The organism is Streptomyces sp. 130 (assembly GCF_007096885.1).
Lineage (GTDB): Bacteria > Actinomycetota > Actinomycetes > Streptomycetales > Streptomycetaceae > Streptomyces.
Genome location: NZ_VJNO01000005.1, coordinates 1 through 230,686 on the forward strand (window position 1 = coordinate 1; position 230,686 = coordinate 230,686).

The 230,686-nt window shown below is 71.5% G+C and carries 185 protein-coding genes, 16 tRNA genes, 1 other RNA gene, 7 pseudogenes and 2 riboswitches (1 of these 211 cut by a window edge); of the genes and pseudogenes, 102 read left to right on the forward strand and 107 right to left on the reverse strand.

Annotated elements, in window-relative coordinates:
- Nucleotides 1–418 precede the first annotated feature (418 nt).
- The gene (locus FKN01_RS06145) at nt 419–973 is read right to left on the reverse strand and encodes a MarR family winged helix-turn-helix transcriptional regulator (RefSeq protein WP_018101704.1); all 555 of its coding nucleotides are present in this window, start codon (nt 971–973) and stop codon (nt 419–421) included.
- Between the two features lie 154 nt (nt 974–1,127).
- Here FKN01_RS06145 and FKN01_RS06150 point away from each other — a divergent pair, with 154 nt between their 5' ends.
- Nucleotides 1,128–2,423 carry an MFS transporter gene (locus FKN01_RS06150; protein ID WP_143617582.1) on the forward strand — a complete coding sequence of 432 codons (1,296 nt, stop codon included), beginning with the start codon at nt 1,128–1,130 and terminating at the stop codon, nt 2,421–2,423.
- 9 nt (nt 2,424–2,432) lie between these two features.
- Here the strand turns inward: FKN01_RS06150 and FKN01_RS06155 are convergent, their stop codons facing one another.
- Nucleotides 2,433–4,094 (reverse strand): SpoIIE family protein phosphatase, encoded by a 1,662-nt coding sequence (locus FKN01_RS06155; RefSeq protein WP_143617245.1) that lies wholly within the window; start codon nt 4,092–4,094, stop codon nt 2,433–2,435.
- A gap of 178 nt (nt 4,095–4,272) precedes the next feature.
- A complete protein-coding gene (locus FKN01_RS06160; RefSeq protein ID WP_260696799.1) occupies nt 4,273–5,589 on the reverse strand; it encodes an NAD(P)/FAD-dependent oxidoreductase in 1,317 nt (438 codons plus the stop codon).
- Between the two features lie 418 nt (nt 5,590–6,007).
- Here FKN01_RS06160 and FKN01_RS06165 point away from each other — a divergent pair, with 418 nt between their 5' ends.
- Entirely contained in the window at nt 6,008–6,886 is an 879-nt protein-coding gene (locus FKN01_RS06165; protein ID WP_398931234.1) for a TetR/AcrR family transcriptional regulator, read from the forward strand.
- A 221-nt stretch (nt 6,887–7,107) separates the two neighbouring features.
- Entirely contained in the window at nt 7,108–9,156 is a 2,049-nt protein-coding gene (locus FKN01_RS06170; protein ID WP_143617249.1) for a sigma-70 family RNA polymerase sigma factor, read from the forward strand.
- Between the two features lie 129 nt (nt 9,157–9,285).
- Here the strand turns inward: FKN01_RS06170 and FKN01_RS06175 are convergent, their stop codons facing one another.
- Together FKN01_RS06175 and FKN01_RS06180 are read right to left on the reverse strand one after the other, a co-directional pair.
- Complete coding sequence (locus tag FKN01_RS06175) at nt 9,286–12,729, reverse strand: BTAD domain-containing putative transcriptional regulator (RefSeq protein ID WP_143617251.1); 3,444 nt, start codon at nt 12,727–12,729, stop codon at nt 9,286–9,288.
- A gap of 270 nt (nt 12,730–12,999) precedes the next feature.
- Nucleotides 13,000–15,111, reverse strand: coding sequence for an asparagine synthase-related protein (locus tag FKN01_RS06180; RefSeq protein WP_143617253.1), 2,112 nt, complete (start codon nt 15,109–15,111; stop codon nt 13,000–13,002).
- 1,245 nt (nt 15,112–16,356) lie between these two features.
- Here FKN01_RS06180 and FKN01_RS06185 point away from each other — a divergent pair.
- From FKN01_RS06185 to FKN01_RS06200, 4 genes are all read left to right on the forward strand, one after another.
- Entirely contained in the window at nt 16,357–17,934 is a 1,578-nt protein-coding gene (locus FKN01_RS06185) for a sporulation protein (protein ID WP_143617256.1), read from the forward strand.
- A 112-nt stretch (nt 17,935–18,046) separates the two neighbouring features.
- Complete coding sequence (lhgO, locus tag FKN01_RS06190) at nt 18,047–19,297, forward strand: L-2-hydroxyglutarate oxidase (RefSeq protein ID WP_143617259.1); 1,251 nt, start codon at nt 18,047–18,049, stop codon at nt 19,295–19,297.
- Between the two features lie 75 nt (nt 19,298–19,372).
- Entirely contained in the window at nt 19,373–20,209 is an 837-nt protein-coding gene (gene trmB / locus FKN01_RS06195) for a tRNA (guanosine(46)-N7)-methyltransferase TrmB (RefSeq protein ID WP_143617261.1), read from the forward strand.
- Nucleotides 20,210–20,259: 50 nt separating this feature from the next.
- A complete protein-coding gene (locus tag FKN01_RS06200) occupies nt 20,260–21,822 on the forward strand; it encodes a PrsW family glutamic-type intramembrane protease (protein ID WP_185992769.1) in 1,563 nt (520 codons plus the stop codon).
- Nucleotides 21,823–21,850: 28 nt separating this feature from the next.
- Here the strand turns inward: FKN01_RS06200 and FKN01_RS06205 are convergent, their stop codons facing one another.
- The 4 genes from FKN01_RS06205 to FKN01_RS06220 all read right to left on the reverse strand — a co-directional run bounded on the left by FKN01_RS06205 (nt 21,851) and on the right by FKN01_RS06220 (nt 25,904).
- Entirely contained in the window at nt 21,851–22,795 is a 945-nt protein-coding gene (locus FKN01_RS06205; protein WP_143617263.1) for an aldo/keto reductase, read from the reverse strand.
- 162 nt (nt 22,796–22,957) lie between these two features.
- A complete protein-coding gene (locus FKN01_RS06210) occupies nt 22,958–24,127 on the reverse strand; it encodes a M23 family metallopeptidase (RefSeq protein ID WP_143617270.1) in 1,170 nt (389 codons plus the stop codon).
- Between the two features lie 11 nt (nt 24,128–24,138).
- A riboswitch (cyclic di-AMP (ydaO/yuaA leader) is annotated at nt 24,139–24,291 on the reverse strand.
- A 191-nt stretch (nt 24,292–24,482) separates the two neighbouring features.
- Nucleotides 24,483–25,625, reverse strand: coding sequence for a PP2C family protein-serine/threonine phosphatase (locus FKN01_RS06215; protein ID WP_143617272.1), 1,143 nt, complete (start codon nt 25,623–25,625; stop codon nt 24,483–24,485).
- Between the two features lie 205 nt (nt 25,626–25,830).
- A tRNA-Met gene (locus tag FKN01_RS06220) sits at nt 25,831–25,904 on the reverse strand.
- A gap of 272 nt (nt 25,905–26,176) precedes the next feature.
- Here FKN01_RS06220 and FKN01_RS06225 point away from each other — a divergent pair.
- Nucleotides 26,177–26,467, forward strand: coding sequence for a hypothetical protein (locus FKN01_RS06225; RefSeq protein WP_143617274.1), 291 nt, complete (start codon nt 26,177–26,179; stop codon nt 26,465–26,467).
- Nucleotides 26,468–26,578: 111 nt separating this feature from the next.
- Complete coding sequence (locus FKN01_RS06230; protein ID WP_143617276.1) at nt 26,579–26,983, forward strand: SHOCT domain-containing protein; 405 nt, start codon at nt 26,579–26,581, stop codon at nt 26,981–26,983.
- A 96-nt stretch (nt 26,984–27,079) separates the two neighbouring features.
- Here FKN01_RS06230 and FKN01_RS06235 read toward each other — a convergent pair.
- The 6 genes from FKN01_RS06235 to FKN01_RS06260 all read right to left on the reverse strand — a co-directional run bounded on the left by FKN01_RS06235 (nt 27,080) and on the right by FKN01_RS06260 (nt 36,272).
- Nucleotides 27,080–27,153 (reverse strand) — tRNA-Lys (locus FKN01_RS06235).
- Nucleotides 27,154–27,251: 98 nt separating this feature from the next.
- On the reverse strand, nt 27,252–29,378 hold the full coding sequence (locus FKN01_RS06240) for an FG-GAP-like repeat-containing protein (protein ID WP_260696807.1): 2,127 nt from the start codon (nt 29,376–29,378) through the stop codon (nt 27,252–27,254).
- 47 nt (nt 29,379–29,425) lie between these two features.
- A complete protein-coding gene (locus tag FKN01_RS06245) occupies nt 29,426–32,647 on the reverse strand; it encodes an FG-GAP-like repeat-containing protein (protein ID WP_260696800.1) in 3,222 nt (1,073 codons plus the stop codon).
- 267 nt (nt 32,648–32,914) lie between these two features.
- On the reverse strand, nt 32,915–34,942 hold the full coding sequence (locus tag FKN01_RS06250) for a DEAD/DEAH box helicase (protein ID WP_143617279.1): 2,028 nt from the start codon (nt 34,940–34,942) through the stop codon (nt 32,915–32,917).
- A 252-nt stretch (nt 34,943–35,194) separates the two neighbouring features.
- Nucleotides 35,195–35,785 carry a hypothetical protein gene (locus FKN01_RS06255; protein WP_143617281.1) on the reverse strand — a complete coding sequence of 197 codons (591 nt, stop codon included), beginning with the start codon at nt 35,783–35,785 and terminating at the stop codon, nt 35,195–35,197.
- Nucleotides 35,786–35,921: 136 nt separating this feature from the next.
- Nucleotides 35,922–36,272, reverse strand: a complete 351-nt coding sequence (locus tag FKN01_RS06260; protein ID WP_018101725.1) for a metallopeptidase family protein — start codon at nt 36,270–36,272, stop codon at nt 35,922–35,924.
- A 117-nt stretch (nt 36,273–36,389) separates the two neighbouring features.
- Between FKN01_RS06260 and FKN01_RS06265 the strand changes: the two genes are divergently transcribed.
- The 6 genes from FKN01_RS06265 to FKN01_RS06290 all read left to right on the forward strand — a co-directional run bounded on the left by FKN01_RS06265 (nt 36,390) and on the right by FKN01_RS06290 (nt 42,500).
- Complete coding sequence (locus FKN01_RS06265; protein ID WP_143617283.1) at nt 36,390–37,907, forward strand: metallophosphoesterase; 1,518 nt, start codon at nt 36,390–36,392, stop codon at nt 37,905–37,907.
- An 80-nt stretch (nt 37,908–37,987) separates the two neighbouring features.
- Nucleotides 37,988–38,060: transfer RNA gene (locus FKN01_RS06270), tRNA-Glu, on the forward strand.
- A gap of 38 nt (nt 38,061–38,098) precedes the next feature.
- Nucleotides 38,099–38,173: transfer RNA gene (locus FKN01_RS06275), tRNA-Asp, on the forward strand.
- A gap of 24 nt (nt 38,174–38,197) precedes the next feature.
- Nucleotides 38,198–38,274 (forward strand) — tRNA-Phe (locus tag FKN01_RS06280).
- Nucleotides 38,275–38,399: 125 nt separating this feature from the next.
- Nucleotides 38,400–42,320, forward strand: a complete 3,921-nt coding sequence (hrpA, locus tag FKN01_RS06285; RefSeq protein WP_143617285.1) for an ATP-dependent RNA helicase HrpA — start codon at nt 38,400–38,402, stop codon at nt 42,318–42,320.
- Between the two features lie 105 nt (nt 42,321–42,425).
- Nucleotides 42,426–42,500: transfer RNA gene (locus FKN01_RS06290), tRNA-Asp, on the forward strand.
- Between the two features lie 709 nt (nt 42,501–43,209).
- Here the strand turns inward: FKN01_RS06290 and bldC are convergent.
- Together bldC and FKN01_RS06300 are read right to left on the reverse strand one after the other, a co-directional pair.
- Entirely contained in the window at nt 43,210–43,416 is a 207-nt protein-coding gene (gene bldC, locus FKN01_RS06295) for a developmental transcriptional regulator BldC (protein ID WP_003949541.1), read from the reverse strand.
- A 534-nt stretch (nt 43,417–43,950) separates the two neighbouring features.
- The gene (locus tag FKN01_RS06300; RefSeq protein WP_143617287.1) at nt 43,951–44,796 is read right to left on the reverse strand and encodes a hypothetical protein; all 846 of its coding nucleotides are present in this window, start codon (nt 44,794–44,796) and stop codon (nt 43,951–43,953) included.
- 176 nt (nt 44,797–44,972) lie between these two features.
- Here FKN01_RS06300 and FKN01_RS06305 point away from each other — a divergent pair, with 176 nt between their 5' ends.
- Nucleotides 44,973–46,064, forward strand: a complete 1,092-nt coding sequence (locus FKN01_RS06305) for a Glu/Leu/Phe/Val dehydrogenase dimerization domain-containing protein (protein WP_143617289.1) — start codon at nt 44,973–44,975, stop codon at nt 46,062–46,064.
- Nucleotides 46,065–46,353: 289 nt separating this feature from the next.
- A complete protein-coding gene (locus FKN01_RS06310; RefSeq protein WP_073966783.1) occupies nt 46,354–46,611 on the forward strand; it encodes a DUF3073 domain-containing protein in 258 nt (85 codons plus the stop codon).
- Between the two features lie 122 nt (nt 46,612–46,733).
- On the opposite strand, the gene purM is transcribed toward FKN01_RS06310, so the two are convergent.
- The 4 genes from purM to FKN01_RS06330 form a co-directional block, all read right to left on the reverse strand.
- On the reverse strand, nt 46,734–47,807 hold the full coding sequence (gene purM, locus FKN01_RS06315) for a phosphoribosylformylglycinamidine cyclo-ligase (protein ID WP_143617291.1): 1,074 nt from the start codon (nt 47,805–47,807) through the stop codon (nt 46,734–46,736).
- A 60-nt stretch (nt 47,808–47,867) separates the two neighbouring features.
- Nucleotides 47,868–49,394 (reverse strand): amidophosphoribosyltransferase, encoded by a 1,527-nt coding sequence (purF, locus tag FKN01_RS06320; protein WP_143617293.1) that lies wholly within the window; start codon nt 49,392–49,394, stop codon nt 47,868–47,870.
- A gap of 364 nt (nt 49,395–49,758) precedes the next feature.
- Nucleotides 49,759–50,559 (reverse strand): maleylpyruvate isomerase family mycothiol-dependent enzyme, encoded by an 801-nt coding sequence (locus FKN01_RS06325; RefSeq protein WP_143617295.1) that lies wholly within the window; start codon nt 50,557–50,559, stop codon nt 49,759–49,761.
- 62 nt (nt 50,560–50,621) lie between these two features.
- On the reverse strand, nt 50,622–51,260 hold the full coding sequence (locus tag FKN01_RS06330; protein ID WP_143617297.1) for a TetR/AcrR family transcriptional regulator: 639 nt from the start codon (nt 51,258–51,260) through the stop codon (nt 50,622–50,624).
- A gap of 125 nt (nt 51,261–51,385) precedes the next feature.
- Here FKN01_RS06330 and FKN01_RS06335 point away from each other — a divergent pair, with 125 nt between their 5' ends.
- Nucleotides 51,386–52,912, forward strand: coding sequence for an MFS transporter (locus FKN01_RS06335; RefSeq protein ID WP_398931251.1), 1,527 nt, complete (start codon nt 51,386–51,388; stop codon nt 52,910–52,912).
- A gap of 109 nt (nt 52,913–53,021) precedes the next feature.
- Here the strand turns inward: FKN01_RS06335 and purL are convergent, their stop codons facing one another.
- Genes purL through purS form a run of 3 tightly spaced genes read right to left on the reverse strand, consistent with a single transcriptional unit; the run spans nt 53,022 to nt 56,205 of the window.
- Nucleotides 53,022–55,271 carry a phosphoribosylformylglycinamidine synthase subunit PurL gene (gene purL / locus FKN01_RS06340; RefSeq protein ID WP_143617299.1) on the reverse strand — a complete coding sequence of 750 codons (2,250 nt, stop codon included), beginning with the start codon at nt 55,269–55,271 and terminating at the stop codon, nt 53,022–53,024.
- Complete coding sequence (gene purQ, locus FKN01_RS06345; protein ID WP_018101737.1) at nt 55,268–55,948, reverse strand: phosphoribosylformylglycinamidine synthase subunit PurQ; 681 nt, start codon at nt 55,946–55,948, stop codon at nt 55,268–55,270. The genes purL and purQ overlap by 4 nt, the downstream gene beginning before the upstream one ends.
- A complete protein-coding gene (purS, locus tag FKN01_RS06350) occupies nt 55,945–56,205 on the reverse strand; it encodes a phosphoribosylformylglycinamidine synthase subunit PurS (RefSeq protein WP_018554113.1) in 261 nt (86 codons plus the stop codon). Before purS ends, purQ begins: the two co-directional genes overlap by 4 nt.
- Nucleotides 56,206–56,591: 386 nt before the next feature.
- Here purS and FKN01_RS06355 point away from each other — a divergent pair, with 386 nt between their 5' ends.
- From FKN01_RS06355 to FKN01_RS06390, 8 genes are all read left to right on the forward strand, one after another.
- Nucleotides 56,592–56,927: an Lsr2 family protein gene (locus tag FKN01_RS06355; protein WP_185992770.1), complete on the forward strand. Its 336-nt coding sequence runs from the start codon at nt 56,592–56,594 to the stop codon at nt 56,925–56,927.
- 133 nt (nt 56,928–57,060) lie between these two features.
- Nucleotides 57,061–57,132: transfer RNA gene (locus tag FKN01_RS06360), tRNA-Gly, on the forward strand.
- Between the two features lie 79 nt (nt 57,133–57,211).
- Nucleotides 57,212–57,284, forward strand: a tRNA-Gly gene (locus FKN01_RS06365).
- A 160-nt stretch (nt 57,285–57,444) separates the two neighbouring features.
- Nucleotides 57,445–58,389 (forward strand): ABC transporter ATP-binding protein, encoded by a 945-nt coding sequence (locus FKN01_RS06370; RefSeq protein ID WP_143617301.1) that lies wholly within the window; start codon nt 57,445–57,447, stop codon nt 58,387–58,389.
- A complete protein-coding gene (locus tag FKN01_RS06375) occupies nt 58,386–59,186 on the forward strand; it encodes an ABC transporter permease (RefSeq protein ID WP_143617303.1) in 801 nt (266 codons plus the stop codon). Before FKN01_RS06370 ends, FKN01_RS06375 begins: the two co-directional genes overlap by 4 nt.
- Before the next feature lie 18 nt (nt 59,187–59,204).
- Complete coding sequence (locus FKN01_RS06380) at nt 59,205–60,734, forward strand: sensor histidine kinase (RefSeq protein ID WP_143617305.1); 1,530 nt, start codon at nt 59,205–59,207, stop codon at nt 60,732–60,734.
- Nucleotides 60,735–60,736: 2 nt separating this feature from the next.
- On the forward strand, nt 60,737–61,348 hold the full coding sequence (locus FKN01_RS06385) for a response regulator transcription factor (RefSeq protein ID WP_143617596.1): 612 nt from the start codon (nt 60,737–60,739) through the stop codon (nt 61,346–61,348).
- A gap of 22 nt (nt 61,349–61,370) precedes the next feature.
- Nucleotides 61,371–61,443, forward strand: a tRNA-Gly gene (locus FKN01_RS06390).
- Between the two features lie 49 nt (nt 61,444–61,492).
- On the opposite strand, the gene FKN01_RS06395 is transcribed toward FKN01_RS06390, so the two are convergent.
- The 6 genes from FKN01_RS06395 to ffs form a co-directional block, all read right to left on the reverse strand.
- The gene (locus FKN01_RS06395) at nt 61,493–62,407 is read right to left on the reverse strand and encodes a phosphoribosylaminoimidazolesuccinocarboxamide synthase (protein ID WP_143617307.1); all 915 of its coding nucleotides are present in this window, start codon (nt 62,405–62,407) and stop codon (nt 61,493–61,495) included.
- A gap of 117 nt (nt 62,408–62,524) precedes the next feature.
- Nucleotides 62,525–63,988 (reverse strand): N,N-dimethylformamidase beta subunit family domain-containing protein, encoded by a 1,464-nt coding sequence (locus FKN01_RS06400; RefSeq protein ID WP_143617309.1) that lies wholly within the window; start codon nt 63,986–63,988, stop codon nt 62,525–62,527.
- A gap of 193 nt (nt 63,989–64,181) precedes the next feature.
- Complete coding sequence (locus tag FKN01_RS06405; protein ID WP_143617311.1) at nt 64,182–65,888, reverse strand: hypothetical protein; 1,707 nt, start codon at nt 65,886–65,888, stop codon at nt 64,182–64,184.
- 330 nt (nt 65,889–66,218) lie between these two features.
- Nucleotides 66,219–67,487 carry a phosphoribosylamine--glycine ligase gene (gene purD / locus FKN01_RS06410; protein WP_143617313.1) on the reverse strand — a complete coding sequence of 423 codons (1,269 nt, stop codon included), beginning with the start codon at nt 67,485–67,487 and terminating at the stop codon, nt 66,219–66,221.
- Between the two features lie 83 nt (nt 67,488–67,570).
- Nucleotides 67,571–69,754 (reverse strand): DNA polymerase III subunit gamma and tau, encoded by a 2,184-nt coding sequence (locus FKN01_RS06415; protein WP_143617315.1) that lies wholly within the window; start codon nt 69,752–69,754, stop codon nt 67,571–67,573.
- A 63-nt stretch (nt 69,755–69,817) separates the two neighbouring features.
- Nucleotides 69,818–69,914: signal recognition particle sRNA small type (gene ffs / locus FKN01_RS06420), an RNA gene on the reverse strand.
- A 109-nt stretch (nt 69,915–70,023) separates the two neighbouring features.
- Between ffs and FKN01_RS06425 the strand changes: the two genes are divergently transcribed.
- The 3 genes from FKN01_RS06425 to FKN01_RS06435 all read left to right on the forward strand — a co-directional run bounded on the left by FKN01_RS06425 (nt 70,024) and on the right by FKN01_RS06435 (nt 73,835).
- Nucleotides 70,024–70,111: transfer RNA gene (locus tag FKN01_RS06425), tRNA-Ser, on the forward strand.
- 374 nt (nt 70,112–70,485) lie between these two features.
- On the forward strand, nt 70,486–72,486 hold the full coding sequence (locus FKN01_RS06430) for an N-6 DNA methylase (RefSeq protein ID WP_221939357.1): 2,001 nt from the start codon (nt 70,486–70,488) through the stop codon (nt 72,484–72,486).
- Nucleotides 72,483–73,835, forward strand: a complete 1,353-nt coding sequence (locus tag FKN01_RS06435; RefSeq protein WP_143617317.1) for a hypothetical protein — start codon at nt 72,483–72,485, stop codon at nt 73,833–73,835. Before FKN01_RS06430 ends, FKN01_RS06435 begins: the two co-directional genes overlap by 4 nt.
- A gap of 810 nt (nt 73,836–74,645) precedes the next feature.
- On the opposite strand, the pseudogene FKN01_RS06440 reads toward FKN01_RS06435, so the two are convergent.
- The 3 genes and pseudogenes from FKN01_RS06440 to FKN01_RS06450 form a co-directional block, all read right to left on the reverse strand.
- Nucleotides 74,646–75,880, reverse strand: a pseudogene (locus tag FKN01_RS06440) (tyrosine-type recombinase/integrase); the annotation flags it as partial.
- A complete protein-coding gene (locus tag FKN01_RS06445; protein ID WP_136206613.1) occupies nt 75,877–76,173 on the reverse strand; it encodes a helix-turn-helix domain-containing protein in 297 nt (98 codons plus the stop codon). The gene FKN01_RS06445 and the pseudogene FKN01_RS06440, both read right to left, overlap by 4 nt.
- A gap of 162 nt (nt 76,174–76,335) precedes the next feature.
- The gene (locus FKN01_RS06450) at nt 76,336–76,830 is read right to left on the reverse strand and encodes a helix-turn-helix transcriptional regulator (protein WP_136206614.1); all 495 of its coding nucleotides are present in this window, start codon (nt 76,828–76,830) and stop codon (nt 76,336–76,338) included.
- 321 nt (nt 76,831–77,151) lie between these two features.
- Here FKN01_RS06450 and FKN01_RS06455 point away from each other — a divergent pair.
- From FKN01_RS06455 to FKN01_RS06470, 4 genes and pseudogenes are all read left to right on the forward strand, one after another.
- Nucleotides 77,152–78,636: pseudogene (locus FKN01_RS06455) on the forward strand (DnaB-like helicase N-terminal domain-containing protein).
- A 253-nt stretch (nt 78,637–78,889) separates the two neighbouring features.
- Nucleotides 78,890–80,245 (forward strand): annotated as a pseudogene (locus FKN01_RS06460) (hypothetical protein).
- A gap of 322 nt (nt 80,246–80,567) precedes the next feature.
- Nucleotides 80,568–80,909, forward strand: a complete 342-nt coding sequence (locus tag FKN01_RS06465) for a plasmid mobilization relaxosome protein MobC (protein WP_143617319.1) — start codon at nt 80,568–80,570, stop codon at nt 80,907–80,909.
- Nucleotides 80,906–82,624 carry a relaxase/mobilization nuclease domain-containing protein gene (locus tag FKN01_RS06470; protein WP_143617321.1) on the forward strand — a complete coding sequence of 573 codons (1,719 nt, stop codon included), beginning with the start codon at nt 80,906–80,908 and terminating at the stop codon, nt 82,622–82,624. Before FKN01_RS06465 ends, FKN01_RS06470 begins: the two co-directional genes overlap by 4 nt.
- A gap of 46 nt (nt 82,625–82,670) precedes the next feature.
- Here the strand turns inward: FKN01_RS06470 and FKN01_RS06475 are convergent, their stop codons facing one another.
- The 4 genes from FKN01_RS06475 to FKN01_RS06490 are packed head-to-tail and all read right to left on the reverse strand — an operon-like array spanning nt 82,671 to nt 85,445.
- Nucleotides 82,671–83,084 carry an NUDIX hydrolase gene (locus tag FKN01_RS06475; protein WP_143617323.1) on the reverse strand — a complete coding sequence of 138 codons (414 nt, stop codon included), beginning with the start codon at nt 83,082–83,084 and terminating at the stop codon, nt 82,671–82,673.
- A 49-nt stretch (nt 83,085–83,133) separates the two neighbouring features.
- Entirely contained in the window at nt 83,134–84,048 is a 915-nt protein-coding gene (locus FKN01_RS06480; RefSeq protein ID WP_143617325.1) for an FAD-dependent oxidoreductase, read from the reverse strand.
- Nucleotides 84,049–84,052: 4 nt separating this feature from the next.
- Nucleotides 84,053–84,622 (reverse strand): isochorismatase family cysteine hydrolase, encoded by a 570-nt coding sequence (locus tag FKN01_RS06485; RefSeq protein WP_143617327.1) that lies wholly within the window; start codon nt 84,620–84,622, stop codon nt 84,053–84,055.
- Nucleotides 84,623–84,647: 25 nt separating this feature from the next.
- Nucleotides 84,648–85,445 carry a hypothetical protein gene (locus tag FKN01_RS06490; RefSeq protein ID WP_260696801.1) on the reverse strand — a complete coding sequence of 266 codons (798 nt, stop codon included), beginning with the start codon at nt 85,443–85,445 and terminating at the stop codon, nt 84,648–84,650.
- Between the two features lie 550 nt (nt 85,446–85,995).
- On the opposite strand from FKN01_RS06490, the gene FKN01_RS06495 reads away from it, so the two are divergent.
- From FKN01_RS06495 to FKN01_RS06530, 8 genes are read left to right on the forward strand one after another with little or no spacing between them, the layout of a single operon-like run.
- Nucleotides 85,996–86,463, forward strand: a complete 468-nt coding sequence (locus tag FKN01_RS06495) for an NUDIX domain-containing protein (protein WP_143617331.1) — start codon at nt 85,996–85,998, stop codon at nt 86,461–86,463.
- A 3-nt stretch (nt 86,464–86,466) separates the two neighbouring features.
- Complete coding sequence (locus FKN01_RS06500; protein ID WP_143617334.1) at nt 86,467–87,114, forward strand: hypothetical protein; 648 nt, start codon at nt 86,467–86,469, stop codon at nt 87,112–87,114.
- Nucleotides 87,111–88,910 carry a DUF4254 domain-containing protein gene (locus FKN01_RS06505; RefSeq protein WP_143617336.1) on the forward strand — a complete coding sequence of 600 codons (1,800 nt, stop codon included), beginning with the start codon at nt 87,111–87,113 and terminating at the stop codon, nt 88,908–88,910. The genes FKN01_RS06500 and FKN01_RS06505 overlap by 4 nt, the downstream gene beginning before the upstream one ends.
- Before the next feature lie 46 nt (nt 88,911–88,956).
- Nucleotides 88,957–89,532, forward strand: a complete 576-nt coding sequence (locus tag FKN01_RS06510) for a phosphoribosyltransferase (protein WP_143617339.1) — start codon at nt 88,957–88,959, stop codon at nt 89,530–89,532.
- Nucleotides 89,529–90,677: a glycosyltransferase family 9 protein gene (locus tag FKN01_RS06515; protein WP_143617341.1), complete on the forward strand. Its 1,149-nt coding sequence runs from the start codon at nt 89,529–89,531 to the stop codon at nt 90,675–90,677. Before FKN01_RS06510 ends, FKN01_RS06515 begins: the two co-directional genes overlap by 4 nt.
- On the forward strand, nt 90,674–91,810 hold the full coding sequence (locus tag FKN01_RS06520) for a hypothetical protein (RefSeq protein WP_143617343.1): 1,137 nt from the start codon (nt 90,674–90,676) through the stop codon (nt 91,808–91,810). The genes FKN01_RS06515 and FKN01_RS06520 overlap by 4 nt, the downstream gene beginning before the upstream one ends.
- On the forward strand, nt 91,795–92,544 hold the full coding sequence (locus FKN01_RS06525) for an SDR family NAD(P)-dependent oxidoreductase (RefSeq protein WP_143617345.1): 750 nt from the start codon (nt 91,795–91,797) through the stop codon (nt 92,542–92,544). The genes FKN01_RS06520 and FKN01_RS06525 overlap by 16 nt, the downstream gene beginning before the upstream one ends.
- A complete protein-coding gene (locus FKN01_RS06530) occupies nt 92,537–93,130 on the forward strand; it encodes a histidine phosphatase family protein (RefSeq protein WP_143617347.1) in 594 nt (197 codons plus the stop codon). Before FKN01_RS06525 ends, FKN01_RS06530 begins: the two co-directional genes overlap by 8 nt.
- Before the next feature lie 548 nt (nt 93,131–93,678).
- On the opposite strand, the gene FKN01_RS06540 is transcribed toward FKN01_RS06530, so the two are convergent.
- The 3 genes from FKN01_RS06540 to FKN01_RS06550 form a co-directional block, all read right to left on the reverse strand.
- The gene (locus FKN01_RS06540; protein WP_143617351.1) at nt 93,679–93,945 is read right to left on the reverse strand and encodes a hypothetical protein; all 267 of its coding nucleotides are present in this window, start codon (nt 93,943–93,945) and stop codon (nt 93,679–93,681) included.
- Nucleotides 93,946–94,620: 675 nt separating this feature from the next.
- Nucleotides 94,621–95,034 (reverse strand): hypothetical protein, encoded by a 414-nt coding sequence (locus FKN01_RS06545; RefSeq protein WP_143617353.1) that lies wholly within the window; start codon nt 95,032–95,034, stop codon nt 94,621–94,623.
- Between the two features lie 515 nt (nt 95,035–95,549).
- Nucleotides 95,550–96,464, reverse strand: coding sequence for an FAD-dependent oxidoreductase (locus FKN01_RS06550; RefSeq protein ID WP_143617355.1), 915 nt, complete (start codon nt 96,462–96,464; stop codon nt 95,550–95,552).
- A 446-nt stretch (nt 96,465–96,910) separates the two neighbouring features.
- Here FKN01_RS06550 and FKN01_RS33005 point away from each other — a divergent pair, with 446 nt between their 5' ends.
- Together FKN01_RS33005 and FKN01_RS33010 are read left to right on the forward strand one after the other, a co-directional pair.
- Nucleotides 96,911–97,669 carry a helicase-associated domain-containing protein gene (locus FKN01_RS33005; protein ID WP_260696808.1) on the forward strand — a complete coding sequence of 253 codons (759 nt, stop codon included), beginning with the start codon at nt 96,911–96,913 and terminating at the stop codon, nt 97,667–97,669.
- Entirely contained in the window at nt 97,552–97,875 is a 324-nt protein-coding gene (locus tag FKN01_RS33010; RefSeq protein ID WP_260696811.1) for a hypothetical protein, read from the forward strand. The genes FKN01_RS33005 and FKN01_RS33010 overlap by 118 nt, the downstream gene beginning before the upstream one ends.
- A 141-nt stretch (nt 97,876–98,016) precedes the next feature.
- On the opposite strand, the gene FKN01_RS06565 is transcribed toward FKN01_RS33010, so the two are convergent.
- A complete protein-coding gene (locus tag FKN01_RS06565) occupies nt 98,017–99,819 on the reverse strand; it encodes a BTAD domain-containing putative transcriptional regulator (RefSeq protein ID WP_143617357.1) in 1,803 nt (600 codons plus the stop codon).
- 230 nt (nt 99,820–100,049) lie between these two features.
- Here FKN01_RS06565 and FKN01_RS06570 point away from each other — a divergent pair, with 230 nt between their 5' ends.
- From FKN01_RS06570 to FKN01_RS06580, 3 genes are all read left to right on the forward strand, one after another.
- Nucleotides 100,050–101,024: a UbiA family prenyltransferase gene (locus FKN01_RS06570; protein WP_143617359.1), complete on the forward strand. Its 975-nt coding sequence runs from the start codon at nt 100,050–100,052 to the stop codon at nt 101,022–101,024.
- Nucleotides 101,025–101,156: 132 nt separating this feature from the next.
- Nucleotides 101,157–102,239: a sensor histidine kinase gene (locus FKN01_RS06575; protein ID WP_143617361.1), complete on the forward strand. Its 1,083-nt coding sequence runs from the start codon at nt 101,157–101,159 to the stop codon at nt 102,237–102,239.
- Nucleotides 102,239–102,886, forward strand: coding sequence for a response regulator transcription factor (locus tag FKN01_RS06580; RefSeq protein WP_143617363.1), 648 nt, complete (start codon nt 102,239–102,241; stop codon nt 102,884–102,886). Before FKN01_RS06575 ends, FKN01_RS06580 begins: the two co-directional genes overlap by 1 nt.
- Here the strand turns inward: FKN01_RS06580 and FKN01_RS06585 are convergent.
- The 19 genes from FKN01_RS06585 to serS (FKN01_RS06675) all read right to left on the reverse strand — a co-directional run bounded on the left by FKN01_RS06585 (nt 102,880) and on the right by serS (FKN01_RS06675) (nt 125,102).
- Complete coding sequence (locus FKN01_RS06585; protein ID WP_143617365.1) at nt 102,880–104,460, reverse strand: DHA2 family efflux MFS transporter permease subunit; 1,581 nt, start codon at nt 104,458–104,460, stop codon at nt 102,880–102,882. The genes FKN01_RS06580 and FKN01_RS06585 overlap by 7 nt on opposite strands.
- 95 nt (nt 104,461–104,555) lie before the next feature.
- Nucleotides 104,556–105,707: a hypothetical protein gene (locus tag FKN01_RS06590; protein WP_143617367.1), complete on the reverse strand. Its 1,152-nt coding sequence runs from the start codon at nt 105,705–105,707 to the stop codon at nt 104,556–104,558.
- Entirely contained in the window at nt 105,704–106,417 is a 714-nt protein-coding gene (locus tag FKN01_RS06595; RefSeq protein WP_143617369.1) for a hypothetical protein, read from the reverse strand. The genes FKN01_RS06590 and FKN01_RS06595 overlap by 4 nt, the downstream gene beginning before the upstream one ends.
- Entirely contained in the window at nt 106,417–108,732 is a 2,316-nt protein-coding gene (locus tag FKN01_RS06600) for a beta-ketoacyl synthase N-terminal-like domain-containing protein (RefSeq protein ID WP_143617371.1), read from the reverse strand. The genes FKN01_RS06595 and FKN01_RS06600 overlap by 1 nt, the downstream gene beginning before the upstream one ends.
- Nucleotides 108,733–108,743: 11 nt before the next feature.
- Nucleotides 108,744–109,787: an aminomethyltransferase family protein gene (locus FKN01_RS06605; RefSeq protein WP_143617373.1), complete on the reverse strand. Its 1,044-nt coding sequence runs from the start codon at nt 109,785–109,787 to the stop codon at nt 108,744–108,746.
- 29 nt (nt 109,788–109,816) lie between these two features.
- On the reverse strand, nt 109,817–111,784 hold the full coding sequence (locus tag FKN01_RS06610) for a GNAT family N-acetyltransferase (RefSeq protein WP_143617375.1): 1,968 nt from the start codon (nt 111,782–111,784) through the stop codon (nt 109,817–109,819).
- A gap of 59 nt (nt 111,785–111,843) precedes the next feature.
- Nucleotides 111,844–112,368: a 3-hydroxyacyl-ACP dehydratase FabZ gene (fabZ, locus tag FKN01_RS06615; RefSeq protein ID WP_143617377.1), complete on the reverse strand. Its 525-nt coding sequence runs from the start codon at nt 112,366–112,368 to the stop codon at nt 111,844–111,846.
- Nucleotides 112,365–112,661, reverse strand: coding sequence for an acyl carrier protein (locus FKN01_RS06620; protein ID WP_143617379.1), 297 nt, complete (start codon nt 112,659–112,661; stop codon nt 112,365–112,367). The genes fabZ and FKN01_RS06620 overlap by 4 nt, the downstream gene beginning before the upstream one ends.
- Nucleotides 112,662–112,740: 79 nt before the next feature.
- Complete coding sequence (gene fabG, locus FKN01_RS06625) at nt 112,741–113,493, reverse strand: 3-oxoacyl-ACP reductase FabG (RefSeq protein WP_143617381.1); 753 nt, start codon at nt 113,491–113,493, stop codon at nt 112,741–112,743.
- Nucleotides 113,490–114,518: a 2,3-diaminopropionate biosynthesis protein SbnB gene (gene sbnB, locus FKN01_RS06630; protein ID WP_143617383.1), complete on the reverse strand. Its 1,029-nt coding sequence runs from the start codon at nt 114,516–114,518 to the stop codon at nt 113,490–113,492. The genes fabG and sbnB overlap by 4 nt, the downstream gene beginning before the upstream one ends.
- 79 nt (nt 114,519–114,597) lie before the next feature.
- A complete protein-coding gene (gene sbnA, locus FKN01_RS06635; RefSeq protein ID WP_143617385.1) occupies nt 114,598–115,611 on the reverse strand; it encodes a 2,3-diaminopropionate biosynthesis protein SbnA in 1,014 nt (337 codons plus the stop codon).
- Nucleotides 115,608–117,908, reverse strand: a complete 2,301-nt coding sequence (locus FKN01_RS06640) for a lantibiotic dehydratase (protein WP_143617387.1) — start codon at nt 117,906–117,908, stop codon at nt 115,608–115,610. Before FKN01_RS06640 ends, sbnA begins: the two co-directional genes overlap by 4 nt.
- Entirely contained in the window at nt 117,905–119,095 is a 1,191-nt protein-coding gene (locus FKN01_RS06645; protein ID WP_143617389.1) for a PLP-dependent aminotransferase family protein, read from the reverse strand. The genes FKN01_RS06640 and FKN01_RS06645 overlap by 4 nt, the downstream gene beginning before the upstream one ends.
- 35 nt (nt 119,096–119,130) lie before the next feature.
- Nucleotides 119,131–119,385, reverse strand: coding sequence for a phosphopantetheine-binding protein (locus FKN01_RS06650; RefSeq protein ID WP_143617391.1), 255 nt, complete (start codon nt 119,383–119,385; stop codon nt 119,131–119,133).
- Entirely contained in the window at nt 119,366–120,892 is a 1,527-nt protein-coding gene (locus tag FKN01_RS06655) for a class I adenylate-forming enzyme family protein (protein WP_143617393.1), read from the reverse strand. The genes FKN01_RS06650 and FKN01_RS06655 overlap by 20 nt, the downstream gene beginning before the upstream one ends.
- Nucleotides 120,879–121,829, reverse strand: coding sequence for an ACP S-malonyltransferase (locus FKN01_RS06660; RefSeq protein WP_143617395.1), 951 nt, complete (start codon nt 121,827–121,829; stop codon nt 120,879–120,881). Before FKN01_RS06660 ends, FKN01_RS06655 begins: the two co-directional genes overlap by 14 nt.
- A gap of 83 nt (nt 121,830–121,912) precedes the next feature.
- Complete coding sequence (locus tag FKN01_RS06665; protein WP_143617396.1) at nt 121,913–122,704, reverse strand: ABC transporter permease; 792 nt, start codon at nt 122,702–122,704, stop codon at nt 121,913–121,915.
- The gene (locus FKN01_RS06670) at nt 122,701–123,657 is read right to left on the reverse strand and encodes an ABC transporter ATP-binding protein (RefSeq protein ID WP_185992771.1); all 957 of its coding nucleotides are present in this window, start codon (nt 123,655–123,657) and stop codon (nt 122,701–122,703) included. The genes FKN01_RS06665 and FKN01_RS06670 overlap by 4 nt, the downstream gene beginning before the upstream one ends.
- A gap of 152 nt (nt 123,658–123,809) precedes the next feature.
- Nucleotides 123,810–125,102, reverse strand: coding sequence for a serine--tRNA ligase (serS, locus tag FKN01_RS06675; RefSeq protein WP_143617398.1), 1,293 nt, complete (start codon nt 125,100–125,102; stop codon nt 123,810–123,812).
- Nucleotides 125,103–125,323: 221 nt separating this feature from the next.
- Here serS (FKN01_RS06675) and FKN01_RS06680 point away from each other — a divergent pair, with 221 nt between their 5' ends.
- The 3 genes from FKN01_RS06680 (at nt 125,324) to FKN01_RS06690 (ending at nt 127,040) form a co-directional block, all read left to right on the forward strand.
- Complete coding sequence (locus FKN01_RS06680; RefSeq protein WP_143617400.1) at nt 125,324–125,944, forward strand: HhH-GPD-type base excision DNA repair protein; 621 nt, start codon at nt 125,324–125,326, stop codon at nt 125,942–125,944.
- A 69-nt stretch (nt 125,945–126,013) separates the two neighbouring features.
- The gene (locus tag FKN01_RS06685) at nt 126,014–126,310 is read left to right on the forward strand and encodes a type II toxin-antitoxin system VapB family antitoxin (RefSeq protein ID WP_003955420.1); all 297 of its coding nucleotides are present in this window, start codon (nt 126,014–126,016) and stop codon (nt 126,308–126,310) included.
- Nucleotides 126,311–126,440: 130 nt separating this feature from the next.
- Complete coding sequence (locus tag FKN01_RS06690; RefSeq protein ID WP_143617602.1) at nt 126,441–127,040, forward strand: LytR C-terminal domain-containing protein; 600 nt, start codon at nt 126,441–126,443, stop codon at nt 127,038–127,040.
- A 62-nt stretch (nt 127,041–127,102) separates the two neighbouring features.
- On the opposite strand, the gene upp is transcribed toward FKN01_RS06690, so the two are convergent.
- Nucleotides 127,103–127,738 (reverse strand): uracil phosphoribosyltransferase, encoded by a 636-nt coding sequence (gene upp / locus FKN01_RS06695; protein WP_143617402.1) that lies wholly within the window; start codon nt 127,736–127,738, stop codon nt 127,103–127,105.
- A 116-nt stretch (nt 127,739–127,854) separates the two neighbouring features.
- Between upp and FKN01_RS06700 the strand changes: the two genes are divergently transcribed.
- The 5 genes from FKN01_RS06700 to FKN01_RS06720 all read left to right on the forward strand — a co-directional run bounded on the left by FKN01_RS06700 (nt 127,855) and on the right by FKN01_RS06720 (nt 130,351).
- A complete protein-coding gene (locus FKN01_RS06700) occupies nt 127,855–128,100 on the forward strand; it encodes a hypothetical protein (RefSeq protein ID WP_143617404.1) in 246 nt (81 codons plus the stop codon).
- 192 nt (nt 128,101–128,292) lie between these two features.
- On the forward strand, nt 128,293–128,841 hold the full coding sequence (locus FKN01_RS06705; protein ID WP_143617406.1) for a hypothetical protein: 549 nt from the start codon (nt 128,293–128,295) through the stop codon (nt 128,839–128,841).
- Between the two features lie 78 nt (nt 128,842–128,919).
- Complete coding sequence (gene tadA / locus FKN01_RS06710) at nt 128,920–129,348, forward strand: tRNA adenosine(34) deaminase TadA (protein WP_260696809.1); 429 nt, start codon at nt 128,920–128,922, stop codon at nt 129,346–129,348.
- Between the two features lie 77 nt (nt 129,349–129,425).
- Nucleotides 129,426–129,513 (forward strand) — tRNA-Ser (locus FKN01_RS06715).
- A gap of 175 nt (nt 129,514–129,688) precedes the next feature.
- On the forward strand, nt 129,689–130,351 hold the full coding sequence (locus tag FKN01_RS06720) for a class I SAM-dependent methyltransferase (RefSeq protein ID WP_143617410.1): 663 nt from the start codon (nt 129,689–129,691) through the stop codon (nt 130,349–130,351).
- Between the two features lie 10 nt (nt 130,352–130,361).
- On the opposite strand, the gene FKN01_RS06725 is transcribed toward FKN01_RS06720, so the two are convergent.
- Nucleotides 130,362–130,856, reverse strand: a complete 495-nt coding sequence (locus tag FKN01_RS06725) for an RNA methyltransferase (protein ID WP_143617412.1) — start codon at nt 130,854–130,856, stop codon at nt 130,362–130,364.
- Between the two features lie 99 nt (nt 130,857–130,955).
- On the opposite strand from FKN01_RS06725, the gene FKN01_RS06730 reads away from it, so the two are divergent.
- From FKN01_RS06730 to FKN01_RS06745, 5 genes are all read left to right on the forward strand, one after another.
- Nucleotides 130,956–132,131: a DUF371 domain-containing protein gene (locus FKN01_RS06730; protein WP_143617414.1), complete on the forward strand. Its 1,176-nt coding sequence runs from the start codon at nt 130,956–130,958 to the stop codon at nt 132,129–132,131.
- A 494-nt stretch (nt 132,132–132,625) separates the two neighbouring features.
- The gene (locus FKN01_RS32465; RefSeq protein WP_185992772.1) at nt 132,626–132,790 is read left to right on the forward strand and encodes a hypothetical protein; all 165 of its coding nucleotides are present in this window, start codon (nt 132,626–132,628) and stop codon (nt 132,788–132,790) included.
- A 9-nt stretch (nt 132,791–132,799) separates the two neighbouring features.
- Nucleotides 132,800–133,093, forward strand: coding sequence for a Dabb family protein (locus FKN01_RS06735; protein WP_143617416.1), 294 nt, complete (start codon nt 132,800–132,802; stop codon nt 133,091–133,093).
- Between the two features lie 258 nt (nt 133,094–133,351).
- The gene (locus FKN01_RS06740; protein WP_143617418.1) at nt 133,352–134,239 is read left to right on the forward strand and encodes an RNA polymerase sigma factor SigF; all 888 of its coding nucleotides are present in this window, start codon (nt 133,352–133,354) and stop codon (nt 134,237–134,239) included.
- 234 nt (nt 134,240–134,473) lie between these two features.
- Nucleotides 134,474–135,340, forward strand: a complete 867-nt coding sequence (locus tag FKN01_RS06745) for an RNA polymerase sigma factor SigF (RefSeq protein ID WP_143617420.1) — start codon at nt 134,474–134,476, stop codon at nt 135,338–135,340.
- Between the two features lie 181 nt (nt 135,341–135,521).
- Here FKN01_RS06745 and FKN01_RS06750 read toward each other — a convergent pair whose 3' ends face one another.
- The gene (locus tag FKN01_RS06750; RefSeq protein ID WP_143617422.1) at nt 135,522–135,737 is read right to left on the reverse strand and encodes a hypothetical protein; all 216 of its coding nucleotides are present in this window, start codon (nt 135,735–135,737) and stop codon (nt 135,522–135,524) included.
- Between the two features lie 249 nt (nt 135,738–135,986).
- On the opposite strand from FKN01_RS06750, the gene FKN01_RS06755 reads away from it, so the two are divergent.
- The 5 genes from FKN01_RS06755 (at nt 135,987) to FKN01_RS06775 (ending at nt 141,464) form a co-directional block, all read left to right on the forward strand.
- Complete coding sequence (locus FKN01_RS06755) at nt 135,987–136,508, forward strand: MarR family winged helix-turn-helix transcriptional regulator (protein WP_143617424.1); 522 nt, start codon at nt 135,987–135,989, stop codon at nt 136,506–136,508.
- 23 nt (nt 136,509–136,531) lie between these two features.
- On the forward strand, nt 136,532–139,030 hold the full coding sequence (locus FKN01_RS06760) for an MFS transporter (protein WP_143617426.1): 2,499 nt from the start codon (nt 136,532–136,534) through the stop codon (nt 139,028–139,030).
- Nucleotides 139,031–139,243: 213 nt separating this feature from the next.
- A complete protein-coding gene (locus FKN01_RS06765) occupies nt 139,244–140,062 on the forward strand; it encodes a YceI family protein (protein ID WP_143617428.1) in 819 nt (272 codons plus the stop codon).
- Nucleotides 140,063–140,088: 26 nt separating this feature from the next.
- Nucleotides 140,089–140,553 (forward strand): PPOX class F420-dependent oxidoreductase, encoded by a 465-nt coding sequence (locus FKN01_RS06770; RefSeq protein ID WP_143617430.1) that lies wholly within the window; start codon nt 140,089–140,091, stop codon nt 140,551–140,553.
- Complete coding sequence (locus FKN01_RS06775) at nt 140,550–141,464, forward strand: NAD(P)-dependent oxidoreductase (RefSeq protein WP_143617432.1); 915 nt, start codon at nt 140,550–140,552, stop codon at nt 141,462–141,464. Before FKN01_RS06770 ends, FKN01_RS06775 begins: the two co-directional genes overlap by 4 nt.
- Nucleotides 141,465–141,469: 5 nt before the next feature.
- On the opposite strand, the gene FKN01_RS06780 is transcribed toward FKN01_RS06775, so the two are convergent.
- Nucleotides 141,470–142,234: a TetR/AcrR family transcriptional regulator gene (locus FKN01_RS06780; RefSeq protein ID WP_143617434.1), complete on the reverse strand. Its 765-nt coding sequence runs from the start codon at nt 142,232–142,234 to the stop codon at nt 141,470–141,472.
- Nucleotides 142,235–142,454: 220 nt separating this feature from the next.
- Here FKN01_RS06780 and FKN01_RS06785 point away from each other — a divergent pair, with 220 nt between their 5' ends.
- On the forward strand, nt 142,455–143,327 hold the full coding sequence (locus tag FKN01_RS06785; protein ID WP_143617436.1) for an endonuclease/exonuclease/phosphatase family protein: 873 nt from the start codon (nt 142,455–142,457) through the stop codon (nt 143,325–143,327).
- 12 nt (nt 143,328–143,339) lie between these two features.
- On the opposite strand, the gene FKN01_RS06790 is transcribed toward FKN01_RS06785, so the two are convergent.
- From FKN01_RS06790 to FKN01_RS06815, 6 genes are all read right to left on the reverse strand, one after another.
- Entirely contained in the window at nt 143,340–145,493 is a 2,154-nt protein-coding gene (locus FKN01_RS06790) for a glycosyltransferase family 39 protein (protein ID WP_143617438.1), read from the reverse strand.
- On the reverse strand, nt 145,490–146,818 hold the full coding sequence (locus tag FKN01_RS06795) for a bifunctional glycosyltransferase family 2/GtrA family protein (protein ID WP_260696802.1): 1,329 nt from the start codon (nt 146,816–146,818) through the stop codon (nt 145,490–145,492). Before FKN01_RS06795 ends, FKN01_RS06790 begins: the two co-directional genes overlap by 4 nt.
- 278 nt (nt 146,819–147,096) lie before the next feature.
- Nucleotides 147,097–148,605, reverse strand: a complete 1,509-nt coding sequence (locus FKN01_RS06800) for a cell wall metabolism sensor histidine kinase WalK (protein ID WP_143617606.1) — start codon at nt 148,603–148,605, stop codon at nt 147,097–147,099.
- Between the two features lie 4 nt (nt 148,606–148,609).
- Entirely contained in the window at nt 148,610–149,350 is a 741-nt protein-coding gene (locus FKN01_RS06805; protein ID WP_143617440.1) for a response regulator transcription factor, read from the reverse strand.
- A 78-nt stretch (nt 149,351–149,428) separates the two neighbouring features.
- Nucleotides 149,429–150,304 carry an amidohydrolase family protein gene (locus tag FKN01_RS06810; protein ID WP_143617442.1) on the reverse strand — a complete coding sequence of 292 codons (876 nt, stop codon included), beginning with the start codon at nt 150,302–150,304 and terminating at the stop codon, nt 149,429–149,431.
- A 13-nt stretch (nt 150,305–150,317) separates the two neighbouring features.
- Entirely contained in the window at nt 150,318–151,199 is an 882-nt protein-coding gene (locus tag FKN01_RS06815) for a DUF2797 domain-containing protein (RefSeq protein ID WP_143617444.1), read from the reverse strand.
- A gap of 49 nt (nt 151,200–151,248) precedes the next feature.
- On the opposite strand from FKN01_RS06815, the gene sigJ reads away from it, so the two are divergent.
- Together sigJ and FKN01_RS06825 are read left to right on the forward strand one after the other, a co-directional pair.
- A complete protein-coding gene (gene sigJ / locus FKN01_RS06820) occupies nt 151,249–152,193 on the forward strand; it encodes an RNA polymerase sigma factor SigJ (protein ID WP_143617446.1) in 945 nt (314 codons plus the stop codon).
- A 114-nt stretch (nt 152,194–152,307) separates the two neighbouring features.
- Nucleotides 152,308–153,504 (forward strand): NAD(P)/FAD-dependent oxidoreductase, encoded by a 1,197-nt coding sequence (locus tag FKN01_RS06825; protein WP_143617448.1) that lies wholly within the window; start codon nt 152,308–152,310, stop codon nt 153,502–153,504.
- A gap of 39 nt (nt 153,505–153,543) precedes the next feature.
- Here FKN01_RS06825 and FKN01_RS32470 read toward each other — a convergent pair whose 3' ends face one another.
- The 3 genes and pseudogenes from FKN01_RS32470 to FKN01_RS06840 form a co-directional block, all read right to left on the reverse strand.
- Nucleotides 153,544–153,693 carry a hypothetical protein gene (locus FKN01_RS32470; RefSeq protein WP_185992779.1) on the reverse strand — a complete coding sequence of 50 codons (150 nt, stop codon included), beginning with the start codon at nt 153,691–153,693 and terminating at the stop codon, nt 153,544–153,546.
- Between the two features lie 70 nt (nt 153,694–153,763).
- Nucleotides 153,764–153,949, reverse strand: a pseudogene (locus FKN01_RS06835) (helix-turn-helix domain-containing protein); the annotation flags it as partial.
- A gap of 33 nt (nt 153,950–153,982) precedes the next feature.
- A complete protein-coding gene (locus FKN01_RS06840) occupies nt 153,983–154,360 on the reverse strand; it encodes a hypothetical protein (RefSeq protein WP_143617450.1) in 378 nt (125 codons plus the stop codon).
- Nucleotides 154,361–154,705: 345 nt separating this feature from the next.
- Here FKN01_RS06840 and FKN01_RS06845 point away from each other — a divergent pair.
- Nucleotides 154,706–155,487 (forward strand): annotated as a pseudogene (locus tag FKN01_RS06845) (GNAT family N-acetyltransferase).
- Nucleotides 155,488–155,550: 63 nt separating this feature from the next.
- Here FKN01_RS06845 and FKN01_RS06850 read toward each other — a convergent pair.
- A tRNA-Arg gene (locus tag FKN01_RS06850) sits at nt 155,551–155,623 on the reverse strand.
- 172 nt (nt 155,624–155,795) lie between these two features.
- Nucleotides 155,796–155,886, reverse strand: a tRNA-Ser gene (locus FKN01_RS06855).
- Nucleotides 155,887–156,082: 196 nt separating this feature from the next.
- Between FKN01_RS06855 and FKN01_RS06860 the strand changes: the two genes are divergently transcribed.
- Both FKN01_RS06860 and FKN01_RS06865 read left to right on the forward strand, forming a co-directional pair.
- Nucleotides 156,083–156,541, forward strand: a complete 459-nt coding sequence (locus FKN01_RS06860) for an SSI family serine proteinase inhibitor (protein ID WP_143617452.1) — start codon at nt 156,083–156,085, stop codon at nt 156,539–156,541.
- Between the two features lie 211 nt (nt 156,542–156,752).
- Nucleotides 156,753–161,342 (forward strand): PAS domain-containing protein, encoded by a 4,590-nt coding sequence (locus FKN01_RS06865; protein ID WP_143617454.1) that lies wholly within the window; start codon nt 156,753–156,755, stop codon nt 161,340–161,342.
- 75 nt (nt 161,343–161,417) lie between these two features.
- Here FKN01_RS06865 and FKN01_RS06870 read toward each other — a convergent pair whose 3' ends face one another.
- From FKN01_RS06870 to FKN01_RS06890, 6 genes are all read right to left on the reverse strand, one after another.
- Nucleotides 161,418–163,067: a long-chain fatty acid--CoA ligase gene (locus FKN01_RS06870; RefSeq protein ID WP_143617457.1), complete on the reverse strand. Its 1,650-nt coding sequence runs from the start codon at nt 163,065–163,067 to the stop codon at nt 161,418–161,420.
- Between the two features lie 167 nt (nt 163,068–163,234).
- Complete coding sequence (locus tag FKN01_RS06875) at nt 163,235–163,858, reverse strand: SigE family RNA polymerase sigma factor (RefSeq protein WP_143617459.1); 624 nt, start codon at nt 163,856–163,858, stop codon at nt 163,235–163,237.
- 249 nt (nt 163,859–164,107) lie between these two features.
- A complete protein-coding gene (locus FKN01_RS06880; RefSeq protein WP_143617461.1) occupies nt 164,108–164,419 on the reverse strand; it encodes a hypothetical protein in 312 nt (103 codons plus the stop codon).
- 228 nt (nt 164,420–164,647) lie between these two features.
- A tRNA-Trp gene (locus FKN01_RS06885) sits at nt 164,648–164,722 on the reverse strand.
- Between the two features lie 79 nt (nt 164,723–164,801).
- A tRNA-Ser gene (locus FKN01_RS32475) sits at nt 164,802–164,884 on the reverse strand.
- Between the two features lie 134 nt (nt 164,885–165,018).
- The gene (locus tag FKN01_RS06890; protein WP_221939358.1) at nt 165,019–167,163 is read right to left on the reverse strand and encodes an ATP-binding protein; all 2,145 of its coding nucleotides are present in this window, start codon (nt 167,161–167,163) and stop codon (nt 165,019–165,021) included.
- A gap of 134 nt (nt 167,164–167,297) precedes the next feature.
- Here FKN01_RS06890 and FKN01_RS06895 point away from each other — a divergent pair, with 134 nt between their 5' ends.
- Nucleotides 167,298–168,323, forward strand: coding sequence for a DNA cytosine methyltransferase (locus FKN01_RS06895; RefSeq protein ID WP_143617463.1), 1,026 nt, complete (start codon nt 167,298–167,300; stop codon nt 168,321–168,323).
- Between the two features lie 123 nt (nt 168,324–168,446).
- Here FKN01_RS06895 and FKN01_RS06900 read toward each other — a convergent pair whose 3' ends face one another.
- Both FKN01_RS06900 and FKN01_RS06905 read right to left on the reverse strand, forming a co-directional pair.
- On the reverse strand, nt 168,447–168,926 hold the full coding sequence (locus FKN01_RS06900; RefSeq protein WP_260696803.1) for an ATP-binding protein: 480 nt from the start codon (nt 168,924–168,926) through the stop codon (nt 168,447–168,449).
- Between the two features lie 168 nt (nt 168,927–169,094).
- Nucleotides 169,095–169,610: pseudogene (locus FKN01_RS06905) on the reverse strand (UTRA domain-containing protein); the annotation flags it as partial.
- 271 nt (nt 169,611–169,881) lie between these two features.
- On the opposite strand from FKN01_RS06905, the gene FKN01_RS06910 reads away from it, so the two are divergent.
- Nucleotides 169,882–170,775 (forward strand): site-specific integrase, encoded by an 894-nt coding sequence (locus tag FKN01_RS06910; protein ID WP_185992773.1) that lies wholly within the window; start codon nt 169,882–169,884, stop codon nt 170,773–170,775.
- A 139-nt stretch (nt 170,776–170,914) separates the two neighbouring features.
- Here FKN01_RS06910 and FKN01_RS06915 read toward each other — a convergent pair.
- Nucleotides 170,915–171,002, reverse strand: a tRNA-Ser gene (locus FKN01_RS06915).
- Nucleotides 171,003–171,055: 53 nt separating this feature from the next.
- A complete protein-coding gene (locus tag FKN01_RS06920) occupies nt 171,056–172,570 on the reverse strand; it encodes a S1C family serine protease (protein WP_143617465.1) in 1,515 nt (504 codons plus the stop codon).
- A 190-nt stretch (nt 172,571–172,760) separates the two neighbouring features.
- Between FKN01_RS06920 and FKN01_RS06925 the strand changes: the two genes are divergently transcribed.
- From FKN01_RS06925 to FKN01_RS06940, 3 genes are all read left to right on the forward strand, one after another.
- A complete protein-coding gene (locus tag FKN01_RS06925; RefSeq protein WP_143617467.1) occupies nt 172,761–173,609 on the forward strand; it encodes a glycerophosphodiester phosphodiesterase family protein in 849 nt (282 codons plus the stop codon).
- A 209-nt stretch (nt 173,610–173,818) separates the two neighbouring features.
- Nucleotides 173,819–174,421 (forward strand): ATP-binding protein, encoded by a 603-nt coding sequence (locus tag FKN01_RS06935; RefSeq protein WP_185992777.1) that lies wholly within the window; start codon nt 173,819–173,821, stop codon nt 174,419–174,421.
- Between the two features lie 132 nt (nt 174,422–174,553).
- A complete protein-coding gene (locus FKN01_RS06940) occupies nt 174,554–175,519 on the forward strand; it encodes a DUF5926 family protein (RefSeq protein ID WP_143617470.1) in 966 nt (321 codons plus the stop codon).
- Nucleotides 175,520–176,129: 610 nt separating this feature from the next.
- Here FKN01_RS06940 and FKN01_RS06945 read toward each other — a convergent pair.
- Nucleotides 176,130–176,831, reverse strand: coding sequence for a bifunctional DNA primase/polymerase (locus FKN01_RS06945; protein ID WP_143617472.1), 702 nt, complete (start codon nt 176,829–176,831; stop codon nt 176,130–176,132).
- Between the two features lie 596 nt (nt 176,832–177,427).
- On the opposite strand from FKN01_RS06945, the gene FKN01_RS06950 reads away from it, so the two are divergent.
- The gene (locus FKN01_RS06950; RefSeq protein ID WP_260696805.1) at nt 177,428–178,798 is read left to right on the forward strand and encodes a PP2C family protein-serine/threonine phosphatase; all 1,371 of its coding nucleotides are present in this window, start codon (nt 177,428–177,430) and stop codon (nt 178,796–178,798) included.
- Between the two features lie 98 nt (nt 178,799–178,896).
- A complete protein-coding gene (locus FKN01_RS06955; protein ID WP_143617474.1) occupies nt 178,897–180,357 on the forward strand; it encodes an aminopeptidase P family protein in 1,461 nt (486 codons plus the stop codon).
- Nucleotides 180,358–180,393: 36 nt separating this feature from the next.
- Here FKN01_RS06955 and FKN01_RS06960 read toward each other — a convergent pair whose 3' ends face one another.
- Complete coding sequence (locus FKN01_RS06960; RefSeq protein ID WP_143617476.1) at nt 180,394–180,939, reverse strand: ATP-binding protein; 546 nt, start codon at nt 180,937–180,939, stop codon at nt 180,394–180,396.
- 267 nt (nt 180,940–181,206) lie between these two features.
- On the opposite strand from FKN01_RS06960, the gene FKN01_RS06965 reads away from it, so the two are divergent.
- From FKN01_RS06965 to FKN01_RS07005, 9 genes are all read left to right on the forward strand, one after another.
- Nucleotides 181,207–182,022 (forward strand): hypothetical protein, encoded by an 816-nt coding sequence (locus tag FKN01_RS06965; RefSeq protein WP_185992774.1) that lies wholly within the window; start codon nt 181,207–181,209, stop codon nt 182,020–182,022.
- Between the two features lie 141 nt (nt 182,023–182,163).
- Entirely contained in the window at nt 182,164–182,904 is a 741-nt protein-coding gene (locus FKN01_RS06970) for a YcnI family protein (protein WP_143617480.1), read from the forward strand.
- Between the two features lie 69 nt (nt 182,905–182,973).
- Nucleotides 182,974–183,627, forward strand: coding sequence for an SCO family protein (locus FKN01_RS06975; RefSeq protein WP_143617483.1), 654 nt, complete (start codon nt 182,974–182,976; stop codon nt 183,625–183,627).
- Nucleotides 183,624–184,073, forward strand: a complete 450-nt coding sequence (locus FKN01_RS06980) for a copper chaperone PCu(A)C (RefSeq protein WP_143617485.1) — start codon at nt 183,624–183,626, stop codon at nt 184,071–184,073. Before FKN01_RS06975 ends, FKN01_RS06980 begins: the two co-directional genes overlap by 4 nt.
- 14 nt (nt 184,074–184,087) lie before the next feature.
- On the forward strand, nt 184,088–186,055 hold the full coding sequence (locus FKN01_RS06985; protein WP_143617487.1) for a copper resistance protein CopC: 1,968 nt from the start codon (nt 184,088–184,090) through the stop codon (nt 186,053–186,055).
- An 8-nt stretch (nt 186,056–186,063) separates the two neighbouring features.
- The gene (gene efeB, locus FKN01_RS06990; protein ID WP_143617489.1) at nt 186,064–187,350 is read left to right on the forward strand and encodes an iron uptake transporter deferrochelatase/peroxidase subunit; all 1,287 of its coding nucleotides are present in this window, start codon (nt 186,064–186,066) and stop codon (nt 187,348–187,350) included.
- Between the two features lie 60 nt (nt 187,351–187,410).
- Nucleotides 187,411–188,346: a prephenate dehydratase gene (pheA, locus tag FKN01_RS06995; RefSeq protein WP_143617492.1), complete on the forward strand. Its 936-nt coding sequence runs from the start codon at nt 187,411–187,413 to the stop codon at nt 188,344–188,346.
- Nucleotides 188,347–188,862: 516 nt separating this feature from the next.
- Nucleotides 188,863–190,152 (forward strand): serine--tRNA ligase, encoded by a 1,290-nt coding sequence (gene serS, locus FKN01_RS07000; protein WP_143617494.1) that lies wholly within the window; start codon nt 188,863–188,865, stop codon nt 190,150–190,152.
- Nucleotides 190,149–190,955 carry an HAD family hydrolase gene (locus FKN01_RS07005; RefSeq protein ID WP_143617496.1) on the forward strand — a complete coding sequence of 269 codons (807 nt, stop codon included), beginning with the start codon at nt 190,149–190,151 and terminating at the stop codon, nt 190,953–190,955. The genes serS (FKN01_RS07000) and FKN01_RS07005 overlap by 4 nt, the downstream gene beginning before the upstream one ends.
- Before the next feature lie 80 nt (nt 190,956–191,035).
- On the opposite strand, the gene FKN01_RS07010 is transcribed toward FKN01_RS07005, so the two are convergent.
- The 5 genes from FKN01_RS07010 to FKN01_RS07030 all read right to left on the reverse strand — a co-directional run bounded on the left by FKN01_RS07010 (nt 191,036) and on the right by FKN01_RS07030 (nt 195,540).
- The gene (locus FKN01_RS07010) at nt 191,036–191,728 is read right to left on the reverse strand and encodes a hypothetical protein (RefSeq protein ID WP_143617498.1); all 693 of its coding nucleotides are present in this window, start codon (nt 191,726–191,728) and stop codon (nt 191,036–191,038) included.
- A gap of 294 nt (nt 191,729–192,022) precedes the next feature.
- Nucleotides 192,023–192,742 carry an ABC transporter permease gene (locus FKN01_RS07015; protein WP_143617500.1) on the reverse strand — a complete coding sequence of 240 codons (720 nt, stop codon included), beginning with the start codon at nt 192,740–192,742 and terminating at the stop codon, nt 192,023–192,025.
- Nucleotides 192,743–192,765: 23 nt separating this feature from the next.
- Nucleotides 192,766–193,677 carry an ABC transporter ATP-binding protein gene (locus FKN01_RS07020; protein ID WP_143617502.1) on the reverse strand — a complete coding sequence of 304 codons (912 nt, stop codon included), beginning with the start codon at nt 193,675–193,677 and terminating at the stop codon, nt 192,766–192,768.
- Entirely contained in the window at nt 193,674–194,582 is a 909-nt protein-coding gene (locus FKN01_RS07025) for an ABC transporter permease (RefSeq protein WP_143617504.1), read from the reverse strand. The genes FKN01_RS07020 and FKN01_RS07025 overlap by 4 nt, the downstream gene beginning before the upstream one ends.
- Entirely contained in the window at nt 194,572–195,540 is a 969-nt protein-coding gene (locus FKN01_RS07030) for an ABC transporter ATP-binding protein (RefSeq protein WP_143617506.1), read from the reverse strand. Before FKN01_RS07030 ends, FKN01_RS07025 begins: the two co-directional genes overlap by 11 nt.
- Nucleotides 195,541–195,911: 371 nt before the next feature.
- Between FKN01_RS07030 and FKN01_RS07035 the strand changes: the two genes are divergently transcribed.
- The 3 genes and pseudogenes from FKN01_RS07035 (at nt 195,912) to FKN01_RS07045 (ending at nt 199,366) form a co-directional block, all read left to right on the forward strand.
- Entirely contained in the window at nt 195,912–197,684 is a 1,773-nt protein-coding gene (locus tag FKN01_RS07035) for an SDR family oxidoreductase (protein ID WP_143617611.1), read from the forward strand.
- A 71-nt stretch (nt 197,685–197,755) separates the two neighbouring features.
- Nucleotides 197,756–198,721: pseudogene (locus FKN01_RS07040) on the forward strand (MerR family transcriptional regulator).
- Between the two features lie 102 nt (nt 198,722–198,823).
- Nucleotides 198,824–199,366, forward strand: coding sequence for an RNA 2'-phosphotransferase (locus tag FKN01_RS07045; protein ID WP_143617508.1), 543 nt, complete (start codon nt 198,824–198,826; stop codon nt 199,364–199,366).
- A gap of 41 nt (nt 199,367–199,407) precedes the next feature.
- On the opposite strand, the gene FKN01_RS07050 is transcribed toward FKN01_RS07045, so the two are convergent.
- Nucleotides 199,408–200,355: an LLM class flavin-dependent oxidoreductase gene (locus FKN01_RS07050; protein WP_143617510.1), complete on the reverse strand. Its 948-nt coding sequence runs from the start codon at nt 200,353–200,355 to the stop codon at nt 199,408–199,410.
- Nucleotides 200,356–200,464: 109 nt separating this feature from the next.
- Nucleotides 200,465–201,331 carry a DUF72 domain-containing protein gene (locus FKN01_RS07055; RefSeq protein WP_143617512.1) on the reverse strand — a complete coding sequence of 289 codons (867 nt, stop codon included), beginning with the start codon at nt 201,329–201,331 and terminating at the stop codon, nt 200,465–200,467.
- 125 nt (nt 201,332–201,456) lie between these two features.
- Between FKN01_RS07055 and FKN01_RS07060 the strand changes: the two genes are divergently transcribed.
- The gene (locus FKN01_RS07060; RefSeq protein WP_143617514.1) at nt 201,457–202,341 is read left to right on the forward strand and encodes a Cof-type HAD-IIB family hydrolase; all 885 of its coding nucleotides are present in this window, start codon (nt 201,457–201,459) and stop codon (nt 202,339–202,341) included.
- 63 nt (nt 202,342–202,404) lie between these two features.
- Here the strand turns inward: FKN01_RS07060 and FKN01_RS07065 are convergent, their stop codons facing one another.
- The 5 genes from FKN01_RS07065 to hisC all read right to left on the reverse strand — a co-directional run bounded on the left by FKN01_RS07065 (nt 202,405) and on the right by hisC (nt 211,591).
- Nucleotides 202,405–204,081 (reverse strand): GAF domain-containing sensor histidine kinase, encoded by a 1,677-nt coding sequence (locus tag FKN01_RS07065; RefSeq protein WP_143617516.1) that lies wholly within the window; start codon nt 204,079–204,081, stop codon nt 202,405–202,407.
- Between the two features lie 88 nt (nt 204,082–204,169).
- Complete coding sequence (gene cydD / locus FKN01_RS07070) at nt 204,170–207,703, reverse strand: thiol reductant ABC exporter subunit CydD (RefSeq protein ID WP_143617518.1); 3,534 nt, start codon at nt 207,701–207,703, stop codon at nt 204,170–204,172.
- Nucleotides 207,704–207,748: 45 nt separating this feature from the next.
- On the reverse strand, nt 207,749–208,750 hold the full coding sequence (cydB, locus tag FKN01_RS07075; RefSeq protein WP_143617520.1) for a cytochrome d ubiquinol oxidase subunit II: 1,002 nt from the start codon (nt 208,748–208,750) through the stop codon (nt 207,749–207,751).
- Between the two features lie 16 nt (nt 208,751–208,766).
- A complete protein-coding gene (locus FKN01_RS07080) occupies nt 208,767–210,275 on the reverse strand; it encodes a cytochrome ubiquinol oxidase subunit I (RefSeq protein WP_143617522.1) in 1,509 nt (502 codons plus the stop codon).
- A gap of 236 nt (nt 210,276–210,511) precedes the next feature.
- Nucleotides 210,512–211,591 (reverse strand): histidinol-phosphate transaminase, encoded by a 1,080-nt coding sequence (hisC, locus tag FKN01_RS07085; RefSeq protein WP_143617525.1) that lies wholly within the window; start codon nt 211,589–211,591, stop codon nt 210,512–210,514.
- 371 nt (nt 211,592–211,962) lie between these two features.
- On the opposite strand from hisC, the gene FKN01_RS07090 reads away from it, so the two are divergent.
- From FKN01_RS07090 to FKN01_RS07100, 3 genes are all read left to right on the forward strand, one after another.
- The gene (locus FKN01_RS07090) at nt 211,963–213,075 is read left to right on the forward strand and encodes a LacI family DNA-binding transcriptional regulator (protein WP_026171354.1); all 1,113 of its coding nucleotides are present in this window, start codon (nt 211,963–211,965) and stop codon (nt 213,073–213,075) included.
- Nucleotides 213,076–213,250: 175 nt separating this feature from the next.
- The gene (locus FKN01_RS07095; protein ID WP_143617527.1) at nt 213,251–214,309 is read left to right on the forward strand and encodes a metallophosphoesterase; all 1,059 of its coding nucleotides are present in this window, start codon (nt 213,251–213,253) and stop codon (nt 214,307–214,309) included.
- Nucleotides 214,310–214,491: 182 nt separating this feature from the next.
- Nucleotides 214,492–215,301: a hypothetical protein gene (locus tag FKN01_RS07100; protein ID WP_143617529.1), complete on the forward strand. Its 810-nt coding sequence runs from the start codon at nt 214,492–214,494 to the stop codon at nt 215,299–215,301.
- 54 nt (nt 215,302–215,355) lie between these two features.
- On the opposite strand, the gene thiC is transcribed toward FKN01_RS07100, so the two are convergent.
- On the reverse strand, nt 215,356–217,149 hold the full coding sequence (gene thiC / locus FKN01_RS07105; protein ID WP_143617532.1) for a phosphomethylpyrimidine synthase ThiC: 1,794 nt from the start codon (nt 217,147–217,149) through the stop codon (nt 215,356–215,358).
- Nucleotides 217,142–217,275: riboswitch (TPP riboswitch) on the reverse strand. (Overlaps the previous gene by 8 nt.)
- 70 nt (nt 217,276–217,345) lie before the next feature.
- Here thiC and FKN01_RS07110 point away from each other — a divergent pair.
- The gene (locus FKN01_RS07110; RefSeq protein WP_185992776.1) at nt 217,346–218,674 is read left to right on the forward strand and encodes a YibE/F family protein; all 1,329 of its coding nucleotides are present in this window, start codon (nt 217,346–217,348) and stop codon (nt 218,672–218,674) included.
- Between the two features lie 79 nt (nt 218,675–218,753).
- Here FKN01_RS07110 and FKN01_RS07115 read toward each other — a convergent pair whose 3' ends face one another.
- The 4 genes from FKN01_RS07115 to FKN01_RS07130 all read right to left on the reverse strand — a co-directional run bounded on the left by FKN01_RS07115 (nt 218,754) and on the right by FKN01_RS07130 (nt 220,969).
- Nucleotides 218,754–219,191, reverse strand: coding sequence for an SsgA family sporulation/cell division regulator (locus FKN01_RS07115; protein ID WP_018101854.1), 438 nt, complete (start codon nt 219,189–219,191; stop codon nt 218,754–218,756).
- Nucleotides 219,192–219,292: 101 nt separating this feature from the next.
- Nucleotides 219,293–220,063 (reverse strand): helix-turn-helix domain-containing protein, encoded by a 771-nt coding sequence (locus FKN01_RS07120; protein WP_313906140.1) that lies wholly within the window; start codon nt 220,061–220,063, stop codon nt 219,293–219,295.
- 240 nt (nt 220,064–220,303) lie between these two features.
- Entirely contained in the window at nt 220,304–220,519 is a 216-nt protein-coding gene (locus FKN01_RS07125; RefSeq protein WP_026171356.1) for a DUF5326 family protein, read from the reverse strand.
- Nucleotides 220,520–220,651: 132 nt separating this feature from the next.
- On the reverse strand, nt 220,652–220,969 hold the full coding sequence (locus tag FKN01_RS07130; RefSeq protein WP_143617534.1) for a cupin domain-containing protein: 318 nt from the start codon (nt 220,967–220,969) through the stop codon (nt 220,652–220,654).
- A gap of 69 nt (nt 220,970–221,038) precedes the next feature.
- Here FKN01_RS07130 and FKN01_RS07135 point away from each other — a divergent pair, with 69 nt between their 5' ends.
- The 5 genes from FKN01_RS07135 (at nt 221,039) to FKN01_RS07155 (ending at nt 225,326) form a co-directional block, all read left to right on the forward strand.
- Nucleotides 221,039–221,416 (forward strand): phage holin family protein, encoded by a 378-nt coding sequence (locus tag FKN01_RS07135; RefSeq protein ID WP_143617536.1) that lies wholly within the window; start codon nt 221,039–221,041, stop codon nt 221,414–221,416.
- 87 nt (nt 221,417–221,503) lie between these two features.
- Nucleotides 221,504–222,634 (forward strand): cystathionine gamma-lyase, encoded by a 1,131-nt coding sequence (locus FKN01_RS07140; protein WP_143617538.1) that lies wholly within the window; start codon nt 221,504–221,506, stop codon nt 222,632–222,634.
- A 212-nt stretch (nt 222,635–222,846) separates the two neighbouring features.
- Nucleotides 222,847–223,743, forward strand: coding sequence for a LysR family transcriptional regulator (locus FKN01_RS07145; protein WP_143617540.1), 897 nt, complete (start codon nt 222,847–222,849; stop codon nt 223,741–223,743).
- 63 nt (nt 223,744–223,806) lie between these two features.
- Nucleotides 223,807–224,286: an NUDIX domain-containing protein gene (locus FKN01_RS07150; RefSeq protein ID WP_143617542.1), complete on the forward strand. Its 480-nt coding sequence runs from the start codon at nt 223,807–223,809 to the stop codon at nt 224,284–224,286.
- Between the two features lie 158 nt (nt 224,287–224,444).
- Complete coding sequence (locus tag FKN01_RS07155; RefSeq protein ID WP_260696806.1) at nt 224,445–225,326, forward strand: GNAT family N-acetyltransferase; 882 nt, start codon at nt 224,445–224,447, stop codon at nt 225,324–225,326.
- A gap of 10 nt (nt 225,327–225,336) precedes the next feature.
- On the opposite strand, the gene FKN01_RS07160 is transcribed toward FKN01_RS07155, so the two are convergent.
- On the reverse strand, nt 225,337–226,548 hold the full coding sequence (locus FKN01_RS07160; RefSeq protein WP_143617545.1) for an MFS transporter: 1,212 nt from the start codon (nt 226,546–226,548) through the stop codon (nt 225,337–225,339).
- A 136-nt stretch (nt 226,549–226,684) separates the two neighbouring features.
- Between FKN01_RS07160 and FKN01_RS07165 the strand changes: the two genes are divergently transcribed.
- Genes FKN01_RS07165 through FKN01_RS07175 form a run of 3 tightly spaced genes read left to right on the forward strand, consistent with a single transcriptional unit; the run spans nt 226,685 to nt 228,846 of the window.
- Entirely contained in the window at nt 226,685–227,146 is a 462-nt protein-coding gene (locus FKN01_RS07165) for a MarR family winged helix-turn-helix transcriptional regulator (protein ID WP_143617548.1), read from the forward strand.
- 53 nt (nt 227,147–227,199) lie between these two features.
- Entirely contained in the window at nt 227,200–227,652 is a 453-nt protein-coding gene (locus FKN01_RS07170) for a GNAT family N-acetyltransferase (RefSeq protein ID WP_143617550.1), read from the forward strand.
- A gap of 30 nt (nt 227,653–227,682) precedes the next feature.
- Nucleotides 227,683–228,846, forward strand: a complete 1,164-nt coding sequence (locus FKN01_RS07175) for a winged helix DNA-binding domain-containing protein (RefSeq protein WP_143617552.1) — start codon at nt 227,683–227,685, stop codon at nt 228,844–228,846.
- 63 nt (nt 228,847–228,909) lie between these two features.
- Here the strand turns inward: FKN01_RS07175 and FKN01_RS07180 are convergent, their stop codons facing one another.
- Nucleotides 228,910–230,292: a serine hydrolase gene (locus FKN01_RS07180; RefSeq protein WP_143617554.1), complete on the reverse strand. Its 1,383-nt coding sequence runs from the start codon at nt 230,290–230,292 to the stop codon at nt 228,910–228,912.
- A gap of 60 nt (nt 230,293–230,352) precedes the next feature.
- On the reverse strand, nt 230,353–230,686 hold the 3' end of the coding sequence (dnaB, locus tag FKN01_RS07185) for a replicative DNA helicase (protein WP_143617556.1). Its footprint extends 1,145 nt past the window's final position; 334 of the gene's 1,479 nt are visible here — the last part of the coding sequence; its start codon lies off the right edge, out of view; the stop codon is at nt 230,353–230,355.

The window sequence follows — 230,686 nt, forward strand, 5'->3', positions numbered from 1 at the left end:
CCTTCGGTCTTGCGTTTCCGACTCTATCAGACTCTTTCGTGTCCGATTCCCGGTCGAAGCGGGTCAAGCAGTTTTCGCTTTCCAGTTCTTCGCTTTCGCGTTTCCCTTTCCGGCGAGTCCGACTCTATCAGATCCTTTCGGGCCTGATTCCCAGTCAGCGAGGCTTGTCTTCCCGGCTGTTGGGCCGTTCCGACGTCCAAAACTCTAGCGGACTTTCCCGGCGGCTCATAATCGGGCCTTCGAAATGAATTTCGGCATGCCGAAATTTCCCCGAACGGGAGGTCGTGCTGAGTTTGGTGTGCCGCGTCTGCGGCGGGATCGGCTGCCGCAAAACCGTTCAGGCTCCGTGGCAACCCGAAGAACCTTACGGATCGCCGAGGGGCCTGTCAACCCCCTCCTCGCCCAGTCGACAGGTGACTCAGTCCAGGTCGGTGAGCCTGCCGCCGGCGTCCGGTTGGGCGTGCTCCACCCTCCGCAGCAGCCGGGTCAGCATCGCGCCGAGCACCCCGCGCTCCTCGCCGTCGAGGTCCTGGAGCAGATCCGCCTCGAAGTCGGTGGCCATCCGCATCGCCTCCAGCCACTTCGTGCGTCCCTCGTCCGTCAGCTCCACGATGACGCGGACGCGGTTGTTCTCGTCGCGATCGCGGGTCACGAGGCCCTCGCCGGCCATGCGGTCGATGCGGTGCGTCATCGCGGCCGGGGTGAGACCGAGCCGTTTGGCCAGCTCGCCGGGGCCGAGGCGGTAGGGCTCCCCTCCCAGGACGAGGGTCTTCAGGACCTCCCACTCCGCGTTGCTGATGCCGAGCGCGGCGAGCTGTCTCCCGTACGCGACGTTCATCCGGCGGTTCAGCCGGCCGAGCGCGGAGACGACCTGTTCGACCTGGGGGTCCAGGTCGCGGTACTCGCGCTGGTAGGCGGCGATCTGCTCGTCGAGGCTCGGCTCATCGAGTCCGGGCTCGGTGGTGTCGGACATGGCGCGCAGTATGGCACGCCACCCATAGCCGTCGAAGTCCTTCGAGTCGTAGTGTTCAACGTCTAACTTTAGTGATAAAGTCTTCGGGTTCGAGTCGTTCGGTTGGTACGACTCAGAGTTCGAGAGCTTGAGGTAGGTGAGTGTGACCAGGGAAATGGGCGCAGCACTGCGGCGGATCCAGTTGGGGAGCGCGCTGAGTGCGTTCGGGCTCGGGTTCACCGTTCCGTACCTGTACGTCTATGTGGCGCAGGTACGGGATCTGGGCGCCGGTACGGCGGGGATCGTGCTGGCGGTCTTCGCCATGGCGGCGCTCGCGGTCCTGCCGTTCACGGGCCGCGCGATCGACCGTCGCGGGCCGCTGCCCGTGCTGATCGCCGCCTCCGGTGTCGCCTCCCTGGGCGCCATCGCGCTCGGCGTGTCCTCGCAGGTCACCACCGCCGTCCTGGCGGCGGCCGTGCTCGGCGCGGGAACCGCCGTCATGCAGCCCGCGCTCGCCACCATGCTCGTCCGGTGCACCGGCGCCGCCACTCGTACGCGGGCCTTCGCCATGCAGTTCTTCCTGCAGAACCTGGGCCTTGGGATCGGCGGTCTGGTCGGCGGGCAGATCGTCGACACGAGCAGCCCCGCGTCGTTCACGCTGCTGTTCCTGATCGAAGCCGTGATGTTCCTGGTGCTCGGCGTCATCGCGGCCACCGTGCGGATGCCGAGCGCCCCCGTGAACGCGCCGGAGACGGTGGCCGGGGCGCCGGCCCCGCGCGGCGGGCTCCGGGCTCTGGTCTCGCACCGCGCGATGGTGCAGCTGTGCGTCCTGGGCTTCGTGCTGTTCTTCGCCTGCTACGGGCAGTTCGAGTCCGGGCTCGCGGCGTACGGCACCGAGGCCGCCGGCATCGAGCCGTCCACGCTCGGCGTGGCGCTGGCCGCCAACACCGCCGTCATCGTCGTCGCGCAGTTCGTGGTGCTGCGTCTCGTGGAGCGCCGGCGGCGCACCCGGGTCATCGCGGCAGTCGGCCTGATCTGGGCCTTCGCCTGGATCGTGGCCGGTTACGCGGGCCTCGGGCACGGCAGCCAGACCATGGCGACGGCCGCGATGATCTCCACGTACGCCTTGTTCGGCCTCGGCGAGTCCATGCTGTCGCCGACCGTCGCGCCGCTGGTCGCGGACCTGGCGCCGGAGTCGATGGTGGGGCAGTACAACTCGGCGTTCGCGCTCTGCAAGCAGCTCGCGCTGGCCGTCGGCCCCGCCGTGGGCGGTCCGATGGGAGCGTCGCTGCACGGCCCGTACATCGTGACGTTCGTCCTGTTCTCGCTGGGCATCACCGCGCTCGCGCTGCGACTCGGCCGACGGCTCACCCCCGTACAGGACCAGCCCTCGCTCGCGCACGCGCCGTCGCGGGTGGTGGCCGTCTCCGTGCCGGAGAGCGCGCCGGCGCCCGTGGCCGCCGCGCGCTGAGCGCGGACGCTACTGCGGCAGGACGAATTCGCACCACACCGCCTTGCCGCCGCCCGGTGTCCGGCGGCTCCCCCACGACGTGGCGATGGAGGCCACGATCGAGATGCCCCGGCCCGCCTCGTCCGCCGGTTCGGCGCGGCGGCGGCGCGGCAGGTGCTCGTCGCCGTCGGTCACCTCGATGATCAGGCGGCGGTCGGTGCGGCGCAGGCCGAGGCGCATCGGCGGGGTGCCGTGCTGGAGGGAGTTGGCGACCAGCTCCCCGGCGGCGAGGACCCCGAGATCGCACAGCTCCACGGGGAATCGCCACGAGGCGAGCACGCCCGTCGCGAAGGCGCGGGCGCGGGGAGCCGCCTCGGTGCCGCCGAGCAGATCGAGTGAGGCGTTGTGGAACAGCTCGGCGGCGGCGCCCGTGCGCGCCGGATGCTGCACGACCAGGACCGCCACGTCGTCGTCGTGCTCGGCGGTGACGTTGAGGGAGCGGATCAGCCGGTCGCAGACGACCTGCGGCGCGCCCGTCGCGCCGGACAGCGCCCGCTCCAGCGCACCCACGCCCTCGTCGATGTCCTCGCTGCGGCGCTCGACCAGCCCGTCCGTGTAGAGGACGGCGGTCGAACCGGGCTGCAGCGGAATCGTGCCCGAGGTGTGGATCCAGCCACCGGTGCCCAGCGGCGGGCCGATCGGGTCCTCCGCGCGGCGGACCGTGCCGTCCTCGTCGCGCACCAGGATCGGCAGGTGGCCCGCGGAGGAGAAGACGAGGAGCCCTTCGTTGGGGTCGTGCACGGCGTAGGCGCAGGTGGCGATCTGGCTGGCGTCGATCTCCGCGGCGAGCCCGTCGAGCAGCTGAAGGACCTCGTGCGGCGGAAGATCCAGCCGGGCATAGGCCCGTACGGCGGTGCGGAGCTGGCCCATGACGGCGGCGGCGCGCACCCCGCGTCCCATCACGTCGCCGATGACCAGCGCGGTGCGGCCCGCGCCCAGGGTGATGACGTCGTACCAGTCGCCGCCGACCGCGGCGTCCGTGCCACCCGGCTGGTAGGTGGCGGCGATCCGCAGGTCGTCGGGCTGTTCCAGCTCCTGCGGGAGCAGCGAGCGCTGGAGCGTGACGGCGGTTTCGCGGTGGCGGCCCTCGCTGGCGCGCAGCCGCTCGGCGGCCTCGGCGTGGTCGGTGACGTCGGCCGCGTACACGAGGACTCCGCTGTCGCGGCCCTTCTCCTTGTCGGGGCGCACGGGCGTGCAGGTCACGGTGTACGAGCGGCCGTCGGCGGCCTTCCGGGATTTGACCGTGCGCGGGGTGCCGCTGCGCAGGACCTGGTCCATGAGGGGAAGCAGGCCGATCTCGGTCAGTTCGGGCATCACCTCGGCGGCCGGGGCGCCGCAGGGGCGGGGGCCGAAGGCCGCGGTGTACGCGTCGTTGACGTAGGCGACGTGGTGGTCGGCGCCGTGCACCAGGGCGACCAGGGCGGGCAGCCGGCCCAGGATGTCGCGGGCGGAGATGTCCCCCAGATCGGGCGCCGAGGGCAGGGGGACGCCGACCGGTCCGCCCTGCGGCGGCGCGGCGCCCGATTCGGCCCGGGCGTACTCGGCGCGGGCCGCCGGTACGGAGCTGTGGTCCTCCCGGGCGGCGCGACGCTGCGTACCGGGGAGGCGGGCGCTCCAACGCGTGAAGTTCACGGAATTTCTGGCCTCGTGTGTCGGTCTGGTCCGCTCGGGCGGGTGCTTCGTCTGCCAGGGCGTCGGGCGCGTTCGTCGCTCCTGGGCGGTCTTCGCTGGTCACTGTCGGTTGCTGCCGGCCGGGTCACTCTGTGCAGATGTGGGCCCACCCATGGTCACACGTCCAGTGTGTCGGACCCTACTGACAGTCGTCCCCGTCGGGCCGCGGCCGGCGTCCGGCGGCGAGTTCGAACTCGGCCCGGGGATGCTCAAGGGAGCCCAGGGAGACGATTTCGCGTTTGAAGAGGCCCGCGAGCGTCCATTCGGCCAGGACGCGTGCCTTCCGGTTGAAGGTGGGGACCCGGCCCAGGTGGTACATGCGGTGTATCAGCCAGGCCGGATACCCCTTCAGCCGGCGCCCGTAGATGTGTGCCACGCCCTTGTGGAGTCCGAGCGAGGCGACGGAGCCCGCGTAGCTGTGGCGGTATTCGGTGAGCGGCCCCCCGTCGAGCGCGGCGGCGACGTTGTCGGCGAGGACCTTCGCCTGGCGGACGGCGTGCTGGGCGTTGGGGGCGGTCGTGCGGCCGGTTTCGGCGGCGGTGAGGTCGGGAACGGCGGCGGCATCGCCCGCAGACCAGGCGTGCTCGGTGCCCTCGACGGTCAGCTTCGCGGTGCATACGAGCCTGCCGCGGTCGTCCAGGGGGAGGCCGGTGGCGGCCAGGAGAGGAGCCGGTTTGACGCCGGCCGTCCACACGAGGGTGCGGGTGGGGAAGCGGGATCCGTCGCTGAGGACGGCGATCCGGTCCTCGCAGGAGTCCAGCCTGGTGTCGAGACGTACGTCGATGTTGCGGCCCCGCAATTCCCGTACGGCGTACCGACCGAGGTCTTCCCCGACTTCGGGCAGGATCCGGCCGGTGGCCTCCACGAGGACCCACTTCAGGTCCTCGGCCTTGATGTTGTGGTAGTACCGCGAGGCGTAGCGGGCCATGTCCTCCAGCTCCGCGAGCGCCTCCACGCCCGCGTAGCCGCCGCCGACGAAGACGAAGGTCAGGGCTGCGTCACGGACAGCGGGGTCGCGGGTGGCGGACGCGATGTCCATCTGTTCGATCACGTGGTTGCGCAGCCCGATGGCTTCCTCGATCGTCTTGAAACCCACACCGTGGTCGGCGAGGCCGGGGACGGGAAGCGTGCGGGACACGGAGCCGGGGGCGAGGACGAGCTCGTCGTACTCGATCTCCAGCGCACCGGTGCCGTCCTCGCCGCTGGCGAGGGTGGTGACGGTGGCGGTGCGCTTGGTGTGGTCGATGGCCCGGGCCTCGCCGATGACGATCGTGCAGTGCGGCAGGACTCGGCGCAGCGGTACGACGACATGGCGCGGTGAGATCGAGCCGGCGGCGGCCTCGGGGAGGAACGGCTGGTACGTCATATAGGGCTCGGGAGCGACCACCACGATCTCGGTCTCGCCGCTTCTCAGTCTCTGCTTCAGCTTCCGCTGGAGACGCAGCGCTGTGTACATCCCGACGTAGCCTCCACCGACGACGAGGATGCGCGCACCCGGCGGGGGGCCGGGGGGTGTGCCCCCGGAAACTGAAGCCATCACCACCCCATGACGCAACGTGCACCGAAGTTTGTCCACAGCCCCGGCAAATTGTGTGACCGGAGGCCGTGCACGGTCCCTCTGGGCCTGGCGGGCCGTTGGCGCACAAGCTCCGCAGGTCAGGCATTGCGGTACGGGTCAGGGGCGGGGATCAAGTGGTGACCAACCGGTCCTTGCGCCGATCGGGGGGCGCTCCGGGCGGAACTGCCCCCTTCTGAATTGACCCGGGCTCAACTATGTTCGTATGTCGTCGGGGTGTCGGACGGTGACGATCTGTTCACCTCGACGGACACGGCGGGAGTCTCCGGGGGGAGACGTCATAACCGGGGGAACTGTTATGGACATTCAGGAATCGCATTGGTCGGCCACTGCTGTCGCGCCTGAAGAAGGCGGACACGCCGGGGCAGTCGGCACCCTCAACGGAACGGGCGGCACCACGACGACCGCGCCTCCGACGGCACTGAACGCGCTGAGCAACGGACTTGGCGCCCAGCCCGGCGGCGCGTCGGCGCACGCGCGGCCGGCCCCGCTGCGGGTGGACGCGCAGCGCAATCTCGAACACGTACTGCGCGCGGCGCGCGAGGTGTTCGGGGAGCTGGGGTACGGGGCCCCGATGGAGGACGTGGCCCGGCGGGCCAGGGTCGGCGTCGGCACGGTCTACCGGCGTTTTCCCAGCAAGGACGTGCTGGTGCGGCGGATAGCCGAGGAGGAGACCTCCCGGCTGACCGACCAGGCGCGTGCCGCGCTCGGGGAGGAGGACGAACCGTGGTCGGCGCTCTCGCGCTTCCTGCGCACCTCCGTGGCCTCGGGGGCGGGCCGGCTCCTGCCGCCGCAGATACTGCGGGTCGGTGTGGAGACCGAGGACGCGACCGTGGCCGGGGCGGATGGCGAGGCCACGGGGGACGAACCCCGGGTGCCCCAGCAGCGGCAGGAGGCGGGCACGGCCGCGCCCCGGGCGGCGTCCCAGCAGCGGCCCGGTCCGGACGCCGGCGGCGAGGACCTGGGCGCCGGTGCGGCCGAGCTGTTGGAGGTCGTGGGGCGGCTCGTCGACCGGGCAAGGACCTCGGGCGAGCTGCGCCATGATGTGACGGTGTCGGACGTCCTGCTGGTCATCGCGACGGCGGCCCCCTCACTGCCGGACGCGGCCCAGCAGGCGGCGGCCTCTTCCCGGCTGCTGGACATCCTGCTGGAGGGACTGCGCTCCCGGCCCGAGTGACGGGTACCGGGTGCGGGCGGGCTCGCGATGCTCCGCCTCTCGCCCACTGTCACGTCAACCCTGCCCCGGGGCCCCTCCCTCCAAGGAGTGCCCGCCAGGTGTTCTCTCTCGGAAGGACGCCCCGGATGAGTGGTTGGCGGGGCTGAGGGCTCTCCGTAAAGGCGCTCTGTGGCACGCTTGCCCGGTATTCGGGTCCGATGGCGCATACGGGGGCGTCCGCGATGAGTGGTGACGGGCAGAGGGAAGAGCCGTACGACGGTGTGCCCACCGTCGGCGGCCGTACGGCGCCGGCCGATTCGCCCGGTCCGTCGGTTCCGAGCCAGGGCGTCCCCGGCCACCAGGCCATCGACACCGGCGAGCCGGGCGGAACGGTCCTGCCGGGCCCCTGGCCGCCCGCACCGGTCGAGGACGGCGGCGCGCCAGGGGCTTTCGCGAGCCCCGGCACGGCACCCGCCGAGACGGCCCCCGCCGTACCGATGCAGCGGGCGCGGCGGGGCTCCGGCACGGCGGTGGCGGGGCCGTCGGACGCGCAGCTGGTCCAGCGCATGCGGGAGGGAGACGACCTCGCCTACGACGAGCTGTTCCGGCGCCACTCGCAGGCCGTGCGCCGCTATGCCCGCACCTGCTGCCGGGACGCGCACACCGCCGACGACCTGACCGCCGAGGTCTTCGCCCGGACCCTGCAGGCGGTACGGGGCGGCAAGGGCCCCGAGGAGGCGGTGCGCGCCTATCTGATGACGGCGGTCAGGCACGTGGCGGCCGCCTGGACGAAGACCGCGAAGCGCGAGCAGCTGGTGGACGACTTCGCCGCGTTCGCCCTCCAGGCCGCCCGGTCGTCCGAGGTGTCCGACGACGACACCCTCGACCTCGGCGCGGACGTGCTCGCGATGCATGAGGCCGAGCGGTCGATGGCCATGCAGGCGTTCCGCAGCCTTCCGGAGCGCTGGCAGGCGGTCCTGTGGCACACCACCGTCGAGGAGGAGTCGCCCAGCGACATCGCGCCCCTGTTCGGGCTGACCGCCAACGCGACTTCGGTGCTGGCCAGTCGGGCACGTGAAGGGCTCAAGCAGGCGTACCTGCAGGCCCATGTGAGCCAGGCGCTCACCTCCGGCGGCGACTGCGCACGCTACGCCGACCGTCTCGGCGCGTATGCCCGGGGCGGGTTGCGGATGCGGGCGGAGCGCGGGCTGCGCGGGCATCTGGACGAGTGCGCGAAGTGCCGTCTGGCGGCGGGCGAGCTGGCCCAGGTCAACGCCGGTATCCCCGCGCTGCTTCCGGTCGCGGTCATCGGCTGGTTCGCCGCCGGGTACGCCCTCAAGGCCGCCGGCATCGTGGCGGGAGGTGCGGCCGGTGCCGCCGGGGCGAGTGCCGCGGCGGCGGCGACCGGAGGGGGTACGTCCACGGGAGCGGCGGGTGGCGCGGCGGCCTCGGAGGGGCTCGGCGCACCGGCCAAGGCCGGCATCGCCGCGGCGGTGGCCGTCGCGGCGGCGGCCGGCCTCGTCTGGGCCCTGGTGGGCGATGACAGCCCCAGGCCCGAGGCGAAGCCGGTGCCCAAGCCCCCGGCCGTGGCGCCCGCGGTGCCCTCGCCCACACCGCCGAAGCCGACGCCGCCGACGCCTGCCACGCCGAAGCCGACGCCCCCGAAGCCCGCACCGTCGGCCCCCGCACCGTCGAGGCCCGCGCCGCCGGCCCCCACACCCCCGAAGCCCACGCCCCCGCCCGCACCGACGCCGACTCCTCCGCCTGGTCCCGCGCCGACGCCCACGCCTTCACCGAAGCCGACGCCGAGTCACACGCCTCCGGCCCCGACTCCACCGCCTCCCGCGCCGGAGCCGGACGTCTACCAGGTCAGCGAGTTGCGCTACACCCTCTTCGGCGACCACACCGCCCCCGAGGTGGTGCTCGGGGAGAGCGGCTGGGTCTGGCAGCGCTCCGGCTTGTCGGTCGGCGGCACGCGATACGCCCACGGGGTGACCGTCAACAACCGGTCATCGGTGGTCATCCAGCTGAACCGCCAGTGCACCCGGTACGAGGCCATGGCCGGGGTGGACGACCTCACCCTGGGCCTCGGCGCCGCGCGGTTCTCGGTGTTCGGCGGGGACGGGAGGCGGCTGTGGCGGTCCCCCGTGGTCCGGGGCAACGAACCGGCCGTGCCGGTCGGGGTGAACGTGGCGGGCCAGCAGCGAATCCGGCTGGTGGTCGAGCCGGAGCGGCCGTTCGGCGGGGTCGCCCTCGCGGACTGGGCCGAGTCCCGCATCAGCTGTCACTGAGGAGGGGGGCCGGCAAGGCCTCTCGGCACGCCGCGCTGCGCATGTCACGGCAGGCCCGCTGTCACGGCAAGTCCGCAGTCACAGCAGGCCCGCTGTCATGGCAAATCCGCTGTCACAGCAGGCCCGCTGTCACGACAGGTCCGCGACGATCTCCCGCAGCAGGGCGATGACGTCGTCCAGGTTCAGCCCGTGGCCCGCCGCGCGCTCCTCCTCGTAGCGGGCGGGGCCCAGTGCCTCGCGGCACAGGCGCTCGGCCGCATCGGTCTCGGCCTGCTCCCCCTGGGCCCGCGGGCTCGACGTCCGCCGCCAGTCGTCGGCGGCGGCGGACACGCGGACGGCCACCGCGTGGTGGCCGAGCCTCGCCAGGACCGACACCGCGCCGTCCGCCAGATGCCCTGTGACGATCTCGGCGCACTGGGCCTCCTTGGCCGCGACGAGCGCCCCGGTCAGCCCGCGCGCCCCGGCGACGAGACCACCGTCGGGCCCCGGCTCGTGCACCGCGATCCGGGCCGACAGGCCGGCCATCGCCACGGTGAAATGCGACGGCGGGCCACCGCGCCCGGCCTCCTCCAGGGCGACCGTGAGCAGTCGGCGGGCGTCCGCGATGGCGCCCCGGTAGTACGCCATCGTGGCGCGCAGGTAGTGGACGTAGGCGGTGGCGTCGTGGGCCTGGTGGCGTTCGGCCTCGGCCTCCGAGCTGTCCAGCCGCTGGTGGGCGTCCGCCAGGTCGCCGGTGCGGTAGGAGAGTTCGGCGAGCCGGGCCAGGAGGAACGGGGCCTCGGCGTGGGCGCCGACCTCGCGGGCGAGCAGCAGCGCCTCCTCGTACGCGGTGCGCGCCTCGGCGTAGCGTCCGCGCATCATGCCCGCCTCGGCCGCCGCGCTCGCCGCCTGGGCGCGCATCCAGCGGTCGCCGATGCGGCGGCTCAGGGTGCGCAGCTCCTCCAGGTCGTCGTCGATCCCGGGCATGCCGCCCGGCATGTCGACCATCATGTGCGCGCGGAACATCAGGATGACGCCGTACTCCCACAGGCCGCCGAACTCACGGGCGTTGTCGACCGCCGCGTCGATCTTCTCCCTGATGTCCTCCGGCGCGCCGGTGAGATACGCGGTCATCGGCCAGAGCAGCCCCGGGAACCGGACGCTGTGGGTGAGCGAGGTGGCGAACGCGTCGGCCACCCGGACCACGAGCGCGTGGAGTGCGGTGTCGTCGTGGGCCATCGCGGACTGACCGCTCTCCGCCGCGAAGAAGAACCACAGCATGTGCAGGTTCATCCGAGGCCAGTAACGGGGGTCGGACTCGTCGGTGGGCTCGGGGCCGAGCGCACGGGCCTTCCGGGTCCAGGACAGGCCCTCGGAACGGTAGTTGCGCAGCCACCAGAACCAGCCCATGCCCAGTACCAGGCGGGCTGCCTCCGCTTCGGAGGAGGCGGCGGGCGAGGTGGTGCGCTGGAGGGCGGCCCGGATGTTGTCGAGGTCGGTCTCCAGACGCTGGATCCACGGCAGCTGGTCGCCGGAACGCAGGAGCGGATCGGCCTCCTCGACCAGGGCGAGGAAGTAAGCCGTGTGCGCGCTCTCGGCGGCAGCGCGCACCTCCGGAGTCTCGGCACACCTCTCGGTGGCGTACTCGTGGATCGTCTCCAGCAGGCGGTAGCGCATCGCGCCGTCCGCGCCCGGGGCGGCGACCACCAGGGACTTGTCGACCAGCGCGCCGAGCAGGTCGGCGGTGTCGGCGGCCGGCCCGCCGGGACCTGCCGGTGTCCTGATGACCGCTTCGGCGGCGGCCAGGTCCCAGCTGCCCGCGAAGACCGAGACCTGGCGCAGAGCGGTGCGCTCGGCCTCGTCCAGCAGGTCCCAGGACCAGTCGACAACCGCTCGCAACGTCTGCTGGCGAGGCAGTACGGTCCGGCTACCGCCCGTCAGCAGACGGAACCTGTCGTCGAGCCGGTCCGCGATCTGACGCGGCCCCAGGAGACGCAGCCGGGCAGCGGCCAGTTCGATCGCGAGCGGCAGCCCGTCCAGCCGACGGCAGATCTCCGCAACGGCGTCCGCGTCGTGCGGCCCCTGACCGGGGTCGAATCCGGGGCGCACGGCCCTGGCGCGCTCCGTGAACAGGCGGTGCGCGGGGTCGGCGGGCAGGGGGCCGACCGGCCGTACGGCCTCGCCGGGGACCGCGAGCGGTTCGCGGCTCGTGGCGAGGACGCGCAGATGCGGGCAGCGGGTCAGCAAGGTCTCGGCCAGTGCGGCGGCGGCGCCGATGACGTGCTCGCAGTTGTCGAGAACGAGGAGAACGGGCGCGGCGCGGGCGCCATGGCCCAGGCGGTCGACCAGCAGGTCGACCGGGTCCGTGCGTGGGGGCGCGCCATCGAGGGTGGGGTCCCGCAGCAGGGCGGTCTCGCGCAGCCCGAGCGCGGAGAGCACCGCGCCGGGGACGGCCTCGGGGTCGTCGACCGGGGCGAGTTCGGCGATCCAGATATCCGGCGGAGGACCGCCGGGGGCGGGGGCCAGCTGTGCGGCGGACTCCTCGGCGAGGCGGGTCTTCCCCGAGCCGCCGGGGCCGGTGAGGGTGACCAGTCTCGACCGGGACAGGTCGTCGCGGATGGCGCACAGTTCGGGCTCGCGCCCCACGAAGGAGGTCAGTCGGGGGCGCAGGTTGCTCCGACCGGGTTTCACGTGAAACAACCCGGCTTCGGCGGGCGGGGGCGCCGGGGCGAGGAGTTCGCGGTGGAGGGCCGCCAGTTCGGGCCCGGGATCGGTGCCGAGCCCGTCGGCCAGGGCCTGCCGCGCGTCCTCGTACGCGGCGAGCGCGTCGGCCTGCCGGCCGTCGGCGCGCAGGGCCCGTATCAGCTGGGCCCGGAAGCGCTCGTCGTACGGGTGGGCGGCGGTCAGCTCGGTCAGCTCGGCGACCAGGGCGGCGGGCGGGACATCGGCCTCGCCGGGCTCGGCGACGAGGGGCTCGGCAAGGGCGGGCGTCCCGCCTCCGCCCGCAGCACTGACCCCGGCGTGCCCCGTACGCGGCGCCGCGTGCCCGGAGTCGAAACCCGTGCCCCTGCCGCTCCCGGCACCGCCCGTCGCACGGCGCAGGTCCGCCTCGATGCGGCGTTCCAGGGCGGCGAGGCGCTGGGCCTCGGGGCGGAGCGCATGGCTCTGGCCCCCGGCGGGCAGGTCGGCCAGGGCCGGGCCGCGCCAGAGGGCGAGGGCGGTACGCAGGGTCCGGGCTGCCTGGTCCGGCGCGCCCGCCTCCAGTTCGGCGCCGCCCTGCCGGGTCAGCCGCTCGAACACATGAAGGTCGACGTCGTCCGGGCCGGCCGTCAGGCGGTAACCGCCCGGAGTGCTGGCCAGCGCCTCCCGGCCCAGGACCCTGCGCAGGCGCCCGACGAGGGCCTGGAGCGCGGCGGGCGCGTCGGCGGGGGGATCGTCCGCCCAGACGTCGTCCACCAGATCGGCCACGGGCACCGGGCGTCCCGGCCGCAGGGCGAGGGCGGCGAGAAGGGCACGCAGCCTGCTGCCGCCGAGGGGCAGCGCGCCACCGTTCTCGTCTCGCGCCTCGGTGGCGCCCAGGATCAGATACCGCACGGCACCATTGTGTCCCGCCGGCACCGCCGCTGAGCAGCGGTCGGACGGACCGGGACGCCTGAGGACGAACCCACCCCCGCCCAACCGCGCCCCCGCACACCCAGGGCGAACCCACCCCCAGCACCACCACACCCCCGCACATCCGAGGACCAACCGACCCCGGCCCAACCACACCCCCGCACACCCAAGGACCAACCCACCCCCCAGCACACGCCCCTCTCACCCGGCACGACCGCGCCGCCCCTCGCCCCGGCGCGCCCGCACCGCCCCTCACCCCTGGAGCGAGCGCCGGGCCTGGACCACACCTCCCGCCACCGCGCGCTGGCGGGGGGCCGCCGTGCCGGTCCAGCAGGTGCCGCGCCGGGAGATGAGGCGGCGCAGCCACAGTTCCGTGGAGGCGAGCTCGGCGAGGCCGTCCAGGGGCAGCGGTTCCCCCTCGGAGGCCGCGCGCAGGGCCTTGCGGACGACGCGGGCCTCCACCAGGCCGGCGTCGGCGAGCAGCGGGGCGTCGAAGAGCGCGATCAGCTCGGGCAGGGCGGCGCGCAGCCCGGTCCGGGTCACCGCCGTCGAGGTGTGCTGCGAGGGGGCGCCCCAGCCCGGGGGCAGTTCGTGGATGCCCGCGCCGGCCAGGACGCGGCGCAGGATCGCCGCACGGGCGCCCGGCTGGACCCGCAGCGACTCGGGCAGCGCGCGGGCCGCGCGTACGACCTGGTTGTCCAGGAAGGGGGCGTGCAGGCGCTGGCTGCGGATCTCCGCTGCCTGCTCCAGGATGCGGTGGTCGGCGGCGCTGCGGGCGAGGGCGGCCCTCGCCCGGGCCTCGCCGGGGCGCTGGACCGAGGAGGGGCGGATCGCCGCCTCCTGAAGGCGAACCGATACTTCTGCCAGCGCCTCTCCGGTCAGCCACCGGGCGGCCGGCCCCGGTCTCGACCAGGCGAGTGCGGCGAGCGAGGCGTCGGCCGGCGTATCGAGGCCGGGCGCGAAGCGGTTGGCGTCGGGCAGCCGGCCGGCGGCCGTCTCCAGACCGGCGCGGTAGGACGTGCGGGCCAGCTTGCGGGCCGCCCGGTACACGGTCAGCGGCACGAACAGCGAATGCGCGGAGGGACCTTCGGCCTTGGCGAGGGCGGCGACCGGGCGCAGCAGGTGGCGGCGGCGGCGGTCCATCAGCAGGTCGGCGAGGCGGGCCGGGTGTGCGTCGAGCACCTGCCGGGCACCGGCGCCCACGAAGTGATCGGCGCTGCCCGCGGAGAGCCGGCGCCGGTGGCGTTCGGCGAGGACGAGGGAAGGGGCCGGCTCATCGGTGAGCGGGCCGGCCCCCAGCTCGGCATAGGGCAGGGCCTCTTCGCCGGCCGCGACGACGACGTGGTGCAGCCGGGGGTTGGCCGCGATGGCGCGGGCCCGTTCGAGTTCGGGTTCGTGGGCGCGGGTCGTCAGGTCGTTGAAGGTGACGGCGAGCAGCCGCTCCCCCGCCCCGGTGCCGTGGCCCAGGATCGTGCCGGGCAGCCCGGGGAGACCGGCGGCGAGCAGGGCGAGGGTCGCCGAGGCGCTGCCCCCGGAGAGGTCGGCGCCGATGCCGGGCACGGGGGCGCCCCGGGCGGCGCGGCGTTCGGCCGGGCCCATGCCGGGGACCGGTCCGGGGTCGGGCGGCAGGGTCTCCGGCGCGTGGCGCGGAGCCAGGAGCCTGGCGCGTACCGCTTCGACCAGGGCGTCGCGCACCCCGTCGACGGCGCTGACCGGGTCGAGCTCGGGCGCGGCCACGGCGAGGGAGGCCACCGCCTCGTAACCGGTGATCTCCCGCGAGCCCTCGCGGAGGATCAGGGCGTGTCCGGGCGGGATGCGCTTCACGCCCGCGTAGGGGGTGCCGTCCCGCAGCGCCTCCGGGGTCTCGGGGCAGGCCAGCAGGGCGGCCAGGTGGCCGATGTCGAGCTGGGCCTCGATGAGGTCGGCGAGCGGGAGCGCGGCGGTGGCGTACGCCGTGCCCCCGGCCCACGGCGTGTAGAAGACCGGGCGGGCTCCGGCGAGGTCGCCTACGACGGTGATCCTGCGGCCGATCTGGACGACGACCGTGTAGCTGCCGGTCCACGCGGTGAGGTGGCGCAGGGCGCCGCCCCGGGCGGCGAGCAGTCCGACGCGCAGCTGTTCGTCGGTGGCCCCGCAGCAGCCGAGGACGGCGAGCCGGACCATGGGGGCGCCCTCGGCGGTGTCCACCCGGACGGTGCGGATCTCGTCGGGCCGCCAGTCGCCGACCGCCCAGAGCGGATCGGGGTCGCCCCACAGGAGCTGGGAGCCCACGGGGTGCATCGTGCGCCCGTCGTCGCCGCCGCCGACCGCCCCGGCCGTGCCGAAGCTCGCGGCGATACTGCTCCAACCCACCAACCAACGCATCGCCGCCTCCACAGGCTGTGGACAAAAACGGCGCGGCAGGCAAGCACCCGGAGAACTCCGGTGACGATCGGCGCCGTTGCGGACATGCTGCCACGACAACGGCGCGCAGGAGTGGCTACGGACGGCGCACGTCGCGAGCGCATGCGCCCCTGGCAATGGCCACGGGACGGACACCGGAACGCGCGTTCCGCGCAAGGCTCGCGCGCGTCGCCCGGGAAGGCAACAGAACTGTGGATTCCGGGCGTTGCCCTCCCAGTCCGACGCCGCACGAACGGTCCGCTTCCGGCCACGCCCCGCACCCGGCCCGACGGCGGCGGGGCGGGCCGCCCCCTCCCCCGGCCCGCCACCATCCGACCGTCGACATCCGGCCAATCTCGGCGCGGAAGGGAACCGTTGATCTCACCCTTCGCTGACCGATTGGCCCCTGTTCACCCGAATTCGGCCATCACTCCACCGGTCAGCGCATCCGCTCGGCCACACCCGCGCCACACCGCGGACCCGCCCCCGGGAACACGCGGTCCGGGGGGCGGGCCTCGCCCCCCGGACCGGTCCACCGCCTGCGGGGAATGAGGCGGCGATATCCCCCAGCCCCCTGCTGCGAACGCAGCGGGCCGATCCACGCAGCACCCATGCAAGCGCCGCCTCCCGGGCCGGGCCAGAGCGCACGTGCGGGCGCACGGCCACACACCGGGGTGCACGCACCCGGCCCTCGGAGGACCCCGGCCGGACCGGCCGGAGGCGCCCCGTACGGCAGTGGGCACGTACGCCCCGCGCGCCGGTCCGCGCTGGTCGGCGGGCGGACGGGGCGGCGATACGGAGCCGGTCCGACGCCGCGGCGAAACGGAATCGCCCGCACGCGCAGCCCGGCCCGCACCCCACGCCGGCGATCTCCACCCGTCCTCCCCCGCACCCCCGCCATTCCCCCGCTCTTCCTTTTCCCTTCCTCCGCCGCGTGTTCGCCTCCGCCGCCCCGTACGCCCCTCACGTCACCTTCCGCCCCGCGGCACTCCGCGCGTGGCCGGGACGGACAACAATCCCGCCATACGGACGTCCGGCCCTTAACGGTAGGGATGCGACGAACTACGCTGGGTGCACTGATGTTCTCTGCAGGGCGGCATATTCCCCGGGGCACGGCCAAATGCGTGTGCGGGCGGAGTGACAGGGTTCGTCCCTGGGGAGAACACGGTACGAATGCCGCGCGCCGAGACGGTGACGCGGCTGCCGTCTGTGTGTCGAGGGGTGGCCATGTCCAGGGAGCAACGAGGACCGAACGAGAAGCTCGGCACCGTTCTCGCCCTCGCGGGAATCAGCAACGCCGGGCTCGCCCGGCGGGTCAACGACCTGGGGGCGCAGCGCGGACTGACCCTCCGCTACGACAAGACGTCGGTCGCCCGCTGGGTCTCCAAGGGCATGGTGCCCCAGGGCGCCGCGCCCCATCTCATCGCCGCGGCGATCGGCGCCAAGCTGGGCCGGCCCGTCCCGCTGCACGAAATCGGTCTCGCCGACGCCGATCCGGCGCCGGAGGTGGGCCTGGCGTTCCCGCGTGACGTGGACGCGGCCGTCCGGTCGGCGACGGAGCTGTACCGGCTGGATCTGGCCGGGCGGCGCGCGGGCAGCGGCGGGATCTGGCAGTCGCTCGCGGGCTCATTCTCGGTGAGCGCGTACGCCACTCCCGCGTCCCGCTGGCTGATATCCCCCGCCGACCCGTCGGTCGCGCGGACGTCGGCCACGGCCGGGGAACAGCAGCCCGGCGCACACGGCGCACCGGGGGCGCACGGCCCCGCAGGGGCACCCGCGCGGCCGGGCACCCCGGCATCACCCGCCCAGGCGACCGGCACGGCCACCGGCCACAGCCTGCTGATCCCGGCACAGCCCGGCCCCGAATCCGGAGCCGACGCCTCCTCGCTGCGCGTCGGCCACAGCGACGTCTCCAAACTGCGCGAGGCCGCCCAGGACGCGCGCCGCTGGGACTCCAAATACGGCGGCGGCGACTGGCGCTCCTCGATGGTCCCGGAGTGTTTACGGGTGGACGCGGCCCCGCTCCTGCTCGGCTCGTACAGCGACGAGGTCGGCCGGGCGCTGTTCGGCGCGGCGGCCGAGCTGACCCGGCTCGCCGGCTGGATGGCCTTCGACACCGGCCAGCAGGAGGCGGCCCAGCGGTACTACATCCAGGCGCTGCGCCTCACGCGGGCGGCGGCCGACGTGCCGCTCGGCGGCTATGTCCTGGCGTCGATGTCGCTGCAGGCGACCTACCGGGGCTTCGCCGACGAGGGCGTCGACCTCGCCCAGGCCGCCGTCGAGCGCAACCGGGGCCTCGCGACCGCGCGCACGATGAGCTTCTTCCGCCTGGTCGAGGCCCGCGCGCACGCGAAGGCGAACGACGCGCCGGCCGCGGGGGCCGCGCTCAAGGCGTCCGAGAGCTGGCTCGAACGTTCCCGGGAGGGTGACGCCGACCCGGCGTGGCTGGGCTTCTACTCGTACGACAGGTTCGCGGCCGACGCCGCCGAGTGCCATCTCGACCTGAAGGCGCCCCGCCAGGTCCGGCGCTTCACCGAACAGGCGCTGTCCCGGCCCACCGAGGAGTTCGTCCGCTCGCACGGGCTGCGGCTCGTCGTGTCGGCGGTCGCCGAGCTGGAGTCGGGCAATTTGGACGCCGCCTGTGCGGCGGGCACCCGGGCCGTGGAGGTGGCGGGCCGCATCTCGTCGGCGCGGACCACGGAGTACGTACGCGACCTGCTGCACCGCCTGGAGCCGTACGGGGACGAGCCGCGCGTCGTGGAGCTGCGCGAGCGCGCCCGCCCTCTGCTGGTCGCCCCGGCGTAGAAGTACCGACATCGGCGTAGAAGTCCCGCTTCCCGGGAAGCGCCACGCTGGCCGCAGGGGTTTGAGTGCGTTGTCAGTGGGTCAGTGCACTATCGGGGTGGGAGGTGGCGTGATGATGACGCACGCGGCGTACGACTGCGATGTGCTGGTGATCGGCGGCGGGATCGTCGGCCTGTCGGCCGCGTACGCGCTCACGCGCACCGCGCCGGGCGCCCGCGTGACCGTGCTGGAGAAGGAGAGGGGCCCGGCGCGCCACCAGACGGGGCGCAACAGCGGAGTGATCCACAGCGGGATCTACTACCCGCCGGGCTCGCTCAAGGCGCGGTACGCGCTGCGCGGCGGCGCCGAGCTGACCGACTTCTGCCGGGAGCACTCCATCGCCCACGCGGTGACCGGCAAGCTGATCGTCGCCACGGACCGCGCCGAGCTGCCCCGGCTGCACGCCCTGGTCCAGCGCGGGCGCCGGCACGGGCTGCCGGTGCGCGAGCTGGGCCCCGCGCAGATCGCCGAGTACGAGCCGAGGGTGCGGGGCCTGGCCGCGATCCGGGTCGGCACCACGGGCGTGTGCGACTTCCGGGCGGTCGCCGGGCGCCTCGCCGACGAGGTACGCGGAGCCGGCGGCGTGATCCGCTTCGGCGCCGAGGTCACGGCGATCGACCGCCGCCCCTGGGGCGTGGCCGTGCGAGCGGCCGACGGTCTCGTGGTCCGGGCCAGGGTGCTGGTCAACTGCGCGGGGCTGCACTGCGACCGGATCGCCCGGCTGGCCGGAGACGACCCGGGGATGCGGATCGTGCCGTTCCGGGGGGAGTACTACGAGCTGGCGCGGCCCGAGCTGGTGCGCGGGCTCGTCTATCCGGTGCCCGACCCGGCGTTCCCGTTCCTCGGCGTCCACCTGACCCGGGGCTTCGACGGCTCCGTCCACATCGGCCCCAACGCGGTGCCCGCCGCCGCGCGCGAGGGCTACGGCTGGCCCGTCGTCCGGACCCGCGAGCTGATGGACACGCTCAGCTGGCCGGGCTCCTGGCGCATCGCCCGCAGGCACTGGCGGTACGGGGCCGGCGAGGTGCACCGCTCCCTCTCGAAGCGCGCGTTCACGGAGGCGGTCCGCCGCCTCCTGCCCGAGGTCACGGAGGACGACCTGCGTCCCGCGCCGGCCGGGGTCCGCGCCCAGGCCGTGCTCCGCGACGGCACCCTGGTGGACGACTTCCTGATCCGCGAGGCCCCGCACACGGTGCACGTGCTGAACGCCCCGTCGCCCGCCGCCACCGCCTCGCTGCCCATCGGCCGCGAGGTGGCCCGCCGCGCCCTGCTCCGGGCCTCGGCGGCCGGCTGGAAGCCGCCGGAGCGCGCGGCGGCGGGATGACGTGCGCCGGGGCGCCCCGGCCCCGCCCGTCGCCGAGCGACCCGTCGGCGCCCGGCCCCGTAGAATCAGGGCATTGTGTCTGAGCCCAAGAACCCCTCCCGCCCGACGCCCGACAGTGCCGCGCCCACCACCGCCGGAATCCCGGACGACGTGCGGGCCGCGTCCCTGGAGCGTGCGCGCCGGATGCGCCAGCAGCCCCGCTTCCCCGGCGGCCCCGCGGCCGATCCGGCGGGCTCGCACCACGAGCGCCGCATCCGCAGCTTCCAGCCGCGCCGCAGCCGGGTCACGCCCGGCCAGCAGAACGCCCTGGAGCGGCTCTGGCCCAAGTGGGGCCTGGACATCGACGGGCTGAGCGTCCTCGACCTGCCCGCCCTGTTCGACGGGCTTCCGGTGGTGCTGGAGATCGGCTTCGGTATGGGCGAGGCCACCGCGCGGATGGCGGCCGACGACCCGGGCACCGGCATCCTCGCCGTCGACGTGCACACCCCCGGCCAGGGCAACCTGCTCGGCCTCGCCGACCGGAACGGTTCGACCAACGTCCGGGTCGCCAACGGGGACGCGATCATCCTGCTGCGCGAGATGCTGGAGCCGGACTCACTGGACGGGCTGCGGGTCTACTTCCCCGACCCGTGGCCCAAGTCCCGCCACCACAAGCGGCGCCTGATCCAGCCGGAGTTCCTGGACCTGGTGGCGGGCCCGCTGAAGTCGGGGGCGATCGTGCACTGCGCGACCGACTGGGAGCCGTACGCCGAGCAGATGCTCGACGTGCTGACCGCGCACCCCCTCTTCCGGAACACGGTGGCCGACGGCGGTTACGCCCCGCGCCCCGCGTTCCGTCCCCAGACCCGGTTCGAGGGCCAGGGACTGGGGAAGGGCCACGTGGTGCACGACCTGCTCTTCGCGCGCGTCTGAGCCGTACGGCCACCATGGCCGTTGTCGGAACCGCTCGTTAGGGTCGAGGGGTGTCCGACGGGTCTGTTCAGCGACAACGGCAGAATCAGCCGGCCGTCCCGGTGCTCCAGGAGCAGCGGGTCGGCGAGATCCTGGCCGCCGTGCCGGCGCGGGGCCAGTGGCGTTACCGGCCGCGCCGCCTCGGCCCGCTCTGGCAGAACCGGACGTTCCGAGTGGTGGCCGTCTTCACGCTGCTGGCGCTCTGCGGGGTGGTGATCCTCGCCCTGGTCCGCGACCAGACCGGCACCGAGGGCTTCCTCGTGGGTCTGGGGCTGGCCGTCCTGCCGGTCCCGGTGCTGATGACCGCCTTCCGCTGGCTGGACCGGGTCGAGCCGGCCCCGTGGCGGAATCTGCTGTTCGCCTTCGCGTGGGGCGCGTGCGCGGCGGCCCTCGTCGCCATCCTCGCCAACTCGTTCGCGACCCGGTGGATAGCCGACAGCGATCCGGGGAACGCGGACACCCTCGGCGCCACGGTCATCGCACCGGTGGTCGAGGAGAGCGCCAAGGCGGCGGCCGTCCTGCTGCTCTTCCTCTTCCGCAGGCGGGAGTTCACCGGGATCGTGGACGGTGTCGTCGCCGCCGGTTTCACGGCCACGGGGTTCGCCTTCACCGAGAACATCCTCTACCTGGGCAACGCCTTCGGCGAGGACCAGCGTCTGGACTCCGGTTTCGCGTCGGTGACCGTGGTGACGTTCCTGGTCCGTGCCGTGATGACCCCCTTCGCCCACCCGCTCTTCACCGTCCTGACGGGCATCGGTCTCGGGATCGCCGCGAGCAGCGCACCCGGCCGCCGGGTGCGGCTCATCGCCGTCCCGCTGCTCGGCCTGGTCCTCGCGATGGGCATGCACGCCCTGTGGAACGGCTCGGCGACCTTCGGCCGGTACGGTTTCTACATCGTGTACGGGGCGTTCATGGTCCCGGTCTTCTCCCTGGTGACCTGGCAGGTGGTCCGGGCCCGCCGCAAGGAGCTGCGCTCCCTGGCCGTCGAGCTCCCCGCGTACGCCGAAGCCGGCTGGCTCACCCCCGACGAGCCCCGCGCCCTCGCCTCCATGCGGGCCCGCGCCCTCGCCAGGAACGCGGCCCGCAGGCGGTACGCGGCGAGCGTCTCCGGCCATCCGCACCACCCCGCCTACGCGACGGTCCGCGCCAAGGAGGCGAAGGAGCGCGGCAGGGCGGCGGCTCGTGCGGTCGCGGAGTACGAGGCGTTCGCGACGTCCCTCGCCTCCCTGCGCCGGCAGGCCGGCCGGGGCAGGGCGGACCCGGACTTCGCCGCGCGCGAGCTGGAGCTGCTGCACCACCTGTGGCAGCGCCGTGAGATCGCCGCCCCCGCCCTCGCGTACGCGGCCCGCGCCACCCACCGCCGACCCCCCGGCTACACGGCGGCCTGGCCACCCCGCCAGCCGTACGCGGGCGGGCCCACGCCGTACGCGTACGGCAACCCGGCGCCGTACAACGGCAGCCCGACCTCGTACGGCAGCACGGCCCCGTACGGCAGCCCGGCGCCCTACCCTCCACAGCCCTACGGCCAACAGCCCCGCACCCCACCGCCGTACACCGGCGGACCGCCGGTCTGATCCGTGGGGGCGGGGCCGGACGCGCGTCCTACGCCGAGGCGTCCGTCAGCGTCGACAGCTCCCCGTCCGTCAACCGGAGATCGGCCACCGCCAGCAGAGCGGGCAGCTGGTCGACCGTCCGGGCGGAGGCGATCGGCGCGGCGACCGTGGGGCGGGAGGCGAGCCAGGCCAGGGCCACCGTCGCGATCTCGGCGCCCCGGTCCCGCGCCACCGTGTCGAGCGCGGCGAGCACCCGCTGCCCGCGCTCCGACTCCAGGTGACCCGCCGCGCTCCCGGCGCGGGCGCTGTCCACGGTCGTCCCCGGACGGTACTTACCGGTGAGGAAGCCGGCGGCCAGCGCGAAGTAGGGGACGGCCGCGAGCCCGGCGTCGGCGGCGGTGTCCTGCAGCTCGCCCTCGTAGGTGTCCCGCGAGACGAGGTTGTAGTGCGGCTGGAGCGCCACATAGCGGGCCAGGCCCTCGCGTTCGGAGAACTCCAGCGAGGCGCGCAGCCGGGCGGGGCTGATGTTGGAGGCGGCGATCTCGCGGACCTTGCCCTCCTTGACCAGCTCGTCGAGCGCGCTGATGATCTCCTCGACCGGGACGGTCTCGTCGTCGTAGTGCGTGTAGTACAGGTCGATGTGGTCCGTGCCGAGCCGGCGCAGCGACTCCTCGGCGGCCGACTTGATCGTGGACGCCGAGAGGCCCTTGTAGCCGGGGAGGGCACCGACCTTGGTGGCCACCACGACCTCGGACCGATTGCCGCGCGCGGCGAGCCACTTGCCGATGACCGTCTCCGACTCGCCGCCCTCGTTTCCGGGAACCCAGTGCGAGTAGGCGTCGGCGGTGTCCACGAAGTTGCCGCCGGCCGCCGTGTACGCGTCGAGGACGGCGAAGGACTGGTCCTCGTCCGCGGTCCAGCCGAAGACGTTTCCACCGAGGCAGAGCGGGAAGACCTGGAGGCCGGACGGGCCGAGAGCGCGCAATGAAGTCATAGGCGGAACAACAGCTTCCGAACAGCCGGTATTCCGTGGCGCGTCCGTGCGGCCGAAGGCGGTCACGCGGACCGGCAGCCCTGACGTCGGGGGGTGTGCGTCAGGGCTGCCGGGGTTCGGACGGCCGCGTACGGGGAAGGGCCGGGCGTCGAGAAAGGGACCTCAGACGGTCAGACCGCGGGCGCGCAGCCAGGCCATCGGGTCGATGCCGGTGCCGTCCGGGGTGTGGACCTCCAGGTGGAGGTGGGGGCCGGTCACGTTTCCGGTCGCGCCGACGCGGCCGATGGTGTCGCCGGTGGTGACCTTCTGGCCGACCGTGACGCCGATCGAGGACTGGTGGCAGAACCACAGCTCGGTGCCGTCCTCCAGCTCCAGCACCGTGCGGTAGCCGTAGGCGCCGGACCAGCCGGCCGACTTGATGGTGCCGGTGTGGATGGCCTTGATCGGGGTGCCGGTCGGGGCCGCGAAGTCGAGGCCCGTGTGGTAGCCGGAGGACCACATCGAGCCGGCCTCGCCGAACGTCGAGGTGATCGTGTACGAGGAGGTGGGGATGGCGTAACTGGCGGCGAGCTTGGCCAGGCGCAGGGCCTCGGCCTTCTTCTTCGCCTCCTCCTCCGCCTTCTTCTTCTCGGCGGCGGCCTTGGCCTCGGCCTCGTCCTGCTGCTTCTTCGCCTCGGCGGCGGCCTTCTCGGCAGCGGCCTTCTCCTCGGCCGCCTTCGCCTCGGCGTCCGCGGCGCCCTGCTGCTGCTCGGCCTGCTGGAGGATACGGGCGCGAAGCGCCTCGCCGGCGTCCGTGGTGCCCTGCTCGGCCTCGGCGGTGGTGATGCCGGCGGTGGTCAGCGGAGCGGACGCGGTGGCGGTCGCGGGGGTTTCGGCCTCGTCCCCGCCGGAGAACAACGCACCTACGCCGGGAAGGGACTTGGCGTCGGGGAGATTGTCCGCGATGGAATCGGGAAGAGAGATGGAGACCGGAGGCTTGCTCTGTGCGGTGGCCATGCCGCCCGCGCCGACGGCCGCGATGACACCGACGCCGAGGACGGTGGAGCTACGGGCCAGACCATTGCGCTGCTTGGCGACACGGTGCTTGCCGCGGACGGGGCGGACGGACTCCTCGGTGGGGTTCCATTCCTCCCAGGTCCGCTCGGAGTCGGCGTCGTCGGCGCGGAAGCCGCTGCCGAAACCGGCGTCGGTGCCGAAGCCGTTGCCCCGATCGGTCATGTAGTCGCTTCCCTGTTCCGGGATGTACGCGGTGCCGGGGCCGGACGCGAAGTCGCCGGCGTACTCGGGCACGAACCGGGAAGGTGATTCAGGGGCAGGCTTGTTGGACGCCACGCGGGCGCACTCCTTTCCTTCCTTCTCGCCTACCGGGTTAGCTGACGGGTTCGGAGCAGGAAGGTCTCCTACGGGTCCTCCGCCTCTCGTGAAGACGAAGATGCCCGATTCACCCCATGTAGGTGGTTCCCCGGTTCCCTTGCGGAATTCGGCGCACGCGCGCGGCGCCGTCCCTGACGACGGCTGGGACAACCGCGCTGCGTTATCGAACGTTAATAGACAGACGGCTCCGATTCCAAGCTGTTCCCGCTGATCGTTCACGCACTCGGCCTGGACTTACAGGGCACAACCGGGTTGAAACGGGCGACTTGCTCGACGCTCGGCCACTACGCGTTTTCTGACGTTGCGTCAAATGTTATGCGGAGCGAGGCCCCTCGGTCACCGAGCGTGGCGCCCCCTTGACGATCTTCACCGTCCTGCGCCGGTCCGGCTGCCCCCTCCCCGGCCGGGCCACCGCGAGCAGCGCCATGTCGTCCGTCGACACGCCTCCGGTATGCCGACGCACATCGTCGGTCAGCGCGGACAACAGCTCCTCCGGGCCGGGGAAGAGGCGCCCGCGCAACCGCTCCGCCGGGTCGTAGAAGACACCGTCGGCGTCACGCGCCTCCGTGAGGCCGTCCGTGTAGAACAGCAACGTCCCGCCGGCCGGCAGCTCCCACTCGTCCGAACGGTCCGGCCGCGCCTCCAGGTCCATGCCCAGCGGAAGCGCGGGCTCCGAGGGCGTCAGCGCCTCCACCGCCCCGTCCCCGTGCAGCAGCAGCGGGTCCGGATGGCCGCGGTTCACCACCCGTACGCCCTGCGCACCGGGCGGGATCTCCGCGAGCACCGCCGTAACGAAGCCCTCGAACGCGTCCAGATTGCCCCGCCGCACCGACTCTCGCGCCAGCGCGCGCTCCAGGCGCTGTGCCACGCCCTCCAGCGACTTCTCCTGCTCCGCCGCCTCCCGGAACGCCCCGATCACCACCGCCACCGCTCCGACCGCGTCCAGCCCCTTCCCGCGGACGTCCCCCAGCACCAGCCGTACGCCGTACGGGGTCTCGGCCGCCGCGTAGAGGTCGCCCCCGACGAACTCGTCCGCCTGCGCCGCCTCGTACCGCGCGGCCACCTGGAGTCCGCCGATCCGCTCGGGCGGCGCGGGCAGCACGGCCCGCATGGCCGTCTCGGCGATGATCCGGGCGGACGCCAGCTGGTCGTTGCCGCGCCGCACGACCTGGTTGATCACCGCGGCCTGGCAGGAGACCGTGAACACCGTCAGCATCTCGATGAACGGGACCGCGCCCGGCAGGTCCCCGGTGGAGAGCCGCATCGCGGCGATCGCGACGACCCCGGCGAGCCCGATCCGGAGTGTGGCACCGAGCCCGAAGAACGGGGCGGCGATCAGCGGGGCAGCCGCGAACATCGGAACGGCCGTGAACGCCGGCGGGGTGAAGTAGTCGAAGAGCGCCCCTCCGACGATCATGGCGGCGGGCAGCACCCGGACGAACCGGCGGCTCCCCATGCCGCCGCGCCCTCGCCACCGTCGCGCCCACTTCCCCACCTGCGGTCTCCTGCCCGGTGCGGCCGCGGCCACTACCGCGCACCTCCCCCAGCCTCGCGCCCGCCCGGCCCCCGGGCGAATCCTCGGCCTCCGATGGGGCGACACACGGGCGCCGACAACGCGTCAGGCCCGGCACGCTGCTTGCGTGCCGGGCCTGATCCTTCAGTAGCGGGGACAGGATTTGAACCTGCGACCTCTGGGTTATGAGCCCAGCGAGCTACCGAGCTGCTCCACCCCGCGTCGGTGAAGCCAACTCTACGGCATGTCCGGCGCCCTCACGACCACCCACCCCACGCACCGGCCGTCCGGACCGCGTTCTCCCCTTCGCCAGAACGTCAACGTGCCGAAATCGAGAAGGTATTGCGGGGAACATGTGTTCTGTCGCAAGGTATCTGCTGCACCCCCCGGCTCGGTGGGCTGCCCGTGTGAGCAGGCCCCCGACCGCGCATGCCGGCGCGCAGGGAGAGCCGCTCCCGGTCTCTGCTCGCAGCCTGTCTGGAGGGCTCTCGACCATGGCCGCACCGCTCGCCTCCGATCACACCCCCGCCCCGTCGTCACCCGTTCGCGCCGCCGCCACGGGCGGACTCATCGGCGGCGTGATGGGCGCGGTGATGAGCGCCGTGGTGAACTACCTGGCGATCGGCCTCCCGGGCAGCGCGTCGGCCAACGCCGCCAACCACGCGATATCGGGCCTGATCAGCGGGTTCCTCGCCGGTTTCATCGGCATCATGGTCCACAGCAGGAAGGCGGCCCCCACCACCGCCGACACGGCTCCGGTCGGCGCGTCCGAACCGGAGAAGTAGCCTCCGCCCCTCAGCGCACCCTCCTGGCCGCCGCTCCAACGGGCGCACGGACCCATATGGCGATATGACTGATTTCAGACTCAGCCATTTCGACGGCTCCGGGAGTGGACGATGGACGACTATCCCCTGCTCAACCTGTTCTGGACGATGCTCTGGTTCTTCCTCTGGATCATGTGGCTCTTCCTCCTCTTCCGGGTCATCATGGACATCTTCCGCAGCCACGACCTGAGCGGCTGGGGCAAGGCCGGCTGGCTGATCCTGGCGCTGGTGCTGCCCTATGTGGGCGTGCTGATCTACGTGATCGCCCGCGGCAAGTCCATGGGCAAGCGCGACATCCAGGAGGCGAAGGAGCGCGACGCCGCCTTCAAGGCGTACATCAGGGACGCGGCGGGTACGGAGGGCGGCGGCCACAGGGGCGGCCATGTCGAGGACCTGTCGAAGCTCGCCGACCTCAAGGACAAGGGCGCGATCACCGAGGAGGAGTACCAGCGGGCGAAGTCCAAGCTCCTGGTCTGACGCACCTGCGCCGCCGGGGCGGGAGACCCGCCGCGTCACCGGCGGTCGAAAACCGGTGGCCCCCGGCCGCGCCCGCGCGGACCCGGGGCCACGAGGTAGGCCGTGTGGGACTCGAACCCACAACCAACGGATTAAAAGTCCGCTGCTCTGACCAATTGAGCTAACGGCCCTCGATACATCACCCCCGAGCATAGCCCGCCCCGGCCGCGCAGCCGATCGGGTATCGGCCGCGCGGCCCCGTCACCGGGTCCGGGGCGGGCTCAGGGCCTCAGAAGATGCCCTTGTACGTCTGCCAGCCGGTGGCGATCTGCGTACGGGCTCCGAACGAGCCCTTGCCGTTGCCGTTGTTGCGGAACAGCTTGCCCGCCGAGTCGCGGACGACGATGTCGTTCCGGCCGTCGCCGTTCAGGTCGCCGACGCCGACCATGGTGTTATACGAGCGGCCCCAGTCGGTGAACACCTTCACGCGCGCGGCGAAGCGGCCGTTGCCCAGGCCGTTGTAGCGCCACAGGCCGCCGTTGCGGTCGTGGCCGAGCAGGTCGGGGATGCCGTCGCCCGTGATGTCGCCGACACCGGTGATCTGGGCGTACGTCCGCCAGTCGGTGTTGATCCGGGTCTTCGGGAGGAACTTGCCGGCGGCCGTTCCCGCGTAGAAGTAGATGTCACCGGTGGACGTCTGACGGGCGACGAGGTCGGCCCGCCCGTCGCCGTTCAGGTCGCCGGCCGACGTCAGCACGTCGTACTGCTGCCAGCCGCCGCCGATCACCGTGTGCTTGCTGGTCGGCCGGTAGCCGGAGGTGCCGCAGCTGCCGTCGTACCGGCGCAGTTCCCCGCCGGGCATCCGGACCAGCAGCTCGGCGCAGCGGTCGCCGGTGGTGTCCGCGAAGGGCACGGCGACCGTGCCGGCCGGCCAGCCGGTCCCGGACTTCTTGCCGCTGAAGACGCCGGAGGTCTGGCCGAACTGGATGGTCAGGTCCCCGTAGGAGTTGAGCGTGACCAGGTCTCCGCTGCTGTCCCGGCCCTGGTCGTGGACGCCCTGCCGGCCACCGGACACGGACAGGCTCCCGCTGGTGGAGTACGTCCCCGAACCGTCCTCGGCCGTCGCCTTCAGCGTCCAGGTGTGCTTGCCGTTGCCCGCGTAGGCGCCCGAGTCGGTCGTGCCGTCCCAGTTGACGTCCGCCTCGGTGCCGTCAGCGCCCTTGAGGGTGCGGACCGTACGGCCCGTCCAGTCCTTGACGGTGTACGTCCAGGAGACGGGCTTGTTGAACTGCATGGTGCTGTTCCAGCTCTCCAGCCCGTCGGTGCCCTTGATGTCCAGGGAGTCCGGACCCAGGTCGGACGCGATCCTGGTGAGGGGCTGCGCGGGCACTCCGCTGGGCACGACGTGGAGCGTCTGCGCGGCGTCGAGGTAGGCGATGTCGCCACCGAACTTGTCCACCGCCCAGGTCAGCCGCCGCTGGTCGGCGGTCTTCCCGGCGGGGAGGTCCGCAATCGCGCGCGGAGCGGCGGCCTTGCCCGTGTGGAAGTCGGTGAGCAGCAGCTCGCCCGCCGTCCGGTCGTGCCGGACGAGGTAGCCGTCGCCGACGAGGGCGGGCCCGGACGGCACGGTGAACGACTTCTTCGCCGTACGGTCGTACACGCCGGCCGCACCGGTCGTCCCGCAGTTCCAGTAGATCCAGCGGCCGACCGTGCGCACCTCCTTGATCACGCAGGGGGCGCCGGTGGCCACCGTCAGTACGACCTTCTTCGTCAGCAGGTCGGTCGCGGTGATCGTCCCGGTGGTGGTCGCCGCCCAGAGCGTGGTGCCCCAGACGGAGGCGGCGCCCGGGGTGCGGACGATGGGGTCGGGGGTCGAGGTGTAGCTCGGGTACATGGCCGCCCGCTGCTTGGCGGGGGAGCCGCCGTTGACGACGTAGGCCCGCGCGGTCATGTCCACGATGTCGGCCGTCGCCACGGGGTACTTGACGTCACCACCGCGGTACGAGTTGCCGGGGGCCCAGAACTTCACCGACTCGGTGCCGGCGTCGTCGCCGTCGACGGACACCGTGCCGACGTCCCCGTGGCCCGAAGCGACCAGCTCCACACAGTCGCCGTTGTCACAGGGCACCGTCCTGAGGTGCGCGCCATTGGCGTACGTCCCGGCGAAGGCACGGCTCTCGCGCGCCCCCACGGTCATGCCGTCGGCGGACACCGGGCGGTCGTACACCATGCGGTCGCCGGAGGGGCTCCGCTCCGCCGTCACCAGGCGCCCGCCCGCGAAGTCGAGGCCGTACACCCCGGTGGTCGCCACGGTGGCCGGGGCCGGGTCCGCGGCGTTCGCGGGTACGGCGGCCGTGGCGAGGACGGTCGCACCGGCCACGGCGCCCACGAGCGCTGCGCGGCCGCGTATGAACACGGTCAAGAGAAGTTCCTTTCCGGGAAGCCCGGAGGTCGAGCGAGTGATCAGAAGAGGTTCTTGTACATCTGCCAGCCGCCGCCGACCTTGGTACGCGCCGCCAGCGCGCCCTTGCCGTCGCCGCGGTAGCTCCACAGCACGCCGGACGTGTCGCGGGCCAGCAGGTCCGCGCGGCCGTCGCCGTTCAGGTCGCCGGAGCCGACCATCGTGTCGTACATGGTCCAGCCGTAACCGATCTTGTTACGGGTCCCGAGTGTGCCCTTGCCGGTGGCCGGGTAGCGCCACACGTTGCCCGAGCGGTCACGGGCCACCAGGTCGCCCTTGCCGTCGCCGTCCATGTCGCCCGTGCCGGCCAGGAGGTACCCCTGCCAGCCGTAGCCGATCTTCACCCGGGGCTCGAAGAGGCCGTCGCCCCTGCTCTTGTAGAAGTACAGGTCGCCCGCGGGCGTCCGGCCGAGCAGATCGGCGCGCCCGTCACCCGACATGTCGCCGGGCGAGGTCAGCGCGTCGAACATGTTCCAGCCGGTGCCGATCCGCTTGTACGGCGTGCCGGGCTTGAGCGCGGCCCCGCAGGCCGGCGTGTACGCGCGCAGCTCGCCCGCCTTCGTACGGACCAGCACGTCATTGCACCGGTCGCCGCTGATGTCCTCGAACGGCACGGCGGCGGTCACGGTGTTGTCCCCGGTCCAGCCGGTGCCCGACACCTTGTCCTCGACCCGCCCGGCCCCGGTCCCCGTACCGGCCCGCCAGTCGGCCTGGCCCGCCGAGGTGAACGCGAGCAGGTCACCGAACCCGTCGTTGCCGACGAAGTCCCGCGCCACGGCGGCCCCGCCGGTCACCTTGACGCTGCCGGAGGTGGTCAGGGGGGCGCCCTGGCCGTCGGCGGGGCTGGCGGTGAGGGACCAGGTGTAGGAGCCGTTGGGTGCGTACGCGCCGGTGGCGGTCTTCCCGTCCCAGGCGGCGGTCAACCGGCCCCGCGCCTCCCCGCCGGTGAGCGTGCGCACCGTGGCGCCCGACGCCGTGTTCTTCAGCGTCAGCTGCCACGACGCGGCGGGCTTGGACAGCCACCAGGAGCCCTGCCAGCCCGTCGGCGCGGATGCCCGCAGGTCGAGCGACCCGGCCGGCGCATCGGTGTCGATCACCGACAGCGCCGAGGCCGGGATGCCCGTGGGAACGATGCGCACCAGCCGGTCGCTCCCGGTGTAAGCGGCATGGCCGCCGAAGCGGTCCACCGTCCAGCCGGCCCGACGCACGCTGTGCGGGCCGAGGTCCGCCTCATCGGCCAGCTTCCGCTGGGGCAGGTCCGTGTACGCGCCACTGGCCGGGAGCCCGCTGTGGAGGTCGTACAGGGTGAGCCCGGCCCCTTCCGCGTGGGTGACGATGTAGCCGTCGGCGAGGAGGGTGTCGGCGTCCGGAGCGGTCGCGAACTTCCTTGTCTGCCGGTCGTAGAGACCCGCGCTGTGGGGCCAGTTGGAGCCCTCGCACGCCCAGTGGATCCAGCGGCCGACGACTTGCAGCTCGGTGGGGGCGCACTTGCTGGGCGTGGTGAAGGATGTGCCAGGCACACCCATCGTCATGTTCTCGGAGGTCACGGTGGAGGAGCCGGGGAGGTTGCTCCACAGCATGTTGCCCCACAGGGCCGCGGCGTCCATCCGCCGGCTCTTCAGCACCTTCCCGGAGTTGGTGCTTTCCTGGAACTCGACGACGTGCTTGTAGTCGCCCGACGCCTCGTTCACCACCCCGTAGCGGCCGGAGAGGTCCACGAGTTCGGGGGACATCAGGCCCGTGGTGAGCCGCGGGCCCCAGTTCTCCTCGCCGTTGCGGAACAGCATGGTCTGTCCCTGCTCGGTGCCTTGCTCGCGGCCGTGGAACCCGTCGCCGCTCGCGAACATGGTCACGCAGTACGGGTCTTCCGAATACCAGCCGCAGTCCGCGTCCCGCCCGCTGGTGAGTCCGTCCACGGTCGTGCGGATCTCTTCGGGCCTGCCCGATGTCCTGAGCCAGGTGCTCCGGTACGCGCCGATGTACGTACCCGGCTGGAACAGCCGGGAGTCGTCCGCCGTGGTGAGGATGCCGCTGCCCAGGGAGATGCCGGCGGGCTGTGCGGGCATGTTCTCGATGTCGGCGACGCGGGTGCGCTTCACGGTGCCGTCCGCGGCCTCCGTGAAGAGGTAGTAGCCCCAGTCGAGGGCGCCCTCGTAGCTGTGGCTCTCGGCGCCCGCGACCAGGAGGGAGCCGTCCGGCGTCGCGGTGAGGTCGGTGTGGGCGACGGCGAGGAGCTCCCCGGTGGTCCGGCCGTCCTCGGAGATGCTGACCAGGCGGTTGCCGCGGTACTCGTTGTCACCGGGGTTCGCCGGCAGGACTCCGACCAGCGTGTTCCCGAGCATCCGGAAGCTGGTGTCGTACGACTGGTCCCGCAGGTCGTACGAGCGGGGCGCGGCGGACAGGTCGTCGCGGTCGAACAGTTCGGCGGCGTACGAGCCGACCTGCAGCAGGGTGTCCGGACCCAGCGTCACGGCACTGGAGTCCGGTGCCAGGGTCTGGAGCTTCCCGCTCGCCAGGTCGACGAACCACCAGCCCTGGGACATGTCCGTGCCTTCCCAGAGGATGCCCCGGACGACCACCGACCGGGCGTCCCCGTCGAAGACCGACAGGCGCCACCCCTCGGGCAGCCCCTCCAGTCGCCGGTCCTCGACCTCGCCGCCCTCGGAACGCAGCAGGTGCAGGCCGGTCGCGGCGGTCTCGGAGCCGGTGCGGGTGACGACGGTCGTACCGTACGTCCCCACGTACGTCTGGCCCTCCGGAATCGCGATGCTCGTGACCGGCCCGCCGCCCGCGCGCTGCTGCAGCGTCACATGCGGACTCGGACTCCCGGCGTACACCGCCACGGTGTCGGAGCCCTGCCCGTATCCGGTGGGCCAGGCTCCGCGGGGGCGGACCGCCTCGGGGTCGTACTCCAGCGGCTTCGGAAGCCGCTCGGACAGGACGGTCTGAGCGCCGGTCGCGTAATCGGTCCAGCGGAGCCGGTCGTCGCCCTCACGCGCCGTAAGAAAGCCGGTCTCGCCGGCGTTCAGGACACGTGTCTCGCGCGGTACGAAGCGGGCGCCGGGCTTCACGACCACGGTGTCCGCGGCCGTGCCGCCCGTCGTACCGGCGGCGGCCGTACCCGTGGCCAGCGCGCTCGTACCGGCGGTCATCGCCAGGGTGACCAGAAGGGCGAGACGCGCCGAGGCACGCCGGCTTCTCCACCCGTTGGAAGAGCGGGTCACGTTGAAGGTCCCTCCCCAGGAACAAGGCACGAGGAGAGGCCGGCGGAGAACACCCACGGCCTACGCGGTGCGGCGGTTGCCGCTCGCACCCACCCCCGAGCAGATGCCGCGACTTTAGCACCAGACGCGCACACGCCAACGCCTATTTCGAACCCGTTCAAAGGAGGGGGTCCACGCAGGTCGGCGGCCACTTTCCCGGCCCATGCGAAAGCGGGCCCGTCCACCAAGGACGGGCCCGCTTTCGTCAGGTCGGAGACCTACGGACGATCAGCCGTTGCGCTTCCAGCGCGGCTTGTCGTCGCGGCGGCCGAAGGAGCCGGTGCTGGTGCCGGTCGAACGGTGGTCGTCGCGGCGGCCGTTCGGACGGTCCGAGCGGAAGCCGCCGGAGGGGCGGTCGTCCCGGCGGTCGCGGTTGTACGGACGGTCGCCGCCGCCCGAGCGGAAGCCGCCCGAGGGGCGGTCGTCGCGACGGTCACGGCTGAACGACGGACGGTCGTCCCGGCGGTCGAAGGAGCGACCGCCGCGGTCGTCCCGGCGGTCGCCGCCCGAGCGGAAGCCGCCGGAGGGGCGGTCGTCGCGACGGTCGCGGTTGTACGGACGGTCGCCGCCGCCCGAGCGGAAGCCGCCCGAGGGACGGTCGTCGCGACGGTCACGGCTGAACGACGGACGGTCGTCCCGGCGGTCGTTGCCCCGGTAGCCGCCCGACGGACGGTCGTCCCGGCGGAACGGACGGTCGCCCCGGTCGTCGCGGCGGTCGTTGCCCCGGTAGCCACCGCGGTTGTCGCGGCGCTCGTAGTTGCCCCGCTCGTCGCGGCGGTCCTCGCGCGCGGCCGGCTGCTCCGGCACGGAGGCGGCGGCAGCCGCGAGGGCGGCCTCGGCCTCGGCGGTGACCTCGGCCACGGCGGCCTCGGGGTCGTCGCCGCGCTCACGGGCGGCACGGGCCACCAGGCGGTCGGCCTCCTCGCGGAGCTCGACGGCGCGGCGCTGGGCGCGCTCCAGCTGCTTGGTCAGCTCGGCGGCCTCGCGCTCGGCCTGCTTCGCGGCGTTGTTCGCGGAGTCGGCCTGGACCTCGGTGAGCGAACGGGCGCCGGTGATCTCGGCGACCTCCGGCTCGAAGACGCCCGCGCCCTGCACGATGTGGCGCGAGGCGTCGACGCCCGCGTCCTCCATCAGGCGGAAGATCTGACGGCGCTGGTGCGGCAGCGCCAGCGAGACGACCACACCGGACTTGCCGGCCCGGGCGGTACGGCCCGAGCGGTGCAGGTAGTCCTTGTGGTCACCGGCCGGGTCCACGTTCAGGACCAGGTCGATGCCGTCGACGTGGATACCGCGCGCGGCGACGTCGGTCGCGACGAGCGCGTTGACGTAGCCCTTCTTGAAGTCCTCCAGGACCCGGGTGCGCGCGCCCTGCGTCATGCCGCCGTGCAGTGCGTCCGCCTTGACGCCCGCGTCGACGAGCTGCTCTGCGATCCGGTCGGCGCCCAGCTGGGTGCGGACGAAGATGATCGTGCGGCCCTTGCGGGCGGCGATCGCGGAGGTGACCGGCGCCTTGTCCTTCGGCTTCACGACGAGGACGTGGTGCGACATGGTCGAGACGTTGCCCTGGGCGGAGTCGACCTCGTGGGTGACCGGGTTGCTCAGGTAGCGCTTGACCAGCGTGCCGATCTCGTTCTCCATGGTGGCGGAGAAGAGCATGCGCTGGCCGCCCTCGGGGATCTGGTCCAGCAGCTCGGTGACCTCGGGCAGGAAGCCCAGGTCGGACATCTGGTCGGCCTCGTCGAGGACGGCGACCTGGACGCTCGAGAGCGAGCACGCGCCGCGGTTGATGATGTCGCGCAGCCGGCCCGGGGTGGCGACGAGGATGTCGACACCGCGCTCCAGCGCGTAGATCTGGTTGCCCATGGACGTGCCGCCGCAGACGACCTTCATCTTCAGGCCGAGCACGTCGCCGTACGGCTGCAGCGCGTCCGCGACCTGCATCGCGAGCTCACGGGTCGGGGTGAGGATGATCGCGCGGGGCTTCTTCTTCTCCGTGTACCCGTCCGCCAGCGCCGACAGGGTCGGCAGGCCGAAGGAGAGGGTCTTGCCGGAGCCGGTACGGCCGCGGCCGAGGATGTCCTTGCCGGCCAGGGCGTCCGGGATGGTCGCGGCCTGGATCGGGAAGGGCGTGGTCACACCGTTCTGCGCGAGCTTGCGGACGATGCCCTCGGGCAGGCCCAGGTCGGCGAAGGTGACGGTCGGCTCGGCGGCCTCGGCGACTGCGGTGAGCTCGTCGTTCTCGACGTTCTCGGGCATGACGGTGTGGTCAGAACTGGAAATTGACATGCGAAATGCGAAACCTTCCGGAGTCTCGGCACGCGCCCATAACTCCGTGATTTCGCAATGTCGACCGCCTCAATGCGGTCCAGCCACGGCAAGGGAGAGTACGCGCCACACGGCGCTCTTCTGTGTCGGCGCCGGGCAATGGGATCAAACGATCTACCACCATACGCACTCTCACCCACATTGCGCAAGCCGCCTTCCCCCACCCCTCCCCTCGCCACCCCCTCAGGCCGGTCCCACCTGCGGTGATGCCTCCGGTGTACGCAGCTCCGCCACCCTCTCCGGCCACCCCAGGGCATCGGTACGGAACTGGGCGGCCGGAGACTCCGAGGGCGCCGGCGGCGCGGGCTCCGAGGGCTCCGGCTCGGGTTCCTGCGGGTCCGGCGGCGCGGGTGTGTCCGCCGGACCCTCCGGGCCGGGTACGGGGCCGGGGCCGGCCGGCACCGAGGGCTCCGGCGGCGCGGACTCGGGCGGACCCGCCGGTACGGAGGGGCGGGCGGCCCGGCCCCGGTCCTCGCCCTTCTCCGGCCCGCCGCCCCCGGGCTCGTCGGCGGCCGGGGCGCTCCCGGAGGGCGAGGCGGAAGCGCTCGGCCCGGCGCCCCGGCGCTCCGGCTGCGCACCGGTGCCGCCGTACCGGGAGCGGCCGGTCCCCGTCACCGTGGCACCGTTCGGCTCGACCGCGGCGCTCTTGGGCTCGGCGGGCCGCGAGGGCGCCGGTTTCGCCCCGTCGGAGCCGACGCTCATGCAGCCGGTGGACGCGGCGAGCGTGACAGCGGTGACCGCTGCCCAGCGGACGGGAGGGGAGAACTGACGCACGGGGGCACCTCCGGGGGCGCGAGGAAGGACGGGGCCTGACATGAACGGGCCGGGTGCGCTCTGCCCAACTCCCGCGACCCCGCGGGGGACACGCCCGCCGGGCCGGCTCCTTCAACACGGGCGCCCCGCGCCCGGCTCACCCGTAACCGAGCGCGTGCAGCCTCTCGTCGTCGATGCCGAAGTGGTGGGCGATCTCGTGCACGACGGTGATCTCCGTCTCGGCCACCACGTCCTCGCGCGTCTCGCACATCCGCAGCGTCGGACCCCGGTAGATCGTGATCCGGTCCGGCAGCACGCCCGCGTACCACTCCCCGCGCTCGGTCAGCGGCGTGCCCTCGTACAGCCCGAGCAGTTCCGGGTCATCGGACTCCGGCTCGTCCTCGACGAAAACCGCGACGTTGTCCATCAGCCGGGTCAGCTCCGGCGGAATCCGGTCCAGTGCCTCGGCGACCAGTTCCTCGAACGCTTCCCGCGTCATCTCCAGCACCCGGCCATTCTCCCGTACGGCCACCCGCCCCGCCCAGGCCCCGTGCCCGCCCAGGCCCCCTGCCCGTCCCGGCCCGCCCCGGGCATACCCGCACCGCGACTGGGGCAGGGGCACCCAATGGCCCGCGCCCGAGTCCCCTTCCGCCGCCCGACACCCCGCCGCGCCGCGCACCGGACCCTCGCCGCGCCGCGCCCGTTCGTCCGGGCCCTCGGACTGGTCGTCGTGGTGCTGTTCGGCGCCTGGCTCGGGCTGCTCGCGGTGGGCAGCGTCCGGACGACCGTGGGGCCGATGGACACGACGATGACCCTGCGGCCCTCGCTCAGCGGCGGCACCAAGATCAATGTCTCCCCGCTCGGCGCCCTGGAGCTGGACTCGCACCACGCCCCGGTCCGGCTCGACGTGGACGTGGACCGGCTCGACCCGGTCCGCTCGCAGGCCCTGGTCCAGCACCCCGAACGGCTGGCCGGACTGGAGGACGAGGTCACCTCGGACGTCGCGTCGGGCACCCGTGAGCTGGCCCTGCGCTCCTGCGTCGCGGTGGTGACCGGGGCGACGGCGCTGGGCCTCGCGGTGTACCGCCGGCCGGGCCGGGCCCTGGCCGCCGGGGGGCTGGCCCTCGCGCTGCTCGCCGCCTCCGGCGTCGGCGCGTACGCCACCTGGAATCCGAAGTCGGTCCTGGAGCCCAAGTTCTCCGGCCTGCTCTCCAGCGCCCCGTCGGTCGTCGGCGACGCCCGCTCGATCGTCAGCGACTTCGACGTCTACCAGCAGGAACTGGCCCGGCTGGTCACCAACGTCACCAAGCTGTACGACGCCACCTCGACGCTCCCCGTCTACCGCCCGGACCCGGCGACCCTGCGCGTCCTGCACGTCTCGGACGTCCATCTGAACCCGGCCGCGTGGCACATCATCGGCTCGCTCGTGAAGCAGTACGACATCGACGTGATCATCGACTCCGGCGACACGATGGACCACGGCACCGCCGTCGAGAACAGCTTTCTGGACCCCATCGCCGACCTCGGCGCCCCCTACATCTGGGTGCGCGGGAACCACGACTCGGCGGTGACACAGAAGTACCTGTCCGACAAGAAGCGCTTCCCCGACGTGCACGTCCTGGACCAGGGCCGGGCCGTGACGGTCGGCGGGCTGCGGGTCGCCGGGGTCGGGGACCCGCAGTTCACCCCGGACCGCACGGGCCCCGAGCAGGCCGAGGACGTCGAGAGCGTGGCCGGCCGCACGCTCGCCGCCGCCCTGCGCGAGGAGCAGCGGTCCGGCACCCCCGTCGACATCGCCGTCGCCCATGAGCCGGAGGCGGCGAAGGAGACGGACGGCGAGGTGCCGTTGGCGCTGGCCGGCCACGTGCACCACCGGCAGAACGAGGTCCTGAAGGGCGGCACCCGGCTGATGGTCGAGGGGTCCACGGGCGGTGGCGGGCTGCGGGCCGTCCAGAACAAGGAGCCGGAACAGGTGCTCGCGTCGGTGCTCTACCTGGACCGCTCCACCCGTCGTCTGCAGGCCTGGGACGAGATCACCCTGGGCGGCCTCGGACTGACGACGGCCGAGGTCAGCCGCCACCTGCCGGCGCAGAAGCCCCCCCCCGCGAGCCCGTCTCCGACCGACCCGACCCCCTCCCCGTAAACCGTTTTGGCGAACGCCGCCGGCATCCCATATGCTTCTCACGTCCCCGACGCGCTGCAAGGCGCGCAGGTGGGCCCTTAGCCCTCATCGTCTAGTGGCCCAGGACGCCGCCCTTTCAAGGCGGTAGCACGGGTTCGAATCCCGTTGGGGGCACGCTTGAACGTGTGCGAGACTCGTCTCGCACATTGCTTGGTCCTGTGGAGCAGTTAGGAGTGCTCGCCACCCTGTCAAGGTGGAGGCCGCGGGTTCAAATCCCGTCAGGACCGCTGAGGTTTCACGTGAAACCTCGTGGCTGGGTAGCTCAGTTGGTACGAGCGATCGCCTGAAAAGCGATAGGTCGCCGGTTCGATCCCGGCCCCAGCCACCACCCGAAGGCCCCGTCCGATGGACGGGGCCTTCGTCGTGCCGGACCACCTCCGCCCTCCCCGAGGGGGACCGTCGCCCGAAATGGGTTCGCCCTTCCTCCGGGCCGGGTGAGATCCTGGAACCCGTATGTCTACTTCCTTCGCCGATCTCCAGTCCCGGCTCGCGCAGCTCTCGCTCCGTGACGCGAACCGGCTCGGCCGCCGCCTCGAAGGCGCGCGCCGCATCCGCAAGCCCGAGGCCCAGCGGGCCGTGCTGGACGAGATCGCCGCCCAGGCGGACAAGGCAGCCGGGCGGCTCGAACAGCGGGCCGGCCGGATGCCCGCCGTCACGTACCCCGAGCAGCTTCCGGTCAGCCAGAAGAAGGACGAGATCCTGGAGGCGATACGCGACCACCAGGTCGTGATCGTCGCCGGTGAGACCGGCTCCGGCAAGACCACTCAGATCCCCAAGATCTGCATGGAGCTGGGCCGGGGCCTGCGGGGCATGATCGGGCACACCCAGCCGCGCCGGATCGCCGCGCGCACGGTGGCCGAGCGGATCGCCGACGAGCTGAAGACGCCGCTCGGCGAGACCGTGGGCTGGAAGGTCCGCTTCACCGACCAGGTGAACCCGGACGCGACCTTCGTGAAGCTGATGACGGACGGCATCCTGCTCGCCGAGATCCAGACGGACCGCGAGCTGCTCGCGTACGACACGATCATCATCGACGAGGCCCACGAGCGGTCGCTGAACATCGACTTCCTGCTCGGCTATCTGGCCCGGCTGCTGCCCAGGCGCCCCGATCTGAAGGTCGTCGTCACCTCCGCGACCATCGACCCGGAACGCTTCTCGCGCCACTTCGGCGACGCCCCGATCATCGAGGTCAGCGGGCGCACCTACCCCGTTGAGGTGCGGTACCGCCCGCTCCTGGAGGAGGACGGCGACGACGCCGACCGCGACCAGATCACCGCGATCTGCGATGCGGTGGACGAGCTCCAGAGCGAGGGCCCGGGCGACGTCCTGGTCTTCCTCTCCGGCGAGCGCGAGATCCGCGACACCGCCGACGCGCTCGGCAAACGCAATCTGCGCGGCACCGAGGTACTCCCCCTGTACGCGCGCCTGTCGCACGCCGAGCAGCACCGGGTGTTCCAGCGGCACACCGGGCGGAGGATCGTTCTCGCGACCAACGTCGCCGAGACCTCGCTGACCGTCCCCGGCATCAAGTACGTGATCGATCCGGGGACCGCCCGCATCTCCCGCTACAGCCACCGCACCAAGGTCCAGCGGCTGCCGATCGAGCGGATCTCGCAGGCCAGCGCCAATCAGCGCAAGGGCCGCTGCGGCCGCACCTCGGACGGCATCTGCATCCGGCTGTACTCCGAGGACGACTTCCTGACCCGTCCGGAGTTCACCGACGCGGAGATCCTGCGGACGAACCTGGCCTCCGTCATCCTCCAGATGACCGCCGCCGGCCTCGGCGACATCGAGAAGTTCCCCTTCATCGACCCGCCGGACCACCGCAACATCCGCGACGGCGTGCAGCTCCTCCAGGAGCTCGGCGCGCTCGACCCCGCGGAGAAGGACCCGAAGAAGCGGCTCACCCCGCTCGGCCGCAAGCTCTCCCAGCTCCCGGTCGACCCGCGCCTCGCCCGTATGGTCGTCGAGGCCGACCGCAACGGCTGCGTCCGCGAGGTCATGGTCATCGCCGCCGCGCTCTCCATCCAGGACCCGCGCGAGCGGCCCTCCGACAAGCAGACGCAGGCCGACCAGCAGCACGCCCGGTTCAAGGACGAGACGTCCGACTTCCTGGCGTTCCTGAACCTGTGGCGGTACCTCCGCGAGCAGCAGAAGGAGCGCGGCTCCTCCAGCTTCCGCCGGATGTGCAAGCAGGAGTATCTGAACTTCCTCCGCATCCGCGAGTGGCAGGACATCTACGCCCAGCTGCGCACGGTCGCCAAGCAGATGGGCATCGCCCTCAACGACGAGGACGCCCCTGAGCAGGCGGTGCACACCTCGCTGCTGGCCGGACTGCTGTCGCACATCGGGCTGAAGGACACCGAGAAGAACGAGTACCTGGGCGCGCGCAGCGCCAAGTTCGCGATCTTCCCCGGTTCGGCGCTTTTCAAGAAGCAGCCGCGGTTCGTGATGTCGGCGGAGCTGGTGGAGACGTCCCGGCTCTGGGCGCGGGTCAACGCCAAGGTCGAGCCGGAGTGGATCGAGCCGCTGGCCCAGCACCTGCTGAAGCGCACCTACAGCGAACCGCACTGGGAGAAGGACCAGGCCGCGGTGATGGCCTACGAGCGGGTCACGCTGTACGGCGTGCCGATCGTCGCCCAGCGCAAGATCAATTTCGGCCGGATCGACCAGGAGACCTCGCGGGACCTTTTCATCCGCAATGCCCTGGTCGAGGGCGACTGGCGCACGCATCACCAGTTCTTCCACGACAACCGCAAACTGCTCGGCGAGGTCGAGGAGCTGGAGCACCGCGCCCGGCGCCGCGACATCCTCGTGGACGACGAGACGCTGTTCGACTTCTACGACCAGCGCATCCCCGAGCACATCGTCTCCGGCGCGCACTTCGACTCGTGGTGGAAGCACAAGCGGCGCGACGAGCCGGACGCGCTCGACTTCGAGCGCTCGATGCTCATCAACGAGAAGGCCGGGGCCGTCACCAAGGACGACTACCCGGACTCCTGGCGGCAGGGGAAGCTGAAGTTCCGGGTGACCTACCAGTTCGAGCCGGGCGCGGACGCCGACGGTGTGACCGTCCACATTCCGCTCCAGGTGCTGAACCAGGTGACGTCCGAGGGCTTCGACTGGCAGATCCCCGGCCTGCGCGAGGAGCTCGTCACCGAACTGATCCGCTCGCTGCCCAAGCCGATCCGCCGGCATTACGTGCCCGCGCCGAACTACGCCGCCAAGTTCCTGGACCGGGCCGTGCCCCTCCAGGAGCCGCTGCCGGCGACGCTGGCCCGTGAGCTCCAGCGGATGGTCGGGGTCCCGGTCACCGCGGACGACTTCGACCTGAGCCGGGTCCCGGACCACCTCAAGATCACCTTCCGGATCGTGGACGAGCGGCGCCGCAGGGTCGCCGAGGACAAGGACCTGGAGGCGCTGAAGCTCCGGATGCGCCCGAAGGCCCGTCAGGCCCTCTCCAAGGCCGCCGCGGCCACCGCGGGGCCCTCCGGCGAGTCCATCGAGCGCTCGGGCCTGAAGGACTGGTCGATCGGCACGCTGAACAAGGTCTTCGAGACGCGCAGGGCCGGCCAGCCGGTCAAGGCGTACCCCGCGCTGGTGGACCAGGGGGAGACCGTCGCCGTACGCCTCTTCGACACGGAGGCCGAGCAGGCGCAGGCGATGTGGCGCGGAACCCGGAAGCTGATCCTGCTGAACATCCCGGTCAATCCGGCGAAGTTCGCGTCGGACAAGCTGACGAACCAGCAGAAGCTGGCCCTGTCCCGCAATCCGCACGGCTCGATCCAGGCGCTCTTCGACGACTGCGCGACGGCCGCCGCCGACCGGCTGATCGCGGCGCACGGCGGTCCCGCCTGGGACGAGGAGTCCTTCCGGACGCTGTTCGACAAGGTGCGCGCCGACTTGGTCGACCTGACCGTGCGCACGATCGGCCAGGTGCAGCAGATCCTGGCGGCCTGGCAGGCGTGCGAGCGCCGGCTGAAGGCCACCAACAGCCTGGTCCTGATCAACAACGTCACGGACGTACGCGATCACCTGGCGCGGCTGATGCCGCCCGGCTTCGTCACCGCGACCGGGCTGCGCAGGCTGCCCGACCTGATGCGCTACCTGGTGGCGGAGGACCGCAGACTCCAGCAGATGCCGACCAACGTCCAGCGCGACACCACGCGTATGGAGAAGGTCCACGAGATGCAGGACGAGTACGCCTGGCTGCTGGAACAGCTGCCCAAGGGCCGGCCCGTCCCGCAGGAGGTGCTGGACATCCGGTGGATGATCGAGGAGCTGCGGGTGAGCTACTTCGCGCACGCCCTGGGCACCGCGTTCCCCGTCTCGGACAAGCGCATCGTGAAGGCGATCGACGCCGCGGCGCCCTAGCGAAGACGCGTAACGGGAGCACCACCCTCGGTGAGTTCGACCGCACCCGCCGGACTCCTGTACAGTCTGTTTTCGCAGCCGGACGCGAGGAAGGCAGCGAAACCTGGTCCTGTGGAGCAGTTAGGAGTGCTCGCCACCCTGTCAAGGTGGAGGCCGCGGGTTCAAATCCCGTCAGGACCGCAGAACGAAAGCCCGGATCGAATCGATCCGGGCTTTCGCGCGTCTTGACCGCGGCATCCGCCGACGAGTACTCAGAACCCGGAGTGTGCGCGGAGCGGACCCCGGCCGCCCCGGCTCGACAAGGGAGCCTGCGACGGCCCCTCAGGCCCCCCTGGGCCCCGAATGGCCCGCCCGGCCGCCCAGGCCGCCCAGGGGGCACCGACGGGGCTCCGTACGGCCTTCGCGAAGCAGGGGACGTAAGTCCCCACAGGACATGACCTTCGGCGCACCCACCGGCTTCCCCGAAGTGGCAGGCTCGTAGTTGGCAACACTCGTGCAGTGTGACGGGTGTCACTGAATCAGTTTTGAGAAGGGGGGCCTTTACACCCTTCCTACAACTAGCGAATTTAATATGTGCAATTGCACCTCCCAGAGGGATGTCCTCCGGATACCCCCGCACCGCCCACCGACGCCCCCGGTGAGGCCCCGGCCGCCGAGCCGGGCTGCGCAAACGGCACCGTGAGCCGGCAGGGAGAGCCGCGGGACGGAGTCGGCCCGGGCGCAAAGAAATCGCGCTGGACCCGGCGGAGTCCAGCGCGATCGGATGACATGACCCGTACGGCACAGGTATGGCGCCCGTTGGGGCGGGCGCCCGTCATATGAAGCTATGGGTGAGCAAGTGGGTTGGGGGACCCAAAAGCCCAGGTGTGACGGGGTGACAGGGGGTTTGTCAGGCCTCGCTGCGCTGCTGCGGAATGCCCGCAAGCAGTGCGCGGACCTCTGCCTCGCGGTACCGGCGATGCCCACCGAGCGTGCGGATGGACGTGAGCTTGCCTGCCTTCGCCCAACGGGTAACCGTCTTCGGGTCCACGCGGAACATCGTGGCAACCTCAGCCGGGGTCAGCAGCGGCTCGGCATCAGGGGTGCGAGCGGTCATGAGCGGCCTCCTCGGGAGAACCGAACCATCTCGGTTCTTTCCTCTAAATTCTGCACCTTGACCCACGTTGCCCGAAATGGCGGACGCGGGCCGAGTCGGTTATAGGACGAACGGCTTGTCCTCGGCACTACAACTACACCATCCGTCCAGCCACGTCGGCCAAACCGATGGAATTGCCCTCCCAGGTGTCCATCAACGACGGAAAGCCGATGGACCATGCCATAGCGGACAGTCACACCACCGTGACGATCAGTCACAGAGTGATCAGGAGCCATCAGACCCCCCATAGCGTGCAATGCTGAGCGATCCACCCATACATGGACGGATGGAGTCCTCACCGGACTCCTTGTCCTATTTTGACACGAGGGGTAGGGAAGGGCGCAAGGGCCCCGTAAGTGCTATCCATCACGGTTGAGGCAAAGGCCCGGTTCGGGACGTAGGTCCCTCCACCCCATGAGCACCTTCCGCCCCTTCACCCACACGTGTCACACCCGACACCGGTTCACAAGCCGTCCGCGCAGGGGGTCCGGGCGGTCAGTTCGCGAACTGACGGTCCCTTACGGCTCGCCAGCGCTCCGCGAGCCGCGCATACGCCCCGGCCGCCCTCTCCGCGTCGCCCGCCCGCAGCGCGGCGATCCCCTCCGCCACGTCGGCGGCGCTCCGGTCGACGCTGAGCTCCCGCTCCGGAAGCGCGTGCACGAGCCCGCCGTAGTCCAGCTCCACGAGCGAGCGCGGATGGAACTCCTCCAGCCACCGCCCGATGTCCACGAGCCCCGCGGTCAGCGGCCCCTCGTCCATCGTCTCCCGCAGCGTCCGCAGGGACCTGGCCAGCCGGCGTCGCGCCTCGACCATCGGCGTCCGGTACCGGAACACCGGAGGCTCCCCGTCCGGTCCGGCGACCACATGCTCCCGCTCCTCGTCCGCGAACAGCACGAACCAGCGCACCGGAACCTGCCACACCGCCGTCCTGATCCACGGCCGGGCGTCCGGATTGCGCTCCGCCCACCGCTCGTGGTCGGCCAGCGCCTGGCCGCGCACCACCGGCGGCAGCACAGCGTCGAGCACCGGCCCGGGGAACAGCTCCGCCAGCCCGTCCAGCGCCAGCCAGCCGCGCAGCCGGGTCCGCCACGGGCACACGCACACCACGCCGTCCACCTCGGCCACGAACGCGTCGGCGCTCTCGTGCGCCGGCACACCCGCGGGCGGGGTCGCCGCCAAGTCGGCCAGTGAACGCCTGAGTTCGTCCTGTGCCGTGGGCATCCGGTCGCGGGCCGCGTAGCGGGCCCAGTGGGCGCGCTCGCCCTCCGGGAAGGCCTCCAGTGGCTCGTACACCCGGAGGTAGGACGCGTAGGGAACCAGCACCGAAGACACCACCGACATGCGGTGATCGTGTCACGCCCGTCCCCCGGTAGGGGGTGATCCTCGGCACTGGAACAGATCTACGTGGTGGTAGGACTTACGCTCTTGCCAGCCGGGCCGTCCGTACGGCCGGTCCGGTGGGCCCTCCCCACCTTCAGGAGGGTCTTTCCGCCGCTTCGTACTTGGGAGTCACCACAGTGACCGATGTGACCGGCGCGCCTGTCGATGTCCTGCACACCCTGTTCCACTCGGACCAGGGCGGACACGAACAAGTCGTCCTCTGCCAGGACCGGGCCAGCGGCCTCAAGGCCGTCATCGCCCTCCACTCCACCGCCCTGGGCCCCGCCCTCGGCGGCACCCGCTTCTACCCGTACGCCTCCGAGGCCGAGGCCGTGGCCGACGCGCTGAACCTCGCGCGCGGCATGTCGTACAAGAACGCCCTGGCCGGGCTCGACCACGGTGGCGGCAAGGCCGTCATCATCGGGGACCCCGAGCAGATCAAGAGCGAGGAACTGCTGCTGGCCTACGGCCGGTTCGTCGCCTCGCTCGGCGGCCGGTACGTGACGGCCTGCGATGTCGGCACCTACGTCGCCGACATGGACGTCGTGGCCCGCGAGTGCCGCTGGACCACCGGCCGCTCCCCCGAGAACGGCGGCGCCGGCGACTCGTCGGTGCTCACCGCGTACGGCGTCTTCCAGGGCATGCGGGCCTCGGCCCAGCACCTGTGGGGCGACCCGACGCTGCGTGGCCGAAAAGTGGGGGTCGCCGGCGTCGGCAAGGTCGGCCACTACCTGGTCGAGCACCTGCTCGCGGACGGCGCCGAGGTCGTGATCACCGATGTGCGCGAGGAGTCCGTCCGCCGGATCACCGACAAGCACCCCGAGGTCGCCGTCGCGGCGGACACCGAGGCGCTGATCCGCACCGAGGGCCTGGACATCTATGCCCCGTGCGCGCTGGGCGGCGCCCTCGACGACGACACCGTGCCGGTGCTCACCGCGAAGGTGGTGTGCGGTGCGGCCAACAACCAGCTCGCGCACCCGGGCGTCGAGAAGGACCTGGCCGACCGCGCCATCCTGTACGCACCCGACTACGTGGTGAACGCGGGCGGGGTCATCCAGGTCGCCGACGAGCTGCACGGCTTCGACTTCGACCGGTGCAAGGCGAAGGCCACGAAGATCTTCGACACCACGCTGGCCATATTCGCACGTGCGAAGGAGGACGGCATTCCGCCGGCCGCCGCGGCCGACCGGATCGCCGAACAGCGGATGGCGGAGGCTCGCCGCCGCTGACCCGGCACCCGCTGTGAGGCCGCGGCCCGCCGACCGGCGAGACAAGACTCACGCCGGTCGGCGGGTCGCCTGCCGATAAGAGGTTAAAATCGCAGTTGACCAGCGAGGACAGGGCGTCTCGAGGGTCCTCTTCCGGGGCGCGTGATGCGGGCGGCGTACCGTATGGCCGCGGAAGCAGGTACCGTTAAAGCTCTACAGGCACGGTCTCTCTGCCGAGAGTCCGTCCTGAAACATGAACGCGTGTCAAGACTCTGGGGCCGTCGAGCCCCGTCACCGAGGGGGTCGAGCCATGGGGCGCGGCCGGGCAAAGGCCAAGCAGACAAAGGTCGCCCGCCAGCTGAAATACAGCACCGGCGGGACGGACCTGTCGCGTCTGGCCAGTGAGCTGGGCGCATCGACTTCGAGTCAGCCACCGAACGCGGAGCCGTTCGAGGACGACGACGAGGAAGATGACCCGTACGCACAGTACGCGGATCTGTACAACAACGACGAGGACGAGGACGAGAACGACCAGTCCGGTCCGTCGTCCAAGCGCCGCGGCGCTTGACCTCGCGCTGACACATCACCCCGGTTCGGAGCTCTCCGGACCGGGTTTTGTGCTGCCTGCGTACGGGAAAGGCGAGGCGGCCGGTGACCGGCCGGACCCGTCGGCCCGGCCGGTGTTCCCGTTCAGCGTGCGTACGAACCCACCAGTTCGGCGCCCGTCGCGTGGTCGCCCCGGGCGGTGATCTCGCCGGCGACCCAGGAGTCGACGCCCCGGTCGGCCAGCGTCGTCAGGGCCGCGTCCACGGACTCGGCGGGGACGACCGCGATCATGCCGACGCCCATGTTGAGCGTCTTCTCCAGCTCCAGCTGCTCGACCCGGCCGGCCTGGCCGACGAGGTCGAACACCGCGCCCGGAGTCCACGTGGAGCGGTCCACCGTCGCGTGCAGGCCGTCCGGGATGACCCGGGCCAGGTTGTTGGCCAGGCCGCCACCGGTGACGTGGCTGAAGCCGTGCACCTCGGTCGTACGCGTGAGGGCCAGGCAGTCCAGCGAGTAGATCCGGGTCGGCTCCAGAAGCTCCTCGCCCAGGGTCCGGCCGAACTCCTCGACCTGGCGGTCCAGCGTCCAGCCGGCCCGGTCGAACACCACGTGGCGGACGAGCGAGTACCCGTTCGAGTGAAGCCCGGAGGACGCCATGGCGATCACCGCGTCCCCCTCTCGGATGCGGTCGGGGCCCAGCAGGCGGTCGGCCTCGACCACGCCCGTACCCGCTCCGGCCACGTCGAAATCGTCCGCGCCCAGCAGACCGGGGTGCTCGGCGGTCTCGCCGCCGACCAGTGCGCAGCCGGCCAGCACACAGCCCTCGGCGATGCCCTTGACGATGGCCGCGACACGCTCGGGGTGCACCTTGCCGACACAGATGTAGTCGGTCATGAACAGCGGCTCGGCGCCGCAGACGACGAGGTCGTCCACGACCATGCCGACGAGGTCGTGACCGATCGTGTCGTACACGCCCATCTGACGGGCGAGGTCGACCTTGGTGCCGACGCCGTCCGTGGCCGAGGCGAGGAGCGGACGCTCGTAACGCTTGAGCGCCGAGGCGTCGAAGAGGCCGGCGAAGCCGCCGAGGCCACCGAGACCCGCGACCTCGGGGCGCTGCGTCTTCTTCACCCACTCCTTCATCAGCTCGACGGCGCGGTCGCCGGCCTCGATGTCGACGCCCGCTGCCGCGTAGGAAGCACCTGCTGTCTCAGACATTGCCTGGGATCTTTCGTGTGGAGATACGGGGCTGGGGGAAGGGCTGCCGGACGGTCCGGGTCACGGACGCCGCAGCGCGTCGGACGCCGCGGTCGCCGCGGGGCCCGCCGCCAGCTCGGTCTCCAGCAGCTGCTTGCCGAGCAGCTCCGGGTCCGGGAGCTCCATCGGGTACTCGCCGTCGAAGCAGGCGCGGCACAGGTTCGGCTTGTCGATCGTCGTCGCCTCGATCATCGAGTCGATCGAGATGTACGCGAGCGAGTCGGCACCCATCGACGTGCCGATCTCCTCGACGGACATGCCGTTGGCGATCAGCTCGGCGCGGGTCGCGAAGTCGATGCCGAAGAAGCAGGGCCACTTCACCGGCGGGGACGAGATCCGGATGTGGATCTCGGCGGCACCGGCCTCACGGAGCATCCGGACCAGTGCGCGCTGGGTGTTGCCGCGGACGATCGAGTCGTCCACGACCACCAGGCGCTTGCCCTTGATGACTTCCTTGAGCGGGTTCAGCTTGAGGCGGATGCCCAGCTGGCGGATCGTCTGGGACGGCTGGATGAAGGTGCGGCCGACGTAGGCGTTCTTCACGAGGCCGTTGCCGAACGGAATCCCGCTGGCCTCCGCGTAGCCGATGGCGGCCGGGGTGCCGGACTCCGGGGTCGCTATGACCAGATCCGCTTCGACGGGCGCCTCGGCGGCCAGCCTGCGGCCCATCTCCACACGGGAGAGGTAGACGTTGCGGCCCGCGATGTCGGTGTCGGGGCGCGCCAGGTAGACGTACTCGAAGACACAGCCCTTGGGCTTCGCTTCCGCGAATCGCGAGGTACGCAGACCGTTCTCGTCGATGGCGACCATCTCGCCCGGCTCGATCTCGCGCACGAAGCTGGCGCCGCAGATGTCGAGGGCGGCGGACTCCGACGCGACGACCCAGCCGCGCTCCAGGCGGCCGAGGACCAGCGGGCGGATGCCCTGCGGGTCACGGGCGGCGTAGAGCGTGTGTTCGTCCATGAAGACCAGGGAGAAGGCACCCCGCACCTCGGGAAGCACCTTGGTGGCGGCTTCCTCGATGGTCAGCGGCTTGCCGTCGTCGTCGGTCTGGCCGGCGAGCAGCGCGGTCACCAGATCGGTGTCGTTGGTCGCGGCGACCTGGGTGGCGCGGCCGTCCTTGCGCGGGAGGTCGGCGACCATCTCCGCGAGCTGGGCCGTGTTGACCAGGTTCCCGTTGTGACCGAGGGCGATCGAGCCGTGCGCGGTCGCACGGAACGTCGGCTGCGCGTTCTCCCACACCGAGGCACCGGTGGTGGAGTAGCGGGCATGACCGACCGCGATATGGCCCTGGAGCGATCCCAGGGAGGTTTCGTCGAAGACCTGCGAGACCAGTCCCATGTCCTTGAAGACCAGGATCTGGGACCCGTTGCTCACTGCGATGCCCGCGGACTCCTGTCCACGGTGCTGCAGGGCATACAGTCCGAAATAGGTGAGCTTGGCGACCTCTTCGCCCGGAGCCCAGACACCGAAGACGCCGCAAGCGTCCTGGGGGCCCTTTTCTCCGGGGAGCAGGTCGTGGTTGAGTCGTCCATCACCACGAGGCACGCCATCGAGTGTAGGGGAGATCGACCACTGGTCCGAATTGGGGATGCCCCGCCCCACCACCGGCGAAGCCCCCCGGCAACACGCTCCCGGCCCCTTCACGGCAGTGACGCACAGTCATCACACCCCCTCCCCGGTCTACGCGCGGCAACCGCCGCAGGGCAGGCGACGCACGGATCGCCGGCCGTTCACCGAAAGGTTCCGGCCATCCGGAAGGGGGCTGGAGCGGGCACGTCGTGGCGCTGCGTGAGCCGGTTCCCGGGCGGCGGGAGCGACCGGCCCGACCGGTCGTTTCGTGGCGAGCCTCACACCGCGGGCGCCCGGTATGCGGCATCTCGGAGCGCTCGCCGGACCATCCGGGGTGAGGTCAGCCCATCAGCGGCAGCAGCTCGGAGAGATCCGCGCGCTCGCCGCTCGCGGCGACCTTCGCCGCTTCGACCTCCCGGGCCCACTCCGTACGCCCGGTCGCGAGCCGTATCCAGGTGAGCGGGTCGGTCTCCACGACGTTGGGCGGGGTGCCCCGGGTGTGACGCGGCCCCTGGACGCACTGCACCACCGCGAACGGCGGCACCCGGACCTCGACCGAACCACCGGGCGCCCGCTCGGCCAGCGCGTCGGCGAGGAGCCGGCTGCAGGCGGCGAGCGCCTGCCGGTCGTACGGGACGGAGAGCCCGGTCGCCTCGTTGAGGTCCCAGGTGTGGGCGACCAGCTCCACGGTGCGGGTGACCAGGAAGTCGCCGAGGCGCATCGCGCCGACCCGGGTGGCCAGCAGCCGGTCCTCGGGGGCGCCGGGCACCAGCGCCTCGAAGCGGGCGGCGGTCTCCGCGTAGAGCGCGTCCAGGCCGGGGGCAGCGGCGGCATGCTCGGCGGTGTCGTCCGCGATCCGGGAGGCGCGGGCCGCTGTGGTGAACGGCCACTCCAGCAGGGACACCTCGGGTTTGGCGAGGTCCGGTGCGGGAAGCTCCAGCGTCCGGCTGACGTGCGAGAGGGCCATGGCGATGTGCGCGGCGAGCTCGCGCACCGTCCAGTCACCGAGTCCGCTGGGCGCGGCGAGCTGCTGCGGGGTCAGCGTGCGCACGGCGTCCCGGACGTGGGCGAACTGGGCGAGGACCGCGGTGCGGGTCCTGGCCGGGTCGTAGCGGCGGGCGCGCTTCTGCGAGGGCGGCATGTCGGCGAGCCTACGACGCCGCACCGACAGGGCGTCCGCCCCGCGTGCACGGGGTCCGCGGATCAGGCGCGCGTCGCGTAGTCCCCGAGGCCCTTCTCCAGCAGGTCGAAGCCCCGGTGGGCGAGGGCGACGGCGTCGGCGACGACCGCGGCGGCCGGTTCGCCGGCCAGGATGCGCCTGCGGTTCTCTGTGAGCAGCGCGTTTCGCGTACCGAGGAGCTGGGAAGCGACGATGCGCGCGATGGCCGGCTCCTCGCCCTCCTCGATCAGGACCGCGGTGAGCTGGTCCTGCGTCCGCACGAAGTAGGAGTGGGCGCGCGTGAGCAGGGCGGGCGTCTCCAGGATGAGCCGCACGATGCCGAGCGCCACCGGCGAGTCCCCCATGCCCACCGAGGGGTCATGGCGTTCGACCGCCGCCACGAACTGCCGGCGCAGCGCCGCGACCGCCGATTCGCCCGGCGGACGCTCCCGCACGATGCGGGCGGCGTCGCCGACGTGCTCCTCCAACGGCGCGAAGACCAGGTCCTCCTTGCTGTCGAAGTAGTTGAAGACGGTCATCTTCGACACATCGGCCGCGTCGGCGATCTCCGCGACGGAGACCTGATCGAACCCGCGCTCGGAGAAGAGCCTGGTGGCCGTTTCCAGCAGCCGCCGCCGGGTTTCCATCTTCTTGCGCTCGCGCAGGCCCATCCCCTCGGTCATGACCTCAATATACCAGGACAAAGATTTATCCCGGATGAAAACTTGACGCGGTACAAGATTAGGGGCGACAGTGGGCCCGACCGCGACGGTGCGCCTCGGCACCGCTCAGGAGGGGGTGCCCAGCCATGTCCGGAACAGACAGCACGCTCGCGCCACGGCAGACGGCCACGGGCGAGCAGCCGCCCAGCGGCCGGAGTGTCCGGATCGGCGTGGCGCTCTGCGTCGTCACGATCCTGCTGGCGGTGCTGGACTCGAACATCGTGTCCTCGGCGACCGTCCCGATCGTCCGCGACCTGGATCCGGTCCACGGCGTCGACCGGATCCCGTGGCTGATCGCCGCCTACCAGCTCGCCGCCACCGCCGCGCTGCCCCTGTACGGCAAGCTCTGCGACTCCCTGGGCTCGAAGAAGGTGTTCATCGGGGCGCTGGCCACCTTCCTCACCGGTTCCGGGCTGTGCGGAGCGGCCCAGTCCATGGGCGAGCTGATCGCCGCACGCGCCTTCCAGGGCATCGGCGGCGGCGGGCTGATGAGCGTCACCATGGTCGTCCTTCGTCAGCTCGGCACGGCGGGCCCGGAGGAGGGCGAGGGCACGAAGGCCAGGGGCGGCGACACGAAGGGCAGCATCGGCGGGATCATCGCCGGTGCGGGCATGGCGCTCGGCCCCTGGGTGGGCGGCGCCCTGGCCGACCACGCCGGCTGGCGCTGGATCTTCTACGTCAACCTGCCCGTCGGCATCGCCGTCCTGATCGCCGCGGCCGTCGTGGTGAAGCTCCCCGTCCACGCGGCGCGCCATCGCATCGACTTCCTCGGCGCCGGTCTCGCCGCCGCCTTCTCCACCGCACTGCTCCTGGTCACCGAGTGGGGCGGCGAGGACTACGCGTGGACCTCGCCGGTCGTCGTCGGCCTCACCGTCGCCGCCGTCGTCGCGCTGGGCCTGTTCCTGTGGCGCCAGGCCACGGCCGCCGAACCGATTCTGCCGCTCTCGCTCTTCCGCCTGCGGTCCATGCGGTACGGCTTCGCTGTCCAGGGGCTCGTCGGCGCCGCGATGATGGGGTCGATCGTCTACGTGATGATCTACCTCCAGGTGGTCCGAGGGGTCGCCGCGAGCTCGGCCGGTCTCTTCCTGGTCCCGATGGCGATCGGCATGACCGTCGTCGGGCTCGTCTCGGGCCGTCTGGCCGCGGCCGGCTGGTCGCAGAAGACCTTCGTCGTCAGCGGCACGGTCTTCGCGTCGGCCGCCCTCGCACTGCTGACCACGCTCGACACGGACACCGGCCTGTGGACCGTGCGCGGCGCGATGCTGCTCATGGGAATCGGCTTCGGCCAGCTCATCGGCCAGCTGATCCAGCTGGTCCAGGACACCGCCCCGCCGGGCCGGCTGGGCGTCGCCACCACCGGTATCCGCTTCTTCCAGACCCTCGGCACCGCCCTGGGCGCCTCCCTCTTCGGAGCCGTACTGAGCAGGGTCTACGCCGCCGAGGGCCCCGGCGGAACGACCAGCGACATCGGCCGGCTCACCGGCACCGCCCGCCGCCAGGCCCTGGACGCCTTCGTCTCCTCGACGGACGTGGTCTTCGCGTGCGCCACCGGTGCGATGGTGCTCGCCCTGCTCCTGGCGACCCGGCTGCCCGGCACTCGGACGAGCGGCTGACTCCTTCCCGTACGAGCGGGCGAACCCTCCGCGCTTCCCCGTACGCATGACGCGAAAACCCCCGACCGGGCGGAACCGGTCGGGGGTTTCGGTGTGTGCTGTCCGGGAACTACGCGAGCAGCGCCGGGATCGTCTCCTCGTGCGCGGTGCGCAGCTCGCTCAGCGGGATGCTGAACTCGCCCTGGACCTCGACCGCGTCGCCGTCCACGACACCGATGCGGGTCACGGGCAGGCCGCGTGCCCCGCACATGTCGTTGAACCGCAGCTCCTCGCTGCGCGGCACCGAGACGACCGCGCGGCCCGCGGACTCGGAGAACAGCAGCGTGAAGGCGTCGAGGCCGTCCGGCACGACCAGCCGGGCGCCCTTCCCGCCGCGCAGGCAGGACTCGGTGACCGCCTGGATCAGGCCGCCGTCCGACAGGTCGTGCGCCGCGTCGATCATGCCGTCGCGGGAGGCCGAGATCAGGATCTCGGCGAGCAGCTTCTCGCGGCCCAGGTCCACCTTGGGCGGCATGCCGCCGAGGTGGTTGTGGACGACCTCGGACCAGGCCGAGCCGCCGAACTCCTCGCGCGTGTCACCCAGCAGGTAGAGGAGCTGGCCCTCTTCCCCGAAGGCGACCGGCGTACGCCGCGTGACGTCGTCGATCACACCGAGCACGGCCACGACCGGCGTCGGGTGGATCGCCGTCTCACCGGTCTGGTTGTAGAGCGAGACGTTGCCGCCGGTGACCGGGGTGCCCAGCTCCAGGCAGCCGTCCGCGAGACCGCGGGTGGCCTCGGCGAACTGCCACATGACGTCCGGGTCCTCGGGCGAACCGAAGTTCAGGCAGTCCGAGACCGCGAGCGGCTTGGCACCGGTCGCGGCGACGTTCCGGTACGACTCCGCCAGCGCGAGCTGCGCACCGGTGTACGGGTCGAGCTTCGCGTAGCGGCCGTTGCCGTCGGTCGCCATGGCCACGCCGAGGTTGGACTCCTCGTCGATGCGGACCATGCCGGCGTCCTCGGGCATCGCGAGCACGGTGTTGCCCTGCACGAACCGGTCGTACTGGTCCGTGATCCAGGACTTCGACGCCTGGTTCGGCGAGGCGACCAGCTTGAGGACCTGCTCGCGCAGCTCCGCGCCGTTCGCCGGGCGGGCCAGCTTGCCGGCGTCGTCGGCCTGGAGCGCGTCCTGCCAGGACGGGCGCGCGAAGGGGCGGTGGTAGGTCGGGCCCTCGTGGGCGACGGACCGCGGCGGCACGTCCACGATCTGCTCGCCGTGCCAGAAGATCTCCAGCTGGGTGCCCTCGGTCACCTCACCGATGACGGTGGCGATGACGTCCCACTTCTCGCAGATCTCCAGGAAGCGGTCGACGTGCTGCGGCTCGACGATGGCGCACATGCGCTCCTGGGACTCGCTCATGAGGATTTCCTCGGGCGAGAGGGAGGAGTCGCGCAGCGGCACGGTGTCCAGCTCGACGCGCATGCCGCCGGAGCCCGCGGAGGCCAGCTCGGACGTGGCGCAGGAGAGCCCGGCGCCGCCGAGGTCCTGGATGCCCGCGACGAGCTTCTCCTTGAAGATCTCCAGGGTGCACTCGATGAGGAGCTTCTCCTGGAACGGGTCGCCGACCTGGACGGCGGGGCGCTTGGCCGGTCCGGTCGACTCGAAGGTCTCCGAGGCCAGCACGGAGACGCCGCCGATGCCGTCGCCGCCGGTGCGGGCGCCGTACAGGATGACCTTGTTGCCCGGCCCGGAGGCCTTCGCGAGGTGGATGTCCTCGTGCTTCATCACACCGATGCAGCCGGCGTTGACGAGCGGGTTTCCCTGATAGCAGGCGTCGAAAACGACCTCGCCGCCGATGTTCGGCAGACCGAGGCAGTTGCCGTACCCGCCGATGCCCGCGACGACACCCGGCAGGACCCGCTTGGTGTCCGGGTGGTCGGCCGCCCCGAAGCGCAGCGGGTCCACCACGGCGACCGGACGGGCGCCCATGGCGAGGATGTCGCGGACGATGCCGCCGACGCCGGTCGCCGCGCCCTGGTAGGGCTCGATGTACGAGGGGTGGTTGTGCGACTCGACCTTGAAGGTGACCGCGTACCCCTGTCCGACGTCGACCACACCGGCGTTCTCACCGATGCCGACGAGCATGGCGTCGTTGGCGGGGGCCTTCTCGCCGAACTGCTTGAGGTGGACCTTGCTGCTCTTGTACGAGCAGTGCTCGGACCACATCACGGAGTACATGGCGAGCTCGGCGCCGGTGGGACGGCGGCCCAGGATCTCGCGGATACGGGCGTACTCGTCCTCCTTGAGGCCGAGTTCCTTCCAGGGCTGCGCGGTGTCCGGGGTTTCGGCCGCGTGCTTGACCGTGTCCAGGCTCATGCGTTGACCAGCTTCTTGATGATCGAGGTGAAGAAACCGAGACCGTCGGTACGACCGGTGCCGATCAGCGGCTCCACGGCGTGCTCCGGGTGCGGCATCAGGCCGACGACGTTGCCCGCGGCGTTGGTGATGCCGGCGATGTCGCGCAGCGAGCCGTTCGGGTTGCGGCCCACGTAACGGAAGGCGACGCGCCCCTCGGCCTCCAGCGCGTCGAGCGTGTGCTCGTCGGCGGTGTATCGGCCGTCCATGTTCTTGAGCGGTACGGAGATCTCCTGGCCCGCGGAGTAGTCCGAGGTCCAGGCGGTCTCCGCGTTCTCGACGCGCAGCGTCTGGTCGCGGCAGATGAAGTGCAGGTGGTTGTTGCGCAGCATCGCGCCGGGCAGCAGGTGCGCCTCGGTGAGGATCTGGAAGCCGTTGCAGATGCCGAGGACCGGCATGCCCGCCTTCGCCTGCTCGATCACCGTCTCCATGACCGGCGAGAACCGGGAGATGGCTCCGGCGCGCAGATAGTCGCCGTACGAGAAACCGCCCGCCAGGATCACCGCATCGACCTGGTGCAGGTCCTTGTCGCGGTGCCACAGCGATACGGGTTCGGCGCCCGCGACACGAACGGCCCGCAGGGCGTCCTGGTCATCGAGCGTGCCCGGAAAGGTGACGACTCCGATACGAGCAGTCACTTCGACTCCTCGGCCTTCTCCACCTTCACGGTGAAGTCCTCGATCACGGTGTTGGCGAGGAACGTCTCAGCCATCTCGTGAATACGGGCGAGGGCGGCGTCATCGACCGGCCCCTCGACCTGCAGCTCGAAACGCTTTCCCTGACGTACGTCCGCGATTCCCTCGAAGCCGAGACGGGGCAGTGCGCGCTGCACCGCCTGTCCCTGCGGGTCGAGGATCTCGGGCTTGAGCATGACGTCGACTACGACGCGTGCCACTGGCACTCCCGGTGTGGTGGTGTGGTGCGGCTGTTTCTCCGGAGGGGGTACCCCGGACCCCCGCGGGTCCACTCAGCCTACCTGCCCGGAAATTCTACGCGGGTAGATATGAAACGGGATAGATCACGCCCGGATATCGACCGATCACCGGACGGCGGAAAAGCCGCGAAACAAATGCTCACACGCGGCACACATAGCGGGCGGACACGCGCAAGTAATTGGGCGGGCTTCACAATGCGGCACCACTCGCTGTACAAATGATTACCGGGGAATGCAGCATTGCCCCGGAGCACCGACATCAGTCGGCCCGCATCCGCGCTCACAGCCGTAAGGCCGGCATCCGCGCACGTCAGACGCGCCGATGCCGTAGGAAAGGACCGATATCCGTGGCGCAGCGCGTAGTGGTCACACTCTCCGACGACATCGACGGGGGAACGGCGGCGGAAACGGTCAGTTTCGCCCTGGACGGGAAGTCGTACGAGATCGACCTCAATCCGTCCAACGCAAAGAAACTCCGGAACGCCCTGGCCCCGTACATGGCGGCCGGCCGCAAGCGGACAAATGCCGGCAAGCACGACAAGGCTCCCGTTCCGTACCGGCACACCTCGCTCGCGCCCGACCCGGCGACGGTGCGCGCCTGGGCGCGCTCGCGCCGGATGGACGTGCCCGCCCGGGGCCGCATCCCGAAGAGCGTGTACGAGGCGTTCCAGGAAGCGAGTTGACCCAGCGAAAGGTCCGGCGGGGCGCCGGCGGAGGACCTGCGGGGGAGCCGACTTGCGCGACACCCCCGCAGGTCGGCTAGAGTCTGGAGCACGCCGAGGGGCGAGGCCGAAAAGGCCGAACCCCGCGCAGCGTGCGGGTGTAGTTCAGTAGCAGAACATCCCCCTTCCAGGGGGAAGGCGCAGTGTGCAATTCCTGTCACCCGCTCTGCACGACCTGCAGGACCACTCCGGTGGATCAGGTAGAGTAGTGCTCGCTCCACCGGTGAAAGCCGAGTGGCTGCAATGCGGACGTAGCTCAGTTGGTAGAGCGCAACCTTGCCAAGGTTGAGGTCGCCAGTTCGAACCTGGTCGTCCGCTCAGAATACGAAGGCCCCGGTCGATTTCGACCGGGGCCTTCGTCGTATCTCGGGTCCTCATGTGTCTTCCCCGCTCCCGCAGGAGCACTCATGACGTTTGTCATGGGTGGTGGTGACAGTCCGCACTGCCCCGGGCCCGCCGCGGACGGAAACCTGGAGACATGACCAGCGACGACATGTCCCGTGAGTACGTGATCCAGGCGGAGGACGTCCGGCGCAGCTACGCCGGCGGCTTCGAAGCCGTGTCCGGCGTCTCCTTCTCCGTGGCACGCGGCGAGCTCTTCGCCCTCCTCGGCACGAACGGCGCCGGCAAGACCTCCACCGTCGAGCTCCTGGAAGGCCTGGCCCGGCCCGACAGCGGCTCGGTCCGCGTGCTGGGCCACGATCCCTATGGCGAGCGCTCTCAGGTGCGCCCCCGGATAGGCGTGATGCTCCAGGAGGGCGGCTTCCCGTCCGAGTTGTCGGTCACCGAGACGGTACGGATGTGGGCGGGGTGCACCAGCGGCGCCCGGCCCACCGGCGAGGCGCTGGAGCTGGTCGGGCTCGGCCACCGTGCCCGGGTCCGGGTCAAGCAGCTCTCGGGCGGTGAGCGGCGGCGGCTCGACCTGGCGCTGGCCGTGCTCGGCCGGCCCGAGGTGCTCTTCCTCGACGAGCCGACCACCGGTCTCGACGCGGAGGGCCGCCGCGACACCTGGGCGCTGGTGCGCCGGCTCCAGGAAGACGGCATCACCGTCCTGCTCACCACGCACTACCTGGAGGAGGCCGAAGCCCTGGCGGACCGGCTGGCGATCATGCACCGCGGCCGGATCGTGACCGCGGGCACCACGGCCGAGGTGACGGCCGCCCGCCCCGCCCGCATCCGCTTCGAGCTGCCCGAGGGTGTTGTGCCGGCCCGGCTGCCCTTGGAGCTCCACGCCACCGCCGAGGGCGCCCGGGTCGAGATACGCACGCACCGCCTCCAGGACGTACTGACCGAACTGCTCCGCTGGGCCGCCGAGTCGAACGTCCGGCTGCACGGGCTCGACGCCCGCTCCGCCTCGCTCGAAGAGGCGTTCCTCGACATCGCGAAGTCCGCCGCCGAAACCGAAGAGGTGCCCGTCCCATGACCACCGCGACCACCCCCACCGCCGGCCCCGCGCGCACCACGCCCGTGAGCCGGCTGGCGGCCCTCGGCCGCGCCGAGCTGTCGCTGCTCGCGCGGAACAGGACGGCCGTCTTCGTCGCGCTCCTGATGCCGGCGGCCATGATCATGGCGATGAAGTCGGCGTTCGAGAAGGTCGACCTCGACGGGACCGGGCTCACCGTCGCCGAAGCGGCGCTCATGGGCGGCGTCGGGACGGTGCTCATCCAGGCCGTCTACATGAACCTGGCCGCCGCCTACGTCGCCCGGCGCGAGGAGCTGGTCCTGAAGCGGCTGCGCACCGGCGAGGTCACCGACGGCGAGATCCTGGCCGGGACCGCCCTCCCGGCCGGCGCCCTCGCCCTGGCGCAGAGCGCGGTGATCGTCGTCGCCGGTACGGCCTTCTTCGGCCTCGGCGCCCCGGAGCGCCCGGAACTGCTCGTGGCGGGTCTGCTGTTGGGTGTGGTGCTGCTGACCGTCCTGGCCGCGGTCACCTCCGTGGTCACCCGCACCGTGCAGACCGCCCAGCTGACGACACTGCCGCTGTTCCTCGTCTCGATGATGGGCTCGGGCCTCTTCATCCCGCTGGACATATTCCCCGACCGGCTCGCGGCGGTCTGCGAATACCTGCCGCTGACCGGTGTGATGACCCTGGTCCGGGCCGGCTGGTTCGGTGGCCCCGAGGGCACCGACCTGCTCGGCGCCGCGTTGACCGGGCTGGTCTGGACGGCGCTGGCCGTGTTTGCTGTGCAGCGGTGGTTCCGCTGGGATCCGCGACGCTGACATGGAGGTTGGGCCGCGATGCGCGTACGGGGATGGCGCCGCAGCTGGCAGGAGCGCAGCAAGATGGAGCGGATAGATCTGTATTCGCGGTTCACCATCTCCTGCATCCCCTGGTTCTTCGCCCTGGCCTGGCAGGGGGCGCCCTTTCACCAGGACATCCGCCATGAGCCGCTTCCGCTGGCCCTCGGCCTGGCGCTGCTCCTGGTGAGCCTCGCGCAGTGCCTGCTGAGCAACCGCAACCTCACCGCGTCGTACGAGCACTACCTGGGCGTCTCCGTCTTCCCGGGGCGGCGCCTGCTGGCCCCCGTGGTGCTTCTGGTCGTGGCCGTCGGGCTCCTGGCGGCCCTGGCCGGGGTGGACGGTGTCCGGGGCTCGGGGCTGCTGCTCATGACGTTGAACGCGCCGATGGCCCTCGTGATCACCCGGGTGCTCCTGGTGCCGGTCCGCCGCTTCCTGACCGAGTCCCTCGGCCTCACCGTCCTGATCACCAGTGCCCTCGCGGTGGCCGGCGTCAAGGGCGGCACCCTGGCGGGAGTGGTGCCCTGCAGCCTCTTCGGCTGTGTGCTGGTCCTGATCTCGGTCCGGCCCAGCGCCTGGAGCATGAGCGTGATGTGGCAGGCCGAGCAGGCCCGGGGCATACAGGCCAGGCTCGCCGTGGCGGAGGAACGGCTGCGGTTCGGGCGGGACATGCACGACGTGCTGGGCCGCAACCTCGCGGTGATCGCGCTCAAGAGCGAGCTGGCGGTGGAGCTCGCCCAGCGCGGCAGGCCGGAGGCGGTGGACCAGATGGTCGAGGTGCAGCGGATAGCGCGCGCCTCGCAACAGGAAGTGCGCGATGTGGTGCGCGGCTACCGCGAAGCGAGTCTGAGCACGGAACTGGCGGGGGCCCAGGGGGTGCTGAGGGCCGCCGGTATCGAGTGCACGGTGACCGGCGACGGCGGGGAGCACCTGCCCGCTCCCGTGCAGTCGGCGCTCGGCTGGGTCGTCCGGGAGGCGGCCACCAACGTGCTGCGCCACGGCGACCCGCGCCGCTGCGTGATCCGGGTGGGGGTCACCACCGACGCCGTGGTGCTCCAGGTGGAGAACGACGGCGCGCCGCCCACCGGGACGGCGCCCTCGCCCGCGTCCGACGGGCCGGGCTCCGGGCTGGCCGGCCTCCGGGAACGGCTCGCCGTGCTGGACGGCTCGCTGGGAGCGGGCCCGGTGAAGGGCGGCCTGTTCCGGCTGACGGCGACGATCCCGCTGGCGGCGATCCCGCCGGGGGCGGGGGCGGGGGCGGGGGACCGGGGGAAGCCCGGTGAGGCCGAGGAGGCCCGTACGTCCGAGGGGCCCCGAGCGTCCGAGGAGGCCCGTACGTCCGAGGGGCCCCGAGCGTCCGAGGGGCCCCGAGCGGCCGAGAAGCCCCGTGCGGCCGAGGAGCCCCATGCGGCCGAGGGGCACGGCCGCCGGATGCCCGGCGCCCGCCGTGCGCCCGGTGGCTTGCGTCCCGGGGCCATGGTGGCCCCGGGTGTGATGGTGGGGCCGGGACCCGGCCCCGTGGAGGGATGACGATGACCGCGGTACGGGTGCTGCTCGCCGATGACGAGCATCTGATCCGGGGTGCGCTCGCCGCCCTCCTCGCTCTGGAGGAGGACCTGGTGGTGGTCGCGGAGGCGGCGACGGGTCCGGAGGCGCTCGCCATGGCCCGGGCCCACCGCCCGGATGTAGCGGTGCTCGACCTGGAGATGCCCGGGGCGGACGGTGTGAGCGTCGCCACAACGCTGCGGGCCGAACTGCCGGACTGCCGGACCATGATCGTGACCAGCCACGGCCGGCCCGGCCACCTCAAGCGGGCCCTCGCGGCGGGCGTCCGGGGCTTCCTGCCGAAGACCGTGAGCGCCCGCCAGCTGGCGGGGATCATCCGCACGGTGCAGGCCGGAAACCGTTACGTGGACCCGGAGTTGGCGGCCGACGCCATCGCCGCCGGGGACTCGCCGCTGACCGTCCGGGAGACCGAGGTGCTGGAGCTCGCGGTCGACGGGGCGCCGGTCTCGGAGATCGCCGAGCGGGCCTCGCTCTCCCAGGGGACCGTACGGAACTACCTCTCGGCGGCGGCGTCGAAGCTCGGTGCGGAGAACCGTCATGCGGCAGTGCGTCTCGCACGGGAGCGGGGATGGGTATAGTAGGTCTCGCGCTTCGGCGCTTGCGGACGTAGCTCAGTTGGTAGAGCGCAACCTTGCCAAGGTTGAGGTCGCCAGTTCGAACCTGGTCGTCCGCTCGGATGAAGAAGCCCCCGGCCTTTCGGCCGGGGGCTTCTTCGTGTGCCCTCACTGCCAGGGCGTGCCGGTGAGAAGTTCGTACGCCTCGACGTACTTGGCGCGGGTGGCGTCCACGATCTCCTGGGGCAGCGGCGGCGGAGGCTGCTCGCTCTTGCGGTCCCAGCCGGAGGCCGGAGAGGTCAGCCAGTCGCGGACGAACTGCTTGTCGTACGACGGCTGGGCGTGACCCGGCTCCCAGGAGGCGGCCGGCCAGAAGCGGGAGGAGTCCGGGGTCAGGACCTCGTCGGCGATGATCAGTTCCTCGCCACCGTCGGCGGTGGGGGCGTAGCCGAACTCGAACTTCGTGTCCGCGAGGACGATCCCGCGCTCGCGGGCGATGTCGCGTGCCCGGCCGTAGACGTCCAGGGTGGTCCGGCGCAGCGCGGCCGCGGTCTCCGTACCGACCTGGCGGGCCACTTCCTCGTAACTCACGTTCTCGTCGTGGTCACCGACTGCGGCCTTGGTGGCGGGGGTGAAGATCGCGCCCGGGAGCTCGGAGCCGTCGACCAGGCCCTCGGGGAGCCCGATGCCGCAGACGGTGCGCGAGGCGTTGTACTCGAGCAGCCCCGAGCCCGCCAGGTAGCCGCGGGCGACGCACTCGACCGGGACCATCCGCAACGACCTGCAGATCATCGTGCGGCCCTCCCAGTCGGCGGGGGCCCCGGCGGGCACCTCGGTCGACAGGACGTGGTTGGGCACGAGGTCGGCGAGCTGGTCGAACCACCACATGGAGAGGCGGGTCAGAACGCGGCCCTTGTCCGGGATCTCGGTCGGCAGCACCCAGTCGTACGCGGAGATCCGGTCGCTGGCGACCATGACGAGGTCACCGGCCTCGTTCCGGTACAGGTCGCGCACCTTGCCGGTGTGCAGGTGGGTGAGTCCCGGCACCTGCGCCGGCTCGGGCTTTTCTACGAATCCGGACACGCTGCCTCCGCGTAGGTTGTTCCAAGAACCGTTCCGATTGTCCCGTATCCGGGAACGGCCGGCTGCGGAGGGGTGCCGTCCGGGTGGGCGGGGAAGCGTGGAGTGGCCGTCCTCCGGTCAGGCGCGCTTGCAGATCCGGTCCAGGAGGTTGGCGGTGGCCTTCTGAATGCGGGCGTCCACGTGGCCGGGCCGGTCCAGCGCCGGTGACCAGGCGAAAGTGCCCGAGGCGAAGACCAGGGCGCCGGACGGGGCCCGGTACAGGGACGTCTCCTGGTGGCGCATCACACCCTCACCGTCCTGGTACGGGGAGTGGGCGAGCAGGATGCGGTTGTCGTGCTCCGGCAGCGTGGTGCGCGGGAAGTAGCGGTCGGCCTCGCCCGCCACCAGGCCCTCGATCTCGTCGCCCTCACCGGCGCCCGTCGCGTCCCACAGCCAGTGCTCCGCGTTCCGCACGACCAGGGGGTGGGGTTCGGGGACCCGGCCCGCGTACTGGATGCCGAGCAGCTGCTGCTCGGGGCGGTCGATCTCGCGCCAGAGCGCGGGCTTGCCGGGCCCCCGGCGCTTGCGGCAGGTGAGCAGCCGGTCCGGCACCCCGGACGCCGAGGGCCCCAGGCTGACCTGCCAGTACATGGTGTTGGCGGAGAGGTAGACCAGGGAGGTGCCGTGTTCGCGGGCGCGCTCGGCGGCGCGGCGCATGGGCACCGACCAGTACTCGTCGTGGCCCGGGAAGACCAGGCCCCGGTAGCGGGTGGGGTCGATCCGGCCCGCGTGCAGGTCGCGGGTGTCGGCGTAGGCGAGGTCGTAGCCGTAGCGCTCGGCCCAGCGGATGAAGTCGTACGCGTGCCCCACGTGCAGCGGGAGTCCCGCGCCCGCGTAGGGGCGGTCGAATGAGACGGTGACCGCCGCGTCCTCCTCCCCCAGCAGCCGGCCGTCCTCGTCCCAGGCGTGGTAGAGGCTGGCGCCGGTCCGGCCGTCCTCCGGGTAGAGGTTGTACGCCTGCCAGGTGACGTCCGGGAGGACGAGCAGCAGGTCCGCCGGGTGGTTGTCGCGGATGGTGAACGGGATGTGGGAGCGGTAGCCGTCGAGCGTGGTGAGCACGGCGACATACGCCCCGATCGACCAGTAGCTGGGGATCTGCAGCCGCCAGGACAGCCACCAGTGGTGGCAGGAGACCGTGCGGTCGGCGGTGAGGGGGGCCGGCTGGACGATGCCCGAGAGCCGCGGGCTCGTGGTGATCTTCGAGGCGCCGTCGCCCCCGTAGTGGCCGATCCGGTAGACGTCCACGGAGAACTGCTGCGGCGGGTCCACGGTGATGTGGAAGTCGATCGCCTCACCGGGGGCCGCGGCCCCCGTGGAGGTGAAGCCCTTGATCTGCCGCCGGACGTCGTCGGCGGTGCGGGTGCCGCCGTCGGTGGAGCCGCGGGACAGGGCCGGGTCCACGTACCAGGGCACGACCTGGCCGGTGTCGTCGAAGTAGTTCTCGCTGCCGCGCAGCCAGGGCAGCGGCCCCTGGCCGAAAGGGTCGGTCACGGCATGCGCCAGGGCACCCGATTCCCACCGACGGATATGTTCCGCCCCCATCACGCTCCCCCTCCCTCAGGCCCCCGGATCAACAGTGGTGCGCCGTCAGTCAGCGCCGTTCCCCAGCACATCACATAACGCACGCACTCCGTCACCGTTCGTCGTGAATTGACGTGAACGGAAGCTGTCGCTCCGGTTAAGCGGTTGTTCTCGGCCATCCCGTCCGCCACACCCGCGTCGGGCGGGGCCTGTTTCAGACGAGACGGACGGGCTTGTCGGTGCGTACGCCGACCGAGGCGAGCCAGGACCGCAGCGGTCCGGCGTCACCGTCCTCGATCAGGCTGAGGACGGGGCTGTCGAGGTCCGCGCGGCGCTCGCCGTCGACCAGCAGCGCGGGCCCGTCGAGCCAGTCCAGACCGGGCGCCGCGCCCGCCGTGTCCACTGCCGCGCAGCAGACCATGGCCGCGACGTGGTCGGCGAGCAGTTCGGTGCCGGTACGCGGCGGCTGCAGCGGGAACAGCGGGAGCGGGTCGGGGCCCCAGAGGGCGGTGAGGTCGTCTCCGGGACCGGGACCGGGCCCCGGCGTGCCGGGGCCGGGGCCGCCCGCGCCGGGGCCGGACGGGCCGTCCGGGGCCGTCCGTGCCCGCTCCTGCGCCTCGGCCTCCTCGCGGGCCACGGCGGCGATGAGCCCGGCCGCCAGCTCCTCGCCACCGGCGTCCCCCGCCTCCAGGTGCTCGACCACGCGGGCCAGCGTGGGGACCCCGCCTACGGCCGCGGCGGGCGGCACGCCCATGGCGTCCAGGACGCGGTGCAGCCGGGCCGCCTCCGAACGCCACTTCCGGTCGACGACCTCGTCCGGATACCGCTGCCAGTCCACCGGGGCCCAGTCGGGGCCGGTCTCGGCGGGCCCGCCGTGGAACAGCCGGGCCGCCAGCAGCGACGCCGCCTCGTCGGCCGCCCCCGGCTCCTCCAGGAGGTCGCAGGCGGGCCGCTCGCCGAGCCGGGAGGCGTACCCCTCGGCCAGCCGGTCGCGGCGGGAGAGCTCGGTGAGCGCGGCGACGACGCCCGCGTCCAGCCGCGCGGGCCAGCGGCCCATCCGCCAGGCGGGCAGCGCGACCCGGGTCAGCAGCCGGTCCCAGCCGGCGTAGGCGAGGCCCACCTGCTCCTGCGCGACGATCCGCAGCCCGTAGTCCACCTCCCGGGCGCGTGCGGACGCGGCGGCGGCGACCCCCCGCTCCATCTCCGCGGCGTGACCGCGACAGCTGCGCAGCAGTATCCGGGCGATCCGCCCGATGACGACGCGCGGCAGCCTCAGGGCCCGGCGCACCGGCCCCCGGACGGGGGCGGCTCCATCGGCGACCGCACCGTCCAGGCCCCGGACGAAGCGCCGGGCGGCGGCTATGTCGGGCTGGGCGGACGCGCTGGTGCCCGCGACGACCGGGGCGAGCAGGGCACGCAGCTCGGCGACCCGCATCCACCACAGGAACGGTGAGCCGATGACCAGCACGGGGGCCGCTTCCGACCGCCGTGCGGGGCCGCCGGCCGCCGGATGGGTGCGGTCCTCCAGCCAGCTGTCGCAGTCGGGTGTGAGGGCTATGGCCGAGGGCGCGGGCACATCGAGCCGGTCCGCCAGCTCACGGACCAGGCGGTAGAGGCCGGGCGCCGCCGCCTCGCTGAGCGGAACGGTCGGGCTGACCGCCGGCTTCGCCCGTGCGACCGCGAGCGCGACGGCTCCCGCGATCAGCAGGACCACGACCGCGCAGGCGGCCACGGCCCAGCGCGCCGCGTCCCAGCCGCCGCCGGCCACGAACCCCCGCGCGCCCGCGGCGAACAGCACCACGGCCAGCGCCGCGGGCAGCAGCGCGACTGCCGTCGCCCTGCCGCGGATGCGCAGCAGGACGAGCGCCCGGGCCCGCGCCGCACGCGCACCCGGCTCCTCACCCGTACCGGTACCGGACACGGCTGGACCTCACCCCCTCTGCCCCCACGGCGGTGTTGCTCACTCCCCCACCATGGCACCCGCCACTGACATCGCAATGCCGGTGGGCCAAGTGCCGGAACGCTTGCGCCGCACCCTAGTTGGGGGTGCGGCGGGCGTCATCCGGATGGCTCAGCCGTCACTCGATGGAATGGCTTTGGTCAAAGGTGTTGAGGGACAGCGGGTCAGCGGGGTACGGGCCGCGCCCGGCGCGCGTCCGGCTCAAGCCCCCTCGCGCGCCGCGCATCCGGCTCAAGCCCCCTCGCGCGCCGCGCATCCGGCTCAAGCCCCCTCGCGCGCCGCGCATCCGGCTCAGGCCCCCGCGCCCGCCGCTTCCTCCGCGGCCTTCTTCGCGATGTCCGTACGGAGCTGGGAGCCGTCGAGCCGGATCCGCGCCGCCGCCGCGTAGGCACGCTCGCGGGCGCCCGCCAGGTCATCGGCCGTCGCCGTCACGGACAGCACCCGGCCGCCCGCGCTGACGATCGCGTCCCCGTCGCGCTTGGTGCCGGCGTGCAGCACGTACGCGTGCGGGGCGTCCTGCGCCGCGACCTCGTCCAGCCCCTCGATCGGGTCGCCCGTGCGCGGGGTGCCCGGGTAGTTGTGCGAGGCGATGACCACCGTGACGGCCGCCTCGTCGCGCCACGCCAGGGGCGGCAACTGGTCCAGGGTGCCGTCGGCGGCGCCGAGCAGCACGCCGGCCAGCGGCGTGCGCAGGCGCGCCAGGACGACCTGGGTCTCCGGGTCGCCGAACCGGGCGTTGAACTCGATGACCCGCACGCCGCGCGAGGTGATCGCGAGGCCCGCGTACAGCAGACCCGAGAAGGGCGTGCCGCGTCGGCGCAGCTCGTCGACGGTCGGCTGGAGCACCGATTCCATGACCTCGTCGACCAGCTTGGGGTCGGCCCAGGGCAGGGGGGAGTACGCGCCCATGCCGCCGGTGTTCGGACCCTCGTCGCCGTCGAGGGCGCGCTTGAAGTCCTGGGCGGGCTGGAGCGGCAGCACGGTGGTGCCGTCGGTGATCGCGAAGAGGCTCACCTCGGGGCCGTCGAGGAACTCCTCGATGACCACCCGGTCGCAGGCCAGCGCGTGGGCGCGGGCCACCTCGACGTCCTCGGTCACGACGACGCCCTTGCCCGCGGCCAGACCGTCGTCCTTGACCACGTACGGGGCACCGAACGCGTCGAGGGCGCTGTCGATCTCGGCGGGCGTGGTGCACACGTAGCTGCGGGCGGTGGGCACGCCCGCTCCGGCCATGACGTCCTTGGCGAACGCCTTCGAGCCCTCCAGCTGCGCGGCGGCGGCGGACGGGCCGAAGCACGGGATGCCCGCGGCGCGCACCGAGTCGGCGACACCGGCGACGAGCGGCGCCTCCGGGCCGACGACCACCAGCCCGGCGCCCAGCTCGGCGGCGAGGCGCGCGACGGCGGCGCCGTCGAGGGCGTCGACCGGGTGCAGTTCGGCCACCTCTGCGATGCCGGCGTTGCCGGGGGCGCAGTACAGATCGGTGACGTCGGGGTCGAGGGACAGAGAGCGGCACAGGGCGTGTTCGCGGGCGCCGCCGCCGATGACGAGGACCTTCACGGGGTGCAGCCTAGCCGTCGGGGCGCGGCGCCCTTGACGGCCGCCGGTCCGTGGACAGGGGGCGGCGTCCGGCACCGGCCCGGCTACTCGTTGGTGTACTCCTCGACCACCGTGGCACCCAGCTCGCGCACGATCAGCTCGTGCCCGGAGAGCGCGGAGTCGACCAGGTCGGGGTCGTCGGCCTCCGGGATGTCGTCCTCGGGGGCGACCGGCTTCGGCGCTTCGGGGGCCGCGTAGGGGGCGGGCGGCGGCCCGGCCGAGGGGCCGGGGCCGGGGGCGGGCTGCTGCGGCGCGGGGGCCGGGGCGGGCGCCGGGGCGGCCGGCCGCTCGTACGGCTGCGGCGCGGGCGCGGCGGGGCGCTGCGCGACGGGCGGCGGGCTGTACGGACGCTGGCCACCGCCCGACGGGGGCTGCGAGGGCTGTCCGGCGCCGCCCGACGGGTCGACGATCGCCTCGATCTTCCACTGGGCGTTGAACTGCTCGGCCAGCGCCTGCCGCAGCACGTCCTCGCTGCCGCTGCTCGTGAAGTTGTCCCGCGCACCGGCGTTGAGGAAGCCGATCTGCAGGGTGCTGCCGTCGAACCCGGTCACCTGGGCGTTCTGGCTGAGAAGGATCCACGTGAAACGTCGGCGGTTCTTCACCGCCTCCAGGATGTCGGGCCACATGTTGCGCACCTGGCCGGCGCCCTGCGCCATGCCCGGGGCGGGCTCGGACGCCGCAGGGCCGGGGGGCGCGGCGGGGGCGCCCTGCGGAGCCGGGGCCGGGGCGGAGGCCCGGCCGGGCGCGGCGGTGGTGGGCCAGCCACCGGGCCGGCGCCCCTGGTCCGGGGCGGACGCGGCGGTGGGCCAGGCCCCGGGCCGCTGCCCGGCGGCGGGCGCCTCCGCGGGCGGCGGGGGCTGCACGGGGGCGGGGGGCGGGGTCTGGGGCGCGAAGGGGGCGGGGGGCTGGGGCGCGAGGGGGGCGGGGGGCTGCGCGTCCCCCCGGGCGGCGGCGCGGGCGGCGGCGGGCCCGGCGTCCGGCGGGGGGGCGGGCGGGACCGGTGCGTGGGCGAGGGCCTCGGGGCCCGGCACGTACCCCATGGCGGGGCCGGGGCCGGTGCTGGCGAAGGAGGCGCCCCGCTCCAGCCGGTCCAGCCGGGCCTGCATCGAGCGCTCGTCGTCGAACGCGGCGGGCAGCAGGACCCGGGCGCAGATGAGCTCGACCTGGAGGCGCGGCGAGGTGGCGCCACGCATCTCCGTAAGCCCTTCGTTGACCAGGTCGGCGGCGCGGCTCAGCTCGGCGGCCCCGAACACGGACGCCTGGGCCTGCATCCGCTCCACGACGTCGGCGGGCGCGTCGATCAGCCCCTTCTCGCCGGCGTCGGGCACGGCGGCCAGGATCACCAGGTCGCGCAGCCGCTCCAGCAGGTCGGCGACGAACCGGCGCGGGTCGTTGCCGCCCTCGATGACCCGGTCCACGACCTCGAAGGCCGCGGCCCCGTCGCCCGCCGCGAAGGCGTCCACGATCGAGTCGAGCAGCGAGCCGTCCGTATAACCGAGCAGAGCCGTCGCCATGGCGTACGTCACACCATCGTCGCCCGCACCGGCGAGCAGCTGGTCCATGACGGACATCGAGTCACGCACGGACCCGGCCCCGGCGCGCACGACGAGCGGCAGGACGCCGTCGTCCACGTGGCTGTTCTCCCGGCCGCAGACCTCGGCGAGATAGTCGCGCAGGGTCCCCGGAGGCACGAGGCGGAACGGATAGTGATGCGTGCGCGACCGAATGGTCCCGATGACCTTCTCGGGCTCCGTGGTCGCGAAGATGAACTTCAGGTGCTCCGGCGGCTCCTCCACCACCTTCAGCAGGGCGTTGAACCCCGCCGACGTCACCATGTGCGCCTCGTCGATGATGTAGATCTTGTAACGACTGGAAGCGGGCCCGAAGAACGCCTTCTCCCGGAGATCACGGGCGTCGTCCACACCACCGTGCGAAGCCGCGTCGATCTCGATGACATCGATGGATCCCGGCCCGTTGCGCGCCAGGTCACGGCAGGACTGGCACTCCCCGCAAGGCGTGGGCGTGGGCCCCTGCTCGCAGTTCAGACAGCGGGCCAGAATGCGCGCACTCGTCGTCTTGCCGCAGCCTCGCGGGCCGCTGAACAGGTACGCGTGATTGACCCGGTTGTTCCGCAGGGCCTGCTGGAGCGGGTCAGTGACATGCTCCTGACCGATGACCTCGGCGAACGACTCGGGGCGGTAGCGGCGGTACAGCGCAAGGGACGACACACCTACGAGGTTATCGGGGCGCACTGACAACCGGCCCCGGCCGTGACCCGCACCACCCGCGAACGCAAGGGCCCCCCACGCACCCGCCAGAGCCAACCTACCCTTGCTGCCTTCCGGCCCTGGGGGAGTTCAGTCAGATAGCGCCACGTGAGGGGCTGACGCCCACCTTAACCGATCCCCACCCCCGCAAGTCCACCTAGGGCCCCGCCCCGACCCCTCACCGGGAACGGGTTCGCGAGCACTCCTCAACGTCTTGTATTGTTTGCGGCGGAGGATTCGCCTAGTGGCCTAGGGCGCACGCTTGGAAAGCGTGTTGGGGGCAACCCCTCACGAGTTCGAATCTCGTATCCTCCGCCACGGCTGACCAGCCGAAACGAAGGTCCCGACCGCCCAGCGGCCGGGACCTTCGTCGTTGTGTGGTCTCAGTTCTGGTCTCAGTTAGTGTTCTGGGCCATTGAGCTCGAGGACCAGCCCGTGATCGCCATCACGATCCGCTCCGGCACACCGGGCAGGAGCAGGACAGTCAGGCGGCGTGGCGACCGTCGCGAATACCGGCCTTGCACACGAGTCGCTTCCGGTGGCGGTAGTCGGTGCTCGGGTTGGGCGGCTCGCCGGTCTCCGAGGCGAAGGCGTACGACTTCTCGTCTGCGACGGGGAGATCCTCGTGCGCATGACCTTCTCCGTGCGGCAAGATGTGGGCTTACAGCCGACGACTCTGAGAAGGAAACCACGTGTCCGTCGCGACGCCCATGCCCACCCCGTCAGTGACCCCGGTCGGGTCCGTCCCGGACGGCAAGGTTGCCGACTTCCTGACCGGGAAGTTCGTTAACGACACGCCCGAGGAGTACGTCCGGCAGAACATCGAGAAGGCCCTCGTCCGGCAATACAAGTACGCCCCAGCCGACTGCGCCCCAGAGTTCCCCATAAAGGTCGGATCGGCACGCAAACGAGTCGACATCGTGGTCTTCGGCAAGGGCGCTGACCATACCCAGGCGAACGCGTACATACTGATCGAGACCAAGAAGGCCGACGTCAAGCCGACCCACCGCACCGAGGGCATCGGTCAGCTCCAGTCATACATGGCTTCCTGCCTCAACGCCCAGTACGGGATGTGGACGAACGGCACTGATCGGTTCTGCTTCGCCAAGCGCAGCGACGGCAAGGGCAGCTGGACGTTCGAGGAGATTATCGACGTCCCCGGGCTCGGCCAGACCGAGGCCGACGCCCAGCGGCCCAGCCGCAAGGACCTGAAGGTCGCCACGGCCGACAACCTGCTCTTTGCGTTCCGGCGCTGCCACAACTACATCGCGGCGCACGAGGGCAAGCAGAAGACCGAAGCGTTCTGGGAGCTCCTCAAGCTGATCTTTACCAAGATCGAGGACGAGCGGGCACCGAAGCTGAACTTCTTCGCGACGCCCTCCGAGCGTGGGAGCTCGACGGTCGCATCTGCGGCGAAGAAGCGCATCCAGGGGCTCTTCGAGCAGCGGGTGGTCAAGAAGTACCCGATGATCTTCGAAGCCAAGGACGCCGACATTGACCTCAAGCCCGAGGTCGTGGCGTACGTGGTCACCGAGCTGCAAGGCTATTCCCTGCTGCGGTCGCCCGTCGACGTCAAGGGCGTCGCATACGAGGAGATCGTTGGGTCGAATTTGCGCGGCGACCGAGGGGAGTTCTTTACGCCGCGCAACGCCTGCCGCATGGCAGTCACCATGCTCGACCCCCAGCCAGGGGAGCGGATCCTCGACCCGTCCTGCGGCACGGGCGGCTTCCTGATCACCGGGATGAACCACGCACTCGAGTACATCGAGCGCACGGAGCGCGAGCACTGGGACGACCCCGCGCAGGGCACCGACTTCGAGCGCGACGAGCTCTACCGCCGCAGGGATGAGTACTTCCGCCAGTGTGTCCTCGGCATCGACCTGAACCCCGCGCTCGTCCGTGCCGCGAAGATGAACATGGTCATGAACAACGACGGCTCCGGCGGCCTGTTCCAGGCCAACAGCCTGGAGAACCCCCACAAGTGGTCTAGGGGCCTACGCGAGGCCGTGCCCCTGGGCTCGATCGACGTCATCGTGTCCAACCCGCCGTTCGGGGCAAAGATCCCAATCGACGACGAGGGCATCCTCTCCCAGTACGACCTCGCGGCAGTGTGGGATCAGGATGACGACGGCACCTGGTCGATCCGACTCGACAAGCATGGCAACCGGGTCCTGCAGAAGTCCCAGCCGCCGGAGATTCTGTTCATCGAGCGCGCCCTGCAGCTGCTCGTCCCGGGAACCGGCCGGATGGCGATGGTCATTCCGAACGGCATCCTCAACAACCCGAGCACGGCCTACGTCCGCAACTGGCTTCTGAAGAAGGCCCAGATCCTGGCCGTGGTCGACATGCACCGTGACCTGTTCCAGCCGGGCAACGACACACAGACCTCGATGGTGCTCATGCGCCGTCTGTCGGCCGAGGAGGAGGCCGCGGCGGAGGCCGGGGGCCTCGACTACCCGGTGTTCATGGCCGTCGCGGAGAAGGTCGGTCATGACAAGCGCGGCAGCGTCATATGGCGGCGAACCGCGGACGGCTCGGACGCGCTGGTCAAGCGGATCGAGACCATCGCCGAGATCGACCAGGAGACCGGAAACGAAGTTCTCCGTGAGGTCGAGGTGACCGACCGCCAAGTCGACGACGAGCTGCCCGAGGTCGCTGAGGCGTACCGGAAGTGGCTGGGGGAACAGCGATGAAGCTCGCTCCCGTCCGCTCCTCCGCCCTCCTCGAAGGGAACCGGCTCGACGCCCGCTACTTCGCCGCGCCCGCCGTGCGCATCAAGGTCGTGCTGCAGAACGCGTCCGAGGTGAACCTGCGTGCGGTCGGCGACTACGCCGACGTGCGGGCCCCGTCTCGGTTCAAGCGGGCCTACGCTGCGCCGGGTGAGGAGTACGTGTCTTACCTGCGCCCGTATGACGTGTTCGAGTTTCTCCCACCCGAGGCCGACCGGCTGTCGCTCACCCGCACGCAGGATCTGGATGATTACCGGATCCAGGCCGGCGATTTGCTCCAGACGTGCTCCGGCCGGAACCTAGGGCCCCTCACCATCGCCGACGACTACCTCGCCCGATTCGCCCTGTCGCACGACATGATCCGGGTGACCATCGCCGATGAGGTAGATCGCTACTACACGCTGGCTGTGCTCCAGTCCCCGACCGGCCAGGCGTTGCTCCGGGGCGACCTCAACGGCTCGGTCATCGACCACATCACCACCGACCAGGTCTCCAACGTCCGGATCCCGTTCATCGACTCGATCCGGGACAAGGTCGCTGGCCTGATGCGCGAGGCGGTCGAAATCCGTGGAGCCGCCCGCATTGCGCTGCGCGCTGTCGTCGAGGGCGTCAACAAGAAGTACCCCAGCGAGCCGGCCAAGCCGTTCCGGGAAGGCTGGACGGTGAAGGCCAGCAACCTCGGGGTCCGGCTCGACGCGGCGTACCACGCCCAGCACATCGGCGACCTCCGCGACCGCCTCGCGGCCGAGGGTGGGGTTGAGCTCGGCCAAGCAGCCGACATCCTCAAGCCGGGAGGGCGACCGAAGCTCTACTACGTCGGCCCCGAAGAGGGGACGCCGTTCCTCTCGGGCCGCCAGATCCTGCAACTCGACGTCGTCGGCGCGAAGAACATCTCGGCTCGATCGGTCAACAAGGGCTCCGGGTACGGCCTCGAGAAGGGGTGGATCACCTTCCAGGCCGACGGTCGGGCCGAAGAATCCCTCGGATACCCCTCCGTGGTGCTGGAGGAGCGCGCTGGCTGGTTCGCCTCCGGCCACGTCGGCCGCGCGATCCCGAAGGACAGCGGTCACACCGGCTGGATCTGGGCCTCGATGGCCTCGGACATCGTCCAACAGCAGATCGCGGCGCTAGCCTGCGGGTCAGTCGTCGACGCACTCTATGAGCCCGACCTCGAGAGAATCCTGATCCCACCGCTCGACGCGGTCGACGCGAAGGCGGCCCAGGCCGCATGGGACGACCTGTCAGCATCCACAAAGAAGAGCGCCGAGGCGGTTAAGCTCGTGGAAGCCACTCTTCAGGGCCTCGGAATCTGACTCGCGAGCATCTGTTCCACGCGTAAGGGGCGCTTCCTCAACCAGTCGAGCGTCCTTGATCTCGCTCCTCGCCACAGCTCACCAGCCGAGACCAAGGTCCCGACCGCAGTGCGGCCGGTCGGCACCTTGGTCTCGGCTCTGAAAACCGAACTCGTCGGTCATCAAGATCGGGATGTCGATTCGGGCGCTCCGTCCGTTGCCCCCCTTGCTCCCGCAGGGCCTCGAATGACTGGCCTCGTCCCGACGAGGCCAGTCATTAAGGACGAGGAAGCCCTACCACTCGTCAGTGTCGCCGTACCGCCCCGGGTTCCGGGCACGGTCCACAGCCTGTGCACACGCTTCCGAGAAGGCAGCCTCTACGGCGGCCTTGTCCGTGCCTCGTACCTGGGCCTCGACCTCCTGGCCTGAGCCGGGGCGGCGGGCCGTGCGCCAGGCCGAGACGCGGTTGGTGTAGCGGTCGGTCTCGAAGTCCCAGGCCGGCAACGACCACTGCCTTGGGGCACCGGTCGCCGCGCGTTCCCCGCCCGGGAGGAACAGAGCTCGGGCGTGGAAGATCACGGCCCGCTCCGGTACACGGTCCCGGATGGCGCTCGCGCCGTCGGGGCCCTGGTGTTCCCAGAGCCAGCGGTCCCATTCCTCGACCTGGGAGGTGTGGTCGGGCCAGTCCTCGCTCCACCGTGCGACGACCTCGTCGGCGTGCTCGCGGTGGAGGAAGGGCACGCGCCGCTCGCCGAGGCGGGCGACGTGGACCACCAGCTCGGCGGGGACGGGACTCTGGCTGGGCTCCGGCGGCGCAGCGCTTCCCGCGGTCTCGTCCGTACCCCACAGGAGGCCGCCGACCTTGGCGGCGGTGTCCTTGAGGACGCGGCTGGTCAGGTGCTGGTAGCGGCGACGCATCCGGGCGGACTTGCCGGGCTCCCAGCCCATGATGGCGTCGACGACCGCGTCGGAGACACCGAGGATGAGCAGGACCGTCGCCGCGGTGTGGCGGGCGTCGTGGAGGCGGGCGTCTCGGACGCCTGCGGCTTTCAGTAGCTCCTTCCACTTGTGATAGTCCGTGTTCGGGTTCAGAGGCTCGCCGGTCGGCGAGGTGAAGACGTACCCCTTCTCCGACCAGAGGTCACGGGCCACGGTTCGCTCGCGGGCCTGGTCCTCCTTGTGCCGGCGCATGAGCTGGAGCAGCTCTTCGGCTACGCAACGATAGGCCGCTGGCCGGCGCGGGACTTCGCGTTCTTGGTCTCGCGCCGCGTGTTGATCTTCTGAGGGCAGAAGCCGGGCCTGCGTCCGCAGCGGTCTCCGCAGCCGTGCTTGTAGCGGGGCCGCAGCCGGCCGCGCCGTACGCGGATGACGCCGAGTTCGAAGTCGACGTCGTCCCACTGCATGCCGAGGACCTCGCCCTGCCGCAGGCCGAGGGCGAGCGCGATGACCCAGCGGGCGGTGTTGCGGTGCTTGGCGGCCTCGGCGAGCAGGTGCTGGACCTCTTCGACCGTGTACGGCTCGACTTCCTCCTCTTCGACCTTGGGGGTCTTGGCGATGGAGGCCGGGTTCGCGGTGAGGTGCTTGCGGCGCACGGCCTCGTTCAGCGCCGTGCGGATCGTGCGGTGAGCCTGGTGGGCGGTGCCGGCGGCGCTGCCGTTTTCCTGCATCTTCTTGTAGAAGCGCTCCAGGTGCTCGGGGTCGAGCTTCTCCAGGCGGTGGGCGCCCAGGCCGGGGATGAGGTGGTGGTTCACCGCGACGCGGTAGCCGTCGATGGTGTTCTCCGAGACGTGCGCGGCGGCGATGTTCTCGACCCAATGGGTGAGCCAGGTCTTCACGGTCCAGGACTGGCCGGCCTTGCGGACGGCGCCCTTGTCGCGCTGGCGCTCCAGTTCGCGGACGACCTTGGTGACCTCGGGGCGGGTCTTGCGGCTGACGTGGCGCCGGTCCGGGGTGCCGTCGTCCTTGACGCCGACGGTGACGCGGCCGTGCCAGCGGCCGTCCTTGCCGAGGTAGATGGAGGAAGCGCCGTTGGGCTGGCGAGGCTTCGGTGCGGAGGTGCGAGTCACGCGGCGGCCCCGAAGTCCGTCGCCGACAGTCGGCGGGCCATGAAGTCGTTCACCGCCTCCGCTGGGATGCGGCGCAAGCTCCCGATCTTGACGGAGGCGATCTCGCCGGAGGAGACGTATTCGTAGAGCTTGGTGCGGCCGATGCCGATTCGACGGGCGGCCTCGGAGACGGTCAGGGCGACCAAGGTTGTGTCGCCGACGGGTCGCCGCTCGGCCATCAGGATGCGCAGGGCGTCTTCGGGGACGTCCAGGAGCTGGGCTATCTGGGAAATGGGCAGCGTGGGCTGCGGCATGGGGATACTCCTCCCGCCGGCCTCGCGGCGTCGCGGGAGCGGCAACTCCCGCCGGCCTGGCCGGTGGCGTCGTACAGGGATGGATGGTTGATCGTCGGCGACGGAGGTCGCCACGTGTGGTGTTCTCAGCGTTCGTAGCGCCGTGGAAGAGACAGTGGCCGGCTATTCGCCGACGGGTCGCTGCCCCTGGTTTCGCAGGTGGGCCCGGGACGGGTGCATGCTTCTCATCAACGCTCGCTCTTCGAGCCGGAGGAGCTCGTCGACCTGCCCTCTCCGCTCGGGTCCCTTGTCCCCGTAGGCATCGAGTTCCCTCTGGATCTCGCCCAGGTGCATCTGGTTCCGGTCGATCGCCGCTCGAAGCTGGTGGTACTCCCGCGTCATCTGGACGTACTCATGGGCCAGCTGCCGAATGCGGGGCGTGGCCAGCTCCCCCGGCGGGCCGGTCAGGTCCTGCATGGTGAGGTCGAAAACCTTGCAGAAGCCGAGCGCCTCGTCGAGGTTCACCCTGCGACGGGGCTTGCCGCTCTCGATGCGCCAGATCGCGGACTGGTTGATCGGATGACCGACGGCGGCCATCTCCTCGGCGAGCTTCACCGTGCTCCAACCGCGGACCTCGCGTTCCAGCTTGACGCGTGCGGCGACGTGATCTTCCGGCACCGGTCGGCCGGGGCCGGCGCGCTCCGCGCCTTCCTCACCGCTCACTCGCGCCTCCCTTCACACGTCGACAGGTCCAATCGATCCAGCGTCCACAACTAAACATCGTTGCGAATTGAAATGCAAGGCATTGCGTTGCCGAAAATCTCGGCTATGGTCGTACTCCGCCGTACAGCGACGGACGGAACCGCACACGCAAGCGGCCCCGGTGCTACGAACACCGGGGCCGAAGTAGAGGCTCCACCGCACAACCATCCATCCCTGAACGATCGAAACCGGAGGCCGGGGTTGCCGCCCCATATGGCCTGCCGGGTGAGGAGCTCCGTGAACCAGGGTACGACCCTGCCATCCCAGACGCCATCCCGCTTCGACGAAGGCTCCACCCCGACGGAGCATCCGTTCAACCTGGATGCCGAGTGCGCAGTCCTCGGCGCCTGCATGCACGAACCCGGCGTCATCGCCGCGGTCAGGCCCATCCTCGGCGACGACGCCTTCTACCGGCCTGCGCACGAGACCATCTGGCGCGCGCTCCTCACTCAGCATCGCGAGGACAAACCCACCGACCCGATCGTCCTCACCGAGCTGCTCCAGCAGCAAGGGGACCTACAGCGCGTGGGTGGCCACACCTACCTGTCTCAGCTCGCCAACGCTCCCTACGGCACTAGCAGCGCCGAGTACCACGCGGAGATCGTCCGCTCGAAAGCCGACCTTCGCCGCCTGGTGACCTCGGCGGTACGAACCCTCCAGCGGGCCCGGGAACCCGGCGCCGATCCCGAGGCGATCCGCAGCGAAGTCGAAGCGGAAGTGCGCGCAGAGCGGGAGCGTGCGCTCGCCTCGGGACAAGGACGGTTGTCCCGCTTCGCCACCGACGGGTGGTCATTCGTCAAAGAGAGCGGGGCGGACGCCGAGCCCTTGTGGGGTACGCGTGAGAAGACCAGGAGACAGTCCTGGAGATGCCCGTCGCCCCAAGCCGGCGCGTGCTCTACCTGGCGATGGACCGCCCCAAGCAGATCGCCAAGGCCATGGCCCGCCGCGTTTTCTCGACCGACGAGAAGATCCTGCGCGAGCGGCTCGTGGTCTGGCAGGGCCCGCTGCCCGCGACCCTCGACAAGGAGCCCGACCTCCTCGCCGATCTCGCCGCCGCCCACCAGGCCGACACGATCGTGATCGACAGCCTCAAGGACGCGGTCAGCACGATGGTCGACGACAGTCTCGCGGTCGCCTTCCACAACGCACGCATGCGCACCCTGCGCAACGGCGTTGAGATCCTGGAGCTGCACCACCAGCGCAAGGCAACCGCGGACGCTCCACGTGGGCAACGCCCCAGCCTGGACCAGGTCTACGGCTCCACCTGGATCACCGCCGGCGCGGGCAGTGTAGCGGATTCGGTCATGGGATGACCGTCCGCCGACCTGGATCACCGCCGGCGCGGGCAGTGTCCTGTTCGTGAGCGGACGGGCAGGAGATCCCGCGGTCACCCTGCACCACCTCAAGACCCCCACCGGTGAGGTCGGCCCCCTGGACGTCACGCACGACCATGTGCGCGGCACCACCATCGTCGACCCCACCAAGGACCCCGCCGTCCTGCTACGCAACGCCCCCAACGGGCTGACCGCACGCGATCTGGCCACCGTCCTCATCGGCGGAGGCGACCCCGACCGTGCCGACATCGAGAAGGCCCGACGCCACCTCGGCCGCCTCGTCGACAGCGGCCTGGCCACCAAGACCGACGGCATCGCCGGAGGGGCCGGAGGCGGCCAGCAGGCCCGCTACTACGCCTCCGCCCGCCACCTCACCGCCGTCGGCTGACCTCCTCGCCAAACCCCCTCGAAGCGTTCACGGGACCGTGCACGCGGCCTCCACGCCCGTGCACCCCCGTGAACCGCTCACAGGGCACACGGTCACCGAAAAACCGCAGGTAGAGCGATCACGCGCCCGTACACGCCGTGCACGTGCCTAAGCGATCACGCGCGGGCCCCCCTTTAGAAGGGGGCCCGCGTGTACGCCCCCTCCGTGAACGCCGTGGTCGTCTCCCCGCCCTTCCCCCGGAGCAGATCCGCGCATGCCGCCCGTCATACCCGAAACACTCGCCACCGCCTCCTTCCCGTACGCCGACAGCCCGCTCCTGCCCGCAGCCGTCCTGGCGATTGCCGCCGGCTCACTGCTCGCGGGCCTGAGGGCCCGACGCAGCCAACGCCTCCCCCATGATCGGAAGCGGCGCCCCTCGGCTGCCGTCGTCACCGCCACCGTGGCGGCGCTCGTGTGCACCGCCTACAGCGCGGACACCAGCTGGCGGTTCGCCGCCCACTACCTCGACATGCGCAATACCGCCGAGCGCACCACGATGTTCTCCGCCGCAGAACTCGCCCTGTTCTCGATGGCACTGATGGCCCGGCAGAACCTGCACGGTCCACGGCAGACAGCCGGCCTGCCCGGAGTCCTGGTCTGGGTGATCACCGCCATGCAGACCATTCCCGCCTAGGCCGAGTCCGGCCCGGTCGGCGGCACCGTACGCGCCTTCGCCGGCCCGGTGATGGCGGCCGTGCTGTGGCACCTGGCTATGGGCATCGAACTCCGCCAGCGCACTCCCGAAGCCGCCTCCCGTGGGCTCGGAGCTGTACTCACTCGGCAGGCCCGCGAGCGGCTGCTCGCCCGACTGGGGGTCTTCGAGCGGGACCAGGGCGCAGCTGAGATCATCCGCGATCGGGCCACGCAGCGGGCCGTCGCCCTGGCTACTCGCCTCGCCGAGATGACTCCCGGACAGCGGACCGAACGGGCAGGCCGCCGCACCATACGTCGGCTTGCCAAGGCGCTCGCCCGCTCCGGCATCGATGCCGACCCGTTCCGGAACGAGCAGTTGCTGCGGCAGCTCGCCACCCGCCGTCAAGCAGCCGCGCTGGCCACCGTCGATCTGCCCGAGCGCTGGAGCCTGCCCGTCGGGCAGCCCGGATCCTCCCGGGCAGAAGCCGACGGGCAAGCGACCGACCACGATCGGGCAGACCGCGACGGGCCGGCAGAAGACCACGCCCGCCCGCACCCGTCAGATCCGATCGGCGGGACGCCCGACCCGGGCGCCAGCCGCAATCCCACCGACCACTCCAACCCGAAAACGGCCGCCCACTCGCGCCAGGTGTCGCACCCGCAAGACGACACTCCGCCTCCTACGGGCAGCACCTCACTCACCCCATCGGCCAAGCCCCACACGCCGAAGCCAAAGCGGTCCGTGCGCAAGCCCAGCGCTTCCGACGAAGTCATCCTCGCGTCCGCCCGCCGCGTCTACGAGGAGACCGGCAGCGTCGGACGCGACCGTGTGGAGGACGCCGTGCGCGACGCCGGCTACAGCGTCTCCAGCAACGTCGTAGGCCGTGTTGTCCGCGAGTTCAAGTCTCGGATCGGGGCCGCACACGCAGATTCCTGACCCAAGACCGCAACGACTCACCCCAGCGGTGACCTGAGACGGAGATCCCGTGCGCGACCCCCATCACGAACCCGCCGCATGCCAACAGCAGCCGACCACCCCAGCAGAAGGCGGAGCAAGTTGTCCCGGGAGCAATGCTCCCGGAATTCCCGCCCCAGGGGTGGCGGGACCGGCCCTGCGCCAGGGGGCGCCGGACCGGCAGGCTGCGACCGAGGGCGGACCGCAGCCAGGAGCGGGACGGCAGGCCGAGCCCCTTTCGCGGCGACGCCAGCGCGCCCGTCAGCCGAAGCCCCGAAAGCGCCTGCACCAGCCCAGCTGCCGCATGAACGACGCCGAGTACCAGCGCTTCACCGACGCAGCCGCCCAGTGCCAGATGACCAATGCCGCCTTCCTCGCCTACGCAGTCGACAAGGCGGCCCGCGACCTGACCCGCACCGCGGCCGAGATCGCTACCGAGCGGGAAGTCCTTGATGAGGTGTTCGCCGCCCGCCGGCACCTGGGTCGGATTCATGGCCTGTTCAATCAGGTCGCCAAGGCACTCAACTCAGGTGCCGACGCACCCCACCTCGATGCCACCGCTCAGGCCGTCCTGAACGCGGCCCGCCGGATGGAAGACGCCGCCGACACCCTGCTCGCCCACCGGGACGGTGGCTGCCCGGCATGATCCCTCGAATCCATAAGCGCGGCAGCGCGACGATCGGCCTCATCCGGTACCTGTACGGCCCCGGCACGCACGAGGAGCACATCGACCCACACCTCGTGGCGGCCTTCGACCCGCTCATGCCCGACCCGGGCCGCGATCCGCAGGCCACCTACGGGCAGCTGCAGCGGCTGCTCGACCAGCCCGTCAACGCCCTGCCCGCCGGTCGACGCCCTGACAAGCACGTGTGGCACCTGTCCGTACGCGCCAGCCCTGAAGACCCGGTTCTGCCCGACGACGCCTGGGCAACCATCGCCCGCCGCATGGTCGCCGCCACCGGCATCGACCCCCAGGGCGACGACGCCACCTGCCGGTGGGCGGCCGTCCGGCACGCCGACGACCACATCCACATCGTCGCCACCCTGGTCCGCGACGACGGCCGCCGGCCCCGCCTGCACAACGAAGCCCGCCGCGCTCAGGCCGAGGCCCGCCTCATCGAGGCGGACTACAGCTTGCGCCGGGTCACGCCGGGCGATGGCACCGCCGCCAAGCGACCCACCAGCGCCGAACGCCATAAGGCCGAACGCCGAGGTCGACAACGCACCCCGCGCGAGGAGCTGCGGGAGGCGGTCCGGCGCTCGGTGGCCGGCGCCGGAAGCGAGGAGGAGTTCTTCGACCGCCTCGCCGGGGCCGGCCTGCTCGTGCGACGCCGTGTCGCACCGTCGGGCGACCCCCTCGGCTACACCGTCGCCCTCCCCGGCGACCGCAATGCCACGGGCAAGCCAGTCTTCTACTCCGGCTCCAAGCTCGCCCCGGATCTCTCCCTGCCCCGTATCCGCGAACGCTGGAACGGGAACCCTGACCACCCCGCCCAGCAGCCGGCCCTGCCGCCGGTGACCGGACCTGCATCCGCCCGTCGTCGCGCCACCAGCGCCGCCTGGCAGGCCCTGTTCGTCGTCGACCACGGCGAGAACGGCGTCGTCGCCGCGCAAATCGCCGCCACCGGGGAAGTGCTCGACGCCCTCGCCCAGACGTCTGCGGCCCACACCCGCCACGAGCTCCAAGCCGCAGCGGCCGCGTTCGAGCGCGCTTCCCGCTCTCACGTACGTGCCTCACGCGGCCACGACCACGCCCTGCGCCGAGCCGCCCGTGACCTCGTGCAGAGTGGCCCAGCCTTCGGCCGAGGCGAGGACGGTGCCACCACCGCGATGGCCATCGACATGCTCCTCTTTCTGGTCTCTGCCGCCGCTCACTGGCACGCCGGGAAGCAGCATGCCCAGCAGGCCGAAGCCGCGCACCGGGCTGCTGAACATCTCCGCGTGGCTTATCTGGCCGCCGCCGAGCGCCCGATGGCGGTCCTTCACCAGCGAGGCGTGCGCATGGCTCCCTCCCAGCAACACCGCCATGCCGCCCTCGTACGGCAAGCCCTGCCTGAACTGGCCCACTGGATCATCGCCGAACCCGGCTGGCACGCTCTCGTTGCCACTCTCGACGAAGTTCAGGCAGCCGGGCACAACCCCACCACTCTGCTCACCGAGGCAGCGGCCCGTAGGGAACTGGGCACGGCGGCGCACATGAGTGACGTACTCGTGTGGCGGCTACGGAGGTCAGCCGACCTTCCTGCCGACCCCCGGCACCTCCAGGTCCCGCCCACTCACGGGAAGCGCCCGGTCGCCGCATCCGAGCCAGTGCCCCGGAGCGAAGTCATGCCGCTGAATGGCTCCCCACGGCGACGCTGAACCGCACGTTCCTGCCCTGCCGCACCAGCCCCACGCTCGTGGCGTCTCACGGAAGCTGGCTCGGCAGGGCAGCGTCGAGGTAGCGCTGCACCGGCTCGAACAGCCCGTACGGCACGTACTGAGGAATCTCACCGAGCGTGGCCCAGACCGTGTCGGCCACTTCACCAGCGCTCGCAACGGCCGCCTCGCCCCCGACGGGCCGACATGCGATGTAGTGGATCTCCCTGCCCGTCAGAGGGTGCACTCTGCGTCCCAGCGCCTTCTGTGGGGCCACCCGTAGTCCGGTCTCTTCTTGGGTCTCACGTACGGCGGCGTCTTCGGGTGTTTCACCGGGTTCGATCTTTCCCGCCGGGAACTGCCATGACAGGGCGCCTTCCGTCACGCGTCGTTGTACGAGTAGAACGCGCGCGTCCCGAGCAACGATGGCAGCAGCGATCGCCACTTCTGCCCTGCTGGTCACAAGGGTTCCCCCCTCCAAGAGCCATCCCCTGATACACAACGCCGGGGCCTCACCCCTTGATGGGCAGGTCCCGGGCCGCGTAGTACGCCTGCAGCGCTGCCTCGCTGCCGGAGCCCAGGGCAGTCATGATCCGTTGGAAGCGGGCGGAGCGGAGGTCGCCGGCCACGATGAGGCGGGGGTGCTGGGCGGTGGGTGGGCAGTAGCCGTCCGTGCCACGGATCAGGTCTCCGGGTGGGGCGGCGGGGGCGTTTCCCAGGCTGAGGAACGCCGCGTCCGCCGTGATCGTCCGGCGGACACCGTCCCTTCCCACTGCCTCGGCCGACAGCTGGGCACCTTCCCCACCGTGCAGCGTCAGGTGATCGGCGGGGAGGAGAGTGACTTGTGGGTCGTCGCGGATCTCGTCGGTCTTGTACGCGTCCGTCGCCGGGTACGCCACGAGCAGGCGCGTGTCCGTGGTCGGGTGGGCGCGCAGGAAAGTGCCGATCGGGCGGTCGCCGCCGAGGACGAGGAGGGTCCGGCCGTGGGCGTCGTCGGCGTCGGCCCGCCAGAGCACGGGCAGGGTCAGGCCGGCGGGGGCGGTGATCCAGGGCGCTTCGCTGGGCTGGAGAGGGCCGACGCCCGTGGCGACGACGGCGTACGGGGCGGTGAGGGAAGCGCCCGTGTCCAACGTGGCGGCCACCTGGTCGTCGTCGGCGCGGAGCTCGGTGACGTACCGACCGAGTTCGAGGCGGCACAGCTCCGTGCTCCTCAGCTCGGCAACGATGGCGTCGGCCAGCCCGGGGCCGCCGGTGTGGCCGCCGAGGACGTTGTTCAGGGCCGGAATCCGGTACAGGTTCCGGCACAGCCGGTCCGGCTCGACCAGAACCGAGCCCATGCCGACGCCGGCGGCCATACGTGCGGCAGCGCATCCGGCGGGGCCGCCGCCGATGATGATCAGATCCGTGTCGTGCAGCGTGTCGCCCATGGGGCTATTCCAGCACCGGGGCCCCGGCGTACGCGGTGAGTTGACCGGCCACGCGGTCCGTGGTGACAAGTTGGCCGGTTCCGATCAGGCGGCGGGCGACGACGAGGCCGGCGTCGTGTACGTCAGGACCGGCGTCGCTGGCGCAGGCGTCGGTGACGATCCAGGGTGCGTAGCCGTGTTCGAAGGCGTCGGCCGCGGACTTCAGGACGCAACTCTCGGTGGCGATCCCGCAGAAGACGAGGTCGGTCCAGCCGCCCCTGCAGACTAGTTCGGTTGCCTGGGGGGTGAAGAGCGTGTAGCCGGTCTTGTCGACGACCGCGTGCGCGCGGGCTGCCGCCTCCGCGAGTTCGGGGACGATGTCGGTTTCAGGTGGTTCTTGGAGTCGGCGCCACTGGAAGAAGCGCTCGTACGGGCTGTCCGGAAAGTTGAAGTACCGGGTGAAGACCACGGGTCGGCCGGCGCCGGTCCACTGGGCGACGAGATCGGAGACCGCAGGCACTGCGTGACGGCTTCGCTCGTTCACGAAGCCGTTCTGCATGTCGATCACGACCAGCGCGGCGCTGCCGATGTCCATCCGTTGCTTCTCCTGCCCTGTGTTCTCACCCGACGCCCTCTCGCAGAGCGTCCTGCGCGGCGCGCAGCCGTTCGGCCAGCCCGCTGGTCTTCATGATGGCCTCCCGCATCAGAACGTGTTGAGCGGTCTCCTGGGCTCGGGCGGTGGTGAGCCGGGAGGAGGCGGCACGCAGGAAGCGCCAGCCGTACTGCTCGGGCATGGAGGGGTCCTGGCCGTCCTCGATCATCTGCTGCACCTGGCGGGTGAAGCACCAGAGGGCTTGGACGGTCAGTTCGCAGGTGACCAACTCGTCGATGGTGAGGCTGCGCTCGCGGGAGTGGGACGCATAGGCGACGCCGGACCAGCCCGCGTAGGCGGTGGACACACCCCTTACGCCGAAGGACACGATGTCGGGGTGGTCGAAGCCGTTGGCGAGGAGAGACTCCTCGACCGCACCGCCCAGAGGAGCGGGGCCGTCCGAGGCGCCGCGGTCGACCAGGACAGAGGGCGTGGACAGCAGGCGCAGTGCGATGTCGTGGGTGTCGCCGGACCAGGGGCCCGAGGTGAGCCAGTAGAGGGAGAGGACGTATTCGGGGTTGGGAACGCGCGCGGGTTTCTCGTCCAGGAGGTCGCGGAGCTTGTCTCGTGCCCAGGGAAGGTCGGAGGCGTAGGAGCGGTACCGCCAGACCGCGAGGTCGGTGAGCGCGGCAGGCTGGTGCGGCTGAACGAGGTGAAAGACGGCCACCCCGCACGCGAAGACGTGAAGGACGCACTCCTGTGCCTCGGGGTGGTCGACGCGGGCCGAGGAGGACTCCAGCCACTCGCCGTGCGCACTCGGTCTCATGTGTGCACGGAGGCGGCCGGCGCGTTCGACGCCGATGAAAACTGGCAGGAACTTGTGGGAGTCGACTTCGATTCGGCCTGTCACGGGTGGAGCAGCGCCGTTCGTTCCCAGCGCCGCCGCGAACCGCGTCTGCGCTTCGCCCGACGCATGGTCGAGAGCGGTGTCGAGCACAGCCTGGGACTCGGCACGCGGCTGGTAACCCGCGCCACCGCCCTCCCAGTTCGACACGGTCCGGTCACTGACTCCGAGGTAGGCGGCGAAGTCACGCAGGCTCATGCGAAGAACCTCGCGCAGCAGCCGTGCTTCGCGCCCGGACCATCTCTGCACAGTCACCACCGTCGTACCCCCGTCCGTCACCTGGTGAAACGCCGAAACACCCCGTGCGGGCAGTCCTGTTCGGCATTACTGCGGCATTGCTGCAGCACCCGTGCGTCACACTCAGCGATCAGTTTGCACCATGCTGTATTCACGAACCGGGGAAAGTGGCCACAGCCAAAAAAGCGCCTCTCCGCCCGTTCTCTCCGGTTTACACACCCAAGGAGCAAACGGCATGACCGACATCGTCAAGCGCAACGCACGCGCCATCCTTCTCGACGGCGACGAACTGGTCCTCATCAAGCGCACCAAGCCCGGCAGGGAGCCGTACTGGGTGTCGGTCGGCGGAGGCGTCGAGGACGAGGACGCGACCATCGAGGCGGCTCTGCACCGGGAGGTGTTCGAGGAGCTGGGCGGCAAGCTGAAGCGCGCCGAGCTCGTGCACCTCATCACCGACGCGCTGGAGGGAGGCGTCGGAGTCCAGCACATCTTCGCGGCGCGCCTGGAATCGATGGACCTGGCCGCACGGACGGGCACCGAGTTCGACAAGCCGGGGCGGGGCGGGTACGAGGTGGTCCGGGTGCCCTTCACCGCCCAGGCCGTCCGTGAGCTGAACCTGATGCCGCCGGAGCTGGCCGAGTTCATCGCCACGAACACCGACGCGATCGCCTCCGTCCTCGACACACCGATCCGCGAGGCATGAGCGATGGAGCGGTTACCGGACTTCGTCAGCCTCAACGGCCCTGACAACGTCGGCAAGACGACTCACCTCGATCGGCTGGCCGCGCGCCGACACGCCTTTCAGCCGCTGGGGGCTGTCCACGAGCACGACCCCGAGCCCTGGGCGCGGGTAGCGGCCGGCGACTACGCCCGGTGGTGGTTCGAGACGTCCACGACGGTCGAGCTGACGGAGATGCTGCTTGTCGGTCACGCCAAGCGGGCCGCCGCACGCGAGCCCGGTCGTACGGGACTGCTGGACCGTGGCCTGCCCATGCTCCTCGCTGTGGCCACCGCGACATGCGTGGTCAAGGACGGGCTGACGGTGGTCGAGGCGTTCAAGACCGTGACGGACATAGCCGGTTCGCGCGCCACCGCATCGGAGACCTCGGTGCTGCTGCTCGCGTCCTTCGACGCCGAGCGCAGTTACGCCATCACCAGCGCCCGCGAGGGCCGCCCGTGGACCGGAATCTACCCGGCCTATCAGAAGACACTGCACGCCGTTCTGCTTCACCAGGCCGGCCACGGCACGTACGCCGCCGTCGTGGACTGCGAGAACCGCTCCCTGGACGACGTGCACAGCGACGTACTCGATCACCTTGACCTCACTCCACTCACCGACGGGGGTCCCCGATGACTCAGAACTCCCCGCCCCTGGTACTACCTCCGGGGCTCGCCCGCGCCATGGCCACCCTCCAGGACAAGGACCGGCAGCGCCTGGACGACACCGTCACCCGGCTCCACACCGTCAACGGGCGTCTGTGGGACACCGAGGACCGGGTGCGCAGTGCTTTGCTCTCCGCCGCCCAGGTCGCCGACTGCAAGCGAGAGATCGACCAGCTCAACGCCGAACGCAACGCCCTCGCCGAACGGGCCGACGAAGTGCTCGGCTCGCTGGCGGACGCGGGCCGTGCCGATGTGCCGCTGCACACCGAGACGCTCGCCTCCGTCGTCGACCGCATGTCGGTGCTGACGCTGCGGATCTGGCACAGCGAGCGTGCGGCCGGCCGCGACGAGCTGGCCGCGCGACGTGTCCCGGCCCTTCACGGGCAACGTGAGGAGCTGTGCGCCGCTCTCGACGCGCTGGTCTCCGATGTCGTCGCCGGCCGTCGTCGGCTCCCCGTGCCAGCCCGCTTCAAGCTGTACGGGCGGGAGGACGTCGCTCCGACGGAGATCAAGCCGAGTCGGCATCTGCGCCGGGTACTCGCCTTCGGCGGGCTGAGCGAGTGCGGGAAGAGCACCAGCGCACAGTTCGTCCAGCGGACCTGCGGCGCCCAACGCCTCAAGATCGGCTTCCTGTTACGGCAGGCAGCCCATCGGGAAGGGCTCGCGGACCCGTACGCACTCTCGGCCCGTCGGCAGGCCGAACTGCTCCTCGGGGAGCTGAACCGCTTCGCGGACGCCCACGTCGACACGAAGCTGTTCACCATCGAGTCCGTCCACGACGATGCCTCGATCGCCGAGCTCAAGCAGCTCATGGGCGACACGCTCCGGATCGTCTACCTGGACGCCTCCTTCGCCGTACGCGTCGAGCGGTCGGGCACTCCGGCCCAGATCGTCGCCGCGAAGGACGAGATCAAGATGAGCCGCGGCGCCCACCAGGTCGCCGCTCTGGCCGACCACGTCATCGACAACACCGGCAGCATCGCAGCCCTTCGCGCCCGCCTCCGGCGCATCGCTGCCCCGCCCTCCACGCCTGCGCTGCGCGTGGCCACCCCGTACGGGCTCGGTCTTCCGGCAGCAGTCGCGTCGGCGACGGCCGACTTCACCGATGCGGTGCGGGCGTACGGACCCGGCGTACGGCTCGTCGCCCTGACCGGAAGCCCCGGAGAGGGCACCTGGATCGCCGGCTGGTCCGACCTGGACCTCATGGTGATCGCCGAGCACGAGGTCATCGGCGGGATCCATGAGGCCCTGGAGCAGTACCGGACGGCCGTCGGCAGTGCGGCCTCTCTCGGCCCCACCCTCGTCACGCCCGGAGAACTGACCGCCCGACGCCTCACTCCGCGCCTGGCCTTCGTCCTTCACCAGCTCCAGCAAGGCAGCCCCGTCCTGCATGCGGCATCCGACCTCGAACTTCCGACGATCAGCCGGGACGAGCTCGCGTTCGCCGCCGTCCGCGAACTGCCCCAGGTCATGCTCACCATGCGCCGTCTGCGTACTGCGGAGGGGGCGACCGCCCTGCGGCAGCTCTACAAGCACCTCGTGCTCGCCTGCCGCCTTCTCCTGCGCGAGCACAACCAGTGGGAGTCCGGCCCCGACCGGATCCTCGCCGCCGCCTCCCGTATGCCGGGCCTGACGGCCCTCGCCGTCCCTCCTCTGGCCGAGGTCGCGAACGCTTGGCGTGACGGTGACACCGAGCTCGTGCTCAAGCCCGTCACCGCGGCGGTCGACCAGCTCCTCACCTGGTACGCCCTCCAGCTCGCCGCCTGAACCACGCACCTCTCCTTCTCCCCTCTCCACCGACAGGAGCTTCGTCATGCCCGAAACCGTCACCCTGCCGCCCTTCTCCGCCCGAATCGTCGAACGGCTCAGCGTCGGAGCCACGAGCCGCCGCGAGCGTGTCATCCACTCGTTGGACGGCCTGGAAAGCCCGGTGCATCCCGACACCCTCGCCAGCACGGGGGCCGATCTGTGGCGTCTGCTCCAGGAGCAGTTGCCGGACGGCGCCGGCTCCGTGGACTTCCTCCTGGGCCTGGACGCGGGCGGCATCCTGCCCACCGTCTCCCTCGCCGACGCCGCCCGCCTCCCGTACAAGATCGCCTGGAAGCTGCACCTCCCTCTGGACGGCGCGGTCCGCTTCAGCGAGCCGCACGCCATGCGTACCGACGTCTTCGCCTACGGCATCGCTCCGGGACAGCACATCGTCATCGTGGACGACGAGATCACCACCGGTCGGACCCTGGCCGACCTCACCCGCCGTCTTCGCGAGGCCGGCGCCGTCCCGCTGGCGGCGGCCTGCCTGGTGGAGGACACCACGCGCGGAGCCCGCGCACTGCTCGACGAGCTGGAGCTACCGCTGGTCTCGCTCACCACGATCGAGGGCCCGGCGTGAGCTCGGTCGCCCTGCCAGGGGTCCGGTTCAACCACGGCTCCGCGGTCGTCCCCGCCGGGGCCGTCCACACCACCCCGCTGGGGTACGACCGTGGCAGCGTCCCCATCGGAGCGCCGCTCCCGCTGACTGCCTCCGCCGAGCTCGTCCACCGCCTGAGCGGGTGCGGCGAGGTCGTTGTGGCCTTCGAGGGGAAGCTCGGCGACACCCTCCTCGCTCTGTCGGGGGTCCGCGCGGTGCTCGACTGGCTGCGGCTGCGGTCGGTTCGTACGTCCGTCCGGGCGGTGGGGCCGTACGCGGGGCTGATCGCCCGGACCGGGCTGATCGCTCACCGCCCAGTCACCACGCCCCACGGTCGACGCGCGGTGATCGGAGACCGCGCGGGGATCGAGGCGCACGGCTCCCAAGCAGTGGTGAGCCTGGTACTCGATCCAGCGGCCCCGCCCTGCTGGTCGAGCGACGGCCGCGCCCACCCGGACCTGCCGGCCCGCCACTACCTGGCGCTCGAACGCCGCCTCGGTATCCGCCTCCCCGGCACGGCTCCCTTCGCGCAGACCCTCGCGACCGGCCCGAATGATCTCGTGGAGGAGCTGCGATCGGTGGGCTGGCTGGGCGGCCTGACCATCGCAGCCATCACCGCCACCAGCTGGCCGGAGCGCAAGGACTACACCGCCCAGCGGTACATCGCCCTCGCCGAGCAGATCGCCGAAGCCCAGCAAGCACAGGCCCGGCTGCTGCTCATCGGCGGCAACGCGGAAGACGGCTTCCGCGTCAGCGCAGAGGCCCCGCGACGCCACGTTCAGGTGCTCCACCTGGACGGGGTGCCGGCCGAACAGCTCGCCGATCTCTTCCCGCACTGCGACCTGATCGTCGGCAACGACACCGGCCTCACCCACCTCGCCGCGATGACGCGCAGTCCCGAGAAGCCCGTCATCGGCTTGTACGCGCGCCACAGTCACAGCAAGTGGCGTACCGGGCTCCCCCATCACCACGCCGTCGCCACCGACCTGTCCGACCGCATGCACCAGGGCGACCTCTGCCCCGTCCGGGACGCCATTCCTCCGGACGTGGACGTTCACATGGACGCTTTCCCGCCCGCCGAACTGGCCCGAGTGTGCCTCGATCTGCTCAACGGGGTGCGGCCATGACCTTCCGCAGCCCTCTGCGGCTCGGCCCGGTGCGGCGCTTCACCCGCAACCTGCTCTGTCCCGTCGACCTCCTCGGCCGCCCGTTGCTCCTGAAGTACACGCGCGACCCGGTGGGAAGCCGCGCCGAGGTTCGCGGGCACGCACGTCTGGCCGAGCACTACCGGGTGCCTACCCTCCACGCCCACCTGCGTGTGCCGGGTGGGCGGCTCCTCGCGTACGAACGTCTGCCCGGCGGCACCGATCACGGGCTCCTGCTCGATCTCCTCAACGCCGACGAGGCGAGCAGCGACCTTCGCGCCTACATGGATCAGCTCACGGCCGCGTACCGCGAGTCCATCCTCGCGACGGCGAGGCCCACCGACCCGACACGCGTGGTACGCAAGCTGTACTGGGACCGTGCGGCCCCCGGCGGCCGACTCGACGAGTACTACGGGGGCAAGGACTTCCCGATCGCCGACGGCCTCATCGATGTCCCGGTCTCCCGCCTCGGCACCTACACCCTGAACATCAACGGCCGTCGGCACCACTTGGACTGGGTTGCCACCCTTCGCTGGCTCCGGGCTCATTTCGCCGCGACCGAGCCGGTCTGGGCGGCCCTCACCCAGGGCGACCCCACCGACGTCAACCTCGCCCACCCACTCGCCTGGTTCGACTACGACACCGCCGGGATGAACAGCATCCCCGGCGAGTTCGCCAACTTCCTCTGGTACGCCTCCGCCCTCGGCGGCTGGCTCGTGCCCACGTACAACCCGGCGGCCTTCGCCGACCACCCCGCCACGTTCGCCCGCGTCCCGGACAACGCCCCCGAGATCCGACGAGCGGACATCGAGCACACCACGAGCACCATCCATATCGACTACGCCCCACGGCTCGCGGCTCCCCGGCGTACCGCCGTGATCACGTACTGGAACCAGCTCGTACGACCGGTCGCCGACCGTCTCTGGCCCGGTGCGGACCTGGCGAACCTTCTCCGCCCCTACCTGGCCATGCGCATCCTCGGCGTCTACAACCTCGCCGAGCTGGCTCCAGCGGACCGGCTCGTCCTCCTCGCCCGGCTCGCCGAAGCGATGAGCCCCGCCTTCGACCCCGCCACCTACTTCTGCCCCCTGGAGTCGCCATGCCCGGCCCCCTGAACGGCCGCACCGCCCTGGTCACCGGAGCCACCGGCGGACTCGGCACGGCCATCGCCCGCCGCCTCGCAGCCGACGGCGCCGCAATCGCGCTCGCTCACTTCGACGACGACCGGACAGCAGGAGAGCTCTCAGACTCCCTCCCCTCTTGCATCTCCCTGTCGGCAGACCTTCGAGAAGCCGAGGCCGTACGGTCCCTGTGTCGTCGAGCCCAAGAGGCGCTGGGCCCGGTGGACATCCTGGTCAGCAACGCCGGTGCCTACCCGCGCCGATCATGGCCGGAGACGACACCGACCCACTGGGAGGACACCCTGGCCACCAACCTGACCAGCCACTATCTCCTCGCCCACGAACTCACCCCAGCCATGACGGCCACCGGCTGGGGCCGCGTCATCACGATCGGCTCGGTCCTCGCCACTGCGGGCCGCCACGACCTCGCCGGCTACATCAGTGCCAAGGCCGGCCTCGAAGGACTCATCCGCGCTCTCGCACGCGAACTCGGCCCCGCCGGCGTCACCGCGAACTGCGTCGCTCCCGGCTCCATCCGCGTCCCCGCCGAAGACGCAGTCGTCGATGACCCGGAGGCCATGACCGCCCGCCAGCTCGCCCGCCAGTGCGTACAACGCCGAGGCCGACCGGAAGACGTCGCCGCGGCCGTCGCCTTTCTCGCCACCGAGGACGCCGGCTTCATCACCGGCCAGACCCTGCGCGTCGACGGAGGCTGGATCCTTGGCTGACATCTGGCTCATGCGCCACGGCGCCTACGAAGGCCACCGCCCCGGCTACCATGCCCCACACGAAGCCACCCTCACGCAGGAGGGCCGCGACCAGGTGTGCCGCTCGCTCCCCCTCCCCGAGGGCATCAGCGCGATCGTCACCAGCCCGATTCCCCGTGCCCGCCAGACGGCCACCCTCGTCTCGCATCTCACGGGCCTGCCGATCGTGGCCACCTCCGGCCTCCTCGCCGAGTGGCGCGCCCCAAGCATCGTCCTAGGCCGGAGTGCCGAGACCTACCCGCCCGCCTATCGCGCCTGGCGGGCCCGGCGCCTCGCCAATCCATCTCTACGCTGCGAAGACGGCGAAAGCCTCACCGACCTCCACACCCGCGCCCGCCACTGCGCCACTTTCCTCCACCACACCGCCCAACGCCACGGCCCCCTCCTGGCGGTCTCCCACACCCTGTTCCTGGGCGTCCTCACCCACCTTCAGGAGGGCCCTGCCGCCTTCGTCACCGCCGCGCGAACCCCGTGGCAGTTCACCGAGCGCCACCTGTTCACCCCCTTCCAGTCCACGGCTTTGCGCCTTCAAAGACCTGACCGATGAGAGGCGCACGGGCCGTCCGACGCCGATGACCTGTTGGACTCTGGCCGCCTGTACCCCCAGCAGTTCATCTACATGCCACGCGCATTTAAATCGAGTTAGAGCGTGCCGAAGGTCAACCCACTTGTCACGTACGGTTGTTCGAACAGCAGCAGGCAACCGCCCCGGCGCGGAAGGTCATGAGCCCAGAAGTCTGACAAGACGCCAAACCAACGGGTTCGCGGCGTTAAACTCCCCCACACGAGGGCAGCTAGCCACGGACGGGATGGGGGGCAAAAATGAGCGCGAGCGGGACCCGCACTTGCTCTTGGTGCGGCGAGGGAGGGCACGACAAGCGGTCGTGTGACGTCCCTTCCAACTCTGGGAAGTGCAGCGTGTGCAACTACCACGGACACGATAAGCGCAACTGTCCGAGCAAGTGAGGCCATTCCAACCTGCCGGCATGGAACGGCGGTTGGCGGGTTATGCGCAACGTTGAAGCTCCTGGTAGACGGGTTCACAATCAAGACCACCCGTGCCGACCAGGAGCTTCGCGTGCTTGTCCACCCACCTCAGTAACTGACCAGCGCCATCACGTTCTCCAGCAGCGAGTACAGGAGCTTCGGTTCTCCGCCAGCAGTACGAGCGGCCTCGGCGTAGGTCGGGGCGTGCTTGCAGTCGGCCACGTAGCCATCGCCCTGCTTCGCCAGCTCCTTGCGCCGCTCAGTCCACGCTGGCCAGTGCTCGGCGAGATACGTCTCCAGGTCATCCTCGAAGACCGTATGGGTCGCTTCGCATGCGGTGGCTGGGCGAGCGACGGTCGAGAAGCGGCCGGGCACTCGGCGCAGAGGAATCCCGCCAGCAGCTGAAGGCGAGGCCCGACAGCCCGTGACTACGTCCTGGGCCTCTTCGCCGCGGCGCGAGCCGAATTCGCGTTGGCGGCTGCGTTGAGACGGGCCAAATGCGCGCGTTGCGAGACTTCGCCCCCGTAAGAGGACCAGCCATACAGAGACGCAAGCAGTTCGGCTGCAACAGCCGCGGCTGTCGTCAAGCCGGCCATAGCCCTGGACATGGACGCAGGGGGCCTGGCAACCAACCGACCTCGGCTTTGCGTAGCCGTGATGGCACATTGCTCCGACCAGAGCTCGAAGACCTGAGCGAGACGGGCGAAAAGGGCGGCCGCTGCGGCCAAGCAGGCATAGAAGGCCACGAGCCCTCCGCCGATGCGAGCAGCGATGCCCGGAGTCGGTTCGTGGTCGTTCCAAGGCCAGCCCATGACCGCATAGACGACCGCCAGACCAGCCGAAGCGGCGATCCATGCAGTCCCCATCAGGGAATCCAGGACGCCCTCGTAATCATCCTCATCCTCGTCGTCCTGCTCGGGCTGCCGCTTCGTCGGCTTAGGATTGCCGGACGTCCTTTTCCCATGGGACGCGAGAAAGACTTGCCAGAGGCCACCGTGGACGTCACCGCCCACAAACGTGCCGGAGCCGTGGTTGTGCTGTTCCCGGTGCTCAGTGTCCGCCATCTGACGCCCCGCCGTAGTTGACGGTCATGCCACCGTGGACGTCACCACCGATGAACGTGCCGGCGCCGGTGTTGTGCTGGTTCCAGACCTTCGAGGCCGCCGGAGCGGGCATCGCGAGTTCGTCCACCTCACTCATGGCGCCGCGGTGCTCGGCAAGGTATTGGGCAATGAGCTGCGCCCAGACGGTCGCTGCGAGCTCCTGAGCCTCTGCAGAGGGCGAGGTGAGCTGCGCGGCGGTGTCATCCACTGCTTGGGCAGCCGCTCTCTGTTGATCCGGAGTGGCCAGGCGGAAGAAGTGCGCGACCTTCAGGCGCATCTTCTCAGCGCCTGACGCGGCTATGGCCGCGACGAGCGTGCCGGCCGCACCGGTGGCCACGGCCATTAATTCGGCGTCGTACATGATCGAGATCTCTCCCCGTCCGTGTTGGCGTGCCGCAGCAGAACCTACCGGGCACCACTGACACTCCGAGGGGACAATCCGCATACACAGATCCCGAAAGGGCCACGCAGCCAGGCAGGCGACACCGGCTCCTGATCGGCACGTGGCTGGGCTCGAATGCGGCGCCTGACCAGGCAGAACACCGAGCACCTTGGTCTCAGTTCTGGTCTCATTCGCCCCCGTCCGGCGCCGTTCAAGGGCGCCGCCACCACCCGCTCCACCCCAGGTCAGGACGCCCACGGCCCCCGCCGGACCCCCATACGAACATTTGGAAAGCGTGTTGGGGGCAACCCCTCACGAGTTCGAATCTCGTATCCTCCGCCAGTGCCTCACCGGGCACGTTGTCGAAGGGCCCCACCGGTCGCGGGGGGGCCCTTCGACGTGTGTGGCGGCGGTTCCGGAGCAGACCGCCGCCACCGGGGAAGCGCTTGACGCCCTCGCCCAGACGTCTGCGGCCCCGTCTCACGGCCGTGGCCTCACCTTTCGATGGGCAGGTCCCTGGCCGCGTAGTACGCGTGCAGCGCCGCCTCGCTGCCGGAGCCCAGGGCGGTCATGATCCGCTGGAAGCGGGCGGAGCGGAGGTCGCCGGCCACGATGAGGCGGGGGTGCTGGGCGGTGGGTGGGCAGTAGCCGTCCGTGCCACGGATCAGGTCTCCGGGTGGGGCGGCGGGGGCGCTTCCCAGGCTGAGGAAGGCCGCGTCCGCCGTGACCGTGCGGTGGATACCGTCCCTTCCTACGGCCTCGGCCGACAGCTGGGCACCTTCTCCACCGTGCAGCGTCAGGTGATCTACGGGGAGGAGAGTGACTCGTGGGTCGTCGCGGATCTCGTCGGTCTTGTACGCGTCCGTCGCCGGGTACGCCACCAGAAGGCGCGTGTCCGTGGTCGGGTGGGCACGCAGGAAGGTGCCGATCGGACGGTCGCCGCCGAGGACGAGAAGGGTCCGGCCTCGGGCGTCGTCGGCGTCGGCCTGCCAGAGCACGGGCAGGGTCAGGCCGGCGGGGGCGGTGATCCAGGGCGCGTCACCGGGCTGGAGAGGGCCGACGCCCGTGGCGACGACGGCGTACGGGGCGGTGAGGGAAGCGCCCGTGTCCAACGTGGCGGCCACCTGGTCGTCGTCAGCGCGGAGCTCGGTGACGTACCGGCCGAGCGCGAGGCGGCACAGCTCCGTGCTCCTCAGCTCGGCAACGATGGCGTCGGCCAGCCCGGGGCCGCCGGTGTGGCCGCCGAGGACGTTGTTCAGGGCCGGAATCCGGTACAGGTTCCGGCACAGCCGGTCCGGCTCGACCAGAACCGAGCCCATGCCGACGCCGGCGGCCATACGTGCGGCAGCGCATCCGGCGGGGCCGCCGCCGATGATGATCAGATCCGTGTCGTGCAGCGTGTCGCCCATGGGGCTATTCCAGCACCGGGGCCCCTGCGTACGCGGTGAGTTGGCCGGCCACGCGGTCCGTGGTGACAAGTTGGCCGTTCCGGTCAGGCGGCGGGCCATCCGACGCCGGCTGCCCAGCAGGTCGACATGGGCGACCCATGCTTGCGCATCGCCGCTCGAAGTCCGCCGGCAGCCACCCCCCGCCCGAGCAAACGGGGGTGAGCTGGGAACCCTGTAACAGCAGCGACGACGGCAAGGCGCTCCCCGCCGTGACCGGTGCTCCTCCCTGCAGCGGCTGTCTACAGGCTCGGCACGGGCTGCTCGAAGCGGCGGCGGCGCCGGCCGAAGGCCAGGGCGCGAAGGCTGCCGCGGATCTGGGGCCGCTCGTGGCATGGCACCGTCCGTTCGCTCATCCGGCGTTCCACGACGAGACGCCATTCGCCGCGGCGATCCGCGAGGCCGAGCTGATGGGCGTCATCGCCCGAGGCGCCCTCTCCCCGCTCGGTGCGGCGCTGTCGGCCGGGGACTCCGAGGAACTGACCGCCGCGTGCCGGCTCCTGCTGCCCGCGGCCACCGACACGGCCCGGTTCGGCGGCGATCTCACGGCCGTCGTCACCGGCACGCCCTCGGCACGCCTCGCGCAGTTTCTGGACGCGACCGCGGACCGGGAGGTCAGCGGCACGGCCTCGCTCTGGCGGTTCAGCACCGCCAGCGTGCGCCGCGCACTGGACGCCGGTCACGCTCCGGACGAGATCTCGGTCGAGCTGACCGCCATCGCCGATGGGGCTCTGCCTCAGCCTCTGTCCTACCTCATCGCCGATGCCGCACGTCGCCACGGCCACGTGCGCATCGCCCCTGCCGCCTGCGTCATCCACGGCGACGAACCGGCGCTCCTGGCCGAACTCCGCGCGCACCGGGGCCTCTCCGCGCTCCGGGACTGCGGCCACGCACCCGTGGCCGAGGCACCGGACGGGACCGTACGCGTCGAGAGGGTGCCCCCTCGCCGGGCAGCCACCGTTCCGGCCCCGCGCAGGCTGTCGCCGAGGCCGGTACCGGACGCCCGACGTACCGGGCGGCCAAGACACCGGCCGTCGCCGACTCGTGCGCCGTGGCGGCCCGGCTGCTGGCCGCCCCGCCGACCGCCCCGGAGCCCGATCCCTTCGGCACCGGGGTCCCCTTCGGCACGGATACCGAGGAGATCGTCGCCTGGTACGCGACACAGCTGACGTACACGGACGTCCGCCAGCTCGCCCACGCCATCGACACCGGCACGGCCATCGCCGTCGGATACACCGCCGCTTCGGGAAGCCACACCGTGCGCACCCTCAGCCGCATCCGACTCGATCCGCCCCACCTCGAAGCCTGGTGCCGTCTGCGGGACGCCGAACGCGTCTTCACGCTGTCCCGTGTTCACCACGTCATGCCCGCGTAGGCAGACCGGGCCATGCAGTGGTGCGGCGGCCCGGGGACCGGTGGGTGTCGTGCGCCCGGCGGTTTCGGCCCGGGCCCCCGGGCGAACGTGGGAGAGCGTGTGGGGGCAGCGCGCACGGGGCGTCCGGTCGGCGGGGCGGGTTTACGCCACTGCCGTCAGCTGGGGGGCCGTGTCGCGGGAGGGGAGGGTGACGGTGTGGGCGCAGTCCCGGAGGAGGAGCGGGATCGCCAGGTGGGAGGGGGTCGGTTCGTCGGCCAGGTTGTGGTCGAGGAGGGTGTCGAAGAGGCGCTCCACGTCCGAGGGGGCGAGGCCGGTGGCGGCGCAGGCCTGGGGGATGTCGTGGACGGCGGCCGGATGCAGCGCGAGTGCCCGGGTGAACTCCAGGGCCTCGACGGGCAGGTGGGCGTAGGAGAGGGCCAGGACGGACATCAGGTCGCGGTCCGCGGTGCGCAGGAAGCCGGCCCGGCCCCCGCTCGTGCGCAGGCGTGCCGCCACGTCCGGCACGGTCCACGAGGGGCGGTCCCGCAGGCGGGTCGCCGCGATGCGCAGGGCCAGCGGGTGGTGCCCGCACAGGGCGACCGTGCGGCTCAGGAACGGGTCCGTGCGGGTGTCCCCCGCGACCCGCTGGAAGAGGGCCTCCGCCTCCGCCGGGGCCAGCGGGCCCAGGGGCAGCGAGAGGGCGCCGTCCATCGCGGTGAGCTTGCGGCGGGTGGTGATCAGGGTGAGGGTGTCGCCCGCGCCGGGCAGGAGCGGGGCCACCTGGGCCGCGTCGGCGGCGTTGTCGATGACGAGCAGGGCGCGCCGGCCCGCGAGGCGGGACCGCCAGATGGCGCTGCGCTCGGCCAGGCCGGCCGGCAGGCTGCCGGGCTCGACGCCGTCGGAGCGCAGCAGCACCCCCAGCGCCTCCTCGGGAGCCAGCGGAGCGCGCACGGGGCTGTAACCGTGCAGGTCGACGTAGTACTGGCCGTCGAGGTGGTCCGCGGTGCGGCGGTGCGCGTAATGGACGGCGAGTGCCGTCTTGCCGATGCCGCCCATGCCGTCGATCACGACCGTGCGGGGGGAACCGGCGCCCGGGTCGTCGAGGGCCCGGTCGAGCCGCGCCAGCTCGGCGGCGCGGCCCGTGAAGTCGGGCAGGTCGCGCGGCAGGTAGTTGTCCCGGACGGAGCGGACGACGGGGAGCCGGCCGGGCGCGGGCGTCCGGCGCTGCAGCTGGGGGGCGTCCGCGAGGATCTCCGTCTGCAGGCGGCGCAGCCGGGGGCCGGGTTCCAGGCCCAGCTCGTCCGCGAGCAGCCGGCGGCCCTCGTCGTAGACGGCGAGCGCGTCGGCCTGCCGGCCGCTCCGGTACAGCGCGAGCATCAGGCTGCCGCGCAGGGCGTCGCGCAAGGGGTGCCTGCTGGTCAGCGCGGACAGCTCGGCCACCAGGGAGCCCGTTTCACCGGCCGCGAGCCGCAGCTCCATCAACTCCTCGACGGCGGTCAGCCGCTGCTCGTCGAGCCCGGCCGCGACGGCGGTCACCAACGGGCAGTCGATGTCGGCGAAGGCGGCGCCGCGCCACAGGTCGACCGCCGCCTGCAGCAGCCGCATCGCCTCGGCGTCGCGGCCCTCCCGCCGGGCGGTGCGGGCCGCCCGGACCCAGTCCGTGAAACGCTGCGCGTCCACCGCGTCGGCGGGTACGTCCAGCCGGTAGCCCACGTCCACCGTGATGAGCCCGGCGCCCTCGGAGCCGGTCAGGGCGGCGCGCAGATCGCGGATCGCGTTGTGCACCTGGTGGCGGGCGGACGCGGGCGGGTCCTCCCACAATTCGTCCACCAGGACGTCCATGGACACCGCGTGTCCCGCGTTCAGCAGAAGGAGCGCGAGAAGCCGGCGGCGACGCATTCCACGCAGCCGGACCGGCGCCCCCGACTCACGTACTTCCACCGGACCCAGAACCAGGAAATCCATCTCCCGTCACCCCCGACGTTTCCCCATCGTGCAGCGTGATTACGACACCGACGACGCTAGGCGCGCGGGGTTCCCCCGTTCAATGTGAGTACTCCCCAAGGCACACGCCGTACCTCCGAAGTGACACGTCGGAACGGTGATTGCCGTTCAACGGGAGTACTCCCCAAGGCACACGCCATACCTCCGAAGTGACACGTCGGAACGGCGAATTCCAGCCTTAGGTTCCCCCCATGACACAGGCCCTTACGCCTCGCCTCTCCACCACGTCCACCGACGACTACGGCGTGTTCGACGCGCCCTGGTCCTCCCTCCTCTCGACGGTCCGCACCGTGCGGCTGTGCCTTCGGGAGGCCCGGCCGCTCGTGCAGGTGATGTTCGTCCTGCGGTTCGTCACCGGCGCGCTCCTGACGGCGTCCGCCGCGCACCAGCGCCCCGACGCCCCGCACCTGGCCGTCGGCGCGGCGGCCTGGTGGGCGGCGACGGTGAGCGTGTACGTGTTCAACGGGGTGAGCGACCTGTGCGAGGACCGGGCCAACGGGTCCCGGCGCCCGCTGGCCGGCGGCCTGCTGACCGAGGCGGCGGCCCGCCGGGCCGTGGTGGTGACCGCGGTGGCCGGGCTGCTCCTCGGCTGCGCAGCGGGGTGGCGGGTGGCCGAGGCCGCCGCCGTCTTCCTCGCCCTGGGGTACGCCTACTCCGCGCCGCGGATCGCCGCCAAGTGCCGTTCCTGGTCGGCCTCCGCGGTCACCTGCGCCGCCGCCGTGACCACCTATCTCGCCGGGATCGCGTCCTCCGGCAGCCCGCTCAGCGCCGAGGCGACCGTCTTCGCCCTGGTGCTCTCGCTCGGTGTCGGGCTGATCGCGGCCGTCGCCAAGGACCTCGGCAGCACCCGGGGGGACGCGCTCGCCGGCCGGCGCACCCTCGCCGTCGTGCGCGGCGAGCACAGCGCCCGGCGCTTCTGCGCCGTCTCCGGTGTCACCCTGACCCTCGCCCTGACGGCCGGCGCCCTGTGGGTGCACGAGGTGCCGCTCGACGCCGCCGCCGTCGTCTTCGCCGCGGGCGCCCTGTGCGTGGCGGGACGCTGCCGGGCGCCCCGGCCGGGGGACCAGCGGATCGCGGGAGGCGGTCACCGTGCCCCGTACCGCAGCTGGATGGTCACGCAGTACGCCGTCCATCTGTCCGCGCTGGCGGCGATCGTCCTGGTCTGAGCCTTGCGGCCGGCCCCCTTCGGGGCTCGCCTTTCGGCAGGTGGCTCAAATAGTATGATCCACGCCGGGCGGGTAATTCGGGGGGAGTTGGGCCGTCCCGGTCCCGCTGACTCCCCATAGCGAGGGGGCACCGTGGAACTCTCAGCCGACCCGGCAATCGAGCGGTCCCGTCTGGTCGACTCCGCCGTCGCCCGCTACGCCGAGGGCCTGCGCAAGACCACCAACCCGCTGGTCCTGCGTCCGGAGCTGTGGGTCTCCTGCGAGAAGCAGGGCCGGCAGATACTCGGTGAGTGCATCGCCACTCTGCACGGAACGCCGGTACAGGTCGCCGCGGAGGCCGAACTCACCTCGATGGCGCTCGGAGTGCAGCGCTCCTTCGAGAAGGTCTCGCCGATCGACTCGGTGCACGCGGCCCGCGTGCTGTTCGACGTGGCGGTCGAGACGATGACGGAGGCCGCCGCCCAGCTCCCTCCCGACGTCGCGCTCTCCCGCTTCCTGACCGCCGTGCGGATGCTGCACGAGGGCATCTTCGCGCGGGTCAGCGCCGCGGCCATCGGCTACGAGTCGGTGACCCTGCGCGGCGTCGGCCAGGCCAGCACCGCCCGCCGCCACCAGCTCGCCCGCGACCTGCACGATCACATCGGCAGCAGCATCAGCCTGGCGCTGCGCTGCCTCGACCTGTACGTCATGGAGCAGGAGAAGGGCGTCGCCTCCACGCGCGACCGGCTCCAGGACGCCCGGCAGGCACTGCGTGACGTCTTCACCTTCACCCGCACCATGGTCAGCGGACTGCGCGTCAACGAGCTGCACGACGGGCTGAAGGAGGAGATCGACGCGTACAGCGCCGCCGCCTCCGACCGGCCGGCCGAAGTCGTCTCGCGTATCGACGGCGACGAGTCCTGGCTGCCCGAACACACCCGCCAGGAACTGTTCCTCGTGGTCCGCGAAGCCCTGCGCAACGCGTTCGCCCACGCCAGGGCCGGCCGTATCGACATCCTCGTCAGCCTCTTCCCCGACGCCGCGCACGCCACCGTCACCGATGACGGGGTCGGGCTCCCGCCCGCACGCGACGGCAAGGGCGACGGCACCGGTCTCACCGCCATGCGGCAGCGGGTGACCGCCCTCGGCGGGACGCTGGAGCTGATCAGCGAGCCCGGCCGGGGGACGCGCGTCCAGCTCCGCATCCCGCTGGACGGCACCCGGGAGGACTGCTGATGGACGCGGAAGCGGCCGAATCCCGTGACATCCGGGTGCTCGCCGTCGACGACCACCGCCTGCTGCGCGAGGCACTGTGCGAACTCCTGGAGATGTACGAGGGGCTGACGGTCGTCGCGCAGGCCGACGACGGCCCCGGCGGGGTACGGATGGCGGGCCTGCACCGGCCGGACCTCGTGCTGCTCGACGTGGAGATGCCGGGGCCCGGCCCGCTCGCCAACCTGCGCGGAATCCGCCAGGCGGCGCCCGAGGCCCGGGTGATCATCCTGACGATGCACGACAACCGCCAGCTGATCGACGCGCTGCTGTCCGCGGGTGCCGTGGGCTACCTCCACAAGGAGGCCGACCGGGAGGTCCTGGTCTCCGCGATCCGCAGCGCGATGTCGGGCGGCACGACGATGTTCCTGCCGCGCAAGCAGAACCCCTCGGGCCCCGAGCGGGAGCCCGCCGCCGCCGGCACGCTCACCCTCCGGGAGCAGGAGCTGATGGAGCTGGTCGCCCAGGGCCTGAGCAACCGCCAGATCGGGAGCCGGCTCGGGATCACCGAGGGCACGGTCAAGCGCCACCTGCGGAACATCTTCGACAAGCTCGGCGCCAGCTCCCGGCTGGACGCGGTCAACCGGATGCTGCCGCACCGGCGTTACTGATCCGCCCGGGCCCGCGCGGCCTTCTCCCGGCGGTCGGCGATCAGCAGGGCTGCGGCCGGGGCGAGGGTGAGCGCGTACACGGCCAGCAGCAGGCCGAAGGAGTCGGCGAACGCGGCCGGCACGAGCCCGTGACGGGACTCCGCGGCACGGTCCAGGACGACCGTGACCACGGCCAGGGCGAAGGTGCCGCCGATCCGCTGGACCAGGTTGAGCTGCGCGGAGGCGTCGGGGATGGAGCGCGGCTCGACCGACTCGAAGGCGCGGGTCATGGCCGGCACGATGGTCAGACCCGTGCCCAGGCCCCGGACCGCGAGCGCCGCGCACAGCAGCACGTACGACGTGCTGGACGACAGGGCCGTCAGGGGGGCGGTGGCCAGCATGGTGAGGAGGATTCCGATCACCACGGTGGTGCCGCCGCCGATCTTCTTCATGATCGGACGGCACGCGAGGCCCGCGACGACGACCCCGGTGCCGCCGGCCGACATCAGCAGCCCGGTGGTGACGGCGCTCTCGCCGCGCGCCGACTCGAAGTACAGCGGGATCAGCATCATCGGGGAGAACAGGACGAAGCCGAGGCAGAAGATGTTGATCGCGGCCGTGCGGTAGACGCGGTGCGCGAACAGCCGCAGGTCCAGCAGCGGTGTCGCGGAGCGCAGTTGGTGGCGTACGAAGACGATGCCGCTCACCACGGCCAGCACCAGCGGCACGAGCGTCGCCGGGTGCGCGGACAGCCCGGTCTCGGAGAAGGAATGCACGGCGAGGACGACCCCGACCGTGCAGGCGGCGGCGGTCAGCAGCCCCAGTACGTCGAGCGGGCGGCGGCCACCGTCGGCGGCGGCCGGGGCGTCCTTGCGGACGCGGCGCAGCGCCACCACCAACAGCACCACGCACAGCGGGATGTTGACGGCGTACACCGCCCACCAGCCCCAGGCGTTGACCAGGAGACCGCCGACGGTGGGGCCGAGCAGCGGGCTGATCAGCATGACGCTGCCGTTCAACGCCTGCACCTGGCCGAGGCGTTCCCGCGGCATACCGCTGGTGAGCAGCATGGTGGCCACCGGGACCAGCACACCGGCGGCGGCGCCGGACAGGCCGCGCGCGGCGATCAGTTCGGGCAGGGTCGTGCTGAGGGCGCAGGCCGCCGACCCGGCCCCGAACACGGCGACGGAGGCGATGAAGGTGCGCCGGATGCCGAACCGGGAGGCCAGCCAGCCCGCCGCCGGCATCAGGGCGACCAGGGCCAGCAGATAGGCGGTGACGACCCACTGCACCTGGGTGATGGCGCCGAAGCGGGCGGAGGTGTCGGCCAGCGAGACGTTGACGATGGTGGTGTCGAGCTGGGCGAGGAAGGCCCCGCCCACGGCGACGGCGACGGTGAGGATCGCGGTGCGGGTGGCCGCTGCCGCCGCGGCGTCGCGGCCGGCCGCCTGCCTCCCGTCCGCGGCGGCGTCGGGCGCGGTACCCGGGCCGGCCTCGTGCGCCGGAGAGGTCGGGTCCGGGGCGGGCACGGGCTCCGCCCCGGGGGTCGGGTCCGCAGCCGGCGCCGGGGGCTCGGTTCTCTGGTCCAGGGACATACGGGGTCGTCCTTCGGGTGCGTGGTGGATCGGACTGGGGGTCGTGCGGTGGCGGGGCCCGGGACACCGGGCGGGCGGCCCGCCGGGGCGCCGGGTCAGCCGGAGCGCAGGGCCTCGGCGATGTCGTCCAGGAGCGTCCCGGCCTTCTCCCCGGCGCCCGGCCGGTCGCGGCAGGCCAGGGTCAGCTCGGTGTCGTCACCGATGCGGCAGGCGCTCAGGAACATCTCGGCGTACGGAACGAGCATCGGCAGCGTGGAGAAGGAGGTGGCGCGGAAGGCGGGAGCCGAGAACGCCGCCGTGTCCACCTCGCCGTGGTCGGAGATGATCGCCGTGCAGGGGAAGTTGTCGCCGTCGAACGCCTGGGCCTCGCTCAGGTTGTTGGCGAACGGGTTGTCGCGCAGGAAGTCGCGGTCGAGGACGGCGACCTCGGTCTTGGCGATCAGGGCGCGGACCAGCGTGGAGTGGACGCGCTTCCAGCTGTCGTCGCGGCGCAGATCGAGGACGAGCTGGGAGGTCAGGTTGGCGGTGGAGCGCGTCGTGGTGTCGTGGCGGCGCAGGTCCACCGGGACGATCAGCCGGCCGGTGTCCGTCGTGAGGTGGCGGGAGAGCGCGGCGGCGGCGCGTGCGGTGACCCCGGACGGCGCGGCGGGGACCCGGCGGCGCAGCCACAGGGGCCGCTCGCCCGCGGGCCCCTCGCCGATCATCGCGGGCAGTCCGGTGAGGCGGGCGGCCTCGGGGGCCGGGCGGACGTGGCCCGCCGCCGCGCGGAAGTGCGCGTCGTCCACCGTGTCCGGACAGCCGACCGGGTCCTCGTCGCGCAGGACCCGGAACAGATCCGCGATCCACTGCCGCAGACCGCGTCCGTCGGTGACGATGTGGCTGGCCCGGACGACCAGCCGGGTGGCCCCCGCGTCCCGGATCAGGCCCAGTTCGCAGACGGGTCCGGTGACCACCGACAGGTCGCGGTGGAAGAACTCGTGGCCGAGGCCGGTGCCGGCGGGCAGCTCCACGAGCTCGGGGACGGGCCCTCCGGCGCGCCACAGCGGCCCCCGGCGGCGGACCGCGAGCCCGGGGCTCGCCTCGGTCGCCGTGCGCGCGGCCCGGCGGAGCGCGTCCGGGTCGAGGGTGCCCTCGCCCTCGATCACCATCTGGATGAGTTGCGGAGTGCCGGTCGCGGCGGCGTTGAGATAGCCCCGCTCGATCGGGGAGATGCGGCGGCTGTACGGCCGCGTGGCGGTGAGGGTCATTCCTCCTCCAAGTAGTGGAAGCGCACCGGGGCCGGTGCGTCGCAGGCGAGGGCGAGGTGCAGGGGTGGTTCGCCCTCGGCCCGCAGGACGGCGGAACGCACCTCGTAGGCATCGGTGCCGGTGGGCCGCCAGCCCGGCCGCCAGGGAGGCAGCCGGGTGCCGGCAAAGGTCTCCTTCGTCAGGTGCGAGGCCTTGATGAGCGCCTCGCACTCGGCGAAGTCCCTGATCGTGGCCGGCTCGTCCCGCCCGAGCAGGTCGCCGAGCCAGCGCAGGGCGTGCGGCCGGTCCCGCTCGTCCTGGAGGTCGACCCCGATCACCCGGCCGCCGGGCGCGAAGGCCACCGCGCTGTACGCGCCGACGTGCGCCACCGACGCGGACAGGCCCAGCGAGGGCACCGACCAGCGCTTGAGGCCGTCCCGTGCCAGGTCGCCGGCGGTGACGCCGGTCCCGTACGTCGCGCGGAGCGCCCCGATGATCAGGGACCGGCCGGAGGCGGAGAGCCGGTGCCCCATCCTGTCGCGGGGCAGTCCGCGGTGCCGGGTGACGAGGACGTTCACCGACTCGCCCGACTCACCCGCCTCACCCGGCTCGCCCGCCTCACCCGGCTCGCCCGCCTCGCGGAACTCGCCCGCCTCGCGCGCCGGCCGGTCGGGCGCCAGCGTGTATCCCGTCAGGCCCGGGTCGAGGAGCAGGCCCATCAGGGCGCCCATCACGGCTCCGGGTCGAAGACGGCCGCCGCGTAGCTGCCGCCGTACGCGAAGCTCGACAGCAGCACCGGACCGGGCGTGCCGGCGCCGGTGAGGGCGGCGACGAGACCGAGGGCGCCCGCGCTGCCGTAGGTCTCGCCGAGCAGGGCCTTGGGGGCCAGGACCGGCCGGCCGTCGAGGCCGGTGCGGCGCAGGGCCGCCCGCTGCGCCAGGTCGACCAGCGGATGGCCGGACGCGGCCGAGACGACCGTGCCGACGCCCTCCGGGGCGAGGTCCGCCTCGGCGAGCGCGGAGCGCAGGGAGCGCCCCCACGCCTCCCCGTCCCTGGCGAGGCCGCCGATGCCGGCCGGTTCGCCACTGGCACCGAAGCCGCGGACCCGCGCCAGGGCGTCGGCGCCCCGGTCCCGGGCCGCCTCCCGGCTCTCCAGCAGGATCGCGGCGGCCCCCTCGCTGAGGACGGTGCCGGTGCGCCCGCCGGGCACGACGTGCGCGGACCTGGCGTATCCGGGCAGCGCCGCCTGGGTGGCGAGGGCCTGCTCGGGGAACTCGTCGGCGACCACCACCATGATCCGCTCGGCCGCGCCCCGGGCGATGACCCGGGCCGCGAGCTGGAGCGCGAGGACGGAGCTGGTGCCGCCGTTGGCGATGGTCGCGGTGTAGCCGCGGAAGCGGTGCAGCATCGCGACGTGGCCGGCGGCGGCGTTGACGACGGTGTTGGCGAACAGCGACGGATTGGCGCCGGTGATGCCGTCGCGCACCACGCCCTCGTGGAACCGCAGGACCGAGGTCACCGGCCCGTACCCGGTCGCGAAGACGACGCCGGTCGACTCCGCCACGGCCCGCGAGGGCTTGCCGTGGCGGGCGTAGAGGTCGCCCACGGCCGACGCGGCGAGCAGGCTCAGCGGGTCCATGCGCCGGGCCCGGCTGGGGTTCGTGCCCCGCGCCGCGGCCTTGATGTCGGCCCGGCCGACCGGCACCCTGCCGACGCCCGGGACCTCCTCGAAGGTGTCGAAGCAGGGCCGCCCCTCGGCGAAGGCCTCGGCGATCGCTTCGGTGCCGCCCGCGGTGCCGGCCAGGCCGGCGACCCCGGTGACGACGACCTCGTGGACCGCCTCGCGGCGCGGCGGCCTGGAGCCGGTGCGGCCGGGCCGGTTGATGACGACGGAGGCGTTGTTGCCGCCGAACGCGAAGGAGTTCGACAGCACCACCTCCGGGTGCGCGTCGCGGCCGGTGTCCGGGACGATGTCCAGGCCGTACGGGGACGCGACGCCCCGGGTGTTGATGGTGGGCGGCAGCGTGCCCCGGTCGATGGCCAGGGTGCTCACCACGGCCTCGACCGCACCGGCCGCGCCCAGGGTGTGGCCGAGGATCGACTTGGTGGAGCTGGCCGCCGGGATCTCCAGGCCGAACAGGAGCTTCAGCGCCTTGGGCTCCGACGCGTCGTTGGCCGGGGTGCCGGTGCCGTGCAGATTGAGGTAGTCCACGTCGGCGGGGGCGAGGCCCGCCGTGTCGAGCGCCTGCGCCATGGCGGAGCAGGCGCCCTTGCCGCTGGGGTCGGGCGCGGTCTGGTGGTGGCCGTCGCAGGACAGGCCGTATCCGCCCAGCTCCGCGAGGACGCGGGCGCCACGGGCCCCCGCCCGCTCCACCGACTCCAGGACCATGAATCCGGCGCCCTCGCCGAGGGTGAGCCCCGTGGAGGCGGAGAGCGGCGAGCACGGCTCGGAGTCCAGGGCGCCGAGCGCGCTGAACCCGTAGGCGGACAGCTCGGCCAGCGGGTCGACGCCGCCGCACACGACGTAGTCGACGTCGCCCTTCCACAGCAGCTCGGCGGCGTAGCCGAGGGCGACGGCGCTGGCCGCGCACGCGTTGGAGAGGACCACCCGGGGGCCGCGCAGGTCGAACTCGGCGGCGATGTAGTCGCCCACGCAGGGCAGTTGCGAGGCGACCGCCTGCCCGGCGTCCAGCCGGCCCTCCAGGACGAGGGTGCGGTGGGTGGCCTCCAGCGTCGGCATGGCGCCGAGGCTGGAGCCCACCACGACGGCCACCCGGTCGCGGTCCACCGCGGTGAGGTCGAGGCCGCTCCCGTGCAGGGCCTCGCGGATCGCGGTGGCCGCGAGGGCGTAGCAGCGGTCCAGGTCGGCGGGCTGCTCGGCGGTGGACATGCCCGCCCAGTCGGTGAGCAGCTCGGAGGTGTCGAAGAGGGTGTTGGTGCGGATTCCGGTGGTGCCGGCCGCGATCGACGACCAGCTCTTCTCCACGTCGTCACCGGCACCGGTGATCAGTCCCAGGCCCGTGAGGGCGATGTTCGGAGGTGTCATGACCCGGCCCCTCAGGCGATCTTGACGGTGAGCGAGCGCGCGATGACCCGGGGCAGCGTCACGGTGCGCACCGGGCGCTCGGCGCCCGTGCGGTCCGCGGCGCCCAGCTCCAGTCCGGGCACCCAGAAGGGGGTGTCGAGCAGGGCCAGGACCAGCTCCTCCTCGGGATTGGCCGACGGCGCCTGGTGCAGGACGGTGCCGATCGCCCGGCCGGCCGCGGTGACCGGCGTACCGGCCGCGAAGCGGCTGCCGACCGGGGCGACGAGCGCGGTGAGGCGGCTCTCGGACCCGGTGGGCGCGGTCAGCTCGCCGGAGCCGTGGAAGTCGCCGATCCGGTCCCAGTCGATCATCCAGGCCAGGTCGGCCTCACCGACGCCCAGCTCGCCGAACCCGGCGCCGTACACGCCCATCCCGGCCTCGGCCTGCACCCGCGAGAGGCCCTCCTCGCCTATCTCGGCGCCGCCCTTGCCGGCGACGCCCGCGAGCACGGCCTCGTACGCGGCCTGCGGGGCGTCGGACAGCAGCAGGTAGCCGTACTCACCGGTGGTGCCGACGCGGGCCAGGTGGGCGGTGGCGCCGGGGGCGTCGAGGGTGGCCTCGGTGACGGCGTGCAGCGTCAGGCCGGAGATGTCGAAGTCCACGAAGCCGGCCGCGACCGACCAGGCCACGGGCCCCTCGAAGGCGACGGCGCCCCAGCCCTCGGGGGCGATCTCGACGGTGACACCGGCCGAGGCGTCGAACTGGCCGAGGTAGGCGCCGAGTTCGTCGGCCGTGACGGCGGTGCGCGGCAGCAGCCACGACTCCTCGCCGATCTCGAAGTGCAGCAGGATCGCGAACGGCTTGCCGTCGGCGTTCAGCGCCAGGACCTCACGGACGGAGTCGGGCTCCACGTAGTCGGCGGACTTGGCGAGGAAGCCGTCCAGGAAGGTCAGCCGGTCGTCCCCGGTCAGCCTGACCAGCGGGGCGGTGACGCGGTAGGCACCGACGGCGGTGCGCAGGGTGGCGTAGTCCTCGGTGGCGGTGCGGACGGCCGGGGCGATGGTGGTGGCGGTCATGATCTGTCGTTGCCTTTCGGGTCGGTGGTTCAGAAGGAAAGGGGCGTGTCGTGTACGGAGAACCGCCAGGCGCTCTCCCGGGCGGCGGAGACGCCGCCGACGAGCAGGCCGGACGGGGTGGCGCGCAGCACCAGTTCGTCGTGCGGGCCGGCGGCGGGGGCGCAGTGCAGCCACCGTCCGTCGGAGAGCCGGACGGCCGCCCGGCGGGCCCACACCTGGCGGAAGTCGCCGGAGTTCAGCTCCCAGCGCTCGCCGTCCGAGTCGAGGACGACGGCCGTCCTGAGCGGCGTCTGCGGGGTGAGCCACACGACGGTCTCGCGGTCCGTCCCGCTCGCCCGGGTGTCGACGCGGATGCCGTCGCCGTCCGCGGCGATCTCCCAGCCGAGGCCGGAGTCCGGGGCGTGGAGGCCGAGCGGGTGCTTCTGCTCCCAGGCTGCGGCGGCCGGCACCCCCCAGCCGAGCCCGGCGGCCCGGTCGTGGCGGCTGTTCTCGTGGGTCACCCACAGGCCCGCGGACCAGTGGGGGTTGTAGCCGTGGGAGCGGGTGCGGGGGTAGGGGCTGCGCAGCACCTTGGTGGTGCCCTCCCGCCACACGGTGACGCCTCCGGCGGCGGCGTGCACCTCCAGGCTGCGGGCGGTGTCCGGGACGCCCGGGCGGATGGTGGTGCGCATCCGGGCCACCCCGTCCGCGCCCGGTTCGAGGCCGCGCTCCAGGAGCGTGCTGTGGACCAGGCGCAGGGGCCCGTCCGCCGACAGCGAGACGCGTACGCCCCGCCCGCGCCAGGTCAGCTCGCCGCCTTCCGGGACGGGCCGGGAGGCCGCGACGATCTCGGAGGCGTCGCGCACCCCCTGGCCCAGCCCGATCGGGTGGTCCTGCCCGTCCGTGCCGGTGAAGACACCCTGCCGCAGCCCGACCGTCTGGAAGATGCGGCCGGTCGCGGTGCCGGTGCGGGTGAACTCCTGGAGCAGCCCGGAGCCGTCCAGGGTGAAGGTGCCGGTGACCGTGGCGTCGCCGTCCCTCTCGGTGACCCGCACCCCGCGCTCGACGGGCTCCAGGGTGAGGTCGCGGGGCTCGCCCTCGCGCCAGCCGGCCGGGCGGTCGGCCCGGCAGCTGGGCCAGGTCGAGACGAGCACCGGCCCGGGGTGGCCGGCCGCGTGGACGCTCAGCGTGCCGTCCTCGCCGTCGACCTCGCAGGTGAGCCCGGACTCGGTGAACCGGTACGGCGCCACCCCGCGCGGGGCCCGGACCTCGTACGGGGGCCGGGTGATGCGCAGCTCCCGCACCGTGCCGCCGGGCTCGGTGAGGCGGGCCTCGCGCACGGCGCCCCGGTCCACGTCGACGGACGCGTCGATCCGGAAGTCGCCGAGCACCAGGATGTAGTCGACGGTGCGGACCCCGGCCACCATGCGCACGTCCGAGCGCAGCTCGTCGTCACGCGCGTCGGTGACGGAGGCGAAGCTGGTCAGGCTGCCGAGGGCGGCCGTCGCCCGCTCGCCCAGGTCGGCGAAGACGCTGCGGATGACGAGCGGGATGTAGTTGTGCAGTTCCACGTTGCCGTCCTCGCCGGGGACGGCGCGGCCGACCGAGACGCAGCCGACGCGCCGGTAGAGGCGGAACGCCACGGTGTTGGCCGGGTTGACGGTCAGCCGCAGCACCAGGCAGCCGGTGCGCATCATCCACTCGACGGCCTCGGTGAACAGCCTCCCGGTGACCAGGCCGCCCCGGTGGGCGGGGTGGACGAAGAACATGTCCGCGATGAGTTCGCCCGCACGGGCCGAGCGCCGGCCGGTGTGGTGGAAGAGACCGAACGTACCCACGAGCCGCTCGTCGTCCTCGGCCACCAGGAACGTCGCCGTCTCCCGCTCGGCCAGCTCGCGGGCGAGCTCGGCGCCGCTGATGCCCCCGGCGACCGGGTTGGGGTTGTCGCGGTGACGGTTGTAGAGATCCGCGATGACGTCCGCGTCGTTCTCCTGGTACGGGCGGATCGTGAGAGCCATGACCACACCTCCTTCTGTCGTCCTGTGGTTCTGGTTTCTTCTCTGGGGGGGCGGGGAGTTCAGCCCTTGCGGCCGGTGGTGACGACGAGCGTCCCGGCGGCGGCGAGTTCGGAGCCGACGGTCGCCCGCACCTTCACCTGGCGCAGACCTCCGAGGCGCTGGCCCAGGCGGGCCTCCAGCGTGAGCTGGTCACCCGGGACCACGAGGCGGGAGAACTTCATGTTGCTGATCGAGCCGAGGTAGCCCACGCTCCGCGAGGCGTCCTCCTCCGCGGCGCCCGCGGCGCCTTCGAGGATCTCCGCGACGTAGACGACGGCGACCAGCTGGGCCATCGACTCGACGATCATCACGCCGGGCATGATCGAGTGGTCCGGGTAGTGCCCGGCGAAGAACGGCTCGTTGACGGAGACGCTCTTGACGCCGCGCCCCGAGACGCCCGGGACGACGTCGTAGGCCCGGTCGATCATCAGCATCGGCCAGCGGTGCGGCAGCATCCGCTTGATGTCGTCCGACGAGTAGCTCAGGCTCTTGCGGGCCGGCTCGGGGGCCGGTGCTTCGAGGAGTGCGGTGGTCGCGGAGCTCACGCGGCGGCCTCCCGGTCCTCGATGAAGTCGACCAGGGCGTTGATGGAGCCGAAGGCCTCGAAGTCGTCGTCGCTGATCAGCACGTCGAACTCGTTGTTGACCATGACGACGATCTCCAGCGTGTCCAGCGAGTCCATCTCCAGGCCCCGGCCGAACAGCGGCTGGTTGTCGGAGACGACGGCCGGCTCGACCTCGAGCCCGAGGCGGTCAATGATCATCGACTTGACCTTCATGTTCTTCTCGAGACGGGCCTCGGCCTGGCTGCGGATGTCCTCGAAGGTGGCGGTGGACATGGTGGTTCTCTCCTGTCGGTCAGGTGGTTCTGGGGCAGTTGGGTGTGGTTCGGTTGCCTCTGGACCAGTTGTCTCCGGGTCAGTTGGGGATCATTCCGCCGTCGACGGTCAGCACCTTCCCGGTGATGTACGAGGCGGCGGGGGAGGCCATGAAGACGGCGGCGGCGGCCACCTCGGCGGGGGTGCCGGTGCGGCCCATCGGGATCACCTGGAGGGCCTCCTTCAGGTGGGCCGGGGGCACCTTCTTGACCATGTCGGTGTCGATGAAGCCCGGGGCGACGACGTTGACGCGGATGCCGCGCGGCGCCACCTCGTACGAGAGGGTCTTGGCCAGCGAGATCACCCCGCCCTTGCTGGCGGCGTAGTTGGCCTGGCCGGCCCGTCCGGCGATGCCGCTGGTCGAGGCGATCAGGACGATGGAGCCACCGCTCGCGTACATCTGCTTGGTGGCCTCGCGGGCGGTGAAGAAGGAGCCGGTGAGATTGGTGCCGATGACCTCCTGCCACTTGGAGCTGCTCATGGCGGCGAGGTGCCCGTCCGCGGTCACGCCGGAGTTGAGGACGGCGACCTGGACCGGACCCCACTCGGTGCGGATCCGCTTGAACATCGCCATGACCTGGGCCTCGTCACCGACGTCCGCCTGGACGAGGAGGGCCTTGCGGCCGAGGGCGCGGATCTGCTCGGCGACCTCCTCCGCCTTGGCCGCGCTGGCGCGGTAGTTGAGGACGACGTCGCATCCGTGCTCGGCGAGCGCCAGCGCGGTGGCCGCGCCGATGCCGCGCGAGGCGCCGGTGACCAGGGCCCGGGTGCCCTCGGGGAACAGGAAGCTCATGCCGCGCCCCCCGCCATGGCCGCGGTGACCCGGTGCCGGCCGGGGTCGAAGCCCGCCGCCTCGCTGCCGAGGCCCGCCCGGGTGGCCGCGTCGAGGACCGCCCGCGCGACGGCGAGGTCGAGGATGCCGAGGCCGAAGGGCGAGAAGACGATGGTCCGCTCGGTGTCCGGCGCCTCGCTCTGGCCGAGCACGGTGGCGATCTCGGCGTCGACGAAGCGGCGGTGGCCCACCTCCTGCTCGGCGCGGTGCAGCGAGGTCCGCTCCCGCATCACGTGCTCGATGTCGTCGACCACGTTGTAGGCGTTCAGTACGGACTCCGTGCTCAGGTCGCGCAGCGACAGGTGCAGGATCACCTGCTTCCCGGGCCGGTCCGGGTGGGCGGCGAGGTCGAGCCAGTAGCTGGAGTCGGTGGTGGCGACGGAGACCGTGGCGGCGCGCAGCGCGTCGTCCACGTCCCCGGCCACGAAGCTGATCCCGGGGCGCTCGGCGGCCAGTTGCGCGGCGAAGGTGGCCGCGCGGCCGGGCACCGCGTCCTGGACGGTGACCGTGCGCAGCTCCGGGTGGGCCGGCACGAGGAAGTCCAGGACGCGCCGGTTGATGGTGCCGCAGCCGATCAGGCCGGCCGTGTGCACCGGGCGGTCGCCGTGCAGCGTACGGCTGGCGAGGGCGGCCGACGCCGCGGTGCGGGACGCCGATATCTGGCTGGCCTCCAGGACGGCGGTCGGGTAGCCGGTGCGCAGGTCGTTGAGGATCTGCACCGACGAGGCGCGCTGCAGGCCCCGCTCGACGTTCGCCGGGAACGAGGAGATCCACTTCAGGCCCATGACGGGTTCGGGCCCGCCCAGGTAGGCGGGGAGCGAGATGATGCGGGAGCCGTCGTCGCCGGGCGGGCGGAGGAAGCCGGAGAACGGCACCTCCGAGCGGCCCTGGCCGTGCAGCACGTACGCGGTGCGCACCGCGTCGAGCACGACGGGATCGAGGCCGTCGAGTGCGGCGGCGACGTCCTCGCGACCGAGGATTCTCATGACTGGTCAGTTCCTCTGCGTGAGAGATGGGCGGAGAAGACGAAGGAGGGGGACGCTCGGGGCGTCGCGGGCCGGGCGGTCAGCCGAACCGGGCCTCGACCCAGGAGTCGTCGTAGATCGTGTCGAGGTAGCGGTCGCCCCCGTCGGGGAGGATCGCGACGCAGGTGGCACCCGGGGCGATCCAGGACGAGGCGTCCATCAGCGCGGAGATGACGGCGCCGGACGAACCGCCGGCGAGGATCGACTCCTGGGCCAGCAGGGTGCGGCAACCGCGCACGCAGTCCAGGTCGGTCACCTTCACCACCCGGTCCGCGAGACCGGGCCGCAGCAGCGCCGGGACCACCGCCGCGCCGTGCCCGGGGATGGTGCGACGGTGCCCCAGCTCCCAGGACTCGGGCGGGCCGAAGATCACACTGCCCACCGCGTCCACGGCCACCACCCGGGTGGGCAGGCCCTCCGCCGCGATGTACTCGGCGCAGCCGCGCAGCGTGCCGGTGGTGCCGGCGGCCAGGAAGAGGTAGTCGGGGGCCTGGGGCAGCGCTTCGTGGATCTCGCGCATGGTGTGCTGGTGGGCGAGGGCGTTGTACTCGTTGCCGTACTGGTTGGGCCAGTAGGCGTCGGGCACGGTGCTCAGGAGCTCCCGCACCCGCCTGATCCGGGAGGGCAGGTACTCGCCGGTCTCCGGATCGCGGTCCACGATCTCGACCGTCGCCCCGTACGCCCGCATGATCGCGATGTTCTGGGCGGTGGTGCGCGGATCGGCGACGCAGATCAGGTCGAGCCGGTAGAAGTTGCAGAGCTGCGCCAGCGCGATCCCCAGGTTGCCGGACGAGGACTCCACGACGGTGGAGATGCCCGGCACCAGCGCACCCGTGGACAGGGCGTGTTCGATCATGGAGCGGGCGGCGCGGTCCTTGATCGAACCGCCCGGGTTGAACCGCTCGCACTTGCCGTAGACCTGGATGCGGGCGGGTGGGAAGAGCCGGTCGAGGGCGACCAGCGGGGTGGTGCCGATCGTCGCGATGATGTCCGGATCGCGAGGGCGGGCCGCGGAGGTGGCGCGGGCCGTCGCATCCGTGGGGGCCACGGTCATTCCGGTACCTTTCTGCTGATCTGGAGCCGGAGTTCACTGACGTAGCGCTCGCCCTCGGTGCCCGTGAGCCAGGAGTCCCGTGGGTGCGGCAGCGGCTCGCTGAGGATCACGGTGGCGTCGTCGCCGAGACGCCGGGTGCGCCGGACGAGGTTGGCGAAGGAGAGCACGAGGGTGGGGCTGGTGAAGTCGACCAGGGACGGCTTCGTCTCCTGCGGGAACTTCACGAACGCCTGGTCGGGCAGCCCGCGCCCGCGCAGCCAGCGCCGTACGGCCAGGTAGTCGCCCGCCCGGTCGGGTTTGGCGGCGAGCGGGATCTCCCCGGCCGGCACCCGCCAGGTCTCCCGGAACAGGACGAGCCCGTCGAGGCTGACGCGCGGGGCGTGCGGCTGGTCGAGCCCGATCTTGAAGGCGTCGGCGGCGATGATCGACACCGGCACGGCGAGCAGTTCGGCCATGCTCCACGCGCGCCCGTCGGGCGTGGTGGCGGTGACCGTGCCGTCCCGCTCGGCCAGGGTGATCGCAACCGCCGGGTCGATCCGGGACCGGTCGTCGAACGGCGCCCGGGTGAACCCGATGAGCCGGTCGCCCTCGCCGATGGGGGCGGGCACCATCCGTCCGCTGTTGCGCTTCCAGTCGACCGGGAGCAGCGGCACCAGGCGCGGTGCGCCGATCGCCGCGTTCACCTTGTCGCGCAGGGAGCCGGCGTCACTGGTCCAGTCGAGGAACGGCAGGTCGCAGGTGGCCAGGCAGGCGTGCAGCTCGCCGAGGACGACGGTCAGGTCCCCGTCCGCCTCCCGCACCACCTGGAGGTCGGGGCTGTGCAGGGCGAGGTGGGGCGAGCGGACCGGGCCGGTGGCGAAGACGGCCCGCGCCCGCCGCTCGACGTCGTCCACCCGCAGCGCGACCGGCTCCGGACCGGCCGGACCGGCACCGAGGACCTCGCGCCACTTGCGGGCGAGCTCCGCCGTGGCGGTGTGCACCGGCCGGGCGCCGTCGCCCCAGAACAGGCCGAGCACCTGGGGCCACACGTCGGCGAGCGTGACGGAGGGGCGCCGCGCCGCGGCGGCCCGTACAAATCCGGCCACCTCCGCCTCGACCAGTTCCACCAGGCGGTTCCCGAACCAGTCCGCCGCGTCCGCCACCAGGGCCAGCGGCCGGGCGATCCCGTCCACGAAGTCGGTGCCGACCTCGACCCGGCAGTCCCGCACCGCGTCCTGGTAGCAGAGGGTGCGGCCGGCGTACGCCTTGCCCTCGTCGCGGGTCGCGTCGAGTCCGGTCGTCCGCACGAAGTACGCGTCCAGCTCGTCGAGCCGCGCGGCGAGTTCGTCGGACGTGGCGGCGGCGTCGATGGCCTCGCGGTGCCGGTCGAGTTCGGTGAGGACGGTCTCGAAGCGGACGAACAGCTCCGGGGCGGCGACGGCGGCGACCCGCCGTCGCAGGATGCGCTCGGCCCGCACGTCGACCGGGATGTTGGCGTCCCAGGTCAGCACGCGCTGCTTGAGCAGCCTGGTCAGGATCTTCTCGACCCGGGCCGGTGCCCCGTCGGCGTCCCAGCCGTCCTCGCGGATCAGGGCCGCGGTGATCGCCGCTCCGTTGCGCTCCCCGTCCGCGTGGCCGAGGACCTGGCGGTCCTCCGGGCGCAGCCGCGTCACGCGTCCGCCCGGCAGGAGCAGCCGGTCGCCGTCCAGGTGGACGTCGGGGCGCGGCAGCGGCGGGAACCACCAGCGGGCCCCGGGCTGGGCGACCATCCAGTCCGCGACGGCGGCCAGCGCCCAGCGTTCGAAGTACGTACGGCTACGGGCGACGAGCCGCTCGCCGTGTTCGGCCGAGAGACCTCCGGGCGCGCGCCCGACGGACATCCAGGCGGCCGGCCCGAAGAAGCCGATGGTCTCGGCCTTGGCGCAGTAGCGCAGCCAGTACATGGCCAGGGTGCGCTCCCGCTGCTTGCGCTTGGACTCCTTGCCCGTGCCGGCGGCGAGCGCGTCGAGCACGCGGTGGACGGTGCGGTTCTGCCAGGCGATGGCCGTACGGACCTTCTCGTCACCGGCCAGGGCGGCCAGGCGGCGCGTCTCGGCCGCGCTGTCGGCGAGGTACGCGGCGGCGAAGGCGTCCTCGTCCCCCCGGTCGGCCGCGGCTGCCGCCGCCGGCCCGCCGAGCAGGTCGAGTCCCGAGGCGGGGAAGCCCGCGCTGCGCAGCAGCCCGACCCCCCACATGTGCCATGCGCTGTCCCCGAGCCGCCGGGTGGGCCGGAAGTCGGCCCAGTCGTGCTCGCGGAGCGCTTCACGGGTGCTCGTCACGCGGCCCGCCCTCCGAGGTTCGCGCCGAGGGCCGCGCCGGTGCCGGCCGCCGCGCCCCGCAGCACCACCGCGAGCCGGGCGACCCCCTCGGCGATGCGCTTGCGCGGGACGTTGCTGAAGCAGAGCCGCAGCCTGTCGCCGCACTCCCCGTCGAGCCCGAAGTGGCTGCCGGGGACGAAGGAGACGCCGTGCTCGGCGGCGGCCCGCGCCAGGCGGCCGGTGTCGGCGCCGCCCTCGTGCCGCAGCCACAGGTAGAAGCCGCCTTCCGGCCGCTGCCAGCGCCAGGGCCCGTCCGTCCCCAGCTCCTGCTCCAGCGCGTCGGCCATCAGGCCGCACCGCTCCCGGTAGCGCTCGCGGTAGGCGTCGATCAGGCTGTCCCAGCCGCCCCGGGCGTGGAACGCGGCGAGCGCGGCCTGGGCGAACGACGACGGCGACAGCGCCATCACCTCGGTCGTACGGCGCAGCCGCTCCGCGACCGGCTCGGGCGCGGCGATCCAGCCGCAGCGCAGTCCGGGGGCGAAGACCTTGGAGAAGGTGCCGAGGTAGACGACGTTCTCCGGGTCGATGCCCTGGAGGGTGGCGACCGTGCCGCCGTCGAAGCCGAGCAGCCCGTAGGGGTTGTCCTCGACGATCAGGAGGTCCAGTTCCCGCGCCGCTTGGGCCAGTTGATGACGGCGCTCGACGGACAGGGTGGCGCCGGTGGGGTTCTGGAAGGTCGGGTTGCAGTACAGCATCCGGACCCGCTGCCCGTCGGCGCGCAGCCGGGCCACGGTCGCCCGCAGCGCCACCGGGTCGAGTCCTTCGGCGTCCTCGGGCGCTCCGTGCAGCCGCAGTCCCGCCGTGCGGAAGGCGGTGGCGGCGCCCGGGTAGGCGGGGGTCTGGCACAGGACGGTCTCGCCCGGTGCGGCGAGGCCGAGGCCGAGGGCCAGCAGGCCCATCTGGGAGCCGGCGGTCGGCACCAGGTTCGCCGCCGCGGTGCCGCCGCCCTCGCGGGCCATCAGATCGGTGATGGCGGGGACGAGGGCCTTGGCCACGTGCGGGGTGCTGTACTGGAGTGCGATCCGGCCGCCGATCCGCGTCAGCCGGGCGAACTGCTCGGAGAGCTCCTTCAGGGGCAGCAGCTCCAGGTCCGGCAGGCCGCCGGAGAACGAGATCAGGTCACCGCCCCGTTCGAACAGCTGCGGCATCTCGGCCGAGGGTCTTGCATCGGTCCACATGGCGGTCAGCTCCCCGACAGCGCGTTCGCACCGCTCGCCAGCCGCTCGTGCACGAGCCCGAGCAGGCCGGCCGACGAGGTGAGCGAGAGATCGGCGAGCGCGTCGGGGTCCAGCTCGATGCCGAACCGGTCCTCGACGGCCATCACCAGGGCGACGGTGTGCAGCGAGTCCACGCCGAGGTCCACGAGCGGCGTCTCGGAGCTGGTGACCTGCACGGCGCATATCTCCTCTACGAGCTGGTCAAACTGCGACTGGTCCATGGGAGCTCCTTGTGAGTGCGGCGGGGGCGGAGGTGGTGGGCGCGGCGTCGGCGCCGGCCTGGAGCAGCAGGGCGACGGCCGCGCGGTCGGGCTTGCCGTTGGCGGTCAGCGGCATGGAGTCGAGCGGGACGATCCCGTCGGGGCGACGGGCCGGGTCGAGGAGGCCGACGAGCGCCGCCCGGACCTCGTGCGGGGCGAGCTCCGTCTGCACGGCGAGCAGGAGCGGGGCGTCCTCGTCGGCGGGGCGCGGGACGACGGCGGCGTACACGCCGGGTACGCGCTCGGCGGCGAGTTCGATCTCGGACAGGGCCATCCGCAGGCCGCGCCGCTTCACCATGTCGTCGTCGCGGCCGACGAAGTACAGCAGACCGTCCGCGTCGAGCCGGCCCTGATCGCCGGTGCGCAGCTCCAGCGAGCCGTCGGCGCGGCGCACGTACCGGCTCTGCCGCTCCAGCGGCACCCCCCAGTAACCGGCCATCACGGTCTCGCCCCACACGACGATCTCGCCGGTCTCGCCCGTCGGCAGGGTCCGCCCGTCCGGGCCGGCGATCCGTACCCGGAGACCGGGGATGGGGCGGCCCACCGAGTCGGGGTGCCGTTCGTAGAGCGCCGGGTCCAGCACCGAGATGCGCTTGCACTCCGTCATCCCGTACATCGAGGCGAACGCGGAGCCCGGGAAGATGTCGAGCAGTTCGCGCATCATGGCGAAGCTGGGCCGGGCGCCGGTGTTGGTGAAGAGCCGGACGCGGGTCTCGCGGCGCAGCTTCCTCTGCAGCAGGACGAGGATCTGCGCGAGCGAGGGCACCAGCGGGATGACGGTGACTCCGTGGCGCTCGATCGCCCGGATCAGTCCGACGTCGCCGCCCCGGCTGGTGAGGACCAGGGTGGAGCCGGTCAGCGTGCACAGCAGGGCCTGGTAGAGCCCGTAGTCGAAGGAGAGCGGCAGCCGGCACAGCACCACGTCGTCGGCCCGGTAGCCGAGCTCGGCGTTGACGGCGCGGACCGCGGCGAGGATCTGCCGGTGCGGGCAGACGACGCCCTTGGGGCGGCCGGTGGTGCCGGAGGTGTAGATCAGCAGGGCGACCGCGTCGTCGGCGGCCTCGGCCGCGAAGTGGTCCGCGGCGGTGGCCCCGATCTCCCGCGCGGCCCGCTCCACCTCCACCGTCCGGCGGGCGGCGCCGCCCGCGGTGGGCGGGCAGACGGCGAGGGCCGCCGCGCAGTCCCGCACGATGTGGTCGATCTGGTGGTCCGTGAGGTCGGGGTGCACCGGGACGAACACCGCCCCGATACGGAACGTGGCCCACAGGAGCGCGAGGAAGGTGCGGTCACCGCCCCCGGCGTAGACGACGCGCTCGCCGGCTTCCACTCCTTGGCCGCGCAGCCAGCCGACGGCCCGGTCGGTCTCGGCGCCCAGCTCGGCGTAGGTCAGCGGCCCCGTGGCGTCCACGAGGGCGAGGTGGCCCGGGCGCTCGGCGCGGGCACGTGCGAACAGCTCAGACACCGGCATGGACGAGGTCCTCCTTCCAGGCGACGGCGGCACCGATCCGGGTGCGCGCCTTGTCGAGGTCGCGGGGTGTGGTGACGCAGACGACGGCCAGCTCGGGGAGCCGGCGCTTGAAGATGCCCGCGAGGGTGCGGGCGGGCGGCAGACAGACCGTCGCCTCGGGCGCGATGCGGCCCAGCGACTCCATGCACAGGTCCCAGCGCACCGGCCTGACCACCTGCTCGACCAGCCGGCGGCGGATGTCGTCCGGCTCGCGGACGACCGAGCCGTCGGCGTTCGAGAGGAGGGCCCCGGACGGCCGCCGGAACGGGGTCCGTTCGGCCGCCGCGGCGACGGCCCGGCGCGCGGACTCCATGTACGGGGTGTGGAAGGCGCCGGCGACCTGGAGCGGTTTGACCGTCGCGGAGGGCGGCGGGGCGGCGGCGAGCCGTTCCAGGTCCTCCGTGGCCCCGGCCGCGACGATCTGGCCCGGCCCGTTGAACGTGGCCGCGTGCAGGCCCAGTTCGCTGATGCGTTCGAGTACGTCGGCCTCCTCGCCGCCGACCACGGCCGCCATCGAGGTGGGAACCTCGGCGCAGGCCGCAGCCATCGCCCGGCCCCGCACCGCGGCCAGCCGCACGGCGTCGGCCGGGTCGAGCGCTCCGGCGTACACCGCCGCGGTCAACTCGCCGACCGAGTGCCCGGCGGCCACCAGCGGCCCGTCCGGCTCGGCCATGGCGAGCGCCTCATGGGCCAGGAGCCCGGCGGCGACCAGCAGCGGCTGGGTGTTCTCGGTCCGGGCTATCTCCGCGGCCGGTGCCCTGCCGCCGAGGTGCACGAGGTCCACATCGGCGGCCTCGGACCAGGCTCGCAGCCGCTCGGCGTACACCGGATCACGCAGCCAGCCGGCCAGCATGCCCGGGGTCTGGGAGCCCTGCCCCGGCGCAACGAATGCGTACATGTGTTCGAATCTCCTTTCGTGGAGCTGTATCGACCGGTGCGGGCCCGGTGTCGTGCCGTGCGAGGGGGGTGGAGGCGCGGGCCTCAGTTGCGGCCGGTGCTCTTGCGGAAGCGGCGTACGGCCATGAAGGAGAAGGCCGCGAACCAGGCGACGGTGTTGACCCCCGCCATCGCGAGGCTGGAGTGCTCACCGCTGAACGAGTAGCCCTCGGTCAGGCTGTAGCGCGCGAGGGTGGAGACGCCGAACATCGGCGAGTAGCGGGAGATCTCCAGCATGGTGCCGGACAGCGGGATGAAGAGGTTGCCCAGGAAGGCGAGCGCGGTCATGGTCAGACCCGGCATGTGCATCACGGTGTCGGGCTTGAGGGCGAGCCCGAGCGTGATGCCGAGGGCGGCGAAGACGGCCGAGCCGAGCCAGGCCACCAGCAGGGACGTCACCCAGACCGCGGCCGTGGCCTCGACCCCGGTGAACAGCCCGAGCACGCCGACCACCGCCACCGGAACCGCCGCCATGATCACGGACGACAGCACCTTGACGAAGAGGTAGCCGGGAGGCGCGAGCGGGCTGAGCGCCATGGTGCGCATCCAGCCGGACGCCTTCTCCACGGAGATGGTGGCCGCCGAGCTGACCGCCGCGGTCGCGGCTCCGTACACGGCGATGCCGGTCATCATCCACGCCGCGAAGTTGCCGTGCGGCAGGGTGGCGTCGTCGGGTTCGGTACGGAAGAGCGCCAGGTAGAGGACGGCCGGCAGCAGCAGCGTGAAGATCGTGGTCTGCCGGTTGAAGCGGCGGCGCAGTTCGTAGCCGACGAAGACGGGGTTGACGCCGCTGAACGGCGAGGTCCGCTCCTCGTACGCGGCCGAGGCGGTGTTCATCGGGTGCCCCCTTCGATACGGCCGTGGCGGGTGAGCGTCATGAACGCCTCTTCGAGGCTGCGCGGGGTGACCTCGATGTCGGTGGCGGACGTCTCCTCGATCAGCAGGCGGAGCAGCGCGTCCGAGTCGTCGGTGTCGAAGTGGTACCGGCCGCCGCGCGGCTCGTACGAGCGGACCAGCGGGGACTTCGCGAGGGCCGCCGCACCCTGCTCGCCGATCCGCGCCGACACGGTGCGCCCGCTGAGGGCGGACCGCACGTCGGACACCGGGCCGTCGACGACGACACGGCCGCGGTCGACCATCACCACCCGGTCCGCGAACCGGTCCGCCTCCTCCATGTAGTGGGTGGCGAACATGACCGTCATCCCGCGCTCGGCGTCCTCGCGGACCGTGGCCCAGAAGTTCCGGCGGGAGGCGACGTCCATACCGGCCGTCGGCTCGTCGAGGACCAGCAGTTCGGGCCCCGAGAGCAGGGCGAGGGCGAACCGGAGCCGCTGCTGCTCGCCGCCGGAGCACTCCGCGACGCGACGGCCGCGCAGCTGGTCGAGCCCGGCCCGGGTCAGCACCGCGCCGACGTCGGCGCCGGGGTGCAGCGAGCCCAGCATCCGCACGGTGGCCTCGACGCTCAGGTCGGGCAGCAGCCCGCCCGTCTGAAGCACCGCCGCGACCTGCCCGGAGCGCACCGCCTGCCGCGGCTCGCGTCCGAACAACCGCACCGTGCCCTCGTCGGGCCGGGTCAGCCCGAGCAGCATGTCGATGGTGGTCGTCTTGCCGGCACCGTTCGGTCCGAGGAAGGCAACGATCTCACCCCGCCGGATGCGCAGGTCGATGCCGTCGACGGCGGTGAATTGCTCACCCTTGGAATCGGTGAACCGCTTCACGAGGGAGCTGAGCCATACGGCATCCGAGGACGTCACCTCCTCGGGCACCGGGCGCGGTCGGGTTTGGATCATCTTCGAGTCCTCACGATCTCAGCGGGGGTGGCCTGGTGGGACCACTCTCCCGGGACCGCCTATCCGTCCCTGCCCGGCGTTCTATCCGGCCGCTATCCGGATGCGGACAGGCCGCCGGGCAGGTGAGGAGGAAGATGAAGAGGAGCCGGCGCCTACGCCTGCGGCGTCCCGTCCGCCGCGATCCGGCCGAAGCCGAGATACGGCCGCAGGGCCTCGGGCAGGACGAGGGAGCCGTCCTCCTGCTGGCACTGTTCGAGCAGGGCGGCCAGGGTGCGGCCGATGGGCAGGCCGGAGCCGTTGAGAGTGGCGACGAGCGTGGGCTTGCCGTTCTCGTCGCGGGTGCGGATGTGGGCGCGCCGGGCCTGGAAGGTACCGAAGTCGGATACCGAGGAGATCTCGCGGTACGTGTTCTGGCTCGGAATCCAGACCTCGATGTCGTACGTGAGCCGCGCCGAGAAGCCGGTGTCGCCGGCGGCGAGCATGACCACGCGGTAGGCGAGGCCGAGCTCCTTCAGGCACGCCTCGGCGTGACCGACCATCCGCTCCAGCTCCGCGCCGGCCTCCGCCGGGTCCACGATGCGCACCATCTCGACCTTGGAGAACTGGTGCTGGCGGATCAGGCCCCGGGTGTCCCGGCCGTACGAACCCGCCTCGGACCGGAAGCACGGGGTTTGCGCGGTCAGGGCGAGGGGAAGCTCGGCGGGCGGGATGATCTCGTCCGCGTACAGGTTGGTCAGCGGGACCTCGGCCGTCGGGATGAGGAACAGCTCACGGTCGGCCACACCGGTCCGGAACAGGTCCTCCTCGAACTTCGGGAGCTGCCCGGTGCCGGTCATGGTCTTACGGGTGACCAGATACGGCACCGCGTGCTCGACGTAGCCGTGGCGGCGGGTGTGCAGATCGAGGAAGAGGGCCGCCAGGGCGCGTTCCAGGGCCGCGCCCGCACCGCGCGCGACCGCGAAGCGGGGGCCGGAGAGCTTGGTCGCCCGGGCGAAGTCGAGGATGCCCGTCGCCTCGCCGAGGTCGACGTGGTCCTTCGGCTCGAAGGAGAACACCGGGGGCGTGCCCACGCGCCTGACCTCGACCGCGTCCGCGTCGCTGTCGCCGTCCGGGGCCTCGTCGGCCGGGAGGTTCGGGATGCTGAGGAGGAGGTCGCGCAGCTGCTCCTGGACCCGCTCCTGATCCGCGTCGATGTCCCGGATCTCGTCCTTCAGCTCGCGGGCCCGCTCCTTCAGCTTGGTGATGTCACCGCCCTGCCGCGCCGTCTGCTGGACCTCGCTCGCCACCCGCTTGGACTCCGCCCGGAGCTCGTCGGCCGAGCGGATGTTCTGGTTGCGCCGGGACTGGAGCTCCTCCAGCGCGGGCAGATCCAGCGTGTAACCGCGACGAGCGAGCCGGCGTACCGCTTCGGCACCCATGTCGATCAGGGCGCGGGCATCATGCATGGGGAAGATCCTTCTGGTCCGGCGAACGGGACGGTGCGTTGTCGCACCGACGGTAGCAATCGGCGCACCGCCCGCGACCCTCGATATCGCCGGGACCGCCCGGCCGCCCGGCGCCCGCAGGGGCCCGAGCCGGACCCCGCCGAGCGGCAAACGGCTGCAAACCGGTCGGTCGGCGGTGGTTGTGCTGGCCGTCGCCCCCGGCGCTCGCCATGATGCCGCCCATGACCAAGAGCGACGACGGCCGAGACATCACCCTCCGGATCGCCCAGGAGCCGGCGGCGGACGAGCTTCTCGCCCGCAGTCCGCTCGCCGCCCTGGTGGGCATGCTGCTCGACCAGCAGGTGCCCATGGAGTGGGCCTTCGCGGGCCCCTACGCCCTGGCGCGGCGCATGGGCAAGGACGATCTGGACGCCCATGAGATCGCCGCGTACGACCCGGAGGCGTTCACCGGACTGTTCACCGCCAAACCCGCGTTGCACCGCTATCCGGGCTCGATGGCCAAGCGGGTGCAGCAGCTGTGCCAGTTCCTGGTGGCGCAGTACGACGGTGAGGCCGCCGCCGTGTGGAGCGATGCCGCGACCGGGGCCGAGCTGCGCCGGCGGCTCAACGCCCTGCCCGGCTTCGGCACGCAGAAGGCGCAGATCTTCCTCGCGCTCCTCGGCAAGCAGTTCGGGGTCCGGCCGCCGGGCTGGCGCGAGGCGGCGGGACCGTACGGGGAGGAGGGCTCGCACCGGTCCGTCGCGGACATCACGGGCCCGGAGTCACTGGCCGAGGTGCGCGCCTACAAGCAGGAGGCCAAGCAGGCGGCGAAGGCCGCGAAAGCCGCGGCGAAGGGCAAGTGAGCCTCCTCGTAGGCGGCATGGTGGGAATCGTGGCTGCGCCCGGTGGCCCGTGACCGGTAGGCTTTCCGTGTGATCTTCAAGCGCATCGGAAATGGGCGGCCTTATCCCGACCACGGCCGGGAAAGCACCCGGCAGTGGGCGGACGTCGCGCCGCGCCCGGTCCGCCTCGACCAGCTCGTCACCACCAAGGGCCAGCTGGACCTCGAAACCCTGCTCGCCGAGGACTCCACGTTCTACGGCGACCTGTTCGCGCACGTCGTGAAGTGGCAGGGCGACCTCTATCTGGAGGACGGGCTGCACCGCGCGGTCCGTGCCGCGCTCCAGCAGCGCCAGGTGCTGCACGCCCGCGTGCTCGAACTCGGCTGACGCCCCGGGCCCGTACGGGGTTCGTTCGGGTGTTTTCCCACCCGGACGGGTGCGATCCATTGATCATTTAGTAGGCATCATCACCGGGTCGCACTACGCTGCGCCCATGAGCATGCTCACTCCCCCCGGCATGGGCGGAAAGTACCGCATCACGGGTGACAAGTACCCCCGCATGCGACGCCCCCGCCGCCGTAGCAAAGTGGTCCTCGCCACCATCGCCTCCGTGGTCGCCCTCGGGCTGGCCGGATGGGGCACGCTGCAGCTCATCGATGTCTTCACCGGCGGCGACAAGACGGCCAGCGCCGCCGACCGGGCCGGGCACTGCCCCTCTCCGAAGCCGTCGAAACCCGCCAAGGTGCTGCCGCAGCCCGCGAAGATCACGGTCAACGTCTACAACGCGACCACGCGCGGCGGTCTCGCGAAGGCCGCGGCCGACGAGCTGAAGAAGCGCGGGTTCAAGATCGGCGAGGTGGGGAACGCCACCGCCGCGTACGACAAGAAGGTGCCGGGAACGGGCATCCTGCTCGGCGCCCCGGCCGCCGCCGACGGCACGTTCCCGGTGCTGGGCGCCCAGCTGCCCGGGGCCACCACGAAGACCGACGCCCGCAAGAACGGGGAGGTCGATCTGATCATCGGAAAGAAGTTCACGGAGTTCAGCAAGCCGCAGACGGCCGCCGCCGCGCTGTCCGCGCTGACGAAGCCCGCTCCGGCGCCCTCCTCCTCCTGCTGACTGCCGAGGACGGCGCCGAGAGCGGGTGCGTTCGGTGAGACGCGCCCAGGTCCTGTCCGGCGCTAGTCGGCGGTGCCGTACATGCGGTCGCCCGCGTCGCCGAGGCCCGGGACGATGTAGCCGCTCTCGTTGAGCCGTTCGTCGACCGAGGCGGTGACCACGGTGACCGGCGTCCCGGCGAGCTCGCGCTCCATCACCTCGACGCCCTCGGGGGCGGCCAGGAGCACGACCGCGGTGACGTCGTCGGCGCCGCGCCTGATCAGCTCCTGGATGGCCGCGACGAGCGTGCCGCCGGTGGCCAGCATCGGGTCGAGCACATAGACCTGGCGGCCCGAGAGGTCGTCGGGCATCCGGCTCGCGTAGGTGGACGCCTTGAGCGTCTCCTCGTCGCGGATCATGCCCAGGAAGCCCACCTCGGCGGTCGGCAGCAGCCGGACCATGCCGTCGAGCATGCCGAGACCGGCCCGCAGGATCGGGACGACCAGGGGACGGGGGTGCGACAGCTTCACGCCGGTGGTGGGTGTCACCGGGGTCTCGATGTCGACCTGTTCGGTGCGCACATCGCGGGTGGCCTCGTAGGCGAGCAGGGTCACCAGCTCGTCGGCGAGGCGCCGGAAGGTCGGGGAGTCGGTGCGCTTGTCGCGCAGGGTGGTGAGTTTGTGCGCGACCAGCGGGTGGTCGACGACGTGGATCCGCATGACACCCAGCGTAACCGCGCCTCCCGTACCCATGCGCTGGCATCATCCACACGTTCGGGGGGAAGGTGGTGGCATACGGACCCAGCGACGCAGCCAGCCTTGGGGGTGAGGAGCCGATGGCCGAAGGGGCACAGAGCGACCGGGACCACGGGAACGCGCGGAACCCCAGGGTCACACCGGACACCCCCGACGCACCGGACACCCCCGACGCGCCCGAGACCGAGGCACAGCGCCGGCGGCGGCGCGCCCAGTTCCTCCGCGAGCTCCACGAGGCCAAGGCGCTGCGCGACCGGGTGCAGCCGCGGCGGGTCAAAGCCGCCCGAATGCGCCAGGCCATGCGGATGCGTACGTTCCGCTGGTAGCCCCTCCGGCCTGCGGAAAAGCCGCTGGTGACGGTGGTGGAGAGAACTGATGGCCGACTCAACCGCCGAACTGCTCTCGCGAAGCGCCGGTTTCTGTCACGATGCCGAATGGGCGGGACGCAGGGCAGCCGGAGCACCGACTGCTCCCCGCCCGGACCGGCCCTTGGCCCCGAGACCAGTGGGAGAGTCACGGTGTACTTCGCCGCACTGCTCGCGCGCACCGAAGACGGGTGGGAAGCGAGCGACACGGAGCTCGACGATGTGGAGACCCTGTCCGACCTGACGGATCTGGCCCGTGACGCCTCGGTTGACGAGGACACGGTGCTCGTATTCATCGAACAGGAGGACGCCTGGTTCGGCGTCGTCCGTGTGGACGGTGAGGAGGACCCCCGGATCTACGTCTCGGACGCCTCCGCCGCCGCCCGCTCCTCGTACGGGGAGATCCTGCTCACCGACGAACTGCTCGGCCGCGAACCGGGGGCCGAGGACACGATCGCCGCCCTGGAGGAGCTCGTCGGCCTCGACGGCACGGAGGACGGCGAGCCCGAGACCACCGCCAACGACGACGATGACGACGACGGGCCCTCCGCGGGCGTCGTCCCGGCCGGCCCGATCGGCGACTCCGGGGTCCTGTCCGACCTCGGGCTCCCCGAGGCCGAGCTGCTGATGCTGCGGACGGACGCCCTGGCGGAGATCGCGGACGCGCTGGGAGCGGCCGAGGTGCTGGAGACCGTCCGCTAGGGTCCCCGGGTGGCCCGAGAACCCCGTCCGCACGCCCCGGCCCCGCCCGATCCCGTACGGGACCCCTGGCGGGCGGCGATGCGCCGCGCCCTGGCCGAGGCCCACCGTGCGGCGGCGACCGGTGACGTGCCGGTCGGCGCCGTCGTTCTCGGCCCGGACGGGGTGCCGCTGGCCGCCGGGCACAACGAACGCGAGGCGACCGGCGACCCGACCGCGCACGCCGAGGTCCTGGCGCTGCGCCGGGCCGCCGCCGCGCTCGGTGAGTGGCGCCTGTCCGGCTGCACCCTGGTGGTCACCCTGGAGCCCTGCACGATGTGCGCGGGCGCCCTGGTGCAGGCCCGGGTGGGCCGGGTGGTCTACGGCGCCCGGGACGAGAAGGCCGGTGCCGCCGGTTCGCTCTGGGACGTCGTACGCGACCGCCGCCTCAACCACCGCCCCGAGGTGATCTCCGGGGTCCTGGAGGCCGAGTGCGCGGCCCCGCTGACGGCCTTCTTCCGGGACCGCTGACCTGCCCGGGCCGGTGCCCGCGGCGTCCTCCCGTAACGGATTTCGGCGTACGGCCAACATGGTCTAAGCTCTCTCTCGGTAGCGTGTCCGAGCGGCCGAAGGAGCTCGCCTCGAAAGCGAGTGTGGGGAAACTCACCGAGGGTTCAAATCCCTCCGCTACCGCCATCGAGAACCGCCCTCGAACCGTGTGAACGGATCGGGGGCGGTTTCGCGTGTGCCCGCGCCCCGGGCCGGTTGGTCACCGGACCCCGCGCTGGGGGATCATGCCGGGGGCGGCGGGACGCCCGCCGGGGCCGGCCACCGCCGGCCGGGCAGCCGAGGGAAGAAAGCACTGGCCGTTATGCAGATCGTGCGGGGCAAGAAGCTGGAAAAGGCCGCCGAGGGTGAATTCGAGCGGCTGGTCCAGGAGAGTTCCCGGGTCGTCGTCGATGTCGGTACGGGGGACGCCCGGGCGTCCTATCGCATCGCCAAGGAGAATCCCGGCTGGCTGGTCGTGGGCGTGGACCCGGCCTGGCAGCGGATGACGCAGACCGGCATTCGCAGCCGCCGCAAGCCCGCCAAGGGCGGCGTACCCAATCTGCTGCTCGTGAACGCGTCGATCGAGAACGCCCCCGAGGAGCTGGTGGGGGCCGCCGATGAATTGCTGGTCCTGATGCCGTGGGGGAAATTGCTGCACGGTCTCGTGCGCGGTGACGAGGACATCTGGGGCGGGCTCCGGAACGTCGCCAAGCCGAATGCGCCGCTCACCGCGACGGTCGGCACCAGCATCTGGCGGGAACCGGTGCCGCGCGACATCCAGGGGCTTCCGGAGCTGACCGGTCCGTACGTCGAGGAGGTCCTTGCCGAGAAGGCCCTCGCGAGCGGGTGGAAGGTCACCGGCTTCGAGCTCACGAAGGCCGAGGAGGCCGCCGCCGTCTCCTCGTCGTGGGCGCGCCGGCTGGACTCGGACAGCACCGAGGTCATCGCCACCCTGACGGCGGTCACGGCCGGGCCGGAGGCGTGAGCCCGGCGGGTCAGCCCGTCGGGAACTGCTTGCAGTACTCGTACATGGCCATGGCGCCGGCCGTGGCGACGTTGTAGCTGTGCGGGGAGCCCCAGACCGGGATCTCCACGCACTCGTCCACACACGCGAGCTCGTCCTCCTTGAGGCCGGTCCGCTCGTTCCCGAGGACGATGACCGACTTACGGGGAAAACTGATCTCGTGCAGGCTCTTCGAATTGGTGGCCTGTTCGAGCGCGATGACGGTGTACCCGTCCTCGCGCATCTTCTTCAGCACCGGCGGAAGGCTCCGGCGCATTTCGATCTCGACGTGCTCGGCACCGTCGCGCGCGATCTTCGGATCGAGTTTCACATTGCCGCAGGCGATGATCCGCTCGACTCCGCAGCACCCTGCCGTCCGCACCACGCTGGAAAGATTCACGCGGCTGCGAAACGCCGAGCACGCGATGACGAGCTCGCGCTTGCGGAGCAAAGGGGTGCCCGGCTTGTGACGGAGGTGTTCGAACATGCCGGGAAGTCTACTGGCCCCCGGCCGACCCGCTCCGCGCCCGCCGGCGCGGACTACCATGACCGGTCCGGACAACGCACCTAGGCCCTGGAGAAGGCAATGAAGATCCACGCCAGGGGCCACGGACACGTCCGCGCGACCCACACCAAGACCTTGGAGTTCACCGGCGAGCGGGAGATCACGCCCCGGGCGACCTGCGTCGTGGGGGTGGCCGCCGCCTTCGACCCGGAGGGTCTGGCCCTCCTGCGCGGCCCGGTCGCCGTCCGCCTGGCGGCCGGGCCCCATGTCGCGACCGGCACCGCCGTCGTCAACCCGCACCACGAGGTGACCGACCGCCTGGTGCTCCGGCGCAGCGACCACGCCTCACCGGACACCTTCGCCTTCCGCAGCACCCTGGTGGCGAGCGACCTCGGCCCGGACTTCGTGGCGGCGCTGGAGGACCCGGCGACCGAGGTGACCCTGACGCTGACCGAGACCGGGCCGCGCCGGCCGCTGGTCCTCGTCCACCGCCGCGGCCTGCCGGACCCCAAGGGGCGCCCGGGGCTCCTGTGGCGGACGGCGGACGCCTCGGTGGACCTGGACGCGTCGCGCGTCCCGGACGAGGCCCGCGCGGCCCTCGCGGACGGCGGGGTGATCGCCGCCTCCGTCTCCGGCCCGCTGGAGGGCGTCTCGCAGGCGGCCGGGGCGTGGCTGGCCGGGGCGGCGGCTCAGGGTGCCCGCTTCGAGGTGCCGGGCGACGCGACCGGGACCGTACCGGCGCTGCTCGCGGCGGGGCTGCCGGTCGCGCCGGCGGTCCACCTGGGCCGGACCGACCGCCGGGCGCTCGCGGCCCCGCCGCACGCGGAGCTGGTGCGGACCGCACCGGCCCCCGTGGTGTTCCGGGCGCCCGCCGCCGCTCTCGGCGCGCTCGCGGAGGTGCTGGCCGGGTCCGCGGAGGTCCGCCGGATCGCCGTGCCGGACGGGCAGCCCGATCTCGGGCACGGGGCGACGTGGCTGCCGCTCTCCGAGGCGGTGGCGGGCGTCGCGGCGCCCGGGGCCCCCGGGGCCGAGGAGGAGGGCGTGTTCGTCCTGGCGCCCCCGGAGCACGCCGCCTGGAACGTGGACCTGCGGCCCCTGGTCCCGCTGCTGGTGGAGCAGGGGGTCACCGCGCGCACCCTGAGCACGGTGCTCCGCCCGTTCGGGATCAGCCGGCGGGACCTGTACGACGCGCTGGGGGACGCGCCGGCTTCCCCGAGCGAGGGCGCACGAAACAAGGAGCGCGGCAGGAAGCAGTAGCGGCGCGAAACAAGGAGCGCGGCAGGAAGCAGTAGCGGCGCGGGAACAAGGAGCGCGGCAAGAAGCAGTAGCGGCGCGGAACAAGGAGCGCGGCGAGAAACAGCAGCGCCGCGCGGAAGAAGCGGGAGGAGGGGGAAGCGGCATCGGGGGGATGTGCCGCTTCCCCCGGTCACGGGGCCTGCCGCTCCTTGCCGCGGTCGGGGGAGGCCACGGCATGGGTCCCCGGCAGGGGTCCCGTTCCCGGCCCCCCGGAGTCCGGGGAGCTCACCCTCCATCATGCATCGCCGCCCCCCGCTCGCGGGCGGACCAAGGGCCCTGATGCACGGGACGTTGGTCCCTGGCTCCCGGGGCCCGCCGGACAGGCCCCAAGGGGTGTCCCTCAGGGGACGACAAGTGACGGAAACAGCAGAGGGATCCGCGCATGCGTGTGGATAGACTCGCCCGACCGCACAGGGGATCGAAACCGCAGGGGATCGAAGGGGAGTCAGGGGCTGATGGCGCAAGCGAGAAAGATAGCTCTCTGGGTGATAGGCGTCTTCGTGCTCTACACGATCATCAACTCCCCCGCCCGGGCCGCGGACCTGGTGCAAGTAGGGTTCGAGGGCATCGCGGACGCCGCGCAGAGCGTCGGCGACTTCATGTCCGAGCTCGTCAACTAGGGGTACCGCGTGATCCGCCATCTGGTCCTGTTCAAGCTGAACGACGGCGTCGAGCGGGACGACCCGAGGGTCGTCGCGGGGGTGGAGGCGTTCCGGGCACTGGAGGGGACCGTCCCGGAGCTGGAGTTCTGGGAGTGCGCCTGGAACATCACCGACCGGCCGATCGCGTACGACTTCGCCATCAACTCGGCGGTCGCGGACGAGGCCGCGCTGAAGCGTTACATCGAGCACCCGGACCATCAGGCAGCCGCCGGTCAGTGGCGTGAATTCGCCACCTGGGTGATCGCCGACTACCCGTTCTGACGCCTTCGGCCCTGCGAGCCCCTCACCGCGACGGTGAGGGGCTTTTCTTTGTCCCAGGGCCCGATGGACGCCCGGCGGGCGGTTTAAACCCCGACGGGGTCAACACGGCGCTATGGGGTGCTTGCACATAGTGGTCATGTCTTGTGATGCTATGACCGCTTTTGACGGACGGATTGACCGAAGTTGACCGCAAGTCGTAGCCGTAGTTGTCGACCGCGAAGGGGTGGCGTCACCGTGCCGGCCAGTACAGCGCCTCAAGTGCCTCCCCAGGTCCACCAGGCGGCACCGGCCGCCCCGCCCGCCGGGCCGTCCGCCCCGCCGCCGGGCCAGGCGCGGACGACGGTCCACGAGACCCCCGACGAGCAGGCCGCCCCCGCCCGGTCCCGGACCGCCGACACCAGGGCGCTCACCCAGGTGCTCTTCGGACAGCTCAAGGACCTGGAGCCGGGCACCGCGGAGCACGACCGGGTGCGCACCGCGCTGATCGAGGCCAACCTGCCGCTCGTGCGGTACGCCGCCGCGCGGTTCCGCAGCCGGAACGAGCCGATGGAGGACGTCGTCCAGGTCGGCACCATCGGGCTGATCAACGCGATCGACCGCTTCGACCCCGAACGCGGAGTCCAGTTCCCCACGTTCGCGATGCCCACCGTCGTCGGCGAGATCAAGCGGTACTTCCGGGACAACGTGCGCACCGTCCACGTCCCCCGACGGCTGCACGAGCTCTGGGTGCAGGTCACCGGCGCCACCGAGGACCTGACGACCGCGCACGGCCGCTCGCCCACCACCGCGGAGATCGCCGAGCGGCTGAAGATCTCCGAGGACGAGGTGCTGGCCTGCATCGAGGCCGGGCGCTCGTACCACGCGACCTCCCTGGAGGCCGCCCAGGAGGGCGACGGGCTCCCCGGCCTCCTCGACCGGCTCGGCTACGAGGACCCGGCCCTCGCGGGCGTCGAGCACCGGGACCTGGTCCGGCACCTCCTCGTACAGCTGCCCGAGCGGGAGCAGCGCATCCTGCTGCTGCGGTACTACAGCAACCTGACGCAGTCCCAGATCAGCGCCGAACTGGGGGTCTCCCAGATGCACGTGTCAAGGCTCCTGGCCCGGAGTTTCGCCAGACTCCGATCCGCAAACAGGATCGAGGCGTAACCGAAACGGGTAGACCGTTTCCGGGGCGTTTCGCCGGGTCCAAAAGCCCCACACCCCTTGTTAACTGCGCGAACTCCCCCTGGACTTGTCGACAAGTCACTACAGCGCGTTGCCGACATGTGACATTCTGCGGGAAGTGAGTTTGCCGCAGCCCCGCCTCCGGTATTCAGGTGGAGGCTGCGTTCCTCCGATGGTCGTGGCCACCGCGACCGTCCGCGACCTCAAGGGGGTGGCATGTCCGTAGAACAGGGCAGCTCGAAGGTGCTCACGCTCGACAAGAGCGAGCCCGCACCCGTTGCGCTCACCAGCTCGCCGGAAGCCATCGACACCCGCACGCTCTCCCGCTCCCTGTTCCTGCGGCTCGCCGCGCTGGGCCCCGCCCCGGGCCCCGGCGGGACCGACAGCCCGGAGCGTGCCTATGTGCGGGACACACTCATCGAGCTCAACCTGCCCCTCGTGCGGTACGCGGCGGCGCGGTTCCGGAGCCGCAACGAACCCATGGAGGACATCGTCCAGGTCGGCACCATCGGCCTGATCAAGGCGATCGACCGCTTCGACTGCGAACGGGGCGTGGAGTTCCCGACGTTCGCGATGCCCACCGTCGTGGGCGAGATCAAGCGGTTCTTCCGGGACACCTCGTGGTCGGTGCGGGTGCCGCGCCGCCTTCAGGAGCTGCGGCTCGCCCTCACCCGGACCAGTGACGAGCTCGCACAGAAGCTGGACCGCTCGCCGACCGTCCCGGAGCTGGCCCGGGCGCTCGGGGTCTCCGAGGAAGAGGTGGTCGACGGCCTGGCCGTGGGCAACGCCTACACCGCCTCGTCGCTGGACTCGCCGGCCCCCGAGGACGACGGCGGCGAGGGCTCGCTGGCCGACCGGCTGGGTTACGAGGACACGGCGCTGGAAGGCGTCGAGTACCGGGAATCGCTCAAGCCGCTGCTGGCCAAGCTCCCGGCGCGCGAGCGCCAGATCATCATGCTGCGGTTCTTCGCCAACATGACCCAGTCGCAGATCGGCGAGGAGGTCGGCATCTCGCAGATGCACGTCTCCCGCCTGCTGACGCGTACGCTCGCCCAGCTCAGGGAAGGGCTCATCGCGGACTGAGTCCGGAGGTCCGGACGTGTCTCACCGCCGGCCGCCGGGTCCCCTCGGCGGCCGATGCGCGTTCCCGTGCGGCGCCGCCCGCAAACCGAAGCGCCGCCCCTCACGGATCAGCGGATCAGCGAGGGAGCGGCGCCAGGACGGATGCGGTCGGGGAGCGGGCGGGACGGCGTAACGGGTCGGGTCAGCCGAGCGCGAGCCAGGCGACCGCGCCGAGCACGATGACCACCGCGACGATTCCTGCGATCAGTCCGGTCCTCGGGCCGGAGGACGCGGCGGCGGCGGCGGGCTGCCGGCGCTGCGGTTCGCCCTCGTCGACGAAGGCGCGGAACATCTGGGTGCTGCCGGCCGGGTCGTAGGAGCCCTCGGGACCCTGCGGTGCGTGGGGATTGTGTGCCATGTCGCAGGACCCTAGCGAATTCGGGCGAACGGCCCAACCCCCGGGCGCCGCCCGCCGATCCGCCACCACTGTGGCGCAGACCACAACACCGCCTCCTTTACCGCATACCCTGCGGTCTTGACCAGTACCCGGCGCGCCCTTTTGCGTTCCTTTACTTCCGCAAGCCCCTTTTCGTTTGCCTGCAGCAACCAACGGCTTCTATGGTTGCCCTAAGCAACAAGATGACCGGTGAGACCGTCTGGGGGTCCCGTGGCCGCACGGAGTCAGTACGAAGAACTGGCCCGGCAGCTGAGCGCCATCGGGGCCGTCAAGAGAGGTCTCGCCCGCATCCTGCCCGCCGAATGCCCCGGTGGCTCCGCCGCCGTGCTGACTCTGCTGAGCCGGCACGGGGAGATGCGGATCAGCCGGCTGGCCGAGCTCCTCGCGGTTGACATGTCGGTGACCAGCCGACACGTCGCCCACGTGGCGGAACGGGGCTGGATCGAACGGTTCCCGGACCCGGCGGACAGGCGCTCCCGAATCCTGCGGCTGACCCCCGCGGGAGAAGGGGTGCTGGAGGACCTCTACCGCCGGTCGACCGAGATGTTCGCCTGCCATCTTCAGGATTGGTCCGACGACGAGGTCGGACAGCTCAACACGTTGCTGGCCCGGCTCCGCGACAGCTTCTCCTGCCGCGGCTCCGGAGGATGCGCCTCCGGAAAGCACAGCGGCGACTGCCGCGCCCGCCGGACCGACAGCCATGACGGCTCGTACACCCGTACACCCGCGTAACAGAAGCAAAGACAAGGACTTACATGGCTACGACCACACCAACCGGTGTGCGGGGCGGCCACGCCAAGCACGGAGGCCACGACGCCTCCGACGGCACGCCGATGACACACCGGCAGATCATGGAGGCACTGGCCGGGCTGATGCTCGGCATGTTCGTCGCGATACTGTCGTCGACCGTCGTCTCCAACGCCCTGCCGGAGATCATTTCCGACCTGGGCGGTGGGCAGAGCGCCTACACCTGGGTCGTCACCGCCTCGCTGCTGGCGATGACCGCGACCACGCCCCTGTGGGGCAAGCTGGCCGACCTCTTCAGCAAGAAGCTGCTGGTCCAGATAGCCCTGGTCATCTACGTCGCGGCGTCCGTCGTCGCCGGTCTCTCGACCAGCGCGGGCATGCTGATCGCCTGCCGTGTGGTGCAGGGCATCGGCGTCGGCGGCCTCTCCGCCCTCGCCCAGATCGTGATGGCCGCGATGATCGCCCCGCGCGAGCGCGGCCGGTACAGCGGCTACATCGGCGCGGTCTTCGCCGTCGCCACCGTCGGCGGCCCGCTGCTCGGCGGCGTCATCACCGACACCAGCTGGATGGGCTGGCGCTGGTGCTTCTACGTGGGTGTGCCGTTCGCGGTCATCGCCCTCATCGTGCTCCAGAAGACCCTGAAGCTCCCCGTCGTCAAGCGGGACGTCAAGGTCGACTGGACCGGCGCCTTCTTCATCAGCGCCGCCGTCTCGCTGCTGCTCCTGTGGGTGACGTTCGCGGGCGACAAGTACGACTGGATGTCCTGGCAGACCGGTGTGATGCTCGCGGGCTCCGTGGTCCTCGCGCTGCTCTTCGTCTTCACCGAGTCCCGCGCCAGCGAGCCGATCATCCCGCTGCGGCTCTTCCGCAACCGGACCATCACCCTCGCCTCGCTCGCCTCGCTGTTCGTCGGTATCGCGATGTTCGCCGGCACCGTCTTCTTCAGCCAGTACTTCCAGCTGGCGCGCGGCAAGTCGCCGACGATGTCCGGCGTGATGACGATCCCGATGATCGGTGGTCTGTTCATCTCCTCGACCGTCTCGGGCCAGATCATCACCAAGACCGGCCGCTGGAAGGCGTGGCTGGTCACCGGTGGCTTCCTGGTCACCGCCGGCCTCGGCCTGCTCGGCACGATCCGCTACGACACGACGTACTGGCACATCGCGGTCTTCATGTTCGTGATGGGTCTCGGCATCGGCATGATGATGCAGAACCTGGTGCTCGCCACGCAGAACCAGGTGGACCCGAAGGACCTCGGTTCGGCCAGCTCCGTCGTCACCTTCTTCCGTTCCCTCGGTGGTGCGATCGGCGTCTCGGCGCTGGGCGCCGTCATGGCGAACCGCGTCACCCACTACGTCAAGGACGGCCTCGCGGACCTCGGCCCGCAGGGCGCGGCCCTGGGCCACGGCGGCACCGGCGGCGGGGGCATCCCCGACCTGGACAAGCTGCCCGCCCCGTTCCGCACGGTCATGGAGGCCGCCTACGGGCACGGCGTCGGTGACGTCTTCCTCTACGCCGCTCCGGCCGCGCTGCTCGCCTTCCTGATCACGCTGTTCATCAAGGAGGTCGCGCTGAGGACCCGGGCCGCGGGCGACGCCCCGGCGCAGGCCGAAGCGCCCGCCGAGGCCCCCGCCGAGACCGTCACCGAGGCGGTCTCCGAGGGCGCCGCCGGGGTCACCGCCGTCGCCACCGAGGCGGCCCCCGCCGCCGGGACCGAGGCCCCCGTGGACCTGGCCGAGGGCGGCACCCCCGTCCGCGGTGTGGTCCGGGGCGCCGAGGGCGCGCCCGTGGCCCGGGCGGCCGTCACGCTGATCTCGCTCGGCGGCCGGCAGCTGGGCATCGCCGCGGCGCAGGCCGACGGGAGCTACGCGCTGGCCGCCCCGGGCGCCGGTTCCTACGTCCTGATCGCGTCGGCCGACGGCTTCCAGCCGCAGGCGTCCACCGTGGTCGTCGGCGACGAGGCGCTGGCGTACGACATCCTCCTCTCGGGTACGAGCGGCCTGGCCGGCACCGTGCGCGCCGCCGAGAGCGGCACCCCGGTCGCGGACGCCATGGTCATCGTGACCGATGTGCGCGGCGATGTGCTGGCCACCGGGAAGTCCGCCGAGACGGGCGACTTCACCTTCGGCGAGCTGGTCCCCGGCACGGTGACCGTCGCCGTCAACGCGGCCGGCTTCCGCCCGCTGGCCCTGCCGGTCGAGGTCGGCGGCCAGGGTGTCACCCGGGTCGAGGCCGCGCTCCAGGCCGGTGCGCTGGTCCAGGGCGTCGTGCGGGCCGGTGCGAGCCGCCGCCCGCTGCCCGACGCCCGGGTCACGCTGGTCGACGCGGCCGGCAACGTGATCGCCACCTCGACGACCGGGGAGGACGGGGCGTACGCCTTCGCCGACCTGGACGCGGGCGAGTACACGGTCATCGCGACCGGCTACCCGCCGGTGGCCGGTGCCCTGACGGTGGCCGGTCACGGGGTCGACGGCCACGACATCGAGCTCGTCCACCCGGGCGAGTGACCCACGCGGTCCGGGGACAGCCCCCGGACCCGTGCAAGACCCCTGGCGGGGGCGGCGTTCTTCGAGCGGAGGCGCCGCCCCGGCCGGCGGAAATGGGCCCCGGCGGCGGGGACGGCAGGCAGGGGACGGCCTGCCGTCCCCGCCCCGGGGCCCGACTCATTGAGTGACCCGGTCCGGCGGACGGACGGGTCATGAGCAAGGAGAGAGAACGGGATGGGACTTCGCGCACAGGTACGGACGCGGGACGGCTGGGCCGTGCAGCACGCGGTCGTGACGGTCACCGACATGACCGGCACGCAGGTGCTGCGCGCCTCCGCCGACGAGACCGGGGCGGTACGGGCCGACACCCCGCTGGCCGCGGGCGCGTACACGGTGATCGTGACGGCGGTCGGGTACGCCCCCGCCGCCTCCACCGCCCTCGTCACGGCGAGCGGCACCGCCGACGCGGGCACGGTGGTGCTCGGCCGCCAGGGCGGCGTCGAGCTGCCGCCGCCGGGCACCTGGTCGCTGGACCCGGCGCACTCCTCGGTGGGCGCGGTCGCGCAGCACCTGGGGATCTCCAGCGTGCACGGCCGGTTCACCGAGTTCGGCGGGCGCGTCGAGATCTCCGAGGACCTCCAGAGCTCCCGCGTCGAGGCGGTCATCGAAGCGGCGAGCATCGACACCGGCAACGGCATGCGGGACAAGCACCTGCGCTCCCCCGACTTCCTGGACACCGACCGCTTCCCGGAGATCACCTACCGCTCCAGCGGGCTGACCCCGGCCGGGCCCGACCGCTGGACCGTGCACGGCGAGCTGACGATGCGCGGCGTGACACGGCCCGTCGACCTCGACCTGAGCTACCTCGGCACCGGCCCCGACCCGTGGGGCGGGGTGCGCGCGGCGTTCAGCGCGACGGCCGAACTGCGCCGCGAGGACTTCGCCATGAACTACAACCAGGTGGTCCAGGCGGGCATCGCGGCGATCGGCACCACGCTCCGCGTCGAGCTGGACATCCAGGCCGTGCAGGGCGATTCCCTGCCCGCCGTCTGACAGGCCTCCACCGTAGGGTCGGTTCCATGGCACCCAACATCGCAACGAACACCGCCGTGGAACTCGACGCACTGCTTGACTTCGTACGGCCCCGGCACCGGGCAATCCTGCTGACCACCCGGGCCGACGGCCGCCCCCAGGGCTCCCCGCTCACCTGCGGCGTGGACGACGCGGGCCGGATCGTGGTCTCCACGTACCCGGAGCGCGCCAAGACCCGCAACGCCAAGCGCGACGCACGCGTCAGCGTGATCGTCCTGTCGGACGACTGGAACGGGCCGTGGGTCCAGATCGACGGGTCGGCCGAGGTCATCGACGCGCCGGAGTCGGTCGAGCCGCTGGTCGAGTACTTCCGGAACATCTCCGGCGAGCACCCCGACTGGGACGAGTACCGGGCGGCGATGGTGAAGCAGGGGAAGTCGATCATCCGGATCACCCCGGAGCGCTGGGGCCCCGTCGCCACCGGCGGCTTCCCGGCCCGCCTCGCCCCGTGATCGCCCCCGCCGTGCTGGACCGGGCCCGGATCGTCGCCGGGCCCGAGGTCGGCGAGGCCGCCGTGCGCCAACTGGCGGCGGCCACCGGGCGCGCCGTCGAACGCCGCCTGGGCGAGGGCCCCTTCGTGTACGTGGGAGCCTCGCTGCCCGACGCGGTGCGCGGGGCGGACCTGGTCTGGTTCCACAGCGTCAACGCGGGCACGGACGCCCTGCTGCGCTCCGGGCCCTGGCCGGACGGCGTGCTGCTGACCCGGACCGTGGGACGGATGGGCGAGCGGATCGCGCAGTACGTGCTGGGCTGGGTGCTCGCGGAGTGCCAGTCGGTCCCGGAGTTCGCCGCCCAGCACGCCCGCGCCGAGTGGCGCCGCATCGACTCCGAACTCGTCGCCGGACAGACCGCCGTGGTGCACGGCATCGGCCGCATCGGCTCCGCCGTCGCCACGCTGCTCCGGGCCTGCTCCATCCGGACCGTGGCCGCCGCCCGCACCCCGCGCCCGGTGCCGCCCGGCTTCGACGCGGTGGTCCCGGCGGACGAACCGGTGGCCGCCCGCTGGGTGGTCGCCGCGCTCCCGCTGACCGGGGCGACCACCGGCTACTTCGGGGCGGACCGGTTCGCGGCGATGGGCGGGGCGACGTTCCTCAACGTGGGGCGGGGGGCGACGGTGGATCTGGGGGCGCTGGAGGGGGCGCTGCGCTCCGGGGCGGTGGGGCGGGCGGTGCTCGATGTGCTGGCCGACGAGCCGGCGGCGCCCGGGGACGCGTGCTGGCGGCTGCCGCGTACGGTCGTCACCTCGCACTCCGCGGGGATCACGGCGGACGAGGACATCGTCACGGACTTCGCCGCGTGCCGGCGGGAGGTGGCGGCGGGCCGGGTCCCGGCGCTCACGGTGGACACCGCCCGGGGCTACTAGCGCGGTTACCGGGCGCGCTCCCGCATCGCGTCGATCCCCGCGATCAGCAGGTCCAGCGCGAAGGCGAAGTCGCGCTCGCGGGTGTCCTCCACGGCGGCCCCGCCGCGTGCCGCCGTCAGGCCCGGCGAGCCCTCCACGAAGCCGTCGAGCCGGGGCTGCTCCTGGATCGCCGCCATCGCCTGCCGGACGTACTCGTCCTGGGTGAGCCCCGCCTCCGCGCTCCGCCGCGCGAACCGGCCCTCGGCCGTGCCGAATCCGTACACGAACTGGAAGACCGCCGACAGCGCGCCCCCGTGGTCCTCCGGCGGCAGCCCGGTCGCCCGGATCACGTCCCGCACGGTGCGGGTCACCAGCAGCGCGTGCGGCCCGAGGTTGAGGAACCGGCCCACGAGCGGCGAGACCCAGACGTGCCGCACCAGCAGCCCCCGGTACGCCGCCGCCACCGCGCGCAGCCGGTCCTGCCAGGGGGCGTCGGCGTCCGGCGGCGCGATCTCGGCGTGCACCGCGTCCAGGGCCAGTTCCAGCAGGTCGTCCTTGGTGTCCACGTACCAGTAGAGGGACATGGCCGTCACGTCCAGCTCGGCGGCCAGCCGGCGCATGGAGAACTTCGCCAGGCCCTCGGCGTCCAGCAGCCGCACCGTGGCCTCGGTGATCCGCTCCCGGCCGAGCCCGGCCGGCTGGTCCGTGCGGCGGGAGCGCGCGGGCTGCCGGGGCTCCAGCCACACACTGGAGCGGACGGGGTTCTTCACGCGGTCGGCCGCGGACACCATGGCGCACTCCCTCGTCTCGCCGGCGGAACGTACGGACCGGCCGCCTGCCGCGCACCCGTGAAACGGAGGCGTACGGTCCGGCGCGTCCCGCCCGATGCTATGCCGCTGCCGCGCCCGGACCGGCCGGACATCGGGGTGGTTGGGGCGTACAAGCGTCTTCTCGTGGGTACGGTGCCGGTCGCCGCATCGGATTACGACCTGCCCCGGAAGCTGGAGTGATATGTCACTGCGTCGTCGTACGGTGGAAGTCCTGGTGGCCGCGGGATTGCTGGGGGCCGCGCTCGCGCCTCCGGCCACGGCGGCGGAGCACGGGCAGGCGCCCGGGCGGTCGGTGCCGCTGCGCGTCGCCACGTACAACATCCATGCCGGGGCCGGCATGGACAACGTCTTCGATCTCGACCGGCAGGTGGCCGCGCTGCGCGCCCTGGACGCGGATGTGATCGGGCTCCAGGAGGTGGACGTCCACTGGGGCGACCGCAGCCAGGGGCGGGACCTGGCGGCCGAGCTGGGCCGGCGGCTGGGGATGCACGTCTCCTTCGCGCCGATCTACAGCCTCGATCCGGTGGCGGAGGGCGGGCCCCGGCGGGAGTTCGGCGTCGCCGTGCTGTCCCGGTACCGGATCGTGAGCGCCGAGAACCACGACCTGACCCGGCTCTCCACGCAGGACCCGGACCCGGTCCCGGCGCCCGCGCCCGGCTTCGGCGAGGTGGTGCTGAAGGTGCGCGGGCTGCCCGTCCATGTGTACGCGACGCATCTCGACTACCGGGGCGACCCGTCCGTCCGCGTCGCCCAGGTCGCGGACACGCGCCGGATCATGGCGGAGGACCGGGCGCGCGAGCGGCGGCCGGTGCGGCAGATCCTGCTCGGCGACTTCAACGCGCCGCCGGCCGCGCCGGAGCTGGCGCCGCTGTGGAAGGAGCTCACCGACGCCGAACCGGGCGGGCCGACGTACCCGGCGCTGAATCCGGTGCAGCGGATCGACTACGTGGCCGTTTCGAAGGACACCGTGCGGGTACGCGGCGCGGCGGTGGCCGAGGAGTCGCTCGCCTCGGACCACCGCCCTGTCGTGGCCGACCTGTTGCTGCGGCGCTGAGTTCCCGGGCCGTCAGCTGCCCGTCTTCGGCTGGGTGAGGTCGTAGAAGGTGGCGCTGCCCGCCGTCACCTCCGTGAAGTTCTCCTCCACCCAGGACGAGATCTGCGAGGCGGTGCCGCTGCCGCCCATGCCGCCGCCCATTCCGCCGCCCGAGACGAAGTAGTGGACGCGGCCGTCCTCGACGTACTCCTTGAACTGCGCGAGCGTCGGGGACGGGTCGCTTCCGTTGAAGCCGCCGATCGCCATGACGGGCTCCTCGGTGGCGAGTTGGTAGCTCGCGGCGTTCTGGGAGCCGATGGCCGCCGCGGCCCAGGTGTAGTCGTCGGCGTTCTTCTCCAGGAGCGCCTTGGCCTGGGAGCCGACGGACGCGCCGTTGAGGAGGCCGCCCATGCCGCCGCCGCCCATGCCGCCCGGTCCGCCGCGCTCGCCCGTGGTGGGCGCGGTGCCGCGTCGGCCGTTCTGGGTGGGGGGTTGGCCCTGGTTCTGGCCCTGGTTGGGCGGGGTGCCGGTGGGGGGCCGGCCCATGCCGGTGCCCTGCTGGGTGGTGCCGCCCTGCCCCGGGGGCATGCCGCCGCCCGGTCCGCCGCCGCCCGGTCCGCCGCCCCGGCCACCGCCACCGCCGCCCGGTCCGCCCATGCCGCCGCCCGAGGCCGGGCCCGCCGTGACGATGGAGCCCTGGTGGCCGGTGTTCAGGGTGCTGACGGTGTACGCGGCCGGCCCGGCGAGCGACGCGGCGAAGCCCAGCACCACCGCGACCAGGGCCAGTCGGCGGCCGATCCGGGCCGCGAGCAGCAGGCCCACCGCCGCCACGAGTCCGGTGACGAGGACGGCCGTCCGCAGCCACGGCTGGTAGTCCGGGGTGCGGCCGAGGAGCACGTAGGCCCAGTACGCCGTCACCGCCACGGTCCCCGCCAGCGCGGCGCCCGCCCACCAGCGGGCCCGTTCCTCCCACAGGACCGTGACGCCCATGCCGGTCAGCGCGGCCAGGTAGGGCGCCAGGGCCACCGTGTAGTACTGGTGGAAGATTCCGGCCATGAAGCTGAACACGGCGGCCGTCATCAGCAGCGAACCGCCCCACGCGAGGAACGCCGCCCGCGCGGTGTCCGTCCGCTTCACGCGCCAGGTCAGCCAGATCCCGGCCACGAGCAGGATCAGGGCGGCGGGCAGCAGCCACGAGATCTGGGCGCCCACCTCGGAGTTGAACATCCGGCCGATTCCGGTCTCGCCCCACTGACCGCCGCCGCCCGGACCGCCCCCGCCCCCGACGCTGCCGGTCTCCTCGCCGTTGATCCGGCCGAGCCCGTTGTAGCCGAAGGTCAGCTCGAGGAACGAGTTGTTCTGCGAACCGCCGATGTACGGGCGTGAGGAGGCCGGCCACAGCTCGACGGCCGCCACCCACCAGCCGCCCGCGACGACCATGGCGAGCGCGGACAGACCGAGCTGCCCGAACCTCCTGCGTACGGGAACCGGCGCGCACACCGCGTACAGCACGGCCAGCGGCGGCAGGATCAGGAACGCCTGGAGGGTCTTCGACAGGAACGCGATTCCCACCGCGACACCCGCCCACACCAGCCACTTCGTGCGGCCCTTCTCCATCGCGCGCAGCACGCAGTAGACGGTGACCGTCATCAGCAGCGCGAGCATCGCGTCCGGGTTGTTGAAGCGGAACATCAGCGCGGCGACGGGCGTCAGCGCGAACACCGCCATGGTGATGAGCCCGGCGGCGGCACTGAAGCGGCGGCGCACGGCCGCGTACAGCACCCCGGCCGTCGCGGCGGCCATCACCACCTGCGGGGCGAGGATCGCCCAGGAGCTGAGCCCGAAGACCCGCACCGAGAGGGCCATGGGCCACAGGGTGGCCGGCGGCTTGTCGACGGTGATGGCATTGGCCGCGTCGAGCGAGCCGAAGAAGAACGCCTTCCAGCTGCGGCTGCCGGCCTGCACGGCGGCGGAGTAGAAGGAGTTGGCGTAGCCGGAGGCGCTGAGGTTCCAGAGGTACGCCAGCGTGATGGCCAGCAGCAGGGCCAGGAACGCGGGACGCACCCAGGGCGCGTCCTCGGTCCGGCCGCGCCAGGTCCGGCGGAGCAGCGAGGCACCGGCCCGTGCGTGCCCCGGGGGTGTGTCCGGCCGGGCGGCCGGCGCGTAGGCGGGGTCGAGCGTGGTCATCGGACGTTCCTCGGGTCGGGGGTGGTTTCGGTGGCGTGCGGCGCGGGAACGGCGGCTTCGCGCACGGGGTTTGCCCGCTCCCGGTCCGGGAAGACCCAGGCACGGAAGAGCAGGAAGCGCAGCACCGTCGCCGCGAGGTTGGCCGCGATGAGCACCGCGAGTTCGGTGCTGTGCGAGGGCGAGCCGGAGGCGGCGCCCAGGGCCGCCAGCGAGCCGCTGGTCAGGGCGAGCCCGATGGCGAAGACCACGAGGCCCTGTGCCTGGTGACGGACGGCGCCACCCCGCCCTCGTACCCCGAAGGTGAGCCTCCGGTTGGCGGCGGTGTTCGCGACGGCCGAGACGAGGAGCGCGGCCCCGTTGGCGAGCTGGGGCCCGGCGCCGAGCCGGAAGAGCGAGTACAGCGCCAGGTAGAACAGCGTGGACAGGGCGCCCACGACGCAGAACCCGACGAGCTGCCGGGCGAGCCCGCCCGGCACCCCGCCGATCGCCCGGTCGCGCGGATCGTCCCCGAAGGGCCGTGCCAGCCGGTCCAGCGGGAGCGCGCCGACGGCCAGCGCCCGCCCCACCCGCCACACCCCCTTCAGGTCCTCGGTGGCGGTCCGCACGATGTGGACCGTGGAGTCGGGGTCGTCCACCCAGTCGACGGGCACCTCGTGGATGCGCAGCCCGGCCCGTTCGGCGAGCACCAGCATCTCGGTGTCGAAGAACCAGCCGGTGTCCTCCACCATCGGCAGCAGCCGCTGCGCGACCTCCCGCCGGATCGCCTTGAACCCGCACTGCGCGTCGCTGAACCGGGCGGCCAGCGACGAACGCAGGATGATGTTGTAGGCCCGCGAGATGAACTCCCGCTTCGTCCCCCGCACCACCCGCGAACTACGCGCGAGGCGGGAGCCGATGGCCAGGTCGGAGTGCCCGGAGATGAGCGGCGCCACCAGCGGAAGCAGGGCGTTGAGGTCGGTGGACAGGTCCACGTCCATGTACGCGAGCACCGGCGCGTCCGAGTGGGTCCACACGGTACGCAGCGCCCGCCCGCGCCCCCTCTCCTCCAGCCTGAAGGACCGCACCCTGGGCAGCGAGCGCGCCAGCCGCTCCGCCACCTCGGGCGTCCGGTCGGTGCTGGCGTTGTCGGCGACGGTGATCCGGAAGGCGTACGGGAAGGTACGGGCCAGGTGCTCGTGCAGCCGCAGCACGCACGGTTCGAGGTCCTTCTCCTCGTTGTAGACGGGCACCACCACATCGAGCACGGGCGCACCCGCCGCGCCCCCCACCCCGGCCAGGAGGTGGTCCCGGGCCGGCAGGGCGCTCCAAGGAGTCTCGGTTCGCATGCCGTCGACACTCGCGAACGGCGCTGTCACAGGCGTGTGGTGAGGCTGTGGCGCGCCTGTGGAACCGGCGGACGTGTGCTGCCGCGGCGGTTGCGAGGTGCTCGTCCGACGCGGGCGAGCGGCAGTTCACCGGCCGGCGTGAGAACCACTGCCGGCGACTGGGCGCGTGTCAGCGGGCGCCGGGCCCGATCGTGACGTACCGCGGTGCCACGGCTTCGAAACGCCGACCCGCTGGACGGGACGCACGGGCGTCCGGCCTCCGCCTTGCCCGGCCCTCGTCATCCGGCGGGGGCCGTCCACGCCCCCTCCACCGGCAGCCGCACCGCGAACACCGTCTCCCCCGGGACCGACCGCACCTCCACCGCGCCGCCGTGCGCCGCCACCACCGCCTGGACGATCGCGAGGCCGAGGCCCGTGGAGCCGGCGTGGCGGGAACGGGAGGCGTCGCCCCGGGTGAAGCGTTCGAAGATGTGGGGCAGGAGGTCCAGGGGGATGCCGGGGCCGTCGTCCTGGACCTCCACCGTGACCCACGGGGTGCCGGCGGCGGCCAGGACGCGGGCGGTGACCGTGGTGCCCGGCGGGGTGTGGCTACGGGCGTTGGCCAGGAGGTTGACCAGGACCTGGTGGATGCGGGTGGGGTCGGCGCGGACCGTCGCGGGGGCGTCCGGCAGGTCGAGGCGCCAGTGGCGGGCGGGCTCGGCGCGGTCCGCCGCGCGGGCGTCGCTCACCGCGTCCACGACGAGCGGCGAGAGGTCGGTGCTCTCGTACGAGAGCGGACGGCCGGCGTCCAGGCGGGCCAGCAGGAGCAGGTCCTCGACCATGCCCGTCATCCGCTGGGCCTCCGACTCGATGCGCCCGAGCGCGTGCCGGGTGTCCGGACCGGGGTCCTCGCCGCCGCGCCGGGTGAGTTCGGCGTAGCCGCGTATCGAGGCGAGCGGGGTCCTCAGTTCGTGACTGGCGTCCGCGACGAACCGGCGCACCCGCGTCTCGCTGCGCTGCCGCGCGTCCAGGGCCGACCCCACGTGCCCCAGCATCCGGTTCAGCGCCGCGCCGACCTGCCCCACCTCGGTGCGCGGGTCCGCCTCGGCGTCCGGGACCCGTTCGAGGAGCGCCACCTCACCGCTGTGCAGGGGCAGTTCGGAGACCCGGGTCGCGGTGGCCGCCACCCGGCGCAGGGGCCGCAGCGCGACACCGACCATCGCGGCGCCCGCGATCCCCGCCGCGACGAGCCCCGCACCGGTCACGCAGACCTCCACCAGGATCAGGGTGCCCAGCGCACGGCTCACCTCGGTGGTCGGGATGCCGACGAGCACCGTGGCACCGCCGCCCGCGGGCACCGCCCGCACCCGGTAGCCGTCCAGGCCGGGCAGCTCGACGTCGTGCGCACGGTCGTCGGCCGTGACCCCGGCGGCCGTCACGGCGTCCCGCTGGGCGTCGGTCAGCGGTTCGGTGTTCTCGCCGGCGTCGAAGCCGCCGTCCTTCACGACGGCCGAGTCCGTGATCTCCCCCCGCTCGACCAGCGCGCCGAAGGTCTCCAGCGGCTGGCCGCCCATGCCGATGAAACCGAGCGGATCACGCTCCGGGGACGCTTTCGGGCCGCCGGGCGCGGGAACACCCGGCGCCCGCTGCGCCCGGACCGCGATGTCCCGCAGCTGGTCGTCGAGTTTCCCGTACATGTAACTGTGGAACGCGATCGCGGTGACCGAGCCGATCACGGCGGCGACGACGGCGATCAGCGCCACCGCCGAGACCACGAGGCGGGTGCGCAGGGTCCACGGCCGCCGCATCGTGCTACTCACCCGGCTTGATCAGATATCCCGCCCCGCGCCGGGTGTGGATCATGGGCGAGCGGCCCGCGTCGATCTTCTTGCGCAGGTAGGAGATGTACAGCTCGACCACGTTGGCCTGGCCGCCGAAGTCGTAGTTCCAGACCCGGTCCAGGATCTGCGCCTTGCTGAGCACCCGGCGCGGGTTGCGCATCAGGAACCGCAGCAGCTCGAACTCGGTCGCCGTCAGGTGGATGTTCTTCCCGCCCCGGCTGACCTCGTGGCTGTCCTCGTCCAGCATCAGGTCGCCCACCACGAGCTGCGACTCACTGCGCGCCGCCGCCGTCCCCGACCGCCGGATCAGGCCGCGCAGCCGGGCCACGACCTCCTCCAGGCTGAACGGCTTGGTGACGTAGTCGTCGCCGCCCGCCGTGAGCCCGGCGATCCGGTCCTCCACGGCGTCGCGCGCGGTGAGGAACAGCACCGGCACGTCGGACAGTTCCCGCCGCAGCCTGCCGAGGACGGCGAGCCCGTCCATGTCGGGCAGCATCACGTCGAGGATGACCACGTCGGGCCGGAACGAGCGGGCCGTGCGCACGGCCGTCGCGCCGTCCCCCGCGCTGCGCACCTCCCAGCCCTCGTAACGAAGCGCCATCGACAGCAGCTCCGTGAGCGAAGCCTCGTCGTCCACGACCAGCACCCGCACGGGGGTACGGTCCGGCCTGAGCAGTTCGGTACGCCCCTGGGGCGAGGTCGTCGTCGTCATGCCGCCAGCCTGTGAGACGGCTCTGAGAGAGTTCTTTTCCGTTTCTGTGAATTCCCTGAGAAAGCCGCGGCGGGGCCCTCAGACGCCGAACAGCGCCTTCGCGTTGTCGTGGCAGACCGCCCGCAGCCAGTCGTCGCCCAGGCCGAGCCCTTCCAGCGCGTGCAGTTGGTGGACGTACGGATACGGGATGTTCGGGAAGTCCGTGCCCAGCAGGATGCGGTCGCCGAGGGCCGCGAGGCGGCCGCGCTCCGACGCGGGGAACGGGCTGAGCTCCTCGACGAAGTCGGTGAACGCCATCGTCGTGTCGAGCCGGACCTCCGGATACGTCTCCGCGAGCGTCAGGAAATCCGCGTACTCCGGCATCCCCATGTGCGCCACGATCAGCCGCAGCCGGGGATGCCGGGCGAGGACCCGGCCGATCGGGCCGGGGCCGGTGTGCTTGCCGGGGGCCGGGCCCGAGCCGCAGTGCGTCACGACCGGGATGCCCGCCTCCGCGAGCAGACCCCACACCGGGTCGAGCAGGGGATCGTTCGGATCGTACGCACCGACCTGGAGGTGCGCCTTGAAGACCCGGGCCCCCGCCTCGACGGCCTCCCGGACATAGCGCCCGGCGTCCGGTTCGGGGAAGAACGTCGCGGTGTGCAGGCAGTCCGGCGTCCGGGCCGCGAAACCGGCCGCCCAGTCGTTGAGCCAGGCCGCCATCCCCGGCTTGTGCGGGTACAGCATCGACGTGAAGCGGAGCACCCCGAACGAGCGGAGCACGGCGAGCCGTTCCGCCTCCTCGTGCCGGTAGGCGATCGGCCACTCCAGCCCGGTCAGCGGGCCCGCCGAGTCGAAGTACGCCCACACCTTGCGCAGGACCCGCTCCGGCATGAAATGCGTGTGTACGTCGATGAGCCCGGGCAGCCCGAGCCGCTGCCGGAACCGCGCCACGTCGTCGTGCTCGTCACCCATACGGCCGACCCTCTCAGAACAGCCCGTCCTGCGCCGCGCCACCCCCCACCGCGACGACCGGCACGCTCACCCCGGCCGCGCCCGCCGCCGCCGTCAGCGTCCAGCCGGTCATCAGCCGCGTGTCCACGACGACGAGGCCCTGCCCGCCCGCGTCCAGGTGGAGGTCGGGGCCGGCCGCCGCGACGAGCCTCCCCGCCACCGCGCCCCCGTCCACCAGGCCGGTCACCGCGCGGACCGGCCCGGACACCTCCCCGAGCCCGAACACCTCCGCGTGGTCCACCGCCGCGAACGGCAGCCGCTCCAGCGCCTCCGGCCAGCCGGCGCCCTCCAGGGCCGCCGCCCCGCCGTGGAGCGCCGCGACCTCGGCCACCCGCTCCGCCCGGTCCGGGAGGGCCGCCCGCACCTCCCGCTTGCGGGCGTACGGAATGCGGTCCGGGACCCCGAGCGCCGCCCGCAGCACCTCCTCGGCCCGGCGCGCCGCCATCAGCGGCCCCCGGCCCAGCCAGCTGAAGACCACCGCGCCCTGCTCCCGCAGCCGCGCCGCGCCCCGCTCCTCGGCGGTGATCCCCACCTTCACCATGCCGGGCCCGAACCACGCCAGATACACCCGGTACGTGCGGGGGTCGTCCGGGACCGTGTCGGCGGCCACCGAGTGCGCCCGGTCGAGCCGCCCGCACTCCGGGCAGCGCCCGCCCGTGCTCGTCACCGGCACCACGGCACCCAGCGGGCACGCGTTGCCCCGGGCCCCGGAGCAGCGCCGCTCGCCGGACGCCCGGAAGCCGAACTCCGTTCCGTACACCAGGGCGCTCGCCCGCGTCCGCGCCCCCTTGCGCCAGCCCAGCGCGGGGCCCTCCGAGCCCTCGGGCCAACGGAGGCCGGTGCACTGCCAGTCCATATCCGCACCTTAGGGGCGGGCACTGACAACGGGCCCTAGGATTTTGAGCATGACCCCGACCATGCAGGACGTGGACCGGTTCGAAGCGGCCAGGCCCCGGCTGGAGGCCATCGCCTACCGCCTGCTGGGCTCGGCGAGCGAGGCAGAGGACGCCGTGCAGGACACCTACCTGCGCTGGCAGGCCGCCGACACCGGGCGGATCGAGGTCCCCGAGGCCTGGCTGACGAAGGTCCTCACCAACCTCTGCCTCAACCAGCTCACCTCCGCCCGCGCCCGCCGCGAGACGTACGTGGGCGCCTGGCTGCCCGAGCCGCTGCTCGCCGGGGACCCCATGCTCGGCCCCGCCGACACTGTGGAACAGCGCGAATCGGTCTCGTACGCCGTGCTCACGCTCATGGAGCGGCTGACGCCGGGCGAGCGGGCGGTGTACGTGCTGCGCGAGGCGTTCGGCCATCCGCACCGGGAGATCGCGGAGATCCTGGACCTGAGCGAATCCGCCGTCCAGCAGGTTTACCACCGGGCGAAGAAGCACATCGCCGACGGCCGGACGCGCACCGAGGTGGACGAGGCCGCCGCCCGCCGGGTCATCGAGGAGTTCCTGCTCGCCGCCGCCGGCGGCCGTACCGAACCGCTCGTGGAGCTGCTGACCGCCGACGCGACCTCCATCGGGGACGGCGGCGGGAAGGTGCCCGCCCGCGCCAAGGCGTTCGAGGGCGCCAAGGCCGTCGCCACGTTCATGCGCGGCCTGCTCAAGCCGGGAAAGGCGAAGACCGCGCTCACGGGCGGTTCCGTCGAGCTGCACCTGACGCACGCCAACGGCTCCACCGCCGTCCTGGCGGTCGTCGGCGAACGGGTCATCGGCGTCATGTGCGTAGAGGTCACTCCGGAGGGAATCGCCTCGTTCCGCAACCAGGTCAACCCGGACAAGCTGGAGCGCGCGACCCGGCGGTGGGCGGCCATGGAACACGGAAAGCCGCTGCTCACAGCCTTCTGATCGCCCAGTGACCCAGGTCACACCTGTCTCCTGTCAGGAAAGCGCGGGCTACCCGGTTCAAGGGGCGAGAAACCACCCCGCAGGGGCGGACCCGCGCGAGACAGGAGCAGACACATGCAGCAGCACCGCGTCATCGTCCTCGGAGCCGGATACGCCGGAGCCATCGCGGCGGGCCGCGTCGCCAGGCGGCTGCGCCGCGAGGACGTCACCGTCACCCTCGTCAACGCGGAGCCCGACTTCGTGGAGCGCGTCCGCATGCACCAGCTCGCGGCGGGCCAGGACCTCAAGCCCCGCCCCTTCACCGAGATGTTCGCCGGAACGGGCGTGGAGCTGAAGGTCGGCCGGGTCACCGCCGTGGACGCCGACCGCAAGGCGGTCACCGTCGAAAGCGCGGACGGCGAGGAGCAACTGGCGTACGACACCCTCGTCTACGCCCTCGGCAGCACCCGGAACACCCAGAGCGTCCCCGGGGTCGCCGAGCACGCCCACGAGATCGCGAGCCGCCCCGGCGCGCTCCGGCTGCGCGACCGGCTGGCCGCCCTCGCGCCCGGCCAGTCCGTACTGGTCGTCGGCGGCGGGCTGACCGGCCTCGAAGCGGCGACCGAGTTCGCGGAGGCCCGCCCGGACCTCGACATCGCCCTCGCCGCGCGCGGCGGCCTCGGCGACTGGCTCTCGCCGGCCGGCCGCCGCCATGTCCGCAAGGCCTTCGACCGCCTCCGCATCACCGTCCACGAGCACACCGCCGTCGCGGAGGTCGGCCCCGGGCACGTCACCACGGCCGAGGGCACGTCGTTCCCGGCGGCGGTCACCGTCTGGACGACCGGCTTCGCGGTCCACCCGCTCGCGGCGGCCACCACCCTGGAGACCTCCGAGACCGGTCAGATCGTCGTCGACGCGACCATGCGCTCGGTCTCGCACCCCGATGTGTACGCCATCGGGGACGCGGCCCTCGTCGCCGGCCCCGGCGGCAAGCCGCTGCGGATGTCCTGCGCCTCGGGCGTCCCCACCGCCTGGCAGGCCGCCGACGCCCTCGCGGCCCGCCTCACCGGCACCAAGATCCCGTCCACCCCGCTGCGCTACTTCAACCAGTGCGTCTCCCTGGGCCGCAAGGACGGCCTCATCCAGTACGTCACCGCCGACGACCGCGCGGTCCGGGCGGCGCTGACGGGCCGCATCGCCGCCGTCTACAAGGAACTGGTCTGCAAGGGCGCCGCCTGGGGCGTGGCCAACCCGACAACCGGCCTGCCGACCCGCCGCCGACGGGTCGCGGTATCGGCCCCGTCCGCGCCGGTGGGGGCAGCCAAGCGGTGAGGGGGAGCCGGGCCGCCGCCCTTCCCGAGCCCGCCAGAACTACTCGTCCTCGGCAACCTCACTTGCAGCCTCCGGCGCAGGTACAGGCACCACGTTGACCCGCAAACACCCGTCCACGCCGAACAGGTCGATCAGCTGAGAAAGGTGGGCACGGGCCGCGCTGCGGCCAAGGCTCTCGTCGGTGCTCATCAACGCCCCTCCAGCTCAGCCCAGACAACCTTGCCCCAACGGCGCTCGTCCGCGCCCCAGTTGGATGCCACAGCTCCACCCCCAGATCATTCGCGAGCGCGTGCAGGGTAGGAAGGCGTGCCGACTGCTTCCGCCCCTGCTCAAGCTGCCTGATCACATCGACGGACACATCCGCCCGCTCGGCCAGCTCTTCCTGCGTCAGCGAGGCCAACCGCCGCAACCGCCGCAGAGTCCGCCCCAGATCATCGTTCGCCACGCAGCCACGGTACGCGCGAGCCCCACCTGTGACTCACCGATCAACAACCCACCGCGCATCAGCCGGCCAGGCCCCCGTCCCCACGATGCACTCCACGATCCGAAGCCCCTCCGCGAGTGGCACGGTGTCCTGGTCCGGGTACTCGTCGTCCTGCCCATTGGCCAGCACGAACCCATCGCTCTCTCCGTCGGCCCCGGGATCGACGGCATGCTCGCCGGGATCGCCCTCCCTGTCGAGCAACATCACCATGGCCCGCTCGCCATTGGTCACGAAGGCCAGCCACCGCCCCCGCGAGCTGCACAACCACGTCTCCAGTTGCCCACCGTCCACCCTGGCCCGCAGAGCCGAAGAAACGGCCTCGCTCGAAAGGGAAGGGGAACCGGCCTCGTCAATCACCCAGGACTCGATCACGCCCCCGACGATGTCACGCGGACGACAAACGCGAGAGGCCCCGGATTGCTCCGCCGCTGCACAGCTACTGCCGGCACGGAGACAAGGAGAACGCCTCATGACCCCGCCCGTACCGGTGACCATCCTCCCCGGCCCGCCGGCCTCAGCCCGCCGCGCCGCCCGTCGCAACCGCGTCGATCACCGCCGTCCAGGACCTCGACGTGATTGTGGAGAGCGCGGAGTGCTCCTGCGACGCCGGTGACGGCAACCCCCACTGACCGACACGATCCGGTCAACTCCGTTCAGGCCCCGACGTACCCGCGTCGGGGCCTGAGCCCTGCCCGGCCCACCGTTAGGGTGCCGCACGTGTTCTTCCACTGGGACTGGCTCCGGCCCCAACTGACCGCGCCGATCGTGCCGACGCTTGGTCCTGTCCACCCCGACGCCCTGACCCTCGGCATCTTCGAGGACAAACTGCGAGCGGCCGAAACCGGGACCTTCCTGCCCTACGACAAGGACCGGCGCTGGGGCGGCGAGAAGGACGAGAAAGTCCTCCGCGAAGACGTAGTGCACCAGCGCAAACACACTCTCAATCCCACGCTGACCAGGCGCGGACGCGGCAGTGTGAAGGTCTTCGCCTACGGGCTCTGCGACAGCGTCGTGGAGGAGGCCGCCGAACTGGCCGCGAAACTCGCGGCCGTGCACGATGTGGTCAGCGCCCGGGTCGTACGCCCCCTCGGCCCCGAGAGCACACACCCGCGAGGCACCCGCATTCAGCTGAAGGACTTCGCCGTCGGCCCCTGGGCCCCGACCCGGATGGCCCGGTCCGGGCCGTCACCGCCTGGCCGACCGCCGTGCAGGAGACCTTCGCCCAGTTCGCCGAGGCCATGGCGGGCGATGGCCTGGCCTTCCTCCACACCCGGATGCAAGCCGGCCAGTGCGGCCCGGTCCTCGCCGCCGCCATCGAAGACCGCATCGTGGGCGCGATCGGCCCGATGGAAGTACGCCCCGACGCGATCGGCTGCCCCCAGCTCATGCCCCAGTACTTCGCCGTCCTCCCCGAGGCCCGAGGCCAGGGCCTTGGACGCGTCTTGTGCCAGGCCGAAGGGCTGGCCTCCCTCGGCTTCACCCACACCACGTCGGTGTAACCGCGCACACGGAACCCCTACAACGCAAGAGGCCCGGACTCTCGTCCGGGCCTCTCACCTATGTGCACTCGGCAGGATTCGAACCTGCAACCTTCTGATCCGTAGTCAGATGCTCTATCCGTTAAGCTACGAGTGCTTGTGCTTCCGGGGTTTTTTCTGCCCCGTCGGCGTTGCGAGAACAACATTACATGACCTGCGCCGGGACGCGAAATCCATTAGCCACACCCCGCCTGAGCTGGGCAAACGCCCGGAGCGTGGCCGGGAACGGCCGAAGCCCCGGTCCTGGGGACCGGGGCTTCGGTGTGGTGCGGAGGCGGAGGGATTTGAACCCTCGATGGGGGGTAAGCCCCAAACCGCATTAGCAGTGCGGCGCCATAGACCGGACTAGGCGACGCCTCCAGCGCAACGCCCGCGCGAGCGCGAGTGGTGCGTGCAGATGATGACACAGCTACACGCTGCGCCACCAATCGCGGCCTACGGTACTAGGCGGTCGGCCGCGAGGGCAAAGCGGTTGCCGTGCGCAACGCCGGAGCGAGTGGCGCGTTATGCAGGGCGGGGCGCCGCCCCGCAGGTTCGTCCGCCACAGGAGTCCGCCATGATGCGCCGTCTCGCCCTGACCGCTGTCGCGTCCCTCGCCGCGCTGTCCGCCGCCGCGCCCGCCGCCTCCGCCGCGTCCGGGCCGCTCCCGTTGCCGCTGTCCCTGCCGCTCCTCCAGGACGACGGCGCGGGGACCCGGCTCACCGTGGTCGTCGCCGGGTCGGGGAACCCGGAGGCCGACGGCAGGTACGAGCTGGAGTGCGGGCCGGCCGGGGGGAGCCACCCGGTCGCGGCCCAGGCGTGCGAGCGGCTGGACCAGCTGGAGGGGGAGGGGGCGGACCCGTTCGCGCCGGTTCCCCGGGACGCGATGTGTACGCAGCAGTACGGCGGGGAATCCACCGCCCACGTCACCGGCACCTGGCACGGTCGCCAGGTCGACGCCTCCTTCCGGCGGACCAACGGGTGCGAGATCGCCCGGTGGAACGGTCTGCGGCCGGTCCTGCCGAACGTGCGGTGAGCGGCCCCGGGGCCCGTCGGCGGGTCACCGCGGCGCGCGGTGCGACTCGGAGCCGTACAACGTACGCACCACGCCTTGGTGAGAGCTCGCCCTCATCCGCAGTCCCAGGCCCCTCCCCTGCCTTTAGACTCCTGCAGTGACAGCTTGAGGCCCGAGGGGCAAGATGGGGCCGCTGTCGGCAAGGTGCGGTAATCAGGGAGGAAGCGTCGTCGTGAGCAGCAGGCCATCCCGAGGCGCTGCTCGCCTCGCAGCCATACTCGACGCCCTTCCGGACGGGCTTCTGCTCGTCAACTGCAACGGTACGGTCGTCAACGCCAACACCATCGCCCTCGAAATGTTCGAGTCGCCGGGCACCGCGCTCGTCGGCCGCGGGCTGCTCGATCTGCTGCCGGAGTTCGACTCCAAGCTGATCCCCGGGTCGATGCGCCGGCCCGAGGCTGCGGACGAGCGGGGCCGTACCAAGCCGACGCGCATGATCGCGCGCCGTACCGACGGCAACGAGTACCCCGTCGAGGTGACCAGCGCCAGCCTGGAGGACGGGCAGGCGGCCTACAAGGACGTCCAGGGCTCGTACGGAGGCGGCTACACCGGTGACGAGCTGCTGATGCTCGTCGTGCGCGACCTTTCCGGCACCGTCGACACCGAGGCCGAGCTGGCCCGTTCTCAGCGCCAGACCGAGATGATCCTGCGCGCCGCCGCCGAGGGCGTCGTCGGTACGGACACGGACGGCCGGGTCGTCCTGGTCAACCCCGCCGCCGCGCAGATCCTCGGCTTCCGGGCCAGCGATCTCGGCGGCCAGGAGCTGCACCCGCTGATCCTGCACTCGCGTGCGGAGGGCGAGCCCTTCCCGTACGAGGAGTCCCCACTCGCCGACACGCTGAAGTCGGGACGCAAGCACCGGGTGCGCGGGCAGGTTCTGTGGTCCAAGAGCGGGGAACGGGTGCCGGTCGACCTGACCACCGCGCCCGTCCGCGACGGCGACCAGCTCGTCGGTGCCGTGATGACGTTCACCGACCGCCGGCCCTACGAGGAGCTGGACAAGCGGCGCAAGGACGAGATCGCCGAGCTGACCTCGAGCCACACCGCCGCCGTCAGTGAGCTCACCGAGCGGCACACCGCCGAGCTCGCCGCGCTCGAGGAGGCCCACGCCGCCGAGCTGGCCGACCGCAGCGAGCGATACGCCGTCGAGCTGGAGGAACAGGCCGAGCGGCTGACCGATCTCACCGCCCGGCACACCCAGCTCACCGCCGTGCTCGGCGGGTCGCTGCGCGGGCCCCTGGAGGAGCTGCGCGGCGAGCTCTCCACCCTCGCCGCCGACCCGGCCGGCCAGCTGTGGCCCGAAGCGAACCAGATCCTGCACCACCTGGCCGCGGGCTACGCGCGCATGACGACGCTCATCGACAACGTGCTCGGCTACCAACGCCTCGACAGCGGCGCGGAAGTGCTGCTCAAGACCCGGGTGCTGCTCGACGGGGTCGTCACCGCCGGTATCGACGCCGCGGTCGAGCTGATCGGGCCCGGCCGCGCCCAGTTCGCGGTGCACGCCCCGCCGATCGAGGCCGAGATCGACGCCGGACGCCTGGTGACCGCCCTCGCGCACCTCGTCGCGGACGTCGCCGGCGTCGATTCGACCGGCAAGGCCCGTCTCGTGCCCGGCGGCGGTTACGTCGACTCGACCGTCGTGGTCGCCGCCGCCCAGCGCGGTGACGTCGTACGCATCGAGGTGCGCGGACCGTTCTCCGGGGGAGACCCGGTGCACGTGCCCATCGTGAGCGGCATCGTCCGCGCGCACGGCGGTGTGCTCCAGACGCACGAGATGCCGGGCATGAGCGGCAGCGCCTACGTGCTTGAGGTGCCGATCGGCGCGGGTGCGGGGACCGTGGCGCCCCCGGAGCCGGTGGTGGAGACGGCTCCTCCCGTGGCGCCCGAGTCCCTTCCCCTCGGGGAGACCGGTCATGCGGGCCCGGCGCCGGTGGTGTCGGACGCGCCCGAGGCGGGTAGGGGCCGGCGCCGCGCGCGGCGCTCCTCCACCGACGCCTTCCTGGAAAGCCCCGTGGGCGGCTCCGACGGCAGCGGCGAGCTCGAAGCGGCCCCGGGCGACACCGGCGCCGCCGCCCCGACCGGGCGCCGGCGTGCGCGCCGTTCCGCACCCGCCGCCGAGGCCGTGGGCCCGAACGAGCTGATCCCCGCCCAGCAGGCCGAGGGCTCCGGACGCCGTCGTGGACGGCCCAGCCCCGCGGAGACGGGCGCCCCGGGGCAGGCCCTCGCGCTCCCCGTGGCCGCCCCGTCGGAGGGGGCCGTGGTCACCGCCGCCGAGGGTGCGCAGGGTGGCCGTCCGCAGCTCGGACAGACAGTGCCCCCGCAGGGCGTTCCGGCCGGGGCGCAGGTCCCGGTCGCGGCCGGCGGGCACCGGGGGAACCCGGGGGACGAGGGCCGCCTCGCCCTCCCCCCCGTCGTGAACGCCGTCGAGTCCACGGCCCCCGCCGCCTTCTCGAACCTCGATGACGCCGCCCGCCCGGCGGCCACCTCCTCCGGCCCGGTGGTCGCCTCCTCCGGCCCGGTGGCTGCCTCCTCCGGCCCGGTGGTTCCTTCGTCTTCGCCGGAGCTGCCCGCCCCGGCACCGCAGCCGACCGGGCGGCGCCGCCGCGCCCTGGCCGCCGCCCAGGAACGGGCCGCCGCCGCCGAGGCCGGACCGCGCGTCCCCTTCGCCCTCCCGCCCGCCGACGCGGACCGGTCCCCGATTGCCGGGGGGCCGGACGGGTCCTTGGGCGCGGGGGTGCCGGGTGCGGTCGAGGTACCGGGTGCGGTCGGAGCGCCGGGCCCTGCCGACGCGCGCGAGGGCGCCGAGTCGGGTTCACACGGCATCGGCCTGGGTACGGACGCGGCCACCGCGGCCGGTTCAGACGGCATCGGCCTGGGTACGGACCAGGCCACCGCGGCCGGTTCGCACAGCATCGGCCTGGGTACGGACCAGGCCACCGCGGCCGGTACGCACGGCATCGGCCTGGGTACGGACCAGGCCGGGCCCGTCGCGTACCAGCCCGGGGCCGGGCTGCCCGGGGCCGCGGAAGCCGACCCCGACGCCCCCGCCGCCGCCCCGTCCGACGCCCCGGCCGGCACGCCGGAGCACGCCCCCGTGCCACCGCAGGGGCAGCCCGCCCCCACCGGCCGGCGCCGCGCCCGCCACGGGGACACCGGTGCGCAGGAAGTGCGGCCCGCACCGTTCGCACTGCCCGCCCCGGCCGTACCGCCTGCGCAGACCGCACAGGCCGTACCGCCCGCGCAGACCGCCCCGCCCGCCCCGCCCGCCGAAACCGCCCCGCCCGCCCCCGCCGACCTCGGGCTCAGCGCCCCGGGTGCCCCCTTCGCGCCCGCCGCCCAGCCGGGGCCGCCCGCACCGGGTGCCCCGGCCGACCAGCCGACACCGCCCGCGCACCCCGGCGCCTGGGGCGACGAAGACGCCTCCGGGCAGGGGCCCGCCGCGCCCGCCGCCGCGCCGGATACGCAGAGCACCGGACGTACGGCCCGCACCACCGGCACGGCCGCCCCCACCGCGGGCACCCCCGCCGGTCCCCCGGCCCGCCCTCGTACGCTGGCACCCGCGCCCGACGCGCGGCGGCAGCCGCTGCCCGCCGAGGCGCCGATGCCGGGCGGGGCGGACTCGACTCAGGGGCGTGCGTTCAGCGTGCGCACGCTGGGGCAGGGGGTGCCGTTCGCCCAGCACATCACCCACCAGCAGAACCAGACCCTGGGCGGCGGCAGCAGCGTCGGCCGGCGCCGCAAGCTGGCCGCGCCGCCGGAGCCCGAGCACGGTCGGGACGAGCGCCCCGCACCGCACCCCCCGGCCCCCGCGCCCCCGCAGCCGGGTCCCACGACACCCGCCGCCGCGCCCCCCGCCCCCACCGTGCACGGGCAGGGATCGGGGCAACTGCTCTCCGCGCCCGCGGCCGAGGGCCGCGCGTACGCCATCGGCGCGCCCGACGAAGGCGCGGCCGAGGGACCGGAGCCGCTGGACGGACCCGGTGGCGCGGTCGAGGTCGCCAACCGCCCGTCCCCGCAGCCGGTCGACGACGAGCTGCCCCCCGAGCCGCTCGACAACCCGCGCCGGCTCCTCGTCTGGCCCGCGCCCGACGTCTCCACGCAACAGGCCCTGAGCGACCGCGGCTACCGGCCGGTGATCGTGCACTCGCGCGAGGAGGTGGACGCGCAGATCGCGGCCTTCCCCGCCGCGCTCTTCGTAGACCCGTTGACCGGCCCGATCACCCGCAAGGCGCTGCAGTCCCTGCGGCAGGCGGCGGTCGCGGCCGAGGTGCCGGTGCTGGTGACCGCCGGCCTGGGCCAGGCCTCACGCGAGGCGGCGTACGGTGCCGACCCCGCCGTACTCCTGAAGGCACTCGCGCCGCGCGACAGCGAGCAGCACCCGCCGCGCGTCCTGCTGATCGAGGAGCACCAGTACATCGCCGCCGCGCTGACGGAGACGCTGGAACGGCGGGGCATGCAGGTCGCCTGCGCCGCGACGGACAGCGAGGCCGTCGCACTGGCGACCCGGATGCGGCCGAACCTGGTGGTGATGGACCTGATGCAGGTACGCCGCCGCCGGGCCGGAATCGTGGACTGGCTGCGCGCCAACGGCCGGCTGAACCGCACCCCGCTGGTCGTCTACACCTCGGCGGGCATCGACCAGGCGGAGCTGCCGCGCCTCGGCTCCGGAGAGACCGTGCTGTTCCTGGCGGAGCGCTCCACGAGCGACGAGGTGCAGTCCCGCATCGTCGACCTGCTGGCGAAGATCGGCACGAACTGACCGGCGTACGCACGCATACGACGAGGGCGGTACGGGAACACACCCGTACCGCCCTCGCTCTGTCCGGACTGCCGATCAGAGCCGCGTGACGTCCAGCTCGCCCTGCGCGTACTGCTTGCGGATGACCTTCTTGTCGAACTTGCCGACGCTCGTCTTCGGCACGGCCGGGATGACCGACCACCGCTCCGGCAGCTGCCACTTCGCGATGCCGGACTCGGCCAGGAACGCCCGCAGCGCCTCGTAATCGGCGGTGGCGCCCTCCTTGAGGACGACCGTGGCGAGCGGACGCTCACCCCACTTCTCGTCCGGGACGGCCACGACGGCGGCCTCCGCGACGTCCGGGTGGGCCATCAGCGCGTTCTCCAGTTCGACACTGGAGATCCACTCGCCACCGGACTTGATGACGTCCTTCGCCCGGTCGGTGAGTGTGAGGAAGCCGTCCTCACTGATCACACCGACGTCACCGGTCTTCAGCCAGCCGTCCTCACTGAACTTGTCCGCCGGCCGCAGCGCCTCGCCGTCCGCACCGCCGTAGTAGGCACCGGCGATCCAGGTGCCGCGCACCTCCAGCTCACCGGCCGACTCACCGTCCCACGGCAGGTGCTCGCCCGCCGGACCGACGAGGCGCGCCTCGACGCCCGCCGGGAAGCGGCCCTGGGTGACGCGGTAGGGCCACTCCTCCTCCGGGGTCAGTCCGGCGGGCGGGTTGGCCATGGTGCCGAGCGGCGAGGTCTCCGTCATGCCCCAGGCGTGGCAGAGGCGCACGCCCAGCTTGTCGTACGCCTCCATCAGGGAGGGCGGGCAGGCGGCACCGCCGATCGTCACGTTGGCCATCGAGGTGAGGTCGCGCGGGTTGGCGGTGACCTCGGCGAGCAGCCCCTGCCAGATGGTGGGGACGGCGGCGGCGTGCGTCGGGCGCTCGCGCTCGATCATGTCGGCGAGCGGGCCGGGCTGGAGAAAACGGTCCGGCATCAGCATGCTGACACCGGACATGAACGTCGCGTGCGGCAGTCCCCAGGCGTTCACGTGGAACTGCGGGACCACGACAAGGGTGGTGTCCTTGTCGGTCAGACCCATCGACTCGGACATGTTGACCTGCATCGAGTGCAGGTAGATCGAACGGTGGGAATAGACGACGCCCTTCGGGTCCCCCGTCGTGCCGGAGGTGTAGCACATCGCGGCGGCCTGGCGCTCGTCCAGCTCCGGCCAGTCGAAGCTGGTGGGGCGGCCGGCGAGCAGCTCCTCGTAGTCGTGCACGCGCACCGCCGCGCCGTCCAGGACGGAACGGTCGCCGGGACCCGAGACGATCAGGTGTTCCACCGACGTCAGCTGGGAAAGCAGCGGCGCGATGAGCGGCAGCAGGGAGCCGTTGACGATGACGACCTTGTCGTCCGCGTGCTTGACGACCCAGACCAGCTGCTCGGCCGGAAGGCGCAGGTTGAGCGTGTGGAGAACCGCGCCCATGGACGGGATGGCGAGGTAGGCCTCCACGTGCTCCGCGTTGTTCCACATCAGGGTCGCCACACGCTGGTCGGCGTCGATGCCGAGTTCGTCACGCAGGGCGTTGGCGAGCTGGCCGGCGCGCCGGCCGATCTCCGCGAAGCTGCGCCGGTGCGGCTCCGGCTCTCCGGTCCAGGTCGTGACCTGCGACTTCCCGTGAATCGTCATCCCATGCTTCAGGATGCGGGTGACAGTCAGCGGTACGTCCTGCATGGTGCTGAGCACGGCGTCCTCCCGGTGGGCGCTACGCGGCAGTAGGGTTCCGCTGATTCTGCGCACATACCACTTGGTATGTCACTACTTCCGGGGATACGAATCGATGTCACCCCGCAATGTCACACCGCCCGGCACCGGGTCGGAACACTCTGTTCCGCCTCGGTGGAAGCCGCCGCTCAGCGGTCGGAGGTGAGCTCCGGGTCCTGGCGGAGCTTGCCGAGCGCCCGGGAGACCGCGCTCTTGACCGTACCGACGGAGACCCCGAGCACCTCGGCGGTCTGCGCCTCGCTCAGGTCCTCGTAATAGCGGAGGACGACCATCGCCCGCTGGCGGGCCGGCAGCTTCAGGACCGCGCGCCACATCGCGTCGTGCAGCGACTGCCGCTCCGCCGCGTCGGGGCCGGGGACAGGCTCCAGCTCGGGCAGCTCGTCGCAGGCGAACTCGTCGACCTTGCGCTTGCGCCACTGCGAGGTCCTGGTGTTCAGCAGGGCCCGGCGGACATAGCCGTCGAGGGCGCGGTGGTCCTCGATCCGGTCCCAGGCGACGTAGGTCTTGGTGAGCGCCGTCTGCAGCAGGTCCTCGGCGTCGCTCGGGTTGGCGGTGAGGGAGCGCGCCGCCCGCAGCAGCACGGGACCGCGCGCCTGCACGAACGACGTGAAGGAGGGGTACGGGAGGCGCGGCGCCGCCGCCGTGCGCGCGGCGTGCGCGGCACGGCCGGGGACGCCCGGCGTACGCGCCGGCGCGTGAGTGCGTACCGGTGCGGCTCCCCTGCGGGTGCCCGTGCGGACTGGCGTGGTCATGGCTCCACGCTAGAAGCGGGGCCCGCTCCCCAAATCGCCCCCAGGTCCCGAAACCGCGTCCGCCTCAGGGTGTAGGACCGGACCCGCCTCCACCTCCTGTAGGTGGAGGGACCCGTGCCCGGGGCCTCGGGGTCCCCCTGAGGCAGACGGCGGACGGCCCGCCCGTTCGCCGGAGTGGCGTACGGGCGGGCCGTCGTGTGCGTCCGTCGCGGTCCGGCCCCCCGAACCGGGCCGTGAACGGCGCCGGGCTCACCAGAGGTTCGTGAAGTTCACCGCCAGGTTGTACGTGGACTGGTCGATGTCGGTGAAGGCGGCCCCGTTCACCTGCGCGGAATTGCTCTGGTTCGACGCTCCGGCGCCCGTCGCCTGCTGCTGCGAGGTCGAGGAGTTGCCCGCGTTGTCCCGGCCGACGCCGCTGCCGCTGATCGTGGCAACGCCCGCATTCGATCCGCTGCTCGCGAACGAGCCGTTGTCCGCCTGGGCCACTCCGCCGAGGAGAACGGCGGCCAGAGGCAGCGCGGCAACAACGGCGAGGGCACGAGCGGTACGGATGCTTGCCATGTCTGTTCCTCCAGGAACCGGAAGTAGGGCTGAGGCTGAACCCGGGCCGGCGGCCGACCGCCCGGTGCTGAGCACGACGTCGCGGACCGAAGCTGCCCACCGCCGTCCCGGCGAACCCACCCGCAGCTTCCAGTTCCCCCGCAAGCGTGAGGAGTCCGGGCCAAACCCCTGACCTGGGGCGAACTATGCGCCCAGCGCCCGCATGGGCGGCACCCGAAGAGGGAAGGGCGGAGCCGACCGGATTCGAACCGGCGTCCTCACGGTTTTGGAGACCGCGCGCGACGACCTCTGCGCTACGCCCCCGCCCCCACCGGCCATCCTAGAAGCACCGCACCCATGCCGACGGCCCCCGACCGGTTCGCCCGGTCGGGGGCCGTTCACCTGCGGTGGGTGTGGGATTTGAACCCACGGTGACTCGCGCCACGACGGTTTTCAAGACCGTGCCTAGCAAGCAACCCAAGCCGCCCTGAGCTGCACCTCTGCTAGGCGAGCCACCGTTAGCGTCTGACCTGGCCCGCGCATGGCCCGCAGCAGCGGCGACGCCCGTCATGTTGGGATGCCCGCGTAGAGCCCCGGTGAGGGACGACCGACCGGGTGAGCTACTGGCCCAACTGAGGCTGCGCAGGATCGTCCGTAGAGTCGCGCGGGGCGATCACACGCCGCGCGGGCTCAGGCGCTACCGGAGTCCAGCCGCCAGCGGTTGACTCCACCCGGTCGAGGAAGTCTTTGTGTGCTCGCTTAGTTGAGTCCAGCACCTCATGCCAAGTCTTCCTTGAAACCCTCACATCACTTTCAAGTGATGACAGCGAGACGGCGTTCATCCTGTCGATGTAGTCGACCACGAAGGTCAGTTTCCGGTACGGGAACTGTTGACCTAGGTCGGGATTCTCCTCCAGGAACCTGTGCAATGAGTCCAAGTAATTCATGGCATTGAGGAATTCCGCATCGGTCAGCTTATACCCCATGCGTTTGATTTCCACAATCCAGAGAATGCCAGAGTCGTGAAGCAACACGAAGTCCGGCTCCTTCGCCTTCCTCTCGATCGCAGAAGTGCTGATAGGAACACCGTACTTCTTGGCGTACCAGGCTTCGAAGCTAGCCCGCACTCGCTTCAGGGACTCGTTCATCCCCAGGGGCGTCCACTCGGGAGCGAGAAGCCAGGGGGCCTGTTCGATAAGTTCCTGAAGGGGCCTTTCCAGCGTTTTCCCATCAGAGATCAGCGCTTCGAGTTTAGCCACGACTTCGAGGCGTTCCGCAGCAACCTGACCGAGAGAGTACATCTCGGCAATATGCGCCTTCTGGAACAGATCCATGACTGCGTCTACCGTCGTCTCTGTTGTGTCAGCCACTTCCCTCAACGCCTGCAGGAGGCTGCGATGAGGACCGAGTGACATGGCTAGGTTGCCCAGCCGTTCAACATGTTCGGGGTTCTTGAGTGAATCGCGATCGGTGTCACGCACCAACAGCGCCGCCGCCTCCTTTACCGAATCTCGATATGCGGGATCTGACGGTGCTGCTTCACGCAGTTTTTGTTCCAACTGCGACTTTTCCAGAAAGTATCGCATCTTCTCTCGGCGCGCGAAATCCTCGCTGCGGCGAGCGAGTTCGCGGATGAGGTCCTGCCCCCAAGTACTTAGAGCTTCCCCAATGTCCGACGACCAGATGATGTCTTGCCTGTCGGATCGGATAAGATCCTCGTCTTCGTCCAGCCATTCCGCATGAAGCTCCCCCACGATATAGCTTCGCAGCTTGAATTCACCATGGAATCCAGCAGCGATACCAAAGTCTGCTGTTTGAGCTACAAACTTTCCGCGAGCATAGATGCGCACACCCGCCATATTGGCATCCTTATAAGGACCATCGCTGTACGCCACGTACCCCGTCACGGGGAGAAATGAAGAATCAAAAGGCACAGGACGATTATCGAGTTCGATCCGAGTGCCGTCCATGAGGTCAATTTTCAAGCGCCCTAGGGTAAACTCATCAGACACCTTGGATGCGTTCTTCACGCAAACGCGCCAGTCCGCGCGCTCCAGTCCGAACCTTGCAGCTAGCTGCCTGTTGAGCTCTTCCTTCGACGGGACACGCTTTCGGGAGAAGTCTCGAAGTTTGATGACCGAGCCCCGTTTGTCCGACCAAGTGCCGTTGAGGTCGCCGATCTCGGGGTGATAGTCACTATCCGTGTCGGCGAGCATGTCAGGCAGGTGGAGGATTAGATGAGAGGTGATGTACCCACGATCGGTCAGCTCGCCTCCGGTAGAGATCACCTCAACGGTTTTACAGATACCGAACGGTGCGAGTTTACCGATTCCCTTCCTTCCCATCACCGGGCGATTCTTTTCACGAGATTTGTCGCTTCCAGTGCGCGTCCTTCGATCCGCCCCCACTGTCAGGTAGTGACGATTAACCTCGCTTGGCGTCATTCCGTGACCGTCGTCTTGAATGACGACTTCGTAAGCAGCAGACAGGTGTGGAGCTTTGGGGTCATACAAGAAGGCACCCCAGGGAAGCGTTACAGTGACGTTCTCGGCGTCGGCATCGTAGGAGTTAGCGATCAGTTCGGCTAGGACTGCGGAAACGCGGTCATAAAGCTTGATACCCAGTTTATCAATCGTGAGCCGACTGATGCGCATTGTGTACTGGTGGCCAGATTCAGAGGCAGGGGCCTCCGGCGACTGCACTCCTCCCGCATCCCCTTCAGAAAGGCTCATAGGAAGCTGCTCGTGATTGACCGCATCCGACATTAGGTACCCCCCTAGGCGTGGCGATGTTGAATCCGACATCCTGCATGACGTTAGGTCAGCTTGCCTAGGGCGCACGCGGGTTGCATGCGGCGCACGCCATGGCCACGGGGCACCTAGTGGGCTAACATCCAGCCGTGACGAAGCCCACTGCCATCGACCTCTTTGCTGGCGCCGGCGGAGCGACCTTGGGGCTCGCGAAGGCTGGCTTCAGAGTCCTGGGTGCTGTGGAGATCGATCCAAGCGCTGCTGCGACCCACGCGAAGAACCACCCTGACTCCCAACTTTGGGAGTCCGACATCCGTTCGCTTCGTGCCACGAGCATGCGCAGGGAGCTGGGGTTGGCTCCTGGTGAACTCACCTTGCTCAAGACGTGTCCACCCTGCCAGGGCTTCTCATCCCTGGCCTCTGGCAGGGGCCTGACGGACCAGGAACGCAACGACCTTGTGATCCACACCGTGCGCTTCGTGCGGGCCTTTTTGCCTAGAGCCGTTCTGCTGGAAAACGTTCCAGGGCTGAGTAAGGATGCGAGGCTCGCCTTTGTACGAGATTCGCTCCACTCACTCGGCTACGCAACGCAAGTTTACGAATTCCAAGCATCTCGTTTCGGCGTTCCGCAACGCCGCAGACGACTCATCATGCTGGCAGTCAAGGGGAAGAGGAGTGCGCTACCTCTCGATATCGCCGAACTGATTTCGGAATTTGAATCTGCAGTATCGGTGCGGGACACTTTTACGGAACTACGCTCTTTTGCGCGATCGGACGACCCACTCGATCGTTACAGAAAAAGCTCTGATAAGGTCCGGCTTCGGATAGAAGCAATCCCGGAGGGAGGTGGCAGATTCGATTTGCCGGAAGAATATCAACTCGAATGCCACAAGCGGCTGAATAAGAGGACTGCCACGGCATCGTACGGACGGATCAAGTGGGATGGTCCAGCACCGACGATGACAACCCGTTGCACAACTCCGGCATGCGGTTCGTTCCTTCACCCCGAAGAACACCGAGGTATCACGCTGCGAGAAGCGGCAAGCCTCCAGACTTTCCCCTTTGATTACGATTTCGAAGGAAGCTACGGGGATATAGAACGGCAGATTGGCAATGCTGTACCTGTACGTATGGCGACCGTGTTGGGTCATGCAGTCAAACGCCTGGTGTTCTAGGGGCTTACGCATCTCCACACGAACAGTAATTCCATGTCCGGACATACCGCCGTGTGCTGCTACCCCACTGCCTGTGCGTCTACTCTGACTCGCTTTAGCCGTCACCCCCCTTCAGAGCCCCAACTACGGCGGCAGGATCGCCCTCGTATAGCAGGTGCGGTTCCTCTTTAGTGGGTGGGATGAAACGGGTGCGATAGCGCTGGAGATCGCTCTCCGCGAAGTAGATCGCGTTTGGATCATTGGCATGGAACTCGTTGCGCTTGCTGACCTCGCCCACAGTTCGTCATGGGTGGCTGCGAGGTAGACGAGCACGGGGACGGCGCCAACCTCGGAGGCAATGCCTTGCCACTTACCCCTGTCATCGGGAGTCCAGAAGCCGTGGTCGACAACCACATCGTGTCCAGCCTTGAGCTGGGCGCGAAGGTCTGCGGCCACATCTTCGAGCACAGGTCGCTCCAGAGTGGGGAAGATGCCCCGGGGGAAGTCGACTCCGTAGACGCCGTGTCGGCGGAACATTTCCTCGTCCGGGCACAGGCGGACGAATCCCCGATCCGTCAGGGCACGGGACAGTGTGGTCTTGCCGGAGCCTGGGAGTCCTGCCATCAGCACGCAGAACGGGGGGGGCGTGTGGGCGTCGCTTGCGTCATGACTCGCGAGATGGCTGCTGCCTCGGTTTCGGTTCCTGGCGCGGTGCTGCCGCCAGGTCTGGCCGTGAGCGGGGGGCGCCCTCTCGCCCTTCTGGCTCGTTCGCGGGTGTGGTGTTCGCACCTGTCACAGGGTGACCTCGGTTTCGGTGCGCCACGTACGGCCTGGCGCACCAAGGTCGACGCCGTACTCCACGACGGTGTCCTCACTGTCCAGGAACTTCGCGGTCATCACGACCACCGGATCGGCCGGCGGGTTCTCCGAGTCCAGCTTCAGAAGCAGCGCGTGCTCTGGCGTGAGACGGCTGGCCGATGCCGTGTCGATGCGGCGAGTGATCGGGTGGCCGGTTGCCTGCGCGATGAGCTGAAGCGACGTGCCTCCCGTCAGACGCTCGCTCTCTGCCAGCTGCGGCACCAGCTTCCCGTACCGGGCGGGAATCCACGACGTGCTGTGAGCGACGATGCCGTGCCGGTCCCGGTACACCCGGCTACGCCGTACGACCTTCGAGCCGGGCTTGATGTCCAGGGCCTGGGCCACGTCGGCGGGTGCTGGCACAACGGCTGCCTGGTGCGAGTCGGACCGCTCGCCCGTCCCCCAGCTGGAGCCGGTACAGCGTCCCCGGTCCTGACGTTGGGCGCCCGAGCACGCCAAGGCATACGCGCTCATGAAGTGGCCCGGAGCGGCGGCCAAGCATCGAGCGAGCATTGCGGAGTCTCTTGCCGTCGTGACGCCCGTCTTCACGAGCGGTCGGGGCGCTAGCCCTGACGCTCGCGTGCTTCGGTCCACCCTCTATCAGTGGGCGTTCCGGGCCGTGGACGGTCCGGAGGAAGCGTTGGTCTCGCGTGCTGACGGCCAAGAGCTCCCGGACAACATCCGCGAGGCCCTGGAATGGGTCGCCCAACACTCCATGCGGGTGGATGAGGCGGCAAAGCCCGAGCACGTACGCGCGGCACTGTCCGCCCTCTCCAAGCTCCTGAACGGGAAGCAGGCGGCGGAGAACACGGCGAACCGGAAACGCATGGTGCTGAGCAACGCCTTCCGGTACGCCGTTGAGGAACGGGCGCTCCTCACCCGCCACCCGTTTCTGTCCGTCGACTGGACCGCGCCTCAGACGTCGGATGAGGTCGACTTCCGCTGGGTGCCCGGTCCGCGGCTCGCTCGCGCTCTGCTCGCCGGCGTGGCCGCCCAGGGGGCCCGAGGCGAGCATCTGGAGGCGTTCTACGGGGCCGTGTACTACCTGGCGACGCGCCCCCGCGAGGCCGTGGCCCTGCGAGAGTCTGATTTCGACTTGCCGCCGGAGAGCGAGCCGGACGCGTGGGGCGAAGTCCTGGTCTCGGAGAGCCACCCCGGGGTGGGCAGCGGCTGGACCGACAGCGGGAAGTCCCACGACGTGCGGGGCCTGAAGCACCGCGCCCGGAAGTCCGTACGTGCCGTGCCCGCCCCGCCGGTGTACGTCCGCATGGTCCGCGCTCACATCGCGCGCTTCGGCGTCGCCCCGGACGGCCGGCTGTTCCGGGCCGTGCGTGGTGGCCGCCTCACCTCGAACGAATACTCCGAGGTCTGGAGCGAGGCCCGGAAGGCCGTACTCAGCGAGCGGGAGCAGGGCACCCCGCTAGCCGACGTACCGTACGCCCTGCGGCACGCGGCCATTTCCCTGTGGATCAAGTCCGGCATGGACCCGGTCGAAGCCGCGTCCCGCGCCAGCCACAGCCTCGCGGTGCTCTACCGGTTCTACGCCAAGCTGCTCAAGGGCGGGTCGGCGGCAGCTAATCTGCTCGTTGAGCAGGGGCTTCGCGCGGAGGAGTAGGGCGCGGTTCTGGCCCACGTATGGCCCACACGGCCTGGCCGACACCGGGAAACAGGTACCCGGGGTGAGACAAGGTGAACGCAGAGGGCGGGTCTCCGGAGTGGAGACCCGCCCTCTGACCTGCACATTCTCTGACCTGTGGCGGTGGGTGTGGGATTTGAACCCACGGTGACTCGCGCCACGACGGTTTTCAAGACCGTTCCCTTAGGCCGCTCGGGCAACCCACCCCGCGCCTGCGCGGTCGGTGAGGACCGGTTTGGCGCGGGGACAGCCTAGCCGGTCAGCTGTCGCCCTTGCGCTCCCCCAGGGTGACTTCGGCCGTCGCCGTCTTGCCGTCCCGCTCGTAGGTCAGGGTGACCCGGTCGCCCGGCTTGTGGGTCCAGATCTCGCCGATCAGGGTGGGACCGCTGTCGATGACGGTGTCGTTGAACTTCGTGATGACGTCGCCGGCGCGCAGGCCCGCCTTGGCCGCCGGGCCGTCCTTCGTGACCGCGTCCGTGCCGCCCGTGCCCCGGTCCGCGATGACGGCGCCGCCGCTCTGCTCGTCCATCGTCACCGTCGCGCCGATGACGGGGTAGACCGGCTGGCCGGTCTTGATCAGCTGCTGGGCGACGGTCGTCGCCTGGTTGATCGGGATCGCGAAGCCGAGGCCGATGGAGCCCGCCTGGCTCTGGCCGGAGCTGCCGGTCGACTGGATCGCCGAGTTGATGCCGATGACCGCGCCGCCCGCGCTGAGCAGCGGGCCGCCGGAGTTGCCCGGGTTGATCGAGGCGTCGGTCTGCAGGGCGCTCATGTACGAGTTGCTGCCGCCGTTGCCGTCACCGGAGGCGACCGGGCGGTTCTTCGCGCTGATGATGCCCGTGGTGACCGTGTTGGACAGGCCGAACGGGGCGCCGATGGCGATCGTGGAGTCGCCGACCGCCACCTTGTCCGAGTTGCCCAGCGGCAGCGGCGTCAGGGACTGCGGCGGATTCTTCAGTTTGATGACGGCCACGTCGTAACCCTGGGCCCGGCCGACCACCTCGGCGTCGTACTTCTTGCCGTTGGAGAACGTCGCCGTGAGCTGGCCGCTGTCCGCCGCGGAGGCCACCACGTGGTTGTTCGTGAGGATGTGGCCTTCCTTGTCGTACACGAAGCCGGTGCCCGTGCCGCCCTCGCCGTCACCGCCCTGCGCCTCGATGGTCACGACGCTCGGCAGGGCCTTGGCGGCGACCCCGGCAACGGTGCCCGGGTCGCGCTTGAGGTCCTGCTGGTTCGCCGACGCGGAGACCGTGGTCGAACCGGAGTCGTCGTTGCGGTCCGCGGCCCAGTAGCCGAGGGCGCCGCCGATGCCGCCCGCCACGAGCGCCGCCACCACCACGGCGGCCACCAGACCGCCCGCACCGCGCTTGCGCGGTGCCTCGGGGGCGTGCGTTCCGCCGGGCGGACCCCACACCGGGCCGCCGCCGCTGCCGTGCGCCGCCTGGGCGTACGCCGGGACGGCGGGCGGCGGAGGCCAGCCCGCGTCGGCCGCCGACTGGGGCGGGGGCGGGGGTGCGTACTGCGGGTTCGTCGGGTAGGCGGCCGTCTGCGCGGTCGCGGGGTCCGGCGAGGAAGGGGCGGCGGTGGGGGCGGGGGCGGGCGGCTGGTCCGGCGCCTGTGCGGCCGGCTGCTGCCGTGTGGCCGTCTCATCCGGGCGGGAGACGGCGGGGGGCGCGTCCTCGGGATGCGCCTGGGGAGCGTCGGCCGGCACGGGAGGTACGGACGGGGCGGCCTCCGCCGCGTTGCCCTCGTTGCCCTCGTTCTCGGTGCTCACAGCTCTTTACTCCTCGGTTCCACATCAGTCATTCGGCAAGAGATCCGCTGTGTACGTGTCCGCAAGCAGCTTTTCCCACGACACGTCAGGCCACTGTAAGCAGGACCTGTGCATCTGCGCACGGCCCTTACATCGGACAAAACGGTCTCGCGTCGCAAGGGGTGCACGGCCGTGTCCCCGCGGTGACACCATGGCCCGGGTGAACCGAGCACGGAAGCAGCACCCCACGCGGCATCCCATCCAGGTCATCGCCCACCGGGGCGCGTCCGACGACGCCCCGGAGCACACCCTCGCCGCCTACCGGAAGGCGATCGAGGACGGTGCCGACGCCCTGGAGTGCGACGTACGCCTCACCGCCGACGGCCACCTCGTCTGCGTACACGACCGCAGGGTGAACCGTACGTCCAACGGGCGCGGCGCGGTCTCCGCCCTGGAGCTCAACGCCCTCGCCGCCCTCGACTTCGGCTCCTGGAAGGACCGCGACGACACGGAGTCGCCGGACTGGGACCCGGTGCCCGGCGAGCTCACCTCCGTACTCACCCTGGAACGGCTGCTCGAACTCCTCGTGGAGACGCGGGCGGCCGGGCGGCCGCTCCAGCTGGCCATCGAGACCAAGCACCCCACCCGCTGGGCGGGACAGGTCGAGGAACGCCTTCTGCACCTGCTGCAACGCTTCGGGCTCGACGCGCCGCCGCCGGCCGGCACCCCCTCGCCGGTACGCGTCATGAGCTTCTCGGCCCGCTCGCTGCACCGCGTCCGGGCGGCCGTGCCCCATCTGCCCACCGTGTACCTGATGCAGTTCGTGTCGCCCCGGCTGCGCGACGGGCGGCTGCCCGCCGGAGCCCGCGTCGCCGGACCCAGCGTCCGCATCCTGCGCAGCCACCCCGGCTACATCGAACGGCTCCACCGGGCCGGGCACCGGGCGCACGTCTGGACGGTGAACGAGCCGGAGGACGTCGAGCTCTGCGTACGGCTCGGCGTCGAGGCCATCATCACCAACCGCCCCAAGCAGGTCCTGGCCCAGCTCGGCCGTGCGTGACGTCGGTGCGTCGGCGCGCGTCTCGGCGTATCCGCGTATGAACGCATCAGCCCATCTACCCATCAGGAGATCAACTACAGGGAGTACACCGGCGCACTCGGACTGTGCCTGTTCGTGACGAGTGCGTCACTGACAGCCCCTTCTCCGGTTTCCGGCACAGCTCAGGAGGGCATCCACTCCGTGGCGTGGGGGCAAAGGAGGTCTCGGGGGTGGCGTTGGTGGTGGCACAGGAGGTGCCCACGTCGTCGAGCATGGCCGTTCCCCACGGTCCTGCGGGCGTGGGTCAGGCGCGGCACCGGATGCGCGAGCAGTTGCGCAGCCACGGGGTGTCGGATTCGGTCGTCGACGATGCGGTGCTGATTCTTTCCGAGCTGCTCAGCAATGCCTGCCGGCACGGCAGGCCGCTGGGGTGGCAGACCGGGGCGGGAGACGGCGACGTGCGCGCCGCCTGGCACGTCGACAGGACGGGCGGGCTGACCGTCGAGGTGACGGACGGCGGCGGCCCGACCCGGCCGGTGCCGGCCACCCCCTCGGTGACCGCTCGCGGCGGCCGGGGGCTCAACATCATCAGCGCCCTGGCCCAGGAGTGGGGCGTACGGGACGACGCGCCGGGCGAGGTGACCGTCTGGGTGCTGGTCGACGGGGGCCACGGCCCCCGCGGCCGCAACGGCGACCGTCCGGGCGGGCGGGGCAGCGGCCGGCCGGCCGGGATGACCGGGCTGCCGAGCGCGCCGAAGACCACCGTCGTACCGAGGCTCGAAGGGCTTGATTTCACCGGCGCGTTCGACGACGCGTTCGACGACGCGGGCTGAACACCCCGGCTGGGCGACATGGTTCGCGTACGCGGGCCGAGCAGGCGGGCACGGCGGTGGTGCCCCGGCGGGCGGCGGGGCGGCTAGGCTCGCGGGCCAGACCGCACTGTCGCAATCGGGAGTAAGCCCACCATGGCGAAGAAGCGCCCTCAGACCAAGGCCGGGAAGCAGCAGCTCAAGGACGGCGAGATTCCGGTGGTCGGGGCTCGTGAACCCTGCCCGTGCGGTTCGGGCCGCCGCTACAAGGCGTGTCACGGCCGCGCCGCGGCCCAGGCGGTGACCGAGCTGGTCCAGCGTCCGTTCGAGGGCCTGGCCGGGGAGTGCGACTGGGTCGCACTGCGCGAGCTGGTCCCGGCCGCCACGGCCGACCTGACGCTCAAGGGCGGCCTTCCCGAGGGGGTGCCGTCGGTGACGCTCGCGACGGTCCTGCCGATGGCGTGGCCCGCGCTGCGCCGCGACGACGGCTCCGTCCTGCTCGCCCTGCAGAACGACACCTCCTCCGGCGACCTCAGCCGGGACCTCGCGGACACGCTGAGCCGCGCGCTGGAGGCGGAGCCCGGTTCGCCCGTGGCCGCCCGCCGCGTGCCGGCCGACGGGCCCCGGCTGCAGGACCTCCTGGACAACGACGTGCCCTTCGAGCCGGTCGTGCACTCCGGTTTCGAGTTCTGGGTGCCGGATTCGGAGAACGCCACGGCCGAGGTGTCCGCCTCGCTCGAACGTGCGAACGAGGCGGCGATCCCGACCGCCCTGCTGTCCGGTGTGGACGCCGCCTACTGGTGCGAGACGCCGGAGAAGAACCACCTGCGCTGGGTCATGCCGCACGCCGAGGAGCAGCTGCTCGACGCGCTCGCCCGGCTGCACGCCGCGGGCGATTCCTCGCTCGGCGAGGGCACCCGGCTGGTCGGCTCGTTCCGGGCGCACGGGCTGATGGTCCCGGTCTGGGACCTGCCGAGCGAGATGGGCGCCGAGGACTGCGAGAAGCCCGCCGCCGCGTTCGCGGAGCGGCTCGCGACGGCGCTCTCGGCGGACGCTCCGCTCACCGCCGAGGAGCGGCGGGCGCGCGGCGGCCTCACCAACCGCCAGGTGACGCTCAGCTGACCGTGACCGCCGCCCGGTCCGGACGGTGACTCCCGTCACAACTCGCCGTACCGGCAGGTAAATCGCTGTCCGAATACGCGAGATCGAATTTGCGCACGGCAGATCTCTTGTTACGGTTCAAGAAGCCCGGTCGCTGGTGCATCCCCCGTCGCCAGCGATCGGGCATCCTCATTTCCGGGTACGGCGCGCCCCGCGCGCCCGGTGCGCGCGGACCCGCGCACGGACCCCGCCCCGACGCCCAGCTCCTCACCGGCCCCCGGCTCGTCAGCCCGATGGCCCGGCGTCAGCCCCGCGGCTCGGGAAGCGGGTTGAACCCGCGCCGGTACGGGAACAGCGCCCGAGGTCCCATCAGAAGACCCCGCCCCGCCGGGCTGCTGCGGCAACCCGAATTCCCACGGCGTCAGTGACCCCACCGGACAAGCCGATGCTCCACAAGCGGCCCGGCCGTTTACCCGAAATCGCGGAGCGAGACGGAAGGAAGTGGGAGGGAGCGGGGAAGAACGGAAGAGATTCACCGGAGACTGGACAGAGAAGCGACAGAACTCCGTAATGAATGCCCTCTGAAAGAACATGCGCGCAGCGGAATCTGGCCAACCCTGTCCGCAACCGCTCAGTGCGTAAGTCTGCTACCGCCGTCCGGGGCACTCATACTCGCCGCGACCAGGACGTCCAGCACGGCCTCGACATCCGGCAGCCAGGGCCCCACGGCCGGCCCGGCGGCGCTCTGGGGGCGTACACCCGGAGCACGCTCCGGCGCGCGCTCCCAGCGGACCTGCCCCGTGCCGATCTCCGACGGCGGCAGGACGACGTAGCCGCCCTCCCCGTGGAACCGCAGCGAGCTGGGGACCCGGTCCTGCGCGTACAGCAGCTCACCGAGCCGTTCCAGGGTGTACGGGGCGACCAGCAGCGCCCACCGGGTGGGCGTCGCCACCACCGGGCCCGGGCGCAGACCCGCCCGGTCGAGGGCGGCCAGGGCGCGGGCACCGGCCACCGCCGGCAGGCTCAGGGCGCACGGCGCACGGCCGCCCGTGGAGAGCAGCACCGGCGCGGTCGGCCGGTTCGTCCACCACCAGCGCACCATCCGGGCATCGGTGGTCGCGGCGAGCGGCCCGGGGTCGAAGGGGTGCGCGCCGGGCACCGGGCACTCGGGGTCGGGGCACGCGCAACTACGGCCGCGGTCACCGTCCCCGCGCAGCCCCGCCCCGGGGACCACGGGCCACTGCCACTCCGTGGCGCAGGTCAGGGCCGCGTCGAGCCGGGCGGAGCCGCCCCTGCGGCCGAGCCTGCGTCGCCTTCCGAGGATCTCGCGCATGAGCGCTCGTTCCTTTCCGTTGAACGCCGAGGGTCCGCCCGCATCGTGCGTGGTCACACCATGCCTGCGGATCTTCTGGGTGTACGTGCTCGTCGAGCCTGCGGTACGGGTCGTTCGTCGGTACCGAGCGTGAGCCGTGCTGAGCCGGATGGAGCTGCTTGCGGTCGGCATCGTGGCGAGGTGCGGGGCGCAGGGCGCGCCTGCGGTCCGCGGGTGCGGCCTCACCACTCGGGGGGTGGGGCGCGGCCGTCACAAGTCAGGACGTCCGGGCCTGCTGCCAGGTTCCGGGGGCGGGCGGGGCCACCCCACGGCCATCCAGAGAATTACGTACCCAGCATGCCCGGAATGACGCGCCCCTGGGACTTCACCCGGAGGTGCACCCCCGTCGGGCCGCACCCAGTCGACCGCTAATGCGTACGGCAATGTGCGTTTTTTGGCCAAGTTGATTAAGGAACGGACACCGGGTTTTACGAGGGGACAATACTGGACATCGCCTCACTTGTGCGTGTACATGTGGATGCACGGTAGCTGCGCAGAATGACATGGGGGTTTGCGATGCTATTCGACGGAACACACCGCTCGGAAAGCTGGCGACCATGAGCGCTCCGCACCTGCCAAAAGTGGCTGGAATCAATCCCGAAGTTCCGGTTTCGGATGAGACTGCCGGGCCGTTCGATGCGGTGCCGGCCGCGCCCGGGGCCTTCATCCAGGACCGGCTCGCCGGCTGGGTCTCCGACCTCACCACGCTCCACGAGCTCACTGAGCGGCTGGCCGGAACCAGCACCCTGGACGACGCACTGCACGAGTTCCTCGAAGCCGGGGCCGCCCTGGTCGGCGCCCGCCGGGGCCTGGTCGCCTTCGAACCGTCCGACCGTCGCGGCCCCGTCAGCACCACCGGCCTCGGGCTGGCCCACGCCGAACTGGGCCAGATCGAGACCGTGCCGCGCAGCGCCACCTCGTACGGACGCGTCCTGGAGGGCCTGCCCATCCCGGACGGACCGCTGACCGCCCCCGATCTGCTCGGCGACAGCGGCCTGGATCCCCGCAGACGCGAGGTAGCCGCCCGCCTCGGCTATGCCGCCAGCTACGCCCTGCCCCTCGCCACCGCGACGACCGGACGGCTCGGCGCCGCCGTCTGGCTCTACGACGAACCCGCCGAACCCCTGGAACGCCAGCGCCACCTCGTCGGCCTGTACGCCGGATACGCCTCCGAGCACCTGGCCCGCCTGCTGGAACTGGAACGGGCCAGGGCCGACGTCGCCACCGTGGCCGAGGAACTGCTGCCCACCCGGCTGCCCCGGGTCCCCGGCGTCCAGCTCGCCGTACGTCACGAGGTGGCCCCGCGGGGCGGCGGTGACTGGTACGACGCGCTGGCCCTGCCGGAGGGCGCCCTCGGCCTCGCCGTCGGCTCGGTGGGCGGCTCGGGCCCCAGCGCGCTGGCAGCCACGGGGCGGCTGCGGGCCGGGCTGCGCGCGTACGCGGTGATGGAGGGCGAGGACCCGGTCGCCGTGCTCTCCGACCTCGAACTGCTGCTCCGGCTGACCGAGCCCGCCCGTTCGGCGACCGCCCTCTTCGCGTACTGCGAACCGGCGCGCCGCAAGATCCTGCTCGCCGGGGCCGGACACACGCCGCCCCTGATCACCGGCGAGCGCCGCACCTCGTACGTGGAGACCACGCTCTCCGCCCCGCTGGGCATGCTGTCCTGCTGGGAAGCGCCCAGTGTGGACATCGCGCCCGCACCCGGCGAGACGGTTCTGCTGTACACCGACGGGCTGCTGCGCCGGGCGGGCGACTCGATGGACCGGGCCTACGCGCGCCTCCACTCGGCGGCGGCGAGCGTCCCGAGGGCGCTGCGCACAGACGCCGCCTCGGTGGCCGACCACGTGGTGCGCACCGTGCTGCCGGACGGGGCCGGGCGGGCGGACGGCACCGAGGACGTGGTCGTGCTCGCGGCCCGGTTCGACTGAGCCGGACCCCTCCGGTGTAAGAGGCCTTCCGGCCCTGGGCCCCCTTCCGTACGCCCGTACGATGGAGAAGGTCCAGTGTCGTATCAAGGAGAACAGTCGTGTCTGAGGAGTTCCCGGAGACCCCGGAGACCGAAGAGACAGAGCCGGTCAAGCAGCGGAAGAACGGCCTGTACCCGGGCGTGTCCGACGAGCTCGCCGCCAGCATGAAGTCCGGCTGGGCCGACACCGAGCTGCACGGCCTGGAGCCGATCGCCCAGGCCGGCCACACCGCCGACCGCCGCGCCGCGCTCTCCGCGCGCTTCCCCGGAGAGCGCCTGGTCATTCCCGCCGGCCGGCTGAAGACCCGTTCCAACGACACCGAGTACGCCTTCCGCGCCTCCACCGAATACGCGTACCTCACCGGCGACCAGACGCAGGACGGCGTCCTCGTCCTGGAGCCGACGGACCACGGGCACGAGGCGACCATCTACCTGCTGCCCCGCTCGAACCGGGAGAACGGCGAGTTCTGGCTCGACGGCCAGGGCGAGCTGTGGGTCGGCCGCCGCCACTCCCTGGCCGAGGCCGAGCAGCTGCTGGGCATCCCCGCCAAGGACGTGCGCGAGCTGCCCGCCGCGCTGGCCGAGGCCACCGGCCCCGTCCGCGTCGTCCGCGGCCACGACGCCGGCATCGAGGCCGCCCTCACCGACAAGGTCACCGCCGAGCGCGACGAGGAGCTGCGGGTCCACCTCTCCGAGGCGCGCCTGGTGAAGGACGCCTTCGAGATCGCCGAGCTGGAGAAGGCGTGCGACATCACCGCACGCGGCTTCGAGGACGTCGTGAAGGTCCTCGACAAGGCCGAGGCGACCAGCGAGCGCTACATCGAGGGAACGTTCTTCCTGCGCGCCCGCATCGAGGGCAACGACATCGGGTACGGCTCGATCTGCGCCGCGGGACCGCACGCGACCACCCTGCACTGGGTGCGCAACGACGGTGCCGTGCGCTCGGGCGAGCTGCTGCTGCTGGACGCCGGGGTGGAGACCAACGACCTCTACACGGCGGACGTGACCCGCACCCTTCCCATCAGCGGCACGTTCACACCGCTCCAGCGCAAGATCTACGACGCGGTGTACGAGGCGCAGGAAGCGGGTATCGCCGCGGTCAAGCCCGGCGCCGACTTCCGCGACTTCCACGACGCCGCCCAGCGGGTCCTCACCGAGAAGCTCGTCGAGTGGGGCCTGCTCGGCGACCTGTCGGTGGAGAAGGTCCTGGAACTGGGCCTCCAGCGCCGCTGGACCCTGCACGGCACCGGGCACATGCTCGGCATGGACGTCCACGACTGCGCCGCCGCCCGGACCGAGGCATACGTGAACGGCACGCTGGAGCCGGGCGTCTGCCTCACCGTCGAGCCCGGTCTCTACTTCCAGGCCGACGACCTGACCGTGCCCGAGGAGTACCGCGGCATCGGCGTCCGGATCGAGGACGACATCCTCGTCACCGAGGACGGCAACCGGAACCTCTCGGACAAGCTGCCCCGCCAGGCCGACGAGGTCGAGGCGTGGATGGCCCGGCTCAAGGGCTGACCCACCGCCTGCCGTACGTACGGAAGGGCGCCCCGCTCAGGACACCATGAGCAGGGCGTCCTTCCGCCATTTCAGGACCTTGTCGAAGCTCACGACCGCGCCGGCGCACCCCGGGCGGTTGCCGAAGTGGACGTGGTCGGCGAGCTGTTCGATCAGGCACAGACCCCTCCCCTCCTCGGCGGTGACGGGCGGATGCGTCGCGTACTGCGGGTCCGGCAGTTCGCTCCCGGGCTGCCCCTCCGATGCGCGGGGCCCGCCCCGGGTGGGGAAACCGGGACCCGAATCGGCGACTTCGATACGGCACTTCGCACCGTCCAGATAGGCGGTGACCCGGTACTGGCCACTGGCCGTGGCCGACGGGTCCTCCCAGGCCTCCCGGCCCTCCCCGGCGCCGTCGGAGGCGGCGCCGTGCTCCCCGCCGTGCTCCACCGCGTTCGCACAGGCTTCGCTGAGCGCGAGAGACAGGTCGAAGGAGATGTCCGGGTCCACGCCCGCGGATTCCATCGAGCCGAGCAGGAACCGACGGGCGAGCGGGACGCTCGCAGCGTCGCGCCGCAAATGGAGTGACCACCAGATGCTCATGCTCCGGCCTCCTGGCTGCGGCTAGACATACCGCTACGTATTGCCGCACCGGAGTGGTCGTAAGCACGCACGCGCTCTGGCGCCGCCCATTCGGCGGATAGCCGGATGCGCCACACCGGTGTATCCCGGTCCCGCCCGCCCGGCACGCCCGCCCCGAGAGCCGCCGGAACCCGTGCGAACGGCCTGGTCACCCCCAATTCGCCCGGAAGGCGACCTTCCGGACCTGCCGTACGAGTGCGGGGGGCCGGGTGCGATGATGGGCCCGCCATGTCTGTGTCTGTGGGACGCGCCGGAGCCGGTCTACGGCTACTGAGGGCCGCGGTGTTCGCCGCGGTCTGCGTCGCGTTGTCCGCGGCCGGGCACGCGCTTGCCGCCTGTGCGACCGTCCCCTGGTGGACACTGCTCGCCGGCTTCCTCGGCGTCTACGCGGTGGCCCTCCCCCTCGCCGGACGCGAACGCTCCCTGCCCGCCATCGCCGCGGCCCTGGCCGGCGGGCAGCTCGCGCTGCACACCCTGTTCGGACTGGGCACGCACACCACGGCCCCGGGGGCGACGGGCGGCGACGACGCGCTGATCCGGTTCGCGGCGAGCCTCGTCTGCGGCGCCGGGCCCCAGCAGCTGAACGCCGCCGACGCGCGGCACATCGTCGGCACCGCCGGCATCGACCCGGCCGCGCTGCCCGCCCAGGCGCACCAGCACCTGGCGGCGGCCCCTTCCGGCCCCCCATGGGCCACCCCGGACGGCCTCCTCCACACGCTCCCCAGCCTGCCCATGCTCCTCGGGCACCTGCTGGCCGCCCTGGCCACCGGCTGGCTGCTCCGGCGGGGCGAGGTCGCCCTCTTCCGGCTCGCCCGGCTCTCGGCGCACGGTGCCCAGCTGGTCGCGGCCGGGGCCCGGCTCCGGGCGCTGCGGGACGCGTTCCGTCTCGTCGCCGCCCTGCGCACCGGCCTGGCCGGCGAGCCCGCGACCGGGCCGCGCACCCCCCGTACCGCCGTGGACGCACCGCGCCCGGCCACCGGCGATCCGTTGCAGCACCTGGTGATCAGGCGCGGACCGCCCTCCGCGCTCGCTCTCGCAGCCTGACGCGACGCCCTCCACGCGATGCGCACCGGCCCCTCCGGGCTTCGGCGCGCATGCGGTCCGTACGGAAGCGGCGTCGCGATACCGGCGCGCACCCGTGCGCCGGAGCACCTTCCCTTCGTGCCCTGTGGAGTGATCCCTGTCATGAACGTTTCCCGCATCGCCCTCGCCGGCGGCGTCGCCGCTTCCACCGTGCTGCTGCTCGCCGGCACGGCCTCCGCCCACGTCAGCGTCCAGCCGCAGGGCGAGGCCGCCAAGGGCGGTTACGCCGTCATCGACTTCAAGGTCCCCAACGAGCGCGACAACGCCTCGACGACCAAGCTCGAAGTGAACTTCCCGACCGACCACCCGCTGGCGTCCGTCATGCCGCAGCCGGTGCCCGGCTGGGACATCGAGGTGACGACGAGCAAGCTGGCCAAGCCGCTGCAGATGCACGGCAAGACGATCAACGAGGCCGTCTCCAAGGTCACCTGGACCGGCGGCAAGATCGAGCCCGGGCGCTTCCAGCAGTTCCCGCTCTCCGTCGGGCAGCTCCCCGAGGACGCCGACCAGCTGGTGTTCAAGGCGATCCAGACGTACTCCAACAAGGAGGTCGTCCGCTGGATCGAGGAGCCCAAGGAAGGCGCCGACGAGCCGGAGAGCCCCGCCCCCGTCCTCAAGCTGACGGCCCCGGCCGATGACGCGCACGGGGCGGCCGGCGCGGACTCGAAGTCCTCGGACTCCTCAGCGGGCGCCTCCGAGAAGAGCGGCGAGACCACCGCCGCTGCGGCGTCCTCCTCCGGCTCCGAGGACAACACCGCCCGGGTGCTCGGCATCGTCGGCATCGTGATCGGCGTCGCCGGCGTGGCCTTCGGTGTCCTGGCCGGGCGCCGTCGTACGACCTGACAGGCCCCACGGGGGCCAGGCTCTTCCTGGCCCCCACCCGCTCCACCGACCCCTCAGGAACAGTGCTCCATGGTTAAGAAGATCGTTCCGGCCGCGGCGCTCGTCGTCGCGGCCGCGCTCACCCTGTCCGCCTGCGGCGGCAGCGACAACGACAGCAAGAAGCCCGTCGCCGATGTGTCGATGCAGACGAAGACACAGGCCGCGACGGTGCTCGACCAGCCGTTCACCAAGCCGGACCTCGTCCTCACCGACACGCACGGCGAGAAGTACGACCTGCGCAAGGAGACCAAGGGCAAGCCGACGCTCATCTACTTCGGCTACACCAACTGCCCCGACGTCTGCCCGCTCATCATGAGCAACATCGCCATCGCCAAGAAGTCCCTGCCCAAGGCCGACCAGGACAACCTCCGGGTCGTCTTCGTCACCACCGACCCGGAACGGGACACCCCGGCCTCCCTCGGCAGCTGGCTCAAGGCGCAGGACCCCTCCTTCATCGGCCTCACCGGCGACTTCCCGGCCATCCAGGCGGGCGCCCGCCAGATCGGCATCGGCATCTCCGCGCCGAAGAAGGAGAAGGACGGCACGGTCGTCTCCATGCACGGCTCGCAGGTCATCGCCTTCTCCCCGAAGACCGACAAGGGCTACCTGCTGTACAGCGAGGACACCACGCCCGACGACTACACCAAGGACCTCCCCAAGATCGTCAAGGGGGAGAACCCGTGAACCACCGCACCACCCTCGCCGCCGTCCTGGCCGTGACCGCGGGCCTGACCCTGGCGGGGTGCTCGACCTCCTCGGACAAGCCGGAGCTGAAGGTCGTCGGCGGGTTCATGCCGCAGCCGGTCAACGACATGGCGGCCGGCTTCCTCGTCGTGCAGAACAACGGCACCGGCGACGACCGCCTCACCTCGGTCACCAGCCCGCTCTCGGACGACGTCACGATCCACGAGACGAAGAACCAGGTCATGCGGAAGGTGACGTCCTTCGACGTGCCCGCGGGCGGTGAGCTGGATCTCGAACGTGGTGGCAACCACATCATGTTCATGAAGCTCAAGAAGCAGCCCAAGCAGGGCCAGAGGGTGTCCGTGGAACTGCACTTCGAGAAGGCCGGCGCGATCGAGGTCGACCTTCCCGTGAAGGAGACCACCCACAATCCGAAGAAGCAGTGAGGGACTGACACGCCATGACAGCCACCGCCCCGCCCTTCGGGCCGCCCCCGTCCGCCCTGCGCCGGCCGCTCGCCGCGGCCGGACTGCTCACCGCGCTGCTCGGCGCGGTGCTCGGTCTGCTGCTGGCCGTCGCGGCCCCCGCGTCGGCCCACGCCGCGCTCACCGGGAGCGACCCGCAGGACGGGACGGTGGTCGCCACGGCACCCACCGAGGTCACCCTCACCTTCTCCGAGCAGGTCGCCCTCGGGGCGGACTCGATCCGCGTCCTGGACCCCTCGGGCCAACGCGCCGACACCAAGGCCGCCCCGCGCGACCTGCACAGTGGGTCCACCGTGAAGTACGGCGTCGCCCTGCGCGGCGGCCTCGGCGACGGCACGTACACCGTGGCCTGGCAGGCAGTCTCCGCCGACAGCCACCCGGTCTCCGGCGCCTTCACCTTCTCCATCGGGGCCCCCTCCGAGACCACCGTCGCCCTCCCCGAGAGCGAGGCCGGGGGAGGGCTCGTCGGCACGCTCTACGACATCGCCCGCTACGCCGCGTACGCCGGGTTCATCGTGCTCGCCGGCGGCGCCGCCTTCGTCCTGGCCTGCTGGCGACGCGGGGCGGGTGCGCGACCACTGCAACGCCTGGTCGTACGCGGCTGGATCACGCTCACCGCGGCGACGATCGCGATGCTGCTCCTGCGCAGCTCGTACACCGGCTCCGGGAAGCTGGGGGACGTCCTCGACCTGGACGGCCTGAAGGCGGTCCTGGACACCAAGCCCGGTGCGGCCCTGGTCTCCCGGCTCCTGCTCCTCGGCGCCGGTGCGCTGTTCGTCGCCGTGCTGTTCGGCACGTACGCCAAGCGGGAGGACCCGCGCGAGAAGCGGGACCTCACCTTCGGACTCGCCATCGGCGGTGTGGTCATCGCCGCCGGGATCGCCGGCACCTGGGCGCTCGCCGAGCACGCGTCGACGGGCATCCAGTCCGGCATCGCCATGCCCGTGGACGTGCTCCACCTGCTGGCCGTCGCCGCCTGGCTGGGCGGGCTCGTGGCCCTGCTGACCGCGCTGTACCGCACACCCGACCTGACCTCGGCGGCGGTGCGCCGCTTCTCCACGATCGCCTTCGTCAGTGTGGTCGTCCTCGTCGCGACGGGGGTCTACCAGTCATGGCGGCAGGTCGGCACCTGGTCGGCGCTGACCGGTACGGGATACGGGCAGCTGCTGCTGGTCAAGGTGGGCCTCGTCGCCGTCCTGGTGGGGATCGCGTCGATGTCGCGGCGGTGGACGGCGAGGCTCGCCGAGGGCGGCGATGCCCCGGCGGCGGTGCCCGACGCCGGAGAGCAGCCCGAGACCGAAGCAGAGGCCGAGACCAAAGCAGAGGCCGAGACCGAAGTGGAGGCCGCAGGGGACCCCGCAGAGGACCCCGCCCGGGCGGCTCAGCTCGCCCGGCAGCGGGCCGCCGTGGCCACCGCAGAGAAGAAGCGGATACGCGACGCCGACCCCGGCCGCTCGGGGCTCCGCCGCTCCGTGCTGGCCGAGGTCGGCGTCGCCGTGGCCCTCCTGGCGGTGACCACGGTCCTCACGTCGACCGAGCCGGGCCGTACGGAGGAAGAGGCAGCACGCTCCTCGTCCGCGGCGGCCGGGCCTGTGGACAGCGGCCCGGTCACTCTCGCGCTGCCCTTCGACACGGGCGGCGCGGACGGCAAGGGCACGGTACGGATGGACATCGACCCGGGACGTACCGGCGCCAACGTGATCCACCTGTGGATCGAGGACCCCGGCAAGAAGCCCATGGACGTCCCCGAGGTGAAGATCGCCTTCACCCTGGAGTCCAAGGACATCGGCCCCCTGCCGGCCGCCCCGGTCCGGCTGACCGAGGGGCACTGGACCGCCACCGGCCTCCAGCTCCCGATCGCGGGCGACTGGAAGGTCGCGGTGACGGTACGGACCTCCGACATCGACCAGACGACGGTCGACAAGAACGTGAAGATCGGCTGAGCGGGACCGTGAGCGGAAAAAGCACGAGCAGCGACACCAGTAACACCCATGCCCTCTCCCGGCGGCGGCTTCTCGGCACCGCGGGCGCCGCCGGGGCGACCGGACTGGTCCTCGGAGCGGCCGGGGGCGCCACCGGCTATGCCGCGACACGCGACCAGGCACCGGCCGCGCTGACCACGGTCGGCTCCACCGAGGTGATGTTTCACGGGAAACATCAACCGGGGATCACCACTCCGCTTCAGGCGTCCGGCCATCTGATCGCCTTCGACCTCGCCCCCGGGGCCGGGCGCAAGCAGGCCGCCGCCCTGATGCGCCGCTGGTCCGCGGTGGCGCGGCGGCTGATGGCCGGTGAACCCACCGCAGGCGCGGCGGACGGGCCCGGACACGACACCGGTGTCGCGCTCGACGCGGGTCCGTCCTCGCTCACCGTCACCTTCGGCTTCGGCGCCACCTTCTTCGAACGCACGGGCCTCACCGCGCACCGTCCGCCGGGGCTGGACCCGCTGCCGCCGTTCTCCTCCGACCACCTGGACGCCCGCCGGTCCAACGGGGACCTGTGGGTCCAGATCGGCGCCGACGACGCGCTCGTCGCCTTCCACGCGCTGCGGGCCGTACAGAAGGAGGCCGCCTCGACGGCCACCGTGCGCTGGCAGATGAACGGCTTCAACCGCACGCCCGGAGCGACCGCGAGGCCGATGACGGCCCGCAATCTGATGGGCCAGGTCGACGGCACCGGCAATCCGAAGCCCACGGACGACGACTTCGACAAGCGCCTGTTCGTCCCCGGTGGCCAGGACCCGGCGTACGAATGGCTCGCGGGCGGCTCCTACGCGGTGGTCCGGCGCATCCGGATGCTCCTGGACGACTGGGAAAAGCTTCCGGTGGAGCGCCAGGAGCGGGTCATCGGCCGGCGCAAGGCGGACGGCGCCCCGCTCAGTGGCGGTACCGAGACCACCGCGATGGACCTCGACAAGGCGGGCCCTGACGGCAAGCTGCTGATCCCGGACAACGCGCACGCCCGGATCTCGTCGCCCGAGCGCAACAGCGGCGCGGCGATGCTGCGCCGGCCGTTCTCGTACCACGACGGGATCGACCAGGACGGCACCCCGGACGCCGGGCTGCTGTTCATCTGCTGGCAGGCCGACCCGCTGCGCGGCTTCGTCCCGGTGCAGCGCAAGCTGGACCGGGGCGACGCGCTCTCCCCCTTCATCCGCCACGAGGCGAGCGGGCTGTTCGCGGTGCCCGGCGGGGCGGCGGCCGGTGAGTACGTGGGGCAGCGGCTTCTGGAGTCCTGAGCCGCACAGGGCCTGTCCGTCCGGGCCTTACGCGCTGCCACCGCGCATTAGGGTGACGGTATGTCCGCCACGCGCTACGCCTATCTCGGCCCTGAAGGCACCTTCACCGAGGTCGCCCTCCGTACGCTCCCGGAAGCCGCCACCCGCGAACTCGTCCCGATGGTCTCCGTCCCGGCGGCTCTGGACGCGGTGCGCAACGGAACGGCCGCCGCGGCACTCGTACCGATCGAGAACTCGGTCGAGGGCGGTATCACCACCACCCTCGACCAGCTCACCAGCGGCGAGCCGCTGATGATCTACCGCGAGGTACTGCTCTCCATCACCTTCGCCCTGCTCGTACGGCCCGGTACCGAGCTGTCCGACATCAAGACGGTCACCGCTCACCCGGCCGCGCAGCCGCAGGTGCGCAACTGGATGGCCGCCCATCTCCCGCAGGCGGTATGGGAGTCGGCGGCATCCAACGCGGACGGCGCGCGGCTCGTCCAGGAGGGCCGCTACGACGCCGCCTTCGCAGGGGAGTTCGCGGCGGAGAGGTACGGGCTCGAACCGCTGGTGACCGAGATCCACGACGCGGAGAACGCGCAGACCCGCTTCGTGCTCGTGGGCCGCCCGGCCAGGCCCTCCGCGCCGACCGGTGCGGACAAGACCTCCGTGGTGATCTGGCTGGGCGACGACCACCCCGGTGCCCTGCTCGAACTGCTCCAGGAGTTCGCGGTGCGCGGGGTGAACCTGATGCTGATCCAGTCACGGCCGACCGGGGCCGGCATCGGCAACTACTGCTTCGCGGTGGACGCGGAGGGCCATATCTCCGACCGCCGGGTGGGCGAGGCCCTGATGGGGCTCAAACGCATCTGCCCCAATGTGCGCTTCCTCGGCTCCTACCCGCGGGCCGGTGTGACTCTGGAAGAGGTGCGCCCGCTGCGCGCGGGCACGTCCGACGCGGAGTTCACCGAGGCGTCCGACTGGCTGGCACGCAGCCAGGACGGGCGGGCCTGACCGAACCCTGGGACCGCCGGTCCAGGCCCCGGCCTGTCCACAGGGCCAGTGGGATCAGAGGATTGTCGACTCCGGCAGAAGTTATCCACAGGAGAGGGATCGTGCCTGGGGACAAGTCGACACCGTAATCCGACATGGTCGACAAACCGACACAGCCCACTCGCACCCTTCCACAGGGCATCTGTTCGGGCCGTGTCAGCCCAATTCCGTTGATCAACTCTTTAGAGCTAGCAATTCCCACCCGAACGAGCGCGGAAAACGGGTTTGAACCTTGAATCCACGCGTTTTCACCAGGCCCCCGGAATGATCTCCTCCGCGTCCACAGACTTCCCCCACAGCCTGTGGATAACTTTGACGGACTGGCCACACCTGTGGAAAAGCCTCGCCCAACTACCCCACCGCGCAAGCCTCGTGACCCACTCGCTCCACAATGCCAAATACCGGCAATTCGGGCAAAGCGCCACGCTTGTTCCTATCGGTTCAAGTGGGTGAAGCCGACACCGGTAGCCTGGAGGAGTGATTGACCTTCGCCTGATTCGTGAGGACCCCGACCGTGTTCGCGCCTCCCAGCGCAACCGGGGAGAGGACGTCGCACTCGTCGATGCCCTGCTCTCCGCCGACGAACGGCGCAGGTCGTCCGGGGCCGCTTTCGATGAACTCCGTTCCGAGCAGAAATCGCTCGGCAAACTCATCCCCAAGGCCTCTCCTGAGGAACGCACCGCACTCCTGAGCCGCGCCGAGCAGCTCAAGGCCGACGTCAAGGCGGCCGACGCCGCCCAGGACGAGGCCGACGCGGAGACCAGGAACCTGCTGCTCCGCCTCGGCAACATCGTCCACCCGGACGTGCCGGTCGGCGGCGAGGAGGACTTCGTCGTCCTGGAGACCCACGGAACGATCCGCGACTTCGGCGCCGAGGGGTTCGAGCCCAAGGATCACCTGGAGCTCGGCGAGGCGCTCGGCGCCATCGACATGGAGCGCGGCGCCAAGGTGTCCGGCTCGCGCTTCTACTACCTGACGGGCATCGGCGCCCTGCTGGAGCTCGCCCTCGTCAACGCGGCGGTCGCCCAGGCCACCGAGGCCGGCTTCACCCCGATGCTGACCCCGACCCTGGTCCGCCCCCGCGCCATGGAGGGCACCGGCTTCCTCGGCCAGGCCGCGGAGGACGTCTACCACCTGGACAAGGACGACCAGTACCTGGTCGGCACCTCCGAGGTACCGCTCGCCGCGTACCACATGGACGAGATCATCGACGCGGACAAGCTGCCGCTGCGCTACGCCGGCTACTCGTCCTGCTACCGCCGCGAGGCGGGGACGTACGGCAAGGACACCCGCGGCATCTTCCGGGTGCACCAGTTCACCAAGGTCGAGATGTTCTCGTACGTCGACCCGGCGGACGCGGAGGCCGAGCACCTGCGCCTCCTGGACTGGGAGAAGCAGTGGCTCACCGGCCTCGAACTGCCCTTCCAGGTCATCGACGTCGCCAGCGGCGACCTGGGGGCCTCGGCCACCAGGAAGTACGACTGCGAGGCGTGGATCCCGACCCAGGGCAAGTACCGCGAGCTCACCTCGGCGTCCAACTGCGGCGAGTTCCAGGCGCGGCGGCTCTCGGTCCGGATGCGGGACAACCGCGACGGCAAGAAGACCACGAGGCCCCTGGCCACGCTCAACGGCACCCTCTGCGCCGTCCCCCGCACCATCGTGGCGATCCTGGAGAACCACCAGCTGGCCGACGGCTCGGTGCGGGTGCCCGAGGTGCTCCGCCCCTACCTGGGCGGGCGCGAGATTCTGGAGCCGGTCGCCAAGTGACCTTTCCCTACAAGCTCGTCGCGACGGACCTCGACGGCACCCTCCTGCGCGACGACGAAACCGTCTCCGCACGGACGCGCGAGGCCCTGAAGGCCGCCGCCGGTGCCGGCGCGGCGCACATCGTCGTCACCGGCCGCGCCGTCCCGTGGACCCGGCACATCCTGGACGACCTCGGCTACGAGGGACTGGCCGTCTGCGCCCAGGGCGCCCAGGTCTACCACGCGGGTGAGCGCAGGCTGCTCACGTCGCTCACGCTGGACCGGCAGCTCGCCGGGCTCGCCCTGTCCAAGGTCGAGGCCGAGGTCGGTCCGCTGGCGCTGGCCGCGAGCCGCGACGGGCTCGACGGCGAGGTGCTGGTCGGCCCGGGCTACCGCGTACAGGAGGGCCCGCGTCCCGCCGTCTTCGTCCAGGACCCGGCCGAGATGTGGGCCGCTCCGCTGAACAAGGTCTACATACAGCACCCGGATCTGGACGACGACGCACTGGCGAAGGCCGCGCGGGGGGCGGTCGGGAATCTGGTGGACGTGGTCATGGCGGGGCCCGGAGTCGTGGAGATCCTGCCGCTGGGACTGAGCAAGGCCACCGGCCTCTCTCTCGCCGCGCGCCGACTGGGCGTGAAGGCCGCGGACACGATCGCCTTCGGCGACATGCCCAACGACATCCCCATGTTCGCCTGGGCCCGGCACGGCGTGGCCATGGCCAACGCCCACGCCGATCTGAAGGCCGTCGCTCAGGAGACGACCGCGTCGAACGAGGACGACGGGATCGCGGTGGTGCTGGAGCGGCTGCTGCGGGACTCGTAGACCGCCCGCCCTCTTCGCGCGGCTCAGGGACCGGGGCACCACCTCGGTCCCTGAGCCTTTTCCATGCCTGTCGGATCGGATCAGCGCTGGTTGCGCCGGTTCAGCTCCTTCAGGTTGCGCGCCAGGGCGTCCATGCGGTCGTCGAGCCGGATGACGTCCTCGGACACCCCGCTGAGCCGCACGCTCATGGCGCCGACGACCTGGTGGGTGGCCTCCAGCCTCCGGTCGAGGCTGTCCAGACGGTGCGACATCCGGCTGAGGACCGGGCCCAGCTCCTGCAGCGCGGTGCCCACGCCGGCCAGGTGGCTTTCGACCCGGGTGACGCGGTGTTCGAGCGACGCGTATCCCGCACGCAGATCCTGCTCGGCGTCGAGCAGATACGTACGCACACACCTGGCGACGTCGCTGTCGCGAAGAAGCATGGCGACGTTGAGCACGGTCCGACGGGTGTAGAGGCGCAGCTGAGTGGCTGCCTGTGGATAACTCTCCCCCTCTCGGCCACCCCATAGCGACAGCATGTCGCTATGGAAGTCTCGCAGGTCAGAGCCACGCAGCACGCGCATCCCGTTTTCGGAAAGCTCGTCCTGATGCCGGTCGGTCAACCTCCTGACCGCCCTTGTGGATACTTCGAAGTAACGAGCCACATCCTCTGTGCGAACGTGAATCCCGTCCGGGAGCATGACAAGGCACTTCACCTTGTCCAGGGCGTCGACGCGCCCCATCTGTTCGACGCGCAGCGCGCGCGATTCGAGCAGAGCGACTTCCGTTGGCATGAGCTGCCTTCCGTTCGTGAAAGCTTCGCGGAAATGGACAGCCCTCTCCCCGGGCTTCAGGGGCGGAGGACGCTCACGGTTGCCACTCACTCGAGGAACCGACCGACCAGGGCTCCTGCCCCGCCGAATCGGCCATCTGCACTGTTCACGAACGCTACGACGCCACGGATTCCAGTTGCCTCCACGCACCGTGAACAACGCACCGATAACCGTACAGTTACGCGTAGTACTGTCCGACATGTGACAACCCCCGGCCATCGACCGGGGGTTGTCACATGTCGGCGGGCCGACCGCTCACTCCTCGCCGGCCAGCTTCAGCGTGCGCAGCTTCTGTCCCGCGTACCAGGTCGCCGCGACGGTGACCACGGCGAGCAGGACCGTGGCGAGCGGCAGGCCCACGTCCGAGGTGATCGCACCGTTGCCGCCCGTCTTCTCCGCCAGTGCGAGCGACCACTGCTGCACGCTGAGCGTGCGCGCCCCCGGCACCAGACTGCCGAACAGGGCTTCCCACACCAGCGCGTACACGAGACCCAGCACGACCGCGTGCCGGCTGACCGTGCCCAGCAGCAGGAACAGCGCGCTGTAGGCGATCGAGGCGACCAGGGCGGCGATGGTGTACGCCACCGCGATCTGCTGGCCGTTGCCGTTGAGGATCAGGCCCGCGATCATCGTCGGCACCGCCGAGAAGACCATGGTCACCGCGACGGCGACGATCAGCTTGGTGAAGATGATCGTCGGACGGCTCACCGGCTTGGACAGCAGGTAGACGATCGAGCCGTCGTCGATCTCCGGCCCGATGGCGCCCGTGCCGGCGATCACGCCGATCAGCGGCACCATGGTGGCGATGGCGAACCCGCCCAGGACGTCCGAGGCCACCTGGTCGTCGGCCCCCGCGAACATCCGTACCGCCACCGCGATGACGATCAGCAGTGCGGGCAGCACGAAGAGGATGGCGGCCCGGCGCCGGCCGAGCAGCGCCCGGTAGGTGAGCCGGGCGACCGTGGGGTCGTACATGACGTCACAGCTCCTTGTCGGCCTCAGGCCGCTACGAGATAGGAAAAGACCGATTCGAGGGACTCGTCGGACGGTGAAACGGTCAGCAGACGAATGCCCTGCTCGTGTGCGACCTTGGGCAACAGCGTGGTGAACCGGGCAAAATCGATCGCCTGAATACGCAGAGCGTTCTCGCTCAGATCCACTTCGATCCCCGCGGTCGACGGATCGGCGATGAGCGCGGCGGCCAGGGCCCGGTCGTCGCTCGACCGTACGAGATAGCGGTGCGGGCGGTCCGTCATCAGCCGGCGGATACGGCGGAAGTCACCGGAGGCCGCGTGCCGGCCCGCGACGACGACCTCGATGTGCGAGGCGAGTTGTTCGACCTCTTCGAGGATGTGCGAGGAGAAGAGGACCGTCCGGCCCTCCGCGCCCATCCGCCGCAGCAGGTCCATCAGCTGCATCCGCTGGCGCGGGTCCATCCCGTTGAACGGCTCGTCCAGCAGCAGCACGGACGGGTTGTGCACCAGCGCGGACGCCATCTTCACGCGCTGGCGCATGCCCTTGCTGTACGTCGCGATCTTGCGGTCCTGCGCGTACTCCATCTCGACCGTGGCCAGTGCCGCGGAGGCCTCGGCGGTGCCCAGCCCGTGCAGTTCGGCATTGGCCACCACGAACTCGCGGCCGGTCAGGAAGTCGTACATCGCCTCGCGCTCCGGGACGATGCCGATCTCCCGGTACACGGCCTCGTTGCGCCAGATCGGCTTCCCGTCCAGCGTGACCGAACCCGTGGACGGAGCGAGGAATCCGGCCATCATGTTGATCAGCGTCGACTTGCCGGCGCCGTTGGGGCCCAGCAGACCGGTGACACCGGGGCCCACGGTCATGCTGACGTCGTTGACGGCGACCACGTTGCCGAACCAGCGGGAGGTGTGGTCGATCTCGATGGTGGTCACAGCCCGACCTTCCGGTAGCGGCGCATCAGTACGGCGTACGAGCCGGCGACGAGCGCGAGGACAACGAGCAGGTAGACGAGGCCGGTGCCGGCGCCCGGGCCGTTCCCGCCGGGGAAGGCCGAACTCGCTCCGAGGAACGCGGTCTGCACCCCGTCGACCAGCGTGAGCGGGGAGAACAGCCCCAGCCACGGCACCGCACCCTCCGAATCCGTCGACCAGGCGATGCCCTGGACGGTCGATACCGCGCCGTACGTGATCGTCAGCAGCGCGATGACGGCAGCCACCCCGAAGCCGCGGCGTGGGGTCAACGCGGCCATCACGAGGCCGAGGCCGGCGAAGAGCACGGAAAGCAGCAGCACGGAAACCATCCCCTGGGCGAACCACTCGGTCTGGTCGCCGAAATCGAACTTCCCCAGCAGCGCGCCGATGTAGAGGATCACGACCGGCGCCCCGGTGAGCACGAAGACCGCGGAGGCCATGGCGGCGAACTTCGCGAGGACGTAGTCGCCGTGCTCGATCGGCCGCGAGAAGTACAGCGGTACGGTCTTGAACCGCAGATCCCTGGATACGGCCTGCGGTGCCTGCGCGGCGATGAACAGACTGATGACGGGCTGCAGGTAGATCGCGAACGACGTGTACTTGATGGGGAGTTTCGTCGTTCCCGGAGTGGCGATGGCGACGGCCACGATGATCGCCGCCACCATGCACATCACGCCGAACAGCAGCATGGGAAGCACCTTGGACTTGGCCGACCGGCCGAGCCCGAAGGAGCCGCGCAGGGTCTGCGAGTACAGCGAGCGGCGGGCGTACGCGCGCCCCAGACGCGGGCCGTCGTAAGCGCGGTAGCCGATGTTGTGGATCCGGGAGGTCTCGTTCCCGGTCGCGGCGCCGGTCTCAGTGCTCATCGCGTCCGCTCCCCTTCTGCAGTACGGCTCCGGCCGGCACGGCCGCGGGCCGTGCCTCGTCGCTGCGGAACACCTCGGCGATGTGGTGACGACGCTGTTCCATCCGTACGAGGCCGAGGCCGAGCCCCGCGACGCTGTCGCGCACGAGGTCGTACGTCTCCTCGCCGGTCGCCTCGACCAGCAGGATGTGACCGGCCCCGGGCAGCCCCTCGGTGTCCAGTCCGTCGAGACCGACGAGTTTGACGCCCGCCTCGGTGAGGGAACGGCGCAGGGCGCCCGTGCCGTCCGGGTGGGCGTCGCTGTCGGTCACCTCGACCGCGAGGGTCGTCGTCGTCTGGGTGAAGTCGCTGGTGGAGCTGGAACGCAGCAGCCTTCCGCCGTCGATGACGACGACGTGGTCGCAGGTGCGTTCCAGCTCGCCGAGCAGGTGCGAGGTGACCAGGACCGAGATGCCGAAATCGCTGTGGATCCGGCGGATCAGGCCGAGCATCTCGTCACGCCCGACCGGGTCGAGCCCGTTGGTCGGCTCGTCGAGCAGGACCAGCTGGGGGTCGTGCACCAGCGCCTGGGCCAGCTTCACCCGCTGCTTCATGCCCGTCGAGTAGCCGCCGATGGGGCGGTAGCGCTCTTCGTACAGGCCGACATGGCGCAGGGTGTCCGCCGTGCGTTCACGGGCGGCTGTCGGTGGCAGACCGGACATGCGCGCCATGTGGACGACGAACTCGGTGGCCGAGACGTCGGGCGGCAGGCAGTCGTGCTCCGGCATGTAGCCGACCCGCTCGCGGATGGCGGGGCCGCTGGTCGAGACGTCGAGCCCGAGCACGGCGGCCCTGCCCTCGGTCGCGGGAGACAGCCCCAGCAGGATCTTGATCAGCGTGGACTTGCCGGCCCCGTTGGCGCCCACCAGCCCGGTCACACCCGGGCCGATGTCCAGGGAGAGCCGGTCAAGCGCGGTCACCCGGGGGAACCGTTTACTCAGACCTTCGGCAGCGATGACATTCACGGATACGACGGTAGTGGCGCGGACCACAGCGGTCGTCAGACCTGACGGCTGGATCGGCGTCAGACTGGAGTTGTAGGGGACCCGTAAGGGGCCCTCATCGAGGACCACGGCAACCCCGGTCGAGGGCCGTCACGGTCTGCCCCGGGAGAGTTGTCCACAGGCTGCGTCCGCCCCTTGACGCAGCCGCCGGTCATTGTCACATTCATCGGGGTCACGTTACGAACACGTAGCGCACACGGCAGCGAACGGGCGGTGGCATGGCGTCACGAGGGAAGAGCGAACGGGCGGCGGGCACGGGGCGGTCCAAGGGGGACGGCGGTCCGCGACTGCTCGATCTGCCGGGCGCGCGGGAGCGCCGGGTGGCCACCGGCGGCATCGAGCTGTGCGTGGTCGAACTGGGAGCCCCGGAGCGGCCGACGATCGTGCTGGTGCACGGCTACCCGGACAGCAAGGAGGTCTGGACGCAGGTCGCCGCCCGGCTGGCGGACCAGTGGCACGTCGTGCTGTACGACGTACGCGGGCACGGCGCCTCGACGGCACCGAAGCCCCTGCGCGGTGGCTTCACGCTGGAGAAGCTGACCGACGACTTCCTGGCCGTGGCCGACGCGGTGAGCCCGGACCGTCCGGTGCATGTGGTGGGGCACGACTGGGGTTCGGTCCAGTCCTGGGAGTTCGCCACGGTCGGCCGCACGAAGGGCCGGATCGCGTCCTTCACCTCGATGTCCGGCCCTTCGCTGGACCACTTCGGACACTGGATCAAGCGCCGGGTGCACCGGCCCACCCCACGCCGGGTCGGTCAGCTCCTCGGGCAGGGTGCCAAGTCCTGGTACGTGTACATGCTGCACACCCCGGTCCTGCCGGAGCTGGCCTGGCGCGGGCCGCTCGGCAAGCGATGGCCGGGCATCCTGGAGCGGCTGGAGAAGGTGCCCCGGGGCGACTACCCGACGTCCTCGCTGCCCAGTGACGCGGCGCACGGGGCCTGGCTCTACCGGGACAACGTCCGTTCCCGACTGCGCAGGCCACGTGCCGACGCGTACGCGCATGTGCCGGTGCAGCTGATCACACCGACGGGGGACGTGTTCCTCTCGGAGCAGCTCTACGACGACCTCGAGTCCTGGGTGCCGCAGTTGACCCGCCGCTCGCTGCCCGCCAAGCACTGGGTGCCGCGGACCCGCCCGGACCAGCTGGCCTCATGGGTCGGGGAGTTCGTGACGGCCGTCGAGTCGGCCCGGGCGACCGGCGCTCCGGTGGAGTCCCGTGCGGGTGGGCCCTACGCGGAGTGGTTCGGCGGCCGGCTCGTGCTGGTCACGGGCGCGGCGGGCGGGATAGGGCGCGCCACGGCCCTGGCCTTCGCGGGTGCGGGGGCCAGGGTGGTGGCCGTCGACCGGGACGCCGAGGGGGCCGAGCGGACGGCCGAGTCGGCCCGGCGGGCAGGGGCTCCGCAAGCCTGGGCCGAGGCGGTGGACGTGAGCGACGAGCAGGCCATGGAGAAGCTTGCCGCCCGGGTGGCCGACGAGTACGGCATCGTCGACGTGCTGGTCAACAACGCGGGCATCGGGCTGTCCGGGCCGTTCCTGGACACGACGTCCGAGGACTGGCGGAACGTCCTCGATGTGAACCTGTGGGGGGTCATCCACGGCTGTCGGCTCTTCGGGCGCCAGATGGCGGAGCGCGGCCAGGGCGGGCACATTGTCAACACGGCCTCGGCGGCGGCCTTTCAGCCGTCCCGCGCCCTCCCCGCCTACAGCACGTCGAAGGCGGCCGTGCTGATGCTCAGCGAGTGTCTGCGCGCCGAGCTCGCCGAGAAGTCGATCGGGGTCAGCGCGATCTGCCCCGGGATCGTCAACACCGGTATCACAGCAACGGCGCGGTTCGCCGGCACGGATGCGGCGGAGGAACAACGGCTGCGGAAGCGCGCCGGCAAGCTCTACGGGGCGCGCAACTACCCGCCGGAGAAGGTAGCGGAGGCGGTTCTCCGGGCGGTCGTCCGCAATCAGGCCGTGGTCCCGGTGACGCCGGAGTCCCACGCCGTACGTTTCCTGTCCCGCGTCGGCCCCGGCGTACTCCGGGGCATCGCCCGGCTGAAGCCGCCGCTGTGAGCCGAGCGCGGGCGCCAGGCCCCGAGGGAGAACCCGGCTCGGTGAGAGGACCGTTGGTGTAGGAATACCGGATCGAGGATCTCGCGCACGCGAGGGGTGCCACGGTCCGTACGATTCGCGGCTATCAGGACCGCGGGCTGCTGCCCGCGCCGGAGCGTCGTGGCCGGGCCAACGTGTATGGACCCGCCCATCTCGTCCGCCTCCGGCAGATCGCCGATCCGCTCGGCCAGGGCTACTCCTCGGCCATCATCAAGGAGTTGCTGAACGCATGGGTCACCGGGCGTGGGCTCGGGGGTGTGCTGGGGCTCGTCGGCGAGGCGTACCGACCATGGGCCGTCGAGCGAGCCGGCCGCATCACCCGCGCCCAACTGGCGTAGGAATGCGGGGAAGAGGTCGACGACCGGGCCATCCGTGATGCGATGGAGCTGGGCATCCTCGAACAGCTGCCTGGGGGAACCGACGAGTTCGGCGCGCCGACTCCACAGGAGCGCGCGCTCGCGGCGGAGTTGCACGCGGCGGGCGTACCGCTGTGCCCGATCACCGGACAGTTGCGCGAACTTCGCGGCGAGTTCGAGCGAGTCGCCTGCCGGTTCCTGGAGTTCACGGCCGAGCACGTATCCGCCGGGTATCTGGCCCATCGGGCCCCGGCCGAGGCGGGCGCCGAGGAGACGGCGTCGGCGGTGCGGCGGCTGAGACCGCTCGCTCAGCAGATTGCGGACGCCGGACTCACGCGCGGCGGGCGCGAGTTGGCGACGAGCCGACTCGGGCGCCATCCAGTGGGGGATGCAGTAACCGGAGCAGGAGCCTCCACTGAGCTGGCGGGCTGTGTGTGGCTGCCCGTGTCGACAATCGCCGTGGTTGAGCGCCTGGTTGGGCCATGTGGTGTCAACGCCTTCATCGCTGTCGCTTCGGAACGAGAGGTGAACAAGAGGGCGTTGGACTCGCTGGTACAACGTCCGGAAACTCGCGGCAGGTTGGACAAATCGCCTATTTTAGACGGTTTTTGTCCACAGCATCGTCAATTTGCCTGTGGATAAGCACAGCTGACTGTGGATCAAACCTCGGCGCGCACATCATTCCGGTAAAACGCGAGCGAAAAGGGGGATGCACCGAGAGCGTGCCGGGAGCACCCTGAAGGGATGGACGAAAGACGCACCGTCAAGGTGTCCAAGTACCTCTCCAAGCACCTGCGGCACCAGCCGGAGCGGATCGGGCTCACGCTCGACGCGCATGGCTGGGTCCCGATCGAGGAGCTGCTGAGCGCGGCGGCTCGCCATCACTTCCCGATCAGCAGGGCGGAGCTCGACCATGTGGTCGCCTCCAACGACAAGCAGCGCTTCGCCGTGGACGGCGGTCGCATCCGGGCGAGCCAGGGCCACACCGTGGCCGTGGACCTGGGACTACCGCCGGCCGAGCCGCCCGCGTACCTCTACCACGGCACGGTCGGCCGGTCCCTGGACGCGATCCGTGCCGAAGGCCTGCGCCCGATGAACCGTACCCACGTACATCTCTCCCCCGACCGCGAGACCGCTACCCGCGTGGGGGCCCGGCGCGGGCGCCCCGTCGTGCTGTCCGTGGACGCGGGCGCCATGCATCGCGCGGGCCACACCTTCTGGGTGAGCGCCAACGGGGTGTGGCTCACGGACGCCGTCCCCGCCGATTTCCTGCGCCTGCCGGGCTGAGCCGGAGCCCGAGAGCGCGAGGCCTCCGGCCCGCCCCGCCCTCACCCGGCCAGCTGCGCCGCGCCCCGCGTCGCGATCTCCTCGAACAGCTTCTCGTCCGGCACCGCCGCGTCGAACCCCGGCCCGTCGCCGGGCACCGGCGCGTGGACGACGATCTCCGTGAACCCCAGCTCCGCGTGCCTGCCCGCGAAGTCCACGAACGCGTCGACGGAATCGAAGGGACGGCCCCCGCCCGCGGCAACGACCGGGTTGAATTCCGGGGTGAATCCGGTGAGCAGGACCTTCTCCAGCTCGGCCACGTCCCTCCCGGCCTCCACGCACGCACGCCCCAGCCCGTCCACCTGCCGGCCGAGGGCCTCGACCGACTGGGCGCCGCTGCCCGCCTCGTACAGCTTCGGGTCCCCCGTGGTCACCCACGCCTGACCGTACCGCGCGGCCAGCGCCAGGCCGCGCGGGCCCGTGGCGGCGACGGCGAAGGGCAGGCGCGGCCGCTGCACACAGCCGGGCAGGTTCCGCGCCTCGGTTGCCGCGTAGAACTCCCCCTCGGCCGACGTGCCGGCCGGCTCGCGCAACAAGGCGTCCAGCAGGGTGACGAACTCCCCGAAGCGGTCGGCGCGCTGCCGCGGCGTCCACGGGACCTCGCCGCTGCGCAGCAGGGTCGTCGCGTCGAAGCCGTTGCCGCCCGCGCCGATGCCCAGGGTGATCCGGCCCGCCGAGATGTCGTCGAGGGAGATCAGCTCCTTGGCCAGGGTGACCGGGTGGCGGAAGTTCGGCGAGGTCACGAGGGTGCCCAAGCGCATCCTCCGTGTCACTGCCGCCGCCGCCGTCAGCGTGGGGATCGCCCCGAACCACGGCCCGTCCCGGAACGCCCGCCACGACAGGTGGTCGTAGGTGTAGGCCGCGTGGAAGCCGAGTCGCTCGGCGCCCTCCCACCTCTCCCGGCCTTCGGCCCAGCGGTGGATCGGCAGAATGACAGTGCTCAGACGCATGGGCCGATTTTACGAGCCCCTGACTGGGCACCGGCAGCGAAGGCCGCCCATTCGAACGGTTTCTCGACCCACTGCTGTCCGAGGGCGTCGGTCCCGGAACGGGCGAGCCCTACGAGAGGGCGAGGAGGTGCCGCATCGCCTGCGCGGCACGGACGGCGGCGTCGCCGCAGCAGTTGTTGAAGAGCACATGGACCTCGTCCGCCCGCTCGGCCATCTCGCGGACGCGCGGTACCCACTCGGCGAGCTCTTCGGTCGTGTACTCGTGGCGGAACCTCTCCTCCTTGGTTCCCGTCCCCCAGGCGCCGCTGCGGCCGTGCAGGCGCACGAGGGCGAACCGCGGGTGGGTGACCCGTACGACGGGAGGCACGGAGGCGGGCAGCGTCTGGATCATGTCCACGGCCACGGCGGCGGCGTCCAGTTCCGTCAGCAGCGCGGCCGTCGCGTCGGCGCGGTCCCCGCTCCACCAGCCCGGATGCCGGAACTCCACCGCCATCGGCCATCCCGCGGCGCGCGCACGGCACCGCCGCAGGAAATCCTCGGCCGGCCGCCCCGGCACGAGCCGGGCGGGGAACTGGAAGACCAGCGTGCCCAGCCGGCCGGCGGCCCGCAGCGGTTCGAGTGCGGCGCTGTACCGGTCCCACACCTCGTCCAGCAGGCCCTGATCGGCGACGGCCCGCCCGCGCGGGAAGGCCGGGCGCAGGTCGGCGGGAAGCGCCTCCGGACGGGTGGGGTGTCCGGTGAACAGGGAGAACGCCTTCACGTCGAACCTGAAGCCGTTTGGGGTGCGTTCCGCCCACAGCCGGCTGTTGCGGATGCTGGGCAGCCCGTAGTACGTGGAGTCCACCTCGGCCACAGGGAACCGTGCGGCGTAGTGCCGGAGCCGGCTCTCCGCGTCGCGGCTGCCCCGGGGGTACCAGCCGCTGGCGACCAGGGCCTTGTCCGTCCATGAGCAGGTGCCGATCCGGATCTCTCCCATCCCGCCCGTCTTCCCCGTACCTCTCTCATGATTCCGAGGCGACCCCGACATATGCCGGAGGAATGTTCAGAGGTCAGAGGTACCGTCTCTCAAATGTGCGACCCTCCGCACGCCCGTGCGTTTCCATGCGCGAGAATGTACGGGTGACCACCGTTATCGAGCAGTCCGCTCCTGTCGCTCCCCGGCTGATCGCCACGGATCTGGACGGCACTCTTCTGCGCGACGACAAGACCGTCTCGGACCGCACGGTCCGGGCGCTCGCCGCCGCCGAGGAGGCGGGGGTCGAGGTCTTTTTCGTCACCGGCCGCCCCGCCCGCTGGATGGACGTCGTCAGCGACCACGTCCACGGACACGGACTGGCGATCTGCGCCAACGGCGCGGCCGTCGCCGATCTGCATGCCGGTGGACGGCTGTTGAAGGTCCGCGGCCTGGAGCGCGAAACGGCCGTCGACGTCGTCCGCACGCTGCGCGCCGCCGCACCCGGCACGTCCTTCGCCGTCGAGCTGGCCACCGGCATCCACTACGAGCCCGCCTATCCGCCCTTCTATCTCGACCCCGGCGCCACCGTCGCGGTCGCGGAGACGCTGCTGCACGAGGAGGCCCCGGGCGACGGCGTGCCCGTGCTGAAGCTGCTCGCCCGGCACGGCGAGCTGGACCCGGACGAGTTCCTGGCGCTGGCCCGGGCGGCAGCCGGGGAGCGGGCCACCTTCACCCGGTCCAGTCCCACCGCGCTCATCGAGATCAGCGGTCCGGGTGTCTCCAAGGCCAGCACCCTGGAGCTGTGCTGCGCCGAGCGCGGTATCGCGGCCGCCGAGGTCGTCGCCTTCGGCGACATGCCCAACGACGTGGAGATGCTGAGCTGGGCCGGCAGCTCGTACGCCATGGGCAACGCCCACCCGGCCGCCCTGGCCGCCGCGTCCGGTCGCACGGTCACCAACAACGAGGACGGCGTGGCCGTGGTCATCGAGCGCATCCTGGCCGAACGAGCGGGGAGCCTCGCAAGACGCTGAGCCCGGCCGGGACCCGGGGCCGAGCCCGGCGCCCGGCCTGCCTCCGATGCCGCGCAGCAGTGCTCACAGCGGTGCCTGCCACACCACCGTCGTGCCCCCGCCGCCCTCCCCGATCCCCTGCTCGAACCAGCTGGCCCCGCCCAGCGACTCCGCCCGGCGGGCCAGGTTCCGCAGTCCGCTGCGGCGCCCGCCCTCCGGCATGCCCACCCCGTCGTCGGCGACCGCCAGCCGCACCGCGCCCCGCCCGTCGTCCAGCGTGACGGTCGCGTCCACGACCACCTCGATGCGGGCGGCGCCGGCGTGCCGGAAGGCATTGGACAGCGCTTCCCGCAGCGCCGCGATCAGGTTCTTGGCCGTCAGCTCGCCGACCAGGGAGTCGACCGCCCCGAGGAAGCGGTGGGACGGCTTGAACCCCAGGGGCACGGCGGCCATGTTGATCTCGCGCAGGACCCGGGTGCGCAGCCCGGACGGCGCCTCCGCCGGTTCCTGCTGGAGCGCGAAGATCGCGGTCCGGATCTCCTGGATGGTCACGTCCAGCTCGTCCACCGCCCGGCCGACGCCGGTCTGCACCTCCGGCACGTCCGACCGACGCTGCGCGCTCTCCAGCATCATCCCGGTCGCGAACAGCCGCTGGATGACCAGATCGTGCAGGTCGCGGGCGATCCGGTCGCGGTCCTCGTAGACCGCGAGGCGTTCCCGGTCGCGCTGCGCCTCGGCCATCATCAGGGCCAGCGCGGCCTGCGCGGCGAACTGGGTGGCCAGCGTCCGCTCCGTCTCCGTGAAGGGCCGCTCGCCCCTGGCCCGGGGCATGGCCAGAGCGCCCAGCACCCGGCCCCCGCTGTGCAGGGGCAGCAGCATGGTCGGGCCGAACGGATCCGCCAGCCTGGTGATCAGGCGGGTGTCGGTGGCCGAGTCGTCCACGAAGACCGCCTCACCGCTCAGCAGCATGCCCACCACGGGGCTCTGGGCCGGAATGATCACCCCGAGCGAATCGGCCGGGTCGTCCGCCGAGACGGCGACGATCTCCAGGCCGCCCCCCTCGGCCGGCAGCAGCACGATGCCGGCGGCGGCACCCGCGAGACGGCGGGCCTGCTCCGCGACGACCGTGAGCGCGTCGTCCGCGTCGCTGCCGGAGAGCAGGGCGGTCGTCACGGCGACCGAGCCGTCGATCCACCGCTCGCGCTGCCGGGCCGCCTCGTACAGTCGCGCGTTGCCGATGGCGATCCCGGCCTCCGTCGCCAGTACGCGCACCAGGTGCAGGTCGTAGTCGCTGAACTCGCCGCCACCGTCCTTCTCGGCGAGATAGAGGTTGCCGAAGATCTCGCCCTGGACCCTGATCGGAACGCCGAGAAACGTGCGCATCAACGGATGACCGGGCGGAAACCCGGCGAACCTCGGATCGGTGGTCAGGTCCGCGAGACGCAGCGGCCGGGGGTCGTGGATGAGGGCGCCGAGCAGCCCCCGGTGCCCGTCGGGCCGCCGGCCGATCTCGTGCGCCACCGGATCGGGAACCCCATGGGTGACGAAGTCGGAGAGCCCTTCGCCCTCCTCGTTCACGACTCCGATCGCGGCATAGCGGGCATGGGCCAGCTCCGCCGCCGTCTCGCAGATCCGGTCGAGCGTGGAATGCAGTTCGAGGCCGGTCCCCACGGAGCGCATGGCTTCCAGCAGGCGCGGCACCTGGGCGGTGAGCTCGGCGGACAGGCCCTGCAGGCTCCTGGCCGGATCCTCCTCAGACATACTGCGAGCCTAATTAGTCACATTTGCACTGAAAAGTCGGAATGGCTCACGCTCCGCCCCGGACGGGGGCCCGGCGGCCGTGCGCAGCCTACGAGCGCGCCCCCACAGCCGCTTCCAGCTGCCCGTCGCCCTCCCGTTCCCGCGCCAGCATCCGGCGCAGCGGCCCGTCGACCGAAGCCAGTACGTCGTACGGGCCCCGCTGCGTGATCGAGCCCGCCTCCAGGACCACCACCTCGTCCACGGCGTCGAGTCCGGCGAGCCGGTGCGTGATCAGTACCGTCGTACGCCCCCGGGTCGCCGCCAGCAGGTCCGTGGTCAGGGCGTCCGCGGTGGGCAGGTCCAGGTGCTCGGCGGGCTCGTCCAGCACGAGGACGGGGAAGTCCGCGAGCAGGGCCCGGGCCAGGGCGAGCCGCTGGCGCTGGCCCCCGGAGAGGCGGGCGCCGTGCTCCCCGACGAGGGTGTCCAGCCCGTCCGGCAGCGCCTCCGCCCAGTCGAGCAGGCGGGCCCGCGCCAGGGCGTCGCGCAGTTCACGCTCGGTCGCGGCGGGGCGGGCGAGCCGCAGGTTCTCCCGGAGCGAGCTGTCGAAGAGGTGGGCGTCCTGGGCGCACAGCCCGACGAACCTCCGCACGGTGTCCCCGTCCAGCGCCGAGGCGTCCACCCCGCCGATCCGGTAGGTGCCCGCCCGGGCGTCCAGGAAGCGCAGGAGGACCTGGGCCAGCGTGGTCTTGCCGGACCCGGAGGGCCCCACGACGGCGATCCGGCGGCCCGCCTCCAGCGTGAGGTCGACGGCGGTGAGCGCGTCGTGGGCCGTGTCCGGGTACCGGGCCGAAAGCCCGCGCATCTCCAGCGGGAACGGGCTCGGCGGTGTCGCGGCCGGCGCTTCGGGCTCCCGTACGGGAACGGGGGCGTCCAGCACCTCGTACACGCGCTCCGCGCTCCGCCCGACCCGCTGCCGGTACTGCGCGGCGAGCGGCAGACCGGTCACGGCTTCGAAGGCGGCCAGTGGGGTGAGGACGACGACGGCGAGTTCCACGCCGGCGAGCCGCCCGTCGGCCACGGCCGGAAGGGCGACCAGAGCCGCGGCCACCACGGTGAGGCCGGTGATCAGGGCGGTCAGGCCGCCCCCGAGCGCGGACGCGGTCGCGGCACGCGAGGCGATCCGGGTGAGGACGGCGTCGGCCGCACGGGTGCGGGCCGCCTGCCCCGGCAGCGCGCCCGCCACGGTCAGCTCCGCCGTTCCGCCCAGCAGGTCGGTGATCCGGGTCGCCAGATCGGCGCGGGCGGGGGCCAGCCGCCGTTCCGCGCGCCGGGCGCAGGCACCGCTGACCAGCGGGACCCCGACGCCCGCCAACAGCAGCCCCACGGCCAGGACCAGGCCCGCCTGGGGGAGCAGCCAGCCGGTGAAGCCGACGGTCGCGGCGCCCACGAGGACGGCGGTGCCGACGGGCAGCAGCCACCGCAGCCAGTAGTCCTGGAGCGCGTCCACATCCGCGACCAGCCGCGAGAGCAGATCCCCGCGCCGGGCGCCGCGCAGGCCGCCCGGCGCGATGCGCTCCAGGCTGCGGTACACGGCGACGCGCAGTTCGGCGAGCATGCGCAGGACCGCGTCGTGGGAGACGAGGCGCTCCGCGTAACGGAAGACCGCCCGGCCGATGCCGAAGGCACGGGTGGCCGTCACCGCGACCATCAGATAGAGGACGGGCGGCTGCTCGGAGGCCCGGGAGATCAGCCAGCCGGAGACCGCCATGAGCCCGACGGCGGACCCCAGGGCGAGGCTCCCCAGCAGCAGGGCGAGCCCGAACCGGACTCGTTGGGCGCCTGCGGCGTCCCTGACCCGGGTCAGCACGTGCCTGCGCGCCGGCGCGGTCTCCTCGGGCGCCTGGGCCGGGGACGCCGGCTCGGTCGGCAGGAGGTCGCCGGGCGTGTTCACGGGCCTGGGCACGCTCGCGGAACCGGGCAGCGCGCCGGCGGCTTCCCCGGCACGGGCGGCCGGCGCCGTCAGCGTCACCACCCGGTCCGCGACCGACAGCAGCGCCGGCCGGTGCACCACCAGCAGCACGGTGCGGCCCTCGGCCAGCCTCCGTACGGCGTCGACGATGCCCGCCTCCGTCTCACCGTCCAGGCTCGCGGTCGGCTCGTCGAGCAGCAGCACCGGCCGGTCGGCGAGGAAGGCCCGGGCGAGCGCGATCCGCTGCCGCTGTCCCGCGGAGAGACCGGCGCCGTCCTCGCCCAGCACCGTGCGGTCCCCGTCCGGCAGCCCACGTACGAAGTCGTACGCCCCCGCGTCGCGCAGCGCCGCCGTCACCGCGCTGTCGTCTGCGGCGGGCCGGGCCAGTCTGACGTTCTCCGCGATGGTGCCCGCGAAGAGGTGGGGCCGCTGAGGCACCCAGGCGATGCGCTCCCGCCAGCGTTCGAGGGAGAGATCGGCCAGATCGGTGCCACCGACCCGCACCCGGCCCTCGTCGGGCCCGGTGAAGCCCAGCACCACGTTCAGCAGGGTGGACTTTCCGGCACCGCTCGGGCCGACCAGGGCGACCGTCTCCCCTTCCTCGACGGTGAGCCAGGTGGCGGCGAGCGAGGGCGCGGACCGCCCCTCGTGCCGTACTGCCACCCCCGCCAGTTCCAGTCGCAGCGAATCGGGGACCTCCCCCGTGCCGCTTGTGCGGGGCTCCGTCTCCAGGACCGCGAAGACCTCCTCGGCCGCCGAAAGGCCCTCGGCTGCAGCGTGGAACTGCGCCCCCACCTGCCGGATGGGCAGGTAGGCCTCGGGCGCGAGGATCAGGACCAGCAGACCGGTGTAGAGGTCGAGTTCACCGTGCACGAGCCGCATGCCGATGGTGACCGCGACGAGGGCCACCGAGAGGGTGGCGAGGAGTTCGAGGGCGAAGGACGACAGGAAGGCGATGCGCAGGGTGCGCAGGGTCGCCTGGCGGTACTGCGAGGTGATCGTGCGGATGGACTCGGCCTGGGCCTTCGCCCGGCCGAACACCTTGAGCGTCGGCAGTCCGGCCACCACGTCGAGGAAGTGCCCGGAGAGCCGGGAGAGCAGCCGCCACTGACGGTCCATGCGTGACTGGGTCGCCCAGCCGATCAAGATCATGAAGAGCGGGATGAGCGGCAGCGTGACCACGATGATCGCGGCCGACACCCAGTCCTCGGTGACGACCCTGGCCAGCACGGCCGCAGGCACGACCACCGCGAGCCCCAACTGGGGCAGATAGCGCGCGAAGTAGTCGTCCAGCGCGTCGATCCCCCGGGTGGCCAGCGTCACCAACGAACCGGTGCGTTGCCCGCTCAGCCAGTCCGGCCCCAGCTCCGCGGCCCGGTCGAGCAGCCGCCGGCGCAGTTCGGACTTGACGGCCGCTCCGGCCCGGTGAGCGGCGAGCTCGGTCAGCCAGGCGACGAGGGCACGCCCGAGCGCGACCGCCGCGAGCAGCAGGAGCGAGGTGCGCAGCCCGCTCACTGCGAGCCCGTCCTCGAAGCCGCCCACCACGATTTCGGCGATGAGCATGGCCTGGGCGATGACCAGCGCCGCCCCGGCCAGGCCGAGCACCACCACGGCCACCATGAACAGGCGAGTGGCGCGGGCGTGGCGGAGCAGGCGCGGGTCGATCGGTTTCACGTGAAACATCCCTTGCGGCTCGGCTCGGTCGGGGCACTCACTGCGTCAGTGCGCTTCGGCGATGTGCTGGGTGCCGATCCGCTTGCGGAACACCCAGTACGTCCACCCCTGGTAGAGGAGTACGACCGGAGTGGCGATCCCGGCGCACCAGGTCATGATCTTCAGCGTGTACGGGCTGGACGAGGCATTGGTCACCGTGAGGCTCCAGGCCTCGTTCAGCGACGACGGCATGACGTTCGGGAAAAGCGTCAGGAACAACATGGCGACCGCCGACGCGATGGCCACACCGGAGAGCGCGAAGGACCACCCCTCACGGCCGGCCGCGACCATCACGATCGCACCGACCAGCGCCGCCGCGGCGATGAACATCGCGATCAGGCTCCGGCCGTCACCGTTCTCGAGCTGGGTCCAGACCAGGAAGGCGAGCGCGACCACGGCCGTGACGGCGCCCAGCTTCAGCGCCAGCCCGCGTGCCCGGGCCCGGATGTCACCGGCCGTCTTCAGCCCGGCGAACACCGCGCCGTGGAAGGTGAAGAGGGCGAGGGTGACCAGGCCGCCGAGGAGCGCGTAGGGGTTCAGCAGATCCAGGACGCTGCCGGTGTACTCCATGTGCGCGTCGATCTTGACGCCTCGCACGATGTTGCCGAAGGCCACGCCCCACAGCACGGCGGGGATCAACGAGGCCCAGAAGATCGCGTGCTCCCAGTTGGTCTGCCACTTCTCCTCGGGCCGCTTCGCCCGGTACTCGAAGGCGACGCCGCGCACGATCAGGCAGAGCAGGATGAGCAGCAGCGGCAGGTAGAAGCCGGAGAACAGCGTGGCGTACCACTCGGGGAACGCGGCGAAGGTCGCTCCGCCGGCACTGAGCAGCCAGACCTCGTTGCCGTCCCAGACCGGGCCGATGGTGTTGATCAGCACCCGCCGTTCCTTGCGGTCCCGGGCCAGCAGCTTGGTGAGGACGCCGATACCGAAGTCGAAGCCCTCCAGGAAGAAGTAGCCGGTCCACAGGACGGCGATGAGCACGAACCAGACGTCGTGGAGTTCCATTTCTCGGCTCCCGCTCTCAGTAGGAGAAGGCCATGGGCCGGTCGGCGTCTTCGTGGTCGCCACCGATCCGGGTGGGCGGGTTGAGGTCGTCGGCCGTGAGCTCCGGCGGTCCCGCCTTGATGTACTTCAGGAGCAGCCGGACCTCGATGACGGCGAGCACCGCGTACAGCAGGCTGAAGACGATCAGCGAGGTCAGCACCTCGCCCTGGGAGACACCGGGGGAGACCGCGTCACGGGTTTGGAGCACGCCGTAGACCACCCAGGGCTGCCGGCCCATCTCTGTGAAGATCCAGCCCCAGGAGTTGGCGATCAGCGGGAAGAGCAGGGTCCACAGGGCGACGATCCAGTAGCACCGGGCGAGGCGCGGGCTCAGGGCCTTGGTCTTGAACAGGACCAGGTTCGGCACCTCGTCCTCACCCGTGCGCATCGCCTCGGGCAGCATGAACTTCTTCCGGGTGAGCCACAGGCCGAGGATGCCGAGGCTGAACGAAGCCATCCCGAAGCCGATCATCCACCGGAAGCTCCAGAAGGCCACGGGGATGTTCGGCCGGTAGTCACCTGGGCCGAATCGCTCCTGCTCCGCCTTGTTGATGTCGTTGATGCCGGGCACGTACGAGTGGAAGTCGTCGTCGGCGAGGAAGGACAGCACCCCGGGTACGGAGATCTCGACGGAGTTGTGGCCCTTGCTGACATCCCCGTAGGCGAAGATCGAGAAGGGCGCCGCGTTCTGCCCGTCCCACAGCGCCTCGGCCGCCGCCATCTTCATCGGCTGCTGATTGAACATCACCTTGCCGAGCTGGTCACCGCTGACGGCGGTGAGGAGTCCGGCGATCACCACGGTGATCAGGCCCAGCCGCAGTGAGGTGCGCATCACCGGAATGTGCTTCTTGCGTGCCAGGTGGAAGGCCGCGATACCGACCATGAACGCGCCACCGACCAGGAAGGCGGCCGTGATGGTGTGGAAGAACTGGGTCAGCGCGGTGTTCTGCGTGAGCACCTGCCAGAAGTCGGTGAGCTCGGCGCGTCCGCGCTCCTTGTTGATGCGGTAGCCGACCGGGTGCTGCATCCAGGAGTTGGCCGCCAGGATGAAGTAGGCGGAGAGAATGGTGCCGAGGGACACCATCCATATGCAGGCGAGGTGGATCCTCTTCGGAAGCTTGTCCCAGCCGAAGATCCACAGGCCGATGAAGGTGGACTCGAAGAAGAACGCGATCAGGGCTTCGAACGCGAGCGGCGCCCCGAAGATGTCGCCGACGAACCGCGAGTAGTCGGACCAGTTCATCCCGAACTGGAACTCCTGGACGATGCCGGTGACGACACCCATGGCGATGTTGATCAGGAAGAGCTTTCCCCAGAACTTGGTGGCCCTGAGGTACTTCTCCTTGTTCGTCCGCACCCAGGCGGTCTGCAGGCCGGCGGTGAGCGCCGCGAGAGAGATCGTCAGAGGAACGAAGAGGAAGTGGTAGACGGTCGTCGTACCGAACTGCCATCGCGCCAGGGTCTCCGGCGCCAGAGCTAGCTCCACGTCGTCTTCTCCTTACGTCACCGCCGCAGCAGCGGCGATTTGTCCGTGAAATCCAACGGATCACGGGAGGAAGCGGGACACGCTTGTGAACGCGTTCACATTCACAAGCAATTATGGCGCACACGCTTTCGGGATCTTCGCCGGGGGTCCCCTGTCCCCCTCGACGCCGCGACGGGCATACGAAAAGGGCCCCGCGCCTCTGACGAGGTGCGGGGCCCAGCTGCCGGCTGCGCCGGCTACAGCTCCTGGCGGAACGCCTCCGTCACCTTCAGGAACAGGTCGTTCGCCTCGCTCTCACCGATCGTCACGCGCACGCCCTCGCCCGCGAACGGCCGGACCACCACGCCGGCCTTCTCACAGGCCGCCGCGAAGTCCAGGGTGCGGTCGCCCAGCCGCAGCCAGACGAAGTTCGCCTGGGACTCGGGCACCGTCCAGCCCTGACGCGCCAGGGCCTCGGAGACCCGGTCGCGCTCACACACCAGCGAGCCGACCCGGCCGAGCAGCTCGTCCTCGGCGCGCAGCGAGGCCACCGCCGCGTCCTGGGCGAGCTGGCTGACGCCGAACGGCACCGCCGTCTTGCGCAGCGCTGCCGCCACCGGCTCATGGGCCACCGCGAAGCCGACCCGCAGCCCCGCGAGCCCGTACGCCTTGGAGAACGTCCGCAGTACCGCCACGTTGGGGCGGTCCCGGTAGATCTCGATACCGTCGGGGACCTCGGTGTCCCGGATGAACTCCTTGTACGCCTCGTCCAGCACCACGAGCACATCGCCCGGCACCCGGTCGAGGAATCGTTCCAGCTCGGCCCTGCGCACGACGGTGCCCGTCGGGTTGTTCGGGTTGCAGACGAAGATCAGCCGCGTCCGGTCGGTGATCGCGTCCGCCATCGCGTCCAGGTCGTGCACATCACCGTCGGTCAGCGGCACCTTGACCGAGGTCGCGCCACTGACCTGCGTGATGATCGGGTACGCCTCGAAGGAGCGCCAGGCGTAGATCACCTCGTCGCCCGGCCCCGAGGTGGCTTGCAGCAGCTGCTGGGCCACGCCGACCGAACCGGTGCCGGTGGCCAGGTGCGACACGGGCACACCGAAACGGTCGGACAGCTCGTTCATCAGACCGGTGCAGGCCATGTCGGGGTAGCGGTTGAAGTGCTCAGCGGCTGCGAGCGCGCTCTCCATCACTCCCGGCAGCGGCGGATACGGGTTTTCGTTGGAGGACAGCTTGAAAGCGGCCGGTCCGTCCGACGACGCCGGTTTGCCAGGAACGTAGGCGGGAACGCCGTCCAACTCGGCGCGCAGCTTGGGGCTCGTCTCGCTCACCGCAGGTCCTCCTCGACCATCCGTACACATCAATACTGCTCACCTTAAGAGGATTGGACGCCGCTGCGAACGGGTGGACAGCGGATTCGTCCGGTGAGCCCCGGAATGAGGGGGAGCGTGACCGTCGGTGGCGCGCGCTGGTGGCTCGCTCCGTGGCGCGCGTCCCCCGAAAAGGTGAGTTGAGACCTCCTCGATACCTCGCCCACTCGGCAGGTCCATCCGGCCGGATGCCTCACACATGACGGTAGACCCCGCCAACAGGCTTGCTTCACAAGGCTATTGGCACCCGATGACCTTGCAGAAACGTGCCTGTCAACGCGTGCATATGCGACCGGGCCAATTTGCCGCCCGACCCCTACTATCGGCTCGCCATGACAGCAGCAGGGAAGCACCAGGTGAGCCGGACGGAGACCCCCCGGCGCGGCGGCAGGCAGGGACGTGCCGGAATCCGGGATGTGGCCGCCGCCGCCGGCGTCTCCATCACGACCGTCTCCGACGCGCTCAACGGCAAGGGCAGGCTCCCGGACGCCACCCGCCGCCATGTCCGCGAGGTCGCAGAGCGCCTGGGCTATCGCCCTTCCGCGGCGGCCCGCACGCTCCGTACCGGCAAGTCCGGCCTCATCGGCCTGACCGTGACGACGTACGGGGATGAACCTTTCACCTTCACCGAGTTCGCGTACTTCGCGGAAATGGCGAGGGCGGCCACCTCGGCGGCTCTCGCCCGCGGCTACGCCCTGGTCATCCTGCCGGCCACTTCGCGCCACGACGTCTGGTCCAACGTGGCGCTCGACGGCACCGTCGTCATCGATCCCTCCGATCAGGACCCGGTCGTCTCCGAGCTGGTCCGCCAGGGGCTGCCCGTCGTCTCCGACGGCCGCCCCGCCGGGTCGCTGCCCGTCACCGCCTGGGTGGACAACGACCACCGGGCCGCCGTGCTCGACCTCCTCGATCACCTCGCCGCCGCCGGGGCCCGCCGTATCGGGCTGCTCACCGGCACCACCACCGACACGTACACCCGGCTCTCCACCACCGCCTATCTGCACTGGTGCGAGCGCGTCGGGCAGGATCCGGTCTACGAGTCCTATCCGGCCCACGACCCGTGCGCCGGGGCGGTGGCCGCCGACCGGCTGCTGGCCCGTCCGGACCGTCCCGACGCCGTCTACGGGCTCTTCGACCCCAATGGCACGGACCTGCTCGCGGCCGCGCGCCGCTACGGCCTGCGCGTCCCCGAGGACCTGCTCCTCGTCTGCTGCAGCGAATCCACGGTGTACGCGACGACCGAGCCGCCCATCACGACGCTCTCCCTGAAACCGCGGAGGATCGGCACGGCCGTCGTCCAGCTGCTCATCGACGCCATCGAAGGCGTCGACCAGGACGGTCCGGTGGAACGCGTGGTGCCGACGGAGCTCATCGTCCGAACGTCCTCGCAACGCCGCCCGCCGCGCACCACGGTCAGTGCGCCGCGTTCCCCGGCAGGGGACTGATCATCACAATCAGGACTAATCGGCCGACGAACCTGGCATGCGGAAGGATTCACCACCCCTGGTGCGTCCCAGAGCACGATCTGCATTCCTATGATGGGCGCACGACACCGCGGACCAACCCGACCAGCAGGGCCCGTCAGGTGTACGGCGGCGCGACGGTGGTGTGGAGGGGTCGATGACACAGGGGGCCGGTCAGGAACCCGTGGTGCGGACGGCGACGTTGCGTGACTTCCGCGTACCGCCCTATGCGCAGTCCCCGGCGCCCCCCGCGTCGCCGCACCCGGGGAACGCCTTCCCCGACGGCGAGACGCCCGAGGGGTACACGCCGACGGCGCGCGATCTTCCCGTCATCGGCGTCGACCAATCCGCCCGGGTGCAGCCCGTGCCCGAACCGCGCCCCGCCGCCGCCCCGGGCCTCGGTCCGCTCTACGTGGTCGGTGACGTCCACGGCTACCTGGACGAGCTGCTCGCCGCCCTCGCCGAGCAGGGCCTGATCGACTCCGAAGGCCGCTGGGCCGCCGGCAACGCCCGCCTCTGGTTCCTCGGAGACTTCACCGACCGGGGCCCCGACGGCATCGGCGTCATCGACCTCGTCATGCGGCTCTCCGCCGAGGCGGCAGCCGCCGGCGGCTACTGCAAGGCCCTGATGGGCAACCACGAGCTGCTGCTCATCGGTGCCAAGCGGTTCGGCGACACCCCGGTGAACTCCGGCGCGGGGACGGCCACCTTCCAGGCCGCATGGCTGCTCAACGGCGGCCAGAAGGCAGACATGGAGCGCCTTCAGGACGTCCACCTCCAGTGGATGTCCCGGCTCGACGCCGTCGTCGAGGAGGACGGGCACCTCCTGATGCACTCGGACACGACGGCGTACCTCGACTACGGCTCCACCATCGAGGACGTCAACGACACGGTGCACGCCATCCTCACCCGTAACGACGCCGACGAGTGCTGGGACCTGTTCCGCAAGCTCACCAAGCGGTTCGCCTTCCGCGACGACTCGGGGCCGCAGGCCGTCCAGGAGCTGATGGCGGCCTACGGCGGCCGGCGCGTCGTCCATGGCCACAGCCCGATCCCGTATCTGACCGGTGAGGTCGGCTCCGAGGACGGCGAGGACGGCGCCGGGCCTCAGGTCGACGGCCCGCATGTGTACGCGGACGGGCTCGCCATCGCCATGGACGGTGGGGTGACCATGGCCGGAAAGCTACTGGTCGTCCGTCTTCCCCTGCATGACTGACGCCGTGCGGGGAAGATCCGTTCCGGGCTGATCACACGGAGTACGGGGGCTATTTCCGGAAACCCTCTGTCACCCCCTGCCGTGCGCGCTCTACCATCGGCGTATCAGTAGCAGGCTCTCCTCCGTCTCCGCCCGAACTGCCCGGACCCAGCGGGCACACAGGCCCGACGGAGCATCGGGGGATGCAGATGAACAGCGCTCCGCACCTGCTGACCGAGGACCGGCCCGAGTACGAACGGCTCCTCGACGACGCACTGCGTCACGCACATGAACGACCGGAACTGGCCGCCGTGGGCCAACGCCTCAGCGCCGCCCAGCTGCGCACCATGGCGCTGGCGGCCGTCGCCCTGATCACGGCCACTGCCGCAGCCGAGTACGAGCAGTACGTGAAGGCCCGTGACCAAGCACGCGCCCCCACACGGGACACGGATTCCGGCACGGCGCCGGACGGCCCCGGCCAGTCGGGCGCCGGCATAGGAGCGGTCGTCACCGTCCTGACACCGATGCTGGCGGGCACGGCGGCGGCCATATTCCTGCTGGTCGGCTACCTCTTGAAGATGCTGGAACCACCACCGGCGTTCGCCGGCCCCATGGTGGACGCGGGCTGGTTCTTCGCCGCCGTCACGGCCGCCGCCATCCTCGTCGCCGCCATCGGCCTGCTCATCGCGGCCCTGCGCAACGGTTCGACGGCCCTGTCGGCCCGGGAAGCCCACGAACAACTGCCCGACGAGGTGGCCCTCGCCAAGGACGCCTGGCGACAGGCGCTGCTGGAGCGGGGCATCGTGCCCTTCCTGCGCGACGCCCTCGCCCAGCCCGCCGGCCCCGCGATCCCCGCCCAGCACCGCCCGACGGGCCGGCTCCCCAAGGTCGGCTACAGCAGGCCCGACTTCGCCGGTCCGCACGAGGGCCCGGCGGCAGCCCCCCGCCCCACGTACAGCAGCCCGGACTTCACCAGTCCGGACTTCGGCGGACCCGAGCACGAACCGGACTGACCACCACGGCCCCGGCGGAAGGCGCCGGGGCCGTGCGCGGTCGGCCGTGCCAGGTCAGTCGGCCAGCGGCAGATAGACCCGGTTCCCGCCCGCCGCGAATTCACGCGACTTGCTGAGCATCCCCTCGGCGATCTCCTCGGCCGTCGCCTCCGCGCCGTCCGCGCCGCCGAACTGCTCGGTGATGCTGTGACTGATCTTCATCGAACAGAATTTCGGCCCGCACATCGAGCAGAAGTGTGCCGTCTTCGCGGGCTCGGCGGGCAGGGTCGCGTCGTGGAACTCCCGTGCCGTGTCCGGGTCCAGCGCCAGGTTGAACTGGTCCTCCCAGCGGAACTCGAACCGGGCGTCCGACAGCGCGTCGTCCCACTCCTGCGCCCCCGGATGCCCCTTGGCCAGATCCGCGGCATGTGCCGCGATCTTGTACGTGATGACCCCGGTCTTCACATCGTCCCGGTTCGGCAGCCCCAGGTGCTCCTTGGGCGTCACGTAACAGAGCATCGCCGTGCCCCACCAGGCGATCATCGCGGCGCCGATGCCCGAGGTGATGTGGTCGTACGCCGGTGCGATGTCGGTGGTCAGCGGGCCGAGCGTGTAGAACGGCGCCTCCTCGCAGATCTCCTGCTGGAGGTCGATGTTCTCCTTGATCTTGTGCATCGGCACATGCCCCGGACCCTCGATCATGGTCTGCACACCGAACCGCTTGGCGACCGCGTTCAGTTCGCCGAGCGTGCGCAGTTCGGCGAACTGCGCCTCGTCGTTGGCGTCCGCGATCGACCCGGGGCGCAGCCCGTCGCCCAGTGAGTACGTCACGTCGTACGCGGCGAGGATCTCGCAGAGCTCCTCGAAGTGCTCGTACAGGAACGACTCCTTGTGGTGAGCCAGGCACCACGCCGCCATGATCGAGCCGCCCCGGGAGACGATGCCGGTCTTGCGCCGGGCGGTCAGCGGCACATACGGCAGGCGTACGCCGGCGTGCACCGTCATGTAGTCCACGCCCTGCTCGGCCTGCTCGATGACGGTGCCCTTGTAGATCTCCCAGGTCAGTTCCTCGGCCCGCCCGTCGACCTTCTCAAGGGCCTGGTAGAGAGGGACGGTTCCGATCGGTACGGGTGAATTGCGAAGAACCCACTCACGGGTGGTGTGGATGTTGCGGCCGGTGGAAAGGTCCATGACCGTGTCCGCGCCCCACCGGGTCGCCCACGTCATCTTGTCCACCTCCTCCTCGATGGAGGACGTCACCGCGGAGTTGCCGATGTTGGCATTGACCTTCACCAGGAACCGCTTTCCGATGATCATCGGCTCGGTCTCCGGGTGGTTGACGTTGGCGGGCAGCACAGCGCGGCCGGCCGCGATCTCCTCGCGCACCACCTCCGCCGCCACGTTCTCGCGGACCGCGACGTACTCCATCTCCGGGGTGATCTCACCCCTGCGGGCGTACGCGAGCTGGGTGACGGGCCGGCCGTCCCGGCTCCGTCGCGGGCGGCGCGGCCGGCCGGGGAAGACCGCGTCCAGATTGCGCAGCCCGCCTCGCGGCGAGGTGTGCTTGAGCCCGTCGTCCTCGGGGCGGACGGGGCGGCCCGCGTACTCCTCGGTGTCGCTGCGGGCGACGATCCAGTTCTCCCGGAGCGGTGCGAGACCGCGCCGGACGTCGGTCTCGGCCGCGGGGTCGGTGTACGGCCCGGACGTGTCGTACAGCGTCACGTCCTCGCCGTTGGTCAGGTGCACCTGGCGGACCGGCACCCGGATGTCGGGGCGCGGCCCCTGGACGTATCCCTTGTGCCAGCCGATGGACTTCCCGGCCTCACCGCTCTGATTGGAGGCAGGCGTGCGTGTGTCCGATGTGGTCATGAGACCTACTCCCTACGCCGGCATTACCCGGTAACAGGTTCGGCGGTCGGCGCAGCGTCTCCCGTACGGTCGTACGGCGGTCAGCGCCCTCTCAGCCCGGTGCTCCGAGCTCCCGCGTGTGCAAAGGTGCCACCACGCTAGCCCCCGGACGGGCATGCTGAACAGAGGGCCCCTGCCTTCTTGCGATGATCGGCCGGTGACGTCCCCCCATCGCGACCCGGAACCGCAGGGCCATGAGCACGCGCACGCACACAGCCATGGCCCGGCCGCACCCGTCTCACCCCATCTGCGCAAGGTGATCGCCACCGTGCTGATCCCCTTCGCGACCGCCGTGCTCGTCGGGCTGGTGGCGCTCTGGCCGGGGGGCGCGCCGGCGCACGAACGGACCGGTGTCGGTTTCGACCGGCAGACCCAGCAGGGAAAGGTGGTGAGCGTCGTCAAGGCCGACTGCGAGGACATGAACGCCGTCCAGCTTCCCGTCAGTGGCGAGACCCGGCCCCCCGAGGGCCGGCCGGCGACGGGCGCCCTCTGCGAGAAGGCCACCGTCGAGGTCACCAGCGGTCCGGACGCGGGGCGCCGCTTCATCGAGGTCGTCCAGCCCGACGCACCGAGGCAACTGCGGGAGGGGCAGGGGGTGGTGGTGGCGTACGCCCCCGACGCGCCCCATGACCTCCAGTACTCGGTGACGGACGTGAACCGGAAGTTCCCCTTGTACCTGCTGGCCGGGATCTTCGCCCTCGCGGTGGTGCTCGTGGGCAGGATGCGCGGGGTCATGGCTCTGGTGGCGCTCGCCCTGTCGTTCGCCGTACTGACCCTGTTCATCCTTCCGGCCGTACTCCAGGGCGCGAATCCGCTGCTGGTGGCGGTCGTCGGGGCCGGTGCGATCATGCTGATCGCGCTCTACATCTGCCACGGGCCGACCGCCCGCACCTCCGTCGCCGTCATCGGCACCCTGATCTCACTTCTCCTGATCGGGCTGCTCGGCTCGCTCTTCATCGGCTGGGCGAGCCTGAGCGGGAACACCGATGACAGCACCGGCCTCATCCACGGCCTGTATCCGCACATCGACATGAGCGGACTGCTGCTGGCCGGTGTCATCATCGGCTCCCTGGGAGTGCTCGACGACGTCACGGTCACCCAGACCTCGGCGGTCTGGGAGCTGCGCCGGGCGAACCCCGCCATGAGTGCCAAGCAGCTCTACCGGGCAGGGATCAGAATCGGCCGCGATCACATCGCCTCCGTCGTCAACACCCTGGTGCTCGCCTATGCGGGCGCCGCGCTGCCCCTCCTGCTGCTGTTCACGGTCGCGCAGAGCGGTGTGGGGACGGTCGCCAACAGCGAGCTGGTGGCCGAGGAGATCGTGCGCACCCTCGTCGGCTCGATCGGACTGATCGCCTCCGTGCCGGTGACGACAGCACTCGCGGCGCTGGTCGTCTCCGCGGACCGCACGGGGGTCGGCGCGGAAGCCGGGGCTTCGGCACCCGTGCGGAGCGGCAGGGGCCGGCGACGGCGGGCGAGGTCGTAACCGGAGCACACAGCGTGATTCACCCGATCGGCAGGTGTCATGTTCGAGTGGCAAGACGCCCCCAGGGCCGCGAACCCCTTCAGCCCGCGTTCTGCTCTTCGGCCAGAATGCGCCCCAGCGCCTCCTCCAAATTGCCGTCGAAGTCACCCAGCGTGCACTCCTGTCCGAGTGGCACCAGCTTGTCCGTACGGTCGAGGAAGGCGACAAGAGGTGCCGTGCCCGCCCGGAAGAGCGCACGGTCGGCGCCCACCTGCAGCCGGATGTGGACATCACACAGACCCTCGGGCTCGGTCGGCGCGATGTGCACATCGCCGTCACCACTGGGGCTGTTGAGGCCGTCGAGCAACAGCTCACGGCCGAAGGCCCAGGTGACGGGGGCGTCGCCGGGCAGATGGAAGGTCATCCGGATCGCGTACGGATCGCACACTTCGTACCGGAGCTCCACCGGGATACGGAAAGAGAGCTCCTCGGAGACGAGGAAGCTCATCATGACCTCAGCTTGAACCGACTCGCGCATCGTTCAACCCCGCAGTAGATGAATCTGGCCAGGAATGATCCCCCATGGCCCTATTGACGCCATCGTGGTGCACGCGATAGCAGATCACAAGGAGTGATTTTTCAGATACTGATAGAGAACACGAACGAACGCAAGAGGCTCGACACTTCGCCGCGTAGTCGTTCGACTGCGGGCAGCAACCGATCTTCCTCGTGGAGGGGGACCGAAATGGCCATCGCGGCGGCGGTGAATCCGGCCGTGATCGGGATGGCCGCGCAAACGGTTCCGAGCGCGTACTCCTGTCGCTCGATGACCGGTTCCGTACGCTCCAGCGACCGCAGCCGGGCGAGGAACGCAGCGCGATCGCGCACCGAGTACCGGGTCAACGGGCGCACCGGGTGCCGGTCCAGGTGGTCCTCTCGAGCCTTCTCGTCCAGCCGGCTCAGCAGGCACTGGCCGATCGCGTGCGCGTGCCCGGTCTCGCGGAAGGCCGCCCACTCGTCGACCGCGGGGCGCTCGGGGGTGTCCGCCACGGCGAGCAGCTCGATCTCGCCCTCGCGGTAGATCGCGCAGTACACCGGGGCGCCGACGACGTCCCGCCAGCGGCCCATCGAACGGGCCATGACGCTGCGGCGGTTCTGAGCGGCGCGGTCGCTCATCAGCCGTTCGGCGGCGGCGCCGAAGTGGAAGACGCCGTTCTCCCGTCGCAGATACCCCTCGTGGGTCAGGGTCCGCAGCAGGTGGTACGCGGTGGGAAGGGGAAGCCCCGCTTCCCTCGCGAGCTGTTTGGCCGGGGCCCCGTCGCGATGGGTGCCCACAGCCTCCAGCAGCCTCAGCGCCCGCTGCACCGACCCGATGAGCGTCGGAACAGCCGTACTCGATGCCGTGGTCAACGGTCACCCCCAGGCGTGGTGACGGGCGGTCAGCCCGCCCGTGGGGGCCGCCCCCACAGGTCTGCCGCGGACCCGGGGGTCCGGAGACCGGATCCCGTACAAACCACTGGTCGGGGTGGTGACTTACGGCGTTTTCCCAGGCGGCGGCAGAGGTCTGTCACTGTATCGGCCGCTCCGTGACCGGGTGCCGATTCGCCTTCCCCTTAGCTCAGCTGGGCTAATCCCCCATCGGGCGTGCGGTCACCAGCCGTTTCCGGAGGACGACGACATGAACTTCCGTACGACGAAGACGAGGCCGCCGACCAGGATCACGAAGATCAGGATCTTGAAGAGCAGACCGACCACGAAAGCGACCAGGCTGGCGATCAGACCACCGAACACGACGATCGCGAGCACGGGCACCGCGATCCACTTCACCCACCAGGGCATACCAGCGAATATCTCCCGCACGGCCATCGTCCTTACCTCGTCTCTGTGAGTTCCTGCTTCGATGCTAGAGGCGGAAGACGGCCACCGGACGCCGGGAAGCCCTTGTCCTCCCCTGATCGATCCCTTAGGGAACCCGGGGGCGGAGCACCCGGGGCGGACTCATCCCTCGGGCGGCGAGAAGACCACCATCACGCGCAGGTCCTCGGTGATGTGGTGGAACTTATGGGCCGTGCCGGCGGGGACATACACGACACTTCCTCTTCCCACCTGTGTCGTTTCCATGCCGACGGTGATCGACGCGCGACCACTGACCACGAAGTAGACCTCGTCCTGGCTGTGCGGCTGCTGCGGATCGAGGTCGCCGGCGTCCAGAGCGTACAGACCGACCGACATGTTCCGCTCGCGGATGAACTGCAGATACGCGCCGTCGTTGGCGGCCCGTTCCGCCTCCAGTTCGTCCAGCCTGAATGCCTTCATGGACCGTCCGCCCCTCGCCTCTGCCCCAGCCGGTGTCCGCCACCGATCATGTCTGCCACGATCAGACACATGAAGAATTTTGTAGTCAAGACGATCGCCAACGCGGGTGCGCTGGCCGTGGCCATCTGGCTGGTCCAGGACATCACCCTGACCGGCGGCAGCACCGGCCGCAAGGCCCTGACCCTGATCCTCGTCGCGCTCGTCTTCGGCCTGGTCAACGTCGTGGTCAAGCCGATCGTGAAGCTGCTCACCCTGCCCCTCTTCATCCTCACACTGGGCCTGATCACCCTCGTAGTGAACGCCCTGATGCTGCTGCTCACCTCCTGGCTGGCCGGAGTGCTCGACCTGAGCTTCCACGTCGACGGCTTCTGGACCGCCGTCCTCGGCGGCCTGATCGTCTCGATCGTGTCCTGGGCGCTGAACGTCGTCCTCCCCGACGAGGACTGATCCGCCCGGCGGGAAGCGGCACGCGCCCACCTGGCACAGTGCGACCAGGACCGGTGACCCGCCGGAGAGAGAAGCGAGGACGAAACCATGAGCACCAGGGGCGACGGAACGCGCGCGGTACGCGCGGGGCTGCCGGAACCGCAGCAGTACGAGCCCACCCTCCCCGGACCGGTCTTCGCCGCGCATTACCACCTGTCCGGCGAACCGACCGGCCCCTACACCTACGGCCGGGACGGCAACCCGACCTGGACCCGTCTCGAAGAGGCCATCGGGGAACTCGAAGCACCGGGCGAGGACGTGCAGACCACGGTCTTCGCCTCGGGAATGGCGGCGATCTCGGCCGTCCTGCTCTCCCAGGCACGCAGCGGCGACGCCGTCGTCCTCCCCGACGACGGCTATCAGGCGCTCCCCCTGCTGCGCGAGCAACTGGAGGCGTACGGAGTCGAGGTGCGGACCGCGCCGACCGGCGGCGATGCCCAGCTCACCGTCCTGGAGGGCGCGAAGCTCCTGTGGCTGGAGACGCCCTCCAACCCGGGCCTCGACGTCTGCGACGTGCGGCGCCTCGTCGAGGCCGCGCACGCCGGCGGCACGCTGGTCGCCGTCGACAACACCCTCGCCACCCCGCTCGGCCAGCGACCGCTGGAGCTGGGCGCCGATTTCTCGGTCGCCAGTGACACCAAGGGCATGACGGGCCACGGCGACCTGCTGCTCGGCCATGTGACCTGCCGCGACCCCGAGCTCACGGCCGGAGTGCGGCGCTGGCGCAAGATCGCCGGCGCGATCCCCGGCCCGATGGAGGCATGGCTCGCGCACCGGTCCCTGGCCACCCTGGAGCTGCGGATCGAGCGGCAGTGCGCCAACGCCCTCGCGCTCGCCCAGGTGCTCGACAAGCACCAGGCCGTGTCCGGGCTGCGCTACCCCGGCCTGCCCACCGACCCCTCGTACGCGAACGCCGTACGCCAGATGCGGCGCTTCGGCTCCGTGGTGTCGTTCGTGCTCGCCGACCGGGGAACCGCGGAACGCTTCCTGGCGGGCCTGCGGCTGGTCGAGGACGCCACCAGCTTCGGAGGCGTACGCTCCACCGCCGAGCGGCGGGGCCGCTGGGGCGGCGACGCCGTACCTGAAGGGTTCATCCGCTTCTCCGTCGGCGCCGAGAATGCCGCCGACCTGGTGGCCGATGTCGAACAGGCGCTGGCCGGGGCCGTCGCCGGGAGCTGATCCCGCGGCACGGTACGACGGTCCGAGCCTCCCCCCTCGTGGCTCGGACCGCCCCGGCCCTTCGCGTTTCTCCGTGAAGGACCGCCTTGTCAAGGCTAGTTGACTCAGCGTCAGTGTCCAATCACAGTAGCGACAGAGACCTATCGACATATTTATAGGTGTCCGGGGTCCGATCGGAAGCGTCACGGCGTGAGGGCGAGAGGGGCAAGAGCGTGGATCTGGCCCTGCTGCGTACCTTCGTCACCGTCCACCGGGCCGGCTCGTTCACCCGCGCCGCCGCGCTGCTCGGTCTCTCGCAGCCCGCTGTGACCTCCCAGATACGCACCCTGGAACGCCAGCTGGGCCGTCCGCTGTTCCTGCGCAGGGCCCGGGGAGTGACACCGACGACGATCGGCGACGAACTCGCGCACCGGGCCGCGCCGCACCTGGACGCCCTCGTCGAGATCGCCGAGACCGAGCTCGATGAGGAGTCGGGCGTCCGGACACTGCATCTGGCGGGCCCACCGGAATTCCTCTCCCTGCGCGTCCTGCCCGCGCTCACCCCGCTGATCGCCCAGGGCCTCGCGCTGCGCGGTTCGTTCTCCGCCGACGCGGACGAAGTCTTGGAGGGCCTGGCCGCCGGCCACCACGACTTGGCCCTCGTGACGGCCCGGCCGCGCGGGGAACTGCTCACCGCCACCCCACTCTGCGACGAGGAGCACGTCCTGGTCGCCGCCCCGCGCTGGGCCGGCCGGCTGGGGCCGGGCACGCTGCGACGCAACGGCCCCGTGGTCCTGGAGCAGCTGCCCGTGGTGGAGGTGCACGAGAGCCTGCCGCTCGTCTCCCGCTACTGGGCCGCCGTCTTCGAGAGCGCGCCCGCAGCCGCCGGCGCCGTCATCGCCCCGGATTTGCGGGCGGTCCTGGCGTGCGCGTCCGCGGGCGCCGGGCTCGCCGTGCTGCCGCGCTATCTGTGCCAGGGCGCGCTGGAACGCGGCGAGGTGGTGGCGCTCCTCGACCCTCCGGTCCCGCCCCTGCGCACGTACTTCCTCGCCGCGCGGACCGGCACGCTCGCGCTTCCGCATCTCGCCCGGGCGCACGAGTGGCTGCTGCGGGCCGCGGCCGACTGGTGACCTCAGGAGCGCCCGACAGCGCCCCGGTGTTTCAGAACGGGTCCCATGGGCCACGCTTCTGCCATGACCGAACGTCCTGTGGTCAAGCGCACCGCACGCGCCATCCTGCTCGACGGCGACGACCTCGTCCTCATCAAGCGCACCAAGCCCGGGGTGGACCCGTACTGGCTCACTCCGGGGGGCGGGGTCGAGCCCGAGGACGCCACCGTGGTCGACGCCCTGCACCGCGAAGTGGACGAGGAACTGGGCGCCAAGATCACCGATGTGGTGCCCTGCTTCGTCGACACCGTGGAACACATCGAGGAGGGAGGGGTGAAGGGCGTCAAGGTCCAGCACTTCTTCGTCTGCCGCCTCGACTCCATGGATCTGTCCCTGCGCCACGGCCCCGAGATCGACGCGCCCTGCGGCGAGTACGACGTCGTGCGCGTGCCCTTCAGCCGGGTCGGGATTGCCGCAGTGCACCTCGTGCCGCTGTCGTTGCGGCACTATCTGGACGGCAATATCGAAGGCGTCCGGGCTCTGCACGCCGCTGACCTGGGCTGACACACCGAGCGGGGCACATGGAGGCGGCCCTCACGCCGTGCCCGTGTTTCACGTGAAACCGCTGGCCGCCAAGGCCCGGGCCCAAATTTCGCTGCGGGACTCGACCAGTTCCGGTAAAGCGGTGGACGAGCGATCATCGGTCGGAGAGCCTGGCCCGTATGCCCAGCTCATTGCCTCGCCCGCTGTCCGATCTCCCCATCCGGCGCCTCACTCGGGACGACCTGGTCGCCTGCGCCGATCTCAGCGAGGACCGGGGCTGGCCGCGCGATGAGGAGCGTTGGACGCTGCTCCTCGCCGCCGGCACGGGCTACGGGATCGATGACCCCGACAGCAAGGGCTTGATGGGGAGCTGTGTGGTGCTCCCGTACGGCACCGAGATGGCGGCCGTCGGCATGCTGCTCGTTGCCGGGCGCCATGCCCGTCGCGGGGTGGGCCGGTATCTGATGCAACGGGTGATCGAGGCCGCCGGGGACACCCCGCTCAGCCTCCATGCGACGGCGTCGGGCCGCCCCCTCTACGAAGAGCTCGGATTCGCGCCCGTGGGGCGCACCATCCGTCTCAGTGGGGCCTTCCGGCCGGCGGCGGCAGCCCTGCATGCTCTTGGCGGCCCCGAGACCGTCATCCGGTCTGCTTCCGCCCATGATCTGCGGGCCGTGGTGCGGCTGGACTCGGCCGTCTTCGGGCTCGACCGCACGCATCTGCTGACCCGGCTCCCGACGTTCGCCGATCACCTGCGCGTCGCCGAGGAGGACGGGGAGCTCACCGGGTTCGCCGCGCTCTCGCCGAGCGCGGCGAACCATGCCGTCGGGCCCCTGATCGCCAAGGACACCTCCACGGCGAAGCTGCTCGTGGCCTCGCTGGCCGAAGCTACGGACCGGCCGCTGCGCGTGGATGTCGACGCCCGCCACGAGGACCTGCTGGACTGGCTGGTGCGCTGTGGACTGCGGTCGGACTCGGAGACCACGGTGATGGCGCTGGGCGGACGGCAGCACGCGGACTGGCCCCGCTACTTCGCGCCCTTCAGCCTGGCCACGGGCTGACCCATCCGATTCAGCTCCGAGTGTCGAGGGCCGCTGCCGGCTCGGGGGTGTGGGTAGCGACGAGGCGGCTCGGTGCGGTCGTACGGCGCTCCAGCGCACCGGCGACGAGGGCGAGAACCAGAGCCGATGCGGCGAGCGCCGCTCCGACCCAGTTGGGAGCGGTGTAGCCGAGGCCGGCACCGATGACGATCCCGCCGAGCCAGGCCGCGAGCGCGTTGCCCAGATTGAAGGCGCCGATGTTCATCGCCGAGGCCAGCGTCGGGGCGTCCGCCGCCTGGTCGAGCACCCGCTTCTGGAGGGGTGGCACGGTCGCGAAGCCGAAGGCACCGATCAGAACGAGGGTGACCGCAGCCGCGACCTTGTTGTGGGCGGTCAGAGTGAAGAGGACCAGGACCAGGGCGAGACCGCTCAGCGACACGAAGAGCAGCAGCGCGGGACGCCGGTCGGCGTACCTGCCGCCGATCAGGTTCCCGCCGACCATGCCGAGACCGAACAGAATCAGGAGCCAGGTGACGGCGGAGGCCGAGTACCCGGCGGTCTCGGTCATCATCGGTGTGATGTAGGTGATCGCCGCGAAAACGCCGCCGAATCCGAGGACGGTCATCGCCATGGCGAGCAGGACCTGCACATTGCGGAACGCCGCGATTTCCTGCCGCAGTCTGACGCCCTCGGCGCGGGGCTGTTCCGGTACTAGCCGGGCGACGCCGAGAAGGCCGAGGACGCCCAGCGCGGCGACGAGGAAGAACGTGACCCGCCACCCGGTGTGCTGCCCGATGTAGGTGCCCGCCGGCACCCCGACGACGTTGGCGACGGTGAGCCCGGTGAACATCAGGGCGATGGCGCCGGCCTTCTTCTGCGGAGCGACCAGATCCGCCGCTACGACCGCTCCGATGCCGAAGAACGCACCGTGGGCGAGCGAGGCGATCACCCGGCCGGCGACCATCACCGCGAAGACGGGAGCGGCTGCGGTGACCACGTTGCCGACGATGAACAAGCCCATGAGGACCATCAGCATCCGCTTGCGGCTGACCTTCGTGCCGAGCACGGTCATCAGCGGCGCGCCGAGCACGACGCCGAGCGCGTAGCCCGTGGCCAGGAAGCCGGCAGCCGGGATGGACACCTGGAACTCGGCGGCCGCCTCGGGAAGCAGCCCCATGACCACGAACTCGGTGGTCCCGATACCGAATGCCCCGATGGCCAGGGCGAGGAGTGCGAGCGGCATGGGTCCCCTTCCAAGTGATTGCTAGTGCCCCTTACAGGCTTAGACAATAATTGCAGACGCTCTTTAATTGCAAGCGCTGGCTATTGCGGTAGTCGGCTACTCTGGATGTAAGCGGCTCCGATACGGAGGAGAGACCATGACAGCCACTGACCCGGCTCTGACCGCCCTCTCCCAGGGCTGGATCGCGCTGTCCCTGCTCCACGGCAGGATCGAGACCCGCATCGAGCGTGCCTTGCAGAGCGGCCACAACCTGAGCGTCCGCGAGTACTCCCTGCTGGACGTGCTCAGCCGACAGCACAGCGGCCCAGGCGGGCATCTGCAGATGAAGCAGGTGGCGGATGCCGTCGGGCTGAGCCAGAGCGCCACCACGCGCCTGGTGACCCGCCTCGAAGACCGAGGGCTGCTGACCCGGTATCTCTGCGACACCGACCGCCGGGGCATCTACACCGACGTCACCCCCGCCGGGCTCTCCCTGGTCGCTGACGCCCGGCCCACCAACGACCGTGCTCTGCGCAGCGCGCTCGACGAGGCCGCCCAGAACCCCGAACTCGCCCCGCTCGTCCGTGCCGTCGAGGAACTGAAGGCCGTTCCCGTCTAGAGCCCGACCGAACGGCGGGGTCCAGCTGCTGTCGACTGCGTAGGCTGCGGATCATGAGGGATCTGGAGATACGCCGAGCTACCGCTGACGATCTGGCCGACATCGTGGCTCTGCTCGCCGACGATCCGCTGGGCGCCCAGCGCGAGTCACCGGACGACCTCGCGCCCTACCGAGCGGCGCTCCGGCGGCTGGCCGACGACCCGAATCAGCACCTGATGGTCGCCGTGCGCGAGGAGCGCGTCGTCGGGACCATGCAGCTGACCGTGATCCCGGGGCTGTCCCGGCGCGGCTCGACCCGGTCCGTGATCGAAGGTGTCCGCATCCACGCGGACGAACGGGGAAGCGGCCTCGGTACCCGGCTGATTCAGTGGGCGGTGGACGAATCACGTCGGCAGGGCTGCCAACTGGTACAGCTCACTTCCGACGCGTCCCGCACCGACGCTCATCGCTTCTACGAGCGGCTGGGGTTCGCCGCCAGCCATGTGGGCTTCAAACTCGCACTCTGACCTGTCTGCCTCGTTCCCGAGGAGCCCGACGTGCAACGCATCAGTGACGAACAGCGGCGTATCCGGATCACCCGCCGCCATCTGCTGACCCCCGCTGAACGGGCGTCGTCGCCCGTCGTGGTGGCCGACGCCCTCGTCGCGCTCCACGCGACCGACGCGGCCACCGTCTTCCTCTCGGCCTGCGCCAGGCTCGCCGAACCCGATGTTGCCGAGGTGGAGCGGTCTCTCTACGAAGACGTCTCCCTGGTGCGGATGCTCTCCATGCGCAACACCCTCTTCGTCGTGTCGGACGAGACGGCCCCGCACGTCGAGGCGGCGAACGCGCGCGCTGTGGCCGCCAAGGAGCGCCGCAATCTGCTCAAGCATCTCCGCGAGGACGGAAACGGCCTGGACGAACGCTGGCTGGACGAGACCGAGCGGAGCACCCTCGCCTTCCTGAACAGCAGTGGCCCTGTGTCGGGCAGCGAACTCGCCGCCGGTGTGGCCGCCCTTCGCACCAAGATCACCGTCTTCCCCGGGAAGAAGCAGGAAACGGTCCAGGGCGTCGCGACCCGGGTGATCCGGGTGCTGGCCGCCGAGGGAAGGATCCGCAGGGACCGGCCGCGGGGCTCTTGGACGTCCAGCCAGTTCCGCTGGGCCCCGGCCCGCCCACGACCCGTGGAGGCAACCGCTCCGGCCCAGGCGGAACTGGCCCTGCGCTGGCTCCGGGCGTACGGTCCGGGCACCGAGGCAGACCTGAAGTGGTGGACCGGCTGGGGCACCCGTGAGGTCCGTACGGCTCTCGCCGCTGTCGGAGCCGTGGAAGTACGGCTCGACAGCGGAGCTCCGGCCTGGGTCGCCCCCGGAGACACGGAGCCCGAGCCCGCCCAGGCCCCCTGCGCGGCCCTGCTGCCCGCCCTCGACCCCAGTGGTATGGGTTGGGCGGACCGTGGCTTCCATCTGCCGGCCGAGCACCGGGCCGCCCTCTTCGACCGCTCGGGAAACATCGGTCCCACGGTGTGGTGGGGCGGCCGGATCGTGGGGGGCTGGGCCCAGCGCGGCGACGGCGAGCTCACCTGGCGGCTGCTGACCGATCCGGGCCGGGAAGCGACGGCAGCGATCGAGGCCGAGGCGGCCCGGCTGTCGGGCTGGGTGGGGGAAGCCCGGATCACCCCGCGGTTCCGGACCCCGCTGGAACGGGAGTTGACGGCCTGAGCAGCGGTGAGGCCCGTTTCACGTGAAACAGGCCTCACCTGTTCCGGGCGCGTCCGGCTGCGCTCAGTCCCCCAGACCGCGCCACCCCTCCTCGTCCACGCCGCCGGGCACCGCTGCCGCGGGGTCGTACGGCTCACGCGTGAAAACGAAAGACCCCAGGTCGAGGTGGCTCACACTGCCGTCCGTGTTCCGCACGATCCGCAGCGTCTCCCCCGCGTAGTAACCGTCCAGGCCGACCCAGGTGCCGTCCGGGCGCGCGGTGAAGCGTGCGCCTCGGCCCTGGCCGTTCACCGGCCGCAGCTCCAGCCCGCGATCGGCGGTCAGCGTCAGGATGTTGGGACGCGTGGCCCAGTACCAGGGCCCGGTCAAAGCGAGAAGTTCGGCGTCCACCTCCGGCAGTGGACGCCATGGCTCAGGGATGCGCGGCTCGGCCTCGGCGACGATGTCCACAAGGTCGGCGGCCACCTCACCGATCGCGACCCCGGAAGTCGCGTTGACGAGCACCACGGCCGCCACGTCGTCCTCGGCGCTGACCCAGAGGGCCGCCAGGAACCCGGGAAGCGAACCCGTGTGGCCGATGAAGGTACGGCCCCTGCGCCGGACCAGTTGCAGTCCCAGGCCGTAGTGATCGGCCCACTCACCGGCCGCGGGGGCAGCCGACGGCTGCTTCATCTCCTGCACCGAAGCGGCACAGAGCACCCGGTCGTCCCCGTCAGCGAGGAAGGCCGCGAAGCGGAGCAGATCTGCGGTCGTGGACCAGAGCTGCCCGGCGGGCGCCATGAGGCCCAGGTCCTCCGCCGGTTCGGGGAGCAGAGCGTCCGCCCAGGGGTGCACCGCCCACCCGCCGGCGTGCGGAGCCTGTGGAAGCGAACTGGTCCGGTGCATACCGAGGGGTTCCAGCACCTCGCGACGCAGTACCTCCTCCCAGGACGCCCCGCGCACGGCCTCGACCAGCGAACCGAGCAAGGTGTAGCCAGGGTTGGAGTAGTGGTGCCGATGGCCGGGCGGATGCATCGCGACCTGCTCATCGAGCACGTCCGCGAGCGTGGGCCGCAGACTGCCGGGGGTCCGCTCCCACCAGGGCGCGGTCGTCTCGGCCCCGAGCCCCGCGCTGTGGCCGAGCAGCTGATGGATGGTCACGTCGCCCGCACCGGTGCCGGACAGGTGCTTCTCCAGCGGATCCGCCAGGTCGAGCAGCCCTTCGTCACGCAGCCGCATCACCAGAACGGCGGTGAAGGTCTTGGTGAGGGAGCCGATCCTGAACTGCGTATCCGAGTCCGGGGCATGACCGTCGACGCAGCTGCGCGCACCCTCCCAGACAGCCTGTCCCCGCCGTTGCACGGCGGCGACCAGAGAGGGGGTACGTCCTTCGGCCTGAGCCGTGGCGACGCGGTGCAGCAAGGCCCGTCGGGTGCCGGGAAGCAACTGTTCAACTGGAGAAGTCATCGTCAACACCTACCGCCCGCACGGACGGATGGCGACTCCATTTTCCCGGCCCGGTGCCGATCAGGTCTGCGCCATGTCCACGAAGCGGGAGTAGTGGCCCTGGAAGGCGACGGTGATGGTCGCCGTGGGGCCGTTGCGGTGCTTGGCCACGATCAGGTCCGCCTCGCCGGCGCGCGGCGACTCCTTCTCGTACGCGTCCTCGCGGTGCAGCAGGATGACCATGTCGGCGTCCTGCTCGATGGAGCCGGACTCACGCAGGTCGGAGACCATCGGCTTCTTGTCGGTGCGCTGCTCGGGGCCACGGTTCAGCTGGGAGAGCGCGATGACCGGCAGCTGCAGCTCCTTGGCCAGCAGCTTGAGGTTTCGCGACATGTCGGAGACCTCCTGCTGACGG

Bases quoted from the DNA above. Each gene is read 5' to 3' on its own strand.
- FKN01_RS06145 (WP_018101704.1), bottom strand. From the start codon at position 973: ATGTCCGACACCACCGAGCCCGGACTCGATGAGCCGAGCCTCGACGAG.
- FKN01_RS06150 (WP_143617582.1), top strand. From the start codon at position 1,128: ATGGGCGCAGCACTGCGGCGGATCCAGTTGGGGAGCGCGCTGAGTGCG.
- FKN01_RS06160 (WP_260696799.1), bottom strand. From the start codon at position 5,589: ATGTACACAGCGCTGCGTCTCCAGCGGAAGCTGAAGCAGAGACTGAGA.
- FKN01_RS06165 (WP_398931234.1), top strand. From the start codon at position 6,008: ATGGACATTCAGGAATCGCATTGGTCGGCCACTGCTGTCGCGCCTGAA.
- FKN01_RS06170 (WP_143617249.1), top strand. From the start codon at position 7,108: ATGAGTGGTGACGGGCAGAGGGAAGAGCCGTACGACGGTGTGCCCACC.
- FKN01_RS06180 (WP_143617253.1), bottom strand. From the start codon at position 15,111: ATGCGTTGGTTGGTGGGTTGGAGCAGTATCGCCGCGAGCTTCGGCACG.
- FKN01_RS06185 (WP_143617256.1), top strand. From the start codon at position 16,357: ATGTCCAGGGAGCAACGAGGACCGAACGAGAAGCTCGGCACCGTTCTC.
- lhgO (WP_143617259.1), top strand. From the start codon at position 18,047: ATGATGACGCACGCGGCGTACGACTGCGATGTGCTGGTGATCGGCGGC.
- FKN01_RS06205 (WP_143617263.1), bottom strand. From the start codon at position 22,795: ATGACTTCATTGCGCGCTCTCGGCCCGTCCGGCCTCCAGGTCTTCCCG.
- FKN01_RS06215 (WP_143617272.1), bottom strand. From the start codon at position 25,625: ATGGGGAGCCGCCGGTTCGTCCGGGTGCTGCCCGCCGCCATGATCGTC.
- FKN01_RS06225 (WP_143617274.1), top strand. From the start codon at position 26,177: ATGGCCGCACCGCTCGCCTCCGATCACACCCCCGCCCCGTCGTCACCC.
- FKN01_RS06230 (WP_143617276.1), top strand. From the start codon at position 26,579: ATGGACGACTATCCCCTGCTCAACCTGTTCTGGACGATGCTCTGGTTC.
- FKN01_RS06250 (WP_143617279.1), bottom strand. From the start codon at position 34,942: ATGCCCGAGAACGTCGAGAACGACGAGCTCACCGCAGTCGCCGAGGCC.
- FKN01_RS06265 (WP_143617283.1), top strand. From the start codon at position 36,390: ATGGCCCGCGCCCGAGTCCCCTTCCGCCGCCCGACACCCCGCCGCGCC.
- hrpA (WP_143617285.1), top strand. From the start codon at position 38,400: ATGTCTACTTCCTTCGCCGATCTCCAGTCCCGGCTCGCGCAGCTCTCG.
- bldC (WP_003949541.1), bottom strand. From the start codon at position 43,416: ATGACCGCTCGCACCCCTGATGCCGAGCCGCTGCTGACCCCGGCTGAG.
- FKN01_RS06300 (WP_143617287.1), bottom strand. From the start codon at position 44,796: ATGTCGGTGGTGTCTTCGGTGCTGGTTCCCTACGCGTCCTACCTCCGG.
- FKN01_RS06310 (WP_073966783.1), top strand. From the start codon at position 46,354: ATGGGGCGCGGCCGGGCAAAGGCCAAGCAGACAAAGGTCGCCCGCCAG.
- purM (WP_143617291.1), bottom strand. From the start codon at position 47,807: ATGTCTGAGACAGCAGGTGCTTCCTACGCGGCAGCGGGCGTCGACATC.
- FKN01_RS06325 (WP_143617295.1), bottom strand. From the start codon at position 50,559: ATGCCGCCCTCGCAGAAGCGCGCCCGCCGCTACGACCCGGCCAGGACC.
- FKN01_RS06330 (WP_143617297.1), bottom strand. From the start codon at position 51,260: ATGACCGAGGGGATGGGCCTGCGCGAGCGCAAGAAGATGGAAACCCGG.
- FKN01_RS06335 (WP_398931251.1), top strand. From the start codon at position 51,386: ATGTCCGGAACAGACAGCACGCTCGCGCCACGGCAGACGGCCACGGGC.
- purL (WP_143617299.1), bottom strand. From the start codon at position 55,271: ATGAGCCTGGACACGGTCAAGCACGCGGCCGAAACCCCGGACACCGCG.
- FKN01_RS06370 (WP_143617301.1), top strand. From the start codon at position 57,445: ATGACCAGCGACGACATGTCCCGTGAGTACGTGATCCAGGCGGAGGAC.
- FKN01_RS06375 (WP_143617303.1), top strand. From the start codon at position 58,386: ATGACCACCGCGACCACCCCCACCGCCGGCCCCGCGCGCACCACGCCC.
- FKN01_RS06380 (WP_143617305.1), top strand. From the start codon at position 59,205: ATGCGCGTACGGGGATGGCGCCGCAGCTGGCAGGAGCGCAGCAAGATG.
- FKN01_RS06385 (WP_143617596.1), top strand. From the start codon at position 60,737: ATGACCGCGGTACGGGTGCTGCTCGCCGATGACGAGCATCTGATCCGG.
- FKN01_RS06400 (WP_143617309.1), bottom strand. From the start codon at position 63,988: ATGGGGGCGGAACATATCCGTCGGTGGGAATCGGGTGCCCTGGCGCAT.
- FKN01_RS06435 (WP_143617317.1), top strand. From the start codon at position 72,483: ATGAAGCTCGCTCCCGTCCGCTCCTCCGCCCTCCTCGAAGGGAACCGG.
- FKN01_RS06445 (WP_136206613.1), bottom strand. From the start codon at position 76,173: ATGCCGCAGCCCACGCTGCCCATTTCCCAGATAGCCCAGCTCCTGGAC.
- FKN01_RS06465 (WP_143617319.1), top strand. From the start codon at position 80,568: ATGAACGACGCCGAGTACCAGCGCTTCACCGACGCAGCCGCCCAGTGC.
- FKN01_RS06470 (WP_143617321.1), top strand. From the start codon at position 80,906: ATGATCCCTCGAATCCATAAGCGCGGCAGCGCGACGATCGGCCTCATC.
- FKN01_RS06480 (WP_143617325.1), bottom strand. From the start codon at position 84,048: ATGGGCGACACGCTGCACGACACGGATCTGATCATCATCGGCGGCGGC.
- FKN01_RS06485 (WP_143617327.1), bottom strand. From the start codon at position 84,622: ATGGACATCGGCAGCGCCGCGCTGGTCGTGATCGACATGCAGAACGGC.
- FKN01_RS06490 (WP_260696801.1), bottom strand. From the start codon at position 85,445: ATGAGACCGAGTGCGCACGGCGAGTGGCTGGAGTCCTCCTCGGCCCGC.
- FKN01_RS06495 (WP_143617331.1), top strand. From the start codon at position 85,996: ATGACCGACATCGTCAAGCGCAACGCACGCGCCATCCTTCTCGACGGC.
- FKN01_RS06500 (WP_143617334.1), top strand. From the start codon at position 86,467: ATGGAGCGGTTACCGGACTTCGTCAGCCTCAACGGCCCTGACAACGTC.
- FKN01_RS06505 (WP_143617336.1), top strand. From the start codon at position 87,111: ATGACTCAGAACTCCCCGCCCCTGGTACTACCTCCGGGGCTCGCCCGC.
- FKN01_RS06510 (WP_143617339.1), top strand. From the start codon at position 88,957: ATGCCCGAAACCGTCACCCTGCCGCCCTTCTCCGCCCGAATCGTCGAA.
- FKN01_RS06520 (WP_143617343.1), top strand. From the start codon at position 90,674: ATGACCTTCCGCAGCCCTCTGCGGCTCGGCCCGGTGCGGCGCTTCACC.
- FKN01_RS06525 (WP_143617345.1), top strand. From the start codon at position 91,795: ATGCCCGGCCCCCTGAACGGCCGCACCGCCCTGGTCACCGGAGCCACC.
- FKN01_RS06545 (WP_143617353.1), bottom strand. From the start codon at position 95,034: ATGTACGACGCCGAATTAATGGCCGTGGCCACCGGTGCGGCCGGCACG.
- FKN01_RS06550 (WP_143617355.1), bottom strand. From the start codon at position 96,464: ATGGGCGACACGCTGCACGACACGGATCTGATCATCATCGGCGGCGGC.
- FKN01_RS33005 (WP_260696808.1), top strand. From the start codon at position 96,911: ATGGGCGTCATCGCCCGAGGCGCCCTCTCCCCGCTCGGTGCGGCGCTG.
- FKN01_RS06565 (WP_143617357.1), bottom strand. From the start codon at position 99,819: ATGGATTTCCTGGTTCTGGGTCCGGTGGAAGTACGTGAGTCGGGGGCG.
- FKN01_RS06570 (WP_143617359.1), top strand. From the start codon at position 100,050: ATGACACAGGCCCTTACGCCTCGCCTCTCCACCACGTCCACCGACGAC.
- FKN01_RS06580 (WP_143617363.1), top strand. From the start codon at position 102,239: ATGGACGCGGAAGCGGCCGAATCCCGTGACATCCGGGTGCTCGCCGTC.
- FKN01_RS06585 (WP_143617365.1), bottom strand. From the start codon at position 104,460: ATGTCCCTGGACCAGAGAACCGAGCCCCCGGCGCCGGCTGCGGACCCG.
- FKN01_RS06590 (WP_143617367.1), bottom strand. From the start codon at position 105,707: ATGACCCTCACCGCCACGCGGCCGTACAGCCGCCGCATCTCCCCGATC.
- FKN01_RS06595 (WP_143617369.1), bottom strand. From the start codon at position 106,417: ATGGGCGCCCTGATGGGCCTGCTCCTCGACCCGGGCCTGACGGGATAC.
- FKN01_RS06600 (WP_143617371.1), bottom strand. From the start codon at position 108,732: ATGACACCTCCGAACATCGCCCTCACGGGCCTGGGACTGATCACCGGT.
- FKN01_RS06605 (WP_143617373.1), bottom strand. From the start codon at position 109,787: ATGACCGCCACCACCATCGCCCCGGCCGTCCGCACCGCCACCGAGGAC.
- FKN01_RS06610 (WP_143617375.1), bottom strand. From the start codon at position 111,784: ATGGCTCTCACGATCCGCCCGTACCAGGAGAACGACGCGGACGTCATC.
- FKN01_RS06620 (WP_143617379.1), bottom strand. From the start codon at position 112,661: ATGTCCACCGCCACCTTCGAGGACATCCGCAGCCAGGCCGAGGCCCGT.
- fabG (WP_143617381.1), bottom strand. From the start codon at position 113,493: ATGAGCTTCCTGTTCCCCGAGGGCACCCGGGCCCTGGTCACCGGCGCC.
- sbnB (WP_143617383.1), bottom strand. From the start codon at position 114,518: ATGAGAATCCTCGGTCGCGAGGACGTCGCCGCCGCACTCGACGGCCTC.
- sbnA (WP_143617385.1), bottom strand. From the start codon at position 115,611: ATGACCGTGGCCCCCACGGATGCGACGGCCCGCGCCACCTCCGCGGCC.
- FKN01_RS06645 (WP_143617389.1), bottom strand. From the start codon at position 119,095: ATGCCGCAGCTGTTCGAACGGGGCGGTGACCTGATCTCGTTCTCCGGC.
- FKN01_RS06650 (WP_143617391.1), bottom strand. From the start codon at position 119,385: ATGGACCAGTCGCAGTTTGACCAGCTCGTAGAGGAGATATGCGCCGTG.
- FKN01_RS06655 (WP_143617393.1), bottom strand. From the start codon at position 120,892: ATGCCGGTGTCTGAGCTGTTCGCACGTGCCCGCGCCGAGCGCCCGGGC.
- FKN01_RS06660 (WP_143617395.1), bottom strand. From the start codon at position 121,829: ATGTACGCATTCGTTGCGCCGGGGCAGGGCTCCCAGACCCCGGGCATG.
- FKN01_RS06665 (WP_143617396.1), bottom strand. From the start codon at position 122,704: ATGAACACCGCCTCGGCCGCGTACGAGGAGCGGACCTCGCCGTTCAGC.
- FKN01_RS06670 (WP_185992771.1), bottom strand. From the start codon at position 123,657: ATGATCCAAACCCGACCGCGCCCGGTGCCCGAGGAGGTGACGTCCTCG.
- serS (WP_143617398.1), bottom strand. From the start codon at position 125,102: ATGCATGATGCCCGCGCCCTGATCGACATGGGTGCCGAAGCGGTACGC.
- FKN01_RS06680 (WP_143617400.1), top strand. From the start codon at position 125,324: ATGACCAAGAGCGACGACGGCCGAGACATCACCCTCCGGATCGCCCAG.
- FKN01_RS06690 (WP_143617602.1), top strand. From the start codon at position 126,441: ATGGGCGGAAAGTACCGCATCACGGGTGACAAGTACCCCCGCATGCGA.
- upp (WP_143617402.1), bottom strand. From the start codon at position 127,738: ATGCGGATCCACGTCGTCGACCACCCGCTGGTCGCGCACAAACTCACC.
- FKN01_RS06700 (WP_143617404.1), top strand. From the start codon at position 127,855: ATGGCCGAAGGGGCACAGAGCGACCGGGACCACGGGAACGCGCGGAAC.
- tadA (WP_260696809.1), top strand. From the start codon at position 128,920: ATGCGCCGCGCCCTGGCCGAGGCCCACCGTGCGGCGGCGACCGGTGAC.
- FKN01_RS06720 (WP_143617410.1), top strand. From the start codon at position 129,689: ATGCAGATCGTGCGGGGCAAGAAGCTGGAAAAGGCCGCCGAGGGTGAA.
- FKN01_RS06725 (WP_143617412.1), bottom strand. From the start codon at position 130,856: ATGTTCGAACACCTCCGTCACAAGCCGGGCACCCCTTTGCTCCGCAAG.
- FKN01_RS06730 (WP_143617414.1), top strand. From the start codon at position 130,956: ATGAAGATCCACGCCAGGGGCCACGGACACGTCCGCGCGACCCACACC.
- FKN01_RS32465 (WP_185992772.1), top strand. From the start codon at position 132,626: ATGGCGCAAGCGAGAAAGATAGCTCTCTGGGTGATAGGCGTCTTCGTG.
- FKN01_RS06745 (WP_143617420.1), top strand. From the start codon at position 134,474: ATGTCCGTAGAACAGGGCAGCTCGAAGGTGCTCACGCTCGACAAGAGC.
- FKN01_RS06750 (WP_143617422.1), bottom strand. From the start codon at position 135,737: ATGGCACACAATCCCCACGCACCGCAGGGTCCCGAGGGCTCCTACGAC.
- FKN01_RS06760 (WP_143617426.1), top strand. From the start codon at position 136,532: ATGGCTACGACCACACCAACCGGTGTGCGGGGCGGCCACGCCAAGCAC.
- FKN01_RS06765 (WP_143617428.1), top strand. From the start codon at position 139,244: ATGGGACTTCGCGCACAGGTACGGACGCGGGACGGCTGGGCCGTGCAG.
- FKN01_RS06770 (WP_143617430.1), top strand. From the start codon at position 140,089: ATGGCACCCAACATCGCAACGAACACCGCCGTGGAACTCGACGCACTG.
- FKN01_RS06780 (WP_143617434.1), bottom strand. From the start codon at position 142,234: ATGGTGTCCGCGGCCGACCGCGTGAAGAACCCCGTCCGCTCCAGTGTG.
- FKN01_RS06785 (WP_143617436.1), top strand. From the start codon at position 142,455: ATGTCACTGCGTCGTCGTACGGTGGAAGTCCTGGTGGCCGCGGGATTG.
- FKN01_RS06790 (WP_143617438.1), bottom strand. From the start codon at position 145,493: ATGACCACGCTCGACCCCGCCTACGCGCCGGCCGCCCGGCCGGACACA.
- FKN01_RS06795 (WP_260696802.1), bottom strand. From the start codon at position 146,818: ATGCGAACCGAGACTCCTTGGAGCGCCCTGCCGGCCCGGGACCACCTC.
- FKN01_RS06800 (WP_143617606.1), bottom strand. From the start codon at position 148,605: ATGCGGCGGCCGTGGACCCTGCGCACCCGCCTCGTGGTCTCGGCGGTG.
- FKN01_RS06805 (WP_143617440.1), bottom strand. From the start codon at position 149,350: ATGACGACGACGACCTCGCCCCAGGGGCGTACCGAACTGCTCAGGCCG.
- FKN01_RS06810 (WP_143617442.1), bottom strand. From the start codon at position 150,304: ATGGGTGACGAGCACGACGACGTGGCGCGGTTCCGGCAGCGGCTCGGG.
- FKN01_RS06815 (WP_143617444.1), bottom strand. From the start codon at position 151,199: ATGGACTGGCAGTGCACCGGCCTCCGTTGGCCCGAGGGCTCGGAGGGC.
- sigJ (WP_143617446.1), top strand. From the start codon at position 151,249: ATGACCCCGACCATGCAGGACGTGGACCGGTTCGAAGCGGCCAGGCCC.
- FKN01_RS06825 (WP_143617448.1), top strand. From the start codon at position 152,308: ATGCAGCAGCACCGCGTCATCGTCCTCGGAGCCGGATACGCCGGAGCC.
- FKN01_RS32470 (WP_185992779.1), bottom strand. From the start codon at position 153,693: ATGAGCACCGACGAGAGCCTTGGCCGCAGCGCGGCCCGTGCCCACCTT.
- FKN01_RS06860 (WP_143617452.1), top strand. From the start codon at position 156,083: ATGATGCGCCGTCTCGCCCTGACCGCTGTCGCGTCCCTCGCCGCGCTG.
- FKN01_RS06875 (WP_143617459.1), bottom strand. From the start codon at position 163,858: ATGACCACGCCAGTCCGCACGGGCACCCGCAGGGGAGCCGCACCGGTA.
- FKN01_RS06880 (WP_143617461.1), bottom strand. From the start codon at position 164,419: ATGGCAAGCATCCGTACCGCTCGTGCCCTCGCCGTTGTTGCCGCGCTG.
- FKN01_RS06890 (WP_221939358.1), bottom strand. From the start codon at position 167,163: ATGTCGGATGCGGTCAATCACGAGCAGCTTCCTATGAGCCTTTCTGAA.
- FKN01_RS06900 (WP_260696803.1), bottom strand. From the start codon at position 168,926: ATGGCAGGACTCCCAGGCTCCGGCAAGACCACACTGTCCCGTGCCCTG.
- FKN01_RS06925 (WP_143617467.1), top strand. From the start codon at position 172,761: ATGGCCCGGGTGAACCGAGCACGGAAGCAGCACCCCACGCGGCATCCC.
- FKN01_RS06940 (WP_143617470.1), top strand. From the start codon at position 174,554: ATGGCGAAGAAGCGCCCTCAGACCAAGGCCGGGAAGCAGCAGCTCAAG.
- FKN01_RS06945 (WP_143617472.1), bottom strand. From the start codon at position 176,831: ATGCGCGAGATCCTCGGAAGGCGACGCAGGCTCGGCCGCAGGGGCGGC.
- FKN01_RS06950 (WP_260696805.1), top strand. From the start codon at position 177,428: ATGAGCGCTCCGCACCTGCCAAAAGTGGCTGGAATCAATCCCGAAGTT.
- FKN01_RS06960 (WP_143617476.1), bottom strand. From the start codon at position 180,939: ATGAGCATCTGGTGGTCACTCCATTTGCGGCGCGACGCTGCGAGCGTC.
- FKN01_RS06965 (WP_185992774.1), top strand. From the start codon at position 181,207: ATGTCTGTGTCTGTGGGACGCGCCGGAGCCGGTCTACGGCTACTGAGG.
- FKN01_RS06970 (WP_143617480.1), top strand. From the start codon at position 182,164: ATGAACGTTTCCCGCATCGCCCTCGCCGGCGGCGTCGCCGCTTCCACC.
- FKN01_RS06975 (WP_143617483.1), top strand. From the start codon at position 182,974: ATGGTTAAGAAGATCGTTCCGGCCGCGGCGCTCGTCGTCGCGGCCGCG.
- FKN01_RS06985 (WP_143617487.1), top strand. From the start codon at position 184,088: ATGACAGCCACCGCCCCGCCCTTCGGGCCGCCCCCGTCCGCCCTGCGC.
- pheA (WP_143617492.1), top strand. From the start codon at position 187,411: ATGTCCGCCACGCGCTACGCCTATCTCGGCCCTGAAGGCACCTTCACC.
- FKN01_RS07010 (WP_143617498.1), bottom strand. From the start codon at position 191,728: ATGCCAACGGAAGTCGCTCTGCTCGAATCGCGCGCGCTGCGCGTCGAA.
- FKN01_RS07015 (WP_143617500.1), bottom strand. From the start codon at position 192,742: ATGTACGACCCCACGGTCGCCCGGCTCACCTACCGGGCGCTGCTCGGC.
- FKN01_RS07025 (WP_143617504.1), bottom strand. From the start codon at position 194,582: ATGAGCACTGAGACCGGCGCCGCGACCGGGAACGAGACCTCCCGGATC.
- FKN01_RS07045 (WP_143617508.1), top strand. From the start codon at position 198,824: ATGGACGAAAGACGCACCGTCAAGGTGTCCAAGTACCTCTCCAAGCAC.
- FKN01_RS07050 (WP_143617510.1), bottom strand. From the start codon at position 200,355: ATGCGTCTGAGCACTGTCATTCTGCCGATCCACCGCTGGGCCGAAGGC.
- FKN01_RS07055 (WP_143617512.1), bottom strand. From the start codon at position 201,331: ATGGGAGAGATCCGGATCGGCACCTGCTCATGGACGGACAAGGCCCTG.
- FKN01_RS07060 (WP_143617514.1), top strand. From the start codon at position 201,457: ATGCGCGAGAATGTACGGGTGACCACCGTTATCGAGCAGTCCGCTCCT.
- FKN01_RS07065 (WP_143617516.1), bottom strand. From the start codon at position 204,081: ATGTCTGAGGAGGATCCGGCCAGGAGCCTGCAGGGCCTGTCCGCCGAG.
- cydB (WP_143617520.1), bottom strand. From the start codon at position 208,750: ATGGAACTCCACGACGTCTGGTTCGTGCTCATCGCCGTCCTGTGGACC.
- FKN01_RS07090 (WP_026171354.1), top strand. From the start codon at position 211,963: ATGACAGCAGCAGGGAAGCACCAGGTGAGCCGGACGGAGACCCCCCGG.
- FKN01_RS07095 (WP_143617527.1), top strand. From the start codon at position 213,251: ATGACACAGGGGGCCGGTCAGGAACCCGTGGTGCGGACGGCGACGTTG.
- FKN01_RS07100 (WP_143617529.1), top strand. From the start codon at position 214,492: ATGCAGATGAACAGCGCTCCGCACCTGCTGACCGAGGACCGGCCCGAG.
- thiC (WP_143617532.1), bottom strand. From the start codon at position 217,149: ATGACCACATCGGACACACGCACGCCTGCCTCCAATCAGAGCGGTGAG.
- FKN01_RS07115 (WP_018101854.1), bottom strand. From the start codon at position 219,191: ATGCGCGAGTCGGTTCAAGCTGAGGTCATGATGAGCTTCCTCGTCTCC.
- FKN01_RS07125 (WP_026171356.1), bottom strand. From the start codon at position 220,519: ATGGCCGTGCGGGAGATATTCGCTGGTATGCCCTGGTGGGTGAAGTGG.
- FKN01_RS07130 (WP_143617534.1), bottom strand. From the start codon at position 220,969: ATGAAGGCATTCAGGCTGGACGAACTGGAGGCGGAACGGGCCGCCAAC.
- FKN01_RS07135 (WP_143617536.1), top strand. From the start codon at position 221,039: ATGAAGAATTTTGTAGTCAAGACGATCGCCAACGCGGGTGCGCTGGCC.
- FKN01_RS07140 (WP_143617538.1), top strand. From the start codon at position 221,504: ATGAGCACCAGGGGCGACGGAACGCGCGCGGTACGCGCGGGGCTGCCG.
- FKN01_RS07150 (WP_143617542.1), top strand. From the start codon at position 223,807: ATGACCGAACGTCCTGTGGTCAAGCGCACCGCACGCGCCATCCTGCTC.
- FKN01_RS07155 (WP_260696806.1), top strand. From the start codon at position 224,445: ATGCCCAGCTCATTGCCTCGCCCGCTGTCCGATCTCCCCATCCGGCGC.
- FKN01_RS07160 (WP_143617545.1), bottom strand. From the start codon at position 226,548: ATGCCGCTCGCACTCCTCGCCCTGGCCATCGGGGCATTCGGTATCGGG.
- FKN01_RS07165 (WP_143617548.1), top strand. From the start codon at position 226,685: ATGACAGCCACTGACCCGGCTCTGACCGCCCTCTCCCAGGGCTGGATC.
- FKN01_RS07170 (WP_143617550.1), top strand. From the start codon at position 227,200: ATGAGGGATCTGGAGATACGCCGAGCTACCGCTGACGATCTGGCCGAC.
- FKN01_RS07180 (WP_143617554.1), bottom strand. From the start codon at position 230,292: ATGACTTCTCCAGTTGAACAGTTGCTTCCCGGCACCCGACGGGCCTTG.